The organism is Flavobacterium aquidurense (assembly GCF_001404985.1).
GTDB classification, from domain to species: Bacteria; Bacteroidota; Bacteroidia; order Flavobacteriales; family Flavobacteriaceae; genus Flavobacterium; species Flavobacterium aquidurense_B.
Window position 1 is genome coordinate 403,700 of the sequence record NZ_JRLF01000015.1, and the last position, 230,686, is coordinate 634,385.

The window sequence follows — 230,686 nt, forward strand, 5'->3', positions numbered from 1 at the left end:
ATATTTTCACGATCCGGATAATCCGGAATTTCTACCAGTTCTCTAAAAGTAAGTTCCGTAACTAAATGTTCACTTACATAATAACTGTCTCTTAATCCAAGCCAGTTAAAATTTTCAAGAAAAGCAATTGGCTGAGGCGTTCCTACACCTTTATTTAATAAAATTGTAGCATACTCAAAAGAACGCCTTGCTTTTGATTTTCGAAAATATTTGTAAGCAATTTTATTTATGAGATTTGGAATTTTAAAAGACTTGATATTAATTGTTTTGTCCTTTAAATCAAATAATTTTATAATATTACGTTGTCCGTTACCAAAAAGAATTCCTTTGTTGCTAAATGCATTAATAGTATCAAGTATTGATGTAGTCTCTGTAGTAAAAATGGGATTTACTTTAAAATTCATGGGAATATCTTTATAAACAACAAAAATACACATACAATTTAAGACTTCAAATTAATATTGTATTTTCGTCAAAAATTAAATCAAATGGCATATCAAAAAAGTGTTTTTTTAGAAACTCATAATATCAATAACAGAGCTGGCGGTTTGGGAACTTTTAATTATGAACTAATTAAAGGTTTATCTGAATTGGAATTTGATGATCTTAAATTAACATTAAATGCCTCTGATATAAAACTTCTTGAGAGTGAATTTGGTAAAAAATTCAACTATAATAAATACAGTAGTCTTTCGAGAATGAAATTTTTTAGAATTCGTAAGAAATACGATTTATGGCATTCTGTAAATCAAAATATAAAGGTTGAACCTTATACTTGCAAAAAATATTTATTGACGATTCATGATGTAAATTTTACTGAGGAAGTATCTGCAGATATAAACCATAAAAGAAATAAACTTTTTTTAGAGAAACTGAATAAAGCAACGGCAATCACTTATATATCAGAATTTTCAAAAAAACAAACTCATCAATATTTTGATGTACCAAATGTTCCGGAATATGTTATCTATAACGGAAATCCGATTACAAGCTTAATTGACACGTCGTCATATGTTGCTGATGTTCCGGTTGACAAACCGTTTTTTTATACTATAGGTGATTTTATTGAGAGAAAAAATTATGAGTCTATTATCAATATGATGAAAGTGATAAAAGACTACAATTTGATTATCTCTGGTAATAATAACAAAAAATATGGTGAAGAGATAAAAAAGCTAATAAACGATAATGGATTATCAAATCAGGTTTTTTTAACGGGAAAAGTGACAAATGAAGGCAAACAGTTTTTCATGAAAAACTGCACTGCATTTCTTTTTCCTTCTATTAGAGAAGGATTTGGTTTACCGCCAATTGAAGCAATGAGTTTTGGAAAACCAACTTTTTTGTCTGATAAAACTTCATTACCTGAAATTGGAGGAAATGCCGCAAAATATTGGTCTAATTTTGATCCTGAATATATGAAAACGGTATTATTTGAAGGATTAAACCATTTTGAGAATAATAAACAGGAATGTGAAACAATCTTTAAGGAAAGAGCTGCAAGTTTTAATTGGAAAACTGCCGCGGCTGAATATTTAGAAGTCTATAGAAATATTTTAAAATAACACTTCATATTCTAATAAAATTACGCCAATCTATAAACATCCGGATCATTAAATTTATAATTTAATGCTTTTCAAATCATTACAACACAATACAAATTATGCATATAACCCTGGTAAGTCTCGATAATTTAGGCATGAATGCCTATATTGCCGCAACTCTTGAAAAACAAGGACATGTTGTACATCATATTAATTTTAGAGATTATAAGTACAAATACCCTTCTGTATTTCACAAAGCCTATAATTTTATTTTAAAAGCTTTTTTTAAAACAAATTTAAAGCACCAGCATCACGGGAAAGAAATAATAAAGGAATTACAAAAAAACACTCAAATTCAGGATGTAATCCTTACCATCAAAGGTGATTTTATTGATCCTAAAAGCATATTAGAATTTAGAAAATATGCTAAAAAAACAATCGGTTTTTTTAATGATAATATCTATCGCTGCCCTAACATAAAACGAGTTATTCCTTCTTTTGATGAAGTGTATTCATTTGAGAAAGAAGATTGTGAAAAATTTGATCTTAAATTTGCTCCCAATTGGATCTACACCAATAATAATGAAATCACAGACAAAAGCAATTTTGAGTATTATGTTTTTACTATTGGTTCAATCGATAATAGATTGCCAATCCTGGAACGAATAGCGGAAGAATTAAAATCGAAACAAATCAATTTTAAGTTTATTACGTATTCAAAAAAACATAAACCTAGGGATGGTGCCATAACTTACATCAATAAGTTTATACCATTATCAGAAGTAGATCAATATATAAGCCGCTCAAAAGTTTTGTTAGACATTAACAGAGCCGGGCAGATTGGCTTGACTTTTAGGGTTTTTGAAAGTTTAGGCTTAGAAAAAAAGCTTATTACAACAAACTCAGATATTAAAAATTATGACTTTTACAATCCTAATAATATTTTAATAATCGACGAAAAAAATCCTGTTATTCCTGCAGATTTTTTCCAAAACGACTACGAAAAAATACCGGATTCTATTTTTAACAAATACACTTTAGAAGGCTGGGTCGACAATGTTATATTCAAAAAATAACCTTTAGAAAAAGCCATAAAAAATCAAAATCTTCAAAAAAATCAATAAATAATCTGATTTTTTTGAAGATTTTTTTCATAATAACATCAACTTAATAAAATCAATACCCTGATTACGAGGTGTTTACAATTTTATGATTTTCTTAATGAAATTTTCACGATAAGAAATATAAATTTTACAATATTATTCTTTCAATTGTAATACATCATTCAGTATGTTTGCAAAAAAATAAATACCACCTGCTTACTTTACAAACACTGTACTTTGGTGCTATTCAATATTGTATTCAATGAATTTCACCATTAGTGTATTTTTACTTCCTATATTAGTTGTTCTAATTGTATCTGTTTTGCTTGTAAACAAAATTGTAAAAACAGATTTAACTGAGATTCGTTATCCGGAAATTGACGGATTAAGAGGTTATTTAGCATTTTTTGTTTTTCTGCATCATAGTTATATCTGGCAGGTATTTTTAAAAACTGAAAACTGGGAGGATCCAAAGTCTAATTTATTCAATCAATTTGGCGAAACAACGGTTGTATTCTTTTTTATCATAACAGCTTTTTTATTTATTTCTAAATTAATCCATAATAAAACAGGAGAAATTGATTGGTCAGATTATCTTAAATCCAGATTTTTCAGGCTTTTCCCAATGTACATATTCTCTGTAATTATTATTTTTATTTTAGTTGCCTGTTTAACTCAATTTACAATACGCGTACCTTTTATTGAAAACTTAAAAAGTGTATTCTCCTGGATATTCTTTAACGTAAGCAAGAACAACTCAAACTTAAACGGATTAGAAGATACTTTTATTCTAAATTCCGGAATAACCTGGACATTACCTTATGAATGGACTTTTTATTTTTTATTACCACTTATAGCATTATGGTTTAAGATAAAAGTAAACTTAAAAGCAGTATTAGGTTTTACGGCTGCAGCGGCAGTAATCATGATTATAAACAAATCCTCTTTAAGACATTTCATGCCATTTGTGGGCGGTATTGTTGTTGCATTCTTAATTAATACCAAAAAATTTGAGACTTTGAAGCAAAAAAAGTATACTGTTTTAGCCATCGTTTTATTGGCTCTTTCTGTATATTTCTTTAATGGCGGAAGAAAACCAATTCAGATTATTATATCGTCGATTGTATTCTTGATTATTGCATCAGGAAACAACTTTTTTGGTATTTTATCAAGCGCATTTTCACGCAAATTTGGACAAATAACCTATAGTTTATATTTGCTACACGGTATTTTACTATTCATTATATTCTATTTTGTCATTGGTTTTGAACGAGCAAAAATGTTAACCAATGTTGAGTTTTGGCTGATAATTACAGCATCAATTTTTCCTCTTATACTAATTTGCCAACTTACTTTCAAGTATATCGAATTGCCATTAATGGCACTTTCGAAGAAAGATAAAGTCAATAAAATTATAGCAATTAATTATTCTGCTAAGTCAGGAAAATAATTCATCATCTTTTATTTATACCTTTGCATCTTAATTTAGCATGCAAAAACAAGTATATAATTTACAGAATGAACGAAGAAATAATAAAAGCATACGAGGTAATCAAAGAGGGCGGAATCATTCTTTATCCTACTGATACTGTTTGGGGAATTGGCTGTGACGCTACAAATCCTGAAGCTGTAGCCAAAATATACAAACTTAAGCAGCGCGCAGAAACGCAAAGTATGATTGTATTGATGAATGGGGAGAAAATGATGTATAATGTGTTTAAAAACATCCCTGAAGTAGCCTGGCAAATTTTAGATTTATCCGAAAAACCAACAACTTTAATCCTCGATGAACCCAGAAATGTGGCGCCAAATATTATTGCTGCAGACAATTCATTGGGAATTCGCGTGGTAAAGGAGCCATTTTGTTTTAAATTATTAGAGCGAATGAAAAAACCTTTAGTTTCTACATCTGCAAATATTTCGGGACAGCCTACTCCTATTGCTTTTAAAGATATTAATCCTGAAATCGTTAAAGGAGTTGATTACGTGGTTAATCTGTATCACGATAAAGTAGCTGGAAAACCATCAACTATTATAAAATTGACAAAAGATTCACAGGTAAAAGTGATTCGAAAGTAGTTTAGATTGCAGATTTTAGATTATAGATTATTTAAAATCTGCAAAAAAAACTTAATAAATTAGTCCCGAAGCTTCGGGATATCAATCTAGAAACTTTAAATAGCTTTCAAACTTTCGATCAGCCAATCAATATCTTCTTTTGTATTGTAATGACTGAATGAGATTCGAAGATTTGGCAGTTTTAAATCTGTTTCAGAGAGCATTTCTTTTAAAACGTGAGAAGGTTTGATACTTCCGGATTGACAAGCACTTCCTCTTGAAACAGCAATTCCTTTCATATCCAGACTAAACAAAAGCATCGAAGTTTTATCTGCAGAAAAAGGTAAAATGATGTTGATAATATTATAAAAATCATCTTTTTTTCCATTGATCCTAAAGCCTGGAAAATGGTTTTCTAACTGCTCAATCAGATACATTTTTAACTCAGATATATAAGTTCTTTCATGATCTAAATTCTCATAAGAAAGCGATAAAGCCTTTGCCATTCCCGCAATTTGATGTACTGCTTCTGTCCCTGCACGAAGTCCTTTTTCTTGCTCTCCTCCAAAAATAAGAGGCTGTAAACCTGAATTTTTTCGAATAAAAACAAACCCAACTCCTTTTGGGCCATGAAATTTATGAGCACTTGCCACTATAAAATCAACCGGAATTTTTTGCAAATCAATCTCTGTTTTACCCACAGATTGTACCGTATCTGAATGAAATAAAACATTGTATTGCTTGCAAATCACACCAACCCTATCCAGATCCAGGATAGTTCCTGTTTCATTGTTTACATGCATTAAACTTACAATAGTCTTTTTTTCCTGAGCCAATAAATTCGACAGATGCGTTAAATCAATACTTCCGTCCGGATTTATATTGACATAATCTACCTGAATATTATACTCCGCTTCTAATACTAATACAGTATGTAAAACGGCATGATGTTCAATTTTAGAGGTAATTATACGTTCTATTTTAAGGTCTTCGACTGCGGAACGCAGAATCCAATTATCCGCTTCAGTTCCACCTGAAGTAAAAATAATTTCTTGTGCAGAACAATTTAAATGTTTGGCAATACTTTTTCTGGAAAGCTCTAAAATAGTCTTTCCGTTTCTTCCAAAACTGTGAGTAGAAGAGGGATTACCAAAATCTTCTGCCATAACTTTAGTCATTTCCTGAATTACTTCAGGACGCATAGCAGTTGTAGAGGCGTTATCGAGGTATACTTTTTTCATTGTTGCAAAGTTATGAAATATCAATTGTCTAATCTTAAATATCATTTGCGAATTTTTTCACTATTTTTGACGTCAAATAAAATTACGATGAAAAAATATGCAAGCCTTCTATTGTTCGCGCTACTACTAAACGGGTGCGATGACGGTGATTTAAAGGTAGACACAATTGATTTTGATGATACGAGCATTGTGTCTCAAAGCTGTGATCCGCTAACCAATAATCTAATATACAGACTAAAATCTCAGGAATCTTTGCTGATTCAATTACCCAACGATAAAATCATCAATGATCCTACACCCACGAATACACCATTGATCTATGACATTGACAATACAACTTATCGTGTTGTATACAGGGCTTATGATGGTACTGTTGCTACAGCAAATATTTGTGGTGCAATACCGCCAACATCTCCAAAAGTAACAGAAGAATGGCAGGCAACTGCAGGACAGATTGTGATAATAACTTCACAACAATTTACTACTGCAGATGACGGTAGCACTAAAATCACTGGATATGCACATAATATCTCTTTTAAAAACATCACTTTTTTAAAACCTTCAGGACCACAAGTTGAGGAAGAATTTAGTTTTGGTATTTTTAATACAACAGTTACTCCGGTAGTCGTAAGTTTTAGCGATGAAAATGCAGATTACTGTCCGGATACAAAGAAAATTTACAACGATAATACGGTATCTTCTTTAGTTCTTGAAAACTTAGCCGATGGTTTAATTGTAAATGAAGCTACTCCTACAGGTAAACCAAGAACTAGTTTAATCAATGCAAATGGTGCAAATAAACTTTATTACAGAACTTATAGCGGTGCTTTGCCGGCAGATACAAAAAGTTATTTTTGTATAGAAAAAACACCAACAACACCTGCAATATTAGATACCTGGTTTGGTCAGGACGGACAAATAAATGTAAGTGGCATAATTGAAGTTACGACGACAAACGACCTTAAAGTTTTCAGACATAAAGTGGTGCTTAGAAATGCAACCCTTCAAAAAGGAAACAGTACTTTTAAACTTGCAACTACATTTTCATTAGGAACGGTAACTACAATAGCACCATAATATTTTAAAGTTTACAATTTATTTCCACTTGTAAGGAGAGGAATTTATTCTTACAAAAAACGTCCGTTTTTCGAGCTGATTTTAATGTGAAATCAGAAAGAAAAACGGACGTTTTTTTATGCTTTAAAACAGACAAATCAAGCCTTAAAAAATATTTTATTTATTGTTTTGCCTAAAATAAACTTCGGTGGCACCTAACCCATATTTTTGATAATTGGCATCCTGAAAATCTATTCCGTCATAACGGCCTAATAAAAAATCAAGTTCAGCTTTTAGAATTCCTTCACCAACACCATGAATAAAAACAATTTTTGGAATCCTGTTTCTGATCGCGAATTCAATGTGTCTTTTTGCTGTTTCAGTCTGCAAAGTCAGGATATCATAATTTGACATTCCGCGTTTATTAGGAACCAGTTTTTCAATGTGCAAGTCAAATTCCGGAGCTGCTATTTCGCGTTTATCCTTCTTTTCCTTGACAAAACTTCTGGGTTTTGGCTCCGTTTTCTCTTTTGTAACTTCATCTAAATCAATTCTTTTAATAGAATTCATTAAATTACTGGAATCCTGTATTTTAATCAATTCATTGACAAAAAATGTCATCGTAAATCCATCTTCAGTTTCGATCAAAACTTCCTTATCTTTCACAGAAACTACTGTTCCGTTTATGGCTTCGTCCAGGACTGAAACCTTATCTCCTTTAGTCAACATCTTGTTCTTCTTTTTCTTGATTTTTACTTGGTGTTTTTGCACTCAGCTGCATCATTCCATACATGAAAACTGCAATTGCAATTACCATGATATAGATATTTTTTTCTGCTGAAACCTGCTCATATAACGCAACCGAAATCGCAAGAATCATTATTAAAATTTTAAAAGCTTTCATATTTAAATAGATCAGGATTCAAAAGTATGAAACTTTAAAATAGTAGTTCTACTCTCTTGAAATCATAACACGTTTTTTTTTATTCCTTTAAATAAAAATGAATTTCTAAAATTCAGAAAAACACAGCAATTTACCTGTCTCAAAAAAACTTAAAAAGATGAAATTCAAAAGTCTGCATTTATACTTTTTCATTCTTACTTTTTATACCATTTTTTTATAATGCTAAAATTTTAAATTCTGAATTAAAATTTATATACTTTCAATACTAAAATTATTTACGATTACAGTACAAATAAAAAAACCTATTCAAAATCCTGTTCCCTAAAAATATCCTTATTGATATTGGGAACAAAATTTAAAACAGGTTTGCAATCTTTTTTTTGTAGGAATTATTTTTTAATCTGATTTAGAATATCATTCATCATTTCGATTTGAACTTTCTGGATTTCGATTAATTCTTGTTGCTGATGCATAATCAAATGATCAATTTTATCATGGATCATTCTAATTTCCAATTCGGATTTCAGGTTAATCATATAATCTTTTTTAGCACGGTTTCGATCTTTTTCTTCCTGACGGTTTTGGCTCATCATAATGACCGGAGCCTGCAATGCGGCAATACAGGACAAAATCAAATTCAGCAAAATAAACGGATAGGGATCAAAACCTTTATTGACCAGAATATAAACATTGGCACCAATCCAGACGATGATAAAAAGTAAAAAGGAAATAATAAAAGTCCAGCTTCCGCCAAAGTCCGCAACTTTATCGGCTATTTTTTGACCAAAGCTTCTTTTCTCTTCTTCATCTTCAACAATACTTACTATCGACTTATCTTCTTTAAGTGAAGTTATCACACTTTTTTCAAGATCTGAAAGTGTTCCTATTTCTGTAGACAAATAGTTCGAAATGTATTTTTGACGGTATTCGTTTAGCTCTTTTACCGCAATACAATCACTATCATTAAAAGTGGGATAATCTTTAATGATAAGCCCTAAAATAGGATCATGAATAGATTTTCCCCAAATTTTCTCACTTTCAGGAAAAGAAAGATTAGAGATCGTACTTTTAAAAGTCGAATTATTTTTCATTTTATAATTTTTACCGGCTAATTTACGCATTTAACTTCTTAAGAATCTTATAAAATATATTGTCTTATATTTCTTTTATTTATCACAAATACAATTCTCACAACAAAATTTCTTTAGAGAAATCATATCCTTATTTACAAAAAACGCATTACTTTTAACGTTTTAAATTATCCACTCAATTTTACAATTGTGACAAAAGAAATTATCATACAAAATATAAAAGCTTTAAAAAGCCATTCAAATATAAACTACGGGATAAAAACCAAAACAGAAGATTTTACCGAGAAGCTTTTCTATACTCTTTTTGATTCGAATGCAGATTTAGACCACAGTATAAATGAGCTTGAAATATGCTTTAAAGAAATTGCCGTTTTAGCCTGTAAAAAACCAGAGAATTTATGCGAATCGATCTGGGACAGATTTCTGGAAAAATTACCCGGTGTCCTGGAAAAATTAAATAAGGATGCAGCGTATATTTTAGAAAATGATCCTGCATCAAATAGTATCGATGAAGTTTATTTGGGTTATCCCGGTTTTTATGCCATTGCAATTTACAGACTGAGTCACGAATTATATCATCTTGATTTATTATTGTTTTCTAGATTGATGAGTGAATATGCACATAGAATTACCGGAACAGATATTCATGCCGGTGCTGATATCGCTTCTCCGTTTTTTATTGATCATGCAACCGGAATTGTTATTGGAGAAACGACCGTAATAAAAAAACATGTAAAAATTTATCAGGGAGTTACTCTGGGCGCTTTAAGTGTAAGTAAGGAAATGAAAAACGCCAAAAGACATCCTACTGTAGAAGCTAATGTTTGTATTTATGCGAATGCCACAATTTTAGGCGGTGAAACTATTATTGGAAAAAACAGTATTGTGGGAGGAAATGCCTGGATCACGAAATCAATCCCTGAAAATTCTATTGTAACCAACACAACTACAACTGAAGTTAAAATAAAAGAACTAAAATGAATACACAGAAATTGCTTAACCTAATTGGGAATACTCCTTTGATGGAAACTGTCAATCTGGTTAAAAATAAAAATGTAAAACTTTTACTGAAATTAGAAGGAAATAATCCCGGCGGAAGTGTAAAAGACAGAGCTGCTTATAATATGATTGCTGCTGCTCTTGAAAGAGGCGATATTAAAAAAGGCGATAAACTAATTGAAGCCACAAGCGGCAACACGGGAATCGCACTGGCGATGATCGCACAACTATTTCAAATTGAGATCGAATTGATCCTACCGGAAGATTCTACAAAAGAAAGAACTCAAACAATGCGTGCTTATGGCGCTACAGTGATTTTAACACCTGCTAGCGAAGGAATTATTGGTTCAAGGGACTACGCCGACAAAAAAGTAGCAAAAGGCGGTTATATAATGCTAAATCAATTTGCAAACGATGATAACTGGAAAGCACACTATAAAACCACAGGTCCTGAAATCTGGAATGATACTGATGGCACTGTAACTCATTTTGTTTCGGCAATGGGAACAACAGGAACTATCATAGGAACTTCGACTTATTTAAAAGAAAAAAATCCGGCAATTCAAATTATTGGTGCACAACCAAGCGACGGATCCCAAATTCCCGGAATCCGCAAATGGCCTCAGGAATACTTGCCTAAAATATTTGATGCCTCAAAAGTTGACTCTGTTATAGATGTGAGCGAAGAAGAAGCACGTCTAATGACCAAACGCTTAGCACTTGAAGAAGGTGTTTTTGCAGGAATGAGCAGCGGAGGTTCTGTTGCTGTTGCCCTGAAAATTGCCGAAAAATTAGAATCAGGCGTAATTGTTGCCGTTATCTGCGATCGCGGCGATCGTTATTTGTCCTCTGATTTATTTGATTAAAGAAAGGTTCAAAGGCGCAAAGATTCATAGGGACAAAGTTTTTATAAACTAATTAATCTTTGCGCTTTTCAACCTTTGAATCTTAGATTCTTCAAAAATCTTCGGATATAAAATAGACGCACTCCTGTGCTGCTCTACAAAAAACCTTTGAACCTTTCCCACTTTGAACCTCAAAAGAAAAAAAATGATCTACAGAAAACTAGGAAAAACAAACTTCAATATATCCGAGATTTCACTTGGCACATGGCAAGTTGGAGGAAAATGGGGATCTGCTTTTGATAATAAAACAGCAGATGAACTTTTGAATACTGCAATTGACAATGGGGTAAATTTTATTGATACTGCAGATGTTTATGAAAATGGATTAAGCGAAACAGCTGTTGGAAGAGTCGTTCGTTCAAGATCTGAACGTATTTATGTAGCTACAAAATGTGGCCGTCATATTAATCCTCATGTTAGTGAAGGATATCAGCCCAAAGTACTTCAGAAATTTGTTGAAGACAGTTTAAAAAGAATGAGATTAGAAACTCTGGATTTAATTCAGCTCCACTGTCCTCCTACTGAAGTTTTTTACCGACCTGAGATTTTTGAACTTTTTGATCGCTTAAAAGATCAGGGTAAAATTTTGAATCTTGGCGTTAGCGTAGAAAAAGTCGAAGAAGCATTGAAAGCTATTGAATATTCGAATGTAACAACAGTTCAGATTATTTTTAACCTATTTCGTCAACGTCCTTCTCAATTATTTTTCTCTGAAGCCAGAAAGAAAGATATTGGGATTATTGCGAGGGTTCCTTTAGCAAGCGGACTTTTGACAGGTAAGTTTGATGCTAAAACTACTTTTAATGTTCAGGATCATCGAAATTTTAATCGAAATGGAGATGCTTTTGATAAAGGAGAAACTTTTTCAGGAATAAATTATGAATTAGGGCTAAAAGCTGTTGAAAAACTAAAAGCATTATTTCCTGAAACCACAAATCTTGCGCCTATCGCTTTACAGTGGATTCTTAGCTTTAAAGATATTAGCTGTATTATTCCGGGAGCTTCGACTGCCAATCACGTAACGTCTAATTTATCAGTTTATGATTTACCGGAATTAACTCCTGAGAAAATTGCCGCAATGAACAACATTTACGAAGAATATATAAAACCTTCTGTACATCAGCTCTGGTAGTTTTTAAAAAGAGTGATTGTATAAGATAACGGTTATTTGGCTTTTAGCACGCAACCATTTCTAAATCAAATCATCTAATAATAAAACTAACTATAAATCACTACCATGAAAAAATTAAGTTTTATATTATTTGCCATTTGCGTAACATTTGCATCATGTTCCAACGATGATAGTAACATTCAGGAAAAAGATGCTCAGGAATTAGAAAAAATGCATCAGGAGATTATCACACTTTCTTTAGTGAATTCAGAACCTTGTACTGATTCAAAAAACTGGGATTTTACCGCTCTTGGCACTAAATCATGTGGAGGTGTTGCCACTTTTATTGTCTATTCTAAAAAAATAGACAAAAATGCATTTATTGCTAAAGTAAAAGCATATACAGATGCAAAAACTGCATTTGATAAAAAATACAACATATCATCGACCTGTGAAATTATATTGCCGCCAAGTAGTATTGAATGTATGGATGGCAAACCCAAACTAATCTACGGAAGATAGTTTACCAAATATTTTAAATAAAAAACCTCGTTTTAATTCATATAAACTAAAACGAGGTTTTTTATTTTTTATTCCGTATTACATTTCAAACTCAATTCTAAACTCAGCACCTTTATTTTTGCCTTCGCTGGTTGCACTAAGTTTTCCTTTGTTTTTTTCGATGATCTTTTTACATAAATACAAACCAATTCCTGTCGAAGATTCGTTTGCAGTTCCCAATCGGCTCATTTTCGTGAATTTCTTGAACAATTCATCAATCTGATGTTTATCAAAACCAATTCCTTTATCAGCAACCGTAATGATTAGTTTAGAGTTTTCATTATAAATACGAACCTTTACTTCACTGTCAAAATAAGAAAATTTAATCGCGTTACTAATTAAATTCACCAATACCTGAATCAGCAAACCTTCATCAAGTCTCAGTTTAGCTTCTACAAGTTCTAAGCTCAAATTCAGTTTTATATTTTTATCTATCAAACGCTGTTCTACCTGTTCATTAATAAAAGGCAAAATTCCCGGAAATAAAATCGTCCTGATTTCCTGATTGCCTTTTACAACACGATCTTGTTCCTGCAATAATTTAATAAAATTCTCTATGTATCGAAATTGTAAATTTGTCGATTCACAAATTAGCTCTGCCAATTGACGAATTGAATCAGAAGGGTTTTCGCTAATAATTAAATTTGCCAAACCCTGAGGATTTCCTGCAAAGTTTTTTAAATCATGCGAAAGCATATAAATCAAATCCTGTTTCTCGTTTATAAAACTCTCGGCTTCATAAATAGATTCCTGAATATTACACATCAACAATCCGGCTTCATCAGTATATTCTGTTGGCAAAATCGACAATTTTCTATTATTCCTGTAATCATCCAATGATTTTGAAGCAATCGAAATTGGTTTAATAAGCTGATTTAAAACCACAAGTGTTATCAAAGTAGCTAATAAAGTCATCATTAGGGAAAAAACCAGAATTGAAGTAGGCGAAACACTATGATTATAATAAAGGACAAAAAACAAAATCCCGATAAGGGGAATATGTATTCCTATAAAAGCAACAAATAAAAATTTGAACGCATAACTTTTTTTCAAAAAGCTAATTTGTGAAAGATTATGATACAACTTCATAAAAATATAACAATCTATAAATTAAAAATAGCAGATTTGGGCTAATTGCTAAAAACAAAGTTAACTTTTAAAGTCAATTAAAATAATAAATTAGACAATTTGATAAAATATTTGAAAAATTAAATTTGAAAAAGTTTACAAACCCTTATTTTTGCGCTATGGGAAGAAAAAATACAGACAAAGTTGTCTTTCATCAAATTCAGGTTCTGGATGCCGGAGCAAAAGGAGTATCAGTAGCAAAAGCTCCTGACGGAAAAGTAATCTTTATCCCGAACGTAGTTCCGGGTGATGTAGTTGACGTGCAGACTTTCAAAAAAAGAAAAGCCTATTATGAAGGTAAAGCCGTAAAATTTCATGAATTATCAGAACATCGCATTGAACCTATTTGCGATCATTTTGGAATTTGTGGAGGATGTAAATGGCAAAATATGAAATACAGCCAACAGTTGTATTACAAACAAAACGAGGTAAAAAATCATTTGCAGCGCATAGGAAAAGTTGAACTTCCTGAGTTCGAAACTATTTTGGGTTCTGAAAAACAGTTTTTTTACAGAAATAAAATGGAATTTTCGTTTTCTAACGCTCGTTGGTTAACCGAAAAAGAAATAGAAAGTACCGAAGATTTAGGAAACAGAAATGCATTAGGTTTTCATATTCCAAAAATGTGGGATAAAATCCTTGATATTCAAAAATGTTATTTACAGGAAGATCCTTCTAATGCCATTAGAAACGAAATCAGGGATTTTGCGAATGAGCATAATTTAGCTTTCTTTAACCCAAGAGAACAATCTGGTTTATTGAGAACTTTTATGATCCGTACCGCTTCGACTGGTGAAATCATGGTTTTGATTCAGTTCTATGAAAATGATAAAAAAAATCGTGAACTTCTTTTAGATCACCTTTACGAAAAATTCCCTCAGATTACATCCTTGCAATATGTTGTAAATTCAAAACAAAACGATACAATTTACGATCAGGATATCAAACTATATAAAGGAAGAGATTATATTCTTGAAGAAATGGAAGGTTTGAAGTTTAGTATTAATGCTAAATCTTTTTACCAGACAAACTCTGATCAGGCTTATGAATTATATAAAATAACACGTGATTTCGCCGGACTTTCAGGCAACGAAACCGTTTATGATTTATATACAGGAACAGGAACTATTGCTCAGTTCGTCTCTAAAAAAGCAAAAAAAGTAATTGGTGTAGAAAGTGTTCCTGAAGCAATTTTAGACGCCAAAGCTAATGCTGAACGCAATAATATAACGAATTGTGAGTTTTTTGTAGGTGACATGAAAGTCGTATTTAACGAAGCTTTTATTGCACAACACGGAAAACCTGACGTTATCATTACAGATCCGCCAAGAGACGGTATGCATAAAGATGTTATTGATCAAATCCTTAAAATTGCGCCTAAAAAAGTAGTTTACGTAAGTTGTAATTCAGCAACACAAGCACGAGATTTGGCTTTAATGGATGAAAAATATAAAGTTACACGTGTTCGTCCGGTTGATATGTTTCCGCAAACGCATCATGTCGAAAATGTTGTACTTTTAGAACTTCGATAACAAAATTTAAATGAAAAAAATAATCTCTCTTTTATTAGTCTTTACTTTTGGTTTATCCAGCTGTGAGAAAGATGACATTTGCGATGCGAATACACCCACTACTCCCAGATTAGTGATTTCTTTTTTTGATATTACAGCTCCAACAGTGGCAAAAAATCTAACTAATTTAAAGGTAATTGGCGAAGGACAAACTAATGGAATTATTTTTAACGAAAGCGGTACAGATATTACTAAATATTTAACCAGCGGCAATACCGTTTCTATTCCGTTAAAAACGGATGCAGACACCGTTACTTATACTTTTATTTTAGACTCCGGAAATGCCAATCCAGCTGCAGTAAACACAGATGTGATTAAATTTAATTATACACGTCAAAATGTATATGTGTCCAGAGCTTGTGGTTTTAAAACAATTTTTACATTAAACCCGGCAGTTACTGAACCACCATCAGCACCATTTGAGCAAACAGATCCAAATAATGATGGACTTTGGATGCAAAGAGTTATTGTTCTACAACCTAACGTTGAATCTGAAAATGAAACACATATTAAAGTATTATTTTAGTTTTTGCTTATTGTTTTCAATGTTTTTAGGGCAAGCCCAGGAAACAGCAACGAAAACGGTAACAAAAGAAGTTGTTAAGGAAAAACCAAAAGCCGTAAATGCTAAACCGGCAATTCAGGAAGTACAAAAAGACAGCATCAAAACAGATCGCTATGGTCTTCGCGTTGGGGTTGATTTATATAAACTAACACGTGGTTTATATGATAAAGATTATAAAGGAATTGAGGTTGTAGGTGATTTTCGTTTAACGAAAAAATACTATATCGCAGCTGAACTTGGTTTTGAAGACAAAACTACAGATGACGACAGATTAAACTCAACAGCAACCGGAACTTATATCAAAGGTGGTTTTGATTACAATACCTACCAAAACTGGCTTGACATGGAGAATTTAATCACCATAGGTTTACGAGGTGGTTTTAGTACCTTTAGTCAACAATTAAACAGTTATAAAATCTACAATGCAAATCCGTATTGGGGAGAACAGCCACCAATTGCAGCTGGTCAAAAATATAACGGACTTACAGCGGGATGGCTTGAATTTGCAGCAGGATTAAAAGCAAAAGTCTTTAATAATGTCTTCGTAGGATTTGGTGTTCAGTTAAAACTTTTGGTAGCAAATTCTAAACCTTCAGGTTTTGACAATTTATACATTCCTGGTTTTAACAGAACGTATGACGGAAGTTTTGGAGTAGGTTTCAATTATACTGTTTCTTATTTTATCCCTCTTTACAAGAAAAAAACAATTATTCCTGCTATTATAACAAAGGACGCTCCTAAAAAGTAATTTTTGCTAAATGAAAAAATTTATCTTTCTGTTAATATTTAGTCAAATTACTTTTGCGCAAAAAACAATCGTCAAGACGATTTTACATTTCTCAGGAAAAATAGACAAATATCCTATAGAGATGACCATTGAATTTATTCAGGGAAAAGATTCTGTTTCAGGAAGCTATTATTATGTAAAAAGCGGTAAAGACAGGTCTATTTTTACAAATGGTATTTTAAAAAATGGGGAGATAAAACTGGAGGAAACTGCATATACATCAACCAAAACAGGAAATGTCACTAAAAAAACAGGATCTTTTTTATTACAATTAAATAATCAATACGGGTTAACAGGTATCTGGGAAAATGATAAAAAAGACAAAAAACTGGATGTAAACCTTATCTGTCTGGAAGATTTATCATCATTTAATCCCAAAAACTACAGTTATAAACTCAACCAGTACAAAGGAAAAGCCGAAAACATGAATGGCGAATTAGCAGATAATTTCCTAATTAGCAAACTTGACATTTCCAATTCGAAAAAAGAAATAGTACAAACGCTTTCCCGTTTTAATAAAGTGATTTATGAAAAAGACGGACAAGTAGAATTAGAAGACCTAAATTTTGATGGTCTTTTAGACATCAAAATCCCAATCTATTTCCCGGACCGAATAAAATATGATGGCGGTTTTCTTTATTATATTTATGATAAAACGAAAAAGCAGTTTATTAGAAACATAAAACTGGAAGAATTAGAATATTTATTCTTTGATCAAAAAAACAAGGAGTTCGTTAAATATCAAGCTGATGGAAGCGGAAATGAAACTGATGAACATTATAAATGGTTGAATAACAATTTCTATTTAATTAAAAAAGTTGAAAGTTTCGAAGACAATGAAAAAACTACTTATACTGAATATGAGATAAAAAACAATAAATCAGTAAAAGTCAAAGAATATCAAAAATAAACCACTCTGCACTGAAAGTGCAGAGGTTTGTTTTACGAGGGACTGAAAGTCCCTCTTTTTATTTCATTCGAGAATGAAATTTGAATTATCATCCCCTTCTTTCCTTCTGTGGTGTTCTAGGTAATCATTTACCATTTCATCAGTAATATTTCCTGTACTCCAAACCCCATAACCACTTGCCCAAAAATGCTGACCCCAATAGCGAGCTTGAAGTTCTGGAAATTCCATTTGTAATTTTCTTGATGTTCTTCCTTTCAAGCTTTTAAAATAGTACTGACATTCTGCTTTGGTGCATATTCTATGTGCATATGTACATGATCTGAACTCACAACACCTTTTAAAATCTCAATTCCTTCCGCTTCACATATTTGTATCAATAGTTCTCGGCAACGCTTTTGAACATCTCCTTTCAAAACTTTAAATCTATACTTGGTAACCCAAACAACATGACATGTTAATCTGCTTACTGTATGCGACCCTTTTCTTATATCTGAAGTCATAATCTAAAGATAAAGATTTTTTCGCATTACTAAAGTACTGCAATAAATTGCAGGGTTTTAAACCCGAAACTGAGACCAATAAAAAAAGCCATGAATTTATTCCTTTAAATTCATGGCTTTTAATTTATATCCTAATTTTATGAGAGCTGAAATTCAATAGCTGCATTTGAATGTATTAAGGCAGTATCAAAAACAGGAACGGCTAAATCTTCTGGTTTTATTACCAGCGGAATTTCGGTACAGCCTAAAATAATTCCTTCTGCTCCTTCTTTTATCAATCGATTTGCAATTTCTAAATAACGTTTCTTCGTTTCATCCGTTACAAGACCTTTGCCTAATTCTTCAAAAATTGTTGTGTGAATAAAATCTTTATCACTTTCGCTTTGCGGGATTATAGCTTCAATTCCCTGATTGATTAGTTTGTCTTTAAAAAAATCAAGTTCCATTGTGAATTTAGTGCCTAATAAACCTACCTTTTTTAAGCCTTGTTTCTTAATTTCAGCTGCTGTTGCAGTAGCAATATGAATGATTGGCAAATCTATTTCCTGTTCAAGTCTGTCAGCAATAAAATGCATTGTATTGGCACATAAAACTATCGCTGTTGCACCGCCTTGTTTAAGAAACTGGCAGCCTTTTAAAAGCATGCTGAAAGTAGCATCCCAATCGTTGGCTTCATTATTCTTTTTTATATCAGCATAATTAAAAGAGTAAATCAAACATTCTGAAAAGTTAAGACCTCCCATTTTTTCATTTACTCCCTGATTTATAAGTTTGTAATAATCAGCTGTAGAAACCCAGCTAATTCCGCCTATAAGTCCAATTATCTTCATAAAAAATTAAATTAATTATCCTATTTCCCTAATTCCTTTTATAAAAATCCATTTCATAAACAGCTTTTCACCGTCTTTGGTTTTCACTGCCTGAAATTTAGGCGAAATCAAAGTTGCTACGATAAAAGCCGTCATAGGAATCCAAAATCCCGTTAGTCCTGTATACATAGCCACCAAATATCTCCCTAAAATAAATAGAATAGCGAAACATCCTAATTGGTATAAAAAAGCTCTTACTTGTAATTTTGACATTTTTCTTAAAGTTGCTAAGGTTCTGAGAATCTAAGTTCCTAAGTTTTTATTTAGAAGCTTATTTTTACTGAACCCTTATTATTATTATTTATTATCAATATTGAATGCAAAGTTAAAAAACTTAGCAACTCACTATCTTAGTAACTTAGAACCTTATTCATTAACCTGAAATTTCGTTCTCTTACTTCCTTCGTACATTTCGTATTTTACCAAACGTGCTTCAAGACTTGCGTTAAAGAGTTTAATTTTTCTTGAAGGTTTTAATCCCACAAATTTCAATGCTTCAAGATTGGCAGTAATAAACCAGGCATTTGTTCCCGGATAGCTTTTCTTTAAAGTATCTCCTATATTTTTATAGAACTCTTCCATATGAATGTCTAAACGCTCATCATAAGGCGGATTGAAAACAATATGCAATTTTCCTTCCACTGCTTTTTCAGTATCAAAAAAGTTTTCTTCCTGAATGGTAATATAATCTTCTAAATTGGCATTTCTAATATTATCCTTCGCTTTGTTTACAGCACTTGGCGCTTTATCAAAACCTTTAATTGTATAATGAAACTCTTTTGTTTTTTTCATTAAACTGTTTATAATCTGTTCAAACAAATCATTATCCCAGTCTTTCCATTTTTCAAAAGCAAATTCTTTACGGTTAATATTCGCCGGAATATTACAGGCAATCATCGCAGCTTCGGCTAAAAATGTTCCTGAACCACACATTGGGTCCAGAAAATGACTTTGCCCTTCCCAGCCTGACAATAATAAAATCCCTGCTGCCAAAACTTCGTTGATAGGCGCAATATTTGTAGCGGTTCTATATCCACGCTGATGCAGGGAATTTCCGGATGTATCCAATGCAACCGAAACCTGATCTTTATCAATATGTATGTTAATCCTTAAATCAGGAAAAGCTTTATCAATACTTGGGCGCTGACCGGTTCTTTCTCTAAACTGATCTACAATGGCATCTTTACATTTTTGAGAAACAAACTCAGAGTGATTAAAATAAGTAGAATGTACCGTAGCATCAATCACAAAAGTTTGATTGGCATTCAATAATTTAGACCAGTTTACACCAGAAATCCCTTTGTACAATGCCTGTTCATTATTAGCCCTGAAAGAGTAAATAGGTTTTAAAACCTTAAGCGCGGTACGCAACGATAAATTCGCCTTATACATAAAACCCTTATCGCCCTTAAAGCTCACCATGCGCACTCCTTTTTCGACATCCTGCGCACCAAGATCTCTTAATTCTTTCTCTAATATTTCTTCAAAACCAAAAAAACATTTGGCTATCATTCTAAAATTTTCTTCCATCTTTATTTTTGTATTAAAAAACAACTCCAATCGCAGACGCTCTACCAATTATTTAGGTATCCTCGCGAAATAGTTATTTTTCGGCAAAAATACACTAAATTTGCGGGACTTTGAATTAATTGAAATAGAATAAATGTCTGAAGCACCAAACTCATCAACACCAAATCAGGAGCGTAACACCGAAAATTGGTTTACTTCATGGTTTGATACTCCTTATTATCACATACTATATAAAGATAGAAACTACCGCGAAGCACAAATTTTCATGGATAATCTTACACATTATCTCAACCTGCCTGAAAAAGCAAAAGTTCTTGATCTGGCATGCGGAAAAGGACGTCATTCTATTTATTTAAATCAATTAGGCTTTAATGTATTAGGGGCAGATTTATCTGAAAACAGCATTGCTGAAGCCAGCAAAAACAGCAACGAAACCCTGCATTTTAAAGTGCACGATATGCGTGAGCCTTTTGAAGAAAAGTTTGATGCTATTTTTAATTTGTTTACCAGTTTTGGATATTTTGAAAGTGACGATGATAACCTGACAACTCTAAAAGCCATAAAAGAAAGTTTAACCGAATATGGTTTTGCAGTAATTGATTTTATGAATGTCGCAAATGTTATCGAAACTCTGGTTCCTGAAGAAGTAAAAACCGTTGACGGGATTGATTTTAAAATCAAAAGATACCTTCAGGACGGACATATCTTTAAAGAAATAGATTTTGAAGATCAGGGACATCAATATCATTTTACCGAAAAAGTAAAAGCTTTAACCCTTAAGGATTTTGAAGAATTAATGGCAGAAGCCGGAATTTTTCTGTTAGACATTTTTGGAGATTATAAACTTAAAAAGTTTCATAAAACCGAAAGCAAACGATTAATCATGATTTTTAAGTAACTGTTTAATTGTTGAACTGTTAATTTGTTTAATCGAAACAAACTAACAAAACCGATTAAACAATTAAACAAATTAACGATTGAACTAAAAAATGAACTATTTATTACCCTTATTTTCTGTACTTTTAGGTTATGTTGTGGCTTTGTTTTTAAAACCAAAAAGCAAAACCAATCTAAAATTATTACTGGCCTTTAGCGGTTCATTTTTATTGTCGTTAACTGTAATGCATTTATTGCCCGAAGTTTACGAAACACACAATCACAATATTGGTGTTTTTATCATGGTGGGGATTTTGTTCCAGATTATATTAGAGTTTTTCTCAAAAGGTGCAGAACACGGTCATGTTCACGGACATGCCCAAATGAGCCAGATTCCGTGGCTGCTTTTTATCAGTTTATGCATTCACGCCTTTTTAGAAGGTTTTCCGGTAAGTCATCATCATGGTCTGGCACTTGGAATCGCCATTCATCACTTGCCGATTGCTGTAATTCTGACCACTTTTTTCATTAATGCAAATCTTAATAAAAAAGCCATTTTTGCCTTCATGCTTACCTTTGCCGTTATGACGCCACTTGGCACGATCGCATCTGAATATCTTGCTTTTTTAAATGACTATTATACTGAGATCACCGCCATCGTAATCGGGATTTTATTTCATATATCATCGACAATTATTTTCGAAAGCAGTGAAGGACACAAATTCAATATTGCAAAAGTTTCTATGATTGTCCTTGGGATTTTATTGGCATTTATGCTATAATTGGGGCGTGACCCTATCCCGATAAGCGGGCAAAGTTTGTTTACGATTATTCGCCCTCTTATCGGGATATGGTCGGGCTATCCGTACTACTTTGGTAGTTTACTTCTATCCCTCACGCACCAGTACTTTCAGTAAAAATCATTTTCAGGAGATTCAAAAAACTTTGTAACTTTGAGACTTTGCAACTTACAACCCAAAAAACAACATGACATTTACTAAAACCACAGAACAAGCCTCAAAATACGAACATTTAGAAAAAATGTCCGTTCATGAGCTGCTTACCAATATCAATAAGGAAGACAAAACTGTTCCCAATGCAGTCGAAAAAGCAATACCACAAATTGAAGCTCTTGTAGCACAAGTTGTATCTAAATTAAAACTAGGCGGCAGAATTTTTTATATAGGAGCCGGAACATCAGGACGTTTAGGCGTTGTTGATGCCTCAGAATGTCCTCCTACTTTTGGCGTTCCTTTTGATTTAGTAAACGGAATCATTGCTGGTGGTGACACTGCAATTCGTCGTGCCGTAGAGAATGCCGAAGACAATCCAACACAAGCCTGGATCGATTTGCAAAACAATACTATTGGTGCAAACGATGTGGTAATTGGTATTGCCGCTTCCGGAACAACACCATATGTTATTGGAGGTCTGGAAACCTGCAATCAAAATGATATCCTTACAGGTTGTATTACCTGCAATGCCGGAAGTCCATTAGCACTTACAGCTCAATTTCCTGTAGAAGTTGTTGTAGGTCCTGAATTTGTTACCGGAAGTTCCAGAATGAAAGCCGGAACAGCTCAAAAATTAGTGCTTAACATGATTTCGACTGCTGCTATGATCCAACTTGGTAAAGTAAAAGGCAACAAAATGGTCGATATGCAATTAAGCAATATAAAATTAGTAGATCGTGGTGTAAAAATGATTATGGAAGAAATTCCGGTTTCATACGATGAAGCATCTGAACTATTAAAAAAATACGGCAGCGTAAGAAATGCTGTTGATAATTATAAAGAGTAAAAGGTTTTTCTGTGAAAGGTTAAATGTTATTTAACCGCAAAGAGCGCTAATTTTTATCCAAGGTCTACTTTGTCATTTCGAAGAATGAGAAATCACACAAGAAACTCCGCAATGTATATTTTCAATCTTGGTCGATTTACTAGTGCGATTTCTCATTCTTCGAAATGACAAGATTGCGATAAACCTGAAACTAAAAAAAACTGAAACCTGAAACCTTTCAAACCTGAAACAAAAAAATTATGGCAACAAATAAAGAACTACTAGGAAAAGGAATTAAATATTTATCAGGTTCGTTGCCTCTATTATTTATTGGACCTACTTTGATTTATAATGCTTTTATGAATCAGCATACCAACTGGCATTATTTAGTTCTGGGAATTGGAATTGTGGCTTGCTTAAGCGCCATGTTTTTAATTTTTTACGGATTGAGAATTATCATGAAAGGTATTTTTAATGACTAATATTTTAAAGCAATTAAACAAACCTTACAGGTTTCAAAACTTATATAACTTGAAATCTTTATCCAATATAATATGGAAAGTCTAATTCACATCCAAAAAACCTTCGAGAAAGTCGTTTATATCGACAAAAAAATAAACAATCGTGAGTTTGAAGATTGTGTTTTTAAAAACTGTGATTTCTCTAACAGCAATTTTGCCTACAATACTTTTTTAGACTGCGAATTTATAGACTGTAATCTATCAATGACGAGTTTAGCAGGAACAAGTTTAAAGAATGTTTCTTTTAAAAACTGTAAACTTCTGGGAATCGCTTTTAATGAATGTGACGATTTCTTATTTCAGGTTTATTTCGAAGAAACTACACTTGATTATGCCGTTTTTTCGAATAAAAAAATGCCCAAAACCAAGTTCATCAACTGTTCCGTAAGAGAAGTTACTTTTATTGGGTGCAATTTAACAAGCTCATTATTTGATAATTGCAATCTTGAAGGAGCTATTTTTAATGACACACAATTGGCAGCCGTAAATTTTAAAACGGCTTACAATTACAAAATAGACCCGGAATTTAACCCCATGAAAAAAGCACAATTTTCGAATGACGGAATTATAGGGCTTTTAGATAAATACGATATTAAAATTGTTTAAAAAAATATGTCACGAATTGCACTAATTTACACTAATTTGTAAGTCTGCAAAAAAATAATTCGCGCTAATTCGTGCAATTCGTGGCAAAAAAAACAAATATGAATGCAACTGAATCTTACTTAGAAAGCGTTAAAAAACAGTTTTTATATTATAAAACGTTAGGCGAAAAAGCAATGGATCAATTACAACCTGATCAGCTTTTTGTTGCTGTAAACGAAGACACAAATAGTATTGCAACTATAATCAAACATATTTCAGGTAATATGCTTTCGCGATGGACAGATTTCCTGACTTCAGACGGTGAAAAAGAATGGCGCAATCGCGATGCCGAATTTGAAAACGATTTACAATCAAAAGAAGAAGTTATAAAACACTGGAACATGGGCTGGGATTGTTTTCTAAACGCCTTAAACAGCTTAAACCCGGAACAACTCTCAGACATTATATACATTCGTAATGAAGGTCATACCGTTATTGAAGCCATAAATCGCCAATTGGCACATTATCCTTATCATATTGGGCAGATTGTTTTTTATGCGAAACAATTAAAGAACGGCAGTTGGGACAGTTTATCGATTCCCAGAAATAAATCCGAAAATTATAATGCTGAAAAGTTTGCCAAAGAAAAAGAAATCAAGAACTTTACCGAGGAAGAATTGAAAAGATTAAAATAATAATAATATCAGGCTCAGCAAGCTATAAAACCATTTTATTGTATTTATTTTTTGACGTATAAATATGAAAAAAAACAACAACGAAACACATCATTTTTTGCCAAGTGGAGAATGGGAAGGATTTTATTGTTATTCTAATTCATCTCATCAACATAAAATGTCTATTGAACTGAATTTTGCAAACTCTATTGTTTCCGGCTCAGGAAGTGACGATGTAAACTCGTTTCGATGGAATGGCACTTATAATCTGGAGCACTTTAAAATTAAAATGGTCAAAAAATATCCCACACATATTATTAATTATAATGGTGATATTGACGAAAATGGCATTTGGGGCGTTTGGGATAATCCGGAAGATTTGAGTGGATTTGATGAATTTGGGCCTGCCCTTTTACAAAATATAAAAGCGATGACTCACGGAGGTTTTCACATCTGGCCAAAAGCATCCAATAACGAATCAAAAGAAGAAGTTCAAGAAGAGGTAAAAGAATCTAAAAAATTAAAAGAATTTTATATCCAAAAAATTTAAACTTTTTAGTCCGTACCAATAACTATCGGGATAAATAAAAGATTGGAATAAAAAACAGGAAAGAGCCCTAAAAAACAAAACAGTTAAAATGAAAAAAATTATATTCTTATTACCTTTATTAGCCTTAGTATCCTGTTATGATGCAGAACACAATTGTAAAGATTTTAAAAACGGAAAATTCAAATTTGAGTTTGATGTAAATGGCGTAAAAAAAACAACTGTTTTTGAACGTAAAGACGGCATCGAAATCGAAACTTTTGAAGGAAAAACAGATACCTCAACAGTTCGCTGGGTAAGTGATTGCGAATATGTTCTACAAAAAAAACATCCAAAAAACATGGCTGAAGAAAAAGCAATCAGCATGAAGATTTTAACGACTTCTAAAGATTCTTACACGTTTGAATTTGGAATGGTAGGTTCTGATCAAAAACAACGCGGTAAGGTCTTTAAAATAGAATAAGAAAACCTGAAATAACAAAGTTCCTTTTGGGGACTTTTTTTTTACCTCCAAGTTAGAAAAAAACCTTTGCCTCTATGCACCTTTGCTTCTTTGTCCTTAAAAAAACTTAGCAGTGTTTCTTTTACATTTCTATTTTAAATCTTACATTAGGACCTAAATCTAACGCATGAAAAATACCATTTCGCATAGAGTTGCCGATTTTTTAAAGGGCTTCCCTCCTTTTAGCTTTTTACATCAAAAGGATTTAGAAAAACTATCTGAACAAATTTCTATTGTTTATAAAGATAAAGATGCTGTAATCTTTGCGGAAAATGAGCAAACGCATGACTCCTTTTATGTGGTTCATAAAGGTGCAGTTGCGCTTAAAAAAAGTTCAAAGAGCACGGTTTTAGACATGTGCGATGAAGGGGATATTTTTGGATTGCGTCCGCTTTTAGCTCAGGAAAATTATATAATGGAAGCTGTAGCCCACGAAGAATCCATTTTGTATGCGATTCCAATTGCGGTTTTTAAACCTTATGCGCTTGAGAATAGAACAGTTGGTAATTTTTTGATCGAAAGTTACGCCTCTAATACCAGAAATCCGTATTCAGACATTCATAAGGATAAATTGTATGGTGATGATTTGCTTCATGAAAATCATCATGCCGCAAAAGATTCCTTTGATTTGCAGCCCATCAAATATTCGAAGAAAATCGTGACTTGCAGTCCATCTACCACAGCAAGGGATATTGCAAAAATCATGACAAAGAAAAAAGTCGGAGCGATATTAATTGTCGACGAAATGCTGCCTATAGGTATTATTACTGACAAAGATTTGCGCAATAAAATTGTTACAGGAGATTATTCGATCCTCACTACTGCAGAAACCATAATGACCAAACCTGTTGTTACTTATCCTAAAAAAATGACGGTTACAGAGGCACAAATGGCAATGATGAAAAGCAACATTAGTTATTTATGTTTAACAAAAGACGGAACAACGAACACTAAAGCAGTCGGGATTTTATCGAAGCATGATGTGATGGTTGCTTTAGGAAATAATCCTGCTGTTTTAATAAAGGCACTTAAAAGAGCTAAAAAAGCAAAAGAAATCAAACCTATCCGTGCGCGAATCATGCAATTGCTTCAGGGATATTTAGACCAAAATATTCCGATGACTTTGATTTCTAAAATCATAACAGAGTTAAACGAAGCCTGCACAACACGCGTCATCGAAATTTCATTAGAAAAAATGAGCAGTCCGCCACCTGTAAAATTTGCATGGCTGGCTTTAGGAAGTCAGGGACGAAGTGAGCAAATGCTTCACACAGATCAGGATAATGCTATTGTTTACGAAAATGTTTCTGATGTTTTTAAAGATGAAACGAGAGTTTACTTTTTAAAATTTGCAGCTCTTGTCAATAAAGGCCTTTTTGAAATTGGTTATGATTATTGTCCTGCCGAAATGATGGCTTCGAACCCAAAATGGTGTATGAGCCTGGACGAATGGAAAAATCAGGTAAAACACTGGATTACCAATCCGGGGAAAAATGAAGTTTTATTGTCGTTTATATTCTTTGATTATAGCCTGACTTATGGTGATGCAGCCATTGTTGACGAGTTATCAGAATCTATTTTTGAGAATGTAAAAGCAAATCCGGTTTTTTATGTTCATTTGGTAAGTGGTGCTTTGCAAAGCCCGTCACCAACGGGGTTTTTCAGGCAGTTTCTGGTAGAACAGGACGGAGCCAATAAAGATCATTTTGATATTAAAAGAAGGGCTTTAATGCCTTTGACAGATGCTGCCAGAGTTTTGATTTTATCACACTCTGTTAAATCAATCAGTAATACGGCAGAACGATTTGAAAAACTTGCCGAATTAGAACCCAATAACAGAGAATTGTATTTGTCGTGCTCCTACTCGTTTAAAGCGTTATTAAAATTCAGGACCAAACAAGGACTTTTACATCATGATTCCGGGCAGTTTATCGCGTTGGAATCCTTGTCTAAAATGGAAAAAATAAAACTTAAAAGAACTTTTAAAACCATTAAGGAACTTCAGGAATTAATTTCGGTTCGTTTTAATATTTCAAATCTGGTTTAGTCATGAGTTTATTTAATTTCTGGAAAAAAGAAGAAAATCTCTTTGATGAAACCATTTCGATTGAAGAAACCCGATTTGTCGTTTTAGATACCGAAACAACAGGCTTTGATTACGAGAACGACCGAATATTATGTATTGGCGCTCTTGTGCTGCAAAACGGAATAATCGCCATTCAGGATAGTTTTGAAGTTTATATAGAACAGGATCATTATGACAAGGCGACTGCTCAGATTCATGGTATCCTAAAAGCATTTGTAATTCAGCGCCCTACAGAGTTAGAAGCTTTACAGCAGTTTTTAGCTTTTTTAGGAGATTCGATTATTATCGCACATCATACTATTTTTGATGTCACGATGATCAATAAAGCCCTGGAACGAAATGGATTACCAGAATTAACAAACAAACGCCTGGATACCGCTATTTTATACAAAAAGACCTTAATAAAATCGCATTTGTTTGAGCGAAAAGATCATTACACGCTAGACGATCTTGCAGATAAATTCGATATCTCTAAAAAAGACCGTCACACTGCTTTAGGCGATGCTTATATAACAGCAATTGCTTTTTTGAAAATTGTAAAAAAGCTAAAAGAAAAAAAACATATTAATTTGAATTCCTTGTTTAAGTAAAAAGGATGTTTAATTAAATTTTATCAAGTGCCAAGAACAATGTATCTGCTGATTCTTTAATACCATCTCTAAAGCTTGCTGATATTTTTTTTCCAGATCTTTCAAACCATGTATAGAAAGTTTCTTTTATTTGACTTCTATTCAATTTTGCCACCCTTCTATTTGCCATTTCAGGATATTTTTTACTTAAATACACAAAAACGTCAATGTGAACTAATAAAGGCTGAGTAACGACTTCAGCAGTTCGTAGCCATTCCTCTGCCTCTTGAATTTGTTGTATTGCTAAGTTAAAATAGCGAGCTGGTTCTAAATCAGCCATTTGATTACCTTCTGGTGCTGTACTGAAAATTTTCATTTGCAATTTGATTTTTCATTTATAATTAACAAATTTCTATCCCAAACATAACGATTTATTTCTTTAAAACCATTAAAAAAATAGTATAAATATTACAATTTTAATTTAAATATTTTGAAACTCCATTAAAATAAAAAAGCAGAGAATAATTCCCTGCTTTTAGCTTTTCATTTATAATCTCAAAACTAATACTGTCCGAAAATAATTATCAAGCAGTCTATTTATTATTTTTTAATATCTAAATTATATTAATCTAATTCTGCCCTTGAAAACAAATCAAGTATCAATGTTTTGTTTTCGCAAGCTTCTTTAAACGATATAATAAATTTTTTCAATGCAACTGCATCAGAAGAATAGGCACAGAACATACTCCCTTCAGGATCAAATTTAACGACATTGATATATTCAGGTTTTTGTTCTTCTAAAAAGACTTGTGCCAAAGAAGCCCAGTCATATCCGTTTCCTTCAAAACCTTCCTCTTCTCTTGTTTCGAAAACTTCTGCTTTGTAATCTCCTACATTTAAACATACCGACACGCTATTTTCGTGTGTAACCCAAAAAAATGGGGTAATTGATTCTTTAAAATTATTACTATCCATATTGCTTTTACACTTTAAATTATCTTTTATACTTTCAACTTTATTATTTTCAAATTATGTACTTGTTTTATTAACGCAATCATTTGAAAAATTATACCTTAAAAATTATTTCATTTGCAATTTTTCAATTAATTCTCTGTACATATTTTTCGAATAATCACTTTTGGCTTCGTTAATGGATTGTTCAAAAAAAGTGATTGTTTCTTCTACATATTTAATAGGTAACTGATTTAAAAAATAATCAATTCTTTCTTTAAATGAGATTTCAGAATCTTTTAAAGGTTTTATATTTTTAATAGACATAATATATTCCCATTTTCTTTCATACTTTTCAAATTGAGGCAAGTACGGCAAAAAAAAAGACACATAAAGTTCAACTCCTTTTGTTTGAGCTTTTTCTAAAAAATAATTAAAAATTTCTTCAGAGGATTCAAGTTTATATCTTTTAATCATATTTCCTAATGCAGAAACAATATAAACATTCATTTTTGTATTTTCTGAATATTTATTTCCAATATTAACCAAATCGGAAGCCAGCTCTTTATTAGATAAGATTTCTTCAAACCAAAATGATCCTTCATCTCTCGGCTTTTTCTCGAATTCTTTAACTATTTGAAAAACTTCTTGCTCATTATAAGACTTCCAAGTATTTATTTGAGTTTTCAACTCTAAGATAATATCTAATTGTTTTTTTATTTTAGGACTTATTGTTCTCTCCATATCAATGCCATTTTATTCTATACTTTTTCAAAAAAAGCATTCTTTCCAATTTGTTTAAATGGATTAGGCAACTTTAAAAAAGTTGTCTAATCCGTTTATAAGTTATGCCTCTATGTTATGCCTCTATGGCATCATCTACCAATTAAATAAATTATTACAAAAATTTCTTTCAATTGCAATTATTTTATCACTTAAAATTCGATTAAGATTATTTTTTAAATCGTTAATTTCAATATTATCTATATCCATACTATTTATTATTTACACATTTTTAAAGGTCCATAATTGTCTTTTACCCTTTTATCGACTGAATTAAAATCTTACAAAATTAATAGAATTATCTTACATTAATATAAGATTACAAAATACTTTTAAAAAAATTATTTGTTAAACAAAAACCCGCTAAAAGCGGGTTTTGTTATTTCTTGTTTACTTATAACAGCCTAAAAGATTGAGTCAACTAAATTATCTAAAATAAGTATTTAATATATATTCTTTTTTTTCAGCATTCCCTCCTGCAGACAAAATATCTATTGCAACACTATATTCTTCAGGGATTTCTCTATTGAAAACCAAATCTTTATAAGGATCTATATTTTTATCTAACTTATAGCATAAATAAAGCCTTTCATTTAATGAAGGATAAACAGCCAAATTAGTTAAATCATGTGCATTAATTATATCATTCGCATTTAATGGGATATCCTCCAATACTACAGAATCAATGACACCGCTTGGATGAGGTCTTGTTGTATTACCAGGTGTTGGCGACCACCATAGATTTTTTTTAACTAAACTACCTCCAGCTTCTTTTCCTAAAATTATAAATTCTTTTTCTTTCTCTGTATTTTCCCATACTCTAACAGTTCTAGTTCCTTTATTTTGATCAATCCACGTATCTGGATCTTCTCTAACTGTATCTGGTATTGCTCCTTTTATTTCTGTTATATTACTTGATTTCAAGAATTGTCCTGTTACGGCACTAACAGTTAATGTATCAAATATACCTGTATCGACTTTTCCCCAATTTTCATCTTCTCTAAACACTTTATAAAATCGTAAAAAAGGATCTTTTAACATTTGAGCTAATATAAATATTCCTTTTCTTGTTTCTACACTAACAATTTTACCTTCTTTCCAAGGTGTTGCTCTTTTTGACATATTAAATTTAAATTAATGGCACTTTCTTTTTGTTTGCAAATGCTCATCGGCAACATCTAAATATTTTTGTCAAATTTGCATTATTAATTGTACAGTATTTTAAGTATTAGACTCCCCTTCTAAACTTCTTCTTGATAATTTATGTTTTCTAATGTCAAAATTACCTCCACATCTTTTTGGAATTCAATTAAACATTTCGACCTCTCCTAGCACCAGTTATTTCTATTATTTCTTCAATTGTATGGGAATAATGTTTTTTGTTAGGATAAAAGTTTATTTGTTTTAACTTTTTTGCTTCTAGTAAAGGTCTCATATTTCCATCTTTACAATCCCAAAAATTTATTATTTCTAAGTTTGGCATTGCAGTAATAAATTCAATAGATTTTATATTATCAATGAATAATTCTTTAATATGCTTGTTCTCTTTTAAAAATGAAAAATCCAATAAATTTTTACATTTTTCAATTATTAATTTTTCCACTTTTGAATCATTAATCTCTAAAACAGAAGTTATTTTTGAATTGTACCCAATCGAAATTTCAAATAAACTACTTAGTTTTTCAATTCCTTTTAAGTTCTCAAGTTTATTTGCTTTATAAAGATGCAACTTTTGGACATATTTAAGATTACATAGAAAGTCCAGATTCTCTGTAGGATAACCAGAAGAGATTACTAATGATTGTAATTTTTCATGTTTATTTAAGTTGAGTATTTTAGGCGAAAACACTCCTCCAAATTGAATTAAATTTTCAAATTTTAAAATATCAAGTTTAAAATTAAGTTTCTCAGGAACGAACAGTATTTCCAAAAAAATTAAATTATAAATACTTTCTAAATTTTCTATTTGAGTGTCATTTAAGTTTGATATAGTTAGAATTTTTATTTGATTTGAAACCTTTTCAATTAAACTAAAATCTATTTTTTGTTCAATTTTACCAACAGTTCCTTTTAATTGAATTTGTGATATTTTATTCTGGAAAACGAAATCTATTCCTTCAGAAAAATTATTTGAATAGATTACAACATATTTGCCATTATCATTCTCTCTTATTTTTAAATCCATATTATTATTTACATTTTATTCCACTTACTTTTTTGTATTCTAGTTCAAAATCATCTGCATTTTGAATCACTTGATTATAAAGTGTAGGATTATTTATTTTAGCATCATCTAACATTTTTTTCCCAGGAGAATTTATCTGATTGGCAAAATTTGTATCAGATACAGCGTTATGTCTATCCATAAGTTCTGATTCAACCATTAACCCCATATCATTACTTGCGTAATCCACATGTAGGCCTTGAGTTACATTTGAAGAACCTCCAACTCTTTGCCCCATGGATGTATACATACGATCAGAAGGACCTTTCCCTACGTAAGAAGTTGTACCATCAGTAAAGAAATATGTACCAGTTAGCCCAAAAATGTCAATCCAGAAATTAGAGTCAAATACATATCCATACAAATTAATACCTCCTTTTAATCGTATTGGATCTTGACTCAAATAAACTCCATTCTCAGCACTATAATATCTAAAACGATTATAATACAATGATGTTTCTATATCCTCATATTGACCTAATTGTCTAAAAGGTATAAAATCTCTATCGCCTTTTAGATTTCTTAAACCTCCATATATATCGTAATCAGTTTCCCAAACAACATCTCCAACTTCATTATAAGCTTGAATAGGGCGACCAATATAATCATTTACGATACTAAATTTATGCTCACCAATTATTTTAGCACTTGGTACAAAAGAGCCTCCTTCATAAACCCATGTTATTAAATTGTCTATTGGTTCTGGTTTATCATAAATCAAATGATCACCATCAACAACAAGTTTAGGTCTTTCTTTTAGATCGTATTTCCATTCGTGAATAAGAACGTTACCATCCCAAAAGTACCTAAAAATTTCTTTGTTTGCAATTTTTGCGGTACGTCTTCCCAGAGCATCATACTCAAAACGTATTTTTTTTCCATCAGGGTTTGTTACACTTTTTAGCATTCCGTTAGCCAGCCATGAATATGCTGTATCACCTTGCTGCCATTGTTCGTGTTCGTATTGTAAACTTTTTTCTTCGGTTTTATTGCCTATCAATTTATCAAAAAAATTGGTTGGTTTTTCAAAAACTAAAGGTTTAGTAATATCACGCGGGCTTTTGTGCACCAAATTCCCCAAGTCGTCGTATTTGTAATAGTACTTTTCGTCCTTAAGCAGTTTACCGCCTTTGCCGTATTTGCGATCACTACGGTCTGCGGTTTTGTATAAATTACCTACTGCATCAGGGGTTTTATACAAATCTTCTTTTCCGTCATAACTGGCTTTGGCAAGGTTACCAAAATCATCATAATCAAAATAGGTCAAACTTTGGGTCATTTGGTTTACCGCACTTCGCAACTGCTGGTTAGTATCCCAGTTATAATAGCGGGATCCCGTGCGTTTGCCATTGGCAAATACTTCCTGCTCTTTTTGTTTCCCGTTGTTGTTATAACTCGTTTTTATATGCAGTCCGCCTGTGGCAAAACGCTCTATTTCACGCCCTAGCTCATCTCGTTTTAATGTAGTTTCCCAAGCTTTGTGCTGTTCTTTCAGTTCTTTACTCTGGGCTTCAATACGTTCCAGTTGTCCTTTCTGGTTGAAATGTGTATTGATATCAGCTCCAAGACTTGTACTTATGTTGGTCCGATGCCCTAAGGTATTATAGGTCGATATAAGTGTTATACCATTTTCGTTGGCATCCAGCTGCTGTTTTTGGGTTTCTTTTATAATGCGTCCTACAGCATCACGTTCCAGATAAATGCTTACGTTTTGGTTGGTGGCTTCTACCAGCTGTCCGTTTTTGTTATAGGTATAAATCTCCCAGGTACCGTCGTGATAATCTGCTCTGGTAATGCGCCCTAAGGCATCCTGCTCATAATCTGTATATTTTCCGCCTCCATGGTCTATTCGGGTAACTTCGCCGGCAAGGTTGCGGTTGTATTTTTTTACGATACCGTCAAAAGCCGTTTCACGAATGATATATCCGGCTTTGTTTCTGGTAAAATAATAGGCTTCGTGGTCTTCGTTTTTAATCCCTACAAGCTGTTCCATCTTATCATAATCAAAACGAACTTTTACGCCGTTTTGTTCCCGCGTAGAAAGGCTTCCTAATGGAGTATACGTAAACTTAATATTGTTTTTATTGTCTTTTAAAGCGATTACTTCCTCATAATTATCATAGTCAAATTCTATGATATTGCTGTCTTTCTCGATGATTTTCTGTACCCTGTCAAGCGCATCATAGCTAAAATAATCTGCCATTTGCATTGGGGTATAAATTGCCTTCACGCGTCCTCGATAATCGTAATCCCAGGATTTTAGTTTTTGGTCGTTCTCCCGCCATTCGATCAGGTTGTATTGCTGATCATAGACGAGTTCGAGTTCGTTCTTGTTTTTGGCAACGCTCGCCAATAATCCGTTTGCATAATAAGTAAAATGCGTACTGGTTTTATCAGGTGCTATAATGGTTTTAAGCTGGTGTGGCTTTTGGTCTTTGTATAAATAGATGGTTTTATGTCCCTCCGGATCTATGGCAATCGATGGGCGGTTTTCGTCATCGTAAAGCATCATTTCCTCGGTACCGTCAGGATAAGTGGTGCTTATTTTATTGCCCTTATCGTCATAATTAAAACCCAGAATGCGTCCTTCCTGATCGATCTCACGATACAGTTCCATAAACTCCGTGTAGTCATAAAATACACTGTTGCCCATAGGATCTTTTACCTGTGTTACGAGCTGGCTTGGTTCATAATAATAGGTGGTTATGGCTCCGTTGGCATCTGTTACCAGATTATACCCTTCATAAGTGTGGTATTCGATCCAGCCTTCCTGCCAGCCTCCATCGCCCCAGGTGTGTACACAACGGTTCTCTGAGTCGTATTCCCAATAAAAAGCCTGACCGTTTCGATCTGTTTTTTTTACCATCAGGTGGTTTTGGTATTCGATCACGGTTGGTTTGCCCAAAGCATCTATAATGGCAGTCATGTCCTGATTTTCGTCATACTGATACATGATCAAAAGTTCGTTCTGCTCAGGACCTACCAATTCTAAATTGTGTATGAAGCCATCTTTGGTATTTACCATGATGGTTCTTCCCGCGGCATCGATGATACTGTTTAGGGTATAACCTGTAAATTTAAAAACTATGGCTATTCGGTCATGATTCGATATTTTGGTCAGCTGGTATTTTTTACCGTTAAAAAGGGTAAAATCATAAAAAAGTTTGCCTTTATGATCGTATGCCTGATATCCGTCTGCGGTTCGTTTCAGGGTTGTTTTTTCCTGACGGAGGTAAAATTCTTCCTCTGGCATCAGCGCAGGAAAAGCTACAATTCTTCCATCATCCATACGAAGTCCTAGGGCATCATCTTCCGGATATAGCTCTACAGCCCTATCATATACGCAATGTACGCCATGACCCAGCCAACCCACATATTGTGAGTCTGAGTACCAGCGGCGCTCCCAGTTAAGTGTGATGGGGCTTGCGATATCAAAATCGCTGCCTTCATAAATCACGGCTCCATTAATAAGGTTTACCGGTTCAAAACCTGCCTTACACAACAATTTACTAAGCCAGTTGGGACCAACGGATCCTTTTAGTAATTTATTGAATGCTTTTTTTCCATATTTCATCAGGGTACTAAATCCTATACTGGCGAGTAATCCGGTTAGCATACCTCCCCAATCAGGCGGATATGGACCTCCAACCATAACGGGTTTTCCGGTAGGAATAGGCAAGGAAAATGATGTTGGGGCAAAAAGGGTTGGGGCAAACGGTAACATTTTCTTGCCTATTTTGGTTTTACCAATGGACATGGATAACGGAATCCCAATATCATTACAAGTCATCAGCATATGTCCTTTGGGACTCATTCTGGTACTGTCTGAGAAAACGGTCTGGGATGCAAAAAAGTTCATGCTTTCATGACCAATAATCGGGGTCATAAGCCAGGGCGGTGTGAAAAGCGGAATGTGTACCAGTGGAATTATAATTCCGCCGGTGTCTGAGTTTCCACGTTTAAAACCATTTACATGTACGCTGGTACCTAAAAACGGAATATAATCGGCTGGATCAATAACAATACCTATATAAGGATGAAACGGATTAAATGGCGGTAAGGTCGTAAAATGGATATCTATACCCACGACCATAGTCAAATGATTATCGGTCAATAACATAATTAATAGGTGTTGTTTAATTGATATTCCTTCTCTATTTGTTTTGCAATTTGTTTTGGGTTGTCTTTCCAGTTTTCTCCAAAAATGGTTACCATCCTATTGTCAATAGCTTCTTTTTCTGCATACGTTATTTTAGGGTCATTCTCTAAATAGCTGTTGGCTATAAACGTAAAATTGATTATTTTCAGGCTTTCATCTGTTAAAGCATATCCATACTCAAAAGCATCGTTTAGAATTTCAGTATATTGGTCATTACGTTTTTTTGCTGCCAGTAATAACGCATAATTATAACCATTTATAACTTGCATTTCCTGCCCTATTTCTTTAGCAATTGCTACTTGCTTTAAAAAATACTGTATTGCTAAATCCGAATTTCCGGTAATGCTGTAATGAGAACCTTTATAGGATAATAATTGTATTAAGATCCCGGCAATATCTTCTTTCTCTTTATAGAAAGATGTCGTTATTTTTATTCCCTTATCCAATAGTTCCTGAATAAGTTCTTTTTCATCTTTAAACTGAAATAAAAAACTGGCATAAATAAGAAACGATGAGGCCCAAAAACTGATTTCTCCAGTACTCTTGCTAATATCAATAAGTTCGTTACCCAGTTTTTTTACTTTCTCTTTTTTTTTGTCTTTTGCAGCTTCACCAATTTCAAACAGGCATTTTCTATAGCGCACCTGTGGATCATTTGGGTTACCTTGTGTGGCTATTTCTTTGTATGCCTTGTTTATCTCCTGATTGGGGATTTCTATTATGATTCCTTTTTGTTTTACAGAATCAATTAGTTTATTATATAGTTTTCTTTCCTTATAATCCAGAAACAAAAACCCTATATTTTCGGGCAGTAAGATTGCAAGCTCTTTTATACTTTCTAGTAATAAATCAGGATCACTGGCTTTTTTTATTAAAAAACTAACGATTAAAAGGTTGTCGGTTTTTGCCTCAAACTCTTTAAAACTTACTAGCATTTTAATATAAAAATCTTTAAGGTTTTGGATGTTTAGCTTCTTTATTTCAGGTAATATTTGTTTAAAAAAGTCAAAGTCTTCCCATTTCCAACCGGGATTTTTTTTGAGGTCTTCTTCAAAAGTCAATATCCATTGTTCTATAATGGTGATGTAAAAATCTTTTTTATCATAAAAATCAATCATAAAGGCAACAAATGAATCCTCTGATTTGCCATATGCAGAAGATTCCAAGCGAATAAAGCCATCCAGTAAAGGAAAATCTTCTGTAGAACAAACCATACTGAATATTTGTGCTTTTGGTTTCTCTCTTCTGGTTTTATTCCAAATCTTTTGAATGTTTTCGACCCTTACAGCAATAGGATTATGAGCATTATTCATTTTTGATTTTAATTTAAATTTACAACTCCACCTTTGACATTAGTCATTGTTTTACCATCTATATCAACGACCGTTCCTTCTGCCAAAATGGTATTTTTCCCTTTTATATTAATACTAGGCGCTTCATCTGTAATTTGTGTGTCACTTTTAACCGTCACCTCATCTGTGCCTGAAACGAGTACTTTTTTACTATCAACACTTACTTCATTTACTCCGCTGATGCTTACTTTTTCATCAGCAATTAGATTTATTTCTTTTGATTGTATGTCGACCTTATTTGGTGCATAAATGGTCATTGTTCCGTCTCCGTTAAGCATTATCATATTACCACTGGGATCAGTAGCTGTAAAGGTGTTTTTTTCTTCGTCGAGAACAAGTGAAGTTCCTCCTCTGGTGGCAAAGCTTCTTTTATTATTGTCTTTTCCGCCGCCGCCGCCGCTTTTACCGTGAAAAACACTACCTAAAATAAAAGGCCTGTTAGGATCGCCATAGCGAAAGTGCACCATTACATGATCTCCAACATCCGGAATAAAGACCATTCCTCTATTGGTTCCTACTTTATCACTACTACCGGCATCAGGGGTCATAACACGCAGCCAGGCAGTTTTCATTTGAGTTCCTTGCTGCCAAAGCATCTGTACTCTGATTCGTCCTTTATTTTGAGGATCTGTATTACTTTCTACTAAAGCTTGCTGTGTTTGCGCAATTGGATACGCTACATCCGGTTCCGGCAAGCTCAATACTTTTGAAGGTATAGCTCTGAAATTATTTTCATACTCTCCTAAATGTGTAGCATAATGACTAATTTCTGTAATTATAAAAGAACCTACTTCTTGTGTCATCAAACTTTTATTTTCTAAAACACTCGATTGTATGGTTACAATACTTCCTATTCTTAATTTGGAATTTTTTGTTGTTGCTGAAACAAAATTAGTATCGGCAGCTGCACTTTCCTGTTTCTTTTTTAAGAAAGATTCTAAAACCAGATCATCACCTGTACTCACTATACCGTGTGTATACGCAGGCGTTGCAAATACCTCTTTTGAACTCGCAAATGCTTCATTACCTAATTTTGGCAAACCTCCTACTGTGTCTTTCGATTTTGCAGTATAGCGTTTATCAGCACTTTCGTTGTAGGTGAAAGCGCTAAATTTATTAGGCACTGCCTGAACTGATATTTTTAGCTTAGAAATATCACTATTATAGGTTAACGATATAGGACTATCAAAACTTTTAGGCTTACCAAATATTAACTTTTCGCCATCATAATAGAGCCATTCGTTAAATTGTTTTGCCAATCTCTGAATAAACTGAAAATCTGTTTCAAGGTATTGATTCTGATAATCCATCTTACTGGTATACTCAGGGTTTATCTCGTTTTGCAATTGCTCTCCTGCCCCATTTTTTACCACCTCTTTTACAATATCTTTTAAAGTCAGTTCTTCCCAGGAATGTAATTTTTCACCGGACTCTAATAATATGGTCTTAGAATATCCTGACACTATAATTTGATTGCCTGAATGTCCCATTTCCTGATCGAAATCAATATTGGTAACCACACCCAGAAAATTATTCTTTTCTTCCAGCACTATATGTACGACTTTGCCCAGCCATGCCTGTGCATTTTCCAGTGTATATGCCAATGGACTTTCGACTGCAGCATGTGGAACAAGAATTTCAAATCGGTGATGGTCATTTATTACTTGTACTAACTCAATACTGGTAAAGTGACTTATTTTTTTAGAATCTATTCCAAAAATTATTGTTGGTGGTGTCATAGTTTATTTTTTTTGTATTAGTAGCTGTTCCTAAGGAATATTATTATTGCGTGTATTTAAAAACTTAGCAAGTACTTCATTGCTTTCAAGCATCTCAGGTGTTAAATCCAATTCTTTGGTGCCTTGGTGTTTTATTAGACTTTTACCTATTTTATAATAATGAACAGTTGTTTTTCCTTCATAATTCAAACTATTTGTGCTTATTATTATATTGGTTTTTTCATTAAAATAAAAAGCATTTATAGCGGTTGTAATTATATCAGATGTGTCATTAAATTGATAGTTAATTTCCTTTTTAATTTTTAAATCAATTGCAAATAAATTTATTCGGTTATTGATTTCGTTTAAGGGCAATAAAAGGATCTGATTGTCTGTGATATAACAATCTGCAGATTTATCATTTACAATAAGACCATTTACAGGAAATGCACGATCTAACCGATTTAGATATCCTATTTTAAGGATATTTTTTTTCCCCTGATCTACATAAATAGTATCATTAAAATACTTAATGGTATATAAAACCCCTTGTTTGTCTTTAACTTCAAGACTGTCAATTTCTAATTTATTTTGCTCATTTTTGACTATCTGTTTTGAAACATCTTTTTCTTTGGTCTTTGCATTACATCCAAGAAAAACAAAAACAATTAAAATTATTTTGAGTTTAAAAAAGTTAGTTAATTTCATTTGAAATAGAATTGAATTTTTCGTTTTGACTAATAAGTAACCTTTTTTCATCCTCTAGTTTAATTTTTCCCGGATCTGTAAATAAAATGGAATTGTTTGTTAACAGTCCGTTTATTTCCTTTAACCTCTCTTTATTAACTTCAATTTGATATTCTAAACTTTTTTTGAAACGTTTTTTAAAATCACCTATCTGTTTTAATAAATGTTCTCCATAATGATTCTTTCCCGCACTATCCTTATCAGCATTATAGGTATATTTACCAGCATGCCTTTCTTTATCTGTTGGATAATATTTTCCTGTGTTAAAAGCTTTGTCAATATCGTCTGATGTTATAGTATCCTGAGTTATTATGGTTGAAAAATAGCTCCAGTTTTTATTTATTTTATTAAAATAATCCGTTAAGGCGGCCTGATATCCTCCCAATCCTGAATAGTCTTTAACAGAACCATGTGAAGTACTTCTTTTAGAAGGTTTTCCCATTACTCCAAATAAATTATAATCATCATTTTTTATTGCAGATACTCCATATCCACTTTCTAAACTTGCCTGTGCTAATACAAGCAATGCTCCCTTTGCAGATGCTCCTTTTGCTTTTGCAAAATCATAAATATCAATGGCAATTGTTGTCAAAAATTGATGGTGAACAGGTTTTTCTTTTTTAACTGACGAGATTATATTTTTAGATTTAGCATCTTCTGCAACACGATAACTTTGCACGCTTCTTCGTTGCATCATTGCGTCCAGCTTATCTGTATTTTCCCATTGACCTGTTTGCCGATTATATTGAGGGCCTTTAACTCCCAACAAACTGGCATTTTTATGTTTTCCTGAAGATGAAGATTTAGCCATGGTATTTATTAATTTGGTATAAGTCAATACCCTTAAAATAAGATCTCTTTTTAAGGTCTGTGCTGAAAATTACTTTTAGTGGTATCATCGAAGACTATTGCTTTTATTTGATTGTAGATATATCTAAAAATTCCTTAATTGAAATTATTTTTTAATATAAATCCTGCATAAAAAGTATGTTTAGGACATACTTAATATTCTATATGAAGAAGAAAAACTGACCAAACCATTGTAGTAATAAATCCTGAAGCTTAAATAAGCAAAACTGCTTCAATCAATGGTGCAAAGCATAATCTCTTTTACTTTTAAAAGAAATAAATACAAGTTCAATATTATTCAATAATTAATATCACAAACAACATTAAAATATAATATATAGAAAACAAGAAGCGGTAAAATACCGCTTCTTGCTTAAATGGGAAAAATTAGATTTTAGCCCAATTGTTATCTAATGTTGCATTACCTAATGTAATTTTTTCTGCTGAGAAAGTGATCTCAGTAGTCATTGGAGTTTCTGCCATAGCGTCAAGTTGCTCGCTGAAGAAAACAATAAAAGCATTTTCAAAAGAAAGTTCTTTCATTACTTGTTCAGAATCAGCTTTGAAAAATTTTACTTTTCCACTTACCGGTTTGTGTTGACTGTTTACTGCCTGCTCAATAACAGTAGTATTGTCTGTAGATTTTAATCTTAGGTTTAATCTACCTCCTTTAATTTCAGATGAAACTGCTCCTTTACCGTCAGTATGTCTTAACATATCGACTTTTGAGAATAATACTTGGTACTCGTTTCCTTCGAATTCTAAAATTGCTTTAAATGCCATAATAAAAATAATTAAGTTGTTAAAAAATGTTTTTTAGAACCCTCTTTTATTTTGTATGACTAGTATTAACAAAAAAAAGAGGTATTCTACATGATTTTAGAATACCTCTTTTTTGTACTAATGTACTTTTTTTTAATTGCTTCTTGTAGGAAGATGAGGGTGATTCGCAATCAATTTGTTTGTACGAATATACAAATATAAACGAAACAAACAAGCTTATTCGTAATCTTTTTCATCAAAAAAAGGAAAATATATTTTCTTAAAACAATTGAAATATGTAAGAATGCTGAATTTACTGGGCTTGCCCAGAATTTATATGATTGTATAAATTTCAAATTTTAACTAAAAAGCAGCTATCTTTTGTATTTCTTATTTCTTCAATATTTTTTTAACGTATTTATCTAATTCTTTAGATTCATAAAAATAAAAGCACTTAGCAACTATGATATTACTATTCTCTTCTTCTGAATAATATAAATGCTTCATCGAATAGAATTTTTCTGTTTCTTTTTTTATAAAATCTCTAATCGCTTTTTGTTCATTCTCGGTTATTTTACCTAAAATAGAAAACTCAGTACTTGACTTATCCTTTATTTTATACTTATAGAGATAAGTTGAATCTACTCTATTATAATTTATATATAAACAATAATCAAATGCATATTTTTCATGTAACCGATTTTACTCCTATCTTGGGCATTTGATAAATTAGAAATTAAAATAAAAATTAGCACTAATCTAAATTCATTTTGTATGTACTTTTTTATTTTAGTTCCCATAATTTTAACTTCAATTCTTATTTCGATAATCGCTTTTTGAATATGGGTGAAATATATTTTTCAATTTCTTTCCATTCAAAGTGAACAGTGAATTCTTCATATCCACTATTCCTGTAGTTTTTAGTATCAAAAATTGAAAAATCAATACCTGAAATGTTTTTATTCTTGTCAGTAATTATTTTAAAATTTAATAGATTATTTGGTTTTATTGCCAATTCTATTTCTTGGTCTTTTAATTTTTTTTCAATTTTTTTTAAAAGTGATTGTTGAGCTACAAATAAATTTATTCCAACTCGTTGACCATTGTTTAAGTCAAAACAATAATAGTGAATCGCTTCCCACGGTGATTCATAGGACTGTATTGCAATCGAAATATTAATGATATTATTTTGATCATAGTAAATTTCATAATGTTCAAATCCTGAATTTGCCTCTCTTAAAGTATTTTTCAAAATACGATTAGAGATTGTATCCTTTTTCATTTTGATCCTTTGTTCCGGTTTACCTACAAAAGGTTTTTCAAATATTTCATAAGTACTTTGAGTAATTGAATATATTTTATTATTTGCTTTTTCAATATTTGAATTAATTTTTAATTCTTCAATTACCAAGAAGCCAGAATCTACAAATACAGAATCTCTTAAAATCTTAAGGTTTTGACTATTTACTGAAATTGAAAAAAATATAAGTATTAATGTTATAAATTTGCTTGTCATTTCTTTTTAGCTTTTACTTCTCCTTTGTTTGCAGGATTCTTTTTCCTCTTCTTCAAGGATTTTTTGCAGCTCTTCATCACCACTATTTTTTTGCTTTTTATAATCTATTTTTTCTTTGTTCCCTTCTTGATTTTATATTCTTTTCCATCAATACCTGTTGGATTTTTAGGTTTGTAAACTTCCTTTTTTTTATCAACATACGTAGTTGTTCTTTTTTCTAATATCCAATTATCATATTCTTTTTTGTATTTATAAATTTCTGAAACATCAAATCCCATCATACCTACTTTTGTTTGACTTGTTTCTATACATCCTTTCCCACAATTAAAAAAACTAATACCTTCAAATCCGACACCTAGATTAAAACTATATTTTTTACCATTACCAACTATAATTTTACATTCGTAAATTGGTCCATCAATTGAATCGCTCACGAATTTATATTCTAATGTATCTTCAATGTTATCATTGTCAAAATAACCTGATTCTTTTTCTTGAGCAACACCCAAAGAATAATTTAAAATAACTAAAACTAAAATTATTATTTTCTTAATCGTCATGACTTTGTATACTTTGTTTGTTATCTTTTCCCCATTTCGTATTTTTCATATCACTTGTATCGTATTTATATTCTCCGATTTGTTTCCCATTTAAATTTATACAGCTTGCTTTTACATTCAAGATCTTTAATATCTTTTTTAAATTACTCTTTCTATGATCAAATCCGTTATCACCACCGTTGAAACCCAAAATTATATATACACCATTTTTTATTTTTTTCTCATTTATTTTGTCAGCTACAGTATTTACTAAAGTTCATTTAATTAATAGAACCATCAGCACAAGTTTTGTTTTTAAGGCTTTTTATTTTGTAATTCTTAAACTTCATCATGCTTTCGACTTCATTATCTTCAAAGTAATCCATATTTTCTTTAATAATAGGCACTGGTTTTATCTCAATTAGAACTCCTAATTCGGACCATATATAAGAACCTACGCGTCCATAGTAATGGGGATAGATATATAAGAATTCTTTATTATTAAAACTTAAAAACACTAGAGATTCATAATATTGAACATTTTTAAAACAGTAAAGTAATTTATTGTTTAGAAATGTTTTATCATCAACAAAATACAAGTTAAGGCTTAATTTATTTTTAAAAAAAATCTTAACACTTGGACCATATCCAGTTAAAGTGTCTCGATCAATAACTTTTTCTCTATACTGCAAAGTTTTTTCATTGCTAACCGAATATTTAATTTTTGCATTATTTTTCTGTGCAGTAGAAATGAAATGTACTAGTAATAAAAGGATTAAAAAAAGCTATTTTTTTTTCATACGATATTTCGAAAACAGTAAATCGATTAATAAGTAAAGTAAGAATTTTTCTTTGCCTATTTTGGCTCTTAATCCCATTTGAATTTTTGATTGCTATTTTTCATTATTATGCATTCATCTAAAGAGTATTTATTTGGACAATGAAAACATTCTTTACTTTCTTTATATTTAAATAAATCTTTTATGTCTAAAGTATCATTAATAATCTTTTTGCTAATATTTTGCGAACAAATAAAATTTGATGGGTAATTTGAATAATCGTTTTCCCCTATTTTTATTGAAACAGACGAATTGCTATAACTAAACTGCTTACAAATAATAAGTTGCCCCTGTATTTTTTTTATGTATATTTTATTAGACGTTGAGTTCATTGTATTATTGAACGTAATTATAATATTTTTCCCTTTTTGGATATGCTCAACAGTGTACAATTTTTCAAACTGACTTTTGCCCTCTATTCCAATTATTCGTGCTTCTGATTTAACGACAATCACTTTATTGAAAATTTTAATCTTATCTAATACATAACATCCATCACATTCTTTTAACGTTGTATGCGTGTATAACGAACCTATCATTTCCGTTTTATTATACACCGGTAGCTTATTTACGTTTTCTTGTGCATCAATTAGTTGATTAACTAACAAAACAATAATAAAAATTATTTGTTTATACATTCTGCATCATATTAAAAAATTCTTTAGCCCATTTTGTATGTGATTTACTATTGAATCAATTTATAAACACATTCTTTTTTTATTCAAGGTCTTTTTTTTCTATTTTCAATAATTTAATAGATTCATCTAAGTTTCTAGGCTTCTTAGCAACATCTACAAGTTTCAGCTTCGATTGATACTTTAAAAAATGTGATGTTTTTACCGTTGAATTTTGAGTCCAATTGCCCGATATAGAATCAAATAAAGTTTTTTTATTTTTATAAAGTTCTGCATTAGAACTACTTCGTTCATTTTTTTCGTCTTCAATAGAATATATAGTATAAGTTTTACTTTCTTTTACAAATACTTTATTAAATCTGTTATTACTTAAAATACTTTGTAATTGTCCATTTTTCTTATATTCATAAGCTATTTTATACTCAAAAAATTGATTATCGGTTTGATAATTTCTGTTTTTGATTTTTACAGAGATAATTTTAAATGAGTTATTTTCTTTCTGGTTCCTCCAATTTTTATTCAATGGTTCAAGTGATTGCGAATAATCTCCATATCCGTCTTTTAAAAAGAATGCCAAATCCAAAACTGAATTTTCTATCAATATTTTTTGTTTTAAAAAATCATAATACTGATTATTAACACTATACACATCATTTTCAACTTTAACTATATTATTTTTATCGAAAATAACTTTTATATTTTGTTCAGATTCTGAACATGCGAAAACAACTGAATTATTATTTTTATTTTTAACCCAATAAGAAAATAGCTGTGGCTTTTCTGTTAGGTCTGAATTTAATTGATAAACAGTTATAGTGTCTTTGTTTTTAGGGAAAACACCAATAAAATTCCTAATGTCTTTTTCCTCATTACCACTGTTGTCTCTGTCAATATAAATTTCTTTTACAAAAGCTAATGTATAATCTGAATCAATTTTTTCTGGCTTTGAAATACAAAAAGATAAGGTAAGACAACTTATAATTATTAAAATAAGCATTTTTTTCATAATCATTTTTTTGAAGCATTTTCACTTGTTAATCTCGTTTTCGTTTTTTTCCAAAAAATACTTTTTCCAGCACTTATAGTACCTGAAATTCCATAGGTTTCGTTGACACCGGTTTCATAATAAAAGCTTCCTGATTTCCAATGGTCCTGATCTTTAAAATCACTTGCTGGTATTTCATATTTAATTTTTGATGGAACATCTACTTCTTCAAATACTGGTTTACCATCTTTTCCAAGTATTGGTTTTTTATCAGGTCCTAATACTTTTTTCTTTTCCTTTTTTGTAATATGTTCGTGTGTGCCTTGATCATTCTTTTTATTATGATTTCCTTTATCTCCATACCTTGTAGACGAACCATTTGAGGCTATAAAAGCATCATATACATCTTTTGGAATTTCAATAAATTTGTACTCATCAAATTTATTTTGTCCAAGTTTATTATATGGATTTGTCTCTGAATTACCCCACGCTAGAAAATCTGTACCGTCCCAGAATTCAGCTCCATTAGTTAAATCATCTTCTCCATTTAGCACATAGAAAAGTGACTGTCTGGTTAATTTAGATTTTTCATCATTTTTTGTTTCTTTAAGTTCTTTTTTATCGCCAACTGATGAATAAGCAGTTGCTAATAATTGTTTCCATTTTATTTTTACTTTTTTAGAACGATTAAAACTAGTATAAGCAATACACTTTAATTCTTTCAAATCATTCTCACCAGCTTCCATTTTTACTACATAGGCTATATAACAAAAATTTGAGTGCGTTATATTTTCATCATTTTCTTTTAGTAATTTTATTTCATTATAGGTTGTAATTTCTTTTCCATCCTTATCTTTTTGTGTAGATTTCCCTGTACAGGTATATACATCAGTACTATTTCCTGAATTTTTGGTTTCGTTAACTTTTCCTTCAAACGTACCGTTTGTATTGTAGAAATATCCATTTACATTTATAATTTCTACACTAGGCACAGGCGCGCCTGTAGTATCAATCTTTTCAACCTCATTGCGTTGTGCAGAGTCTGTGATTTTAACATCAACACCTCCATATTCGCATTTTATGGTACTTTTAAGAAGCAGCGGAAATTTGTCCTGAAAGTATACTGTCCCTACATCTTTCCAGTCGGCAAGTTTCATTACTGAAGCACATGGGCTGGCACTATTGGGGCTTTTTTTACAATTGCCTTTAAAGATTAAGCTCTTCATGTCTTTCTCGACAACTGTAGCTACTTTTTTATCTTGTATGGTAGGTGTATCAAAATTTACTTTTAAGTCGCCTGCCGGAACAGTACATAAGTCGCATTTGAGTTTGGCTCCGTTAATTACAAATTTCAAGCCATCCTCAGCATCCTCTTTTTCCTCGCGCTCTTTTCTTTTTAAAGTATTATCTGGTTTTGCCATTAAAGTGTTGTTTTATTAATGTTATACAAAATGGTCGATTCTTCTTTCTCTACTTCTAATGTTGCCAATTCTATTTGGTTTTCTCGATATTGAATACTGCCCTGATATTTTACAAAATCACTATTTTCATTATTCTCAAGAGGAATCCCTTCTATTAAATAACTATCAAATTTTTCATTTTTTGGATAAAAACGTTCTAATATTAAATTGTTCCCACAATCTATTATTTTTTTTTGACGCTCAACAGCATAAGAGTTTCTGTATAAACTTGAAAAATATAGACCAAACATTTTATAATCAGAAAAAAAGGAGATTAACTTTTTTTCATCTTTTAATGAATTACTAATATCCTGCATATATGATTCTGCAACAAAACCTACATTATCTATAGCCAGTTTTTTACGAATAATTTCCCATCGTTTCCCTAATTCTTCAAAATTTAATATTTTGATAATTTTGCCATAGTCATTTATTTCTACTTCAATTTCATCAAAAGCTGCTCCTATTTTTTTTAGAAAAAAAATATTTTCTATAGACAAATTACTTGTGATTTCTATTTCAGAAAGAAATAATTGAAACAGCATATCATTTCCGCTGTTTTTGTATCTCGTAATGGCAATTTTTCTTATATAGCTTATTTTTTTAATCTTTTTAGGATTAGAAAAATCTTTTGTTACAGTTTCAAATATAAAATCATTTATTTTATCAAGTTCTGGAAGTACAACATGGTAATCTAAATAATTCATACTTAATGTATTTGTCTTTTTCTATTTGTATTGGGCTGCATACCAAACCAGTCTCTTGTTGAAGACCAATGCAAGTACTCATTTCTTAATTTTCGCAGCATTGTCTGAGAATTGTAGCCTATTACCTTTACTTCGGGTAAATCTATGGTTCTTATCTCAGGTTCTTTTACTGCAGTTTCTTGCGGTATTTTAAGAGTACCAAAATCTAATTGAGGTTTATATTGTTCAACTCTTAAATTATCGGTTACTTTTTTCAGACCTTCCATTTCGTATGTGTGATCTTTTAGTCTTTGTTCGAAACTCTCTATTTCAGCTTCTAATTTTTGTTTTTCAATCCTTTCAAGTCTTTTTTCTTCAATTTCTTCATCACAAATAAAATCCCATTCTTTAACCTCATTGGTTTCATCCAGAGCATAAGGTGTTAAATAGCTTTCTACATGTTTTAAGAAATCATCTAATGGAAATTTCAAGCCTGATTCTTCTACAAAATACTCTTTCATTTCAGTACTTTTTGCATAGGTTTCCATAAAATGAAGTGGGACATAACTGTATTCTTTTTTTACTCCTTCATATTGATCGTCAGTACCTTCTATTTTTTTACCACGGGTTCCTGTGAGTTTACTATAAGGAGGAAGACTCCACTGAATATTTATTTCGATTTGCTCTTCACGATACCAATATTGTCTTATCAAGTCACCTCTAAGGGCATCTAATCCCATTCTGTCATAAGAAATGCTGGCAGGAAGAACAGAAACATAGTTTCTGTCTTTCATCTGGGTTCCTATTTCATCGATAACTTCTTTCTCCGTCATATAAGCTCCTCCAATATCACAATGCACTCCCGGAAAGTTTTTTTCGATGTATTTACCGGGAATTTGATTGATTCTGGTGAGTGCGAAATTTTGACGATGTTCATCTTTTGCCGTAAAATGAACTACTTTTTGACAGTATAAATTATTAAGATGAAGCTCGCCTATATCATCATTAAAATGTGTTGACCAGGCTTCTTTTATTAGTTTTCCTCCTTCATCTTTTAGATTTCCGTAATCATCATAATGATCCTGAACATCATTTTGCTCAAAATAAGATGAAACCGTATCGTAAATACCTACAAATCTTACAATGATTTCTATATTTTTTAAATCCTTAAATTCAAGATCGGTTTTCTGGAGCAAACTATACCCCAAATGCCCCATTTTTGGCAATTGATCATTTACTAAATAGGTGTTGTCAATCTCATAATTATCGACATCGACAAATGCTTTACGAAATTTTCTCACAGCTATTGGCCCTCCTTTTTTAGAGGCAGATTGCTTATATTCTATACCGTTGGGAATCTCTTTTTGCACTGCATTTGCATAACCAGAATCCAGATTTACCTCATAAACCAGATTTCTTGCTGTAGCAGCACCACGACTAAAACCAAAAACATCGATTGTAATTTTAGTTACTTTTATTTCTTTTTTAGGATTCGTTTTTATTGCTTCGGATATCTTATCTGCTATTTGCTCACAAGCATTACGTACTCTTGCGCGTATACCTGTTTGCCCAGAACCAAAGGCAAAACCATCCTGACTGTCGCGCATTAGGTTATCAGTACCCATACCCGGCACATAAATTGCATATTTTTTTTGCTCACAACATTGCCACATGCGAGCTACATTGGTATAATCATTACTATAGCTGTTATCTGTACCCATGCGGTCCAGACCAAACTCGTTTAATGGAACTCTGTATGAGGCTACAAGATATTTGTCTCTTTCAGGAATAGCCCTAAACTCAGCTTGCTCAGCTGGTGTTTTATTTTTTTTCGACAGAAGATCTTCTATTCGTCCTTTATTCTTTATTTTTTTATATTCTTTAGAGTCTTCTGTTTCCAGTTCTCCATTCCCTTTAGAATAGTCGACCTTACCATTTTTATCTATACCGCGGCTGTGCTTATTACGCATATCGGTATTCTCCTTATTATTAAGGGTACCATCTATAAATATTCCAAAAGTAAGAGGAAGTTCATCCTGTTTTTCTTCATCTTTACCTGCTCCCGTGTTGTATACAAATGTTTTTCCCATAAACTATTCTTTTTTGTATTTTTCTGTTAATGAACGCGACTCATAAACTTCTGTATTACTTTTCTTTAGAGGTATGGCCTTAATTCCATTTTTTACCGTTGCTGCTAAATAGGTACTGCCTGGGTTTATTTTAACCTCTAAATCAATATTTGCTTCGGGGTTCTTTTTATGCAGTTCCTGGAATGCTGCAAAAATTTCTTTCTCATCAAAACGAATATAACCTCCATAGCCCTGTCCATCTTTACCCCACCAGGCAAAACTCAATACTCGGGGAATTGCTCTTTCCTGAGATTCATTTTTTAGAAATTCCTGGTCCAGTAAGGTTTCTCGCTCTCCATTAAACATATCAAATGAAAGATTATCTGATATTTTGCCTTCTCTCACAAATTCAAAAACAGGTTTCCAGTTATACTTTACACGGTAACTGTCCCAAAGTCCGTAAGGGATAGGTTTATTTTTATTGGCTTGCTGATCTTCCAGAGAGATAATTTTAGGGTTTTTAAGGGTACGTTCTCTATCGACAGGATCAAACAATAAACGCTCATGACTGTCCAGCGAAGCTATTTCTTTAGGATCTATCACTACTTTCTGTCCTTGATAACGTCCTATTTCAACATCTTTATCACCACCTTTTAACCAAACTACAACTACTCCGCCAGGAGCAAAACCTATAGTAATATGGTTGTAAGTTGTCATTACTTTACCTCTTTTTCTAACACTACTCTGAAAGCCTTCATTAAATAGCTTTACCATTTTTGGGTAATCAAGCTCAGTGTTTATATGATACATAACATCTTCTACATACGAATACCAGGTACAATTAAGCCTTTGAGGAATGGGTTTTTCACCCTGACTCATACCTGAGGAGTTATCTCCCCAATTTCCAATACCTGTTGTAGTGCCAAAACCATATATACTGGTTGTACTATTTGGTTCTTCATTAACTCCGTTTGATACCAGTGGTCCTTCAAGCCAGCCTCTATATACTTGTATTGGGTATCCTGACGGGCAACTCAAACCTTCTTGCCATTTAAAATTTGTTTCCATACTAGTAAGAGTATCTTGTACGCTAAGTATATTGGCGTGTTTTTTTGTTTCTTTTTTTTCCTGACAAGAGCCTGTTAGAATGCTTGTTGTAAGGACGAGTATTAAATAAAGAGCTATTCTTCTCATGTTTTTTTACTTTTACGCATAGCTTGCGCTGCCTATAAATATACTAAAGGTAGTTGACAATCATTTTTTTTACCTTGCTTATATTGCATTCAATTTAGATGTGCTTTTTTCTGATGGTTTTGTGTCAATTGGTAAGCAATATTTTATCCTTTATTTACTTTAGCATCAATAGCTCCCAATACTTTTGAAATTCCAGAACTTTTTATCAAAATATCTCCCCCTATTGCTTTGTGGGTTGTCGTAGAAGTGGTTTTAGTTAAATCACCATTGATCTTTACGGTTTTATCTCCTGATACTTTTTGCTCATACATATGAGTAATAAGTTTATGTAACTCTGTTATGTCAACCGTATTGTCTTTTCCAACTTTTAAGTTGTTATTGCCATCAACAGTTGTTTTTTTGTTACCACCTACACCTACAGACATATTTTTACCAACCGTAATATCCAGATTATCGCCTACATTTATTGTCATATTCTTAGGTGCATTTACGGTAATATTTCCTTCACCGTCTAAGTAAATACTATTATCAGATGGATCTTTAATCAGGATGCTTTTCTGTTTATCATCAAAAGTGATAGTAGAACCGCAACGTGTAAAAAAGCTTTTAATATGATTATCCAGTTTACCCCCTTCTCCTGTTTTTCCGTTAAAGATACTTCCTATCACATAGGGTCTGTTTGGATCATTGTAACGAAAACTAACCATCACATGATCTCCTACTTCGGGTATTGTAACCCAGCCGCGGTTTTTATTTACAATATCACTTGTTCCTGCATTAGGGGTCAATACATACAACCATGGTGTACGGGATTGTTGTTTTTTCTGCCATAGTAATTCTACACGAATCCTTCCATTTCCACTAGGGTCATCATTTGCGACCACAACAGCTCTTTGTTCTTGTGCAGCCGGCATATTTACTTCAGGTTCTGGTAATTTTTTTATTTTGGCAGGAAGTGCTTTAAAACTATTTTCATACTCCCCTATTTCAGTAGCTTCATGTGTAATTTCAGTAATAATATAAGTGCCTATTTCATTAGAGTCATAATGCGTTTTAGAACTATCTAATCCTTTTTTAAAAACATCTGATTTATCTAATATTTGCTGAGATTCTATATTAATAATGGAGCCTATTCGAAGTTTTGGATTACCACTTGTTGCTAAGATGTAATTACCATCAGAGGCTGCACTTTCTTGTTTCTTTTTTAAAATAGTTTCAAAATATACATCATCTCCAGTACTAAACTGACCATATTCATAGGAAGATGTTTTATATAATTTTCTTGAAGCCTCAAAGGCATCTTTACCTAATTTAGGCAATCCTTCTACAACGCTGTCATCTGTCTGCGCCTGATATAATTGATCGCTATTTTCATTATAGGTAAAACCACTGTATTGGTTTGGTTTTGCTTCTACTGATATACTTAAATTAAATAAATCTTTGTTATAAATTAATTTAATAGGACTGCTTTCCTGTTTTGGTTTTCCTATAAATAATTTTTCTCCATCATAAAATAACCATTCATTATATTGTTTTGCCAATCGCTGAATATATCTGAAATCCGATTCGAGATATTGAGTCTGATATTCTATTTTTGAAGTAAATTCAGGATCAATTTCATATTGCAATTGTTCACCGGCAGCAGTTTGTATTACATCATGCACCATATCTTTCAAATTAAAATCTTCCCATGAGTTCAATTTTTGACCTGCTTCTAATAAAATAGTTTTAGAATATCCGGAAATAACAATTTGACTGCCTATATGTCCTAATTCCTGTTGGTATCGTACGTTTGTGATAATTCCTAAGAAATTATTATTAGCATCTAGTCTAATATGAACCACTTTTCCAAGAGTTTCTTGTGCACTTTCCATCGTGTAAGCTCTGGGCTTTTCTATAACAGAGTGTGGAATACTGATTTTAAACTCGTGATGAGTATTGATGGTTTGTTTTAAATCGATTTTAGTAAAGTGAGACATTTCTTTGCCGTCTATACCAAAGATTATTTTAGGAATGACCATAATATATATACTTTTAAGTTTAATTCTTTTTTAAATTTTTAACTTAAATAGAGTATAGTCTAAAGTTCTTCTTCCTAAAGTTCTTTACGCCGAATTCGATTTTAAGCTAAAAAAATATCATGTTCTGAAATATAGAAACGATACTATTCAATGTTTTTTTGAAGAAATTGTATAAAAAAACAAGAAGCGGTAAAGTTCCGCTTCTTGTTTACTAAAGGGAAAAAATTAAATTTTAGCCCAATTATTGTCTAATGTTGCATTACCTAATGTAATTTTTTCTGCTGAAAAAGTGATCTCAGTAGTCATTGGAGTTTCAGCCAAAGCATCTAATTGCTCGCTAAAGAATACAATAAAAGCATTTTCAAAAGAAAGTTCTTTCATTACTTGCTCAGAATCAGCTTTGAAAAATTTTACTTTTCCACTTACTGGTTTGTGCTGACTATTTACTGCCTGCTCAATAACAGTAGTATTGTCAGTAGATTTTAGTCTTAAATTTAATCTTCCTCCTTTAATTTCAGAAGAAACAGCTCCTTTACCGTCAGTATGTCTTAACATTTCTACTTTTGAAAATAATACTTGGTACTCGTTTCCTTCGAATTCTAAAATTGATTTAAATGCCATAATAAAATAATTAAGTTGTTAAAAATTGTTTTTTTAGAATCCTCTTTATATTGTCTGACTAGTATAAACAAAAAAAGAGGTATTCTATATGATTTTAGAATACCTCTTTTTTGTACTAATGTACTTTTTTGATTTGCTTCTTGTAGGAAGGTGAGGAGGATTCGCAATCAATTATGTACGAATATACAAATATATTTCAAACAAAAAACATTAATTAATAATATTTTTCATAAAAAACAATAAAATAAACCCTAAAAGCACAACTGTAATATGTAAGATGATACTATTTACCTGAGGTTGCAATGAATTTACCTGGCTTTTAATATCCAAAGTTGCATTAGTATGAATTTCATTTATTTTATTTACTTGTTTCTGTAAAGAATCAATTGTTTTATTTAAATATAAAATGTTTTGATGCTGGTTAGAAAACAAGCGCTTTACTTCCTTATCAGATAAGGCTGCTTTTTTCTTAATAACACCAGTTCGGGGTTCTTTAAGTGTTACCTCACTTACATCTTCAATCTTATTGTTATTGATTTCGAAGCTGTTATTTAACTTGTTTACCAAAAAAAAGATAAAAACAATATAGGATAGTAAAAATGTTGGTAAAATATACTGAACGATTATCTCTATTGGTTTTGGCCTCGCTGCACTATGAATGTTGTTTATAGTACTATAATTAGTAAAAAAAATAGGTTCTTGTTTTTTTTCTTTATTCAATCTTTCGTTTTTAAATTTTTCTTCGAGATCTATCAGTTCAAAGCGGTCTAAGGAATAAACACCCAAGCTTTCTGTTAATTTTTTATGATGCACCATCCAATTAAGAACTTCTTCTATTTGATATTCGGTAATGCCCGGATCTTTAAGTCTCCATAAGATTTCTTTTTTTGTGAGTTCACAAGGTTTTCCTTTGCTTTCAAAATAAAATATCTCTAAAATTATTTCATGTAAAGGTTTTGCCATTTCTATTGTATTCATAATCTCCATAATCGTTATTTTATAATAGAAGTTTTTTTGATATATAATAATATTTAGTCTGAGACTCATCGTCAAAAACCTCAAAAGTATTATTGCGCTGCATTTTTTCTAAAACTTCAACCTTAGTATTTAAAGCTGTAAAAATTGCTCTGAATTCATCAGGCTTTTTCTTAAACTTTCTAATATCCTTAATTCTTATTTGATGCAGCTCAGCACTATTTACAAATACTCTTGTTTTGAAATAAAGTAAATCGGCTAAAGAACTTCTGTTTTTTATATACTCTGTTTGTCTAATTTTACTGGCAAACATTTTACATCTGTCCCTAAAACTCAAAATCTCGACTTTGTCAATATTTGCATTGGTATATTCCTTACTTATTAATTCTCTGTAGTTTTCGATAAGCTGCCTGATCTCCTCCTCCGTAAGTAAAATATTTACTTTATTTTCTAAAGTACTGCTCAGCGTATCTTTTGCATTTATGACAAAAGTTTCACTTTTATAATTTTTAGGTATATCGGTGCCTGTACTATCTTTTCGTGGATTATTTTGGATAAGGCTATTAATCGTTCCGCTTGGCTGACTTCTTAAAAAGCTGAATTCATTTTTGTATTGCGTCAATGATTTTAATAAAGCATTATTCGTTTTTATAGTTTTACTAATAACGCTGTCAATAGCTTTATTGATAGTTTCAGGAGTCAGCTCACCATTTAATTTAGGAAAAATAATACCTCCGTTAAAATTACTTTTTAAGGGAGCATTGTAGATATAATCATTATCAACATCTCCATTGTAAGTAAACTCATCATTCTTTGCAACTAGCTTTGGATCTACATAATAGTTCTGAATATTTCTTTTATTTGCATTGCTGGCCTCGCTTAAATACATTTTACTTTGAAGAATAAAATCCTGATTATCGGAGTTATTTTCATTTTTAAAAATTATGTATAGTATTTTAGCATTGTTTTTTGCCAAAATATTAAAACTATCCGGCAACACATTATTAATAGATCCTTCTAAACCTGTGAGGATAAAAAAGTTGTTTTCGAAATTTGTTTCCGGATTCAAAAATTGGCTGATACCAGTATTGTTATTAGGCAAAATATTTTCTTTCAAAATTTCATCGGGCGTTTTGATGCTCTTCTCAATTAAATCGAACCATTTCGAAAAAGATTGCGATTTTATCAAATAATAACTTTTAGACTTTCCCTTTGCTATAAACGAATAGGTAAAATTATAATTCGCATACAATTCACTATTGGTCGTTAGTTTAAGATTTTGTAATGCCGAGAGTGTTTTTTTTAAATATTGTTTACTTGAGTTGTTGTTCTCAAAAACGTAATAAAAATTAATATTCTTGCTTTCTAAAGCGATTTGTTCAATAGTTTTAATCGATATATCATCCCCTTTTAGATTGGTAATCTTGTTTTTATCGTGATTCCAAACATTAATTGGAAGCGAAATACTACTTGCATTCTCGAACTTAATGGGTTCACTTGACTGGTTTTCATTTACAAAAAAAGTATTCTTGTACAGTTCATTAGCCAGAAAATTAATTTTTCCTGAAGAAAACTGTAGCGTATCTGTAGGGTTAAGTTTTACAACCACATTATCTTCAATAGGATTCAAATATTGCAATGGAACCCATCCGTATTTAAGATTGGTGGTGTCTTTTGGCATAACATCGTCAAAATTGGATACAAAGGCAGAATTGGTTGTTTTGTTTATTTTATATACATATACAAAATCATTAAGCTTAATATTTTTTTTAGATACTGACTCTAAGTTGGGATCGTTCTTTAGTAGAAGTGCGCTCTTTTTGACATTTTTACCGCTAGAGAATAGATTGTCTAAAGTATTCGAAGCCACAAAATACTTTACATATTTTAAGTTGACCTGGTTTTGCATTGCCCTGCTGTACTCAATAACATTATCTTTTTTAATCCAGCCCAGATATTGTACTTCTTTTGCATTAGAAAAGTGATTTTTTTTACTGCGTAAAACAGCAAATGTTCCTTTAGGTTTTCCTATCAGTTTTTTATCAGCAACCACTACTTCATAATAATTTTTATCTTCATTGATCACATACATTGGAGATAAAATTTTAGCTTTATTTTTTACTCTGGCACCGTAAGGTTCTTCATAAATATTATTATCATTTCTATCTGAAAAAACCAATTTTAACTCTGATTTTTCACTTTCTTTTTGTTTTTCGTTATCATAAGTATTCACTGTTTTTTCTGTTTTTTGGATAACGCTTGTACTATTTTTAACTTGCGAAAAAACAGCACTTGTAATCAATAAGCACATCAAAGAGGTATATCGAAGTAAAATGCTAATTTTCATCTATTTACTTTGTTTTTTAGTTTTTTGGGTAATATTCATTTGCTTAAAGCACTTTATGGTATCTAATTTTACTTCTTGAATTATAGTAGAATTTCCATCTAAATAATGAAGCCCCTGACAATAACTTAAAAAATCATTGTATTTTTCTTCGTTTACCACTACTACCACATCAGATAAATCATTGCAGATATATTTATTTTTTAAGTAATTAACCTGTTCCTTATACATTCTGGTGTCCTTGGCTCCCAAATTGGCAATAATCTGCAATCGCTTTTTTATATCTGTCAACACAATGCCCGCAGAATCTACAACTTCCGGCTCTTTAAATGGTTCATACAATTGAAGGATTTCTATTTCTTTTGTAATTGGATATCTGGTTTTGTCTGTTTCCAGTTTTACGGTATAAATTCCAGGCTGGGTAAAAATATAGATAGCCTGTTTCTCATAAGAATCAATCGTTCCGGTTTCACCAAATTCCCAATACCAGTTGTTTGAACTGGGAGAATATCCTGTAAAAACTACTTCTTCGCCTACATAACCAAACTCTGGGCAAAATATTTTCGGAATAGAATCTTTTGCCGTTAATGCTCTTCCGTTAACAATATTGATTTGTTTTGAAAAATCGAATTTATTATCAATTTTTAAGGTTACTAAATATTTACCAACTCTGTCGTAAGTATACTCTACGCTTCCTTTGCTAACAATTGAGTCACCATTACCAAAATACCAAACTGCTTTTTTATCTGATATTAAAGTGCTGTCGTTTATTTTAAAAGATAATTTCTCATTTAATTCATATTGATGATTGTCGTTATCATCTAATATCGAAAAATCAAGACTGCTCAATCTTTTATTATAAGGAAATAATAATGCCACTATCACTAAAATTACCGCAATGCAGAATAAAAGGATAACTACTGTTTTATTTTTAATGTTCATTTTTAAAATTTGCTTTACATTCGTTAAGACTTGTTTGTACAAGAGTATCGTTTTTCTTGACGGTACTTTCTTCAAGGTTTATCTCTAAAAAAACATTTAATAAGTTCCCGCCAATTAAGCAAAAGTTATACGACGAATGAAACTCGTTATCCTTATACAATTGTTTATACTCTGATATCCTTCTTTTTACTTCATCTATACGCTGCACCTGGTTGATATCATACTTTATAGTATCAATTGTCTTAAAAATTTGCCTTGATTTATTAGCATAATCTACTTTAATCTTCTGCATTTTTTCATACTCATTAATTCTGTTGAGCATATCTGCATTATTAAAATTGGGTGTTTTTAATAAAAACTTAGTAACACCAATAAATATAACACAAGCACTTATGATAAATAATAAATTGAATTTTACTTTTTTCCAATATGTTTCATCAAATTCTATTGCCTTCTTCATAATATGGGATTATTTTTTTTTATTTTCCTGATCGTGTTTATCAATACACTTTTTAAGCTGCGTTTTATTGATATCATAATTTGTTTCTGCTTCTTTCAAAACATCAATTTTAGTCTGGATACGCTGAAGTTCAACTAAAAACTCATCGTACAAACCAAATGAATTTGTCAAATTTGTTTTTGATTTTTGAATCTCATTACTAATTGCAAATCTTTTCTCGTTGATCAGGGACTGAAGGTTTTTTCGCTCGTTTAAGGTTCTGTCTTTAAATCTTAAATCATTGATTTCAATTAAGATTTCATCTAAGAGCAGGTTCATTTCACCTTGTTTTACTGCAATATCATTGTAGTATTTATGTTTTTGCTCCAACTCGGCAACACCTTTATTTGCAGTTATCAGCGTGATATACAGACATCCAAAAATAAAAGCGAATGTTATAAAAAACATGATAAAAAACTTACGCTTTTTAGCCGATATTTTATCGTGATTAAGTGGTTTCATAATTGTATTTTTAATCTAGTATTGACCACGTATTACTTTTTGGGGCAGACACTTTGGTTTCTTCGCTAATGACAATGTTTTCTTTTCTGATTCCGATGTATTCTAATTCACTTAATTTTTGCCATAAGCGTTTTAAAATCCCTAGAAACTGATTTAGTTTTTCAAGCGTTTGTGCAATATCATTATGGTCGTAAACAGCACTTTTTACTTCAAACAATACACTAAGTAATTCTGAAGGTTTTACATCAATCCACTCGTAATAATATTGTAAAAGCATTTCTTTCTCTTTGTCATCCATCAATGTCAACGTAGAAATGAGATGATTGGCTAATACAATTATTTTATCGAACATATACACCGGAGATTCTTCAGGAGCAATGTTTTTAAGGTAAAAACAGTGTTCTGCATAATAATCAATTATTTTAGTACATAAACTAAATGTGTTAGATACTAACTTATTATTACTGGAACTATGTGCGTTTTTTTTATGAATTTTTATTGAAAAATCATTTAACTGATATAATTCGGTATTTACTTTTGATATGAATTGATTTAAAATTTCATTGTTTTTTGTTTTTACAACAGGAGCTATATATTTACTATCCTCAATGAATGTCCCGTTTTGGAAGGCTATTTTTTTGACAATTAAAAAGTAACCTGATAAAAAATTATCATTTACCTCTCCTTTTTTAATAATATGCAACTTTATCTCAGGAAGCACATGAGGATGATGTAACGGAATTATCTCAGGATCAGGAATACCTACAGGAACTAAATCATAAGGATTTATAGATACAATAACATAATAATACTCAAAAGAATTTCTGTCTAAATCATTCGCATTGATACTTGCTTCGGGATGTTTTGTGCCATAAATATCCTGATTATAAGAAATTACATAGCCATTTTTAGCAATTACCTCACATTTTTTTAAATAGGCAACTAATTGTCCGCCTTCGATTTTTATTTCGATATCTATAGATTTATTACCGGCCGGCTCTATAGATCCATAATTAAAATTGTTTAACTGAACTTTATTGTAATCGCTCACAATTGTTATAAAGTTGAAATAATTATTGATAAAATGGTCCTTAGTCAGTTTTACACCATCTGTCCAGTTAATTGGTAAATGTATGTTTGATTTCATAATTGGATGTTGTTATATTCTAGTATTAGTTAGTTTTTTATTCTGATCATAAGGATTTAAAGAAAAAGATTAATCTTAATTTATTCCTCAGTTTCATCTTGCGGTTTTAAAGTGACTCTTTTTGCAAAAATGGTTTGTTTGTTTTTCAGTTTACTCTCAGAGATTGTTTGATGAGGGCTCAAGTTTCTGATAAACAAAGGAAAACTAAAATATTTTGCAGTATAAAAAGTCCATCCTTTATCTTCATGCTCTGCACTTGATTCAATAGCATCATTGGGAAACCTGTAATTTTGATCTTCAATAAACTTATCAAACCAATTACCCAAATTGACATCCTGCGCAATTTTTACATCAAATTTTGAAAAAAATTCAGAATCGTTTTTTTTCTTAATATGTATTGATACCTGCATTAAACGAAACTTATCGATATTGTCCCAATATTCAATGTCTTTACGTTCTTTTCCCACCCTCCAATATTCATAAAATGACTCGGGAATCTGTAAATATTTTTTCTTTGATTCCTGAAAAAAGATTGGTGCAAATAACCATAGAATATTAAGCATGCTGATATGTGCATAACTGGATATCGCGATATAATTAAAGGCCAGATAGTAAATCCAGGAAGAGAGAATTGCTACAATTAAAAAAAGAAATACTTTCGCCGGAGCACTATTTTTTATTTCTATCTTTTGAAATAAGGCACCATCCATAAAATAGACCAGTATAACACCGAGTATTAAGTAGTATAAGACTGAGAATAATAAGCCAAACCAAATAAACTCATTGTTAAAAAAAGCAAATAAACATGGTAAAGCTGCTATTAGCGAAAAACATAAAATAAATATTATGGCCGCTTTTGTTTTGATTTTTATACTTGATAACTGACTCATGATAAGCGTTATTATAAGTATTAAAAACGGTGCTAACAGGTATTTTAAAAAAAATGGTAGTATTGTATTCATAGCTGAATGTTATCTCTTTTATTATTGGTTTAAATTATAAAATGGTATTTATGCCTAAATAGTTTTCGTTTAGTTTTATCCCCAATTGATAGTTGTTAAAAAATACGATATCAACTTTTCGATTACTAATTAAAAAATACTCTAATACTTTTCGCGTAAGCTCCATTTTGTGTTCTAAAATGGGATAATCAATATTTCCTTCAAAATATAAAGTGACTTCTACATCATCTATCTCACTTTCTACAGCTCCGCTAAGCCCTAAATCAAAGCCCAAAATTCCCTTACTCAATTGTAAAAAAGGAGATGTGGTAAATACATGTTTTTTATATTTTAGTTTTACTTCATTTCCCAGTAACATTTCTAAAACTTTTTCGAGTTCCGGAAGATTTTCTTTTAACTTTTCGGCTTCACATAAATAAATAAAGAGATTCTTCTTTTGCGTTTTGGTCAAATCAAATTCAATACCCACTAATTCATCTACTATATTTAAAAACAAATCAATCTTATCCTGAAACAAGTGTAAGCTCCTAATAGCATAATTAGCATTTGCAGTAAAAATCTCATTATCAAAAGGCATAAAGAAATCTAGAGCATTATTCTCTGTTTCTTTATTTTCTTTTACAGCCTCTACAATCTCTTTGTTAGACATTGTAGAATTACTAACGGACAAGGGATGAAAAAGTAATTCAGGTAGATTATGATAAATACTGTTTTTAGCTAAATGCAAAACAAGTGCTTCCTTGGTAAATCTTGAATCTTCCTGATACAACATCGACGAGATATCAATGGCATCTCTGGAATTGTTTCTTTTAGAAAGACCTTTATGCCTGACAAAAACCTCAGTATCATCTTTTAGAATGTTCTGTAATTCATAAAAAAGAATTTCGCCTCTTAAATTAAAATTAAGCTGTTGCTTTAAAACTGAAATATCTTGCTCCATAACTTACTTTTTTTCCCAAATAAACTCATCTTCTTTTATATCTAAAACAATAGCTTCATTCTCAAGAATGGCTTCTGATATAATTAATTTTGAAATTGTTTTTTTAAGATATGTCCTTACGATTCCCGCAATTGGCCTGGCCCCATATTTTTTAGAAAATCCTTTATTTGTCAGATATTCTAAAGCACCATCTGACAGATCAAATGAAATATTTTTGATGCTTATTAATTGCTCTTGCAAGCGATTTAAGTGTAATTTAAAAATAGCTTTGGCAATTTCTATGTTTATAGGGGCAAATGGTACAACCTCAGTCAATCGGCCTAGAAATTCAGGTCTGAAATGCTGGCTCATAATCTCAATTAATTGATTAGAAGTAGGCAAATGACCGTTTTCTATTTGTTCCTGAATCCATTGACTTCCTATGTTTGAAGTAAAAATGATAATAGCATTAGAAAAATCGCCTTCACGCCCTAATTTATCATGAATTTTACCTTCATCCATAATTTGCAAAAACACATCATAAACAGAACTGTGGGCCTTTTCGATTTCGTCAAAAAGTACAACTGAATATGGTTTTTGCCTAATTTTATTAACAAGCATTCCTCCTTCTTCATATCCTACATATCCGGGAGGAGCACCATATAATAGAGCTGCCGAATGTTCTTCTTTAAATTCTGACATGTCAAATCGAATCATCGCATTTTCATCATCAAACAACAATTCAGCCAGCGTTTTTGTTAATTCTGTCTTTCCTGTTCCTGTTGGTCCTAAGAAAAAGAATGATCCAATGGGTTGTTTAGGATTGCTTAATCCACTTCTGGATTCGATAATAGCTTCTGATAATGTTTTGATAGCATGTGCCTGTCCTTTTACCCTTTCCTGTAATTTGTCTTCGATCGTTAAAAGTTTCTCTTTTTCGCCAGCGCTTATTTTACCCAACGGTATTCCCGTTGCATTAGAAACAACTGCCAGAATCTCAGATTTTGTTACAATCGTAATTTTTTCTTTTGCTATATTTTCAATATTCGACGCTAATTTCTCAATATCTTCAAAAGTTACCGGTTCATTTTTTTGCCTTTTCGAATTTTCAGTAACATCAATTTTACTGGTTACAACACAGCTTATCCGATTGTAGATTTCCTTTTCAAGCAAACTCATTTTTGATTCATCAGTTGGATCAGATTCTTTTATCTGCTCTTTTATTTTTACAATTTCAACTAATGAATTTGCATTAGAAACAATTACAGATGAAGCCGTTCTGTCTAATAAATCGATTGCTCCGTATGGCAGTTTTTTTTCTTTATAAAATCGCTTAGACAAATGAATTGCTTCTTGTAATACCTCTTCATTAATGGCTATTTTATAATGTTTTTCTAATTTATTTTTATAAATATTCAAACATTCAATCAATAAAGAATAATCTAACTCCTCGATGAAAATATTTTCAAATTTTCCATTTATTGTGGTTCCTTCTATCGATTTTCTATAAGAATCAGCATCAATCGAAGCAATAATATTAATACTGCCCTGAGTCAATTGAGTGTTAATGATGTTGATTACAGCATTTGATTTTGAGTTTGATGAGTTTAGTAATACCTGTATGTCATCAATAAAAAGAATACTTTTTCCGTTTTTGGATAATTTTTCAAAAATTTCAATCAGTTTTTTTGAAATCTCATTTTCATTACTGCAATTCGCAACGAGTTTAGATACATTTAAAGACAAAACAAGTGTTTCTTCAAAGAAATTAGGATCTGTTTCGTGTAAGTTATAAATGAGGTTTTTTATAATACTTGTTTTTCCAATACCGGATTCTCCAATCAATAAAATACCATGGTTTTCATATCTCTCAATATTTTCAAGTATTAATCGAACTTCTCTGTTTCTGCCAATGATACTGCTTCCTTCTTCAATTATATTTTTTTTGTATAAAGTGTCGCAATAACTAATATCAATTGTTTCCTGCTCATCGGCATTGTCTGCCAGACTAAAGCTCTTTTGGTTATTTCTAAGCCCAAAGTGTTTCAAAAGTTCTTTATCGCTTAAATTTAATCCATCAATTTGTTTGTCGCTATAAACTAATCCAGGTTTAATAATGGCTATAAAAACACAAAATGCATCGATGGCATCCGCTCCTAACCTAATTTTATTAAAATTTGATTCCGTAAAAACATGTTCAACTTCACTATCGCTTGTCACGCTATTATCGTTGTTTTGTGAAGAAGTATATACTTCTTTTCTCACATCAAACCATTCTTTTATATATTCTATATCTTTAGACAGCGATCTTAATACTTCTACTAATCCAGTTGGTTCAAATAATAATGCATATGCTAAATGTGCCACTCCATATGTACTGTGGCCATCCTGAATTGCTAATGACTTAGCAGATTTAATTGCAGATAATAAGCTTGGACTATAATCTAATTCGTTCATAAGTTTAGTTGATTGTAATTTGAAATGGAATATTCATAACAGATTGTTTTTCTAGGGTTTCTTTTAAAAACATCTCTATTTTTTTCTTATTATCTACCTGCAAAGCATATTTTTCCTGTAAAACGACTTCTACGTTAATGGTTCTGAATACTCCCTGTTTTCTATTGCTGCTTATTCCTACTCCATCAGTAATTAAGACTTCTTTAGTAATGTTTCTTAAATGATAATGTACCGCTGATTTTATATCCTGTTTTGTAACTAAGCGCTCTTTTGACAAAAAACCATAACGAAGATTGATTAGTTTTTCGACTTTATTGTTTCTGTAAATTCCCCCAATAGAGCTTGTTTGAAAAACGGTAGAATCCTGTGCCAATTCAGATAGGGAAGTTTGCTTTAAAATAGTCCCTTTTTTCAAATTATTAGCCACCTGTCCGTTCGAAGTCCAATAAGAGTAATATAGAATTTTAGATTTCTCAGTTTCATGAATTAAAGCATACACTTCTTCTTCATTAACCTGACTGTAACTGCTATTGATTTTACTTTCGATCGAATTAAGTTCTTCGTTGATCCTGGTCATTGTAGCATCTATATAATCTGCATTTATATTAGAAAAAGAACTAATATCCTCGCGTAATGCCCTTGCTAATTTTTTAAGAAAAAATTTTGCATTTCGTGAATCATAGTTTTCTAATCCGCCATAAAAAACAGTAAATGTATTTGAGGTAAGCGAATTAGCTTGCTTTATACCATTTGTAAATTCAATATTTTTTTCGTTGAAAATTTTCATTACATCAAGAAAATGGGTGTTTTTCTCTGCTTTCATCGGGAAAAGACGCCCTTCAATCTGAGCATTATGTACTCTGTTGTTTAGCTTTCTATTGACAATTGGAAATGTGTTTATTTTTATTTGGATTTTATCAAATTCATCTTTGGTGAAAATTTCAGGAAATACAAATTCTAACCAAATCAATGGAGTATCTTTTTTACTGGATTTAAGCTCTTCTTTGTCTATTTCAAATTTGTCTAATATCGATTCGTATACCAGATTTTCTAAGTCGAGTTTTAATTTGTAAATAGAATTTTTATAGAATGATTTTATATTCTCGGAATAGTGTTTATTGTCCTGTACTTCATCAAAAGTTTCATTTTCAATTTCAATACTATTTCCTAAAGAATCTTTTACTGTTATAAATTGCAAAAATGCATCTAATGACGAATTCTCTGTTATAAATGTAAATTTCAACGAATTAAGTTTCTCCAGATTTTCTTTTGTAACATCTAATCCAACCCAAATACGATGATCTAAAACCTTATGCTGTACAGGTAAATGCTTCACGTTTTTTAAAGAATCTATCAAAAAGGAGTCATACATTTGAAAACTAATCTCCCCTTCTACGATACTTTCATTGGTAAAGGGCGTAAAGTAAATATCATAATCAACATTAGTCGCCATTCCTGATTTTACCACGAATTCAGTATCATTATTTAGCATTACAATACCTTTAGTCGCAATTGTACTTGCCAGAGTATGGGCAGGCATTGGCAAATTCCATTGACTTGGCACAATTTCCTGAGCAATTCTTTCAATAATTTTATTATCAGATTCTACCCCTTCCTGGTACAAATAATAAAGTTCATGAACAAAAACATCTAATAACATCATCACCAACGGATCTGCCATATCGATATCTTCAATTCCCCAAATTTCAAGGCATTTTTTTTGTATCCTATTCTTAATTTCGATAAACTTGGCGTCTTTCATATTTTATTTTATTGCGAAATTGGGCTTATATTCAACTTTGTGTGAAAATTAAAAGGAATTAAACTTTCAATAATGGAACCTTTTACGACTATATTCGCTTTTCTTCTAATACTTGATCCTAATTCTTTATCATTAATTTCATCTAAAGAGATAGAAACTTCGCTTAGAATTAATCTTTTTTCGAATGCATTAATTGAATCATATAATGATTTTCTGACCAAATCTTCCCAATCTCTTTTTTTGATATGTTGATTAAATTCTAAATCCCAAATAATCGTCCCATAGCTTGGTGTCTCTGGAATCTCCCCAAAAGAAGTTGTAATTATCATCATAATATTATACGCAATCGACTCGTCAATCTTACAAAAATTCTCCTGCGATCCTCTTAGCAAAGACTTAAAATTAACGGGGTATTTCAGATATTTCATCTTCAAGAAAATATTAAGTTGTTTTTTAACAAAAATAGGGTGTTATTGATTTTTTAACATACTGCAACAAAAATCCAAATAAAATACTTACAAATCAATATTATTTAGAACTTTTTTTTTATTAGTTTTACAAAATTAACTAAAAATCTTATAAAATTATGAGCATGTTCAATTATGGTATTGGTGGCAATGAAGTGAAGGTTGATGCCAATGAGTCAATTTTAGAAATTCCTTCAAACAGAACATTACTAATTCAAAAACTTACAAATGAGCAGCCGGTGGGACCCGAAGCTGTGTATGATTTGCAGACAGTAGAAGCGGTGTTCGAAAAGTACAAACCAAGTGTAGATTTTGAATTTACTACTGAAGAAGGTTCAGATTTGAATGAATCTATGGTATTTCAAAACTTAGGAGATTTTGGAGCAAAATCAATTAAAGAAAAGAGTCCTTTTTTGAATAAATTAAACACCGAAAAAGAACAAGCTTATAAAATTGTGCGTCAACTTTCCAGTAATAGAGGATTAATTAAAGCCATTCAGGACCCCGCTGTTAAAGAGGCTATAATCGAATTACTTGAAAACGCTAAGAATGAAATTAACAACAATAAACAATAAATATGGCAACTCAAACCAAAGAACAAAAAAGTCATGGTTCTTCAACCGAACAATTGCTACAGGAACAAGGTAGTAGCAAAATAAATTTATTAAATGAATATGGCGGTTTTGCCTTTTTAGAAAATGTAATCGACGGATTGTCAAACTTAAACCCTACAAGAAAAGCGAGAAAAAATATTTTTCTTAATGATGCACAATGGGAAAATGAGAGAACAACTCTAACCAATAGACTTGAGTTATGGCTGGATTTACTAAAAGGTAATGATTCTGTTGAATCAATGATTGAAGTGGCCAATACAAAAGCTACATCTGCAGATTCAACATTAAACAGAAATTTGAAATATGCTTTGAATGTTTCAAGAGAGTTAGAAACATCATACCGAAGCGTCGCTTTATTCTACAAAAATGCAGAAAGCGATAAAATTAAAAACGTAACTATCGTAAATGCAGATATATCTCAATTAAAAGATTTAGATAATACTTTGTTTATTGATTATGTTTCAAATGAATTAAAACAAAATTTTGACCGATTAGATTTGAGAAAAAACTACTCTATCCTTTCAGTACCTGGTTATTTAGGCTCTAATGCCGTTTTAGACAAATGGTCTAAAATAGCACACGAAAATAAAACAGTATTACTAACTGATTTTCAAGATCTTGAAACTCCGGATGATGTTATAGATATTTTCTTTAATGCAAATCATACAGGCGGTGATGTATTTAAATCGAATACAATCATGACTTGTAACTATTTACTAGGAAGAAGTAAGTATGATGAAGTTGGAGAAGAAGACAATTTATATGTACCGCCATCAACTTCTTTAGCCGGTAAAATATACAAAACATTAATGTCTCAGGTTGTTGCAGGTAAAAAATTTGGAGGCCTAAATGAAGTAGAAAGCGTTCGTTTTGATTTGAAAAAGAGCGAAATCTCAGAACTTGAAAAAATGGGTCTTGTTCCAATGGTAAATGAGTATAGTAAAATTATGGCTTTCTCTGCTAAAACTTTATTTAACGGAGATAACTTAGGTTTACAAACTTATTCAGTAGTAAGAGTATTTGACCACATTACAAAAGTACTTTTCGACTTTTTAAACAGAAGAGCTTTTGAAAACTGGACAACGAGAACAGAAGCTGATTTAAGAAGCCAAATCATTAAGTTTTTAGATGGAATCAAAGGTCCAACTAATCTTATTGAAAAATTCACTGTGATGAAAATTGAACAGGATAAAACTCAAAAAGACAGAATTTTATTAGATATCCATATCACGCCATATTTTCCAGCTAAAAGTTTCGTAATTCAATTAGATGGACATAAAGGAGATGGTCCTGAAGAAGCTGTTTGGCATAGTGATTATAAACAAGTATAGTTTAAAATTCCAGATCCTGGATTTTCTATTGCTAAAAATCGAACGTTTTGGACAAACTTTAATTATGGAAGATTAAATTATACAATTCCTTTTTTAAACATTTGAAAAAGAAATAATTAATTACAAAAAAAAACGCTAAGGTTATCTTAGCGTTTTTTTTCATTTTATATTTAATCCAGGACTAAACCTATCTGGCCGTCGTCATCTAATTCCGTTTCGACTGAATCATCTTCCTCTAATTCCGGTTTTTCAGGAACTTCTTCAACAGGTTCTTCATAAGGTAACGGATCCAGCAAATTAACTTGTTTCAGCTTATCTGTTGTAAGTTGGTTTCCTAATGCCTTAAAACCTTTTACAGCAATAAAATCTTCAACATCTATATGTAGGTCTTCTTTTTGAACTCCTTTAACTTTTGCAAAAATTAATTGCGCCACCGGACGATAATCGGTTGATACGATTTCTAATTGCGAATTTGGATGATCCGTAATAAAACTTTCTTCCTTGTCCGTTTCTACTAAAAAACGTTTTAGATAATAGCGTTCTTTTTCTCCATCATAATAAATGGCTGAAATTGGTTTTTTAGGATTAAATTTCTCCAAAACAATCATGTCTTCATCAAAATGAGTCGATAATTCAGGAATTATAACCTTCAGTTTACCACTTTGGCTAATTACAAGGATTTTATCACTTGGTTTAAATTCGCCTAACAATTCGCCTCTGGCATCTACATTTAAACGTTTTACGGTATCATCAAACCAAACTTTTCTTGGTAATAAAGTCGAAATTCCTTTCTCTTTTAACTCAATTTTCTTGATTGGATATTTAGTAACTAAATTCCCTTTTGATGCTCTTCCTTTAATGGCTAATTTGGCAAAATCAATATCGAATTTCAACTTTTTGATTGTACCAACCTGACGTAATAAAATAGTAATTACCTCAGCTTCACCATTTGGATTATGCGAAAAATAAACTACCTGCGAACCTGCCGTCTCATTCGTTAAATCATATGGTTTATCGCGTGTAACACCCGAAACATTGAAACGTTTTATATATGATGGGCCTGATTTTCCATCACGATACATCATATTATAAATTGTACGTTTATCGCTTTTATCAAAAATAGCCACGTGAATAATATCCTTACCCACAAATGTTTTGGCATCTACTTTTGTTACCAGCATTTTTCCGTCACGTAAAAACACAATTACATCATCGATATCAGAACAATCCGTAAGATATTCATCTTTTTTAAGACTTGTTCCTACGAACCCTTCTTCGCGGTTTACGTATAATTTTGTGTTACGTAAAACTACTTTTGTAGCCTCAACATTATCAAAAACACGAAGTTCTGTCTGGCGTTCGCGTCCTTTTCCGTATTTCTCTTTTAATCTGGTAAAGTAAGCAATTGCAAAATCGGTTAGATTTTCTAAATTATGCTCTACTTCTTTCATTTCATCTTCTAACTTCGCGATGAAATCATCGGCTTTATCAGAGTCAAAACGAGTAATACGTATCATTGGGATCTGAGTCAATCGCTGTAAATCATCGTCATTGATTTCTCTGACAAATGATTTTTTGAAAGGCTCAAATCTATCGTACAAATATTTGTAAAGTGATTCCCTATCTGAATATAATTTGAAATCAATGTACATTTCTTCACGAATGAAGATTTTCTCCAAAGTAGAAAAATGCCATTTATTCTTTAATTCTTCTAACTGGATTTCTAATTCCTGACGTAGTAAATCAACCGTTCTGTGAGTCGAAATTTTCAACATTTCAGAAACACCAATAAACAATGGTTTATTATCCTCGATCACACAGCCTAAAGGCGCTACAGAAGTTTCACAAGCTGTAAAAGCAAACAAAGCATCAATCGTTTTGTCTGGAGAAACGCCCGGGAAAAGATGAATTAAAATCTCTACATCTGCCGCCGTATTGTCTTCAATTTTCTTGATTTTGATTTTACCTTTATCATTGGCTTTCAAAATACTGTCAATCAAAGTTGTGGTATTGGTCGAAAACGGAATTTGCGTAATCACCAAAGTATTCTTGTCAAGTTGTGCAATTTTAGCACGTACACGAACACGTCCGCCACGAAGTCCGTCATTATAATTAGACACATCGGCAATACCTTGTGTCATGAAATCAGGATATAAGGTAAAGGCTTTTCCTTTTAGAATCTTGATCGAAGCATCAATTAACTCATTGAAGTTGTGAGGCAAAACTTTAGTCGAAAGACCAACCGCAATTCCCTCTGCTCCTTGTGCCAAAAGCAACGGAAACTTTACCGGAAGATTGTTTGGTTCTGCACGACGTCCATCGTAAGAAACTCCCCAATCGGTAATTTTTGGAGAATATAAAACCTCCAAAGCAAATTTAGATAAACGTGCTTCAATATAACGAGAAGCCGCAGCTCCATCGCCTGTTAATATATTTCCCCAGTTTCCCTGGCAGTCAATCAATAAATCTTTTTGCCCAATTTGTACCATAGCATCACCAATACTCGCATCTCCGTGTGGGTGATACTGCATCGTGTGACCTACAACATTGGCAACTTTATTATAACGACCATCGTCCAACTCTTTCAAAGAGTGCATAATACGACGCTGAACAGGTTTAAAACCATCTTCAATCGCCGGAACTGCACGTTCCAGAATTACATACGAAGCATAATCCAGAAACCAGTCTTTGTACATGCCCGTTACTTTAGTAATAACGTCCTCTCCTTCTTCTTCCTGATTTTCGTAAAAATGCTGTCCTTCAAAATTCTTAGCATTTACGCTTATAATTTCCTCAGAATCATCACCGTCCAGATTGTCATCAAGTTGGTTTTCTTCAGAATTATTCTCGTCTTCGTTTGGAATGATGTTATCGTCTTCTTCGTCTTTCATTATTTATATTCGAAAATTATAAATTGTTTATTTTGTTGTAACAACTTTTAAGTTTAATAAAACCCAAGTTCTTTATGCTTTTAATTCGAATTGTATGTATCGAGAATTGTATTTTTCAAAATAAAAGGTTTTAACTCTTCATAACTAAAAAAAATATTCATTGCTCCTGTTTCTAAACCAATCAACTCATTCGGCGTATAAGAAAAAATAATTCCTGTAGGCAAAATATAGAAATTATCGGTCATTACTATTTTATCCTCTAATATTTCATTCGCAAAATATGCTTTAATTTCATTTTCATATAAAGCGATAAAATTTTTATCTTTTGTATTTATTATGCTTGGTATAGCAATCTTAGTACCCGTTTTTACATCATAATTATCATATACAGTATGAACAAAACCATGAGCTCCTCCCATATAATTATATGAGAAATTAGAAACAACGAAAACATTGGAGTCTATAAAAACAGGTGATACAACGATCAAATTCTCAGAGCTATAATTCCCATCATCATTTTTTGATTTTGCAACCTTAAAACTATGCTTCCATTTTTTATAATTCTTAATGCTTTCAGAATCTGTATTTAAATATTTTAATTTTGTTTCGAGCATCTCAAAACCTGTATCATTTGAAAGAATTTCAGCAAAAAAATTATAATCTCTCGATGGTGTAAATTCTTTCGGTGCTTCTTCTTTTTTAAAAGCCTCTCTGGAATCAAATAGCGTATAGTCTATTTCATCAAAGCATTTGTACGCCGGAAATATTTTACTTGGATAAATTTTATAACTCTTTTTACCCAATGAAATTTCTATATACATTTGTTCTGTAGACAGCTTATACAATTTAAGCTTACAAGCTGTTTTATTATCATCAATACTATCAATGTTTGCCGTATAATAATCTTGTTTATTATCCTTAGTAAAATAACAGCTGAAAATATCTTCTGCGCCATCTATGTAAACGGTTGCTGTTTTTGAGTATCCTCCGTATTCAATTTCCAATTGGTTCGAAAGATGCAACTGTATCTTTTTATTATCATTTATCTTTCCTTCAAAAGAATATATAAAGGGACTTTCTAACTTTAAAGTATCCTGATCTATTACAACAGTGTTTTCATCTATCTTGTAAATTAAACTATCATTGTTTTTTTCAATTTTAATTTCACTTAAAGGTTTAGGTACAATAACTGATTTTTTCTCGTCATTTTTTGACTGACAGGAAATAATTACCACAATTAATAAACACAGAATATTTTTTCTCATAAATTTAAACTTCCTCTTCAACTGCATCTAATTCAACCTTCAGATTCTTGATAATAAACTCTTGTCTGTCCGGAGTATTTTTTCCCATATAGAAAGACAATAGTTGCTCAATCGAAGTGTTTTTATCCATCATAATTGGGTCAAGACGAATCGTTTCTCCAATAAAATTTTTGAACTCATCAGGAGAAATCTCTCCCAAACCTTTAAATCGGGTGATTTCCGGTTTTGGTTTCAGTTTTTCGATGGCATCTCTTCTTTCTTCGTCTGAATAGCAATAGATGGTTTCTTTTTTATTTCGAACTCTGAAAAGCGGTGTTTGCAAGATATACAAATGTCCTTCTTTGATTAATTCAGGGAAAAACTGCAAGAAAAATGTAATCAACAACAAACGAATGTGCATACCATCGACATCGGCATCGGTTGCGATTACGATATTGTTGTAACGCAATTTTTCCAGTCCGTCTTCGATATCTAAAGCGGCCTGCAATAAATTGAATTCTTCGTTTTCGTACACGATTTTCTTGGTCATTCCGTACGAGTTCAAAGGCTTACCACGCAAACTAAATACTGCCTGAGTATTTACGTCACGTGACTTGGTGATCGATCCGGAAGCCGAATCTCCCTCGGTAATAAAAAGCGTGCTTTCTAAATTTCTAGGATTTTTTGTATCAGGAAGATGCGCGCGGCAATCTCTTAATTTTTTATTATGAAGATTAGCTTTTTTGGCACGATCTGTCGCTAATTTTCTAATTCCTGATAATTCTTTACGCTCACGTTCAGCCTGCAATATTTTACGCAATAAAGCTTCTGCTGTTGGAGGATTTTTATGTAAATAATTGTCTAATTTGGTTTTAATAAAGTCGTTTACAAAAGTACGAACTGATACCGGCGGTGTTCCGTCATCAGAACCCATATCCATAGAACCTAATTTGGTTTTGGTCTGAGACTCAAAAACCGGTTCCATAACCTTAATACTAATCGCACTCACAATCGATTTACGAACATCAGATGCTTCGAAATTTTTATTGTAAAACTCACGAATGGTTTTTACAATTGCTTCTCTGTAAGCCGCTAAGTGCGTTCCTCCTTGTGTTGTATTCTGACCGTTGACAAACGAGTGATATTCTTCGCTGTATTGCGTTTTACTATGCGTTAAAGCGATCTCAATATCATGCTCTTTTAAGTGAATAATTGGATATTCAAGATCTTCCTCGCTGATTGTTTCTTCTAATAAATCACGAAGACCATTTTCTGAAAGGTATTTTTCGCCATTGAAAATAATAGTCAAACCATTGTTTAGATAACAATAGTTCTTTACCATTTTTATTACATATTCTAAACGGAATTTGTAGTTTTTGAAGATCGATTCATCCGGCGTAAAAGTTACTTTTGTCCCTTTTCGTTTTGTTGTATCAATTACATCTTCTTCAAGAATCAGATTTCCTGCTGAAAATTCGGCAGCTTTTTGTTTATCATCACGAACAGATTCTACACGAAAAGCACTCGAAAGTGCATTTACTGCTTTTGTTCCGACACCATTTAAACCTACCGATTTCTGGAAAGCCTTAGAATCGTACTTTCCTCCGGTATTCATTTTCGAAACTACATCGACTACTTTTCCTAACGGGATTCCTCGTCCGTAATCACGAACCGAAACCGTCTTATCCTTGATAGTCACCTCAATAGTTTTTCCCGACCCCATCACGAACTCATCGATACAGTTGTCTAAAACCTCTTTTAAAAGAATATAAATACCATCATCCGGCGAAGAACCATCTCCTAATTTCCCGATATACATTCCGGGACGCATACGAATATGTTCTTTCCAATCGAGTGATCGAATATTATCTTCGGTATATTGATTTTGCTCTAGCATAAAGTGAATTGGATTTTTGGCTAATGTACCATTTATAGCTAAAAAATAAAAGCGTATTTCCTTTTTGTTATGATTAATAACAGCTTTGAATTCTATTTAAATTGATTTTAAAATAATAGGACCGCTAAAAATATTAAAAATCAGCTTTTAAACAAAAAAAACACTATTTAATTCCCAGTACTTCTTTCGCCAAAGCAATCATTTGGGGCGTTCCCGTATTTTTATTTTTTTCGTCAGAAAGTTTTACAACACCTTGCCAATGTGTGTTATCAAGTTTAACTTCGGTTAATTTTATAACCATATTCATAGGTGGCAAGCCTACATCATTGGTAAAATTAGTACCAATACCAAATGACATTTTTATTTTGTCTTTGCAAAAATCAGTGATTGTTTTTACTTTATCATAATTTAAGGAATCCGAGAAAACAATAACTTTCGATTTTGGATCAATTCCCATTTTGGTATAATGCAAAATTACTTTTTGGGCAAACTCAACTGGATCACCGCTATCATGACGGACGCCATCAAAAAGCTTGGAGTATTTTTTATCAAATTGTTCAAAGAAAACGTTAGTCGTATAGGTATCAGTCAAAGCAATTCCCAAGTCACCGCCATACACCTGTGTCCAGTTTTCAAGACTGATTAAATTGGCCATTTTAAACCCAAATTGCGCGGCATGAAACATAAACCATTCGTGTGCATGCGTTCCTAAAGGTCTTTTATTATTAACCATTGCAAAATGCACATTACTGGTCCCAATAAAACTATTTGATCCAAAACTTTGCAATGTTTCATTTACCAAAAAATGAACATCATAAGAATGACGCCTTCTTGTACCAAATTCTAAAATCGAAACTCCTAATTTATTATAGTTATCAATCTTATCCCTGGTGACATTTTTTATTGCTTCATCGTTTAAACGAATCAAATGACTGGCCTTATAAAAAAGTTCTGAAATCAATGCCATCAAAGGAACTTCCCATAAAATGGTACGATACCAAAATCCTTCGATTACGACTTTTATTTCTGATCCTTCCTGCGTTATCTGCACTTCTGAAGGATCATAATTATAACCTTGCAAAAAATCTAAATAAGTAGGGTCAAGATAAGGACAATGGTGCGATAAATATTTTTTTTCATCTTTGGTCAATCGCAAATCGGCCATGGCATCTACTGATCGTCGAAGTAAATCAGCGAATCCGGGAGGAAAAATATGTTTTCCCCTATTTATAAAACCGTAACGTACTTTTGCCTTCGGAAAAAGTCTTATTACAGCATGTTGCATCGTAAATTTATAGAAATCATTATCTAAAATTGATTTCAGGAAAGTTGTCTCCATACTCATAGTTCCATTTTAATAGCTCAATCGACTATTATCATTAATCTCATCTCTTTATGGCTAAGATACGGCAATTCGATAAAAGAAGGAAATTCTTTAAACAAACATCCAAATTTGTTTATTTCGAAATTTTAAAGGAAACAATACTAAAGTTATCCAGATAAATAGTGAGATAATCTCCTATATTCTTATCATAAGGAATTTGAAATTCTAAACTGCCTCGTTTCTCTTTTGAATTCTGAATTTTGACAGCTTGATTATTTTTATTTAGATAAAAAACGAGATCAGATTTTGATACGTTTTTTATTTCAATAGTAATTTTATCGCCATATTTCGCTTCAATTATTCCGGATTCAGGAGATTTGATTTTATAATCGCCTTCTATAGTCTTATTGTAAATTAAAGGCCCGTTTAGAAATTCTTCTTTGTTTAATTTATTTCCTAAATAAGAACCGGAATCAGGAAAGTGTTTGGCAAAAAAATAATCCGGATCTGTATCAAAATAAATTGATGCAAAATCATTAACCATTCTTCCTTTACTGCTGTCATAATAGCCCTGACCCCACGTAACATCAATAAGTCTCCATTTTTTGTCAATCATAACAATATTCCAGGCATGATCTGAAGAAGTATTTTTTCGTCCAATATCTGCTAATCTCGTTTTTGAAGTCCCTCTGATTATTTCAGATTTTAAACCTGTTAATTCTGCCAAATGCTGATACAAAGCCGTAAAACCTTCACAAACTCCTTTTTGAGAATTAAAGGTTTTCTGAATCAATTTATCATTGATTTGTTTAATTTTTCTTTGTTTTTCTGCCTCTGTAGAATAGCTAAAACCTTGTACTCCTGGCGGATTTAAAAAAACTTTATAATCGTATTTTATATTAAAAGCAATCCAGCTGTAAATAGCGCGTGCCTTATCATGTTCTGAATTAAAATCTTTTTGAATCCTTTCTGCCAAATCTTCTGTAGTATTAAAATGTTTTGGATATTTTAATACTATTTTATCAACATCACTATACTTTTGGGAGTAAGAGGAATGCAGAAAAACAAAATTCAGGAAGAAAAATACAAGGGTAATCTTTTTTATTATCATGGATTAAAAAGTAGACTTTATGATATCTTTTAATTCTTTATCTAACTCTGCATTTGAGATTTTATTTTCATCCAAATCAAAATTAGCACTAAATGTTGGTAATGAAAAAGTAGCTTTTATTTGCGCGCCGTATCGTGGTAAAGCATTATTAGCAATTTCTAAAACTGATGCTCCACCTCTTGGCCCGGGCGAAGTTGCTAATAATAACATTGGTTTTTGTTGAAAAACTTCTTTGGTTATTCTGGAACTCCAATCAAAAATATTCTTGAAGGCAACCGAATAATTTCCATTATTTTCAGCCAGAGAAACTACAAGAATATCAGCACTCTTTATCTTTTCAAGAAATGCTTTTGCCATTTCGTGCTGCCCTGTTTTCTTTTCGAGATCAACACTAAATAAAGGCATTTCAAAATCGTTCAGATCTAAAATTTCAACTTCGGCATTTTCAAATAAACCCGCTGCATATGTTGCTAAATGTTTATTGATAGATTGTGTACTATTACTTCCTCCAAAGGCTATAATTTTCATAATTGTTCTTTTTTTGCTGGTTCTTTTTGTTTGGGATTGTCGATTTCATAAATCTCCTTCTGAATTTCGACTGAGTATTCATTTGGATAAATTTTTCCTCCGTATGATTTCGCATATACTTTGGTAAATTCTGCTCCAAAATACAGAATAATTGCTGAATAATATACCCAAACTAAAATAATTATTACAGAACCCGCAGCTCCATAAACTGAAGCAACTGTAGAACTGCCTAAATAAAAACCTATTGCAAATTTACCAATCATAAATAATACGGCCGTTACCGTTGAGCCTATAAAAGCATCTTTCCATCTTATCTTTCCGTCTGGTAATGTTCTAAAAATGATAGCAAAAAGAAGTGTAATACTGGCCAGTACAATTACAATATTCACGATATAAAATAAATAAACGGTACTTTCAGGAAAATATATTTTTAAACGCGCACTGACTAAATCTAATGTGGTACTTATAAAAAGACTGACCAGCATTAAAAAACCAACTGAAGCGATCATTGAAAATGACATCAAGCGATTTTGGATAAACTTCTTAACTCCTTTATCCGGTTTTGCTCTTAATCCCCATATAAAATTGATAGAACTTTGTATTTCAGCAAAAACTCCTGATGCTCCAATTAATAACATTGCGATTCCAAATACTGTAGCAAAAACATTATCTCCGGATAATTGCACATTTTTTATAGCTTCCTGAATTTGAACTGCTGCTCCATTACCAACCAATCCATTAATTTGCCCGTAAAGCTGACCTGTTACAGCATCTTCACCAAAGAAAAATCCACAGATCGTGATGATAATAATTAATAAAGGAGGAAGTGCAAATATGGTATAATAAGATAATGCTGCACTAAGTTTGATAGCATTGTCGTCATTGAATTCTAAAAAGGTATTCTTGAGCAGAAACCATGACTTGGAGAATATATTTTTTATTTTCACGATACTTCTGGTTTTTAGATATACTCTCAAATTTAACAAATAAATAAAAAATTAGAATTCTCGCATTTTCCAAGAATTTTACATTTTTACCATGTTGGTAAAAATTCATTTTTGATTTTATAAATGTAGTCCCAAAGGGACATATTGTGGGATTTATTTTTTTCTACCAATATTTAATCTCTACGGGATATTTTTTAAAATTGCGTATAGCAAAAAATTCCGTTAGGAATTAAATATTGGTAAAATAAAATATTGTCAAATATTATCCCTCATTTTTGTCCCGTAGAGAACTACGCAATTGCTACATAAAAAATATTTTATTCATAATGACAAAAAATTCCTTTGTCATAAACCGTCCATAAACTTGCTTTTTGATTGGCGGCTTTTAATGAGCAATTTGCCCATGTATTGCATGTATAGAACAAACTGTAACTTCCTTTAGCTTCATAAAAAGCATCTTTCCTTCCGTAGCTATAGCCTTCAATCCATTGTGGATGGCTTGCATCCAGAAAACTTTCTGAAATAAAGGCTACTAGCTTTTGATAGTTTTCTTTTGAAATTAAGATGCGTTTACAATCATCGCCTTCTTTAAGTTGTTTAAAAAATGTGGTGTGCATAGCAGATGAACTTACTCCAAAAGCTGCTTTTAAAGCGGTACTTGCTTTTAAGTCTGACCATTCCGGAGTATGCAGGTAAAAACCTTTATCGCCCCAGCCAAAAGCAATATATTGCATGGTACTGTCTTTTGATTTCGTCTGATTGAACTGAATCTCTTTTCGCCAGTCTTTGATTTCGTTTACAACAGGAACGACAATATCAGTATGAACGCCGTTTGATAGAATATAAATAGGAATTCCGTCTTTCTCTTCTACTTGTGCAACATCAGAATTGACGGTGATTTTAGAAATAAGATATACGGCAATAAGGTATAAAACAAGAAAAGTAATGATGCCGAGAATGGTCCAGCCCAGAAATTTGATTGTAGTTTTTAGCATTTTTATAGGTTTGTTTTTGGTTGTTAAATTGGTACTTTTTTGTACTAACCAATTTTTGAGCCAAAAAAATAATGCTACGCGGATTAAATGGATTCACTAACGTGAAAGTGTGGATTTACAGGGATTTTTTTATACTATTTTATTTCCCGCAGATTCTGCAGATTGAGCAGATTTATTTTTTTGTCATTGCGAGGAACGAAGCAATCACATTTGCTACATCAAACTCCACGTCTTAATTTAGCGATGTTGCTTCGTTCCTCGAAATAACAAATTTTATACAGCTTTTTTAAGCATAAAAAAACTGCTGAATTTCTCCAGCAGTTTTAGTCTATTTTCTTTGTTCTTTATTCTATTCTCTAAAAAAGATTAAACGTTAAAACGGAAGTGCATTACATCACCATCTTTTACGATATATTCTTTTCCTTCGACTTTGAATTTCCCTGCTTCTTTTGCTTTTGCTTCTGAACCGTATTGAACGTAATCTTCGTATGAAATCACTTCTGCACGAATAAATCCTTTTTCGAAATCAGTATGGATAACTCCGGCTGCTTGTGGCGCTGTAGAACCAATATTGATAGTCCAGGCACGAACTTCTTTTACACCAGCGGTAAAATACGTTTGTTGTTTTAATAATTTGTAAGCTGCACGAATTAAAACTGATGCTCCAGGCTCTGTTAATCCCATATCTTCAAGGAAAACCTGACGCTCTTCGTAACTTTCTAATTCTGTAATATCAGCCTCTGCTCCTACTGAAAGGATAATAACTTCAGCATCTTCATCTTTTACTAATTCACGAACCTGATCTACATATTTGTTTCCGTTTACTGCAGAATTTTCATCAACATTACAAACATATAAAACCGGTTTTGCAGTAATTAATTGAAACGATTCCATTAAAACCTCTTCATCATTACCTTGAGGAATAATAGTACGGGCTGATTTCGCCTGCAATAATGCTTCTCTGATTCTGTCTAAAAGTGCTTTTTCAGTTTGCGCTTCTTTATTTCCGGTTTTAGCTGCACGATTTACTTTCTCTAAACGTTTTTCAACAGTTTCCAGGTCTTTTAATTGCAGCTCAATATCGATAGTTTCTTTATCACGAATTGGGTTTACGTTTCCGTCTACGTGTACAATATTATCATTATCAAAACAACGTAAAACGTGAATAATAGCATTACATTCTCTAATGTTTCCTAAAAATTGGTTTCCAAGACCTTCCCCTTTACTTGCTCCTTTTACCAAACCTGCAATATCAACGATATCAACAGTTGCCATTTGAACGCGCTCTGGTTTTACTAATTCTTCTAATTTATTGATTCTTGGATCCGGAACGTTTACAACACCAATATTAGGTTCGATTGTACAAAACGGAAAGTTTGCACTTTGCGCTTTTGCATTAGACAAACAATTAAATAGAGTCGATTTTCCAACATTTGGTAATCCTACAATTCCTGCTTTCATATTTAGATAATATTTGTTTTTTTATTGATTTTAGCCTCGTCAACCGTTGCTGTTATTGACTATATATCAAATACATACCAACTGACTTAATTCTTTTTTAGCCGTTTTTTCTTTCTTTTAAAATTTTGTCAAAATGTTACTTTTTGCCCCTAAAATTTTGCAAATATAAGATTTAATACCTCGTAACTAAACAAAAAATGACGATATATGTTTTTTTACTACTTTTCTTAAAAAAATTTAAACTTTTTATTAATATTTTGTTAAATAAACTTACTTTTATCGCAATATTTAACAAACCATATAGAAATTTTTAACCAAAACAAGTTTTAACATGAGAAGAATTGCAATTTTATTTTTTTTATTTAACACCCTCTTTATTTTCGCGCAAAAGCAAATTTCGGGTGTTGTAAAGGACAATACGGGAAATCCACTACCTGGAGTAAACATCGTTGAGAAAGGTACAAACAACGGAGTGTCGACGGATATCGACGGATCTTACAAAATAACAGTAAAAGAAGGTGCTTCATTAATTTTTACCTATATGGGTTACACTACCGCAACGAGACTGGCAAATGCATCGCAAATTGATGTATCATTATCTGAAGAAGGCGGACAAAATCTTGACGAAGTGGTCGTTACCGGATCCAGAACTGCTGCCAGAAGTAACACTACCAGTGCATTGCCAATTGATGTATTGTCCTCAAAAGATTTAACCTCTACAGGTCAAGCTACATTTGATAAGGCATTGCAGTACAAAATTCCATCGTTTAATACCGTACAAACGCCTGTAAATGATGCGACATCATTACTGGATCCCTACGAGATTAGAAATATGGGACCAAGCAGAACTTTGATCCTTATTAATGGTAAACGTAAAAACTTAAGTTCGTTACTTTATGTACAAACTTCTCCGGGCCGTGGAGAAACCGGAGCAGACATCTCTGCAATTCCAACAGACGCGATCGAGAGAGTTGAGATTCTTCGTGACGGAGCTTCTGCTCAATACGGTTCTGATGCTATTGCGGGAGTAATGAACATCATTTTAAAGAAAAATGCTACTGATGGATCTTTGACTGTAAGAAGCGGAATTACTTCTGAAGGTGATGGCGAAATGTTGGGCGCAAGCTTAAACAATGGTACAACAGTGGGCGAAAAAGGCTTTTTAAATTATACCATAGATTTCTCTAAGGTAAAATTAGCCAACAGACCCGGTAAAGTTGATGCCCAAGGTGATGCAAATGACTTTTTAGACGGATCACCAGCCGCTGTAGCAACTGTTCAGTCTTATCTGGATAAATATCCTGATGCAAGAAACGTAAATGGTTCTCCGGAAACAGCTGCCGCAAAATTCCTGATTAATGGTGGAAACGATATTAGCGACAATACTAAATTGTATTATAATGCGGCATATGTGTACAAAAAAGTAAAATCATTTGCCAACTTCAGAACTCCGTACTGGAGACCTTTATCTGATGATCCATATTTAAATGATTTCTTTGGAAATGGTGATGATGCCAATCCTTCTTATGCTGGATATGGTCCTACTTTTGAAGGAGATTTAACGGATTATAACGCGACTTTAGGTTTTAAAAACGTTAAAAACGGCTGGAATACTGATGCAAGTTTAACTGTTGGTGGCAACAAACAGGTTTATACGGTAAACAACTCTGTAAACAGATCTGATATTCTTGATGATAATGGAAATAATGTTTATAGAGAAAACAGCCCTATTTCGTTTAAACCGGGTGGAACTTCTTTTAATCATGTAGTAGGAAATATTGATGTTTCTAAAATTGTATCTGACCAGATTAGTATTGGTTTTGGTAGTGAATTCAGATCTGAGTATTTTACTGTTATTGAAGGAGACAAAGCTTCATGGGACGGAACAGGAGCTGACTCTTTTGCCGGAAACAGACCTGAAAATTCAGGAAAATGGAACAGATACAACGTTGGGGTTTACTTAGATGTAGCTTTTGATATTACTAAAGACTTTTTAATAAACGGTACCGTTCGTCATGAAGAATATAGTGATTTTGGTGGAGCAACTGTCTGGAAAGCAAGTACAAGATATAAATTTCTTGATGATAAAATCACTCTGAGAGGATCTGTATCAACTGGTTTCAGAGCGCCAACTTTGCACCAAATTTACACTCAAAAATCTCAGTATTCATTTGTAGCGGGAGAAGGAATTCAGATTAGCGGAATCATAAATAATGTTTCTCCTCAGGCACGTCAGTTAGGTATTCCTCCTTTAGATCCTGAAAAATCGACTAACGTAACTGTTGGAATTGGTGCAAAACCATTTCAAAACTTCAATTTTACGATCGATTACTACAATATTAAGGTAGAAGACAGAATCGTTTTAGGAGACAGACAAGATACTGAATTTGGAAATGTTGCCTGGTTTTCTAACTCTTTCGATTCAAGAACTTCCGGTTTAGATGTCGTGGCTAATTACAATAACGTTGGAATTGGTGAAGGTAAATTAGGCTTTAATCTGTCAGGAAATATTACTATAAAAAATGAAAGAATTTCTCCTGTAACGAACAACTCATTTGGGGACATCCTGAACTCATTGACTTTTACTTCAAGACCTGATACAAAATGGATTTTTGGAATCAATTATGAAATTGGAAAATTCGGATTTTCTTTGAATAATACTTATTTCGGAAAAACTACTTTTAATCAGGATGGTTTAGCAACAAACGATCCTAATGCACCTGTTAATTCTCCGGAATTTTTAGCTGCTAATCTTAAAACCGAATTCATTCCTAAAATTGTTACTGATTTAGGCGTAAACTTTAGTGCTACAGAAAAACTGACTATTGCATTAAACGTAAACAACTTATTTAATATTTTGCCTGAATGGAAATTCGTAGCAGAAAATGAAGCCGGAGCAGCTTTACTTGCTGATCCTGCACAAACAAAACAACAATCTAATTTACTTACATTTAACCAGCGTTATTCCAGAATGACTTATGATGGATTCCATTTTAGTCAATTAGGAACTATGTTTAATTTATCTGTAAATTATAAATTCTAAGTTCAACTTTGTTTAAATATTTAAAGGGTTGTCTTAATGACAGCCCTTTTTTATAATTTTATATTTTAAAAAGAAGGTTATGGCAAATTTATATGAAGGAAAAATGGCTGCGATTTACGATGCCATGTATCAGACATTTGTTAATTATGACGAAGAATATCTTTTTTATAATACTTTACTTCAGGAGAATAAATGCTCCAGTATTCTTGAAATAGGAAGCGGCACCGGAAATCTCACAAAACGTTTTCTGGCAGACAATCAAAATTATCAGGGCCTTGATTATAGCGAAAGCATGATTGCAATTGCCAAAGAAAAAAACAAAAATGCAACTTTTATTTCGGGCGATATGCGTGATTTTAAACTTGCAAATCCCGTCGATTCTATTTTAATTACCGGAAGATCTACAAGTTATCTGATCACCAACGATGATATCAACAGAACTTTTGAATCTATCTATAAAAACCTGAAGGAGAATGGCGTAGTTATTTTTGATTTTATTGATGCTAACAGGTTCATTCCTTTTACAAAAGAAAATCCTGTAATCATTCATGAAGCTCAATTTGAAAATACCAATTACATTCGAGAAAGTCATTGGGATACTAATAATTTACTCGAAAATTTTATGCTGGAATGGACAGCTCAATATTATATTATTAAAAACGGAGAGAAAGAAATCCTTGAAAACGATTTTTCTACCGTTCGTGTTTTTACGCTCAATGAAATTCAGCTTTTCTTATATCTCAATAATTTTGAGATACTTAAAACCATCGATCGAGAAACTTATGCGTATGATACGTATGTTGTTGTGGCCAGAAAAAAAATTATAGTTTAAATTCTAAGCCATCTATAAGTTTCTTTTCTTCGTCAGTGGCTGTAAATCCGGAAATATCCCAATATTTAGTCATCACTTTATTCTTTTTATTAAAAAGTGTTTTCTCCTTAAAAACATCATTTTCACTGTAAGTGAAATTTTGTTTGTTAAAATGGGTTGTAATAAAATGATTTCGCACCTGAATATTCTTGACCTGATCTTTTAAAATCAAATCATAAGCAATTTCTTCATTAGAACTTAGCAAATAATAATCCTCACCATCAATTCTATAATCAACCTTAACTTGCGATCTGGTGATATTTTTTGAACCTGTTTTTGTTTGTTCTTCAATTTGGGCGAGATTTCCGGGCTTTATAGTAATACTAAATTCTACAATCAACTTTTTTATCGGATCGTAAATAATCTCAAAAGTATCAAATGCCTTTTTAGATTTATCCAATGGAGTTACAGACATTATATAATAGTTCTTATTATTTGGATGTCCTGTTGTTGTAAACTCATATTCTTTTTTGATTTTTGAATCTAAAAGCGGATCAAAATATTTTAAATTGGAGTAATTCTCCATTATGTTATTCAAATTATATCCCATTAAATCAGCACTAACATCATTTTCCAGCAACCCGTAAGATCTATTTTGCTCTACTAATAAGGTGGTAGTCGATTTTTTTTGATTTTCTTCAAATTGAAAATTTACCAATCCGTCATTATAATAAGAATATTTGTTATCAAGCATAAAAAACTCCCTTACATAAACTTTTAATCGGTATGAATTGGCGAGTTTTTGCCTTGAATTAGAAACGATTTTTTGAAGGTTTTTTTCTGGTTTTTCTTTTGAGACAACAATTTCATCTAATTTATTGTTGTTGTTTTTGAGATAAACCACAAATAGATCCGGCTTTAAAGAATCCCAACGAAGTGAGACTTTTTCATAATTAGTTTCAGAAACCTGAACAGCAGATGCACCAGTCAATTCAAAAGTTACTTTTCCGTCCTTATTACTTATTAGTATTTGTTTTGTTTTCATGATTAACACCGTTGCATTTTCTATAGGCAATTGTGTTTCTATGTCTTTTACGACTATAGAATATTCAGTATTTTGAGCACTAATAGTAATAGTAAATAATACGACAAATAAAAATATTAGTTTCTTCATAGGCCTTATTAAATTTTCAACTAAAGTATTAATTTTTTATTAATAAATTAACATATCAAAAATAAAACATTAAAAACCAGCAAAATAGCCTAATTACATTGAAGAATTTTAAACAAAAAAAAATCCTGAGCGCTAACTCAGGATTTATATTTTTTATGGTAGAAATTTATTCATCACCGTGTAAAAACGCTTGTCTGTTCAACAGGGTTTCTTCATCTTCTACATGATTATCATCTGGCACGCAACAATCAACCGGACATACAGCAGCACATTGAGGTTCATCATGAAAACCTTTACACTCTGTACATTTTCCAGGAACAATATAATATACTTCATCAGAAATTGGAGTTTGAGCATCATCAGCATCAACCTCAGTTCCGTCCGGTAAAATTACTTTTCCTTTAAGACTAGTTCCGTCTTTATATCTCCAATCATCAGCTCCTTCATAAATTGCTGTATTTGGGCACTCTGGTTCACAAGCCCCACAGTTTATGCATTCGTCAGTTATAATTATTGCCATTTTTTTTCAGTCTTAAAATTAAAAGTCTTCAGGTTACAAGTCAAAAAACATATAAAAAAGACATTTGCAGCTTTTGACTTTAATGACTTTTGACTTTCGACTTATTTATCCTTATTTTTGTGCAAAATTACAATCAAAACAATTCATAAGCAAACATTATGACATTAGAAACAAAAAAAAGTGTTTTTGTTGAATTAGGCAAATTTCTAAATCAGTTTTCTGAAACAAATAACATACAAAATGAGTCAGTTCTGGGCAATGATTTGTTTTTTGATGATTTTATAAATCTGATACACCTTTCTCAATCACACAACGGTTGGTACACACCTGAACAAGTATATTTTGCAATAAAATCCTGGGCAGATGCCTTAACAGAAGAAAACATAGACAAATGGCTCTCTGCATATTCCTTCGATTCCGCTCAGGATGACAAAAATGCAAAAAATGTTGCCTTAATTCTTGCCGGGAATATTCCGTTAGTAGGTTTTCACGATTTTTTATCGGTATTAATTACAGGAAATAGCGCCTTAATTAAAACATCATCAAACGATCAACATTTATTACCGTTTTTAGCTAAATATCTAATTTTCGTTGATGAAAGCTTAAAAAATAAGATCACTTTCGTTGAGGGTAAACTCGAAAACTTTGATACCGTAATTGCCACCGGAAGTAATAATACTGCCCGTTATTTTGAATATTACTTTAAAGACAAACCCTCAATAATACGTAAAAACAGGAATTCGGTTGCTATTTTGAACGGAAAAGAAACAAAAGAAGATCTGGAAAATTTAGGGGAAGATATTTTTAGATATTTTGGATTAGGATGCCGAAATGTTTCAAAGCTTTTTGTCCCGAAAGACTATTCTTTTGTAGCATTTTTTGAAGCAATTTTTAAATATCAGGACGTTATTCATTACGAGAAATATGCTAATAATTACGATTATAACAAAGCGGTATTTTTAATGAGTAATTTTAAATTATTAGACAACGGATTTTTGACTTTAAAAGAAGATCCAAGCTACGCCTCGCCTATTTCAAGTGTTTTTTATGAATTCTATGAAAATATCGAAGATTTGCAGACCCGCCTTGAAGCTGAGGCTGAACAAATTCAGTGCATTGTAAGCAATGATTTAGTCAAAAACAGTATTGCATTTGGTCAGACCCAAAATCCTCAATTGTGGGATTATGCAGATAACGTAGATACTATAACGTTTTTGTTAACAACAAAGTAAAAATATGTTTAATTATTTCGAATAATTTATCGCTTTTTCAGCTCCTATTGCCGAAATTTGCGTCTTTAAATTTTTCGACTATTAACAACAACCATGAAAAAACACAACTACAGCGCAGGACCAAGTATCTTACCTCAAGAAGTTTTTGAAAAAGCATCAAAAGCTATATTAAATTTTAATGATTCAGGACTTTCTATTCTGGAAATTTCGCACCGAAGCAAAGATTTCGTTGCAGTTATGGATGAAGCTCGTTCCCTTGCTTTAGAGTTACTAGGACTTACAGGAAAAGGATACCAGGCTTTATTTTTACAAGGTGGTGCAAGTACAGCATTCTTAATGGCTCCTTACAACCTGATGAAAGAAAACGGAAAAGCTGCTTATTTAGATTCAGGAACCTGGGCAACTGCCGCTATTAAAGAAGCAAAATATTTTGGAGAAACTGTTGTTGTAGCTTCTTCAAAAGAAGAAAATTACAACCATATTCCAAAAGGTTATACAATACCTAGTGATGCTGATTATTTTCACTGTACTAGTAACAATACTATTTTTGGAACTCAAATGAAAGATTTTCCAGTAACCAACGTTCCTGTTGTTTGCGATATGAGTTCTGATATTTTTTCACGTGATTTAGATTTCTCTAAATTTGACTTAATCTACGCCGGAGCTCAAAAAAATATGGGTCCTGCAGGAACTACTTTGGTAGTTGTTAAAGAAGAAATCTTAGAAAAAAGCGGAAGAACTATCCCAAGCATGTTAGACTATGCTAAACATATTAAAGCAGAAAGTATGTATAATACTCCTCCTGTTTTTGCAGTTTATGTTTCGTTATTGACTTTACAATGGATTAAAGCTAAAGGCGGAGTTGCTGCTGTGGAAAAATTAAACGACGCAAAAGCTGATTTACTTTATGCTGAAATCGACAGAAACCCATTATTCAAAGGTGCTGCAGCGGTAGAAGATCGTTCTAAAATGAATGTTACTTTCTTATTAAACAACGCTGACCATACAGAAACTTTTGATGCTTTATGGAAAGCTGCAGGAATTTCAGGATTGCCAGGTCACCGTTCAGTTGGTGGTTACAGAGCTTCTATTTACAATGCAATGCCTATCGAAAGTGTTCAGGTATTGGTTGATGTAATGAAAGCTTTGGAGTCTAAAGTTTAGTTTATACAGTTTACAGTCTCAGTTTACAGTTTTCAGCAAACTGAGACTGAGACTGTAAACTGAGATTGAGTACTAAATTCCTAGCCCCGATAGAAGTGGAAATCCTTTTTTATTTTTTCTTTAAAAATAAAAAAGATTGTAACGTCCCGAGGCTTCGGGAGCAGGAAACAGCTCCAAAAGAAAAAATAATAGTTGGTTTATCAATTAAACGATTAACCAAATAAACAAAATAAAAACACAATGAAAGTATTAGCAAATGATGGAATTTCAAAAAGTGGAATTCTGGCTTTAGAAAAAGGTGGATTTGAAGTTATAACTACAAAAGTAGCTCAGGAACAAGTAGCTAATTTTGTAAATGAAAATAATGTAGACGTAGTTTTAGTGCGTAGTGCAACTAAAGTACGTAAAGATATTATTGATGCTTGCCCGGGACTTAAAATTATTGGTCGTGGTGGTGTTGGTATGGATAATATCGATGTTGATTATGCAAAAAGCAAAGGAATCCATGTAATCAATACACCGGCTTCATCATCAGAATCTGTTGCTGAATTGGTTTTTGGACACTTGTTTTCTGGTGTTCGTTTCTTGCATGATTCAAACAGAAATATGCCTCTTGAAGGAGATTCAAACTTTGATGGTTTGAAAAAAGCATATGCAAATGGAACTGAATTAAGAGGTAAAACTTTAGGTATTGTTGGTATTGGCCGTATTGGACAAGCAACTGCAAAAATGGCTCTTGGTTTAGGTATGAAAGTTATCGCTGCAGATAGTTTTATTCCGCAAGTAGATGTAAAAGTGGAGTTTTTTGACGGACAATCTATCACAGCTACAATCGTTTCTCAATCATTAGAGTCTTTATTTAAAGAAGCTGATTTCATTACCTTACACGTTCCTGCTCAGGATGGTTACATCATTGGAGAAAAAGAATTGGCGATCATGAAAGATGGTGTTGGAATCGTAAACTGCGCCCGTGGTGGTGTTATTGACGAAGTGGCGCTAGTAAAAGCTTTGGACTCAGGTAAAGTTGCTTTTGCAGGTTTAGACGTTTTTGAAAGCGAACCAAAACCGGAAATGGCGATCTTAATGCACACTAAAATTTCTCTTACTCCACACATTGGAGCTGCAACAGGAGAAGCACAAGACAGAATTGGAACAGAATTAGCGTCACAAATTATTACTTTGTTGAGCTAAGCAATTAAAAAATAGAGTAACTTTAAAGGGATTTATTACAAATTTGTAATAAATCCCTTTCTTTTTTATTAAATTTGTCGTCTAATCTAAATCTAAAAATCATGTTTGAACAATTAACACAATTAGTGCAGCAATACGGAGGCAACGCTGTTGTAAACAATAGTGCTGTGCCAAATGAGCATAATGAAGCCGTAATAACGGAGACAAGTACTTCGATATTTGCAGGATTACAAAAAATCGCTTCAGAAGGCGGAGGCGAGCAATTGGCCAGTTTATTTAGTGGTAAATCGGCTATTGATAGTTCCAACCCTGTTGTACAGCAAATAACACAACAGCTGTCAGGAAAACTTGGTGAAAAATTTGGATTAAGCAGTGATGCCTCTTCAGGTGTTGCAGCAAGTATGATTCCGCAAATATTAAGCTCTTTAGTCAATAAAGCAAAAGACCCTAATGACAGCAGTTTTCAGATTTCTGATATTATCAGTTCTCTAACAGGTAATAGCGGACAAGCTTCCGGCATTATGGAAACGATTAATAAATACGGAATGCAATTTGGTTTAGACCAAAACAATGACGGAAAAGTAGATGTCGCAGATGTTCTTGTAGTAACCAAAACCAAAGGCGGAATTGCCGGATTTATTGGTAAATTATTTGGGAGTAAATAGCTTCTTAAAAGTTGCTAAGATTCTGAGTTGCTAAGCAACTAAGATAACAAAAGCTGTTTACTCAAAGTAAGCGGCTTTTTCTTTTAGAAAATATCATAAATACTTAGCAACTCAGAACCTTAGCATCTTAGAGCCTTTTTTACAAAACTGTTAAATAACAAAATTTTCAATTTAATAATTTGTAATTTTAGGTTCGAAAGTAAAAGTCATGAAAAAAATCATTTCCATATTAGTCCTTTTGTTTACGATTATTGCATGTTCTACAGCTTCTAAAAATACTGTTGCCACGAATTCTGTATCTAAATCTAATACGGCAGTAAATGACACGGTTCGTATTGCTAATGACTCGCTCGAATATGAAGTTATAATTATAGACAACGGCTTTAGTAACTGGCTGGCATCAATGGCGCTTCCGCGAAATTATTATTCTCTTTCTTATCTTGAAAATAAAAATTACTTATACGTAACAGAATGGAATAATCGTGTTTTACAACCGCAGCGCTACAATCCTAATTTATACGAAATGACAATCGACTACAGGCCAAATATTCATTATGGCTACGAAGTAAATTACCTGATTTATAATTATATGGTTTATTTTCAAAATACATACAAACAAAAGCTCGGCGGGTATGTTCCTATAAGATAATGTTCTTATATTTGTAATCATTGCAAATAAAAATGAACAGATTAAAAAAACGTTGGGGAATTACCTCAAACCTACAAGCCATCATTATATTTATTGTTTTTGCCATCACTGGATCGGCATCTGCATGGTTGTCTAAACCCTTTTGTGTGTTTCTGGGCATCACCAAAGAAGATTTTGGCGGATGGTTTACTTTAATCCGTTTATTGATTATTTTTCCTATTTACCAGGTTTTACTGGTTGCTATAGGAACTATTTTTGGGCAATTCCGCTTCTTCTGGAATTTCGAAAAGAAAATGCTTAAAAATATGGGACTTGGTTTTTTATTTAAAGATTAATTCCTTCTAAAATTCCTTTTTTTCCTTTAATCCTTTTTGATCTCTGATCTAATTGGGCATTTATTTTTAATATAAAATTTAGAATAGGTAGTGCTAAAGGAATATTCTTCTCTTGTCTCAAAATAGTTTCTTACAAACAAAATGCTCAAAAATACAAGACATAAATTACAGTAATAAAAAAAATATACATAATTTTTTATAGAAAAACCATTTTCACAGGATGGTGCAGGATAGTTTTATTTTGAGTATTATCAATCTTTACAGTGCTAATAACCACAAAGTTAAATTTATATTGAAACAAGCGTTTGCCTATTACAGCGTTATTTTCAAATCATAAAACACAAACTTTAAGCACAGTATTTTACAGATTGACTTAACTAACTAACCAAAAAAAATTAAAATGTCGAACAGTTCTATGAAATTACCTTTTGTAATGGCATTAGTATGTCTTACAATGTCAGTCACAACAATTTTTGCGCAAAACCCCGTAGTGAAAATTGATTTTGATCAATCCGGAAGACCCAAAGCCGAAGTAAATGAACCCGATTACACTGCCTGGGTGATTGGCTCAGGCAACACGAGCACTTATACTGAAAACGGAGTAACATTTACGGTAACCAGAGCAGGTGATAAAGGAGATGCACTGGGAACTAACTGGTACAAGGCCGGAATACAAGCTCCGTATTATGCCAGATTAGTTTGCGACGGACTCACCGTAAAAGGTGCAACGGCAAATTTAGGCGCACAAATCGAACTTAAAATATCCGGATTAGCCACAGGCGAACACACTTTACTGACTTTCTTTAATGCAGTTGACAGTCCAACGGGCAATAATTTTAGCTCTATAGATATTTCTATAAATGGCAATTTAGTGGTAGACAACTTAATTCCAAGCGTTAGAGCTACAAAAACCGCAGATGCTAAATCAACCTATTTAAAATTTCAGGCTACTGCTAATACTGATGTTGTATTATTATTTGCCGCTGAAACTTCAGGGACTGAGAATATAAAAAACTTTATATTAAATGGTTTTGAATTGAACACTCCAAACATTTTTTATCAATCTGTAAATCCTTCTCCCAAACACAATGACGAACATGTCGAATTGGGTTCAAACGGCAAGCTATTGCAATGGACTTCGGCTACAAATGCAGTGTCGCACAACATTTATTTTGGAACTAATCCTGCAGCAGTAGAAACAGCCACAACAGCATCTCCGGAATTTAAAGGAAATCAAATTAAAACAAATACACAATATCAGGCAAACGGACTATATACCGGCGAAACCTACTACTGGCGTGTTGACGAAGTTTTAGCCGGTAATGCTGTAGAAAAAGGAAACATATGGCGTTTTCGTCCTGCTCAGCTTGCTTTTCCTGATGCCGAAGGTTATGGCCGCTTTGCCCGTGGCGGGAGAGGCGGAAAAGTGGTTGCCGTAACCAATTTAAACGACAGCGGCCTCGGAAGTTTACGTGATGCCGTAACAAACGATATTGGTCCAAGAACTATTGTTTTTAATACTTCAGGAATTATCCAGCTTACCTCTCGTTTGGTATTAAGTCAGCCTTATGTAACTGTTGCCGGACAAACAGCTCCCGGAAAAGGAATTTGTATTCGTTCTGCTCCTTTTGGTATAACCGGTAATGATGCCGTTGTTCAAAATATAAGAGTTCGTGTTGGCGGAGGTCCTACCTATGACGGAATGGGTTTAACCGGTGCTGATAACAGCATTATCGATCATTGCTCTATTAGCTGGACTATTGATGAATCGTTTAGTTCTCGTTCGGGAAAAAATATCACACTGCAAAAAACCTTAATCTCCGAAGCTCTAAATGCGGCAGGACATCAAAATTATCCGGTTGGAACTGAGCATGGTTATGCCGCAACTATTGGCGGTGATATTGGCAGTTTTCATCATAATTTATTAGCGCATTGTTACGGGCGTAACTGGAGTCTTGGCGGAGGATTAGACGGAAGCGGCGCTTATGCAGGAAAAATGGATATTACCAATAATGTGGTTTACAACTGGGGATCAAGAACAACAGATGGCGGAACAAAAGAAGTGAATTTTGTAAATAATTATTACAAACCCGGAGCCGGTTCTAAAATATTCACTGCTTTTAATCAACAAAATGAAGGCGCAGGAACCGGAACACAGCAATGTTTTTTTAGCGGAAATGTTATGCCGGAATATTTTGACGAAAGCAATCAGGCAACCGGAAGAAAAGCTTCCGGAGTAACGGTTTCATTTGAAAATTTTGTAAACACACCATTTTTCCCTTCATATGTAAATACTCAGTCTGCTAAAAATGCCTATAAAATTGTACTGTCAGATGTAGGATGTACGCAGCCGGAATTTGACGAACACGATCAAAGAATTATTACTGAAACATTAAACGGAACTTACTCATTTAGAGGAAGCGTTACCAATAAACCGGGCTTTCCGGATAACGAATCTGATGTTGGTGGTTTCGAAACGTATCCTGTACTAAACAGAGATGCAAATTGGGATACGGATCAGGACGGATTACCAAATTGGTGGGAAACTATTATTGGGACAAACGTTAACTCTGCAAATGGCGATTTTTCAGATGCTAATGCCGATGCTGATTTAGATGGCTATACCAATCTTGACCATTATTTGCAATGGATGTCGCAACCACATTATGAATCTCAGGGCGGAAACAAAATAAACATCAATATTCAAAAACTTTCAAGAGGTTTTACCAGCGGAGTTAGTTACTCGATCTCGAATGTTGTAAACGGAAATACTGTTCTTTCCTCAAATAGTGTAGAATTTACGCCAACTGCATCAGGATTATGTTCTTTTAACTTTACCGTTACAGATGCTGAAGGCGGAACCATGACCCGAAAAGTAAATATTCTAAGTGGTTCTGCAACGTTGGGCATAAAAGAAATGAACAAAGAAAACACAGACAGTTTTAAAGTTTGGCCCGTTCCAAATAATGGCTCTTTTTCAGTTTTATTAGAAAATGATATAGAAAAAGCCGATCTCAAAATCTATGACATTTTAGGCAAAGAAGTACTTAAAAGGACTATTAACGCAAAAACTCAGGAAAATATTCACTTGCAGTCTAAAGGTGTTTTTATCCTAAAAGTTTCAGATCCGGGAAACAAAAAAGAATTATATGTCAAAAAAATAATCGTACAATAACAATCAAAAAAAATGGCAACTTTTAAGGTTGCCATTTTTTATTTATAAAATTGTTATGATTTTTAGTTTTCTCCTTTTTGAAAATAATACGTATAAATCCACGTAATTGTAAATGAAGGAATTACATCTGTAAATGGTAATGCCTCTTCTATAAAAGTTAAAACACTCGCAACTCTCCCTACTCTGCCTTTATACATTCTGGTCATGATAAAAGCCGCAACCGGAGCCCAAATTACATCCGAGAATTCTCCCAGAAGCGGAATGGTAAAGGAGATCATCCCCACTCCATCTAAAAGAACCCCTAACAGAAGTTTTCTCATTCTGTCATCACTTGTTACATTTATTTCCTGCATTTCTGTTTATTTAGTTGTTATTCGAATTTATAAAGAATTCATCAAATGGAACTTACTTGTAATCACAATTTTATTTCTTAATTCCCATATAACAAACCTTTTACTTATTTCTTTTTTTTGTCACTGCAAATAACACACCAAAATTTCCATCAGTCTGGATCCAGTTCTCTGACGGAACATAGGCACGTGATACAAACCCGTCCAGATACAAAGCATTTTTGCAGCCTAAGCTTTTAAAATAATCTGCAAAATCATAAAAATTAATCTCTTTTTTAGACCATACAAAGATTACTTTTCCATCAGGGAGAATCCCTACTCCATTTCTAATATTTAAATTAGCAGATCCTTTTTTAAACTCCGCATGAATTTTACCGTCAATAAATAATGATAAATGTAAAATAAATTTTCTTGATCTCTTTAAGTCGTTTTCTTCTTAAAATTCTGTTACAACTCATTTTTATATCGGCAGAATCTTTGTTTCTTTGTAGAAACAGTTTCAAAATGATCCACGCAAAAAATATACATAAGTTTTACGATAAATTAGAAGTCCTGAAAGGAGTTGACCTGCATATTAAAAAAGGAGAAATTGTTTCGATAGTAGGTGCATCCGGTGCCGGAAAAACAACTCTTTTACAAATTTTGGGAACTCTTGACAAACCTGAAATTAACTCTAATTCCTCCCTGACTATAAACGGAGAAAATGTATTGAAATTACAAGATGTAGAAACCGATAATTCAAAACAGGAAAAAACGTTTAAATGGGTTACCCGCAGCGGTGCTGTTTATGTACTTTGTCTCCTTAATTTTCTGTTTTTCTTTAAACATACAATTCTCGACGATGTAACCAGATATGTTATTGCGGGCATTTTAGTGCTGCCGCTTTTGTTCGTAGCACTTTATATGAACCGTTATTTTAAAAAGAAAAGCAAACAAGACAAGACATTATCTAATTTCAGGAATTTGAATCTGGGTTTTATATTCCAGTTTCATCAATTGCTACCGGAATTTACCGCTCTGGAAAACGTTTGTATCCCTGCTTTTATGGCCAATAAACCAAAAGCCGAAACGGAAAAAGAAGCTAAAAAAATCTTAGACTATTTAGGCCTTTCACACAGAATACATCATAAACCCAACGAACTTTCAGGCGGAGAACAACAAAGAGTTGCCGTAGCAAGGGCATTAATCAATAAACCGGATGTTATTTTTGCCGATGAACCTTCAGGAAATCTGGACACTCATTCTGCCGAAAACCTGCACCAGTTATTCTTTCAGCTGCGTGACGAATTTGGTCAAACGTTTGTTATCGTAACCCACAATGAAGAACTGGCAAATATGGCCGACAGAAAATTGGTAATGGTCGATGGTTTAATTAGTAATTAAAAGCAATTTACTGTAATTGGCTAAATATCAATTTGTGTTGCTTAATTTATAATACAAAGCTCCAAAAACAAGTGATAATGCGAATAGAAGCATTAAAATAATTGTAATGTTTCTCTTTTCTTCTTCATTGTTGTTATTTATTTCTTCTTGTAACTCTTCTGTACTTTTTTCCGGAATAGAATTAAAAATGGATGAATTTGAACTTTCTGATTTCGAAAAATTATTTTCACCCGTATCTTTAAACTCTATTTTGCCGCCCACATCACATAAGATAAAAGAATCTTTACCCAATTTTGCATTATTATTTATTTTACTTTTAAGTGTTTTTTGCCAAACTGTTGGTTTACATTTACAAGAATTTCTTAAAATACCACAACGACCAAATGGCAGTATATTTACAGGAAAGTCCTTGTCTTTTTCTGTCGCAATCAGCATACCTTTTATTTTAGAATATTGCTGGCTGGTTACTTTTAATAAAGTACTTTCGCTTCCTTTCTCACAAACCAAGGCAGAATCAGTAATAGTTTTTAAAGACATAATTTAAGGATTAATAAGTTCAGGATAATATTTTTTGATCGCTTTTATATAATCATCAGGTAATTTTTTTAGAATCTTAACTTTTATAGTTGAGTCATAACTATACCTTTCATCTTTGGGTTCAAAGTCTTTAAAAGGATATTTGTTAGCTTGGTAATAGACTGGATTTTCTGAATCATAATATATTTTTTCGATGGTATCAATATCGGTTCCTCTCCATTTCAGCTTTTTTAATTCAACAATTGGAGATCTAAAATTGACCGCTTGAATAAATTCTTTTTCGTTAATAGGGAAATAATTATATGTTTCAATTTCTTTATCAACTAACCCTCTTTTGTTGAATAAATAAACATGATATTGTACAGGTCCTGTAGTTTGATATAATAAAACTAAGTCTTTTAAACCATCTTTATTTATATCAAAAACAGTGTCTTTTATTAATAAAGGATTGTCTTCATACTCTAAAACTTTCTCATGATTTTGATCAATATAATAAGTTGTATTTTTTGGATTATTCTCCGAATATTTCCACTCAATTAAATACAATATTTTATTTCCAAAAAAATATTCTTTTCTCTTTAATATTGTATCTGCAGTTGTAATTATTTTTGTTGAGTCAATTAAAGCCACATACTGTTCTTTTTTTGATTTGTCTTTGCAACAAATAAAAATGCTAAATACAAACAATGAACAGATGATAAGGATGTTTTTCATTTTAAATTACTGGTAAAGATTTTTAATTAAAACATTTTCTTTCTGTTGATTTTTTAGAGTTAGGTTTAAAAACAATACTATCAATTTTCATTAATGGTACAACTGCTCCACTTTGAATTTCTTTTAAAATACAATCATTAGCAATAAATTTCCAATTAATTACAGTTGCTTTCGAACTACTTATAATAGTTTTTTTACCAATATCTACAAGTTTATTTTCTCTATGTCTGGATATAATTGAATCTAAAACAACCAAGCTATCTTTTTTAAAGCCATATATATAATCGTAAGAATCAAACATAAAGCCTGGTCCAAAATTATTTCCGTTGTAAACTCCGGTATGAACTATTATATATTGCTCATATATATTCCAATCAAATCCATATTTTTCACTAAATTCATGAGGAAAAATTCCAAATATTTTTTTCACAATACCTTTTTTCTCTCCAAAAACAGAAATAATAGCATCTTCGGGCATAGGAGTAGCTATTATTAAATACTTATTTTTTTTAATGTATATAAATTTTGATTTATCAAAAATTTTCTTCAAAGATTCTATGCGAGATTTATCATTAGTGTCTTGATTAGAGAACCAATCTTTATAATAAGCATAATAATATGATGAATCTTTTAGGGTTGGTATTATTGAATTTAGTGAAATTAAATTTTTCGGTACAACGTGTTTTTTATTACAGCTTAAATGAGTTAATACTAATGATAACAGGATTATTTTAACGAACGTGATTTTTAATGACATTTTTTATAATGAATTTTGAAGAATCTTGATTATGTTGATATATAATTGTATCCATGTGGGAGTTTTTTCCTAACTCTAATTTTTTTGATATAATCAAAATTTCATCATATGAATGGTTTTTATGTATTTGAGTAATCTCGTGAACACGTGATTCATCAAGTCCAATTTTTTAATATAATCCTTTTCTAGAATAAATTCGTAATCCATCATCATCTTCATGCGTTCCATTCATTGGACTAATAACTAATAAATCTGTTAATTCATTATTTATGATTGCTCTAATCATAAATGACGAGTCTATTCTTTTATTAAATAAAGACACATAATCTAAAAGAGGTTTTTCGGGAGTGTTTAAATTTGTAATATAGAAATATCCGAAGTTTGTAGAATCATTTTTAACCATATAATCATTAAGGTAATTAATATAGAACATAGAATCTTTTGAGGTTGAAACGCCTTCTCTGCATAAATCATACACTAAATTTTTTCTGAACATAACTCTATTCTCTTTTGGTTTTACACAAGAATATATCATAAAAGATATTATTGGTAGTAAAATTATTTTTCTCATTTTTTTAAATTAATAATCTATTCAGGCAAAGTAGATTTTGAATTTATCTTGCCATTTGTCTTCACTATTTCTTAAATAAGAATATTTTTCATTCTGCACCATGCTTTTCTGAATGCCCAACATTGTCAATACTTATTTTTCCCCCAATACTGCATAAGCAAGTTGATTTTTCTGTTAAAATCTTAAACTCATTTATGGTATCTTTACTGGCAGTGTTTTGCCAGTTTATAGGTTGTGGGTTACAGGTCTGGTAATACTTAAGTTTACAACTTCCAAATGGTCTAATATTCTCATTAGCTTTTTTGTCTTCTTCTGTGGCAATAAGTTTATCATCTGCTTTACTAAAGTCTTGGCTAGTTACTTGCAAAAAAGATGGAGTTGTGCCTTTGTCACACTTTAATTGTGCAGACTCTGTTATTTTTTGGGGCATGTTTAAATTATTTATAAATTACAGTATAGTATAAATGACTTAAAATCATAAATTTGATATACTTTATTTCCGCTTATTGCCACTTTTCCATTATATTCTATCAAATCATAATCAATCGGTAAAACCGAGCCATCTTTAAACAAAATATTGTATTTATTTTTATTTTTAACAATAGACAATGCTTTTTCAGAAATAAGTTCTGCAATATTTTCTACGGATTCATATTTACTATCTACAACTTTTTTAAAATCATAAAAATAAGTCCAATGTGTTTTTTTCTTTAAACTGATAATTTTTGGATTATCATCTCTTGAACAAATAAAATCATCATACTTAAAAGGAATCAAGATTTTATTTGTATTGTCTATTATGCCTATTTTATTATTTAGTTTTACAACTATAAATTTTTTCTTTATTACTAAAACACTATCATAAAGTGGCTGTGCAATTATTTTGTTCTGTAGATTTTTAATTCCATATTTCCCGTTCAAACCTTGAAAAGTGATAATTTCAGGCCCTAAGGGTTCAGCACAATGTATGTAGTCGGAAACGAATTTATTTATGCTAAAGTCATAACATATTTCTTTATTATACTCATTTTTAAAAATTAGGATTTTTTGATATGAAGCTATTTGGAAATATTTATAAATTGGCTCAACTATATAATCCCCTTTTAAATTTATAAGTCCATATTTTTCTTTTTGTTTTACTAAAGCTACATTATTAATAAAAGGATAAGCCACATCAAACGCCTTGTCTATTTTTATTGCTTTTGTATTATTGTCGATATAATAAAATTTCTCTTTTAAAAGTATTGGTACGATGACGTTATTATTCCCTGAAAAATATTGTAAAAAAGACATTTCAAATGGAAACTTATTAATAGTTTGTCCTAACATATTTAGTTTAAAAAAAATAACTACGAAAATTAATACTAGTTTCTGTTTCATAATTTAATTATTTATATAAAGAGCATCTGTCCTGCTCAAAACCTTGCCCGTTGTCCCATCTAGTTTTATAGTTTGTATTGTACCGGCGTCTTTTAGACATTTAATTGTCCAAGTAGATTCTCTGCTAGTAGCTGAATAATTGCGTGAAATGCGAGTATGAAATCCTGTGCTTTGTACTATTGGTCCTTTGTCTACTTTTATTTTTTCGCTTTCACAAAATTTTAAAATCTCTTCAAAAGTAAATTTATAGTCCTTGTCATAATCAATTTCTTTTATCAGTTTGCCTTGCTCGTCGAACTCATACCAAAGGCCTTTTTTAAAACCAATAGCATTTGCATTAAAACCTAATCCTTTGCTTTTTATAAAACCGGTCTTATAGTATAATTTTACTACTGTAAAGTAGGACTCTTTTAATGTTAGAAAAAAGCGACTCTCTTCAAGTTTAACTATCATTAATAACCCTTCATTCGCATCGAATTCTGTCAGGACTAATGAGGTTTTATCTTTTCTATTTTCATATCTATAATTATCAAATGTTTCAAAATCTTTGGTTATTGTTGGGTACATAATTCTATCAGCTTGTGGTTGATTATTTTTTGTTTTTATTTTATCTTGTGCTTTACAACTTTGTAAGCAAAGTTGTAAAAGCAGAATCATAATTATTTTTGACTTCATAATTAATCACTTTAATTTTTATTACTTTTTTACACAATCACCTATATAATACTTTCATTCGCTTTTATCCATTGCCATTTCCATAAATTATAGCGTGTTTCAGGAATATAATGTGAATAGTCCAATAGGTTCTCGGTTTTAGCATACTGAAAGGTAAATAAAGCATTGCTATCTGCCTCCTTGTTGGTAAAGCTATGTGGTAAATTAAAGGAATGCAAAAATTCATGAGCAGCTGTTTGATCGTTTTTGGTTGGAAATAAGACAACGTACTTGCCCAAAGTGTAACCGTTTAATCCATTTACATTACCAGTGCTGTCAATATAGCCTCCGTTTTCGCCCAAATAAATTGCCTTATAATAATCGTCGTATTTGTGCTCATCTGCAGGGTTTATGGCTTTGAGTTGGTCTTTCAGTTTATTATAAATATAATCTTGCAATGTTATAAATCCTGTTGGAGCTCGACCATCATAGTATGCGCCGATTTCTCCTGATCTTACATATTGGGCTACAAAACCGGCATCAGCAGATATGTCAACTGTTTCTGTAATTACTTTGGTTTCTATCAAAGCCTGTCGCAAATATTTCTCAAACAAGGCTTGTTGCCCTACTGAATTACCTGGATTACCTGTAGTAATTACTGGAGCTATTACATCAACTAGCAGTATCTTTGCTTCTTTTTGTTTAGCGGTATGATTTGCCCACACATAAAGCCTGCCTGCCAGTTTTTTGGTTTCTACACCAGCTACATCCTTGGTTATAGCATTTATACTAATGGTTTGGTCTGTACTAAACTCCTGGAGACATTCTATCGTTACACTATCGCTTATAGCAAATTTACTTTTGCCTTTGCCTGTTACATTTATTTCTTTTGGGGTAATAATAAAAAAACTGTTGTCTTCAAAACGGAGCACATCAGGTTCTTCTTCAATATCTATGATCAGGCTTATTGTTGCTTTAGTATTACTAAAACCTGTGGGTGTATTGTTGCTTTTTTTACTTGGATATAGAGATAACCAGGAGCAAAAATAGTCTTCGTGTATTACACTACCACTTGCATCTTTTAGATCAACACCTATAGCATCTTTTTTTGTTTTCCAAGGAATTAAATGTGTGTTATATTCGTTTTTTAAACTTTGATATAACATGTCGTTATTAGTTGTATCAAAAAATCCTTTAAAATCATTAATACCTGTTTCTAATGTTGCAAAAGTAGGTTCTTTGTATTGTTTTCCAACAATATTTTTGTATTTAGCATCACCAAAAACTGCAGATGATCCCGTAATTAAATTAGTGTCCTGGTCACGCATCCAATCAAAACCGCAATCTTCACCTTGCCAGCCTTTTTTAGGTCTAAAATAAACGATACATTTTGCTTCAATTTCCGGTTTAACTGTTTCGTATGATACACCCTTATTGGTTTGTTTATTTCCAGTAGTTCCATGCACCTCTGCAGTACCCTTGCTATTTATGATGGCTTGCTCATCTGAATGTAAAAACAATTTTTTTTGTCCTGCAATATGCATTTCTGGACTTTCTAGTTTTATTTCATTGTTAGAGTTTATCAAAGCCTTATTTGCGTTGGTATGAAACAAGCCTGTAATAAATTGGTGTAGGTAAGGTGTGTTGATTTGCATTTTTTGGAAAATATTAAAAAATGCCTGTTTTGCCACATTAAAAGTCATTGTATTACCTACATTAGTTAATAAATTATTTTTGGCATTAACACAAATATCAGTAGCGTTTAAAGTTAGGTTATTAGGTGCTGTGACCTCAATATTTCCATTACCATCCATAAACCACTTGTTACCAGAAGGGTCTTTTACCAAAATGCTCGAATCACCTTCATCAAAAGTTAGTGTGCTTCCTGTGCGGGTATAAATACTCTTAATATTATTATTTATTTTTCCTCCTGCAGCTGTTTCTCCGTTAAACAAACTTCCCATTACAAAGGGTCTGTTTGGGTCATTATATCTAAAACCTATTATAACATCATCTCCTATTTCTGGAATAAAAACCATACCTCTATTAGTGTTTACACTTTCACTCGTTCCTGCGTCAGGTGTCATAACACGAAGCCACGGTGTTTTTTGCTGCTTAACTTGCTGCCAGAGCATACTTACACGTATTCTTCCTTTACCCTGTGGGTCTTTATTATCGACTACTTTTGCCTGTTGAATCCTGGCCTTTGGCAATGACACTACTGGTTCCGGTAATTTTTTTATAGAAGCGGGCAAGGCTTTAAAACTATTTTTGTATACACCGGAATCACAAACCAAATGCGTAATCTGGGTAATAATGTAGTGCCCAATTTGCTGGTTTTTATAATTCATTTTTGTTGCATCGCGTCCAGATAAATGTGCTTCATTAACGCTTATTTCCTCGCGTGCCTCAATACTTATAATACTGCCAATTTTTAGTTTGTTGTTACGGCTTGTCGCGGTAATATAATTAGCATCGGCCATGGCGCTTTCCTGTCGTTTTTTTAAATTTTGCTCTAAATACATGTCATATCCCGTTGCCAGGTTTCCGTACTCAAAAGAGGCAGTAGCATATAGGTTTTGTGAAGCCTCTAAAACCTGATTGCCCAATGTAGATAAACCTTCGACCTCATTACTGGTTTTGGCCTGATACAATTTATTGACATCGTCATTATAGGTATAAGCACTAAACTGAACCGGAACTGTTTTTATACTGATATCCAGTTTAAATAAATCCTGGCCATAGGTTAAATTTACAGGTTGTCCATGACCAGCAAGTTTGCCAAAAACCAGCTTTTCGCCATCATAATACAACCACTCGTTGTATTGTTTCGCCAGTCGTTTAATATATTGAAAATCAGTTTCTAAATATTGGGTCTGATAGCTTATTTTAGACGTATATTCAGGTAGGATTTGGTTTTGCAGTTGGTCCCCGGCTGCCGTTTTAATAATTTCCCGGATCATTTCCTGAAGAGTAGTATCCTCCCAGGAATACATTTTTTTGCTGGATTCTAATAATATGGTTTTAGAAAAACCGGAGATAATAATTTTATTGCCTACCTGGTCATGATTCTTTTGGGCTAGTCGAATTTTGGTTATAATTCCCAGAAAATTATTTTTATTTCCTAAAATGATGTGTACGGTTTTTCCAAGCCATTGCTGTGCATTCTCTATGGTATATGCCAGTCTTTTTTCTATGACTGTATGAGGTACTTTTATAGTAAATTCATGGTGATTGTTTATATTTTGCTTTAGTTTAATAGAATTAAAATGTAAAACTTCTTGTCCCTCAATTCCAAAAGTTATTTTTTCCTGCTGCATGTTTATGGCGTATAAAAGATTAAAGAATTGCTTATAGTAAATAGGATGAGAATAAATTCAAGTGATAAAAAAGACAGGAAGCGACATAGGCTGAGGCTTCCTGCCATAAAAAAATCAGACTTTAGCCCAATTGTTGTCTAATGTTGCATTACCTAATACAATTTTCTCTGCCGAGAAAGTAATTTCAGTAATCATTGGATTTTCTGCCAAAGCCTCTAATTGCTCGCTGAAGAATACAATGAAAGCATTTTCGAAAGTAATCTCTTTCATTACCTGCTCAGAATCGGGCTTAAAAAACTTTACTTTACCGCTTACAGGTTTGTGCTGGCTGTTTACCGCCTGCTCAATAACAGTCGTATTTTCTGTAGATTTAACTTTTATATTTAATCTGCCTCCTTTTATTTCAGACGAAACCGCGCCTTTACCATCAGTATGCCGCATCATTTCAACTTTTGAAAATAATACCTGATACTCGTTTCCTTCAAATTCTAAAATTGCTTTAAATGCCATAATAAAAATAATTTAAATGTTAAAAATGTGTTCTTTTTTAATATCTCCTTATCATGCCTGACTAGTATAAACTGAAAAGAGGAATGGTAACTGATTTAGAATATCTCTTTTTTACTTTATTATCTTTTATAAGAAAAAGACTGATAGTCAGAATCAATTATGTACGAAAATACAAATAATAAATCATAACAAACAAATTATTTTGTAAGATTTTTTCGAAAAAAAATAAACTGCAAAATATTTTGCACTTTACAAATGTCAAAAAAACACTTAATCACGCATACAACTATGTACAGCTATCATCAGAAAGTAAAATATCTTTTTTGTATATTTTATTTTATTATAAATTTGCCCTCTAATAATCCTTGGGTAAACTTAACTCACAAGAACTTTTATTACATCATGACCCAAAAAGAACTCAAAGAATTTCTCGACGAGAAAGTCATTCAATATAACAATCAGGATTTTATCGATAGTGATCCGGTTCAGATTCCGCATTTATTTTCTCAAAAAGAAGACATTGAGATCGCGGGTTTCCTGAGCGCCACAATTGCGTGGGGAAATCGTAAAATGATTATCAAAAATTCGCACCAAATGATGGAATTAATGGGCAACACGCCTTATGATTTTGTCATGTCACATTCTGATGATGATCTGGTTCGCCTTGAAAATTTTGTTCACCGTACTTTTAACGGAAAAGATTTTGGCGGCTTCATAAAAGGACTACAGCACATTTATAAAAATCACGGTGGCTTAGAATCTGTTTTTGCAAAACATCAGGAGAAAGACAGTTTACAAAAAAGCATTCACGAGTTTAAAAAAATATTTTTTGAAATCGATCATTTGCCGCGAACCCAAAAACACATTTCAGATCCTTTGAATAATTCGGCAGCAAAAAGAATCAACATGTATTTGCGCTGGATGGTTCGACAAGATACAAAAGGTGTCGATTTAGGCATTTGGAAAACCATTTCGCCTGCCTTGTTATCATGTCCGCTTGATGTACATTCCGGTAATGTTGCCCGCAAATTAGGAATTCTGACCAGAAAGCAAAACGACGGAAAAGCATTGACTGAATTAGACTTAAAACTTCGAAAAATGGATGCAGCAGATCCTGTAAAATATGATTTTGCACTGTTTGGACTAGGGGTTTTCGAGGGGTTTTAACACTGATAACTAACACATTACACTATTCAATTATTAGATCATTAGAAAAATCTAGTGCTCTAACCGTCAATTTAATGTACATTTGCACAAAATTTAATGTAAATGAGCACTTTCGAAAAATTCAATCTTCCAAAATCAGTACAAAAAGCAATCGATGAGTTAGGCTTTGTTACGCCTACTCCTATTCAGGAAAAATCCTTTGCTGTGATTATGTCTGGCCGCGATATGATGGGAATTGCGCAAACCGGTACCGGTAAAACATTTGCTTACTTATTACCCCTTTTAAAATTATATAAATTTACACCAACCAATACACCTAAAATTGTAATTCTGGTTCCAACACGTGAACTAGTCGTTCAGGTGGTAGAAGAAGTAGAGAAATTAACCAAATACATGTCGGTTAAAACGCTTGGTATTTTTGGTGGGGTAAATATCAATACACAAAAAAAAGCCGTTTACGAAGGTGTCGATATTTTAGTAGGAACACCAGGACGTACAATGGATTTAGCGCTTGATGCCGTAATTCGTTTTGATGAAACTCAAAAATTAGTAATCGATGAGTTTGACGAAATGCTGAACTTGGGTTTCCGCACACAATTAACGGCACTTTTGGCGATGATGAAAACCAAGCGTCAAAACATTCTTTTCTCTGCAACAATGACTGATGAGGTTGATGCTGTTTTGAATGACTTTTTTGATTTTCCGGAAGAAGTTACACTTGCTGCTTCAGGAACGCCGCTTGAAAATATTACTCAGATTACATATAATGTTCCTAACTTTAATACAAAAGTAAATCTGTTAAAACATTTATTAGAAACAAACGAAAGCATGGAACGTGTTTTGGTTTTTGTGAATAATAAAAAGATTTCGGATATGCTTCATACCAGAATCGAAGAGGATTTTGAAGGTCAGTTTGGAGTAATTCACTCGAATAAATCTCAAAATTACCGTTTGAGTACGATGGCAGAATTTCAGGAAGGAAATCTACGCGGATTAATTACGACTGATATTATGGCGAGAGGTTTGGATATCTCGAATATCTCTCACGTCATCAACTTCGAGCTTCCTGAATTTCCTGAGCTATACATGCACAGAATTGGCCGTACAGGTCGTGCAGATGCTACAGGAACCGCAATTAGCTTTATTACGCCTCGTGAAGAAGAGTTTAAAGTAGAAGTGGAAGTATTAATGAATCAGGAACTTGCAATTGCAGATTTTCCGGAAGAAGTCGAAATTTCATCAAAATTAATCGAACCTGAAAAAGACAAACAACCGATTAAGTTTTTAATGAAAAAACAAAAACTGACTGGTGACGGTGCTTTTCATGAAAAAGATAAAAAGAATAAAAAAGTCAACTTGGGCGGACCTTCTAAAACAAAAAAGAAAACCCACGGATCTGTCAATCGAAATATGCTGAAAACGAGAGACAAGAAAAGAAAAGACAAGAACAAGTAATCTCTAAAATTCGAATAAAAAAAATCCAAATTCCAAGTTGTTGAACTTAGAATTTGGATTTTTTTTGTCGCAGTTTTCAGTTTCAGTTTTCAGTGCTTTTAGGGAACTGAAAACAAAACTATATTTTCGTAAAAACCAATCCCACAGGTGAACACAATTCAATCTTTTTGCCTGTGTTTTTAAGTTTTCCGGTTGCTTTATCTCTTTTAAAAATAATGATATCATTTGTATATTGATGTCCTGCCAAAAGGTAATTTCCTGTTGGGTCAATGACAAAATCCCTTGGTCCTTTTCCTAAAGTACTCTCTTGTTCTACAAATTTAATACTTCCGTCTTTTAGAATTTGATACACTGTTATAGCATTTACATCACCACGGTCTGAAACATAAAGAAAGTTTCCGTCAGGTGAAATTTTTATTGCTGCAGAACTATTAGCGCCTTTAAAGTCCTTGGGGATTATATTGGTTTCTTTTAATAGTTTTAAATTTCCGGTTTTATTATATGTAAAAGTGGTTAATGTGCCGTCTAATTCCTGAACCAGGTACACAAATTTACCATCTTTACTAAACACCATATGTCTTGGACCACTTCCTGATTTTACATCAACAGTTTCTTTTAGCGTAAGAATTTCATGTGCAGAACCCGGATTGTATTTATAAATAAAAACTTTATCCTGACCCAAATCATTTGACAATACAAACTTTTTGTCCGGAGAAAAAACAACCTGATGCACATGCGCTTTTTCCTGACGTGCTACATTTGGTCCTTTACCTTCATGCTGAAGCAATTGTTGTCCTTCGGTTATACTTCCGTCAGCATTTTTCTTAAATACAGCAATACTTCCACCAGAATAATTTGCAAGAATTACATTTTTATCATCGTTTATTAAATGACACGGATCAGCTCCTAAAGAAGAGTTTGAATTTAATAACTTAAGTTTACCGGTCTTCGAATCGTAAGTAAATGCGCTTACAGCACTTTGTGTTCCGTTTTCGTTTACTGCATAAATAAATTTATTATTTGCTGAAACCGATAGATAACTTGGACTTACTGTATTCTCAGAAGAATTTTTTAATTTAAAATCACCCGAAACAGCATCAAATTCATAAACATATATTCCTTTACTATCACAAGTGTTGGTATACGTTCCTACTAATAAATTAAACTTATTTTGTGCTTGCAGAGTTTGTAAAGCTAAAGCTGAAAAAAGCAGTATATATAATCTCTTCATATTTTTTAATTTTTTTTTTGAATAGGCTAAAATACTCAATAATATCTTTCGCAAACTGATTATTTATTACAAAAGAATTCTCAAAAGTTACATTTTTCAAACTAACTCTCTCAAATATTTAAACCATATAAGTGATATAAGAGATTATAAGTAAGACTTAGTTTAGCAAAAAATAAATGAACTTATATAACTTATAGGGTTTAACTAATATAGATGTAAGGATTGGCAAAAAATTTGTATTTTTGACCAGCATCTACAAAACGTAGTGAAGTAAATCTAAGCCGGAATGCATTTTAAACACCCCGAAATTCTATACTTTCTGTTTTTATTGATTGTTCCAATTTTGGTTCACTTATTTCAATTACGACGTTTTAAAACCTCTTATTTTACGAATGTTCGATTCTTAAAAGAACTTTCGATCCAGACCCGCAAAAGTTCAAAAATTAAAAAAAGACTTTTACTAGCTACCCGTTTATTATTATTGACGTGTATTATCCTGGCATTTGCCCAGCCTTTTTTTGAAGCCAAAGACAGTAAAAATGCGGCTAATGAAATGTATATTATTCTGGATAATTCTTTTAGTATGCAAGCCAAAGGAAAAAAAGGCGAATTACTAAAACGTGCTGTTCAGGAATTATTAGAAAATACTCCGGAAACTGCGCAGTTTTCATTATTAACAAACACTGAAAATTACTGGAACACGGATATAAAATCATCCAAACGTGCTTTGCAAAATCTAAAATACAGCGCAACGCCTTTTGAACTTCAGTCGATTATGGCGAAGATAAAAGCGCATAAATCAGCGCATAAAAAAGATATCGTCATTATTACAGATGCTGTTGGTCTGGCTGAAAAAGATGTGAAAAATATGGATACTGAAGAGAAGCCTTATTTCATTATTCCTGAAGCCGAACAAAAAAACAACATCGCAATTGACAGTGTTTTTATCAATCAGACTTTAGAAAATTTCTACGAAATAAGCGTGAGTTTATCTGCTTATGGAGAAGATTTCAAACCAGTTTCAATGGCTTTATACAATCAAAACAAACTGATTGCCAAGACGATTATCAATTTTGATGCAAAGAAAAAGAAAATCAATTTTACGATTCCAAAAGAAGCTTTTCACGGATATGTAACCATTGACGATAATGGACTAACCTATGATAACAAGCTGTATTTTAGTATTTCTAAGACTAAAAAAACAAATATTGTTAGTATTGGTGAACCAGAAAAAAGTAATTTCTTATCGAGAATCTATACTTCAGGTGAATTCAATTATAACAATTATTCGATCAGCAGCCTGGATTATAATAGTTTAGACAAACAAAATACGATTATCCTGAATGAGTTAATTGAAGTTCCACAGGCTTTACAAACGACCTTAAAAGCATTTGTTTCTAAAGGCGGAAATTTAGTCGTAATTCCTTCAGAAAAAAGTTCAATCTCTAATTTAAACACTTTCTTAGGGAATTTTGGAAAAGTCCAGTTTAAAAATTTAGAAAGCAAAAGTAAATTAATTACTAAAATAAATTTCGATCATCCTTTGTTTTCAGGGGTTTTTGAGAATAAGATCACTAATTTTCAATATCCAAAAACAAATAGTTCATTCGATATTTCGAGCCCATATCCGGCAGTTTTATCTTATGAAGATCAAAGTGTATTTGTAACCGCAATTCAAAATCCGGTTTCAGGAATTACTGTTTTCTCGGCTCCAATAAACGCAACAAATTCAAACTTTCAACAATCACCTTTAATTGTTCCGTTATTTTACAAAATGGGACAAAACAATCAAAAAACTGGTGTTAATGCTTTGACAATTGGCAATAACCAGCCTTATTTTGTGGATGTTTTATTGACAAAAGACGCAATTCTGGAAGTAAAAGGAAATGAAGATTCATTTATACCAATTCAGCAGATCTTAAATAATAAAGTAAAACTAACCTTTAATGATTTTCCTGAAACAGCAGGAAATTATAGTGTTTTTGATAAAAAAGAATGGGTTGAAAATCTGAGTTTCAATTATAAAAGAAGTGAAAGCGATTTAAGTCAGGTGAATACAAATATTATTTCGGATTTTAAAACTGCCGATACGATTTCTACCATTTTTAATACGCTGCAAACTGAACGAACCGACAGTCAAATTTGGAAATGGTTTATTATCTTTGCACTGTTATTTTTAGCATTAGAAATGGCAATTATAAAATTTGTGAAGTAAAACGTAACGTTTTCTTTTAGCTCTTAGTATGTCCAAAAAGTATTAGAAACAAGATTTCAATTAAAATAAATTTCTCTACATATGAAAATAATCATCAGAAGCGCCAAAATTATCGATTCAAAAAGTCCGTTTCATAACCAGACCGTTGATCTTTTAATTGCAGATGGTATTATAGAAAAAATAGGAACTTCGATTCTTGATATCGAGGATACAACCGAAGTTAAATTTGATAATTTACATCTTTCACAAGGCTGGTTCGACAGCAGTGTTTCACTTGGTGAACCGGGTTATGAAGACAGGGAAACAATTGCAAACGGATTAAATGTTGCTGCAAAAAGTGGTTTTACATCAATTGCTTTACAACCCAATTCCTTTCCTGTTATCGACAATCAATCGCAGGTAAATTTTGTAAAGAATAAAGCGACTGGTTTTGCTACACAACTCTTTCCTATTGGTGCTTTAACCAAAGCGGGGGAAGGAAAAGATATGGCAGAATTATTTGATATGAAAAAATCCGGAGCTGTTGCTTTTGGGGATTATAATAAAAGTATCGACAACGCCAACCTATTAAAAATAGCGCTGCAATATGTACAGGATTTTGATGGATTGGTTATTACCTATTCGCAAGATCCAAATATTAAAGGAAACGGAGTTGCCAATGAAGGAATTGTTTCGACTAAATTAGGTTTGAAAGGAATCCCGAATCTGGCTGAAGAATTACAAATATCAAGAAATTTATTTTTGCTGGAATATACAGGTGGAAAACTTCATATTCCGACCATTTCTACCGCAAAATCAGTTGAATTAATAAGAGAAGCAAAAGCAAAAGGTCTACAAGTAACTGCCAGCGTTTCTGTGCATCACTTGGTTTTAACAGATGAAAAATTAGAAGGGTTTGATACCCGTTTTAAAGTTACGCCGCCACTAAGAACTGAAGCTGACAGACAAGCTTTATTAAACGGCGTTAAAGACGGAACAATAGACATGATTACTTCAGATCATAACCCAATTGATATTGAATTCAAGAAAATGGAATTTGATACTGCAAAAAACGGAACTATTGGTCTTGAAAGTGCTTTTGGAGCTTTATTAACGGTTTTACCTCTTGAAACTATAATTGAAAAATTAACTTTAGGAAAAGCTGTTTTTGGAATTGAAAGCAATTCAATTGCCGAGGGTTCTAAAGCGAACTTTACTTTCTTTACTCCTGAAGGAAAATCGACTTTTGCAAAAAGTAATATTCTCTCAAAATCTAAAAATTCTGCTTTTTTGGGAACCGAAATTAAAGGTTCTGTCTACGGAATTTTGAATCAAAATCAACTTGTTACATCTAAATAATTAAAATGAATAATTCAATCGAAGAGGGAAAATCAATCGCTATTACCAGTTATATCTTAATTATTGGTGTTTTGATCGCGATGTCTATGAACTCTGAAAATAAAAATAGTTTTGCCTCTTTTCATATTCGTCAGGCTTTGGGATTATCGCTTGCTTTTATTTCCTTTGGAGCAATCATCAGCAATTTTGACAGTTTTATGATCACTTTCCCCATGTGGATTTGTATTTCTATCTTATGGACTTACGGAATTTTTAGCGCCATTCAGGGACAGACAAGGCCAATTCCGTTAGTTGGGAATTTATTTCAAAAATGGTTTAAATCTATAGGATAAGAAAATTATAAAAATTCAAATTCCAAAAAAGTAAATCAGTTGAAATCCGCGTTTTCACTTTAGCGAATCTATTTTATCGGCGTATAAATTTTAGACACCGATGACGCGGATTTGCAAGCAAAAACGCGGATAAAAACAGATTTTATATAATCTCAATAAGCTTTGTCAAAGTTTAAAACTTTGACAAAGCTGAAAATTCACAATTCACAACTTACAATTCACAATTATAAAAATGAATCTATCTCTAGAATATAAAATACAAGAACCAAAAGTTATCTTAGATAAAAATCCCGTTTTACTTTTATTACACGGATATGGCAGCAATGAAGCCGATTTATTTTCGTTTGCTACAGAACTTCCTGATAATTATTACATTATTTCGGCTCGCGCGCCTTATGATTTGCAATATGGCGCATATGCGTGGTACGCGATAAATTTTGATGCAGATCAAAATAAATTCTCAGATAATGAGCAGGCAAAAACGTCACGTGATTTAATCGCTAAATTCGTTGATGAATTGATTGCCAATTATCCTATTGATGCCAATAATGTTACTTTAGTTGGTTTTAGCCAGGGTTCTATTTTAAGTTATTCCGTAGCACTTTCTTATCCTGAAAAAATTCAGAGAGTTGTAGCCATGAGCGGTTATTTCAACGACGAAATCATTAAAGAAGGTTACGAGAAAAACAACTTCAAAAACTTAAAAATATTTGCTTCTCACGGAACTGTAGATCAGGTAATCCCTATCGATTGGGCTAGAAAAACGCCGGCGATCCTGGAAAATTTAAATATTCCGGTTACTTATAAGGAATATCCTGTTGGACACGGTGTAGCTCCGCAAAATTTCTTTGATTTCAAGAATTGGCTTGCTGAGTAGTATTAGCTATAAAAAAGAAAGAAAAAACTTATAAATAATGTCAATTTTTTAGATCTAATATTGTAATTTAGTATAATATACCAAACTGGTTATTATAAATAAAAATACTTAAATACCCAAAAGTTTCCTTTTATAGAAACTTTTGGGTATTTTTGTAATATCAATAAATGATGAAAAAACTTTTCGACATAATATTCTTAGAAGAAGCTTTTAACTTTCTAAAGATATTAGATTCAAAACATTCAGAAAAAATAATTTATAATATTAGAAAATCACAAACTAAGAATGATTCTCAACTTTTTAAAAAACTAAATGACGAAGTATGGGAATTTAGAACTTTATACAAAGGAAATCAATACAGATTATTAGCATTTTGGGATAAAAGAAATTCACAAAATACTCTGGTCGTATCAACTCATGGTTTTATTAAAAAACAAAGTAAAGTTTCAGATAAAGAAATAGATAGGGCTACAAAAATTAGATTAAATTATTTTGAGGATAAAGATTAAATCAAAATTATAAATAAATGAAAAAATATACATTAGACGAAGTAACTGATGAAATTGTTGGTAAAATAGGAACTTCCAATAGAGATAGATTTGAATATGATCTACAAATGGACTTGATTGGAAGCGCAATTAAAGAGACACGAAAAGAACGTCATTTAACTCAAGAAGAGCTAGGAAAACTTGTAGGCGTCCAAAAAGCGCAAATTTCAAAACTTGAAAATAACGTGGGAAATATATCTCTAGAAACGCTTATTAAAATTTTTACAGCTTTAAAAGCAAGAGTTAAATTTCAAATCGAATTAACAGACCTAAACATCAGCTTAGACAAATAAACTTTAATAAGCAATTTTCATTCATTTTTAAACTATAACAATGAGTAAATTCCCAGCTATACTAACTGACGAAAAAATTAAGGATAGCAATAAAGACTTTAGAAATGCATTATTTTCTTTAGAGAAAAAATTTATTGATAAGGATAATTATGCTCATTTAACAAGGATTTATTCTGCCACGAAACAACTTGACATTAGAAACAAGATACTGAGACTTTTATATGATTTTGCTTTTCCTGAATTAAAAGATTTCTTTGATAGTGCATATAAGAAAGAACGCTATCTGGATATGAAAATCTATGCGTTGCGCGGACTTTCTCAGTTTATTAGTGAGAAGGAAATCGAAAAATTATTGATAAAATTTAATCTGACATTGCTAAAAAGACAAGAAACAACACCATATAATTATCAGGAATATGAACTTTTAAGAGGACAAAATTCTTTGCCTTATTTAGTTCAAAAATACCATTACAATTGTTTCAAAGGAACACTAAATCAGGTAAACGAGCAATATAACGCAATGCCTGACGCCTTTAAAGGACATTTTACAATAGATGAGAATGGTGAAGGAGTATCATTAAGAAGCCCCGAAGAAAGCTCAAAAATGATCAAGGATTTCTTTAATAAGCAATAAAAAAAGTCGCAGTTTTCAACTCCATAAGTGAGACTGAAAACTGCGACTGTATACTATAACCTTTTATTGTCCTGTATAATAATTTTACCGTTCTTTTTTAATACATAACCTTTCCAGGGAATCAATTGATAATCACCTTTGGTCCAGGAATCTCCTTCGGATTTTCTTTCTAACAGTATCGGCTCTTTTTGAGTATCAAGAAAAAGTTCGGCTTTATTTCCGTCAAAAATTACGTAAGCTACCGTAGAATATGTTTTTCCGTCCTCGGCATGGGATAACTTTGTCCCTATTTCAAAAAGACGTACACATTCTTTTTTAAGGCTTGACCAGGTATAACCTGCAGAACCTTTGCAACCGTGAGTATCTGAATCTCCACCTACTATTACAGCGGGTTTTGATTCTTGTTGTTTTGGGGTTTTATTTTCTTCTGAAACTTTTTTAGCGCAAGAAAACGAAACACCAATAATGAGCGAAAGTAAAAATATCTTTTTCATATATCCTATTAATTTAGATTGTAAAAAAACAGGATTATACTTCCTTATTTTTGATACAACCAGGTTTGAATTACTTCAAAAGTAATACTTTCATCATCAGCAACAAAGTATTTTAACAAGACTTCTCCCCATAATTCTCCATTACTATAATCTGCAATGATCCATCTGTGGTTTAAAATCTTAGCTTTATTGATTATAAATTTGTTTGGACCTATCTTATCTTGCCCCGTGTAAGGATTCCCATTTGGGTTAGCGTTTAGGTCTAGTAACTTTTCAGTTACAACCGGAATTAGTTTTTCGTATAAAATTACTTTTCCTCCGCTTGCACTGTTATCAAAATAATTTTGCGCATTCTCATTATGTTCTAAAGAGAAATAATCTGATTCGGCTAATTTAGATGTTACTGTATTAATACTGTCTCTTAGCTTCTTAGTTGTTTTATCATATCTTTCTTGCTCAAATTTTACTTCTCTGCTATAAAACATATAAGTAAAAACATTCATAAGTATCGCAAGGATAAAAAGATAAAGCATTAAGGATTTTTTCATTTTGTGGTATAATTAAATTGTAATTTCTAAGTTATCATAAGCCAGAAAAACATTTTCAGGCAGTTGTTTTTGTACTTCTTCATGAAAGCCCAAAACGTGGCTTATATGAGTTAAATAAGCGACTTCAGGTTTTACTAAATTTATAAAATCCAGTGCTTCCTGTAAATTAAAGTGTGTATCGTGCGGTTCAACACGCAAAGCATTCACTACTAAAACTTTAAGGTTTTTTAATTTTTCGATTTCGACTTCATCAATGGTCTTAACATCGGTTAGATAAGCAAAATCATCTATACGATAACCAAAAACCTGCAAATCGCCATGCATCACATTTACCGGAATTGCGGTTTTATCACCAACGGGAAAGGATTCGTTATTGACAACCTCAATGGTTTTTACGCTTGGAGCGCCCGGATATTTGTTTACGGTTTCGAAAACATAATCAAAACGGCGTTTTAAATTGTCAATAACACGTTGATGTGCATAAACGGGTATTTCGCCCTGCCTGAAATTAAACGGTCGTATGTCGTCTAAACCGGCAGTATGATCTGCATGTTCGTGTGTAAATAAAATGGCATCGAGATGTGTGCAGCCACAAGAAAGCATTTGCTGCCTGAAATCAGGACCGCAATCGATAACATAAGAATGCTCGCCCCATGTAATCCAGATGGATACGCGGAGCCTTTTGTCCTTAGCATCAGTGCTTTTACAAACAGGATGATCGACTCCGATTATCGGAATGCCTTGAGAAGTACCAGTACCTAAAAAATAGACCTTCAATTGAACTTAATTTTTTTACAAAAATAGGATTATTTCTCTTTCATTAGAAGCCTAATTTGCTAACTTTGTAACAAATCTATTTAAAATAAAATGGGTACAGAAATAAAACTCAAAGGTGACAAGGTCATCGAACAGATTCCTTCCATAAAAGACAAAGCGTTACGCATTAATTTAAACGAGAATATTTACGGAACATTTGCTGAAATTGGTGCTGGACAAGAAACAGTTAGGCATTTTTTCAGGTCCGGAGGTTCATCGGGAACAATTGCAAAAGCAATGTCTGCCTATGACAAAGATTTCAGTGACGCCGTTTATGGAATTGAAAGAGATGGCCGCTACGTAACCGAAGAGCGATTGAAAAAAATGCTTACTCTTGAAGGACAGATTATCGAAGAGCGCCTAAGCAGAGAAAAACATCCTACAAAACTTTTTTTTAGTTACGCCAATACTGTTGCTACAATAGATTTTGCCAAACAATTTAAAGGGCATGGCTGGGTTGGAATCCGATACCAAATTGAACCTGATGAAGCTTATAACGAAATTATTCTGCACATTCGTTTTAAGGAAACTGATGCCCGACTACAACAAGAAACACTTGGAATTTTAGGTGTAAACTTAATTTACGGTGCTTTTTACAAATACAACGATCCAAAACGATTACTTCGTTACTTATACGACCACTTAGATAAAGATCAGCTCGAAATTGATACCATCAACTTCTCAGGACCTCGTTTTGCGGATGTCGATAATCGATTGATGAGTTTGCAATTGGTTAAAAACGGAATGACTGATGCCGTAATGTTTAATCCTGAAGGGAAAAACGTTTTACCGGCAGCTATTTTATACAAAAAGAACCTTCTTGCTTTTAGAGGAAGTTTTCGCCCGGTTACGAATGTAAACCTTGATATGTACGAGAAATCCCTAAAGATGTTTCTCGAAGAAAATAAGGTTGAAAAAGATAACACATTAGTAGTTTTTGAAATCACACTTTCAAATTTGAGGTCTGATGGTGAAATCGATGAACGTGATTTTATGGACAGAGCAGAGTTACTTTGTTCATTAGGTCAAACTGTAATGATTTCTAATTTCCAGGAATATTATAAAGTAGTTGAATATTTTGCTAACTATACCAAAGCAAGAATGGGATTAGCAATGGGTGTAAACAACTTAGTAGACATTTTTGATGAGAAATATTACCGCCATTTAAGTGGTGGAATACTTGAAGCTTTCGGAAAATTATTCTACCGTGACATGAAGGTATTCTTATATCCTATGTTAGGTGATAATGGAGAGATTATCACTTCTGAAAACTTAAAAGTACATCCTAGAATGAAAGAACTATATAAATTCTTTAAATTCAACGGAAAAGTAGTTGATATTGTAGATTACAATCCTGATATATTAAATGTATTCTCACGTGAAGTTCTTAAAATGATTAGTCAGGGAAAAACCGGTTGGGAACCAATGCTTCCGTCAGGAGTTGCTGAAATTATAAAAGAGCATCACCTTTTTGGATATCATCCTCAGAAGGAACTCGAACAAAATGCATAAAAAAAATCCCCGGAAAGAACGTTTTTCTTTTTGGGGATTTTTTTTTAGTTTTCAGTCTCAGTTGCAGTTTTCAGTTACTCTTGCCGCAATCTTTTTATTTCGATGAAGAAGACTAAACAGACTAAGAAAATCACTTGCAAATTGGCGATTGCCTTTGTAGAGTTTCTAGTGTGATTTCTCATTCTTCGAAATAACAAAATACTACATATAGCTGAAACAAAATAAACCTGAAATCAATATCATTTCAAAATCTGTGCTGCGTGTTCTTTGGTTTTTACCTGCGAGATAACCTCATCAATAATTCCGTTTTCGTCTATTACAAAAGTTGTTCTATGGATTCCGTCGTATTCTTTTCCCATGAATTTCTTAGGTCCCCAAACACCAAATGCGTTGATTACAGATTTATCTTCATCGGCTAATAAAGGAAAAGGAAATTCATACTTGTCTTTAAATTTTGCCTGCGCTTTCTGACTGTCGGCGCTTACGCCCAATAATTCGTAATTATTAGCTTTAAAACGCTCAAAATTATCTCTTAAATCACATGCTTCGGCGGTACAACCTGGTGTGCTCGCTTTTGGGTAAAAGAAAACTACTAATTTTTTTCCGGCGTAATCTGCCAGTTTGTGCGTTTTTCCGTCCTGATCTGTTCCTGAAAAATTTGGTGCTTTATCTCCCGCTTTTAGTGTTGTCATATATTTAGATTTTTATAGATTATTGGACTTCTTAGATTATTGGATTTCTTAGATTATTGGACTTTTGGATTGTTGGATTGTTGGATTGTTGGATTTTTATATGTTTTAAATTATAACTTAAAAACAATCACCCCATATAATTAACCTTTTACAATTTACAATTCATCATTTACAATTCACAATTAAAATAGTGCTATTTTTACGGGATTAAAAATACGGAAATGAATAAAGAAGCTCGCGTACAATTTGTTATAAATACGTTAAAAGAACTCTACCCTACTATACCTGTACCATTAGATCACAAAGATCCTTATACCTTATTAATCGCAGTTTTACTTTCGGCACAATGTACAGATGTGCGTGTGAACCAGATTACGCCATTACTTTTTGCTAAGGCTGATAATCCGTATGATATGATTAAAATGTCTGTAGAAGAAATTAAAGAAATTATTAGGCCTTGTGGTTTATCGCCTATGAAATCGAAAGGTATTCATGGTTTGTCGCATATTTTGATTGACAAATATGACGGGAAAGTACCGCAAAGTTTTGAAGCTCTCGAATCTTTGCCGGCTGTTGGTCATAAAACCGCAAGCGTAGTAATGTCACAAGCTTTTGGTGTTCCTGCTTTTCCGGTTGATACGCATATTCACAGACTTATGTTAAGATGGAATCTTTCGAACGGAAAAAATGTAGTACAGACAGAAAAAGATGCTAAAAGGCTTTTTCCAAGAGAATTATGGAATGATTTGCACTTGCAGATCATTTGGTACGGGCGTGAATATTCTCCAGCAAGAGGCTGGGATTTAGAAAAGGATATTATTACCAGAACTATTGGTAAAAAATCATTGATAGAAGAAGCTACTAAAAAGAAAGTTTAGTAGCTTCTGAGTTTTTTTACATGCTGCTTTTTAGCGAATTATATTCGTTTGTCATATTGAGCGATCTGTATATTCCTAAAAGTGATTTCATTGCACTTTCATTTTTTGGTTCAATGGTTAGTGCTTTTTTAAGATATGGAATTGCGCTTTTTATAACTTCGTCTTTTTTAGCATCCAGAATATCATATTCCTGCATTTCTTTTGTACTGTTTCCTAATGCAGCCATTTGATCTACGATTTGCTTTTTCTCTTGTATTTTTACATAGACAAGATTGATATAGCAGTCCATACATTTTTCATTGGTCTGCAATCCCTCTTCATAATATTTCTCTGCATTACAAAAATCATTACGCTCTAAATAGGAATATCCTAGTGAAGTTAAAATTTCTTCTTTTTTCGAAGGCGGAAATATATTTCTTGGCTTTTCATAAAGACCTTCTCTAACACTTAGTTCTCTTGCACTCATCGAAGTAAAAGCTTCTTCTTCTTTCGTTTTTTTGTTTGTAGCATAAAAAATCATCCCTTTTCCGGAATAATTTATTTTTTTAAGCTCTTCGAAATATTTGATTGAAGCATTATAATCTTTAGCTGTCAAAGATGATGTGGCAGCGTTGTATAAGTTTAATGTATCCTTTTTATCAAACAGGTATACTTCGTAACTTTTATCTGCACTTTCTTTAAATTTTCCTTCTTTGTAATCTTTATAAGCTCCATCTACAAGTTTGGATTTCATTTCTTTTAGAGCTGAACTTGCCTTGAAAGCATATTTATAATTTCGGGATTCATTTTCGTACAAAAGAACATCCTGAAAGGCGCTTGAAGCTATAGTAAAGTTCGCTGCAGCATCTATATTTTTGGTTGCCAGTTCTTTGTGGACATTTCCTTTTGTAAAAAAATAATCGGTTTTTACCTCATCAGGAGCATTTATAATGAGATATTCTATTTTTTTTAAAATAGCTGCTGCTTCCTGAAGTTTGCCTTTAGAATAGTTGGCCTGGGCTTCTTTAAGTTCTTCCTTTTGAGCAAATGCGCTAACATTTACCAAAATCAAGAAGATTAAAATTTTAAGGTTTTTCATTTTGGTTACGTTTTGGTTGTTAAAATAAATCTTATGGTTATTTCTATGAGCTGGATTTATCGTGAAGATTCAAGGTAATTTTACTTAGACCATTTTTAACGAAATCGCTCTGGTATTTTTTATTCTTAAGAACATTACAACAAACAAAACACAGTTGGGTAATTTTTCTCCATAAATCATCTGGTTATTGGATTAAACATTATTTTTAATTACTTATTGAAAGGTTTTTAATACATAAATCTCCTTATTTAATGAAATTCATTGAACAAATAATTAGTTTTTAACCAAAATAGAACTAATTATTGAATAAATAAACAAAAAGAGATTAAAATATAAAATTTTAACAGGATGAGTATAAAAATTACTACTAAAAACTTGATTTTCGTTGATAAAAATAATTTAATAATTACAAATTTTAAAAAGGCTGGAAAAATATTTGAGATTATTGCATAAAAAAACTCACTAGTTGTATTTGCATACAAATAGTGAGCTTTTTAAACCAAAACGACCATTTGGTTTTCTTTCGAAATAAACATCCGACAAATAATAGTGGGCTGTTTAATTAGCTATAATTTCAAAACTTTTATCTTCAATTTTCACCACTGTTAATGCTTGTGAATAATTAAGTAAAAAAGAAACAACTTCTTTTTTAGGTTTTAAATCTTTAGAAGCTAATGCTTTTTTAGAGTAAATTTTCGCCATACTATCAAAATGTTTTATAATAGTATAACGGGCTAATCTTCAAAATAGTATTAGTTGGTTAAAATAATTTGATGTTTATCAATTATTTTTCTTAAATTCATTAAAGCATAGCGCATTCTGCCTAATGCGGTATTGATACTTACACCTGTAAGTTCAGAAATTTCTTTAAAACTCATATCCTGATACATACGCATTACTAAAACTTCTTTTTGATCATCAGGAAGTTCTTCGATTATTTTTTTTAAATCGACTTCTACCTGATCAAAAATCATTTTATTTTCTATGGTTAAGGAATCATCAGACATGACAGAAAAAATCGAAAACTCCTCGGTTTCTCTGTACATTGGCATTTTTTTGGTTTTGCGAAAGTGATCCACAATTAAGTTATGTGAAATACGCATTACCCAAGGCAAAAATTTACCTTCTTCGTTATATGAATTACTTTTAAGTGTTTTGATTACTTTAATAAAAGTATCTTGAAAAATATCGTTAGAAATATCTCTATCAGCAATCTTAGAATATATAAATCCATATATCTTAGACTCGTGTCTCTTTATTAATGTTGAAAGTGCACCTTCGTTGCCTTCAACATAATTTCTCACTAATAGAGCGTCTGGAATATGCAGATCAGCCATAATACTACTTTTTTTAGTTCTGTTTTAAAATTGGAGTAATTTTATTAAAAAAGTAGTTTTATTGTATAGGCGTATCTTTATGAGTTATGTTAATAATGTGACCAAATTTAACAAATAATTCTTTTAAAAAGCAAATAAAAAGAACAATAATTAACAATAAATTGTTAATTATTGCAGAAGAAACTTAATTTTAGTCTGCAATCGCATTAAAAAAGGGCGAAATAAGCATTGATTTTAACAAAAAAAATCAGATATAAACAACTCATTACTAAACAATTAATCGATCTATATCTGATTTAAATATATTTTTTTTACGGTATTATTTTTTATTGGTAAACACGTACATAATCGACATAAAACTTTTGAGGAAGTACTTTATCATCGACCTCAGGGCCTCCAAAATTTCCCCCTATGGCCAAATTTAGGATAATATAGAAAGGTTTATCAAAGGGCCAGGTGTCTTCATTTTTAACTTCGGGATTGAATGTATAAACCAACGTTTTGTCTACAAAAAAATCCATCTTTTCTTTCGTCCATTCAATTGCAAAAACATGATATCCTTCTTCAATATCAGGAAATGCGGTTCTTTTTGTATTAATTGTATTTCCGTGACTGTCTTGTGTGTGCAAAGTGGTATAAACCATATGTGGATCTCTCCCAATGTATTCCAGAATATCAATTTCGCCTGTTTTAGGCCATTTTACTTCATCAATATTGGCTCCTAACATCCAGAATGCAGGCCATAAACCATGTCCAACAGGCAATTTTGCCCTTGCTTCTATTCGTCCGTATTTAAATTCTTTTTTACCTTTAGTAGTGATTTTTGTAGAAGTATATTTATTTCCTTCTTTTCTGGCTTCAATAGTTAAATTACCGTCTTTAATTTCATGGTTTGTTTTAGTGTAAATCTGCCTTTCGTTATTTCCATAACCGCATAAATCTGGACAACCATCTCCAAGCTCAAAATTCCAGGCTTTTTCATTGATCTCTTTTTTATTGAAATCTTCTTCCCATACAAGTTTCCGTTTTATTTCCTGTGCATAACAAAAACCGGAAATCATTATAAGTACAATTATTTTTTTCATTGTCTCTTTTTAAAATTACAAAAAAACAAGAAGGCCAGCCTTGACTGACCTTCTCATTCATTTTTACTAATTAATTTATAATCTATTGATATACCCTTACGTAATCAATCTCCATCGAAGACTGGGTAAACGCAGGATCAATATTACCGCCAAGGTTACCTCCCATTGCCACATTTAAAATCAGGAAAAAGTCGCTGTTAAAAGGTAAAGAGCCCTCATTAGGAACTGAGTGAATTAACTGGTCATCTACAAAAGTTTGTACGGATGCCGGACTCCAAACTGTTTTATAAACATGAAATTCTGTTGAAACGTTTGGTATTGTCTTAGAACCTGAAACACCGTTTCCGCCTGAATGGCCTGGATAATGCAGTGTGCTCAAAATAACATTTTGATTGTTTCCTACATGTTCCATAATATCTATTTCGCCACATGCCGGCCAGGGTTTAGTAGCATAATTTTGTCCAAGCATCCAGATTGCCGGCCATGTTCCGGCACCGATAGGAAGTTTAGCTTTAATCTCGATTTTACCATAGGTAAAGCTAAATTTGCCATCTGTTTTTAATCGGGACGAAGAATAATCTGCTCCTCCGGAGGCTTCTTTTTTAGCTGTTATTTTTAGACTTCCGCCTTGTACGATTACATTTGTTGCTGAGTTGGTATAATTTTGTTTTTCATTATTACCCCAGCCGTTATCGCCTTTACCTAAATCATAATTCCATTTTGCAGCATCAGGAGCTCCATCTGTATTAAACTCATCTGACCAAACTAGTTTTTTATAATCTGCCGCAGGAGCCTGAGTAGGTTTTACAGTCGTAAATATGTGATACCATGCTAATGCAGGATTACCGCCCATAACGGCTCTAACAACCATTCTGTTTGCCGTAATAGAGAGTATTTCATATGAACTCTGACCTATATAATAGCCCATAAATCCATTATCAGAAAAATTCATTGTGGTACCTCTGCTTTGTGTCGCATGATCCGGATTGGCCATTACAACAGATTCTGAAGGGCTTAGTAATACCGTTTTTTTACTTCCTGTATTATAAGTTAAGCACGCATCATCCGGAGAACTTCCTCCCGCAACGCTTGCAAAAGCAGCATTAAAGAATGTTGCTCCACCATTATCTAATTCATATTTTAATTGTCCTGCTTCAAGTGAAAAAGTCAGCACATTATCATACAAACAGCTGCTTGCCGGTGATGCAGCTTTCTCAAAAGCACCAGCTGAATAGTAATTTGAAAAATAATTTTTAGTAGCATCGCCGTCATTCTGACCAACACCAAGATGTCCTGGTTCAGAAGCTGACCAATACCATTTTTTAGAGGATCCGCCTGTTAAGAGATTAACTGCTTCATCATCACTAAAATTACTTAATACCGTAACATCAACAGTAGTATTTGTAGCGACACCACCTCTTCCTGAAGCAATTACTGTTACGGTATAGGTATTTAAACCCGTTTTGGTAAAACGTTTTGTAAAAACCCCGCTTGGAGAATTTTCCGTAGTACCGTCGCTAAAGGCGTATTTATACGAAATTGCATTATCACCTGTTGCGGTAAGCTTTACCATTCCTGATCCGTCTCCGTTAGGTGCAGCTGTAGTTTTCCCGATGATTTCAGCGGTAACTTTTATGTTTGTCGGGGCTGATAAATCTCCAAAGGAATGATCATCATTTTGACAGCTTATTGCCAGTAAAAGTGCAAAAAGCAGTATGAAATATTTATTATATTTTTTCATTTTGTTCTTTTTTATAAAATGTAAATTCATTTTAATTTATGATAAGATTCAATTTCTATTTATGGAAATAAACGTTATCAATATATATAGTATGCGAGCCGCTTGGATTTCCTGAGTATATAAGTTGTGCGATATGTCCGCGCGTTGTTAATCCGGTAAACTCAGTCAAGGGTATATCAAGACTAACCCAGGTTCCTTTTGCGGGAGCGGTAAATTTAACTTCATGTTCTTTATCGTCTCCGCCTCCGTTATATACGCCATTTGGTCCAAAATCTACTAATTTTATTCTGAATTCAGTAAAATCAGCTGACCACACGTCTACGTGAAAATGTGTCATGGCAGATGCATCAATTGTTGCTGTTGGTTCTATACCCACGAAGTTTAAATCTGAGTATTTTTTTACTGCATTTCCTGCCACAGCAGTTTCTTCTAATGTTGCTGCAGACCAATCTGTACGCCATGTAGCTACAGGAACATTTGTATATGCATCGCTAAACATAGAAATAACATCTGTTGCTGCCTTAGTTGGTGTTGGTGCCGCAGTACTTAATGCTTCTCCGTTTTTATAAAAATAAATATTATCTATAAAAATGTTTTTGCCTGCCGGAGTTCCAACCAATTTCAATTGAAAAATATCTGCTACTGTAAATCCATCCTGACTTGTAAATGCAGAAATCGGAATATCAATACTGGTCCATTGGTTTGCTATCAAGTCTTTTGAAACGGCTCTTTCTCCATTTATTTTAGTACTACTGATCAGGAATATATCTAATTTTGGTAAATCTGCTGTCCAAACATCAAGGTGAATATAATCCATAGCGGTAACGTTTGCTGTTACACCATCTGCAAAGGCAATTCCTTCATAATTCAAGTTTGTATAATTTAGCATTTTGTCTCCATTTAAATCAAACTCTGAATATCCTGTTGATTGTCCCCAATTTGGGAAGAAAACTGTTCCTGCAAGATTGGTATATTTTGAACTGTAAACAGCAATAACATTACCTGCCGGTCTGTTAGGAGGCGTTGGCGCTGAAGCTGTTGGGTTAAGTACTAATTTTGCAGTAACCTGTTCTGTATATTCTGTTGTTTTAATAGCCGCGCTTTTAGAAACGACACGAACCGTGTAAACTCCTGCTTCTTTGTACGTATAAGAAACTGACTCGCCATCATTGACAGAAATAGGTTCCGGTTTTCCGGCTTCGCCAAAATAAACATCATAAAACAAAGCAAAATCTGCTGTTGCTTTAACGGTTATTTTTTTAGAAACCGTAATATCATTTGTGATTACAACTTTTAAATTTTCCGGTGCTCTAAACGAAACAACAACTTCTTTGGTTACTTCGGTTGTTTTTCCGGTAATTCCCATTGCGATAATTTTAGACTTGTAAACTCCTTCTTTATACGTATGTGTTACATTGGCACCTGACGAAAAATAATCAGATTCAGGGGTTCCGTCTCCATAATTGATTTTAAATTGTGTAACACCTTCTCCTGTAGGTATAAAAGTAACTTTACCTGAATTATCCTGAGTTACAGTGGTCAGAGCAGCTACATTTGCCGGTTCGCTCAAACCATCCAAATTAACGTTGCTTTCATCGCTTGAACAACCCACAAATAGGGTCAAAACGAAAAGATTTATAATAAAATGTATTTTTTTCATGATCGTATTTTTTTAATATCCAGGGTTTTGTTGCCAGTTTCCGTTTGCAAATTGAATCTCTTCAATTGGTAATGGAAATAATTCGTTTTTATTTGCCTTAAATCCCGGAATTTTTCCAGCTGCTTTTCCAGTTCTTACTAAGTCGAAGAAACGATGTCCTTCTCCAAAAAGTTCCACTCTTCTTTCCGCTAAAATGAAGTCAGTCAAAGCGGCTCCTGTAACTGATATGTCGTGGTTATTATCTCCAAAAGCGCGTCTTCTTACCTGATTCAGGTATGTTTTTGCTTTTGTATCATCTATAGCTCCGCGATTGTACGCTTCTGCTGCCATCAATAACACATCAGCATAACGTATCGCTCTGTAATTATTAGGATTTGTTAAGTTTAAATCTCCCTGAGCTTCAGCACTTCTTTTTCTTGGCAGATATTTTCTATTAAAGTAACCGGTATCTTCATTTCCTTTTCCGTAAGTTACACCGGCATTTGCTGCTGCCCACGCTGCGATATCAAGTATGGCAACATCTTTGCGCTTATCTCCAACTTCAAAAGCATCAGCGCTTTCCTTGGTTGGAATATTAAAACTAAATCCAGAAGAAAAAAGTGGTCCTGAATAATTTCTGATTCCGCTAAAACCGACTGCTACGTTACCTTCACTACATTGCAAACAAGTAAAACCAGCTCCTTCTACATCTGTATATTGTACTTCAAAAACAGATTCCGGTCCGTTTTCGCCATCCATTTCAAACATTGCATCATAATCTGATTGCAGTGTGTATTTTCCGGAATTTATTACCGCATCAAGCACAGATGCTGCTTGTACAAATTTACCTTCATATAAATAGGCTTTTCCTAATAAAGCCTGAGCAGCTCCTTTTGTAACTCTTCCTTTTTGAGATGCTGTTGGAGATAAATTAGCCGACGCATAAATCAAATCAGCTTCGATAGAAGCATAAACTTCTGCAACTGTTGAACGCGGTACTGTTTTTTCATCTCCAACTTTAAATCTTGCATCTCCTTTCATCGGGATTCCACCAAACCATTTCACTAACTCAAACTGGTAATATGCTCTTAGAAAACGTGTTTCTGCAAGTAGCTGGGTCTTTCCTTCAAAATCTGTTTTATCCTTAAATTCAAGAATATAATTGGCTCTTTGTACTCCTGCAAACATCCAGTTCCAGATATCTCTTAAATTACTGTTTACGGGTGTATGAATCATATCGTCTACTTGTTGCCAGCCAATTACGTCTGTAGGGCTTTCTCCTCCTGCTAATGTGTTATCTGAGGCAATTTCTCCTAATAAAGCATTTGCATAAGTAGACTGCAGCAAATCATAAGCGGCAACTAATGCTTCGTCATAATCTGATTTTGAATTAAAATAGTTCTCAGAATCTATCGAATATTCTGGTTTTGGGCTCACAAAATCATCTGAACAAGAAATTATTGTCGAGAAGAGTGCCAGCGTTATAATGGTTGTAAATAAATATTTTTTCATTTTAATAGCAATTAAAAATTAATGTTTAAACCTAATAAATAGGTTCTTGGCACAGGATAAAATCCGTAATCTATTCCGGCACCAATTGGCGATTGAGAAACCCCATCCTGATTTGTTGGTCCAAATGAAGCACCAGGATCAAAACCTTTATATTTAGTAAAAGTGTATAGATTATTTACTCCGGTATAAAGTCTTAGTTTTGTAATTCCGGCTTTTTGAGTCACTTTAGGATTAATGGTATATCCTAATTGTATGTTCTGAATTCTGAAGTACGAAGCATCTTCAACAAAATAATCAGATAAAACATTATTTGCTGTAGCTCCGGTAGTTACTCTTGGTACAGAGTTGCTTGTTCCTTCTCCTGTCCATCTGTCTAAAACATAATCAAGACGGTTGGCATCAGAAAGTACTCTTTCGTAATTGCGCACCATATCATTGCCTATGGATGCAAATGTATATACTGCAAAATCAAGGTTTTTATAATTTAATTGTAAATTAAATCCCATTGTAGCATCTGCAATCGGGTCACCAATATTGGTTCTGTCTTTTGTATCAATTACACCATCGCCGTTTATATCGACATAACGAATATCTCCCGGTGAAGCATTTGCACCTAAAGCTAATTGCGAAGGATGTGCATTAACTTCTGCCTGATTCTGGAAAATTCCGTCTGTTTTATATCCATAGAAATATCCAATTGGTTTTCCGGCTTCCATACGAGCTGCCGCTGGCTGTCCTACTCCAAAAGAACCTTGCTCTATAAATCCGGTTCCGTTATTGACTTCCAGTACTTCATTTTTAAGAAAGGTTACATTATACCCTACTGTCATTGAAAATGAATCTGATAATTTCTCTTTATAATCTATAGCAAATTCTAATCCTGAATTTCTAACGGTACCTGCATTCATGGTTGGAGCACTCGCACCCGGAGCACCAATTCCCACAATTCCTGAAACCGGAATATTTGGTATCAATAAATCTTTTCTGGTATCGATAAAATAATCGGCTACTACAGAAACCTTGTCATTAAAAAGTCTTAAATCTAAACCAACATCAAACTTTTTGGCTTCTTCCCATTTCAAATCCGGATTTGGTATTTGTCCTGTTGCAGCTCCGTTTACTAAAATGCCATCAAATACATAAGTTGCTTCACCATTTAAAATACTCAAAAATCCATTATTTGGGATCTGGTCATTTCCTAAAGTCCCGTAACTCGCTCTGAATTTTAAAAAGTTAACTGTTTTTGATGTTCCAAAGAAACCTTCATCAGACACTACCCATCCTGCTGTAAAAGACGGAAAATATCCTACTTTAAAGCCCGGACCAAATTTTGTAGAAGAATCACGCCTGATCATTGCTGAAAAAAGATATTTACCTTTATAATCGTATTGTGCTCTGCCAAAATAAGAGATTCTTCTTTGATCATATACATAACCTCCCGTATTTAAAGCGCTTGGCAATCCTTTTGTTAAAGAAATATCTGCAAATTCCCAAGAGTTATTAGGAACATCATAACCTGTTGCAACGGCTGAATTTCCCCATTGTTTGTAAATGGTGTTTCCTAATGTTGCCGTAATATTATGGTTTTCTGCAATTTTTGTATTATAAGTTGCGTAAATATCAAATGAGTAATCGTTATCGTTTACTGTTCTTTGTGTTACAGAACTTCTTTGTACATCAAACACTTTTCCTCCGTAACTTATCTGCGGGCCAAATACTTTACTTTCGCTGTTTGCTGTATTAAAACCTATTGAACTTGATAATGTAAATCCTTTAAAAATTTTATAATCCAAGCCAAAGTTTCCGTTTAGCTTTTTATAATTGTAGTCATTATAGGTATTATCAATTTGTGCCAGCGGATTTATAATTTCTGTTCCTAATCCTGTTGTGCTTGGCACGAGGGTAAAATTGCCATTTGCATCATGTGTATTAAAAGTTGCCGGTACATTTAAGGCATTAAACAATACAGATCCTAATCCGTTTTCGTTAATTGTTTTTCTGTCAAAATAAGTATAGATTACATTTGTTTTAAGTTTGAATTTTTCACTTAAATCAGCTCCTAATCCTATTCTGGCAGTATTTCTTAAATAACCGGATTTGTCACCTCCCACAATACCTTCCTGATCCAGGTGAGAACCACTGATAGAATAGGTAATTTTATCAGATCCTCCTGAAATTGTCAAGTCACTGTTTAATAAAGGTACGCCTGTTCCCAAAACTTCTTTTTGCCAGTCTGTTCCTTTTCCTAAACCGCTAACATTTGGGTAAGGAAGTGCTTTGCCTCCATTTGCATAACTTTCATTAAGTAATAAAGCATATTCAGTAGCGTTTAGAATTGGTAATTTTCTTGACGCTTCCTGAAATCCTGTATAACTATTAAAGGAAATTTTTGTTTTTGAATTTTTCTTTCCCATTTTGGTCGTGATCAGGATGATTCCGTTTGCTCCAATAGTTCCGTAAATTGCCGCTTGTGCATCTTTTAAAACTGTTACGGTTTCTATATCATTTGGATTTAAAACATTTAGATCACCAACATAACCATCAATAATAGTTGTTGGACCGTTTTGCCCGTTTGTAGCAATACCACGAATACGAACATCTATAGGCGCCCCCGGAGCTCCGGATTGGGTAGTAACATTTACACCTGAAATGGTTCCTTGTAAAGCCTGTTCTATTCTTGCCGGTTTAAGAATATCAAGCGTTTTGCTGTCAAGTACAGAAACTGCTCCTGTAACTTCTCTTTTCTTCTGGCTACCATAACCAATGACAACAACTTCATCCAGCGATCTTGTGTCATCACCCATTTTTACGGTGATTTTGGTTCCGGAAACTACAACTTCCTGCGTTTTTAAACCAATGAAACTAAAAACAAGTGTAGTTCCTTTTGGGATTGCTAATAGTTTAAAAGATCCGTCGAAATCTGTTGAGGTTGCTTGCGACGAATTTTTAACTTTTACATTAACACCAGGCAGTGAGATTCCTGATGTGGCATCAAGTACTGTTCCGGTTACATCAAAAGACTGCGAAAACGCATATGATGTAAACAGCATTAGTACGGTTAATAATAATTTGGATTTCATAATTAGTTAGTTTTTATTGAAAGATAAATTTATCTTATCCGTTTAGGAAAACGATAAATTTAACCTCAACAAAAAACATACATCATAAAAAAAACCTATGTAAATTTAATATATCTCAAAATACACCCTTATTTAACTATAAAATCAGAATGTTAATTTCTTTAACAAAAATCCTCTCAAATCACAACAAATCGTTAATGTTGAGGTAATGTATAGTTTTTAAAAGGCATTTTTTGTTGTACTATACAGCCAGAATATATTCGACTAAACCGATTTCGTGCTGTAAATCCATTTTTTTACGCAAACGATATCTTTTTATCTCTACGCTTCGAACCGATATATTAAATAAAGGAGCAATCTCTTTTGAGGAAAGATTCAATCGCAAATAAGCACAAAGACGCAGATCATTTGGAGTAAGTAAAGGATGAAGCTGTTTTATTCTTTTAAGAAAGTCTTTATCAGCATTATCAAAAGCTGCTTTAAAAACATTCCAGGAATCTTCTTCTGTAATATTTTTATTTATGGTGCTTATAACTGATTTGATATTTGTACTATCATTTTGACTTGTCTTTTTTAAATCTTCTTTTATAAAGGCCAACAATTCATTTTTGCTGTTTAAACTCATCGTAGAAACTGCCAGTTCGCGATTTTTATTATCAACATCCTGAGAAAGCTGCTCGTTGCGAAGTTTCATTAATTGCTGCTCGTTCTCCAGCTCCTTAATCTCAAGTAAAAGATTATTTTCTTCTATCAATTTCTCTTTTTGCTTATGGTAATAATTGAGATAGGCTTTATTTACAAAATAAACCAGAACCAATATTAAAAGAAAATAAATAAACCATGCCAGATTGGTTAAATACCACGGCTTTAATATTACAAAAGTATAGGTTGCCGTATTCTGTAAAATTGTATTGGCGTATTTTGCCCTTACTTTAAAGGTGTATTTTCCGGGCGAAAGGTTTTTAAAATTAACGGTTGCCTTTGTACTCCATTCGCTCCAATCGTTTTGGAAACCTTCTAATAAATACTGATATTCTGAGTTGATGTATTTATTGTATTCCGGAACGGTGTAGTTCAGGGTAATATTATTTTCATTCGAACGGAAGTTTCCTTCTTTTTGAATTGCAACATTTTTCAGGGTTTCATTTTGTTTGTTTATGGTAATATCTGAAATAAAAACAGTGTAATTTTTAAAACTTAAATCATCAATATTCAATGTATAATAACCATCTGTTGTCCCTATTAAATAAGTCGATTTTGAAATTTGAGTAATATTCTCGAAACCTAACATAGAATTTGTCAAAGAGGACGGAATTGGAATTACATTTTGTTTTAACTGATTGCTTAATTTACTTGCGGAGAAATAATGAATGTAATTTTTAGAAAATAACCAGATTTTATTCGAGTTATCAACGATTAGTTTACCGGATGTATATTCGTCTTTTTCGAAAATAGAACTCAATAAGGCATCTTTTTCAAAAAGTTTGGTATTTGGGTTCAGTTTAAAAATCCCTCCTTTATAAGCATAATAAATTTGGTTATTGAATTTGGTTAAACTTGCATTTTTCCCTTTTTGAGGAGATTTATAAGTGTAGAACCCTTGTGTCTTTGATAAAGATTTGTCTAATTTCAGCCTGAAAATTCCTTTATATTCATGGCTTATATAAACATCAAGATTATTTGTGATTTCAAAATAACGGGACGAATAATCAAAACCCTGAATTTTATTTTTGAAAACCCATTGATTATTCACTTTCTCTAAAACCGAAATTCCGTAATAATTTCCCTGAAGCAACTGATTTTCAGCACTAGGAACTGCTTCGAATTTCCAGGTTCCAGAGGCTGAAAATATATTTTTTGCCAGCTCATTATTGATAATAAAAGTTCCGGAGTCGTGACCGCAAAAAAGCGTATTATCATATACAAAAAGTGACCAAACCTGACCTTTTGTTCCGTTTATAAATTTAAACTCGGCATTACTTTGCATTTTTTTACAAAATAAACCCTGATTTGTTCCTACATATAAAAAACCATTAAAAGTTGCCGAGGCATAAACGGTTCCCAAAACACCTGTATCATCAGTAAAGCTATGCACGGGGGAATTGATATTAATACAATTGATTCCGTTATCAAGTCCTGCCCATAAATTCTGGTCTTTATCTTCAAAAAGTGACAAGGCCGTATTATTGCTTAGTCCTTTGCTTTGCGAAATATGATATTTAAGTTTTCCTTTATCCGATAAAATAAAAATTCCGTTAGAAACCGTTCCCAAAGCAAAACTTCCGTCCTGCAAAAGTTGACTGCTGTAAACAAAACTCGATTTTAATTCATAATCAACATCTGTAATAAAACGCGTCAGACTATTTCCTGATAATTTATATATCCCGTCTAATTGTGTCTGAATGAGCAAACCTTCTTCTGTACTAAAGACATTTGCGATCGTAAATTTTTTAAGAACAGGATTATCAGAAACTAATTTGGCTTTTCCGCTTTCGATTTCAAAAAGTCCGTCTTTTATAGTCTGAAAATAGATTGCATTTTTATGTGCAAAAGATTTAACAACACCATTTTTGGGTGCAATGATTTTAAATTTTCCTGTTTTGGTATCATAAATATAGATCCGGTTCAGGGATTGAAATAAAATCCATTGGTCATATTTAAGAATATTCCAAAATTGTTCATCGTCTAAAATTTTATTCTTAATCGTATCGCTCAGAGAGGTATATTTTAATTTGCCATTTGCCTGTCTGGTCCAAAAACCAAAATTCATATAGCAACCTGTATAAATTTTATTACCAATTACTTTTACAGATCGCATAATAGTTTCGTTGGGCGTAGGATATAATTGCCAGTTTGTACCATTATATTCTAACAGACCATCATTATTTGCAAAATATAAATAATTCTGATCGTCCTGAGAGATCATCCAACTCTGATTTCCGGCACCATAAACAACAGATGAATACTTGATAATAGGCGGGAACTCCTGTGAAAACAGGATAAAACTTATCAAAGAAAGCAGTAGAGAAAGTTTAGTTTTCAAATTGATATATTGTATTAATTTAATGTAAAAACAGTCCTAAAATAGTGTTTTTTTTGCCACAGATTTCACAGATAATTCTGCAAATCTTTTTTTGCCACAAATTTCACTAATTGGCACAAATTAAATTGACGAAATAATCGACAAAAAAATTAGAGGAAATTCGTGAAATTCGTGGCGAAAAGAAAATCATTTTGATTTGTGAAATCTGCGGCAAAAAAGAACTGGAGCAAATTTGAGTAATCTGTAACATAGAAATTAGTTAAAATTTGGAACAATTGCATTAACAAAATTCAGTTCAAAATTGATTACTTTTGTAAAAATTGACTTTTTTTATGAAAATTGATCTTTCTACACTAGACCCAAAACATAATATTATAATTAAAGGAGCGCAGGTACATAATTTAAAAAATGTAGATGTTGCTATTCCCAGAAACAAACTTGTTGTTATTACAGGTCTTTCAGGATCAGGTAAATCAAGTTTAGCTTTCGATACTTTGTATGCCGAAGGACAGCGTCGTTATGTAGAGAGTTTATCCTCTTATGCACGTCAGTTTTTAGGGCGTTTAGACAAACCAAAAGTTGAATATATTAAGGGTATTGCTCCGGCAATTGCTATTGAGCAAAAAGTAAATACTACAAATGCCCGTTCGACAGTAGGAACTTCGACTGAAATATACGATTATGTAAAACTTTTGTTCGCCAGAATTGGTCGTACCTATTCACCTATTTCAGGACAAGAAGTTAAAAAAAATACCGTTACGGATGTGGTTGCTGATGTAAAAAATCTGGAACTAGACAGTAAATGGCTGTTGCTTTCACCTATTCATCTTGAAGAAGGCAGAAAACTTGAGGACAAACTAAAGGTCCTTTTGCAGCAAGGTTTTGCACGTGTACTAGTCGATAATGAAATGGTTCGTTTAGATGAATTTAACCCAACAGAAATTCACAAATTAGACAACAAGGATATTTTACTGATTATTGACAGAATTGTTGTCAAGGATGAAGAAGAATTTTATAATCGTTTGGCTGATGCTGTGCAAACTGCCTTTTTTGAAGGAAAAGGAATTTGTTACCTGCAGGAACTAAACTCAGATAAAAGGTTTACATATTCGAATAATTTTGAGCTTGACGGTATTACATTTCTGGAGCCTAATGTTCATTTGTTTAGTTTTAATAATCCTTACGGAGCTTGTCCGGTTTGCGAAGGATACGGAAATATTATTGGTATCGATGCTGATTTAGTAGTTCCCAATACTTCTTTGTCTGTTTTCGAAAATGCTATTTATCCCTGGCGAGGCGACAGCATGAGCTGGTATAAGGATGAATTGATAAAACATGCCTATAAATTTGATTTCCCAATTCACAAACCATATTTCGAACTTACAGAAGATCAAAAAGATTTAATCTGGAAAGGAAATAACTATTTTCAAGGTCTGAACAGTTTCTTTAAAGAACTGGAAGAAAAAAATTATAAGATCCAGAATCGTGTAATGTTATCACGTTATCGCGGAAAAACTAAATGTCATGCGTGTCGCGGAAAACGTTTACGTGAGGAAGCTTCGTATGTAAAAATCAATGGTAAAACCGTTTCTGATTTAGTTGATTTGCCTATAAAACATTTGGTTACTTTTTTCAAAAATATTGATCTGAATGTTTACGAACAGCAGATTGCAAAACGTTTGATGGTTGAGATCAACAATCGTTTGTCGTTTTTGACAGAAGTTGGTTTGGATTATCTTACTCTAAATAGAAATTCAGCTACACTGTCAGGAGGAGAATCTCAGCGTATTAATCTTGCCACTTCATTGGGAAGCAGCTTAGTAGGATCAATGTACATTCTTGACGAACCAAGTATCGGTTTACACCCTAAAGATTCTGAACGACTGATAAAAGTATTGCTATCGCTTCGTGACTTAGGAAATACTGTAATCGTAGTCGAACATGATGAGGATATTATGAAGGCTGCCGATATGATTATTGATATTGGTCCGGAAGCAGGAACTTTTGGTGGTCATCTGGTGGCTCAGGGGACTTATGACGAAATCCTAAAATCTGATTCATTAACTGCTAAATACCTAAATGGAGATTTAGAAATTACGGTTCCTAAAAAGAGACGAAAATTCAAGAATCATATTGATATTATTGGTGCCAGAGAAAACAATCTGAAAAATATTAATGTTACTTTTCCTCTTGATGTTCTAACTGTTATTACAGGAGTTTCAGGAAGTGGAAAAAGTACGCTGATCAAAAAGATTTTGTTTCCTGCCATGCAGAAAAAGCTTGAAAATGCAGCCGAAAAAGCAGGTCAGTTTAGCGAAATAAAAGGATCTTTCTCTCAGATAAAACATATCGAATATGTTGATCAAAATCCTATAGGAAGAAGTTCAAGATCTAATCCTGTAACGTATATCAAGGCTTATGATGAAATTCGTGAATTGTATGCGAAAGAGAAATTATCAAAAATAAGAGGTTATCAGGCAAAACATTTTTCTTTTAACGTTGATGGCGGCCGATGCGAAACCTGCAAAGGAGAAGGATCTATAAATGTCGAAATGGTCTTTATGGCCGACGTATCGTTACCTTGCGAAACTTGTGGCGGAAAAAGATTTAAAAAAGAAGTATTGGAAATTACTTTTGATAATCAGAACATCAACGATATACTGACTATGACAATCGATGATGCTATCGCCTTTTTTGATAAAAACAAACAAGCTAAAATCACACAAAAACTGCAGCCGCTTCAGGATGTTGGTTTAGGATATGTGCAATTAGGACAATCTTCTTCTACTCTTTCCGGTGGAGAAGCACAACGTATTAAGTTAGCTTCATTTTTAGTCAAAGGTGCTACAAAAGACAAGGCTTTATTTGTATTTGATGAACCTACAACAGGTTTACACTTTCATGATATCAAAAAATTACTGGCTTCTTTTGATGCATTAATAGAAAAAGGACATTCGATAATTGTAATCGAACACAATCTTGATCTTATAAAATGTGCAGACTGGATTATTGATCTGGGCCCTGAAGGAGGAGAAAACGGAGGACACTTATTAGCTGTGGGAACTCCGGAAGAGGTTGCGAAAGAGAAAAAATCTGTTACAGGAATTTATTTAAAAGATAAATTGTAAAAAAGGTATTGAGATATTGAGTTCTTGTAAGTCAATAAATAAAAAGCCATAAATTAAATAAACTTTAATTTATGGCTTTTTTTCTCATTTAGATTAAAAACTTCTTATGCTACTAAGCATCTCTCTTCAAAAGGTAAACCATCCTCATCAATTGCAACTAGTACTTTTTTTTGTCTTGAGGCTTCGATTGTTAGATAAAGCCATGCAAATGACCACAGACCTAATGTTAAACAAAAAATGATAAAATTCAAACCATGATTGACCACTTTTCCGCCTTTGGACAGGACCGCAAAAAGGAATTCATCATTTCTTTCTTCTAATGTAAATCCGTTATGAACTTTGTTTGATATCATATTAGAAAATACTTGTAAGCTCTGCTCCTGACTCAGTCCATTCTTTTTCATAATCATTCATTAAAATTAATCAAAATACTACTACAATTATTTTACAAATTTATATTTCGTAAAAAGTATTACTATCTTAAGAACAGCAAAATGTCTGATTTTATTATCTTATCTAAGATATTTTTTATCTTAAAAACCAAAGTGTTGCCAAATTCTCAGTTAAAGTTAATTTTTATAAAATTAACTTCAAAATAATTCACTGTTAATTTTTAAGATTAATAGCACATTATCAAAAGATTACTCTTTTTTATTGATATTAAAAGAAGGGGCTTCATAATCTTTTTTTAGATAACTCTCAGGAATTGTAGTTGTATTTCCATCACGCAATGCGTTATAATGCGGAGACATTATTTCGATTCCGGCTGCATTAAACGAATCCTGAATATTTTGATGTAAAGAAGAATAAATCAATGGTTGCTTTGTGGGATACTTGGTATATACATTAATTTGATAAGAAACATAAAAATCGTCCAGACTCGTTTGCAAAACAAAAGGTGGCGGAGTTGGCTCTGTCATTTCTGTTTTTAGCGCTGCATCTATTAAGGCTTTATGAATATCTTTCCACGGTACATCATAACCAATAGTAACGGTCGTATGAATTAATAAACCATTATTAACCTGTTTTGTATTCGAAGAATAATTTGTTGAAGTGCTTGACAAAACAGTTGCATTGGGTATTGTTATATCTTCAAATTTTGGCGTTCTGATTCGCGTAACTAAAGCTGTTTTTTCGATAACTTCTCCACTTACGTCTCCTATTTTTATAAAATCACCAATCTTAAACGGACGCATGTATGTAATCACTAATCCGGCAACCATATTCGCAATTGCATTTGATGAACCTAATGAAAAAAGGATTCCAACGAATACAGAAACTCCTTTGAAAATTGGTGAATCTGAACCGGGCAAATAAGGAAATATAATTACTAACATAAATGCCAGTAATAAAAAACGAATAATATTGAATGTTGGCATTGCCCAATCGCTGTAAAAACCATCAATTTTTATATTTTCTTTTTTAATTTCATCAAAAAAGAACTTGATAATCTTTATCGTGTATTTAAAAATGAAGATGATAACGACAATTGTGACCAAACTGGGCAAAAAATCTACAAATCCCATGATGGCAAGTTTTGCCGGAGCAAGAATCCATCGTAATAATGTTGTTGTATATACCTCTGTAGCCGGAAAAATACTAAACAACAATGGCAACGAAAGATAAACTATCAAAATCAGGGTAACACCTTTTATAAAGCTGTACAATCGCATAAGCAAGGATTGCTGCTTTTGTGGCGAAAGAATATTGATATTGTTATAATTAAAACCTTTAAAATATTTATCGCTGTTTTTTAGAATGTGGAGACGAATCCTGTTAAAGATCTTACCGACAAAATATAAAATCAACCCAATAATTAAAATAAGCAATGCTGTATATCCAAGTCTTTTAGGAAGCATTGAATAGTTTTGATTTTGATAAATAATTGCTTTTTTAATCAGGTTTAAATTGCGTCTGGCGATAAAATCAGCTGTATTATTTTCTGCTTTTGCATCAACTTCCAGAATAGACATAATAACGAAATCATTCTTATACACAATATCCTGAGAAATGTCTGAAGGAACAACTGCAATAGAATCTTTTTCAAAAAAAGAATCTTCGTAGAGTTTTCTAATTTTTTCGGTAATGGCTTTTGCCCTGTTTTCTGCAGAGAAGGAACCAACTTTATTGTACACATAAAAAAGCGTATCCTTAAAAGGGCTTACAGGATATCTTTTTTGTTTTAATTCAGTAACAACTGTCTTTGACGTTTGCAGACTGTCTTTTTGGGCAAAAACAGATGACGAAAACAAAACAATGAAAAACGTTAAAAAACAAATTAATATCTTTTTCATATTCTGTTAGCTATAAGTGGTTTATCTTGCTAACAAATATAAAAACAAAATAGATTCGAATTTAAATTACTTTAGGTTTTCTCAATAAAATCGTACTAAATTTTGATCCCTGCTTTTCTTAAAAGCATATCGATTACTTTATTAATATCCGGAGAAATATTAAACTTGTAATTTAGGTATAGGTACACAATCGTAACCAAAATAGATTTTAAAGCAATACCAATTAATGGATAAACCGGGAATTCCCAAAAATAGAACACTAAAAACAGAACGGTCGTAACTCCCAAAGAATATAAATTTTGTATTGTAAACGGATACAAGTCAAGTTTTTTTACTACAAAAAGCAGTTTAGCCAAACTATAAAAAGTAATGGATAACAACGTAGCAAATGCAGACCCCATAATACCAAAGTGTGGTATGAAAATTATATTTAAAACAAATGTCAGGACAACTAATCCTAATCCTAAAAATAATACTGTGCGGTAATATTTAGTATTAAAAATGATCGCATTGTTATTTCCTAAAATCAAATCAAAATATTTTGACAGACCAATCATAAAAACAACCGGAATACCTCCTCTGTAATCTTTGGGAACTATTTCGTAAAGCTGATTAATGTTCACGAAAATACACAACATTACAAAACCACCTACAATTTGAAGATTTATTGATGTCTTTTTATATAAAATATTCAGTTCATCATGTTTATTTTCGTGCATTAATTTAGCTGTAATTGGATACACGATTTGATGCATTGCACGACTTGGAACTGAAATAACCAAAGCAATATAAGTTGCCACGGAATAATAGGCTATATTTTCAATTTCCATATACTGGTTAAGTATCAATTTATCTCCATCTAAAAGTAAATTGGCAACACTCCCTGAAAGAATAATAAAAAAAGTATATTCCATAACACTCTTTACATTCTCCGGTATGGTGATCTGAAAATTAGGTTTCTTGATGTAAAAGGCATAAAACATGGTAACTAAAAATGCTACAAAATAAATTCCTGCCGTAAAATAAACAAACTGAATAAGGCTCATCCAATGAAAATACAAACCTACCAAAGCTATAGTCGAAACGAGTCTTAGACCAACCTCTTTTATAAAATTTCCAAAAACAGAATGCATATGAACTCTTGCCCATGCATAGAAAATCTCAAAATATGCCATACAAATTCCCACAAACGGAATCAAAAACATAAATTCTTTTACAACAGGGTTTTTCTTCGTTACAAATGCTGTTATATCATCAAAGAAAAAGATTCCAATAATACCTAAAGGAATACACATTAGAATAGGAAATAATGCTGTAAAGGATAAAAACTGCTCCCTTTCTTCTTCAGTTTTATATTGAGAATAAAATTTGACCAGTGTATTTTGCATTCCTATGGCAAACAGGGGCATAATAACATTTGCAGCCGAAAGAATGTAATTTGTTAATGCATAATACGTTGCACCCAGGTAAATGGGATATAAATAAAGTGTATTAATGGCTCCAATAGCGAAACCAATATAGGTAATAATTGTATTTTTGAAAGACTGATTTAAAACAATACCCATGTTTGGATTTTAGATTTTAGATTATGATTTTTAGATTATTGCAATCTTATGATTCACTAATCAATTGTGCCAATTGCTTGGTTAGGCTTTTTCTTGAATATTGTTGTAAACCAACCCCATGAGATTGTAATTTCCCTTCCAAAAATTGATTATAAAAGTCCAAAATTACACTTTTTAACTTCCCTTTTTCAGAATAATCAAAAAATACTCCTGTATTTGTTTCTGCTACAATATCTGCAAAATCAGATCCAACAGGGCCAATAGCAATTATTGGGCGATTTGAGACCATATATTCAAACAATTTACCCGGAATAATACTTTTAGTATCTTCAGAATTTATCTCTATAAGAAGTAAAACCTGAGATTTTTTTTGATGTGCAATTGCTTCATGATGCGAAACATATCCTAGAAGATTTAAATAATCTTTTAAATCAAATGCTGTAATAGAATCTAAAACTTCCTGACTTACTGCACCTATGAGCTTAATTTCCAGATGAGATTTAAAATCAGGTATTTCATGAAGCAACTCAACTAAAGACTCCCATAAAAATTTAGGATTTCTATCGGATAAAAATGAGCCAATATGTGCCAGAGTAAATTTAGTGTCCAGGGTTTGTTTCTCTACATTTTCGATATCATAACCATTTGTAATTACCGAAATGGGTTTATTGGTAATCGCCTGAAATTCTACTTTAGTCGTTTTACTCGTTACAATAATAGTATCTGCAGTATTTAATACTTTATGTTCTAAACTTTTATGCTTTTTTGCAGCATAACCGGATAAACGTAATGCTTTATGATATCCTATTGTGGTCCAGGGATCGCGGAAATCAGCAAACCATTTTACGCCTAGCTTCTCTTTTAGCTCCAAACCTATTAAATGCAAACTATGTGGCGGCCCTGAAGTGACAATTGTATCAATATTGTTTTCCTTAATATATTTTTCAAGATAAGACACAGATGGTTTTACCCAAAAAACACGGGCATCAGGAATAAAAAGATTTCCGCGAACCCATAAAAAGGTTTTATCTAAAAAAGTCTGTTTTTTCTTGTGAGGAAAAATTCCTGAACTTATTTTTTTAGTTTTATTTTTTGAAAAAATGGATGCCAATTGATATGGCTCCCAAATTTTATTTTTGAGAATAATAACCTTATCAGAAATTTGACTCACCAATCCTTCATCAATTATAGGATAAGTTGGATTTTCCGGAACATAAATAATAGGCTGAACACCAAATTCAGGTAAATACTTTACAAATTTCAACCAACGTTGTACACCAGGTCCTCCAGCCGGCGGAAAATAATAAGTAATGATTAAGAGTTTTTTTTGTTCCAAGGAAAAATCGTTAATGGTTTAAAAGTTTATTTTAGAACTTATTATTCAAATTATCTTTTTATGAAAGAAATTCTATTTACAGTACGTAATGTATAAGAAACTTCAATAAGAATCATTAAACATTCTAATCTTTCAAGATAAACTAATGATTTTAATTTCATTTTATCGATCCTGTTTTGTTCAACAATCTCTGGATTTGTAATATTTATACTCATTTTGAACTAAATTATTTCAAACTAAATTTCCTATATAATCTAAATAAAATATATACAAAAAAAATAACATTTAGAATGTTCCAAAAATTAAAAAAAATCCAGACAATTTTAAATTTGGTTTCCATACTTGACAAACTAAAATATTCGCCTTGGCTTTCCTCATAAAAATCATCATATCCCATCATATATACTCCGCAGAAAATAAATACCGCAAAGTCTAATAAGATAAAAAGAACAACTTTAGTAATTTTCGAAAACATTCTTAAAACTGAGACTGATTACCGAGACTGTTCACCAGACTTCTTTCTTTCAAAATAAATTCCTCCAATCAAAAGGAATAACATACCTATTGAACTGGCCAAAGTTATAGTGCTTCCGGTTTTTACCACCTGAGGTTCAAATTTAAACTCAATAGTATGTGTTCCTCCCGGAACTTCCATTGCTCTTAAAACATAATCAACGGGGAAATGATTCGTTAATTTACCATCAACATAAGCATTCCAGCCATTTTTATAATAAATCTCAGAAAACACGGCTAAACCATCTTTTTTATTATCAGTTTTATACTTGATATAATTAGGTTTATATTGTACTACTTTAATAGTTCCGGTTGTGTCCCATTGTTTCTTTAAACGGGCGCTTTTAAATTTCCCTTCATGTTCACGAACATTGAAAACGGCCACTTTTTTAGTATCAATATGATCTAAAGCTTTCATGACATCGTCTGGTTTATTAACCAATGTTACGGTACTTACAAACCAGGCATTTCCGTTTGTATTTGGGTTTACCGTTGGGAATTCTTTGCCTTCTTTATCCGTTTGGATGATGTATTTTACATTTAACATATCTAGAACTTCCATATTATTTTTTGCAATCTGGTAGTCAAATAACTGTTGTATTCTTCTTGGTTTTGCAGCATGATATCCACCAAGAGAATGATGGAAGTAAGAAGCACGTGCGCTTGACATATTTCCGCTTACTTCAAAAACCCTGTAATGAGTTGTATCTTTTAATATCTGTGCATCAGATGGTGTCTCCTGGAACGGAGATGCAATTTGTACCGGACTCACGAAATCCTTAGCAGAAACATATTTTTTATCAACAAAAAACAAATCGAAAATCATTAAAATCCCAACAATGATTAAAGTTGTATTTTGAGCCAGTTTGTTTTTAATAAATAACCATAGAATTCCAAAAGTCAACACTATAAAAAAGCCTGAACGCAATAAATCTGCAGAATATAAAGTCATTCTGTCTTCTTTTAATGCATCAACAAAAGCAGGTCCGTAGCTGTCTAAGAAATAATTATCACTGCTTCCTGTAAAATGAAACATGCTTTTAGCAAATACTAAAATTATGATTATCCCTATACCAAAAACACCTGTTTGTATAAGTGCTTTCTGTTGTAATTTTGGTTCATCCTTTGCTTTAAAAAAAGATTGTAATCCCATAATAGCCAAAACAGGAAAACACAATTCAAGAATAACCTGAATAGATGAAACTGCTCTGAACTTATCATACATAGGTACATAATCAATAAAGAAATCTGTCAATAATGAAAAGTTTTTTCCCCATGAAAGCACTAATGCAACCAATGCACCTGAAAGAAATACATATTTTATTTTTCTATCATCTATAAACAATGCTAAAACTCCTAAAAAGAAAACTACAACTCCAATATATGCAGGAGCGGCAACAATAGGCTGATCTCCCCAATAAGTTGGCATTCCGGATACAAAATCCTGTGCTTGCTCTGAGGGTACTCCCTGTTCCAGCATAAACGCGTACATACGGCTATCAGTTCCAACATTTTCATGATTTGAACCTCCAAAAAGCCTTGGAGCAATTAAGTTAAAACTTTCCGGAATTCCATAACTGTATTCTGTAATATATTCACGGCTTAAAGCATTTTCATTTACCTTTTTAGATCCGTCAGGATTAAAAGTCAGTTCACTATTGCTACGTGTACTAAATTTAGCATACTCACTGGTTGCCATTAAATTAGTAGCATTGGCTCCAATAGCAAAAATTCCGGCTACAGCCAAAACACCTATAGCGGTTAACAAAGGTTTGTATTCTTTATCTTTAATGAAATTAAAAGCAAAATAACCCGAAAGTATCAATAAGAAAATCAATAGATAATAGGTCATTTGAAAGTGGTTTGCATTAATTTCTAACGCAACCGCAAACATGGTGAGCAAACCTCCCCAAATATATTTTTTTTGAAACACCAGTATAAAACCGGCAATAACGAGTGGCATATAAGCAATTGCATGTGCTTTTGCGTTATGACCAACACCCAGAATAATAATTAAATAGGTAGAAAAACCAAAGGCAATTGCACCAATAAAAGCTTTTAAGGGATCTGTTTTTAAAACTAATAATAATCCGTAGAAACCTAAGAAATATAAAAACAGATAATCCGCCGGACGAGGTAAAAAACGTAATGCATCGTCTATTTTACCTACATAATCGTTAGGATAATTTGCCCCTAATTGATAGGTTGGCATACCACCAAACGCTGAATTTGTCCAATATGGCTCAGAATGCTCTGTAGCTCTAAAATCATTCTGTTCTTTTGCCATTCCGGTATATTGAGCAATATCCGACTGGAAAATTTGTTTTCCTTGTAATACAGGATAAAAATAAATTAAAGAAACGAGAATAAAGCCCAATATAACAAGGGCATGCGGATAGAACTTATTTACTATTTTCAATTTAGGCTGGTTTGGGTTAAATGATGAATCCTGTAACTCTAGGTCACAAACTTAATCTATTTCTTCGTAATCAACATAATCGCCTACCTTTTTGGTTTCGCGGGGATTTTTTGCATTAGCGGTATTTATAATGATTTCATCATTATTTGTACGCGTTTTTTGCCATGTATTATCCTGAGTATATTGTTGTTGTCTCTGAAAATTCTCCCCAGCTTTCTCAACGGCTTTTTTTACTAATACCGGCAAAAAGATTTTGGCTAAAAATTTAAAAATATAATAAAACGCAATAATCCACATTATCGTTTTAAACAAATTTGTAAAAGATGCTTCTTGCATGATCATATAATTTTTTTCCAAAATTAATAAATCAATTGTTTAAAATTAAAATATCAATCTTAAATAAATAATAAAATATAGTACATTTGAAATGCGTTATTACTTTTTAATCAAAAAAAACATTTATGTTAAAAAATAAAAACTTTTTTATTACAGCTCTTTGTTTAGTTCCTCAATTTTTTTTCGCACAGTATACTGATGTCATCAACTCCAATCGTCCAGGCGAAACAATGTCAGCATATGCAGTTGGAAAATCAGTTATTCAGGCAGAGCTTGGTGTTTATGGTATAAAAGAAAAACACGATTTATTAGATTATGACGGAAGTGGTTTTGGTACTGATTTAACACTACGTTATGGTGCATTTTTGGAGAAACTGGAGTTTGTCCTTGATTTGCAATATCAAATGGAAAATTTCGATACACCCTATACAAGTTACAAAAAGAACAACTTTAGACAAACCGTTCTTGGAGCTAAATATTTAATCTACGATCCCTATAAAAACTACAAAAAAGAAGCTAATATTTACAGCTATAAAGCCAACCATAGTTTTAACTGGCATGAATTAATCCCTGCTGTATCCGTTTTTGCCGGAGCAAATTTTGTTGGTGCCGATAATCCATATGCATTCTCTCCTGAATCCAGCATTTCTCCTAAAGTAATGTTGATTACACAGAATCTCTTTGGTGGTGGAAAATGGGTTTTTGTAACAAATATCATTGCCGATTATATCACAACAGACTATCCTAGTTATGGTTATGTTTTAACTTTAACGCACGGATTTAATGATAAGTGGTCTGGATTTGTTGAAAATCAAGGCTACAAAAGCGATTTTTACAGTGATGCCATTGTTCGTGGCGGAGCGGCTTATTTAATCAATCCTAATCTTCAGGTTGATGCCTCTTTAAGTACCAACTTTAAAAATACACCTTCTATATTTTATGGTGGAGTTGGAGTTTCATGGCGTTATGACGGAAGTTATAAAGAGAAACAAATGGAATTTAAGGGCAAAGAAAAAGCAAAAAAGAATAAAGATAATAAGATGGAACAAAGAGAAATCGATTATCAGGAAAAAGAACGTAAACGTAAATCTAAATACGAATAATAATTAATAACAACCTCTCTAAATAAAGAGATATATTTATAAAGAAGCTTGATGATTACAATTAAAGAAGCCAAAACAAAAAAGGAATTAACCGAATATATCAAATTCCCATTTTCACTCTATAAAGACAATCCGTATTGGGTTCCTCCTATTATAGCAGATGAACTTGAATCGTTTGATAAAACAAAAAATCCCGCCTTTGATAATGCTGAAGCCTATTTTTATGTGGCTTATAAAGACAATAAAATTGTAGGCAGAATTACGGCAATTATTAATTGGTCTGAAGTAAATAACCAGCATAAAAGAAAAGTTCGTTTTGGGTGGTTTGATGTCATTGACGATATCGAAGTAACAAAAGCACTTTTAGAGAAAGTATATGAGCTGGGCAGACAAAACAATCTTGAACATGTTGAAGGTCCAATGGGATTTTCTAATTTAGATAAAGTTGGTGTACTTACAGAAGGTTATGACCAAATGGGAACTATGATTACATGGTATAACAATCCTTATTATGTTACTCATTTTGAACAGTTAGGTTTTCAGGTAGAGAAGGAATATATCGAAAGTGTTTTTCCTTTCTCGAATGTTAAACCTGAATTTTTCCTTAAAGCACAGGAACTAATCAAAAAGAGATATGGCTTAAAATCGCTTACATTCACTAAAACAAAAGACATCATGCCACATGTGGACAAAATGTTTGATTTGTTTAATGAATCCTATGCCAAATTAGCTTCATTTGTAGCAATTTCAGATGTTCAGAAAGAATATTTTAAAAAGAAATACATCAGTTTTATAAATCCTGAATACATCAAGTTTGTGGTTGATAAAGATGATAAATTAATTGCTTTTAGTATCGTAATGCCAAGTTTTTCTGAGGCATTGCAAAAAGCAAAAGGCAAACTTTTTCCTTTTGGATTTCTTCATTTATTAAGAGCCAGAAAAAAGAGCAAAGATGTTGTTTTTTACCTCATCGGAGTGCATCCGGATTATCAAAACAAAGGAGTTACGGCTATTATTTTTGACGAGTATTTTAAAACTTTCTCAGAAAAAGGAATTCAGACTTGTATTAGAACTCCTGAATTGGCAGAAAATACGGCTATCCATTTATTGTGGAAAAACTTTGACCCAAAAATCCATTGCCAAAGAAAAACATATCTTAAATATCTTTAATCTAAATGATCAATAAAACTAAAAAATCCATTCTCCCCAAAGAATGGATTTTTTAATAAATGATAGTAAAACATAAAACGTATTCTTATTCTGCTTTACAATCAACTTTTGTTAATGTATTTTTTTGATCAAATTTCAGCAGTTTTTTATCTTTAAAAGAAACTTTACCATTTGCTTCTACAACATCTCCATATCCTTCATAAAGAATTCCTTCTCTTTCAATAAAAGCAACTTCTCTAATAGATGAAACTCCTTCAGACATAAAGGTGTAATCAGCAATTAAAGTATCACCTTTCATATTTCCTATCAAAGTTCCTTCATTTCTATCCTTCCCCGCTATATTATAGCTTAATTTTCCATTTACTTCCTGGTGCGAGTTTACATTGTAACTCAGTTCAATTTTATCAGTACCAGTAGATGCATAACATTGATCTCCTGATGGCTCAACGATTTGAGCTTCTTTTGGCGCTTTTGGTGTAATTTCTACTGGTTCTGCAACTTGATCTTTTTTACAAGAAGCAAAAACACTTAAAGTAATAATTGTAAAGGCTAGTATTTTCTTCATGTTCTTTTGTTTTTATAATTAGTTGATATAAAATTACTTTAAATAAAAAAAATCCATTCGCATAACGAATGGATTTTTTTACATAATTCCCATATTGAGAATCTATTTTTTTTTAGAAATTAAGCGTCTAAATCTACTTTAGTTCTGCTTGCAATTTCTTTATAAGTACCATTTTCCAATTTTTCACGAATGGCTTCAAATGCCACTAACGTTTCATCAATATCAGCTAAGGTATGTGATGTTGTTGGTATCATTCTTAACAAAATAATTCCTTTTGGAATTACCGGATAAATTACAATAGACAAGAAAATACCGTAATTTTCTCTTAAATCATTTACCATTACCATTGCTTCAGGAACACTTCCTTCTAAATAAACTGGTGTTACACAAGTATTTGTATCACCAATATTAAAGTTTCTTGAACGCAATCCGTTTTGTAATGCATTTACGTTTTCCCAAAGTTTATCTTTCAATTCAGGGTGATTACGCAATAACTCTAAACGCTTCAATGAACCAATTGTCTGAATCATTGGTAATGCTTTTGCAAACATTTGAGAACGTAAATTATATTTCAGGTAATCTATAATGTCTTTATCAGCAGCAACAAAAGCCCCAATATTGGCCATTGATTTTGCAAAAGTAGAAAAATAAACATCGATACCGTCCTGAACTCCCTGCTCTTCACCTGCTCCGGCACCTGTTTTACCAAGTGTACCAAAACCATGTGCATCATCTACTAACAAACGGAAATTATATTTTTCTTTTAAAGCTACAATTTCTTTTAATTTACCTTGTTGTCCTCGCATTCCAAAAACACCTTCAGTAATAAAAAGAATTCCACCACCAGTTTCCGTTGCCATTTTCGTAGCACGCTGAAGGTTTTTTTCCATACTTTCAAGATCATTATGCTTGTAAGTAAAACGTTTACCCATATGCAAACGAACACCATCGATAATACAAGCGTGAGAATCTACATCGTAAACAATAATGTCATTTTTAGTAACTAAAGCATCAATAGTAGATACCATTCCCTGATATCCAAAATTTAATAAATATGCTGCCGGTTTCATTACAAACTCAGCTAATTCGTTTTCTAATTGTTCGTGGTATTTTGTATGACCTGACATCATTCGCGCTCCCATTGGGTAAGCAGCTCCAAATTGAGTTGCAGCATCAATATCGGCCTGACGAACCTCAGGATGATTTGCAAGTCCTAAATAGTCATTCAAACTCCAGTTTAAAATATTTTTTCCACCAAATTGCATTCTTGGACCAAGTTCTCCTTCTAATTTTGGGAATACAAAATATCCCTCAGCTTGTGAAGCCCATTTTCCTAATGGTCCTTTATTGTTCTGAATTCTTTCGAATAAATCTTTTACCATAAATATATCTTGAAGTAATAATTTTATTTTATACAGGGTGCAAAAATAATGATTATTATTCTAAAATAGAGTCAGCCATTTATTTTTATTGAAAAATATTCTGAATCCCAGTATTCTGGCATTTTTATTTCATAAAGTCACCGTATTTAACACGAAGAACTATCAAATACACAGAGTAAAATTGAATAAAATTAATCACAAAAAGGGGAAAAGATGACTTTTATCATAATAAAAGATAAAACTGTCTTTTAAATTTACTTCAGATTCAAAAACTAAAATAAAAACCATTTATTATGAAAAAGAAGCATATTATCAAAATCAAAGCCTCTCTATTTGTTCTTTTTTTACTCTTATCAGTGTCTTGTAAAAAAGAAATAACCAATTATTCCGAGCTTAAAACTGAGGGCGAAATGCAAGCTGAACTCACATCTCCTCCACTGGTACCTAAACCAGTAGGAAACAGAACGGCAATGAAGCTAAAAGTAAACATGGAAATTAAGGAGCAGGAAGGAACAATGACAGATGGTGTACGCTATACATACTGGACATTTGGAGGCTCTGTTCCCGGAAGTTTTATCAGAACAAGAGTTGGAGATGAAGTCGAATTTCACTTAAAAAATCATCCTGAGAATAAACTTCCTCACAATATCGATCTCCATGCTGTTACAGGTCCAGGTGGCGGTGCAACATCTTCATTAGTAGCGCCTGGCCACGAAAAAGTATTTAGCTTTAAGGTAATTAATCCCGGCTTATATGTTTACCATTGTGCAACTGCACCTGTTGGAATGCATATTGCAAACGGAATGTACGGTTTAATTCTGGTTGAACCGGAAGGCGGATTACCTTCTGTTGACAAAGAATATTATGTAATGCAGGGCGACTTTTATACACAAGGCGAATATGGCGCAAAGGGTCTTCAGCCTTTTGATATGAATAAGGCAGTTAAAGAAACTCCTGATTATGTCGTTTTTAACGGAAAAGTAGGTTCTCTTACAAACGGAAATGAACTTACTGCAAAAGTGGGAGAAACGGTTCGTTTATTTGTTGGAAACGGTGGTCCAAACCTGGTGTCCTCATTTCATGTAATTGGAGAAATATTTGATAATGTTCACGTCGAAGGAGGTGCGCTTATCAATAAAAATGTTCAAACTACCTTAATTCCTGCCGGAGGTGCTGCAATTGTAGATTTTAAAGTAGAAACACCTGGCAATTTCATTTTGGTTGATCACTCGATTTTTAGAGCATTCAATAAAGGTGCTTTGGGAATCCTGAAAGTCGAAGGTGCTGAAAACAAAAATATTTATTCCGGAACAATTCAGGAAGGAATTTATTTACCCGAAGGAGGAACAATCCAAAATATGCCTGTTACCGAATCTTCAAAAACAATTATGCCAAAAAGAACTGTAGCAGAAAAAATAAAAATTGGTAAAGAAATTTTCGAAACAACTTGTTTTGCCTGTCATCAATCTCAAGGACAAGGAATTCCGAATAGCTTTCCGCCTCTTGCAAAATCAGATTATCTAAATGCAGATTCAAAAAGGGCAATTAAAACAATATTGCATGGCTTAACAGGTGAAATTACAGTAAATGGTCAAAAATTCAATAACATAATGCCGAGTCAAAATTTATCTGATGATGAAATTGCCAATGTTATGACTTATATATATAACAGTTGGGGAAATAACAAAACAGTAGTAACACCAGAAATGGTAAAATCGCTGCGATAATATCAATTATTATGTATAAAGTTATTTTAATAGCTATACTCTTCTTCATTCAGAAAGGATTTATCAACGCACAACAAAATAAAATGGTTCAAATACAAGAGGGATCTTTTGTCCCTCTTTATGGATCTACTGACAAAAAACCAGTAGTCGTAAAAACGTTTTTTATAGATATCTATCCCATAACAAATGATGATTTTTTAATCTTCTTAAAAAAGAATCCAGGTTTTAGCAAATCTAAAATAAAAGGGATTTTTGCAGACAAAAGCTATCTTTCTTATTGGGAAAGCGATTTTGATTTTGGAAATATAAATCCGAAAACACCAGTTACCAGCATTTCGTGGTTTGCAGCTAAAAAATATTGCGAATGTCAGGGAAAACGATTGCCAACCATTGACGAATGGGAATACGTTGCGATGGCAGATGAAAAGAAAATTGATGCCAGAAGTAAAACAGAATTCAATAAATACATTTTATCATGGTATGAAAAATCCAAAACCTATGAAAATTCGATTGGGAAAACTTTCAAAAATCACTGGGGAGTTTATGATATGCACGGTTTAGTCTGGGAATGGACAGCTGATTATAACAGCATTTTTTTATCCGGAGAATCCAGAAAGGATAAAAGTGAAGATAAAAACCTGTTTTGTGGCGGAGCATCTGTAAACGCTACAGACTTAATGAATTATGCCGCTTTTATGCGTTATGCTTTTAGAAGCAGTCTTAAAGCGCAATATTCTACAAGAAATCTGGGATTTAGATGTGCAAGCACCACAAGAAAATAATTTTTAAATTATCTAAAATGAAAAAAATAATACTGGCAATTTTTATAATCGCTTTGAATCTTCAAAGTTGTAAAGAACCAAAAACTACTGCCACTACATCAAAAGAAAAACCAATTACCGATTTATCAATTTACAATCTTCCTTCAAAATGGACCAATCAGGAAGGCAAAAATATTGAACTAAAGAGCTTAAAAGGAAAAGTTCTTGTTATGGTAATGATTTATACTTCATGTAAAGCAGCGTGTCCCAGATTAGTAGCAGATATGAGGGCAATTGAGGAAAAACTGGATAATGAAACTAAAAAAAATGTAAAGCTTATTTTGGTCAGTATTGATCCTGTAACGGATACACCGCAGAAATTGAAATCATTTGCAATAGCGAATAAGCTCAATCACGATCCATGGATTCTATTGCGTTCTACAGAAGAAAACACCAGAGAATTTGCAGCAATTTTGGCTGTTAATTACAAACAAATATCTCCTATGGAATTCTCTCATTCTAATATTATAAGTGTCTTTAATCCTGATGGAGAATTAATATACCAGCAGGAAGGTCTGGCAGTAAATAATGAAAAAACAGTTGAAACAATAAATCAGGAAGCTAAAAAATTTTAAACAGGATAATTAGTTCAGAAACAAGAGAAGATTTTAATAAATTGACTCTTGTTTTTTATTTAAAATTGAAATTATAATCAATATTATACTCACAACAATCAAAATTCCGGCAATAAATACTCCTTCAAAATATCCGAAAAGCTTTCCTTTGCCTGAATAAAAAAATATACCCTGAAGAAAAAGTAAAAGTTCATTCATAATATATCCCAGAGCAAAAGTTTTAATTCCGTAACCCAGAATTTTAGATTTATTATCCAGAATTTTATTTTCGATTAATACTCCAAATAAAATTCCTGTAATGATGCCAAGCGCAGTTAAGTGAATAAACCCAATTACTAGATTTCTGATTTGATGAGAAACTTCAGCAAGATCAGGCATTACGTTTAATAATTGAATAACTATTTTAAAGACTAAGGAAAACAAAACTAAACCATAAATTCCTTTTATTCTTATATTTAAGTCAGTTTTAGAATACAACACATAAGGTTTCAATATTTTATAGAAATACATAAAAGCAGTAATTTGTAAAAAAACGCCAAAAATATTAATCCATTTTAGCATTTCGTTTTTAACATACCAACTTATTGGAAGCGCAACCGTTAAAAATGTTGATAGTATTAATAAAACAAAGAATTTATTAAAACTCTCTTTGTCCGGATTTACTTTAGCTTGTTTTAAGAACAGAGCAAAAACAGCAAATAAGAACCATCCGTTAAACTGAAAATGCAAAAAGAATTGAATTGCAATTTGATAAAATGCATTTTGTTTTCCCAGCATATTTATTGCCGGTCCTAAACACCAGACTCCTAAAGTTGAAAAAACGAGAAATAAAATTGCAGCTGATAAAAGTTTTTTTTCAGGTGTTTTCTCCCTGAAACTATCTTTCCATACCAATTTGCAAAAAACATAACTCAATAAAATATGTACTGTTGAAAATACAATCGAAAAAAAAGCATATCCCTGAACAGGAAATGAAATCATCATTCCAACAACAGTGAATTCAGTTATCCAGAATAATTGATTATAAATAGGTTTACAGCTTTTATCCTTTGGGATAAATAAATGAACGATTAAAGCATAAATTGTCATGTAAACCCATCCTAACATTGCCACATGTGAATGTGCATGAAGCAAAAAACTATACTTTATATTGCTAAAATGAAATAGTGTTACAAATCGCATTAACAACCCCATAATTGCAGCTATTAAAAAATTAAAAAAACAGCATAATATCCAACTTGTAATTGTGTTTATTTTAAATATATCTCTCATTTGTTTTAAGTAAAAATGCACTAACCACAATCAATTTTTATCATGATTTAGTTAGTGCATCTATTCTAAGTTATTATTGTTTTTAAGCAAATTCTTCTTCCAGAACAACCGCTTTATTAAACAGAATATTATTTTCAAGATGAATGTGTTTATGCAAATCTTCTTCAAATTCTTTTAGCATGGCAAATGTTACCTTATAAGTAGTACATCCATCACTTGGCGGTGTATAGTTATTGGTTATGCTGGCAATTTCCCTAAAACGTTCTCCTTCATTATCGTGTTCCTGCATCATCATAGCAATTGGGTTAGATACATTACCAAAAGAAGGCTGAGTCAGGACTCCATTTTCTTCTTTAGTTTTTACCATTCTTTTGATGAAAGGAAACAAAATTAATTCCTCTTTTTTCATGTGTTGCGCCAATTCTCCTGCACCTTCAGTAAAAAGCTCATTTATTCTAAACAATTCAGGATGAGCTTCTCCATGTACTTTGCAAAGCTTGTCTAAAAACTGTTTCAGGATTACTGATTTATCTTCAACATAACGATGATGTGTTTTTTCGATATAATCGACCAGTAAATCTAATGGCCATGAATTAAAATCTGTTCCGTTATTGTTTTCAGATTCTAAAACATCGATTAGGTTTTGCACCAAAACATCTGAATCAATATTTTGTTTTTCGCATACTTCGGTAAGACTTCTGTTTCCTTTGCAGCAAAAATCAATTTGATATTTTGTAAATACTGCAGCAGTTCTAAAATCTTTTGCTACAAACGAGCCAATTGTTTTATCTTTTAAATTTTCCATTTTATTAAATTTATCATTACTATATTATCTATTTTAAATAAAAGATAATTTTATCTTTTATTGATTTATTAAAAAACCCTAACCTTCAAACAGTATTAGGGTTGATTTATTTATTCAACAATTAAGACACCTTTCATCATGGCTACGTGCCCGGGAAAAGTACATAAAAAATTATATGTCCCTTTTTTATCAATTGTAAATTCAATGGTATCCTCTTCTCCGCCTCCCAGTAATTTAGTATGTGCTATAATCGAAGCTTTTTCAGAAGCCGGAATATAATCTGTTTCTTTGGCAGTAATAGCTTTTGCAGCAAAAGCAGCTTCATCAGTGCCTTCTTGCAAAATAACCAGATTATGCCCCATTGCTTCCTTTGGTATCTTACCAACATGTTTTAGGGTTAAGGTAATAGGTTGTCCGGCAGTAGCTCTTAATTCTGCTTTATTAAACTGCATCTGATCATTTCCTTCAATAACCAAATCATTACTAACGGCTTCTGCTTGTGATTCAGAATCTTCTGTCTGATTAATTTCTGATGACTCAGTTGCTGTCTCTTTTTTTCCACATGAAGTTATTGCTAACATTCCTAATAGTACAATAGCCGAAATTTTAACTTTTTTGTTCATTTCTACGTATTTAAATTATAATATTTATTCGCTTTTATTCAATATTTTCAAATGAAAATCTCCTGATTTTACGCTTAAAGCCAGTTCTTCGAGCGAGGTATTGGTTAACATCGCCACGAGTAATTCCCGTATTTTTTTAAATTCATTGTGCACAGGACAAGGATGCACTTCAGAGCATTCTTTTAATCCTATTCCGCAGCCTTTATAAATAGTATCTCCATCGATGGCATCAACGATATTAATTAATTTTATAGACTTTAAGGATTCTGTAGAAATTTCGAATCCACCTCCTACTCCTTTTGCCGAACCTATAATATTGCTTTTAGTTAAAATCTGCATTATTTTGGCCGTAAAGGGTTCTGGAGAATCAATTTCTTTTGCTACATCTTTTATTCCTACCCTAATTCCTTTAGACGAATTAGCGGCAATAAATATGGAGGCCCGAATACCATATTCGCAAGCTTTTGAAAACATAATAATGGATTAAATTCTTTACAAATGTATACAAACACATATTAAAAGACAAATTTATCCTTAATTAATTTTTATGGATAAATTCCTTATTTATAACGAGAATAATTTAAATCTTAAAAAACATGAAATTATATATCAAGTGAATTTAAAACCAATTTTAGTTTTACCTTTGGTAGAATATAATTTTGTAAAACCTAAAAAATGCCTTTAAGCAACTCTAAAGATCTAAAACTTGCTGTTCTTATTGATGCCGATAATGTACCTTACAGTAATGTAAAAGGTATGATGGAAGAGATAACAAAATTTGGAACGCCAACCACTAAACGTATTTATGCTGATTGGACAAAACCAAATTCTAATGGATGGAAAGCCGTTTTATTAGAACATGCCATAACTCCAATTCAGCAATATAGCTACACAGTGGGTAAAAACTCATCAGATTCTGCCTTGATTATTGATGCTATGGATTTACTCTATTCAGGAAAACTTGACGGATTTTGTATCGTATCAAGCGATAGTGACTTTACTCGTCTGGCTATCCGACTAAGGGAATCCGGCATGAAAGTAATTGGTATTGGAGAAAAGAAAACACCCAATTCTTTTATCGTTGCTTGCGACAGATTCATTTATATTGAGGTTTTAGATGGAGCAATCCAAAAGAAAAAGCCAAAAACAACTGCAGCAACCGATGCTAAAAAACCTGTTGAAAAACCTGCTGAAAAAGCATTGCATAAAATAGACAAACAAACCATTGATTTGATAGAAGCCACAATTGAAGACATTGAAGACGATGACGGATGGGCATTTTTAGGAGACGTAGGAAACCTGATTGTGAAGAAAAAACCTGAATTTGACCCAAGAAATTATGGCTTTTCCAAGCTTACACCAATGTTAAAATCCCTAACTGATATTCTTGAAATTGACGAAAGAGAATCAGATAAAAAAGGTATAAAACATGTGTATGTTCGCCTTCGATTCAATTAACTATCAAAGTATTACATTTTAATTTTTTACGAACATGAGAAAAAAATTCTTCATATACGGATTCTTATTGCTTCTAATCGTTGTTACAATTTACTTTTATACTAAGCGTGGTTTTTTACTCGTTATTATTATTCCCATATTATTAGTTGTCGGGTTCTATAATATCCTTCAAAAAAAGCATGCCATTTTAAGAAACTTTCCTGTTTTGGGTTATTTCAGATATTTATTTGAAATGATTGCGCCTGAAATTCAACAATATTTTATCGAAAGATCTACGGACGGAAGACCTTTTTCAAGAAATCAACGCTCATTAGTTTACCAAAGGGCAAAAAACATAGATTCAAGCACCCCTTTCGGAACACAGCAAAACCTAAATCATGATAGTTACGAAGGAATAAAACATTCTATTTTTCCCGCAACAGTAAACGAAGAATTACCTCGTGTATTGGTAGGAGGAAAAGATTGCAAACAGCCTTATTTAGCTTCTTTATTCAATGTCTCAGCAATGAGTTTTGGTTCGTTAAGCGAAAATGCCGTCCGCGCTATAAATATTGGTGCTAAAAAAGGAAACTTCTATCAAAATACGGGAGAAGGCGGATTAACCGAATTTCATCTTGCAGGTGGCGGTGACATTACCTGGCAAATTGGTACAGGCTATTTTGGATGCCGTGATGCTGAAGGAAATTTCAGCCCTGAAAAATTCTCAGAAAAAGCGAATCTTCCAAATGTCAAAATGATCGAAATTAAACTTTCACAAGGAGCAAAACCAGGTCATGGAGGTGTACTTCCGGCTGCTAAAAATACGGAACAAATTGCAAAAATAAGAGGTGTTGAACCACATACAATGATTCTTTCTCCCCCGGGACACCGTGCTTTTTCAGACATTAAAGGACTTATTCATTTTATTGCGCAACTGCGTCAGTTATCAAATGGAAAACCTATTGGGTTTAAATTATGTATTGGTAATACTGCTGAATTTGAAGCCATTTGTCATGAAATGATCTCTGAAGATATTTATCCGGATTTTATAACTATCGATGGTGCCGAAGGGGGAACCGGAGCAGCACCTTTAGAATTTGCTGATGGTGTTGGAATGCCTTTTGAACCTGCTTTGATTTTTGTAAACAAAACTTTAATAGGTTTGAATATTCGTGATAAAATACGCATTATTGGCAGCGGTAAAATTATATCCGGTTACTCGATTTTACATGCTATCGCACTGGGTGCAGATATGTGTAACAGCGCTCGTGGTTTTATGTTTTCATTAGGTTGTATTCAGGCATTACGCTGTCATAACAACGAATGTCCAACCGGAGTTGCAACTCAAAACAAAATGCTCATGAAAGGTTTGGTTGTTACTGACAAATCAGATCGTGTTTATCATTTTCATAAAAATACTTTACACTCTGCAAATGAACTTTTAGCTGCAGCAGGTAAAAAAAGCTTTGCTGATGTAGACAGTAATATCTTTATGCGTGGGGACGAATTTGGTAATTTATCCGACTCCTATTTTCCTGATATTTTAACAAATGTAACTAAACGATAAAAAAAAGCCTCTTTGTATAATTTCAAAGAGGCTTTTTTATTTTTCAAAATTTTATTTTTTAATCAGAGTTTTGCAGTTACTTTTTCTTTGGCTCCACTTGCATTTTCTAAAACTGCCAATTCTTCTTTATCGACTATTTGCTGTGCAAGAATAGCATTATTATAGGCTAAAAAATATACATCAAACTTTACTCCTTCTTCAATTAACTCTTTTGAAATTTGATCGTTCTTGATCATTTCTTTCAATAAATCAGGAAATGAATCTTTGTAGGTTTGTTTATTTGTATCATTCTCTTCAAGATTAGTTTCAATCCTGATTTCAATTTTATTATCATTTAAAAATGCTTTAGCGGTTGTGCTCGTAATACCGGTACCTTTAATTGAGGAGGAATTATTATAAGAACTTACATGTTCCTGAATTTTTTGCTTGGTATTTTTACAGCTTACCAATAGCAGCACAACAACGACAGTAAATGCGATTTGGGTAATTTTTCTCATAAAATTTTAGGTTTTAGGTTATTTTTTAACTCAAACATAATGAACTTTTCAAACAAAAACAACTTCAAGCCACAAAAATAAAAAACTGTAATTATTTGGTTACAAATTGATTATAAGAAAATGAATATCAAAAATGCAAACAAAATGAGGTTCCAATTTATCAAATTCATTATCTGTAAAAATTAAAAAGCCACTTTAAAAACGATTAAAGCGGCTTGTAACAAGATTTAATTTCAGATATTATTTTAATATCTCAGCTATAGATTCTTTATTTATTATTTCTTTTACAAATACAGTATTATCATCAGCTAAAAAATAAGCATCAAACTGAACACCTTCTTCAACAAGTTCCTTAGGAATCTGATTTTTACTGATCATCTTTTTCAATAGTGCATGAAATGATGAATTTGCTTTTGTTTTATTAGATTCATTTTGTTCTAAATTGGTTTCAAATCGCAGTTCTATTTTGTTATCATTTATATAACCTCTTGCAGTGGTAAGTGTAACATCATTTGCTTTAAAACTCGCTGCTGTGCTATTATAAGACGTAACATATTCCTGAAGTTTTTGTTTTGTGTTTTTACAGCTTACCATAAATACCAGTAAAACCACAGTAAATGAGATTTGAATAATTTTTCTGATCATAATTTTAATTATTTAATTTTTAATTTTTGAAACCTTAAAAGTGCTTCAAGATAATAATAATCTGCATAATTTATTGAACAATCTATTTCACTTCCTGCGGGTTTATGACCTGTTGAATGAAGCAAAAAAGCCGAATTTACATCGCGACTTTGATAATGCTCTGATAGTGAAACAATCATTTTTTTAGATTTTGTGAGATATTCTTTTTTCAGTGCTGCATCCTTTGTATACGAACTTAACTCTATAAGTGCCGATGATACAATAGCAGCGGCCGAAGCATCTCTTGGTTCATTCGGGATTCCGGGTGCATTAAAATCCCAGTACGGTATCAAATCTTCTGTTGTTAATTTATCCAGGTAAACACGCGTGAGTTTATGAGCAAAATCTAAAAACTTAGGGTCTTTTGTTTCCCTGTAAACCATTGTAAATCCATAAATAGCCCACGCCTGACCTCTTGCCCACATACTATCATCACTAAATCCCTGAGCTGTTCTCCCTTTTATTTTTTTACCTGTTTCATAATCATAAATAATAACATGATAAGAACTGTAATCTGGTCTGAAATGATTGTTCATTGTAGTTTCGGCATGCTTTACAGCAATATCATATAACTTTTTATTTCCTCCATTTTTAGAAGCCCAAAAAAGCAGTTCTAAATTCATCATATTATCAATAATCGTATTATGTCCACCAAATTTATTATGTGGCCAGGATTGTATAGTTCCTACTTTAGGATTAAAAAGTGTCGCTAAAGTATCTGCTGATTTTAAAATAATATCTTTATAAGCTTCATTTTTAGTCAAACGATATCCATTCCCGAAACTATTAAAAATCTGAAAACCTAAATCATGATCATTTGCTTTACTTACTGATAAAGGTGTTAAAAACCGACTGAATTTATCTGCTTGTTTTTCCCATTTTTGATCGCCTGTAGCTTCATACAAATACCATAATTCTCCCGGCCAGAAACCACTTGTCCAATCTTTATAATTGACAAATTTCCAGTCTTTACTTCCATTAGGAACCGTTCGTGGAGAAGTTCCGTCATTAGGAATTACTTTTAAGGTTTTTGATGCTTGTTGTACACAATATTCGAGTTGTTTTTTTACATTGAAAGAAGTATTTTTTTGACAATAGCTACTATTTCCAAATACAAAAAGGGTTAAAATAAAGGCAGTAAATCTTGTACTCATGTGGTTATTATTTAGACAGAAAGATTATTATGATTTTACGAATTCATAAATTTATAAAATAAAGCAGACGTAATTCTATCTTTGTATTTTTGTCTACCTAAAAAAGTACTAATTATCCCAACCAGAATCAAAATTTGAAAAAATACAGACCTTATTATTTCGTTTTACTTCTATTTATTATTTTACTTGGAATTATGTCCAGAAAAAATGATCTCATTCCATTATGTACAGGAGATTTTCTTTATGCTTTTATGATGTATATTGTTATTCGAATCATACTTATTGATAAAAAATCCATTCAAATAGCTATTATCTCTTTATTAATTTGCTACACAATCGAATTTTCTCAGCTCTATCATGCAAACTGGATAAACGAACTTAGAAATACACTTTTGGGAAGATATACTTTGGGACAAGGCTTTTTATGGACGGATATTTTCGCTTACACCTGTGGAAGTTTCAGTGCTTTTTATATCGAAAGAATTATTTTAAAAAGAGCATCTAATCAAGTGTCTGAGTAATCTTATCAATATTTAAACTATTAGCCATTGCTGTAAATATTTGATAATACACAGATCTGTTATCATACAAATCATCGTGTGTACCTTTCTCTACACATCTTCCCTGTTCTAAAACTATAATATTCGCAGCATCGATAATTTGAGAAATACTATGAGAAATAATAATTACGGTCCTGTCTTTTTTAATAGCGTCCAGTGATTTTTTTATTTGTTCTGTCGCTATCGCATCTAAACTTGCAGTAGGTTCGTCTAAAAATATAATAGGCGGATTTTTTAAAAATAATCTGGCAATCGCAATTCGTTGTTGTTGACCGCCTGAAAGTAAATGCGCATCAGAATCATAACCTTTTGGCAATTGCATAACCTGATCATGAATATAAGCTTGTTTGGCTGCATCTATGATTTCAGATTTTGAAGCATCTGGTTTTCCGTATAAAATGTTTTCAGCAATTGTACCTTTAAAAATATGATTCTTCTGCAATACTAATCCAATATTCTTTCGAAGAAAATCAGTATTATAATCATTCAAATCCACACCGTCCAGATATATTTTTCCCGATGTTGGCAAATAAAACTTATCCAATAAATTGATAATAGTACTTTTTCCGGCTCCGCTTAACCCAACCAGAGCAGTGGTTTCGTTTGGTTTAATGCTAAAATTGATATCAAAAAGTGCTTTGGTTCCATTTGGATAAGCAAAATCAACATTTTTAACTTCTATAAGTCCAATAATTTTCTCAGGAACATAATCGCCGCTTGTTTCTTTTTCATTTTCTGATTCTAAAATATCAAAAAAACCTTCAGAGTAAATCAAGGCATCATTTACTTCATCATAAATTCGGTGTAATTGTCTGATTGGCGCAGATACATTATTAAACAACATAATATGAAACATGATTGCACCTATTGTCATCGTATTATTTAAAACAAAATAAGCGGTAAGAATAATGATAATCACGACACCTATTTGTTCTACAAAACCTTTTACACTTTCAAAAATAAAACTGGTTTTTCTGGTTTCCAATTGATTTTCAGTCATTTCAAACTGAATATCCTTATGACGATCTGCCTCCATTGGCTCACGAACAAACGACTTAATTACGGTTATAGATTCGATCAAACTTATGATTCCGTTATTTTTGGTTTCACGATAATTACGCATTCTTCTTCTAAAACCACTCAATTTAGTAGCTTGCAACTGACTTATATAAAAGTAGATTGGAATAATGCACAAACTTACCAAACCCACATAGACATTCGCATAAAACATAATCGCCAAAGCAACAAAGGCATTGGCAAAAAGAGGCAAAATATCAATAAAGAAATTCTGAACCAATCTTGTCAAGCTGCTAATCCCGAGATCAATTCTGGTTTGAAGTTTTCCGCTTTCATTTTCATTAGAAGTATAAAACTCCATTCGATAACTTAGGATTTTTTCAACAATGGCCTGAGATATATCGCGGGTAATAAAAATACGCAGTTTTTCGCCATAAAACTTCTGGCCAAATTGTACGACGGAATATATCAATTCTTTAGAAAGCAATACAATGCTAATAATTCCCAATAAATGAAAGCCTTTCGACAAAGGTTCATGCGCTACCATAAGATCACTAATAGAATCTACGGTATACTTTAATATTAATGCATTTACCTGAGCTGCAAACGATCCTAAAAAAGTAAGCAGTAAAGTAGCAATAACCATTTTTTTATATGGCCTGACAAAGGGAGTTATTTTTTTATATAGTACTGATATCTGCATTTATTTTTATTTCATGTCGTATATCAAATATAAGAATTCTAAATTTGTGTTTTGGAATTACCCGGAACAATCAACTTTAAAATACTTATATCATGCAATTGGTTTTCGCTTCAAACAATCTTAATAAAATCAAGGAAATTCAAAATATTCTTAAAGGATCAATTCAATTATTAAGTTTAGAAGAAATTGGCTGTCACGAAGAAATACCAGAAACTGCTGATACGATTGAAGGAAATGCTATTTTGAAAGCCAACTACGTAACTGAAAAATACGGTTATGATTGTTTTGCGGATGATACAGGATTAGAAGTTACAGCTTTAAACGGAGAACCAGGCGTTTATTCAGCCAGATATGCAGGAGAACAACGCAATGCTGATGATAATATGAACAAACTTCTCGATTGTTTATCTGATAAGCAAGATCGAAGCGCACAGTTCAAGACCGTTATTGCATTAAATATAAAAGGGGAACAGCACTTATTCACCGGAATTGCAAAAGGAAACATTATTAATGAAAAAATTGGAAATCATGGCTTTGGTTACGACCCAATTTTTCAACCTGAAAATTATACTGAGACTTTTGCTGAACTGGCCTCAGACATCAAAAATAAAATCAGTCATCGTGCAAAAGCAACTCACCAACTAATTGATTTTCTGAATACAGCAAAATAATTGTTTAGAATACAACATTTTAGATCTTTAAATTTATATTTCACGACGTATTTTTGCCTAATTTTCCTGATGTACAGACAAAAATCATGCTACTATAAACATAACTTTTTGATAATCAAATCATAACAAATACATAATTCTTAAAATAGCATTAGTTTATCTGAATAATTAACAGTAATTTTGCACCCTATTTTAAAAATACATATGAATAAATTTGAACAATTAGGATTGAATGAATCGTTACTGAAGGCGATTTTAGATCTAGGATTTGAAAATCCGTCAGAGGTACAGGAAAAGGCGATTCCCCTATTATTGGAAAAAGACACAGATATGGTTGCGTTGGCTCAGACAGGGACAGGGAAAACGGCAGCTTTCGGTTTTCCGCTAATTCAAAAAATTGATGCTGACAACAAAAATACACAAGCATTAGTTTTATCGCCAACACGAGAACTTTGTTTACAGATTACCAACGAACTTAAAAACTACTCAAAATACGAGAAAGGTATTAATGTGGTAGCAGTTTACGGCGGGGCTAGTATTACAGAGCAAGCTAGAGACATTAAAAGAGGAGCACAAATTATTGTGGCAACTCCTGGGAGAATGCAAGACATGATCAACAGAGGATTGGTTAACATTAAAAATATAGATTACTGTATTCTTGATGAAGCTGACGAAATGTTGAACATGGGGTTTTATGAGGATATCGTGTCTATATTATCAGATACTCCAGATCAAAAAAGTACATGGTTGTTCTCTGCAACTATGCCACAAGAGGTTGCCAGAATTGCAAAACAATTTATGAGCGAACCGGTTGAAATTACTGTTGGAGCTAAGAACTCAGGTTCTGCAACAGTTTCTCACGAATTTTACTTAGTAAATGCACGTGATCGTTACGAAGCTTTGAAACGTTTAGCCGATGCAAATCCAGATATCTTTTCTGTGGTTTTCTGTCGTACTAAAAGAGATACACAAGCTGTAGCTGAAAAATTAATCGAAGATGGATACAGCGCTGCTGCATTGCACGGAGATTTATCTCAGGCGCAACGTGATGGTGTAATGAAATCTTTCCGTGGTAGACAAATTCAGATGCTTGTTGCTACTGACGTTGCTGCACGTGGTATTGATGTTGATAATATTACTCACGTAGTAAATTACCAACTTCCTGACGAAATTGAAACTTACAATCACCGTTCAGGACGTACTGGTAGAGCTGGAAAATTAGGAACTTCTATTGTAATTGTTACAAAAAGCGAGTTGCGTAAAATTTCATCTATCGAAAGAATCATCAAACAAAAATTTGAAGAGAAATCTATTCCTTCCGGAATCGAAATTTGCGAAATTCAATTATTGCACTTAGCAAATAAAATTAAAGATACTGAAGTTGATCACGAAATTGACAACTATTTACCAGCTATTAACAATGTTCTTGAAGGTTTATCTAAAGAGGAATTGATTAAAAAAATGGTTTCAGTAGAATTTAACCGTTTCATCGCTTACTATAAAAAGAACAGAGATATTTCTACTCAATCTGGAGAAAGACGCGAAAGAAGTGATTCTGAGCCAAGAGAATTCAATAATAACGGAGCAGTTCGTTACTTTGTAAACATTGGTTCAAGAGATAATTTCGATTGGATGTCTCTTAAGGATTATTTGAAAGAAACATTAGACTTAGGTCGTGATGACGTTTTCAAAGTAGATGTAAAAGAAGGTTTCTCTTTCTTTAACACTGACCCTGAGCACACTGATAAAGTAATGGAAGTATTAAACAACGTACAATTAGAAGGACGTCGTATTAATGTTGAAATTTCTAAAAATGATGGTGGCGGAAGACGTGACCATAACGGACGCAGTGGCGGCGGTGGACGTAGTTCTGCACCAAGACGCGAAGGAAGCTTTGCCCCAAGACGTGAAGGTTCTGGCGGCGGTGGTTTCAGAAGCGACAGAAACTCTGCTCCAAGAGAAGGTGGTTTCAGAAGCGACAGAAATTCATCTGCTCCAAAAAGAGAAGGTGGTTTTAGAAGTTCAGCTCCAAGAAGCGAAGGAAGTTCAGACAGAGCTCCAAGACGTTCTGAAAGCTTTGGTGATTCGCCAAGACCAAGAAGACCAAGAAGAGATTAATTCTCTTTGTTAATTTTCTGATAATTATATTCGAAGACTGCGAAATATTTAATCCCTATTTAGTACTTTTAGTGCTTTAAATCAGGATATGAAATATTTCGCAGTTTTCTTTTTTACATTACTATCAGCCGTTGGTTTTGCACAAGACGTTGAGTCTACTGCACCACAAAGAGTTTCAGGTTATATCATTAATGATAATAGCAAACAACCTTTGCCTAACGTAAATATCATTAACACAAACAAAGTACGTGGTGCCAAGTCTGATGCTAAAGGATATTTTGAGATCGATGTACAACTTAACGATACTATTCACTTTTCGATTTTAGGTTTTCAGTCTTTAAGAGTCAGAGTGACAAATGACTGGATAAAAAATAAAGTAACCAGAATTCAGCTTACTGAAAAAGCAATCGCTCTTGAAGAAGTAATTATCGCCCCATTTAACTTAACAGGATATCTGGAAGTCGATTCAAAATTAATCCCCACAAAAGAAAATTACCGTTACAGCATTTCTGGCCTTACTCAAGGTTATGAAGCGGGTGAATATTCGCCAAATGCATTTGGAAAAGTATTAGGATCCATTTTTAATCCTGCAGATGTTCTCTATGGTTTCTTTGGGAAAAATGCAAAAGAACTCAAGAAGCTAAAAGAAATGAGAAAAGATGATACTGTTCGAAATCTTCTTGAATCTAAATATGATCGCGAAACTGTTGCTGTACTTTTAGGCATCAGTAAAGATGAAATTCCTGAAATTTTGCAGCGCTGCAACTATTCCGACTCCTTTATACAATCAGCAAATGATTTACAAATCATGGATGCTATCAACGGTTGTTACGAACAATATAAAGTATTGAAACGAAATTAATTTACTTTAAATAAAAAATTTAAAATCCTCATTTACAAATAGTAATTGAGGATTTTTTTATTTTAAAACTTATATTTGATCATTAACAAAACAAAAGATACCATGCCAGAAATACCTTTTCAAACAATCGACTGGAATCAAATTGCAAAAACCGAACATTCCGGAGAAACCGGAACAGCTTATTGGCAAACCCTGCAGTTAGGAGGTTTGCGTATTCGAAAAGTTACTTATTCTAAAAATTATATTGCTGATCATTGGTGTCAAAAAGGTCATATTGTTCATTGTCTTGAAGGAGATTTTGTCAGCGAATTAGAAAACGGACAAAAATTTGAACTTTCAAAAGGAATGACATATGTCGTTACCGATGATGCTAGTTCTCACAAATCATTAACCACCAATGGTGTTGAGTTACTAATAATCGATGGTGATTTTTTAAAGTAATAAAAGCAATATTTGAAGCAAATTAAAATATTATATCTACATTTACTTACAATCAAATAAAAAATTAATTAAATCAACATATCATGGCAAAAAGTCAAGACGCTAAAAAAACAGCAAAAAAAGAACCGTTAAAAACGGCCAAAGAAAAGAAGGAAGAGAAGAGAGAAAAGAAAAACACTCCTAAAAGAGATTAATTTTTAGTTTACAGTCTCAGTTTTCAGTTCTTTGAAACTGAATACTGAGACTGCGACTAACTTTTTTTAGTATTCAGTCACAGTTTCAGTTTTCAATACTCATTGAAACTGAAAACTGTGACTGTAAAAACTGAGACTTATTACTTAACTGGAATATTTGAAAGAATTTCTAAAACAAATTTCCAATATTTCTGAGCTGAAGAAATACTTGCTCTTTCATCCGGAGAATGTGCACCGTGAATCGTTGGTCCAAAAGAAATCATATCCATATCAGGATAATTTGTTCCTAAAATTCCACATTCTAAACCAGCATGACAAGCTACTACTTTTGGTTTCTCATTATTTTGTTTCTCGTAGATTCCAACTAACGTATCTAATATTTCAGAATTTACATTTGGAGTCCATCCTGGATAAGAACCTGACAGTTCTACTTCACAGCCTACTAATTCAAAAGCAGAACGTAATGCATTTGCCAAATCAAATTTTGAAGTTTCAACAGATGAACGTGTTAAACATCCAATAGATATTTCACCATCTTTTACAATAACACGGGCAATATTATTAGAAGTTTCAACTAAATCATCCATATCAGCGCTCATTCTGTACACTCCGTTGTGAGCAGCATAAATAGCACGAATAATTCCTTCCTGAACTCCTAAATCCATTACTTTTTCAGGAGTATCGCATTTTACGATTTCAATCGATAAGTTAGGTTCAGTAGTTTTATATTCGGTTTTAATATCATTGATAATTTCCTGCATATCAAAAATATACGCTTCATCAAACATTTCAGAAATAATTACTTTGGCAACACTTTCTCTTGGAATTGCATTTCTTAAACTTCCTCCGTTGATTTCAGCCACTTGCAAACCAAAGTTTTCAAAAGCATCAAACAACAAACGGTTCATGATTTTATTAGCATTTCCTAACCCTTTATTGATATCCATTCCTGAGTGACCTCCATTAAGACCTTTTACAGTAATAATATGCCCAACAGAACCTTCCGGAACTTCTTCTTCATTATAAGTTCTTGTAGCCGTTACATCGATTCCGCCAGCGCAACCTATATCAATTTCATCATCTTCTTCTGTATCTAAATTCAAAAGAATCTGACCTTGAAGAATTCCTCCTTTTAAGTTTAAAGCTCCTGTCATTCCCGTTTCTTCGTCAATAGTAAATAAAGCTTCAATTGCAGGATGCGGGATATCTTTACTTTGTAAAATAGCCATAATTGTTGCTACTCCCAATCCATTATCAGCTCCAAGTGTTGTGCCACGTGCACGAACCCAGTCACCATCTACATACATATCGATTCCCTGGGTATCAAAATCAAAAACAGTATCTGCGTTTTTTTGATGTACCATATCAAGGTGTCCCTGCATTACAATTGCTTTACGGTTTTCCATTCCCGGAGTTGCCGGTTTTCTGATAATTACATTTCGAATTTCGTCTTCAAAAGTTTCTAAACCTAAGTTGTTTCCAAAGTCTTTCATAAACTCGATCACACGTTCTTCTTTCTTTGACGGACGAGGAACAGCATTTAAATCAGCGAATTTATTCCATAGCGCTTTAGGTTCCAGATTTCTTATTTCCTGACTCATTATATTTTGTTTGAAGTTTAACAATTAAGAGTCCCAAAGTTACAAAGTTTAATTTTTTTTTCGCCACGAATTTCACGAATTAGCACTAATCTTATTGAAATTAAAATACAATTTCACAATTACTATCCTGTTTTGTAAAATTACAAACTAATAATTTAGTGAAAGTTTCATAGAATTCTTAACTAACTTTTTTTATCAATCAATATTGTATTTATATTTACCTATCAAAAATTTATACTTTGAAATCAAAATACACTCTACCTATATTTCTTCTTTTGCAAATCATCCTCTTAAAAATTCTACGCTTCTTTCCGGAATTTACAGAAAGATTTTATAGCAACGGATTCTACTTAAAAATCTCTTACTTTTCGAGAATTCTTTTAGGCAAGATTCCATTTTCTATTGGAGACTGTATTTATTCTATTTTGATTTTACTCTTAATTAGATGGTTTTGGAAAATCCGTAAGACATGGAAAACTCAATGGAAAGACAATCTATTAAAAGCTCTAAACGTTCTTTCAGTATTTTATTTCTTTTTTCATTTACTCTGGGCATTAAACTATTACAGAGAACCTCTTTTTGAAAAAATGAAAATACAAAGAGAATATACTGACACAGAATTATTGGCTTTTACAAAAAAACTAATTGCAAAAACAAATGAAATTCAGTTTCAAATTACACAAAACGACAGTGCAAAAACAGTTTTTCCTTATTCTCAGGATCAGGCATTTCAGATGAATTTATCGGGCTATAAAAATCTTTCGAAAGATCATCCTTATTTTAAATATGAAATGATAAGTGTCAAAAAATCTCTTTTCAGCTTACCTCTTACCTATATGGGTTTTGGCGGTTATTTAAATCCTTTTACGAATGAAGCACAAGTAAATGATTTATTGCCTATGTATAATTTCCCTATTACAAGTTGTCATGAAATGGCACATCAAATGGGTTATGCCAGCGAAAGTGAATGTAATTTTATTGGCGTTCTGGCTGCTGTAAAAAACAACAATTTATATTATCAATATTCCGGTTATAGTTTTGCTTTGCGTTACTGCTTAGGAATTTGGCAAGCTAAAGATGAAAGAGTATTCAAACAATTAAAGAAAACTGTTCATGTAGGAATTTTAAAAAACTATCAGGAAAGCCAGGATTTCTGGAAACAATATGATACTTTTATTGATAAAGGCTTTCATGTTTTTTATGATAATTTCTTAAAAACAAACAATCAAAAAGATGGCATGGAAGGGTATAGTAAATTTGTAGATTTGATGGTGAATTATTATAAAAATAAAAAATTATAAAAGGCTTGTAACAAAACAGATTTCATTACTACTAATACATTATGAGCGAAAATCTAGAACAGTCATTTGTTACGCAATTGCAGGCAAATCAGAATATAATCCATAAGATATGTAGATTATATACTGCTGGTGAAGATGCTCATAAAGACTTGTTTCAGGAAATTACCATCCAGTTATGGAAAGCTTATCCTAAATTTAGAGGCGATAGTAAATTTTCGACCTGGACGTATCGTGTCGCTTTAAATACCGCCATTACCTTATATCGAAAAACCAAAAGAACCGTATCTACAGTAGAATATGAAAGTCACCAGCATTTTGTAAAAGATGTTGATTACAATTATGAAGAAGAAGAACAGATTAAATTGATGTACAAAGCAGTTTATCAGCTTAATGACATCGAAAAAGCATTAGTTTTTATGTATTTAGAAGACAAAGATTATCAAGAAATAGCAGAGACATTAGGAATCAGCGAAGTGAATGCACGTGTGAAAATGAATAGAATTAAAGGGAAACTTAAAAAAATACTAAATCCTTAAAAATTATTATGAAAGAACTGGATTTATTAAAAAAAGACTGGAAAAAGAACTCTGACTCTTTTGAACAAATTTCTGAAAAAGAAATCTATAAAATGATTCATAAAAAATCATCTTCAATTGTGAAGTGGATTTTAATTATCAGCATTTTAGAAGTCTTATTTTGGACTATATCAAATTATTTTTCGAATATCGACGATTTTTTAAATAACATTCATCATCCTGAAATCATACTTTATATGGAGATTTTGATGTATTTTAACTATGCCGTAATATTAGTTTTTATTTATTTTTTCTATAAAAATTATAAAACTATATCGACTATTGTTTCTACTAAATTATTAATGAGCAGTATTTTGAGAACACGTAAAACAGTTCAGTATTATGTGTGGTATAATTTAGGAATGATTGTAGTTTCATCAATTCTTAGCTTTTTCATAGGATATGTTTATAATCCTGATATGGCAATTGTTAGAGAAAAACTAGCCTTGAATGGAAAAGCAATGTTGTTTTCAATTGGTGCTCTCGTATTACTTACACTATTGTTTTTTGGATTATTCTGGTGTATTTACAGATTGCTTTACGGAACCTTATTAAGAAGATTATACGCTAATTACAAAGAATTAAAGAAAATCGATTTCTAGAAAGACACAACGTTTCTTTTGAAGTTACTATCCCGAAGCGTTGGGACTGAGGATAAGTTCTAAGTTTTTTTTTAAAACTTGCAATCTGAAAAACAAATATTAATAATTATCGTTTTCTGATCCCTTATAACTCCATCTTCTCATTTCGTTAAGTTCTTCCTCTACTTTAATTACTTCAGCTGGGATAACTTTTAAAAATGACGGATGTTGCTCTATAGCATATTCTACTTTTTCAACGATTTCTTCGATAGTATCATTTTCATAATCAATATCAAGAGGTTCTTTGATGATAAAAGATTGTAGAATTCCTTTTTTCTTCATTCGTAACCCTTTTTTATCAAACGAACGGCGGAAACCGTCTATTACTATTGGAATTACAATTGGTTTATGTTGTTTAATAATATGTGCAGTTCCTTTACGAACCGGTTTGAACGATTTTGTTGTTCCTTGCGGAAACGTAATTACCCAACCATCTTCAAGTGCTATCCTGATATTTTCAGTATCATTTGGGTTAACATCACGTTTTTCAGTTACATCGACACCTTTTGCGCGCCAGGTTCTTTCGACTGTAATCGCACCAACATATGCCAAGATTCTTGGCAGTAAACCTGCTTGCATGGTTTCTTTTGCTGCAACATAATAGATATTCATTTTGGGCTGCCACAAATATCCAATATTCTTAATAGTATCCTGACGTCCGCTTAAACTTGCGTTAAACACATGAAACATTGCTACGACATCGGCAAAATAAGTCTGATGATTAGAAATAAACAATACATTAGTGTCCGGCAACGTTTTAATAATTTCAGATCCTTCAATCTGTAAATCATTAAATCCCCTGTATCTTCGGTGCGTCATGGCACCCAAAATTCGTATTAACCATTTTTTAATGAATAATATATGTCCGAAAGGATTTCGTTTAAACAATCCCATAGTTGTGTATTGTGTTTTTTTGTTAGAACGCAAACATACAAAAATTATTCTTTTGGCAATAGTATAAAGCAATTTCGTAAATAAATCATTATTCTAATGAATATCAAATTGTTAAATTTCTGTTTTTACGAATTTCCTTCAAAGGTTATTTTCAGAACATCTCTCAATTCACTTAAAATCATAGCAGTTGCTCCCCAAACAATATGATTTTGAATACTAAATGCAGGAACTAAAATATTATTACCATAAGATGTTGACAATGTGGATTCGACAATAATTTCATCATCTAAAAATACAGACAACGGAAGCTCTATTATATTTGCCACCTCTCTACTATCAGGATAAAATAAAAGCTCCTCTTTTGAAATTCCTAAGTACGGATGCACTAAAAAATTACTTGGCGGAATGTACATTGGAGTAAAATGCTTGATCACTTCTATTTTTTCCGGTAAAACTCCCACTTCTTCATGTGTTTCCCTCAAAGCCGTCTCTTCATAATCTGCATCTGTACTCTCATATTTTCCTCCGGGAAAAGCGATTTGAGAGGAGTGAACACCATTATAAGCATTCCGTACAATTAAAACCAAATGTGTTTTTCCATCTTTAGGATAAAACAACATCATTACGGCTGCGATTCTGGGATTTTCTATTTTTAAATCCAGATTCTTCAAAGCTTCAATTCTTTCTTTGGGAGCCATTTTTATATGCGACGCAACCGCTGGCAGTTCAACTGGAATTAAATTAGGAACATATTGCAAAAAATCTTGAAAATCCATATTCAAAGTTTATTTTTGTACTTTCAAATAAATACAAATAAAATATAAATATAGTCCAGAAAACGCGGTTCTACAAGTTTTCTAAAATCAAAGCCATAAAAATGTATAGCAGAGAAGAATCACAAAAATTAAAAAGAGAGTTTTGGGTGGCTTTTGCCGAAAAATATCCTCGCAAATGGGTACTTTATGATACAAAGATCAAAGACTTCTCATTCAAGTTTTATGTAGATAATAAAAAAGCACAGGTTTTAATTGATATCGAACAAAGAAGCGATGAAAAACGAATCGCATATTTCGAAAAATTAGAAGCTTTAAAAAATATTCTGGAAGAGGAATTCATTAAAGATCTGGTTTTTGAAAAAAACTATACTCTCGAAAGTGGGAAAACCATCAGCCGAATCTGGACTGAGAAACAAGGTGTAGGTTTTAGCAACCGCAATAATTGGGATGCTATTTTCGATTTCTTTTTCGAAAAAATGAATGCTTTAGAAATGTTCTATCTTGAATACGATGATTTTATCAAGGATATTGAGTAGAAAATCATGAAGTTCCTAAGTCGCTAAGCTACTAAGTTCTTATTATAGAAAAAAGCTCGCAGGTTTTAAAAACCTGCGAGCTTTTTTTGGGTTTACACACTAAAAATATTATATAAAATAATATGATCGTCGTAATTGATATAAAGTTGTTTTCTGTAATCTTGTTTCTTGCGTGTAATAATAGATAATTTACAATCCCTGCCATCATTATCCTTACACATAAAAGAATATACAATATCAGTATCATTTTCTTCGCGTTCGATATAATCCAGAATCCTAAAAAGCTGTATTTCCTGCGAGTAAACTACAATTCTGTGTTTGTTAGTATCTAAAATCACAGAAAGATTAACCAAATCGAGATTTGACCATTCACCCCACTTTCCCCTTTCATTTTTTTCTAAAACACTAAAACCAGATGTTTTAAACTGATAAGACTGACTATAAGTTTGTTGTAAACCAATTGTTAAAAAAAATAGTAATATATAGGTGCGTATAGAATTCATATCGTTTTGATGCCAATAATTAAAACTCAAATTTAGCTTTTTCTTGACAAGCAACTTCAAAATCGGCAATCATTTCTTCAATAATTTGCTGTGCAGGTAATATTTCATGAATTAGTCCTGCGATTTGTCCTATTTCGAGCTCACCTTCTTCCAGATCACCTTCAAACATTCCTTTTTTAGACCTTGCTCTTCCTAAAAGCTGGTTTAAATCTTCTTTTGATGGACATTTTTGATATAATTCCTGTACATCATTATAAAATTTATTTTTGACCAAACGTACCGGAGCTAATTCTTTTAATGTCAACTGGGTATCTCCTTCCTTAACTTTAACTATTGTTTCTTTAAAATTATTATGTGCAGAAGATTCTACAGATGCTGCAAAACGACTTCCAACCTGCACTCCATCTGCTCCTAAAACCATCACAGCAAGCATTCCGCGGCCGGTTGCAATTCCACCAGCAGCAATAATCGGAATCTGAATTTTCTCTTTTACCATAGGAATTAAAGTCAATGTTGTTGTTTCATCACGGCCGTTATGTCCACCCGCTTCAAAACCTTCGGCTACGATTGCATCCACTCCAGCTTCTTGTGCTTTTAAAGCAAAAACACTACTGCTCACAACATGAACAACTATAATTCCTTTTTCCTTTAAAAAAGAGGTCCATGTTTTAGGATTTCCTGCCGAAGTAAAAACAATTTTTACGCCTTCTTCGACAACAATATTGATGATTTCTTCAATATTGGGATATAACATCGGAATATTGACTCCAAATGGTTTATCAGTTGCTTTTTTACATTTTTGAATATGCTCTCTAAGTATTTCGGGATACATAGATCCCGCACCAATTAAACCTAATCCTCCGGCATTACTTACAGCAGAAGCTAATTTATAACCACTGTTCCAGATCATTCCGCCTTGAATAATTGGATATTTTATATTGAAAAGCTGTGTAATTTTATTCATTCAAAAATGCTATTATTGTTTGATTATCTTTCCTGTTTTATGCAGATCATCCGCATCAAAAGTATAAAAATAGAGTCCACTTTTTAAAGCTTCTACAGAAAGAGTCGGATTTTGGTTTGAAATTTGTTTTTCGAGAATTTTTTGTCCTAAAACAGAATAAATTGAGATTAAACCCGTACTGTTTTTAAACGAAAATGACACTGTTGTTTGTGCCGGATTGGGAAATATAGAAAATGGAGTACTTACAGATTCAAAATTTTCAACATTCAAAGTTGCTCCAAAATTTGGAATTCCGTAACCATAAGTGTTATTTGGAGTAGTATATCGATCAGAAGACTGAAGGATCATTTCCCTTATTTCCTTATTTGTTTTCGACGGGAAAGCCTGCCATAAACAAGCAATCATTCCGGCCATTATCGGGCATGAAAAAGAAGTCCCGTTCGTCGTTACTATATTCCCTGAAGTGTCTGATACAACAGCGGCAGTTCCTTGTGCCATAACATCGGGTTTTATTCTTCCGTCATAACTTGGCCCTATGGAACTAAAAGAAGATTTATTTTTTGAAGCTGCGACTGCTCCAACTGTAATTACAGAAACTGCATCTGCAGGTCCGCCAATATGAGGTTCCGCAGTACTCCCCTCATTTCCGGCCGAAGCCACAACAATAATTCCTTTACTAAAAGCAATTTGAGCACCTCGGGAAATAAAATTTGTCGTACCATTCATGTCGCTATAAGTATGACTGTAAGCAGCATTATCAAAACCAAAATAACCTAATGAAGTTGTAATAATATCTGCTCCCAAATTATCGGCTCTTTCAGCAGCTTCTACCCAATATGATTCTTCCACAGGATTTTCAGTAGGCGCATATTCTGTAATAAACAAATAATATGAGGCATCTGGAGCCGTACCTACCAAAGCATTTTCTTTATAACCGCCCATTGTAGAAAGAACCATTGTACCATGACTGTCGCCTGTGTAGAAATTTTCATTTCTATTCACAAAATCATATCCTCCTAAAATTTGATTATTATCGATAAGTTTTTTGAAAGGTAACGCTGTATTAACACCTGGAAACCCTGCATCCAGAACCGCAATTACTTTATTGCTACCCGTGTAATTTTGCTGATGTAAAACCTGACCGTTAAGCATTTGGATCTGACTTGCAGAAGATCCGTAGGCATAATCTATTGTCGTTTCCAGTTTATCTTTTACCTGAGATATCTTTTCCGGAGAAACCATTTTAGTAGTTATGTTCAATGCTTTATTTGCAAAAACTATTTTATCAACAAACGCCATTGATGTCAGTGACAAAATATTAGCCTGAGTACCTCTGATATGAAGTGCATTCATCCACTTAGATTGTGCCATAACACTAATTCCGTTACTTGATTTAACCAGATTTATATAGGTTTCTTCTACAGGAACATCGGTTAAATCTAAGGCAATATTTTGATTGCCCCTTCTTTCTAAAGCACGTTGTGAAAGCATCATCGATGGAGTATCGAAAAAGATTTGGGCATTTGGCTTATCTTTAAAATAAACCCATGCATCTTCTTGTGAAAAGATCACAGAAGTAAAAACCAATAAAAGAAATGTAAAATAGTACTTCATAGTTTACTTTTTTTTAAAGGTAAAACCTTTGTAAAAAAGTATAAAGCTAAGAAATTACTCCCGAACCAACTAATTCATTATCAAAATACCAAGCTGCAAACTGACCTTCTGTTATTGCAGATTGCGCTTCGTCAAACTGAACATACATTCCATCTTCAAATTGGTGTAAAACAGCTTTTTGCAAGGGCTGACGGTAACGAATTCTAGCCATTACTTCCATAGTTTCTCCAGCTTTCAAAGCTAAATCAGTACGAATCCAATGTACTTCTGATTTTTCTATAAACAATGCTTTTTTGAATAAACCGGGATGCAGACTTGACAATCCTGTGTAAATAGTATTGGTTTCAACGTCTGTAGCAATAATAAATAACGGATCTGTTGTTCCGCCTACATTTAAGCCTTTTCGTTGTCCTACCGTGAAGTAATGAGCTCCCTGGTGTTTACCAACTACTTTTCCCATTGTTGGTAGGTAATCACGTTTTTTAGATTCTGACTTCAACTCTTCTTCCAGGCTTAAACCAGCAGGTTTTTCGACAGTGTATATTGAATCGTTTTTATCGATCTGAACAATTTTACCTTCTTTAGGCTGCAATTTTTGTTGCAGGAATTCAGGCAAACGAACTTTACCAATAAAGCATAATCCTTGAGAATCTTTCTTCTCAGCGGTTACCAAATCCATTTCAGCTGCAATTTCACGTACTTCCGGCTTAGTTAAGGCTCCAATAGGAAATAGTGATTTGGCCAATTGATCTTGCGATAACTGACATAAAAAATAGGATTGATCTTTGTTATTATCCGCACCGGCAATCAATTGATAAACAGGTTTTCCATCAACTTCGATTTCATTTTTTTGACAATAATGTCCCGTTGCTACATAATCAGCTCCAAGACTTAACGCAATTTTCATGAAAACATCAAATTTGATTTCGCGATTGCAAAGTACGTCAGGATTTGGAGTTCTCCCTTTCTCGTACTCGTTGAACATATAGTCAACGATTTTTTCTTTGTATTCTTCGCTTAAATCTACAGTTTGAAACGGTATTCCAAGTTTTTCAGCTACTAACAGAGCATCATTACTATCCTCTAACCATGGACATTCGTTAGAAATAGTAACCGAATCATCATGCCAGTTTTTCATAAAAAGGCCAATAACTTCGTATCCTTGCTGTTGCAATAAATAAGCCGCAACACTCGAATCTACTCCACCGGAAAGTCCAACAACTACACGTTTCATCCTAAATCTTTTATATTTTTACAAGGATGCAAAGATAAGTCCAATTTTTGATAATTGTAGTAGTTTTAATTAGTTTATATAATACCGTGGTAGATAAAACTTATCGCAAATAAATAATTTTAATTTAAAACGGATAATTAATTCATTTTAGGTTTTGAATCCACTTGGTAACTGCTTTTTGGGTCACTCATATTCACTTCTTTGGTCAATTTTCCTTTTAGATAAAACTGCCACATATTTGCTTTTTTACCGTTTACAAATTTCCCTTTTGAAGCTACTACTCCGTCAGCATCATAAAAAACAGCATCGCCGTTGTACTCATTATTTTTATAAGTAGTCTGCTCTAAAAGAATTCCGTTTTGCCCATATTTTTTATAAACTCCATCTTTTAATCCGTTTATGTAATTCATTTCTTCGGCAATTTTAGAGTTTGGATAATAAACTGTTCTCAGACCTTCCAGTTTTCCATTTTTATAATTTTCAAGTGTCATAATCACTTTCGAAGCTTTATGATAATATTTCCATTCCCCTTCACGAGCTTTACCAATTTCTTTGCCTTCGCTTACTTTATTTTTATTCTGATCATAAAAAATAGTATATGAACTTCCGTCATTTGCAGTAAAATCCCTGGTTGCTATAACATCACCTTTTTTTGTATCATCGAAAAATTTAAACACACCGGTTTCTTTCCCATGATTAAAGGTCCCTTCGTAACGAGGACGTTTAGAGACATCATAAGTTCCTTTCCAGACTCCGTCTTTTTTTCCGTTATTATCAGTTTTATTAAAATCCTGAGCAGATACTATGATAGCATTTAAAAAAAGCAATCCTATTATTATTTTTTTATAAATCATTGTAATTCAATTTTAAGCTTTAACGAAAATGGCTTTAATAAATTATATTTTAGATATAAAAAAATCCCGATGAATCGAGATTTTTTTATAAATAAGTTCTTTATTTTTTATTCTGTTTTTTTACAGCTTCTTGTTGTTCCATAACTTCCTGAAGACGTTGTTGAAACTTACTTTGTTTTTTAGGCTCTTTTAATTTATTCTCTTGAATCTGAGCGTGAATTTTATCTGTATCCACAATATAATTTTTGATAACAAACATAATTCCAATAGTAATTAAGTTCGAAATAAAGTTATACAAACTCAATCCTGCACCATAACTATTAAAGAAAATCAACATCATCAATGGCGAAACATAAATCATGATTTTCATCATTTTTGCCATATCCGGCATACCTTCTTGTTGAGGCGCAGCCATTTGTTGATCACCAGAAGTCATTTTCATATAGAAGAAAATCGCAATTGCTGCCAAAATTGGAAACAAACTGATATGATCTCCATATAACGGAATGTGGAATGGTAATTTTACAACAGCATCAAATGATGATAAATCGTCTGCCCAAAGGAAGCTTTTTTGTCTTAGCTCAAAAGCTGAAGGAAAGAACTGGAATGATGCATACATAAACGGAAGCTGAATCAATGCCGGAATACATCCTGCCATTGGGTTTACTCCTGCCTTATTGTACAACTTCATTGTTTCTTGCTGTTTCTTCATTGGGTCTTTTTTGAATTTTTCTCCCAACTCTGTAATCTCAGGACGTAAAACTTTCATTTTAGCCTGCGACAAGAAAGACTTATATGTAATTGGCGACATAGCCAATTTGATAATAATGGTAAAAATGATAATCGCAATTCCGTAAGCAATATAAGAGCTTAAGAATCCGAATAATGGAATAAAGATCCATTTGTTGATCCATCCGAAAATTCCCCAACCTAACGGAATAATTTTTTCGAAGTTTTTATCGTATGATTTTAAAATTTTATAATCAGATGGTCCAAAATACCAGCTCATTTTATAATCAACTTCTCCATTTGTGAAAGCTAAAGGAACAGTTGCTTTAAATTGTTTGATATAAGTAGTATCTATTTTTTCGTCTTTTACTAAATCATCAGATTGTAACTTCGATTTTTCGAATGGTTTATCTGTAGACAAAATCGCAGTGAAAAAGTGTTGTTTAAAAGCGATATAACTCACTTTTTCCGGAGTATCTTCTTTTCCTACACCAAGACTTACTGAGCTGTATTTCTCATCTCCATATTCATATTCTAATTGAGCATAACGTTTTTCAATAGAAACACTTTTCTCATTTCTGTATGATTTTAAATCCCAAACTAAATCTAATGGTTTAGATGAATTCAAGATTTTATTCAAACCTTGAGAACGAATATCAAAACCAACTAAATAATCATTTGCTTTTAATACGTATTTATATTCCAAAAATTCATTAGCTCCTGCTTTCAAACGCATTGTCAGGATTTGATCTCCACCGTTTTTAGCCAACGTTGGCTCAAAATACAAATCTTTAGAGTTTAAAGTTCTGTTGTCAGTCGTTTGTAATTGAATATTTAAATCTGAATTATTATCTTTAATCAATTCTACTAATTGCCCGGAATTTTTCTCAAACTTTTTGAATTCTTTCAACGTAGCTTCTACTATATAACCACCTTTGTTGGCGATTTTTAGTATCATTTTTTCGTTTTCAAGAGTTGTAAAACCTTCTTTAGCAGAAGGAAGTGTAGCTGAATAAGCAAAACCTCCCAATGTTTTTTGTAATTGCGCTAATTGAACTGTATCGCCCGGAGTTGTTGCAGCAACTGGCAAAACAGCTGTTTTAGTTTTATCAGTTTTAGCTTGTGCTTCTTGTTTGGCAACTAATTCTTTCTTGGCTTTTTCAGCAGCAATCTCCTTGTCAGAAGGTTGATTTTGGTACATAATCCAAATCAAAATTCCAAATATCAATACAAAACCAATGATTGAATTAAGATCAAATTTTTTTTCTTCCATTATAATTTAAAAAAAGTTATTCGTTAAAGATATTAGTTATGAGTTTGACTCAAACGTTACATCTTTTTAGAATATTAATTATTATTTTTTATGCGCATTCACTGCAGCAGCCACAAAATTCACAAAAATTGGATGTGGGTTTGCTACTGTACTTTTATATTCAGGATGATATTGTACACCAATAAAAAACGGATGGTTTTCAAGCTCTACAATTTCTACCAAACCTGTATCAGGATTTACTCCTGAAGCTTTCAAACCTGCTTTTTGCAGTTCATCAGCATATTTATTATTATACTCATAACGGTGACGGTGACGTTCTGAAATAGTCGTTTGTCCGTATATTTTATGCGCTAAAGTATTTGGTTTAATATCACATTTCCAAGCTCCAAGACGCATTGTTCCACCTTTGTCAGTAATTGTTTTTTGTTCTTCCATTAAATTCACCACCGGATGAGGAGTTTTCTCGTTCATCTCTGTAGAATTGGCATCAGCATAACCTAAAATATTTCTGGAATACTCGATAACAGACATTTGCATTCCTAAACAAATTCCGAAAAACGGAATATTGTTCTCACGTGCAAAACGAACTGCTTCAATTTTTCCTTCAATACCTCTTTCTCCAAAACCAGGCGCTACTAATACTCCGTCAAGAGGTCCTAATTTCTCTTCAACATTATCACTATTAATGTGTTCTGAATGTATAGAAATTACGTTTACTTTGGTTTCGTTTGAAGCTCCTGCATGAATAAACGCCTCTAAAATAGATTTGTAACAATCCTGCATTTCTACATATTTCCCAATCAAACCAATATTTACGGTATGTTTTGGATTTTTTAATCTGCGTAAAAAGGTATTCCAGTTTTTTAAATCCGGAGCTGCTTTTTTAGGTAAATCTAATTTCTTTAAAGCTACCACATCTAATCCTTCTTCAAGCATTAAATTTGGAACTTCATATATTGTTGAAGCATCAATTGACTGAATTACGGCTTCTCTTTTTACATTACAAAACAACGCTAATTTATTACGCAATTCATCAGAAAGTTCGTGCTCTGTTCTACAAACCAAGATATCAGCTTTGATACCGCTTTCCATCAATGTTTTTACAGAGTGTTGTGTAGGTTTTGTCTTTAACTCACCAGCAGCTGCCAAATAAGGAACTAAAGTTAAATGAATAACAATTCCGTTGTTTTCTCCTAATTCCCAAACCAACTGACGAACAGACTCTATATAAGGTAGTGACTCAATATCACCAACTGTTCCGCCAATTTCAGTAATTACAATATCATAATCGCCGGATTTACCCAACAATTGCATTCTGTCTTTGATTTCGTTTGTAATATGAGGAACAACCTGAACTGTTTTTCCTAAAAACTCCCCTCTTCTTTCTTTTTCAATAACAGAAAGATAAACTCTTCCTGTTGTAACGTTATTTGCCTGAGAAGTAGGAACATTTAAAAACCGTTCGTAATGACCTAAATCTAAATCTGTTTCAGCACCATCATCTGTTACATAACATTCTCCGTGCTCATATGGATTCAACGTACCCGGATCCACATTTATATACGGATCGAATTTTTGAATAGTTGTACGATATCCTCTTCCTTGTAACAATTTTGCTAAAGATGCGGCGATAATTCCTTTTCCTAATGAAGAAGTCACACCGCCTGTAACAAAAATATATTTTGTTTGATTCATTCTGTTGTTGTTTGTATTGTAGTTGTGTAAAAAACTTGGCAAAAGTACAAATTTAATTAGACAATTTATCAAATAGAGAATGAGATAATTTGCAAATTTTTAAATAGAACAATTACATCTTTCCGTAATCGATACTTTTAACTTTAATTGGATATTCTTTTTAAACAATGCCTTTATTTTTTCAAATAAATACAAGATTATAAAATGAAAAAATAAAGAAGAGTGTACTCAGAATTATATCTAAAGTTAATACTTTCTTTAAATTAGAGGCTTTGAGCAATTTATTTATAGAGAAACGAGCTATTAATTGCACCAGAAAGAATAAAAATATTTTTATACTATAGGAATTAAAAGCAATTGCTTCTTTAAAATTAAGTCTTAATATTTGAGAAAAAGCCCGTGTCAGACCGCGACTTTTACAATAAGCCAAAGGCATTCCTTCGCAAGAAGAAGGAAAACCGAAATTTAGGAATGGCATTATAAAGCAATAAAAAAAGATAAACATGATTATTACAATAAAAATCATGTTTATCTTTTTATAAGAATCAATTTCGTAGGAGGATTTTATTTCCACAAAAGAGATTTATTTCGTTTCTTCAACCTTTACAGTAATAGTATCATTTGCTACTTCTACAGCGTTTAAAGAATCTTGTACTTTAGCTGACTCTGCAGTTGCTGAATCTATAGCATTTGTTATTTCGTCTTTATGAGATAATACTGCTGAACCTATTGATCCTACTACAACCAATACCCATATAATAACAAAAGCGGTTGCTACGATCCCTAAGATCAAACCTGCTTTTGGCATTGTGGTAGGAGCATTTTCTCTTTTTGCCTGTGACAAACCAATTGCTCCAAAAATTATTGCCAGAACCCCAAAAAATACTGCGATCAAACCAAAACAAGGTATAAATGCTGCAATTGCAGCAACGATTCCTAATACTAAAGCCGCAATACCCATTCCCTGACCTGCGTTTGAGGGTTGTAAATTGTTTTCCATATAGTTATTTATGTTAATTTTTACAAAAATAGAAAAACACTTATGTGAACAGGTGAGAATCTGTCAAAGTTATTAACAAATAAATTAAAAGGGGAATTCTTGTTATTTAAGAAAGTTGGGAGTACTACACATTCAATACAAACAGACAGGATGTAAAACCTGCCATAATACTTGCTATTGAAATAAATTTTGACATAAAAAAAATATTATAATTTTAAAACATCGACTTGTACACTTTTAAAAATTCAGTCTTGAATTCAGTGGTGTCAATTTGTTTTTAAAAATTATAATATTTTTTATTTAGTAAATATTATAATTTCAAAATATTGACTTGTACACATTAAAAAATTCAGTCTTGAATTCTGTGGTATCAATTAGTTTTTAAAAATTGTAATATTTTTATATATCAAACTTAAATAAAAAAAACGATATAGCAAAAGATTTTTCTTACTATTTTATTTTAAAGGCTTGGGATATTGCTTCTTAATGTTTCGAATCAATTCCTCCAGACCATTAAGTTTTAATTCGTAGACAAGTGCGAGTTGTTGCCCTAATTCCCCATTTGGGAATCCTTTATTATGATACCAAACTACATAATATTCAGGAAGATCAATTAAAAATCGTCCTTCGTATTTACCGAAAGGCATTTTGGTGTGGGCTAATTTTATGAGAAGTTTTTTGTCTGGTTCCATGTTGTAAAGAAAAAAGAAGCAAGAAGAAAGAATATAGACTCATTCTTTCTTCTTGCTTCTATTGTATGCAAAGCTATTGTTATTTTTATTCTTTTGCCACAGATTTTAGAATAGTTTACAGTCGTAGTCACAGTTTTCAGTTTATAACTGACTGTTTACTGTCAATGAAAACTGTGACTTAGTAATGCCATCTCACGAAAGCTTCCATCGCTGCGTAAGTTGCCAAACCTAATTCCTGGTACAATGCTGCTGTTTCGGCATTTCTGTCTTCGGCTCTTTGCCAAAATTCCCTGGCATCAGTTCCCTGAAAAACAACACCATCTTTTTGCGATTGGTGCTTGAAGATTCCGTGACGTTTTGCCAAGACCTGATCAGGACTCATTGGTACAGCCATTTCAACTTCATCAATTCCCCATTCCTGCCATGCTCCACGGTACAACCACAACCAGCAATCATCCATAAATGATTTTGGTTTTAAGGCTTTTACCGCTTCAAAAATAGCATCCAGACATACCTTGTGTGTTCCGTGTGGATCTGCTAAATCTCCTGCTGCATATATTTGATGTGGTTTAATTTTTTCGATTAAATCCATTGTCAATTGAATATCTTCCTGCCCAATTGGTTTTTTCTCGATTGTTCCGGTTTCATAGAAAGGCAATTCCATAAAATGAATCTGATCGTCAGTTAAACCAACAAAATGACTTGTTGCTCTCGCTTCTCCTTTTCTGATTAAACCTTTAATGTAACGAACTTCAGGAATATCAATTTCACTGTTCTTTTTATTTTCTAAAAAGGTTTGCGCTTTTTGGTAAATATTATCTGCTTCGGCGCTTTTGATTCCAAATTTCTCATTATAATCAATTACGAACCTTGCAAAACGCAACGCCTCATCATCAGCAACAGCAATATTTCCAGAAGTTTGATAAGCAACATGCACTTCATGTCCTTGCTCTTGCAAACGCATAAAAGTTCCTCCCATACTAATGATATCATCATCAGGATGCGGACTAAAAATCAATACACGTTTTCTGGCTGGTTCTGCTCTTTCCGGACGGTTTGAATCGTCTGCATTTGGTTTTCCGCCTGGCCAGCCTGTAATTGTATTTTGTAATTTATTGAAAATCTTGATATTTATATCATATGCCGGACCAGAATCTGCCAATAAATCACTCATTCCGTGTTCGATATAATCAGCGTCAGTAAGCATTAAAATTGGTTTTTTAAGCTGAAGTGCCAATCCCAAAACTGCTTTACGAGTCAATTTATCTGTCCAGATTACTTTTTCAACCAACCAGGGTTTGTTGATTCTGGTTAGTTTTGAAGAAGCTTCTTTGTCTAAAATAAAAACGGCATTATTATGCTCCTGCAAAAATGAAGCTGGTACTCTATTGGTAACTTCATCTTCTACAGATCTTTTTACCACATTTGCTTTTCCTTCTCCCCAAGCCAATAAAATCACTCTTTTAGCTTCCATGATTTTTTTTACTCCAAGTGTAATTGCAGTTCTTGGCGTATTGCTTAACCCGAAGAAATCTTTACTTGCCGCTACTCTTGTAATATGATCTAAAGCCACTAAACGTGTTTTAGAGTTTTGCAGCGAACCGGATTCATTAAAACCAATATGTCCGTTACCACCAATTCCAAGAATCTGAAGATCGATTCCGCCTAAAGCTTCAATTTTAGCTTCGTATTCGTGGCAATAATCTGCGATTTGTTCTTTTGTTAAAAGTCCGTCCGGAACATGAGCATTTTCAGGTAAAATATCAACGTGATCAAACAACAATTCTTTCATAAAACGAACATAACTGTTGATTGAGTTTGGCTCCATCGGATAATATTCATCCAAATTAAAACTGATTACGTTTTTAAAACTCAAACCTTCTTCTTTATGCAAACGCACTAATTCAGCATATAATCCTTTTGGAGAAGAACCCGTTGCAAGACCTAAAATACAAGGTTTATTTTCTTTTTGTTTTGTCTGAATTAAAGCTGCAATTTCCTGAGCTACTGCTTTTGATGCATCAACAGAATTTTCAAAAACAACAGTATTGATGTTTTCAAATCGTTTTTCAAAACCTGTCGCTTTGTCTATTTTACTTTTTAACATGATATAGTTTTTTTTACTTTTCTAAATATAATTTTCAACTAAAAAATTTCATTTTCTTTTATAGAAACACAGGAAAGAATATTGCTAAATAAATAGCAACCAACATTATATAAAAATAAAATCTTTATAAATGTAATCCAACAAAATTTAAATTATTGATTTGAAGCAGAATTTGGAATAATTCTTTTTATCTCTAAAAAGAACTAAATAATATTGAAAACAGAATCTCATTTCAGCCTCAATAAATTGCGTTATTTTTGCAATAATTTGCATTTTTTTTGCAAAACAAAGATACTACATTATATTATTATTGACCAAAATTAGATATCAATATTTTGTTAATTTTAAAACATTAAAAATAAAACAAAAAAAAAGCCGTCAAAAATTGACGGCTTTTAAATTTTTATACTCAGTATTTACTTCCAGTTAAAAGTAATTTTCTTTTCAATTTCACTGCTTAAACTCAAAAATACAGGACAAGTCATTGCAGAACGCTCCAATATAGTTTTACTTTTTTCGTCTGCATCGCTTTTCATTTCAAAAGCAATTTCAATTGCTCCAATTCTTCGTGGTTCAGCGTTCATTATCTTAGTTACTTCGGCAGTTGAGCCAATGAAATCTACATTTAAATCGCGCGCTTTGATCCCCATAATAGTCATCATGCAACTTGCCAGAGCATTAGCGACAGTATCTGTGGGAGAAAATGCTTCTCCTTTTCCGTTATTATCAAGTGGTGCGTCAGAAATAATCTCACTTCCTGATTGCACGTGAATAGATTTTGTTCTTAGATCTCCTAAATAGGTTACTTTTGATGTCATTAATTTGCTACTTTTAAAGTTAAGTCTGAATCGTAATATAAGATATAAACACCTTTATTGGCGTGTCCTCCATCTTCTTTTCTGTAAAACTGAAATTTATTATCAACTTGTTCTGTTGTTATTAAATCTGTAGTTTCCTGATATGTTTTTCCTTGCACTAAACGCATCATGGTATCAAAGGTTACATCGAATCCACGTGTTGCATACGTATTTGGATTTATTTTATTTTTTAATCTATATTCCTTGTCAAATATCAAAACTCCCTGTTCATCACTTTCACGGGTTACTGACGGATACATTAATTTTAATTTTACCAGATTATCAAAACTAATTTCGTCAGTATCTAGAGTACTGTTTGGCTCTAAAATAACCAATTGAACCTGACATGATTTTTGTGCATCCAATAAAGCTTTTATAGTGTTTTTTACCATTGCTGTATTTCCAGTTTCCATCACCACATAATTCATTCTGTTTGGCAACAACAAACTTTTTAAATTAGCCACATCCAAACCTCCTGTTTCTGTCAAAGAGGCAAAAACGACTCCTTTTTGATTTTGTTTAATATAACTAATTACTGACTCTTTCTTTTTATCAACAACAGCAACAATATTTCCGTTTTTAGAACGCATATAATCAAAAACTGAATTTCTCACGACATCATTTGAAGGAATCGTTTGGTATAAATTATCAATAGGGTTTGCTGAATCTTTAGATAATGGCGAAATTACAGGAACATTATACAAACGTAATGAGTTAGCGGTAGCTTCAGCATTATTTTGATAAAATGGCCCAATGACAGCATTTGCATCTTGTAATTTATTCTGAGAAATTAAAGTCGAAACATTCGAATTTATTTTAGTTTCCTGTGAATCATAAATAGCCACATCAATTGGCAATTTTAATGTTTTGGCAGAATCGATTGCCATCATTGCTCCTGAATAAAAATCAAGGGTCATGTTCAGGAATTTATCATTTTTGATACGATTAGCAGCGCTCATAGTATCATTTTGCATTTTATTTAAATTGAAAGGCAATAAAAGAACTAATTTTTTACGCTCATTTTGTCCTCTTTTTTTAGTCAGTTCAACTACTTCTGGATTAGCAGAAACGGTTTCAGATTTTACTTTGTCAACAATTTTAATTCCGGCAGTATTCTCCGTTGAAGTATCAATAGATTTCTCCATTGCTTTTTCTACTGGTTGTTGTTGAGCAATAATTGGGGCCGGTGCCAAATATCCTGTAGGAACTTTTAGAACCATTCCTTCTTTTACTCCTTCAGACAAAGGCGGGTTCAATTCTGTCAATTCTTCCTGAGTTAAATGAAAAGTTCTTGATAAACTATAAAAAGTCTCTTTTGGTTTTACCTGATAATCCATATAAGACGTCGCCTTTTTTGAAGTTTCAGTCTTTTTAGTTTCAGCAGGTTTTGAAACATTTGCAACAGCCGCAGATGAAGTTTCTGTTTTAGGTGCTTTTCCTTTTATGGTAACACGATATCCTATTGGTAAACTCGAAACAATTTCAGGATTACGTTTTTCAAGTTCCTCAATTGTAATTCCGTATTGTTTTGCAATAGAAAACTTCGTTTCTTTTGCCACAACATCATGATACACATATTTTTCCTGTGCTTTTTCTTTCGCAGGTTTATCTGTATTTACTACGGATTTTTTTGCTAATCCTTTAGCAGGAATCACCAATTTTTGGCCAATTTGAACTCCGGTTTTTTCAAGAACAGGATTTGCAGCTTTTAAATCTTCATCAGAGATACCATATTTTTTTTCGATACTGTAAAAAGTCTCTTTAGGCTGTACTTCATGAATCACTTCTTTTGTATTACCTTTTGATTTTGCTGCAGCTGTTTCAGATTTTGCTGCTGATTTTGTACCATTGGTCGGAATCAATAAAACTGTATTTGGTTTTACACCACTTCTGGCATCCGGATTTAAAGCATAAATATCATAAGGCGTTACCTTAAATTTTACAGCTATCTGATTAACAGTTTCTCCATTTGCAACAGTATACTTAATTACTTTTTCTTGTGAAAAAGCAGAAAACGTTACAAAAAAAACAAGAAACAATAATGTTGAATAATATTTCATAATAAGGCTTAAAACAATTTAATTTTTAATTCAAAAACAAGTTATTAATTTCTATTTAAAGCAAGATTCTTGCCACTTGTTAATTTAGCGCAAATTATTCTCTAAGATCGATTTCAACCTTAGCAATAATAATCTCTTTATATAACTCATCTTCTTCTTTTTTCTTGCATTGATAGAGTACTTCTTCCATATTTTGGTACTTATCCGAGTAAACATAATACGAAAGACTATTAATATTAAAAAAGAAGCTAGCGTTAAAATCGCCAGAATCAATAAGTTTCATTATGAGCTTATCTCTTAATGTTGCGTCTGTAAATATACCTAAAACTAAGTAATAGCCGTTTGAAACTTCTTTAAGATTATCATAAACTTCAACCTTTACTGTTTTATCTGTCCTAAGCGGATTTTCTTTTAACTCACGTTTCATTTCTTCCAGCGAAATTGTTTTTGATGTTTCTGCCGGGTTACTTTTACTTTGATTTTTAATGGCTTCGTCCTGATATTTCTTCAATTTTATCAAAGCCAGTTTATCATCAAATTTTCGCGCCTCCATACTATAATATGTGGCTTTGCTGATATGGCGTTTTACCTCTATTTTTTTCTGGTTATCAAGTGAATCAATTTTAGCAATTAAAAGTTGATTTTGTGCATCTCCCTGTTCCTGCTCTATTTTATATCTTTTTATTTCTTCTAAAGAAAGGCGTTGCTGCAATGAAGTAACATTATTATTCTTTTCGTTTTCGCGGATTTTCTTTTTGTATTCCTGATTTTCTTCAACCGCAATTTTCTCTACTTTATTCATTAAACCAGCGTATGCTTTTCGATTTTCGGCCAATTCTTTCTTTAACTGAGAAGATAATTCGCTGGTTTTTCCAATACTTTCATAGGATTGTTTTTCCAGTCGTTTCGATTCGTCAATATTCAGGATATCCATTCTTTTTAAATCGACTAAATCATTATTCATAGTGTTAACCAATGAATCTAATTTTGCCATTAAAATATCCTGTACATTTTTATTCGCTTCCAGAACCAGACGTAATTTTTCGACTGAATTTTCTTTAGAACCGTTCATATTATTCAGATTGACTTTTAAATCATTAATCTTTATAATTTTCTGATTCATTTCTTTCTGAACCACCAATCTGTCTTTGAGGTCTTCTAATTCAACTGTTTTAGCTTTTCCTTTTTCAACCACAACTTGTTTTTCGGCAAGAGCCAGCATTAATTCTTCGCTTTCGTTGGTTGGTTTTACTTCCTTAGTATTTATAGCCAATTTATTGCCAACAATTAATCCGTTTACAATTTCAGGATTTTGAGATTCCAGTTGATCGATAGAAATGCCATATTTTTTGGCAATAGCAAATTTAGTTTCCTTAGGTTCCACCACATGAAAAACCGTTTCCTGATTAATTACACGAATTCGTCCGTCTAACGTTTTTCTTTTGTTTGGAATTAAAATTGTCTGACCTATTTGCAGTCCGCTCTGAAGCTGTTCTTTATTTAAATTTTCAAGATCCTGAACTGATACATTATATTGTCTGGCAATACTAAAAAGTGATTCTCTGGCAACAACCTGATGTGTTACTTTTGAAGAAGCTGTATTTTCTGTTTTAGGAAGATTTGCAGCATCCTGCGGAATACTTAATTCCTGACCAATCTGAAGTCCGTTTGCTAAAATTGGATTTGCATTCTGAATGGCTTCAACAGAAACATTATATTGTTTTGACAGGCCAAAAAGGGTTTCTTTTGCACCAACAATATGTTTAATTTGTTGGTTTGAATTTTGTTTTTCTGTAGAGTGAACCGGAATTTTAATAATTTGATTGTCTTTTATTCCGTTCTGCGATTCAGGGTTGAGTTTGTAAATTTCTTCAACAGAAACCTTATATTTTTGGGCAATATAATAAGCAGTTTCTCCTTTTTGAATTTTGTGTTCAATAATTGAATCTTGCGCAGTTATTTTGTTAAAAGACAAAATAATGACAAGAGAAATCGTTAAAAATTCTCTCATAAATAGTAGGTTTAAAAAATTAAGGCATTACAAATGTAACGCCTTAATTTGAAAAATAATACTATTCCCACTCAATTGTTGCAGGTGGTTTTGAACTGATATCGTAAACTACACGATTCACGCCTTTTACCTTGTTTATAATGTCGTTAGACACTTTCATCAGGAATTCATAAGGTAAATGAACCCAGTCAGCAGTCATACCATCTGTTGATTCTACAGCTCTAAGCGCTACTACTTTTTCATAAGTACGTTCATCGCCCATCACACCAACACTGTTTACCGGAAGCAAAATTGCTCCAGCCTGCCAAACTTTATCATATAATCCCCATGATTTTAATCCTTCGATAAAAACAGCGTCAACATCTTGTAAAATCTGAACTTTTTCAGGAGTAATATCTCCTAAAATCCTGATTGATAATCCTGGTCCCGGGAAAGGGTGTCTTCCTAATAATTCAGGATCTATTCCTAAAGTAGCTCCAACTCTTCGAACTTCGTCTTTAAACAACATTCTAAGCGGTTCTACAATTTTTAATTTCATATAATCCGGCAATCCACCTACATTATGGTGAGATTTAATTGTTGCCGATGGTCCTTTTACCGAAACTGATTCGATTACGTCTGGATAAATAGTTCCTTGTGCTAACCATTTAACGTCTTCGATCAAATGTGATTCATCATCAAAAACTTCGATAAATACACGACCAATAGTTTTACGTTTTGTTTCAGGATCACTGATTCCGGCTAATTCGCCTAAGAAACGATCTCCGGCATCTACTCCTTTTACGTTTAATCCCATTCCTTTGTATTGATCTAATACATTTTGGAATTCGTTTTTACGAAGCAAACCGTTATTTACGAAAATACAATATAAGTTTTTACCAATTGCCTGGTGTAATAAAACTGCCGCAACGGTAGAATCTACTCCGCCTGACAATCCTAAAACAACCTTATCATTTCCTAATTTCTCTTTTAATTCTCCCACCATTTCTTCTACGAAAGCATTTGGTGTAAAGTTTTGAGGCACTTCGGCAATGTTAACTAAAAAGTTTTCCAGCATTTTTGATCCATCTGTAGAATGAAAAACTTCCGGGTGATATTGAATGGCATAAGTAGTTTCACCTTCAATTTTATAAGCAGCAAATTCTACATCATGTGTGCTTGCTAATTTTACTGCATTTGTTGGTAAAGCCTTGATACTATCACTATGGCTCATCCAAACCTGGCTGTTTTCTGAAACTCCGTTAAAGAAAGTTTCACCTTCTTTAATATAAGATAAATTAGCCCTGCCATATTCTCTGGTGTTCGAAGCAGCAACTTCACCTCCACTAAAGTGGGCTAAATATTGTGCTCCGTAACAAACTGCCAACATAGGAAGTTTGCCTCGAATTTGGGATAAATCAGGATGTGGAGCATCTTCTGCACGAACAGAAAATGGGCTTCCTCCTAAAATTACGGCTTTATAAGGTGATAAATCACTAGGAAAGTGATTGTAAGGAAAAATTTCGCAGAATATATTTAATTCGCGAACTCTACGCGCAATAAGCTGTGTATATTGCGATCCGAAATCTAAAATAAGTACGTTGTGTTGCATGCGCAAAAATACTTTTTATATTCGAATTTGAAAAATCGGAACAATGAAAAAATAATATTTTTTTTCATTGTTCCGATTTTTAGGCTCAATCCCGAAGTTTCGGGACAGAGCAACAATCCCGAAGCTTCGGGCCAAAGGTTTAGAATCGATGATTTTATTAAGTCTTTTCTCTGTTCCTTTGTCCCTTTGCTACTTTGAACCTAAAAAAGAAAAATCCAACTTTGAAGAAAAAACGTAACTAGAAAAAAAATCCTATTTATGAAATCAAAACTAGTTGCCTTTTGTCTTTTTTTAGCTGTATTTTTAAATTCATGTGATACTGTTGATGACTTATTGTCTTTTACTATTTCTAATGAAACTTCGATTAAAATAAAAAGCACTTCACCTATCAATTTACCTTCAGAAATTATCAAGCCTGATGTAACAACAAATTCTTCAGCTGAATTTGAAAACAACAAAACCAAAGCAAGTCTGGTTAAGGATGTAAAAATTAGATCACTTAAATTATCAATTGCCGATCCTGCTGATAAAACATTTACGTTTTTGAAATCGATTCATTTATACATTTCAACATCAAACTCTGACGAAATAGAATTGGCATATCTGGATAACATCAATTCTACATCTAATACAATTGATTTAATTTGTACCGATGCCAGATTAGACCAGTACATAAAAGCTGATAAATATAAAATCAGGACTAAGGTTACTTTAAAAGAAACCCTAACAAAAGATGTAACGGTAAAAGCAGATATGAAGTTTAGAGTAACTGCAGATCCATTTTAGTCTAAGTAACTAAGGTGCTAAGTGGCTAAGATTCTAAGTTAAAAAAGGATGAAAACTTGCAAGTGCAAAAATTTTGTCCTTTTTACTTTTTTCTTCGTTACTAAAAAACTCGGTTACTTAGTACCTTAGAAACTTTAAATCTTTGTAAAACAAACCTCATGAAACTAATCCAAAAGATATTACTACATTTAATAATCGTCTTTATTGTTATAATTTTCCCTGTTATTGTATATGAATTCATGTCAAACAATGGATATAATGATTTTGCATTTATTGGTGGAGTATCTTATTTTATTTATGCTTTTTATTTTGCGCTTAAAATTAAAAAGCATCGTGCAAAAGTTATCATTTTAGGAATACTGTCTTTATTACTGGCACTTTGTATTGGATTATTACTGAGCGAAATCAATATATTCTTCCCTATTATATTATTAATAATCAATTTAATACTTCAAGCTTTTTTAGTAATCAAAAACCCAAAATATAGAGATCAGATTATAGGAAACTCTTATCTTATTAATTTTGTCATTACATTAATACTGTCTGTTATAATTACTTTTTTTTGGTTTCTGGCTATGGCAGCAAGCGGTATGCCTTCTAATCATTACTAAGTTACTTTTATAAGGAAAAAATAAAACAGCTTTGTAAACCTTTCCTGCTTTTTCTCTCCAAAAAAATCAAGCTTTATTAGTCTGTACTTCTAAAAACCAAATCTTTTCATTAAATTTATAAAACCATACCAAATTGTTTTTTACATCATAACCAGATGTATCTTAAAATCTAATAATTAAGAAAGTAAACCATAACCAATGTTGATACTGTCTAAATATTAATTTTAAAAAGATAATCCATGAGTAAAATAGTTGCGGAACAATTAGTTGACATGTTGGTAGAAGCCGGAGTAAAACGTGTATATGCGGTAACCGGTGATAGTTTAAATCATTTTAATGATGCAATAAGAAGAAACGGAAAAATAAAATGGATTCATGTGCGACATGAGGAAGTTGGTGCTTATGCGGCAGCTGCCGAAGCAGAATTAGATGGTTTTGCTGTTTGCGCCGGAAGTTGCGGCCCAGGACATGTACATTTAATCAACGGCTTGTATGATGCGCATCGCTCCCATGTGCCTTTACTTGCCATTGCATCTACAATAAATACGAGCGAAATGGGAATGGATTATTTTCAGGAAACCAATACCATTAAACTGTTTGATGATTGCAGTTGCTACAATCAGATGATTATGACGGCTGAACAAGCTCCAAGAATTATACAAACCGCAATTCAACACGCATTAGGTAAAAAAGGTGTTGCGGTTATTGGTTTACCAGGAGATGTTTCTGAGCTAAAAGCGGTTGAAAGCAATATATCTACTCAATATTTTCATTGTAATCCTGTTATCAGACCTTCTGATACTGAATTGCAACATCTTGCAAAAGCGATTAATGAAAGTACCAAAATAACTTTATTTTGCGGGATTGGAGCTGAAAAAGCACACGATCAGGTGGTACAATTATCGCAACATATTAAAGCTCCCGTAGGATATTCTTTTCGAGGAAAAATGAGTATACAGCCCAATAATCCTAACGAAATAGGAATGACAGGGTTACTGGGGCAGCCTTCTGCTTATCACAGTATGCACGAATCTCACCTGGTATTATTATTAGGAACTGATTTTCCTTATGATAAATTCATGCCTTCTGATAATAAAATCATCCAAATCGATACTAGTACAGAACGTTTAGGCCGAAGAGCCAATCTCTATATGGGTTTATGCGGCGATGTGGCAGATACTATCGAAGCTTTATTACCATTGCTGGAAACCAAAACAGATGATAGTTTTTTACAAGCGCAACTTAAATTATATGCCAGTGTAAAAGAAAGTATGAATACTTATATCAACGATAATGGCGGAGAAGATACCATACAACCGGAATATGTAGCGCATATCATTGATAAATTAGCCAGTAATGATGCCATATTTACTGTAGATACGGGAATGACCTGTGTTTGGGGAGCACGTTTTATTAAAGGAACAGGAGAAAGAAAAATGCTGGGTTCATTTAATCACGGATCTATGGCAAATGCAATGCCAATGGCTATTGGAGCAGCGCTCGCACATCCTGAAAGACAGGTTATTGCTATGTGTGGCGATGGCGGATTATCAATGCTCTTAGGAGATCTGGCAACAATTCATCAATACAATATCCCAATTAAAATTATTGTTTTTAATAATCGCGCTTTGGGTATGGTAAAACTCGAAATGGAAGTTGGAGGATTACCGGACAATGAAACCGATATGGTGAATCCTGATTTTGGTCTAATTGCCCAGGCAATGGGATTTCAGGGTGTAAATGTTCACAAACCCGAAGAAGTACAGGGAGCGATCGAAAATGCATTCCGTCATAATGGACCCGTTTTATTAAATATTTTTACAAACCCAAATGCATTGGCTATGCCGCCAAAGGTAGAATGGGAACAAGTCGTGGGTATGGCAAAATCTATGACCAGATTAATGCTTGGCGGTAAAATGGAAGAAGTTCTGGATACAATTAAATCCAATTATAAACATTTGAAAGAAGGTATTTAAGGTTCAAAGTAGCAAAGGAACAAAGGTCCATAGGTTACAAAGTATAGCAACTTTGTTCCTTTGGACCTTTGTTGCTTTGAGTCTTAATTTACTCTTTTGTAACTATTATCGAAGCTTTAAATCCTGCTGCCAGATTATCCCAATAATCATTGGTTACTAATTGGCCTTTATCGTCATAAACCTGAATTTCGGCAGTATTTCCTCCAAGAGTTCCAATGTTTAATGCTTCAAAATCAAGCTTATTAAAACCATCAGAAAGATCAATTTTTACATCTTTAAAATTACCTTCTAAAAGTAGTTGGTCTCTTATTACTTTATCATTAGAAGAAACTTTTACCAAATCGCCATCTATAGCTCCAAAATCACGGAATTTTACAATAAAATATTTAGATTTTGTTCTAAAATCACCTAACGAAATATTTCGTTTTACCAACGTTCCGCGTCCTTCTTTTAAACCTGCATCTCTTAAGGCTTTATCTAAATCCTTTTCCATTTTAGGAACATAACGATCACCGGGATTAGCAAAATCGGTTTCGGTAGACATCGTGAATTTACTTTTTTCTGCTCCTACCTGCAATTGCGATTTTGGTGTAATACTGGTATTATCAAAAACATTAGGTGTTTTAATACTTGGCATATCCATATTGTCAGCCTGAGGATCTTTTACTTCCGGAAGAGGAGTTTTCTTTGGCTTTGCCCCAAATTTTGGCGCTGCAATAGGTCTGAATTTTGTACCAAATTCAGTTTGAGCTGAAACTGTGACAGCGGTAAAAAATAATATGAAAAATAAAATATGCTTCATTGAAAAAGTATTTATCGAATCGGCTTTTATAATTTTTATAAAATCAGTGTAGCTTCACAAAAATAATATAATTTAGTTAGGCGCTACAACTTTAAGACTATTATAACAATATATTAGGCTAATTTTTGGAAAGCAAAAAACTTGCCAAAAACATAAATACAAAAAATCCGATCAGCTTTTATACCAATCGGATTTTGAACACATTTATTCAATTATATAATAGAACGACTATTTATCTTGTACGATTACGGCAGTCAAAGTATTAAGGTCTAATGTTTTTCCTGCAGTATAATTAAGATGTACATCATCTGTATACGTTACTCCCGCCTCAACATATTCTACATATGTAGCTCTCTGAAAAACTTCGCCATCAGTAGTTTTAGCCGTAAACTTCACCGTGAAATTTCCTTGCTCATATTTGGAATATGATATTTTAGAAGTATTTTTTACAGCAAAATTAATTTCAAGCCAATCACCAGCAAACTTTTTTGATGTAATTGTTAAAGCAAAATCATCTACATTAAATGCAGTGCTATTTGGTGATGTATTATCATCATCTCTGTTTGAGCTGCAGTTTACCAATAAGATTGACATACTCAGTAAAAGAACAAAACTAATTGTTGATTTAAAAAAAGATAATTTTTTCATAAGTTAAAATATTAAGGTTAGGTGCTACATTATTTGTAGGCTTATTTTTGCAATATTATAAGATATAATCGCTAAAAACTATCAAAACATAAGATTTAACTTATATAATGGATTTAATTCTTTATATTTCTTAAAATAGCAATATTAAGGCGAAAATGCTCTTTTTACTTTGACATTTAATAAGTTATGATTAACTTCAATATTTTTAATTTATCTTATTAAAAATACAGCCAAATGGACTATATCGACTATTATAAAGTATTAGAAATCACGAAATCAGCAACTGAAGCCGAAATTAAAAAAGCATATCGAAAATTAGCCCGAAAATATCATCCGGATCTGAATCCGAATGACAAAGAAGCAGAGAAAAAATTCAAAGAAATAAATGAAGCAAATGAAGTTTTAAGCAATGCTGAAAATCGTAAAAAATACGACAAATACGGAAAAGACTGGAAACATGCTGATGAATTTGAAAAAGCAGGTTATGATCCTAATCAAAAACAATATTCCGGACAGCAAGGCGGAAGTCAAAATTATTCAGATTTTGGAGGTGATTTCTCAGGAAGTGATTTTTCTGACTTCTTCAATTCTATGTACGGTTCTGCAGGAAGAAACTCCAGAAGTCAGGCAAAATACAGAGGACAGGATCTTAATGCTGAACTACAACTAGACTTAGAATCGGCATATACGACTCACAAACAAAACCTGACTGTGAATGGCAAAAATATCCGAATTACAATTCCCGCAGGAGTGGAGAACGGACAAATTATAAAAATCCCTAATCATGGTGCAGCCGGAGCAAACGGAGGTCCGAATGGCGATTTGTATATTACCTTTTTAATCGATAATAATTCAGATTTTAAGCGCGAGGGAAATAATTTATATGCTAATGTTGATCTTGATTTATACACTGCAATTTTAGGAGGAGAAACTCATGTAAATACTTTTGACGGAAAGGTAAAAATTAAAGTGGCTCCTGAAACGCAGCCCGGAACTAAAGTAAAATTGAAAGGAAAAGGTTTTCCAGTATATAAAAAAGATAATCAATTTGGTGATTTATACATTACTTATACTTTAAAAATACCAACAAAACTTTCTTCAAAAGAAAAAGAATTATTTCAGGAATTAGCTAAATTAAGAAATCATGAATAGTAAAAACTTAATTCAAATAAAACAATTTTGCATCTATCACGAAATTGAAAATACTTTTATAACGGAACTTCACAATTATGGTTTGGTTAAAATAATTTTTCTTGAAGAAGATGAATATTTGGAGCCTGAACAATTACCAACTGTAGAAAAAATGATACGCCTGCATTATGATCTTAAAATCAATTTAGAAGGCATTGATGTTATTGCAAATCTATTGGACAAAATCGAAGTATTACAACAAAACCTTACTGCTGCTCAAAATAAACTTCGCCTTTATGAACAGCATCAAATTGAATAAACAAGCTCAAATGTTTTTACTTAAAATATCACAAAAAAGGATCAATTAACGAAATGATTTCGAAGGAATAATACTCTTTTTAATCTGTATATTTTATAAATTGCAGCAAAATTAACCAACCTGAATTTGATTTTTAAAAGAATAAAACGAATTCAATAAAATACTAAAAATGAAAAGAGAAAACATCTTAACAGGATCACTTTGGGAGGACAAAATGGGATATTGCCGCGCGGTAAGAATTGGCAATATCATTGAAGTTTCAGGAACTGTGGCTATTGTTGATGGAGAAAAAGTAAAAGCTGATGATGCATATGCTCAAACCTACAACATCCTGGAACGTGTTGAAAAAGTGTTAGAAGATTTAAATGTTGGAATGAAAGACGTAATCAGAACCCGTATTTTTACAACCAACATTGCTACTTTTGAAGATGTCGCAAAAGCTCACGCTTCATTTTTTAAAGATGTAAAACCTACAACAGGTTTTTATGAAATAAGTAAACTCGTTGCACCTGAATATTTAGTTGAAATTGAATTTACAGCTGTTGTGCAATAATATTAGCCACGAATATTTTTTTAGCTGCGAATTACACTAATTTTCGCGAATTATTTTTTTGCCACAGATTAGAAAGATTTAAAAGATTATTTTTGATCCCGAATTTTAAAATTAAAAAATTCGGGACAATTCGTGCAATTCGAGGCAGAAAAATCAAACTTATTAATGAGCTTTCAAAATCCAAAACAGATACTTTTTACAATTTTCAAATGGATTCTCATTTGTGTTTTGACAGGTATTTTGTCCGGATCTGCATCTGCATTTTTCTTAGTTGCTCTGGAATGGGTTACACAATATAGAATTCACCACGACCGTATCATCTGGCTTTTACCATTCGGCGGATTATTAGTGGGACTTAGTTACTATTATTGGGGAGAATCTGTCGTAAAGGGCAATAATTTATTGCTCGAAGAATATGAAAGTCCTAAAAAAGTGATTCCGTTTAAGATGGCTCCTTTGGTGCTTTTAGGAACCTTAATTACACATTTATTTGGAGGTTCTGCAGGTCGTGAAGGAACTGCTGTACAAATGGGAGGCGCAATTGCAGATCAATTCACAAAACTTTTTAACCTCGATAATTCCGAAAGAAAGATTCTAATTATTTTGGGAATCAGCGCTGGTTTTGCTTCCGTTTTTGGAACTCCTCTAGCAGGCGCAATTTTTGCCCTTGAGGTTCTGTATTTCAGTAAAATTAATTTAAAAAGCACTGTTTTATCTTTTTTAGTGGCTTACATTGCCTATTTTACAGTAGAATTCTGGCAGGTAAAACATACGCATTACAGTATTCCTGTTCTTCCTGATCTTACTTTTATAAATTTAATCTACGTTATCATCATCGGAGTTTTATCCGGTTTTGCAGCTTTACTTTTTTCAAGAAGTACTCATTTTTGGGGCTCTCTTTTTTCTAAAATTAAATATCCACCGCTGCGTCCTTTTATTGGCGGAATTATTTTGGCAATTGCCATTGCAGGCTTTGGCCTAACAAAATTCTCAGGATTAGGTGTTCCGGTGATTGTAGATTCATTTTCGAATGCAAACCCCTGGTACGACTTTTTACTTAAAATTTTATTTACAGGATTTACTTTAGGAGCAGGTTTTAAAGGCGGAGAAGTTACTCCGTTATTTTTTGTAGGTGCCACTTTAGGAAGTGCCTTATCTTTAGTAATTCCTTTGCCAATAGCTTTTTTGGCAGGTTTAGGATTTGTTGCTGTATTTTCCGGAGCTACCCATACTCCTATCGCCTGCACGGTTATGGGAATTGAACTTTTTGGAATTCAGCCTGGAATCTTTATCGCTATTGCCTGTATTATTGCTTACTTTTCATCCGGTTCTGTAGGAATTTACAAATCACAAATCGTTAAGGGAGCGAAATATAAGTTATATCAGAAGTGGTTTTAATTTAGTTTTCAGTCGCAGTTTCAGTTTCAGTCTCAGTCTCAGCCTTAATCTCTGTCGTAGTTTTTATCTCCAAATTCTGGAAATGAATATCAAACAAAATAAAGTCTGCTAATAAAATCCGTTAAAATCCGCGTTTTCGCTTTAGCGAATCTGTTTTATTTGTGTATAATGGTCTCATTTTTACAATCAACTCTGTTTCAGAAAACATAAAACTGAGACTGAAAACTGCGACTGCGACTGACAACTAATAAAAGTGTGTTAATCTGTAAAATGATTTCAACATTACATTAAAAAAATGTAAATTCGCACACTATGAAAATACAAGATATTCAAGCGATACAATTATTACTCGCAACCCCAAAGAAAATCGTTATAATTCCGCATAGAGGTCCTGATGGTGACGCTATGGGTTCAACCTTAGGTTTATATCATTTTTTATTAAAAAACAATCACCAGCCAACTGTGATTGCCCCAAACGATTTTCCTGATTTTTTAGCTTGGCTGCCAGGTTCTGAAACTGTAAGAATCTTTGAAAAAGACACTGAAAACTGTACCAAAATATTAGAAGAAGCTGAGTTGATATTCACACTGGATTTTAATGCTTTTCATCGTACCGGAGAAATGGAACATACTTTGGTAAAACTAAAAGCTCCGTTTATCATGATCGATCATCATCAAAAACCGGATGATTACGCTGCTTACACCTACTCTGACACCTCATTTGGATCAACTTGCGAAATGGTTTATAACTTCATTTCCTTTCTGGGAAAAAAAGAAGATATCGATAAGACTATTGCAACTTGTATCTATACGGGAATTTTGACTGATTCAGGTTCGTTTCGTTTTCCGGGCACTACAGGAAACACGCACCGTATTATTGCAGACTTAATTGATTTAGGAGTCGAAAACACCCAAATACCTGTTTTATTATTTGATAACAGTTCTTACAGCCGTCTGCAATTATTGGGTCGCGCTTTACAGAACATGAAAGTCCTTACCGAACATAAAACATCTTATACTTCTCTTACTCAGGACGAATTAGATTCGTTTGATTATGTAAAAGGCGATACTGAAGGAATTGTTAATTACGGATTGAGTATAAAAGGTATTGTTTTTACTGCTATTTTTATCGAAAATAAAGATGAGAAAATCATTAAGATCTCTTTCCGTTCACAAGGAGGATTCGATGTAAACCAGTTTGCACGAGATCACTTTAATGGTGGCGGACATAGCAACGCAGCTGGCGGAAGATCAGAAGTTTCTATGGAGGAAACCTTAAAGAAATTTGAAGATTTAGTAAATAAATTAAAAATATAATCCCACATGAACTACTTAAAACTAAGCATTTATACCCTACTTTTTGCTGTTTTATTTGTGAGCTGTAAACAGCACGAAGAAGCCAGAAGACCCATTTCTCAGGCTTCCGGTACTTTTATGAAAAAATCAGTTGACAGAAATAAAAAACTGGTAGCCAACGAAGAGGATGTTATAAAAAAAATAATCAAAAGCAATCCCAAAATAAAATACTACGCCACCAGAAAAGGATATTGGCTGTATTATGACGAACAAAACTCAGCTGATCCTGGAACACCTAAAAAAGGAGATATCGCTTATTTTAATTTGGAAGTAAAAGATATAAAAGGTAAAATCATTTACTCTGAAGCTGATCTTGGTCCGCAAACTTATTATGTAGACAAACAAGATATCATGATGGGATTACGTGATGGTATTAAAATGATGCATAAAAATGAAACTGTGACTTTCTTATTCCCTTCTCATATGGCATACGGATATCATGGAGACAACAAAAAAATAGGAACAAACCAGTCTTTAATTTGTACGGTGACCCTTCGTAATTTTGTACCGGATCCGGCAGCTAAAACTACACCTGTAGTGGGACAAACACAAAAACCTGTAACTCCAAAAGCTGTAACTCCAATTAAAAAAGATACAATAAACCCCTAACACATTTTAAAAATGAAAAAGAGTATTTTACTATTATTAGTAGCCGTTAGCTCATTATATTCTTGCAAGGACGAACACAGTAATTTGCCTGATGGTTTATATGCTGATATTGAAACCAATAAAGGACATATTATTGTTGAATTAGATTATAAAAAAGCTCCTGTTACTGTTGCCAATTTTGTCACTTTGGCGGAAGGTAAAAATGAATTTGTAACAAAAGATTACCTAAAAAAGAAACCTTTTTTTGATGGTTTAAAATTCCATAGAGTTATAGAAGATTTTATGATCCAGACCGGAGATCCTGAAGGAACAGGTTCCGGAGATACAGGATATAAGTTTAAAGATGAAATCACAGATTTAAAGTTTGACAAAGCGGGAGTTTTAGCAATGGCTAATAACGGTCCGGGAACAAACAGCAGTCAATTTTTTATTACGCATGTTGAAACACCCTGGTTAGACGGAAAACATACTATCTTTGGTCATGTAGTAGACAAAGGACAGGAAGTTGTAAATCAGGTAAAACAAGGTGATAGTATTGTTTCTGTTACAATTATTAGAAATGGTGAAGCTGCTAAAAAGTTTGATGCCGTAAAAGTATTTACAGATTACTTTTCAGATATTGCAAAAGAAAAAGGTAAATATGCAGGAGTTCAAAAAGAAAAAGTAGACTATTTTGCTTCTGTAAAACCTAAAACTACTAAAACAAATTCAGGTTTAGAATATTTAATTACAGAAAAAGGAACTGGTAAAAAACCAACAGCAGGAACTCAATTATACATTCATTATTCAGGATTCCTGGAAGACGGAACTTTATTTGACTCAAGTGTAGAAGAAGTTAATAAAGCTTTTGGAAAATTTGATGTTTCAAGAGCTGAACAACATGGATATCAGCCAATTCCGTTTCAGGCAGGACGTAAAGACGGTATGATTCCCGGATTTATTGAAGGAATCGAACAACTATCATTTGGAGACAAAGCGATTCTCTTTATTCCGTCACACTTAGCATACGGAGCAACAGGCGCCGGAGGAGTAATTCCGCCAAATGCAAATATTATTTTCGAAATTCAATTATTAGAAAAGCCACAATAACCCATATATTTAAAGATTAACGTAGACTTAAATTCGGAACATCATGAAGTTTAAATTTCTATTTTTATTTTGCCTGGCGGTAGTAAACATCCAGGCTCAAACCAAAAAGCCAGTGGCAAAACCAAAGGCTCCTGTTACAAAAGCAATTGCAAAAACAGATCCTAATGATGGTATTTTTGCCACTATATCGACTACTAAAGGAGACATCGTTGTATCGTTAGAATATGTAAAAACACCGGTAACAGTGGCTAACTTTATTTCTTTGGCAGAAGGAAATAACCCTAATGTAAAAGTAGAAAGACTGAAAGGAAAACCTTTTTATGACGGATTAAAATTTCACAGAGTAATCAATGATTTTATGATTCAGGGAGGAGACCCGGACGGAAATGGTTCAGGAGGTCCCGGATATGCCTTTAAAGATGAATTTGTTGAAGAACTGAAGTTTGAGAAAGGCGGCGTTCTTGCCATGGCAAATTCTGGTCCTGCTACAAACGGAAGCCAATTTTTTATCACACATAAGGAAACACCGTGGTTAAACGGAAAACATACTATTTTTGGTCATGTAGTTTCAGGAATGGACAATGTAAATAAAATTGTTCAGGATGATATTATGACAAAAATTACGATTACCCGTAAAGGTGATGCTGCAAAAAAGTTTAATGCTGTAAAAGTTTTAGCTGATGATGTAAAAAAACAAGAAGCTAAAAAAGCTGAATCTCAAAAAGTGGTAAAAGATAAAGCGGCATACTTTGCTGCTAATAAAGCAAAAGCAACTACAACTGCATCAGGTTTAAAATACGTTATTACAAAAAAAGGAACCGGCGTTAAAGGAGCTGAAGGTTCTGCAATCTATTTTCATTATGCAGGATATTTTGAAGACGGAAATTTATTTGACAGCAGTATGGCCAGCGTTGCAAAAGCTTATGGAAAATATGATGCAAATCGTGATGCCCAAAAAGGTTATCAGGCTTTTCCTTTTACTGTAGGTAAAAAAGACGGTATGATTCCGGGGTTTATTGAAGCATTGGATTTGATGACTGACGGTGAAAAAGCAATATTCTTTCTTCCTTCAAATTTAGCATACGGAGAAAAAGGTGCAGGAGGAGTGATTCCGCCAAATTCAACTTTGATTTTCGAAATTGAAACCTATCAAAATCAACCTGTAAAATAAGATTTTACTTTTTAAGATAATTTAAAAACCCATCAAAATATATTTTTTGATGGGTTTCTTTTTTTCTACAATACTATCAAATTCATAATTTTAAGACTTAAATTGATCTTTAAAATAAACTCATAACAGTATTTACATCTGATTTTTATCAAATCCTAAACTAAATAGCGTACCTTTGCCGGCTTTATTTTTTAAACTAAACAAGTTAAGATGTCACAAAACAATGTATTAAAGGGAGTTTTTTTAGTAGCAATAGGTGCTACAACTTACGGAATGTTAGCCACTTTTGTAAAAATGGCCTATTCAGAAGGATATACAACCGCTGAAGTAACCACATCTCAATTTATATTAGGAATTATTGGTATTTTATTGATAAACGCTTTTCAAAAAGCAAAACATAAAGAGAATGTTGTAAAAGCTACCAAAAAAAATATTTTTAGCTTAATGCTTGCCGGAACTTCATTGGGTATGACCAGTTTATTCTATTATCTGGCAGTAAAATATATTCCGGTTTCTATTGGTATCGTTTTATTAATGCAAACGGTTTGGATGGGTGTTTTACTTGAAATGATTTTAGAAAAAAAACTTCCTTCAAAACAAAAAGTAATTGCTGTATTTATAGTTCTTATCGGTACTGTTTTAGCAACAAATATTATTCATAATGATGTAACTCTTGATTGGCGTGGTCTTGCGTGGGGTATTCTGGCTGCAGCATCTTTTACTACAACAATGTTTACTGCAAATAGTGTGGCAACAGAAATTTCATCTGCACAACGTAGTTTATACATGCTCTTGGGCGGATCTATAATCGTATTTTCATTTGCAATTGCGACTCAGGTTACTCCTTTTAACTTTGAAATTTTCATGAAATGGGGAATTATTCTGGCGCTGTTTGGAACTATTATTCCACCAATGTTAATGACGGCAGGTTTCCCATTAACCGGAATTGGATTGGGAAGTATCGTATCTGCCCTTGAACTTCCTGTTTCTGTAATGATGGCTTATATATTATTAGATGAAAAAGTAATCTTGTCACAATGGATAGGAATCGTATTAATCATTCTTGCCATAATTATCATGAATGTAAATTTTAAGCGAAAAAATTAACTTATTTTGCGAACCATTAAAAAAATGTCATTTGTAATGCAATAATTGTTAATTTTTTTATAAATTCGTGACAAACAATTACATATCATCATGAATTTACCTTGGCATTTATATTTAATGGCTGTTCTCTATATTATTGCCGGATTAAATCATTTTAGAAATCCCGGAATGTACATCAGAATTATTCCGCCTTTTTTTTCAAACCCCAAATTAATAAATTTTTTAAGTGGAGGAGCCGAAATTGTTTTAGGTATCCTCCTAATGGTTAATTGCACAACAAATTTTGCTGCGTGGGGAATTATAGCATTACTAATTGCTGTATTTCCGGCAAATCTTTTCATGTATCAAAATAAAAAAGCAAGTTTTGGCTTACCAAACTGGATTTTATTTGTACGTTTGCCCTTACAATTTGTTTTGATTTTCTGGGCATACCAATATACCCTTTAACAATCAACTATTAATTAAATTATTTTATTATGAAAAAATTATTTGCAGAGTTCTTTGGAACTTATTGGCTAGTTTTTGGAGGTTGTGGAAGCGCACTTTTTGCCGCTGGATTTCCTACTTTAGGAATTGGATTTGCTGGTGTCGCACTTGCATTTGGTTTAACAGTATTAACGATGGCATATGCTGTAGGACATATTTCCGGAGGACATTTTAATCCTGCGGTTTCTCTTGGTTTATGGGCAGGCGGCAGATTTCCTGCAAAAGATCTTTTACCTTATATTATTTCACAATGTATTGGGGCAATTGCCGCTGCAGGAACATTATTTATCATCTGGACCGGTAAGGCAGGAAATGCAATTAATAATTTGCAGGCCGGAGCTTTTGCTTCAAATGGCTATGGTGCCTTCTCTCCTGACGGATATTCTTTGCAATCTGCATTTATAGCAGAATTTTTACTGACATTCTTTTTTCTGATCATAATTCTTGGAGCTACAGATAAATGTGCAAACACTAATTTCTGTGGTATAGCAATTGGTTTAGCCCTGACTTTAATTCACTTAATAAGTATTCCAATTACAAATACTTCAGTAAACCCTGCAAGATCACTATCACAAGCTATTTTTACAGGAGGAGAACCATTATCACAAGTTTGGTTATTTTGGGCAGCACCAATTTTAGGAGCTATTCTTGCCGGATTTATATATAAAACATTATTACAAAAGAACGATGAGCCCGAGCATACAGCTCAATAATCGTTAATTTTTACATTATAACTTACTTTTAAAGAGAAAATCAGATATATTTATATTCGGTTTTCTCTTTTTTTATATGCCAATACTTTAAGTTTTTTAGAAAACAGATGAAACATGTATCAATCTAATTTTACTTTTATGAATGATATTATAGCATATTTTAGTACGATTCCGTCCTCACACAGAAGTTTAATACTCATTGGGGGAATTACAATTTTTTGGATAATAGAAAACACATTTCCCTTGTTCAGGATGCAATATCGAAAATGGCAACATGCCGGAATCAATTTCTTTTTGACTTTTACCACTATTATTGTCAATTTTGTTTTAGCTTTTATCTTAATTAAAACTGCAAACTGGACAACTCAAAATAATTTTGGATTGCTGCAATGGCTTCCTAAAATACCAATTTGGCTGTATACTCTCATTGGTTTACTTTTATTAGACCTGATTGGTGCTTATCTTGCCCATTATATTCAGCATAAAATAAAATTTTTATGGCGGTTTCATATCGTTCACCATACAGATACATGGATAGATACAACAACTGCTAACAGGCATCATCCCGGCGAAAGCATCATTAGGTTTATATTTACAACTCTCGGTGTTCTAATTGTTGGAACTCCAATGTGGATGGTTTTTTTATATCAGAGTCTGTCTGTTATTTTTTCACAATTTAATCATGCAAATATTTCTCTACCCCATAAACTGGATGCTATGTTGAGTTATTTTATTATTTCTCCTAATATGCATAAAGTTCATCACCATTATATTCTACCTTATACAGATAGTAATTATGGTAACATTTTTTCTATTTGGGATCGGATATTTGGCACTTTTACAACCCTTCCAACAGAAGAATTAATTTATGGAGTAGACACGCATATGAGCCTGGAAGAAAACAACAAATTGAAAAATTTATTGAAAATTCCGTTTCAAAAATCGAGATCTGCAAAAAACAGTTAAAATCATTAAAAAAAATATCACAGATCGAACCAACTAATTATTTTTTTTATTAATATTGATACTTAAATTGAAAATCAATCTATTAATCATTAACCCCTATTTTGAATTAATTTTCACGTGATGAAAAAGAGTAACCGCAAAGAATTGAATTGGGAACAAACCGAAAAACTTGTTTCGTTAGCCTTAGAAGAAAAAAATCCATTTGAGATCATAAAAAAGGAATTTGGATTGGCAGAAAAAGAAGTTCTGGAAATCATGAAAAAGAAGATGCCACTTGAAAAATTTGAAATGTGGAAAAAGAAGGCAATTGCAAATAAACCAAAACCGAAACCCGTTAAAATAGATGATTTTGATGAAGATCTGGATGGTAAATATTATATAAAAAACAAGCTAGACTAAAACAGAACTCCTGAAATTCAGGAGTTTTTTTATATTTTTAATCTAATTGTAACTTTTTTGCTTTTTATAAGTCAAATACAAATAACTAAACACTAAGAAATGAAAAAAATACTTTACACCTTAGCTCTTGCAGTCACTCTTTGGAGCTGTAAAACGGGAAGCTCATCTGGTGCAGCAAAAAGCAATGTCGTAGACGTAAACATAAATCTAATTGACGTAAAAGACGATAAAGTTTTAGTCACTGTTACGCCACCACAAATCAAAACTGACGAAATCATTTATAGCATTCCAAAAACAGTTCCGGGAACTTATTCTACTGATAATTATGGTAAATATTCTGATGGATTTAAAGCTTTTGATGCTAAAGGCAATGAATTGACAGTAAAAAGAATTGATGATAATTCCTGGTCAATTTCTAATGCAAAAACATTAAAAAAAGTCACTTATCTGGTAGGTGACACTTTTGATACTGAAAAAGGAACCGGATTTGGTAATGACGATGTTTTTTCGCCGGCAGGAACCAATATCAATGCAGGAATTAACTTCATGGTTAACACACATGGTTTTGTAGGTTATTTTCAGGATAAACTAAATGTACCTTACAAAGTTACCATCACGCATCCTGAAACACTTTGGGGCGCAACTTCTATGACTGATGAAGATGCCAGCAAAACAAGCGACGTTTTTACAACACCTCGTTATGCTGTTTTAGTCGAAAATCCTATCATGTATTCTAAACCGGATTACACCACTTTTAACGTAAACGGAATGGATATTCTGATCGCTGTTTACTCTCCTACCGGAAAATTTACTGCTGAAAGTATTACTCCGGAAATGAAAACCATGATGACAGCGCAAAAAAACTTTTTAGGTAAAGTAAATGCTACTAAAAAATATACAGTTTTATTGTACTTATCAAGTATGGCTAAAGATGACGCGCATGGTTTTGGAGCTTTAGAACATCCTACGGCAACTACTGTTGTTTTACCGGAATCTATGCCAAAAGAAAAATTAGTAGAATCTATGAAAGATGTCGTTTCTCATGAATTTTTTCATATTGTAACTCCTCTTACCATTCACTCAAAAGAAATTCAGTATTTTGATTATAATGCTCCAAAAATGTCAGAGCATTTATGGATGTATGAAGGTGTAACAGAATATTTTGCTAACTTGTTTCAAATCAATCAGGGATTAATTGGCGAAACTGAATTCTATACTCGTATTGCAGATAAAATAGAACAGGCAAAAGATTTAAACGATACAATGTCGTTTACTTTAATGAGTAAAAATGTGCTGGAACAACCTTACAAAGACCAATACTTAAATGTATATCAAAAAGGTGCATTAATTGGTATGTGCATTGATATTATCATTAGAGAAAAGAGCAATGGAGAAAGAGGAATCCTGGATCTAATGCATAAATTAGCTAATGAATACGGTGTTGAAAAACCATTTAATGATGACGAGCTTTTTGCTAAAATCACACAGTTGACTTATCCTGAAGTTGGTGATTTTTTAACCAAATATGTAGCTGGGACAACTCCAATTCCTTATGATTTTTATTTGGCAAAAGTGGGCGTGACAAAAGCATCTGAGAAAACTCCTGGAGCAATTTTCATTAAAGGACAAACTCCATATATTGGTGTTGATAAAGCAACCAAAATAATTAGCGTTCGCCCTGATGTAGATCCAAATGTGTTTTTTACTAATTTAAATCTTAAAGCGGGAGATCAGATCATTTCTGTAAATAATAAAACTTATAATTTAGATAACATCTATGATTTGATCACAGAAAGTGAAAACTGGAAAGAAAATGATCCAATTACTCTTAAAATCAAACGTGCCGGAGCAGAACAAACCATAAAAGGAACTGTAAAAATACCATCCGAAGAAAAAGAAACGTTTAAAGCTACAGACGCTTCAAAAGAGAAACTTAAAAATGCATGGTTGAAAGGATAATTTTCTTTGATCAATCATCATAAAAAAACCGACAAGTGATTGTCGGTTTTTTGTTTTAGTTATAGCTTTTCTAAAAATTATAATATTAAAAATTAGGAGCTATTTCCTGCTGTCCACTGTATCTTTTGTGGTGAACCCCACCACAAAGGATGCCGTTCCCATCAGGGCTAGGGATTTAGGTGTTTTAAGAACTGTAGTGTAGTACCGACTCTTGCCTTATGAAAAAAAAACCGACAATCACTTGTCGGTTTTTTGTGTTTGAGTTCTGTTTGTCATTTCGAGGAACGAGACCCGAGCGATAGCGAACAGGCGAAGCAAATCACACTCGTAATTCGACAAAGATTAGCACTCTACTTTGCGGAGTTTCTAGTGTGATTTCTCCCTCTGGTCGAAATGACAAGATTGTGCTTATTTCTTAGCCGGAAATTTCCAGTCAAATTCGTCTTTATCATTGATGATCGCTCCTACTTCGAATTTTACAACTTCGTCAAATTCAGTTTGAAGAATAAACCAATTGTCTTCGTTGAAATAGTTTTCGAAAGTATCAAAAGTTTCCTGAGTATATTTTGTGATTCCTTTTGTTCCTAAATCTTTCTTTACATCAGCAATTTTTCTTCCGATAAGCTTGAACCCGAAAACTTCCAAATCATTGCTTGAAGCCACTACATAACCTAATTTCAAGTCTTCTTCCTGATAAAATGTCAATCTGATTTTTTGTGCGTTGTATACAAAAATCACATTGTCATCTTCGTCTTTATAATTTTTATCTGGTTTTCCTAAAGCAGCGGTTACATCGTTTTGCTTCATTCCGAAAAGCAATTTATCAATTCCTGATTTTAGATTTATTTTCATATTTAATTGTCTTTATTTGAAATGCAAATTTCGTGAAGTTTTTTGTTATTTGCCACGAATTCACGAATTATCACGAATTTAATTATGGTTAATTATAGAACTAATCAAAATTCATATAGTCAGGCTGAGCGAAGTCGAAATCCTCTTCTCTTAAAAGCCTTCGACTCTGCTCAGGGCGGAATCAGTGAACTAACAAGTTTTAAAAATCTGTTAGGTTTACATTTCAATTAAATACTAAAATCCTAAAAAACTTAGCAACTTAGTATCTTAGTCCCGAAGCTTTGGGACAGCATCTTACCTTTTAATAATTCTTCTTATTTGGTTTTGCATTCATATAAAAAATAATTTTTCCGCCATTAATAACATCTGTATGTTTCAGGAAAGGCTTATCTAATTGTTTTCCGTTTAAAAGTACTTTACTCACAAACACATTTTTATCAGATTGATTCACGGTTTCTACTTCAAAATTTTTCCCGTTTTCTAAATTAAAAATTGCTTTTTTAACCAATGGACTTCCTAAAGCGTATTCATCAGAACCGGGTGCTACGGGATAAAATCCTAAACTGCTAAAAATATACCAAGCGCTCATTTGTCCAAAATCATCATTTCCTCCTAAACCGTCAGCACCATTTCGGTACATTTTCTTCAGGATCATTCTGATTTTATCTTGTGCTTTCCAAGGCGAATTTGTCCAGTTGTACAAATAAACAACGTGGTGTGAAGGCTCGTTTCCGTGAACATAATTCCCAATAATTCCGTCTCTGGTGATATCTTCTGTATTTTCAAAATACTTGTCCGGTAAATGCATGCTGAACAATGAATCTAATCTCACATTAAACTTATCGTTTCCTCCCATCATTTTAATCATTTCAGCAGGATCTTGCGGAACATATAAACTATAATTCCAAGAATTTCCTTCAATAAAACCTTGTCCATGCGTATCTAACGGATCAAATTCTTTTTTGAAAGTTCCATCATTTAATTTCGGTCGCATAAAACCTGTTTTTGCATCATATACATTTTTATAATTTTTAGATCTTTCAATAAATTCATTATAAATATCTGTTTTACCTAATTTTTTTGCTGCCTGAGCAATTGCCCAGTCATCATAGGCATATTCCAATGTTTTAGATACAGATGATCCGTTTTTATCTTCAGGAACATAACCTTTTGTCATATAATATTCCAATCCGTCATAATAAGGCACTTTTGCTGTATTTACACAAGCCTGAAGTGCTTTCTCAGGATCAAAATTACCATTGCCTTTTACAATTGCATCTGCAATTACTGAAACGGAATGATACCCAATCATACACCAGTTTTCATTGGCATAATGCGACCAGATTGGCAACATTTTATGCACGCTTTGATCCGAATGTGCCAGCATCGAACTAATCATATCCGAATTTCGCGCTGGCTGAACCAAATTGAATAAGGGATGTAAAGCTCTATAAGTATCCCATAAGGAATAACTGGTATAATTTTTAAAGTTTTCGGCTTTATGAACATTCATATCCAGACCTTTGTAGTTTCCGTCTAGGTCCATATATTCTGTTGGTCCTAAAAAGGCATGATACATTGAAGTATAAAAGTTTACCAGATCTTCTTTTTGAATGGTTTCAACCTGAATTTTATTCAATTCATTATTCCATACTTCCTGGCTTTGTTTTTTTACTTTTTCAAAATCCCAACCCGGAACTTCTTTTTTCATGTTTTCAAGTGCACCAGCAGAACTCACAGGCGATAATGCCATTTTTATTTTGATCTTCTCGCCTTCTTCTGTATTAAAATCAAAAAATAGTTTCAGGTTTTGACCCGCCATTTCCGGGAAATTCTTTGTTTGGTCAAATCTTCCCCAAAATCCTCTGTAAACACTTTTTTCCAGTGCTGCTTGTCCGTAACTTTTAATAGGTTTACTAAACGACATCGCAAAATAAACTGTTCTGGTTCTTGCCCAGCCATTTGTCTGGCGATATCCCGTAATTAAAGTATCGTTCTCAACACGAACAAATGTCCATACATTTTTTTTATCGTAGTTATAAATTCCCGAAGTCAAATCCAGAATAATATGCGATTCATCAGATTTTGGAAAAGTATATTGATGCATTCCAACACGGGTTGTTGCAGTAAGTTCAGCTTTAATTTTATGATCCTCAAGAAATACGCTATAATAAGCCGGCTCTGCTTTCTCTGTCGAATGAGAAAATGCAGATCTGTAACCTGATAAAGGTTTGGATGCGACTCCCGGATTCAATTGTAATTTTCCGGTTGTAGGCATAATTAAAAAATCGCCTAAATCAGAATGTCCTGTTCCGCTAAAATGGGTATGGCTAAAACCTACAATCGTTTTATCTTCGTACTGATATCCTGCACAATATTTATAAACTTCGCCATTATATTTTCCGTTTAAGCCGTAAGCAATCGTATCAGTTTCAGGACTTAGCTGCACACTCCCAAACGGAACTGTTGCACCAGGATAGGTATGTCCCATTTTCGCGGTACCAATCATTGGATCGACGTACTGAATTAAATTACGTTTTTCGATTGCTTTTTTCTGTGCATTAACTGCATAACCAAGCACTAAAAATGATAATCCAAAAAGAAGACTTTTGCCATTTATTCTATTCATCAGGTATTTTTTTAAAAGCATTATTTTTTTTCTAAAACAGCATTACGCATTTACTAAAACGATTTACCAATTGTTTTAGGTTAGAAAAATACAACAAAAAATGATTTTTAAAAAATATAAATTCTATTCAACTAAAAAGCTTTTAAATATCTTTGATTCTATAAAAATGCAACCTTTACTCATGAAGAATTTTATTTTATTGTTATTGATTTCTTTCTCAACATTTAGTTTTTCACAAAAAACAGAAAGCTATAAATTGACAAAACAAGAAATAACCGAAAGAGAACTGGATCAAGTTTCAGATTTTCCTATCTATAAAGCTTTCGAATGTTCAGACAAAGGCGGTGTATATGAATTGCTTTTATGCGAAAATCAAAAAAAGATTTCTAAAAAAGATACCTTAAACACTAAAATTCAAGCTATTTGCACTATGAATGATCATGGTGGATTTCTTGAAAAATGGCGAATAAATGATTTGCTCGAAGACACAGAACCTAAAGAAACTAATATTTGGTTCTGGACAAAATATTGCAGTATCAAAGATCTTGACGGAGATGGACATATAGATCCTGTAATTGTTTATGGAACCAGAAATGAAAATGATGAAATAAGGCGTATAAAAATTATTACGGTTTATAAAAATAAAAAATATGCAATTCGTGCAGTAGAATGTGATCTTGATGATTGCAGAAGTTTTAAAAAAGATAAAGAATGGAATACTTTACCTCAAAAAGTAAAAACTTACTTAGATAATCTAGTAATAAAATTAAGAAAAGAACAAGATCTTCTTTTGAAAAACGGATAGGATTGTTAAATTTCAATTTTTTAAATTTCAAATTCAATTTAAATATTGGGTAAATCCTTGCTGGACTGGACTAAAGTCCAGCCCTACAATATGAGTAAAGCCTATGTCTCTTTTTTTCGTTGATCGTCTTGACTAAAGTCTAGCCCTACAATATGGGTAGAGCCTACAGCTCTTTTTTAAAGCTTTTGCTTTAGGTTTTCTTTTACTTCGTTGAACCATTCGTTTTTAAGAATACTCAAAACAATCGAATCACGACGTACTTCGCTATTTGCTGTTGGCATATGACTTCTTAAAACGCCTTCGACTTTACAGCCAATACTTTTCATGGCAGCAATGCTTCGCTCGTTATTGTTATCAGCACGAAATTCTATACGCTCCATTTCCAGAGTCTCAAAAGCAAACTGCAGCAATAGAAATTTACAATGCTTATTAAGTCCTGTTCCTCTAAAAACAGATCCGTACCAGGTATATCCTAATTGTAATGTTTTATAATCAAGTTGAATATCATAAAAACGGGTTGAACCTGCGTATTTTTGAGTTTTTTTATCGAAAACTATAAACGGAAGTTCCCTTTTGTCTTCACGCGCTTTTATAGCAGACTGAATGTATTTGATTAAATTTTCTTTTCCGTTGGCACCAACTAATGAATATTTCCAGGTTTCTGGTTCGTTGATCGATATTTCTAATAAATTATCGACATCTGATTCTTGCAAAGAACGCAGTAGAACCAAATCGTCTTCTAAAATAATATTGTCTGAGAAATTGAATGTATTCATGGGTTTTATTTCTTTTGCCAATCCCAACTCCTAATTCGGATAAAGTGATTTCAATAGTTTTTATTTTGGGATTCAATGTGTAGTCCCTACGGGACAAATCATGTATTTATAAATATGTTTTTCTACCAATATTTGATCTCTACGAGATATCACTTTGCTAGATTTATTCTGAAAATATAAAGAATTAATCTCTACGAGATATTTACCTTTAAACATTTATTCCGTTAGGAACTAAATATTGGTAAAAAAAAGAACAACAGACAAAATTGTCCCGTAGGGACTATACTTTTGAGAATCTCTGTGAAATCTCTATACGCTTTGTATTATACCTATTTCACAGATTCGCGAAATAATCACAAAGACTGACAAATTTTATTACTCACTCATTTCGTCATAACGCTCCGGAACTTGCGGATCGTATAAAGGAAGTTTGAATTCCTCCATCAATTCAACCAACTTATTCATGGTTTTACCTTCGGTTCCATAACAGTCAATTTTGATGCTTTGTGGTGTTGAAATTACCTGAAAGGCACCTTTTCCGGAGTTATTTTGCCAGCTGTTTTCATCGACTTTTTCCCATTGAGAAAATACAGAAGCAATTCTGTTGATGATAACCTGAACCGGAAGTATTTCAAGACCTTCGACTGTTTCTTTTTCTACAAGAGCTTCGTAAACTTCGTGGTGGTTTAGGTAAACTTCTTCTAAATATTTCCAAAAAAGTAATTCGTACATAGCCTGATGTTTTTTAGCCCCGATAGTAGTGAAAATCCTTTTATTTTTTTCTTTAAAAAATAAAAGATTGTAACGGATAGCGGGATTAGCTCCTAAAAAAGCTAGTTATTAATAAAAAAAAAGTTCTGTTGTAAACTCCAGTATATAAAACCTTTGCAACTCAGAACCTTTGTAACTTTGTAACTCAAAAAGTATTAATATTCGAATGTTCCGTATTCGCTGGTGATGGTTAATTTCTTAGCATCTGCCGCTTCTACTCTACCTACGATTTGTGCATCGACATTGAATGATTTTGAAATTGCAATAATATCTTGTGCAATGTTTTCAGGAACATAGATTTCCATACGGTGACCACAATTAAAAACCTGATACATCTCTTTCCAATCGGTTTTTGATTGCTCCTGAATTAACTTGAACAATGGCGGAACCGGAAATAAATTGTCTTTTATAATGTGTAAATTCTGAACGAAATGTAAAATTTTAGTTTGTGCTCCTCCACTGCAATGCACCATTCCGTGAATCTCGTTTGGTGTGTAGGTGTCTAAAATTTTCTTGATGATTGGTGCGTAAGTTCTGGTTGGAGAAAGTACTAACTGACCTGCGTTTATTGGGCTGTTCTCGACTTTATCAGTTAAGTTTACCTGACCTGAATAAATTAGTTCTTCAGGAACAAGTGCATCGTAACTTTCAGGGTATTTTTTAGCTAAATATTTTCCAAAAACGTCGTGACGGGCAGATGTTAATCCGTTACTTCCCATTCCGCCATTATAACTTTTTTCGTAAGTTGCCTGTCCAAAAGAGGTTAGACCAACAATTACGTCTCCAGCTTTTATATTGGCATTATCTACAACATCGCTGCGTTTCATACGAGCAGTTACGGTAGAATCTACAATAATAGTACGAACAACATCACCAACATCAGCCGTTTCTCCTCCAGTTGAATGAATGGTTACACCAAAAGATTTTAATTCGTTGATTAATTCTTCGGTTCCATTGATGATTGCCGAAATTACCTCAGCGGGAATTAAATTTTTATTTCTTCCTATTGTAGAGGAAAGCAAAATATTATCTGTTGCGCCAACGCATAACAAATCGTCGATATTCATGATTAAAGCATCCTGAGCAATTCCTTTCCAAACTGAAATATCTCCTATTTCTTTCCAGTACATATACGCCAACGACGATTTTGTACCTGCGCCGTCTGCGTGCATTATTAAGCAATAGTCTTCGTCCTGTGTTAAATAATCAGGAACGATTTTACAAAATGCTTGAGGAAATAAACCTTTGTCGATATTTTTTATGGCGTTGTGTACGTCTTCTTTTGATGCCGAAACACCTCTTTGTGCGTACCTTTTGCTTGAATCTGAACTCATGAAACTTAGTTTGTGTTGATGTGGTGCAAAGATAATCTCTTTTTTTAATTCTTGGGGTTATACGATTTAAAATTAGAATATTTGATTCATAAAAAAATTCGGCAGGTTTTATGGCGCTGCCGAATTTTTAGGGTAATTGGTTTTAAAAAATTTGGTTCCTGAAATCATTCCCAATCCGGCATAACAGTTCCCGAAAACAATACGATTCTTGAATTGACAACGCCTGTAGTTGCTTTTACAGTATTTTTGATCGAAATACCATCATTTGAAGTATTGATAAAAATCAGTTCTGATTCGTTTGGAGAATACCGAACGTCCAGATCATTTGTTCCTGAAATTTTATCTGTCACGATTTGTGATGTAATTCCGGTTGCAAAATTATACTCAAAAATCCTGGAATCTAACTGGCGATAGTTGGAACTTTCATATCCTGAAACATCTCTGGTATACACTATTTTTTGTCCGGTTATTGAAAAATTTAACCCGCCAACTGCTCCATTTATACCGGAAAGAATGGTAGCTGTTACTGCTCCGGAAGTATCAATAACATAAATCTCAACATTATAACCATTTGCATCATTTACTTTCAAGGCCATTTTAGATCCATCAGCACTCCAGTCACATTCAGATATAAATTTGCCGTTTGGTGTTTGAAAAATTTTCGTTAAACCACTTCCGTCACTATTGATTTTGTACAATTTATCAAAATTAGGATAAATAAGTTCACTTCCTGAAGCATTCCAGGAATACCCGATATAATCTGAATTAAAACCAGCAACAGGTACAGAACTTGTCACTTTTTTGATACCCGTTCCGTCAAAATTCATGGTATAAAGATCATTTTGAGAACCATTTGTTCCTATAAAAGCAATTTTCTTAGCTTGATTATTTCTTCTTGGACGCCAGTAATTTTTATCTGAACTGGTTAATTGATATTGTTTTCCGGCATCATCAGCTGTAAAAATTACATTATTATCATTTATATTTTTCACAAATAAATATCGTGTTGCAGGAAAAGCAAGTGTAGTAAATGTGCTTACTGTGCTTAAAACTGGTGTATTAACACCATCTGTTACTTCAATTTGCCAATAATACTTTGTACCATATATTAAGTCTGTCAGTGTTAGTTTGTTTTCTTTTATGGGCTCATAAACTTTCACGTCGCTATTATTACTATTTCTAAGCGTGATTTTAAAAATAAGTTCATCTTTATCAGGATCTGTATCTGTCCAGGTTAAGTCGAGAGATACTGCCTGAGCTGTACTATTATCTACGGGACTTACTAATACCGGAACTGTTGGCGGTTTATTATTGGCTGTCGCTTTTTTGAGTTCAAAAACAACTTCAGAGGTGTTATTTCCGGTTAGGGTAACGGCTTCAAATTTTGCGACGAAACCATCTTTTTGAGCCTGAAAAGAGTATTCGCCCGCTTTTACGTTCGAAACGATAAATTTACCTTCGGCATCTGTAAAAACTGTACTTGTAGTTGGGCTGGAAAGTATTTTAACGTTTTCCATAGGTTCAAAAGTATCTGCATTGACGACTCTTCCGGTAACGGTACCAAATTCATATTCTCCTATTTTTTCTTCGCTGCATGAAACCAAAAACAATAAAAAAAGTACACTTGATATTTTGTATAAATACTTCATTATTAATTTGTTTTTAAATTTAAACTTTATCGTTATATCTTCAGAATTGCGTTTTTTACGATTTTACTATTTTTTCTTTTTTGCGAAATAATAAGTAAGTCCCAATCCAAATTTGTAATAGTAATCATCTCTCGTTCCTGCTTTTATATAATCGACATTATCGCTGAAATTAATATTTTGCTCTGCAAATAATTTTATTCCAATTTTGTCTGCAACTAAATATTCAAGCCCTAAACCGTATTGAATTTTACTATATGTATTTTCGAATTTTTTGTTTGTAGCATATCCTCCGCCTACATATATATAAGGTGTCAACTTATCTTTGGGGAGTAAAAGCCATTCGAGATTAAGATCATAAGTAATATACCCTACATCGAGTAAATTTTTATTCGCAAGGTTTACCACATTTGTAGAGGCACTGATATTAAAACCGGGTGTTATAAAAAATTTCAAAGCACCACGACCAAAAGGTCTTAAAAGCGGATCTTGATAATCGCCGTCCATTAAAGTTGCTCCTCCTGAGATTTCGATGGCAAACGTACTTCTTCTGTTTTCTAATTCTCTTCCGTAAAGTGCTGATATATCTGCAGTTTTTGTTTCTTCGTCATACGCTTTCAACACATGATCAACTTCCGCTTTTGGAGCATCTGCTTCCCAGATATTATCTTTTATACCCTCCAGAACTAACGATTCAACGGCTTTTTCTATCGCTTCGGTTACTGCCATATGCACAGGTTCATTTGTAGTATATCCTGTTTCAACTTCTAATAATCTTTTAAAGTTTACATATCTAAATAAACTTTGATCAATTGCCTGAGATAAAATAGTTTTAGAGATATAAACTGATTTCAGAATTTTTCCGTTTGATGTCGAAATCATTCTCAGATAAATCGTAACACGGTCCTGACGGTATTTTACAGAAGCTCCTGCCCCAAAATATCGTGCGCCAAAACCTCCTGTTATTATATTAGAATCATATGAAACTATCCCGCCTTCTAATAAAACTCCGGCGTATAATAAAGGCGTTAACTGAGGTTCGTTTGGATTGGCATTTTTTACATATTCCTGACGTGTGGCTCTAATGAGATTTCGTTCCTGAAGTAAATTTCCAATATTTTCACGCTCAATTGGCACAAACCATTTAGAATCTTCCAGGGCTTTTATCAAGATAGAAGTTGCTCCCTGAGTTACGGCTGTACTAAAACTGCTTCCGTTTTCCTGAGGTTTATACTGCCCTGTCTGGTCTCTGAATTTATAGACTCCAACCACAACGGGTTCTTTCGGTTTTGGCAAATCTTTTAATAAAGAAGTAGCAGGAGTACCTTCTCCTAAAACTGCTTTTTGAACTCCGGTTGGCTGATTGTAATAAGCACCACAACCCGAAAAAAGAAATCCGAATAAAATAAGTAAGTAGTGATGTAATCTCATATCATTGATTTGGGATGATTACTTGAGTTTGTTCTCCGGTATTGGTATCTAAAATATTTAGTGTGAGCCCGTCTGAAGATGGATAAACATCTACAGAATAACTCCCAAAGGTGTAAGAACCTTGCTTAATACCATCTGTACCAAATTGTTGCTTGTAGAGTGAGCTTGAAATCTGACTTAACAACTGCGCATTTAAATTGGCTTTAAATCGTTCAAGATCAGTTTGTTGTTTTGTTTCGGTCGTTTTATCCTTCTGCTTATTCTGAGCTTCGGCACTGCTCAAAAGCCATTGATAATTAAAGGTATCTCCTCCAAAAGCCGGATTTACAGGTTTATAAACTAAAGCCTGAGCATGTATAAACGGAGACACAAGTAGAAATACTACCAGGATTATAATACATTTCATGTCGCTAATAATAAAATTAATACTGAGTGAAATATTTTCGCTGCTTTTCTTTTTCTTTAAAATAAGTAAAGGTGGCATTTACAGATTCCTCTGCAACTGCATCCAGAAACTCGTCGTCCGGTCTGGCTAAAAACTCGTAGATAACCTCGTTGTCTATAGTTATTGTTATCGCAGTATTTCTTGCAAAACTATATTCTTCACCTATTGTGACTATTTTTTCAGCATTTATTCCAATATCATTGTATTTGTAATAATACCGATCATAAAAATCCTTACCAATTTTGGTTTTGGTATCATCTGTAATAATTCCTCTTAACATAAAACCGTCAACAGGAAGCACTATTACATTGTCTTTTTTTTTTCTTCGCCCAACACCACACGGTCTTTTGCTATTATTTGTTTGTCTTCATCATAAAACAATAATAAAACGATTACCTCATCATCTTCTGAAAGATTAATTTGAGAAGTCGATAACTTTTGCAGTTCATTTGGCTGAAGGGTAAAAACACCAATCTGATCATTATTAGACTCATTATTAGTTTTACTATTATTTTTTATAACAGACATTCTGTAGCCTGCACTTCTAATGACATCTGTAAGATTCTCTGCAGTACCCGTAATTTTTACGTTGCCTTCAATCTTTTCAATTTCAAGTTTGGGCTTGATTTTGTCCTGTGGCACCTGACCATAAATTGTGGTGGTAAAAATTAGGAATATCAAAGTAATATGTCGGTTTTTAAAATGCATGTTTCAAATTTAGTTGTTGATAAGAATTATCGAAGCCCCATTGCCTGTTTGTGTAATTCTCATGTTCTTTGACAAGGAATTGGTTCCAATATTCTGAATTTTTTGATTGTCTCCTTTTTGAATCATTTCCATATTTATATTATAATTGGTATATAATGTAAAATCAGAAATCTTATTATTATCTCCCTGCTGAACAATATTCTGGGTAATTGATTTTGCTTTTTTATCTAAAAACAATTGATTGCGATCTCCATTTTGATCTACGGCAATTTTAGTTTCATTTGATTTTAAAAATGCTGTTACTTTATTTAAATCTCCTATTTGCTGTATCTGAACACCGGAAGGAATTTTAAAATTCAATTCATTCTGACCTCTTTTATCTATCAGTGAAACAATACTTAAGGCCACTTGTTTTGAATTAAACAAAGAGGAACTGTAGTTTTTAAAATCTGAATTATTCTCTTTTTCCTGTGCATAAAACACTGATGAAAAAAGAAAAATAAACACAATATTTAAAATAAAATTCTTCATCCTGATCTCTTTATAATTAAAAAATGAGATAGTCACGTTCTATGACTATCTCATTTATATTTTAAGTATTAATTGCTTTGTGCTACAGTAGATAAGTTCAATGTACCTTGTTGAATTACTACACTTGCATTCCCTGCAAAACTAGATGGAAATGTAGAATTTTGTGTTGCATAAGATTTGTTTCCATTTCCTTCCTGCAATACGTTTTCAAGATTTTTAATGCCTGTTTGTGTAACATTAGCAATATTATTATCCCCATATTGATAGTGGTTTGATACATTTTTATTTGCAGAAGAAGCTAATATTGATGCATTCTGAACTTGGCTGGAACTGTTATTATAACCTCCCTGACTAGTGTAAGCTTCATTATAATTACCTGTTTGGGTTTGAGTAGCTTCATTGCTTCCGTGAGGTTTTGCCGAAATTGAAGTTGTCAAAGGCAGCATTCCGGTAAAAACCGAAGCGCTTGCTACAGGATTTCCTGAAGTTCCCTGATCAACAGTTGCTTTATTATGGTTTCCGGTTTGTGTTTGAGTCGCTACATCCTCACCTATTAAATTACCAGAAAAGCCTAATCCGTAAGCGATATTGGTTTCGTCTTGCCAGATAGTAGCTTCATTTTCATTTCCTACCTGAGTTTGGTACGCTTTGTTTCTCCAGTTGTTTTGAGAGATATAAGCTTTATTCAATTTACCATCCTGAGATACCATAGCTAAATTGTCATGCGAAATATTCCCTACTATTGGTAATGTAATTTGTCCAGGGTTTACTCCTTGGTAAACGTCTGCTTCATTTTTGAAATTTTTCTGAATCACACTTGATTTCTGACTTGTCCCAATTTGGTTAACATATGCATCCTGACTTGATCCGGTTTGATTTACATAACTGCTATTAGGGCTGTAAGTTCCCGGTAAAACCTGCGCAAAGGCTGCGACTCCCACAAACAGCATCGCTGAGATGCTTAAAATTACTTTTTTCATAATAGATATATTTAATTGGTTATTAATACAACTTATTATGTAGGCAAGGAGGATTTGGGGAAATCGCGCTATCAAAATCGTCATTCGAAAATAAAATCAGAACGATTATTTTCTTTCTTCATGATCAAAATTAGAAAACTTATCGAAAATCAAATCAACTATAAACAGCTATTTTTCAATAGCTTAATGACTTTTCGATGAAATGTAAAACTATCTCGATGAACTGCTGAAATCTTTAAAAATATAAGTAGGAAATTACTTTGTTATTGTAATTTACTCATATTTAGTGTGCTGTATCTGCTAAAAATGAGGTTGATTCTGTATTATTTTAGCATAAAAGCAAAAAAAGCCCACCTAAATTGGCGGGCTTTGCTATAATTTTTATTTTAATATTACTTCGTAAATAGTAATTCTCTGTATTTAGTCAATGTCCAACTTTCGTCATCTACCAATAGTTCCAGTTTATCGCAATGATTTCTAATATCCTCAAAATATGGTTTTACTTTGTTACAGTAATCCTCTGCCATTTTTTGGGCATCTGTCAAATGATTGGCTGTTCTTCTTTCATTTGTCATTGCTAATACTTTAGAATTGATTCCTTCTATATGACCGGAAATCTCTTTTATAAGAACAATTTGTTCTTTGGCAATAGTTTCAAATTCCTTCCCAAAGATCTCTTTTAATCCTTTTACGTTTTCAATCAAAGTATTTTGATAGCGAATTGCTGTAGGAATAACGTGGTTTCTCGCGATATCTCCTAAAACTCTTCCTTCGATCTGGATTTTCTTAGTGTATTCTTCTAATTCTATTTCGTAACGCGCTTCTGCTTCAACATGATTTAGAATCCCTAATTCAGAGAACAAGTCTAATGCCTGTTTAGAAACTTTGGCTTTGATTGCTTCGGGCGTAGTTTTAAAATTACTTAAACCTCTTTTTGCTGCTTCTTTCTCCCAAGCTTCACTATATCCGTCGCCTTCAAAAAGTATTTTTTTAGATTGTTTAATATACTCTCTTAAAACATTAAAAATAGCATCATCTTTTTTCATGTCTTTTGACTCGATCAAAGTATCAACTTCTGTTTTAAAATCTTTTAATTGTTTGGCCACAATAGCGTTCAAAGTAGTCATTGCGTTCGAGCAGTTGGCATTTGAACCTACAGCCCTGAACTCAAATTTATTTCCTGTAAAGGCAAAAGGCGAAGTTCTGTTTCTGTCTGTATTATCTAAAAGAACATCCGGAATTTTACCTACTACGTTTAATTTTAAATCTGTTTTTTCTTCAGGAGATAATTTTCCTGTGGTAACGCTTTCTAACTCTGACAAAACTTTAGTCAATTGCGCTCCAATAAATACAGAGATAATTGCAGGCGGCGCTTCATTTGCTCCTAACCTGTGATCGTTACTTGCGGTTGCAATCGAAGCTCTTAATAAAGTTTCGTTATCGTTTACTGCTTTTATGGTATTGATAAAGAAAGTCAGGAACTGTAAGTTACTCATAGGAGTTTTACTAGGACTTAATAAATTAACTCCCGTATCTGTTGCTAACGACCAGTTATTGTGTTTTCCTGAACCGTTTACACCTTTGAATGGTTTTTCGTGAAATAAAACTTTAAAATCATGACGCTCAGCCACTCTTTGCATCACATCCATCAATAAGGAGTTATGATCTACGGCAAGATTTGTTTCTTCAAAAATTGGAGCCAACTCAAATTGATTTGGCGCAACCTCATTATGACGTGTTTTTACTGGTATTCCCAATAACATACATTCTTGCTCTAAATCTCTCATATACGTTAAGGCACGCGTTGGGATAGAACCAAAATAATGATCGTCTAATTGTTGCCCTTTTGCAGAGGTGTGTCCTAATAATGTTCTTCCGGTCATCATTAAGTCCGGACGTGAGTTTGCAAGTGCTTTGTCGATTAAAAAATATTCCTGTTCCCAGCCTAAAGTTGCCGTTACTTTTTTTACGTTTTTATCAAAATATTTACATACTTCTGTCGCTGCTTCATCCATTGCGGACAATGCTCTTAACAACGGAATTTTATTATCTAAGGCTTCTCCCGTATAGGCAATAAAAACGGTTGGAATACATAAGGTTGTTCCATATATAAATGCCGGAGAAGTTGGGTCCCACGCTGTATATCCTCTGGCTTCGAATGTATTTCTGATTCCGCCATTTGGAAAACTTGATGCATCCGGTTCTTGCTGTACTAATTGTGCCCCGCCAAATTTTTCTACAGGATCGCTTCCGTCATATGATGTTTCAAAAAAAGCATCGTGTTTTTCTGCGGTTGTTCCTGTAAGAGGCTGAAACCAGTGAGTATAATGCGTAACGCCTTTTGATAATGCCCATTCTTTCATTCCCATGGCAATATAATCTGCCAGTTTTCTGTCTATTTTAGTTCCGTGCTGAATCGCATCTCTAACTCCCTTTAAAGCATCAGAAGTCAAAAACTGCTTCATTGCTTTTTCATTAAACACATTTGCACCAAAAAGGTTAGACTTTCTGTCTATTTCTTCAAAATGTACCGGCTTTCTTGTAGAAGCTTCTTTTAAAGCTTGGAAACGTAATGTTGACATGTATATTAAGTTTAAAATTTGTAATAATTTTTACTAAAAAAAGAAGAACAAATATAAACAATAAAATAGCCTGTTTTAAAGATAAATTCCAGATTTTTATTCGATGATTTTTCAATGATCGAAGCTTTTTTCAAAGAATAATGAATTTGATTCAAAGAAATATAACAAAATAACACAGTATTATTCATTAAATAAACATTTTTTGATAATTCCTTAACCTTAAAATTCAAAAAACAGTAGTAATTTTTACGAATTTATTTTTTAATGGTGTTAAAAATTGCTTTTTTAAAAATATACCCCTCTGAAAATTGCGCTTATCCAAAAAATAATACTCAGCTAAACAAAACAGCCCCCTAATTTTTACGGCTAAAAAAATAAATCTATATTTGACCCAACGAAAAAAACAAAAAAAATTAATTTATATTATTATGGCTAAAATTAAGTTAGAGTACATTTGGTTAGATGGATATGAACCAACTCAAAATCTTAGAAGTAAAACTAAAGTTGAAGAGCATGAAAATTTCAAAGGAACATTAGAAGAACTTGGAAACTGGTCATTTGATGGTTCGTCAACAAAACAAGCCGAAGGTGGATCTTCAGACTGTCTATTAGTGCCAGTTGCAATTTACCCGGATCCAACTCGTATAAACGGATATTTAGTAATGTCTGAAGTTATGTACGCAGACGGAACTCCACACCCATCTAACGGTAGAGCTACAATTGATGATGATAATGATGATTTTTGGTTTGGTTTCGAACAAGAGTATTTCATCATGGATACTAAAACTTTATTGCCATTAGGTTTCCCTGTTGGAGGATATCCTGCTCCACAAGGTATGTACTACTGCTCTGTAGGTGGAAAAAACACACACGGAAGAAAATTAGTAGAAGAACATGCTGACTTATGTATTGCTGCCGGAATTAACTTTGAAGGAATCAACCAAGAGGTTGCTTGCGGACAATGGGAATTTCAATTATTCGCTAAAGGTGCTAAAAAAGCCGGAGACGAAATTTGGGTAGCGCGTTACTTATTAGATCGTTTGACTGAAAAATATGGTTACTATATAGAATATCACCCAAAACCACTAGGAGACACAGATTGGAATGGTTCAGGTATGCATGCTAACTTCTCTAACGAAGTATTAAGAACATGTGGAGACCAGGCTACTTACGAAAAAATCTGTGAAGCTTTCCGTCCTGTTACTGCTGAGCATATCGCGGTTTACGGAGCTTACAACGACCAACGTTTAACTGGTAAACATGAAACTGCATCTATCCACGATTTCTCTTATGGAGTTTCTGACAGAGGATGTTCAATCAGAATTCCTTTAATGACGGTTCAAAAAGGTTGGAAAGGTTGGTTAGAAGACAGAAGACCAGCTTCAAACGGTGATCCATACAAAATTGCTGCAAGAATTATCAAAACTGTTAACTCAGCGTTGTAATTTAAAGCTCAGAATATATTCTAAAAAGTGCCGTCATTTGATGGCACTTTTTTTATTACCAGTAAACCCGACAGGTTTTAAAAACCTGTCGGGTTTATCTTTGCATTCTTTGTAGAGCTACTTACGGAGATCCCTCATTCCTCGGGATGACAAAAGTGATAGTATAAAGAAAAAAAAACCGTACAAATCCGCGTTTTCGCAAAGCGAATCCATACCATCCGCGTGCCATTTACCGCAATCTTCTCATCACATACAAAACCAACATTACTAACTTAGAAAATCTTTAAGTTTATTCAGAATTTGAACACAACTTTTCGATAATAAATTTTTAAGTTAAACTTCAAAAACTATCTTTGTAAATCATTTAAAAAAAGTATCATGATAGTCTGGATTTTGTTTTTATTAGCCGTTGTTTTTATTCTTGCTTTAGACTTAGGAGTTTTTAATAAAAACCCACATATTATTAGTACGAAAGAAGCAAGTAAATGGACACTTATTTGGGTTACTTTATCATTCCTGTTTTCAGGAGTAATTTACTGGCTTTACACTACTGATTATATTGCAAATCCTGACAATCTGAAACCAGCCGTGGCTTCTATGAAGTTTATTACGGGGTATTTGATTGAGTTGTCTTTGAGTGTAGATAATATATTTGTGATTGCTATTATTTTTGCATCATTCAAAATACCACAAAAATACCAACACCGCGTTTTATTCTGGGGAATCCTGGGTGCTGTAATCTTTCGTGGATTAATGATTTTCTTTGGCGTAATGCTGATCAATAAATTTACATGGACAACTTATTTGTTTGGTGGTTTCCTAATTTTCACGGCGCTAAAAATGTTATTCTCAGGAGATGATGATGACTTTCAGCCTAAAGATTCTTTTGTATATAAAACACTTGGAAAAATTATTCCGATTACTTCTGAAATGGAAGGCGAGAAATTTTTCATTACTACAAAAACCGCAAAAAAAGCTGCTACT

209 protein-coding genes and 3 pseudogenes (2 of these 212 cut by a window edge) are annotated in these 230,686 nt (G+C 32.6%); 84 read left to right on the forward strand and 128 right to left on the reverse strand.

The window, feature by feature from the left end; translation table 11 throughout:
* Positions 1–404: the 5' portion of a lipopolysaccharide kinase InaA family protein gene (locus tag RC62_RS20225; protein WP_055098595.1), read on the reverse strand. The gene continues 361 nt to the left of window position 1, outside the view; the window shows 404 of its 765 coding nt (coding positions 1–404); it begins with the start codon at positions 402–404; its stop codon lies off the left edge, out of view.
* A gap of 84 nt (positions 405–488) precedes the next feature.
* Here RC62_RS20225 and RC62_RS20230 point away from each other — a divergent pair, with 84 nt between their 5' ends.
* From RC62_RS20230 to RC62_RS20245, 4 genes are all read left to right on the forward strand, one after another.
* A complete protein-coding gene (locus tag RC62_RS20230; RefSeq protein ID WP_055098138.1) occupies positions 489–1,565 on the forward strand; it encodes a glycosyltransferase family 4 protein in 1,077 nt (358 codons plus the stop codon).
* A gap of 98 nt (positions 1,566–1,663) precedes the next feature.
* Positions 1,664–2,620: a hypothetical protein gene (locus RC62_RS20235; protein ID WP_055098139.1), complete on the forward strand. Its 957-nt coding sequence runs from the start codon at positions 1,664–1,666 to the stop codon at positions 2,618–2,620.
* A gap of 289 nt (positions 2,621–2,909) precedes the next feature.
* Positions 2,910–4,097 carry an acyltransferase family protein gene (locus RC62_RS20240; protein WP_055098140.1) on the forward strand — a complete coding sequence of 396 codons (1,188 nt, stop codon included), beginning with the start codon at positions 2,910–2,912 and terminating at the stop codon, positions 4,095–4,097.
* 68 nt (positions 4,098–4,165) lie between these two features.
* Entirely contained in the window at positions 4,166–4,726 is a 561-nt protein-coding gene (locus RC62_RS20245) for an L-threonylcarbamoyladenylate synthase (protein ID WP_055098141.1), read from the forward strand.
* 95 nt (positions 4,727–4,821) lie between these two features.
* Here RC62_RS20245 and RC62_RS20250 read toward each other — a convergent pair whose 3' ends face one another.
* The gene (locus RC62_RS20250) at positions 4,822–5,946 is read right to left on the reverse strand and encodes a cysteine desulfurase family protein (RefSeq protein WP_055098142.1); all 1,125 of its coding nucleotides are present in this window, start codon (positions 5,944–5,946) and stop codon (positions 4,822–4,824) included.
* Between the two features lie 87 nt (positions 5,947–6,033).
* Between RC62_RS20250 and RC62_RS20255 the strand changes: the two genes are divergently transcribed.
* Entirely contained in the window at positions 6,034–7,023 is a 990-nt protein-coding gene (locus RC62_RS20255) for a hypothetical protein (protein WP_055098143.1), read from the forward strand.
* Between the two features lie 156 nt (positions 7,024–7,179).
* On the opposite strand, the gene RC62_RS20260 is transcribed toward RC62_RS20255, so the two are convergent.
* The 3 genes from RC62_RS20260 to RC62_RS20270 all read right to left on the reverse strand — a co-directional run bounded on the left by RC62_RS20260 (position 7,180) and on the right by RC62_RS20270 (position 8,997).
* The gene (locus RC62_RS20260) at positions 7,180–7,731 is read right to left on the reverse strand and encodes a Smr/MutS family protein (RefSeq protein WP_055098144.1); all 552 of its coding nucleotides are present in this window, start codon (positions 7,729–7,731) and stop codon (positions 7,180–7,182) included.
* Positions 7,721–7,906: a hypothetical protein gene (locus RC62_RS20265; protein ID WP_055098145.1), complete on the reverse strand. Its 186-nt coding sequence runs from the start codon at positions 7,904–7,906 to the stop codon at positions 7,721–7,723. The genes RC62_RS20260 and RC62_RS20265 overlap by 11 nt, the downstream gene beginning before the upstream one ends.
* Before the next feature lie 389 nt (positions 7,907–8,295).
* Positions 8,296–8,997, reverse strand: coding sequence for a DUF1003 domain-containing protein (locus tag RC62_RS20270; RefSeq protein WP_055098596.1), 702 nt, complete (start codon positions 8,995–8,997; stop codon positions 8,296–8,298).
* Positions 8,998–9,186: 189 nt separating this feature from the next.
* Between RC62_RS20270 and RC62_RS20275 the strand changes: the two genes are divergently transcribed.
* The 4 genes from RC62_RS20275 (at position 9,187) to RC62_RS20290 (ending at position 12,534) form a co-directional block, all read left to right on the forward strand.
* Positions 9,187–9,978 (forward strand): serine O-acetyltransferase, encoded by a 792-nt coding sequence (locus tag RC62_RS20275; RefSeq protein ID WP_055098146.1) that lies wholly within the window; start codon positions 9,187–9,189, stop codon positions 9,976–9,978.
* A complete protein-coding gene (cysM, locus tag RC62_RS20280; RefSeq protein ID WP_055098147.1) occupies positions 9,975–10,862 on the forward strand; it encodes a cysteine synthase CysM in 888 nt (295 codons plus the stop codon). Before RC62_RS20275 ends, cysM begins: the two co-directional genes overlap by 4 nt.
* 184 nt (positions 10,863–11,046) lie before the next feature.
* Positions 11,047–12,033, forward strand: a complete 987-nt coding sequence (locus RC62_RS20285; protein ID WP_055098148.1) for an aldo/keto reductase — start codon at positions 11,047–11,049, stop codon at positions 12,031–12,033.
* 105 nt (positions 12,034–12,138) lie between these two features.
* Positions 12,139–12,534, forward strand: coding sequence for a hypothetical protein (locus tag RC62_RS20290; protein WP_055098149.1), 396 nt, complete (start codon positions 12,139–12,141; stop codon positions 12,532–12,534).
* A 78-nt stretch (positions 12,535–12,612) separates the two neighbouring features.
* Here RC62_RS20290 and RC62_RS20295 read toward each other — a convergent pair whose 3' ends face one another.
* A complete protein-coding gene (locus RC62_RS20295) occupies positions 12,613–13,626 on the reverse strand; it encodes a sensor histidine kinase (protein WP_245176854.1) in 1,014 nt (337 codons plus the stop codon).
* 194 nt (positions 13,627–13,820) lie between these two features.
* Here RC62_RS20295 and rlmD point away from each other — a divergent pair, with 194 nt between their 5' ends.
* The 4 genes from rlmD to RC62_RS20315 are packed head-to-tail and all read left to right on the forward strand — an operon-like array spanning position 13,821 to position 17,534.
* On the forward strand, positions 13,821–15,233 hold the full coding sequence (rlmD, locus tag RC62_RS20300; protein WP_055098151.1) for a 23S rRNA (uracil(1939)-C(5))-methyltransferase RlmD: 1,413 nt from the start codon (positions 13,821–13,823) through the stop codon (positions 15,231–15,233).
* Positions 15,234–15,243: 10 nt separating this feature from the next.
* Positions 15,244–15,798, forward strand: coding sequence for a DUF6452 family protein (locus tag RC62_RS20305; RefSeq protein WP_055098152.1), 555 nt, complete (start codon positions 15,244–15,246; stop codon positions 15,796–15,798).
* Positions 15,770–16,585, forward strand: coding sequence for a DUF6048 family protein (locus tag RC62_RS20310; protein ID WP_055098153.1), 816 nt, complete (start codon positions 15,770–15,772; stop codon positions 16,583–16,585). The genes RC62_RS20305 and RC62_RS20310 overlap by 29 nt, the downstream gene beginning before the upstream one ends.
* 10 nt (positions 16,586–16,595) lie before the next feature.
* The gene (locus tag RC62_RS20315) at positions 16,596–17,534 is read left to right on the forward strand and encodes an XAC2610-related protein (protein ID WP_055098154.1); all 939 of its coding nucleotides are present in this window, start codon (positions 16,596–16,598) and stop codon (positions 17,532–17,534) included.
* 63 nt (positions 17,535–17,597) lie between these two features.
* Here the strand turns inward: RC62_RS20315 and tnpA are convergent.
* The 4 genes and pseudogenes from tnpA to RC62_RS20335 form a co-directional block, all read right to left on the reverse strand.
* Positions 17,598–18,034, reverse strand: a pseudogene (gene tnpA, locus RC62_RS20320) (IS200/IS605 family transposase).
* A 137-nt stretch (positions 18,035–18,171) separates the two neighbouring features.
* Entirely contained in the window at positions 18,172–18,864 is a 693-nt protein-coding gene (locus RC62_RS20325; protein WP_055098155.1) for an aspartate/glutamate racemase family protein, read from the reverse strand.
* Positions 18,865–18,879: 15 nt separating this feature from the next.
* On the reverse strand, positions 18,880–19,116 hold the full coding sequence (locus RC62_RS20330) for a hypothetical protein (RefSeq protein ID WP_055098156.1): 237 nt from the start codon (positions 19,114–19,116) through the stop codon (positions 18,880–18,882).
* A 153-nt stretch (positions 19,117–19,269) separates the two neighbouring features.
* Positions 19,270–20,433: a class I SAM-dependent RNA methyltransferase gene (locus RC62_RS20335; RefSeq protein ID WP_055098157.1), complete on the reverse strand. Its 1,164-nt coding sequence runs from the start codon at positions 20,431–20,433 to the stop codon at positions 19,270–19,272.
* A 133-nt stretch (positions 20,434–20,566) separates the two neighbouring features.
* On the opposite strand from RC62_RS20335, the gene RC62_RS20340 reads away from it, so the two are divergent.
* From RC62_RS20340 to RC62_RS20385, 10 genes are all read left to right on the forward strand, one after another.
* Complete coding sequence (locus RC62_RS20340) at positions 20,567–21,331, forward strand: class I SAM-dependent methyltransferase (protein ID WP_055098158.1); 765 nt, start codon at positions 20,567–20,569, stop codon at positions 21,329–21,331.
* Between the two features lie 91 nt (positions 21,332–21,422).
* The gene (locus tag RC62_RS20345; protein WP_055098159.1) at positions 21,423–22,091 is read left to right on the forward strand and encodes a ZIP family metal transporter; all 669 of its coding nucleotides are present in this window, start codon (positions 21,423–21,425) and stop codon (positions 22,089–22,091) included.
* 205 nt (positions 22,092–22,296) lie between these two features.
* A complete protein-coding gene (gene murQ / locus RC62_RS20350) occupies positions 22,297–23,109 on the forward strand; it encodes an N-acetylmuramic acid 6-phosphate etherase (protein ID WP_055098160.1) in 813 nt (270 codons plus the stop codon).
* Positions 23,110–23,348: 239 nt separating this feature from the next.
* Positions 23,349–23,570, forward strand: coding sequence for a DUF6095 family protein (locus RC62_RS20355; RefSeq protein WP_055098162.1), 222 nt, complete (start codon positions 23,349–23,351; stop codon positions 23,568–23,570).
* 72 nt (positions 23,571–23,642) lie between these two features.
* Positions 23,643–24,215: a pentapeptide repeat-containing protein gene (locus RC62_RS20360; RefSeq protein ID WP_055098163.1), complete on the forward strand. Its 573-nt coding sequence runs from the start codon at positions 23,643–23,645 to the stop codon at positions 24,213–24,215.
* Between the two features lie 98 nt (positions 24,216–24,313).
* Positions 24,314–24,889, forward strand: a complete 576-nt coding sequence (locus RC62_RS20365; RefSeq protein ID WP_055098597.1) for a DUF1572 family protein — start codon at positions 24,314–24,316, stop codon at positions 24,887–24,889.
* 64 nt (positions 24,890–24,953) lie between these two features.
* Positions 24,954–25,418: a hypothetical protein gene (locus RC62_RS20370; RefSeq protein ID WP_055098165.1), complete on the forward strand. Its 465-nt coding sequence runs from the start codon at positions 24,954–24,956 to the stop codon at positions 25,416–25,418.
* Positions 25,419–25,506: 88 nt separating this feature from the next.
* Positions 25,507–25,878, forward strand: coding sequence for a hypothetical protein (locus RC62_RS20375; protein WP_055098166.1), 372 nt, complete (start codon positions 25,507–25,509; stop codon positions 25,876–25,878).
* A gap of 166 nt (positions 25,879–26,044) precedes the next feature.
* On the forward strand, positions 26,045–27,964 hold the full coding sequence (locus RC62_RS20380; RefSeq protein WP_055098168.1) for a DUF294 nucleotidyltransferase-like domain-containing protein: 1,920 nt from the start codon (positions 26,045–26,047) through the stop codon (positions 27,962–27,964).
* 2 nt (positions 27,965–27,966) lie between these two features.
* On the forward strand, positions 27,967–28,593 hold the full coding sequence (locus tag RC62_RS20385; RefSeq protein ID WP_055098169.1) for a PolC-type DNA polymerase III: 627 nt from the start codon (positions 27,967–27,969) through the stop codon (positions 28,591–28,593).
* 13 nt (positions 28,594–28,606) lie between these two features.
* Here the strand turns inward: RC62_RS20385 and RC62_RS20390 are convergent, their stop codons facing one another.
* The 33 genes from RC62_RS20390 to RC62_RS20560 all read right to left on the reverse strand — a co-directional run bounded on the left by RC62_RS20390 (position 28,607) and on the right by RC62_RS20560 (position 67,579).
* Positions 28,607–28,948, reverse strand: a complete 342-nt coding sequence (locus RC62_RS20390) for a hypothetical protein (RefSeq protein WP_055098171.1) — start codon at positions 28,946–28,948, stop codon at positions 28,607–28,609.
* A 248-nt stretch (positions 28,949–29,196) separates the two neighbouring features.
* Complete coding sequence (locus tag RC62_RS20395; protein WP_055098172.1) at positions 29,197–29,547, reverse strand: immunity 51 family protein; 351 nt, start codon at positions 29,545–29,547, stop codon at positions 29,197–29,199.
* Between the two features lie 105 nt (positions 29,548–29,652).
* A complete protein-coding gene (locus RC62_RS20400) occupies positions 29,653–30,267 on the reverse strand; it encodes a hypothetical protein (RefSeq protein ID WP_055098174.1) in 615 nt (204 codons plus the stop codon).
* 465 nt (positions 30,268–30,732) lie between these two features.
* Positions 30,733–31,428, reverse strand: a complete 696-nt coding sequence (locus RC62_RS20405; protein WP_055098175.1) for a hypothetical protein — start codon at positions 31,426–31,428, stop codon at positions 30,733–30,735.
* Between the two features lie 187 nt (positions 31,429–31,615).
* A complete protein-coding gene (locus RC62_RS20410) occupies positions 31,616–32,491 on the reverse strand; it encodes a hypothetical protein (protein WP_055098177.1) in 876 nt (291 codons plus the stop codon).
* 4 nt (positions 32,492–32,495) lie between these two features.
* Positions 32,496–36,650, reverse strand: a complete 4,155-nt coding sequence (locus tag RC62_RS20415; RefSeq protein WP_245176855.1) for a DUF6531 domain-containing protein — start codon at positions 36,648–36,650, stop codon at positions 32,496–32,498.
* A gap of 2 nt (positions 36,651–36,652) precedes the next feature.
* The gene (locus RC62_RS20420; protein WP_055098179.1) at positions 36,653–38,002 is read right to left on the reverse strand and encodes a hypothetical protein; all 1,350 of its coding nucleotides are present in this window, start codon (positions 38,000–38,002) and stop codon (positions 36,653–36,655) included.
* Between the two features lie 8 nt (positions 38,003–38,010).
* Positions 38,011–39,780 (reverse strand): type VI secretion system Vgr family protein, encoded by a 1,770-nt coding sequence (locus tag RC62_RS20425; protein ID WP_055098181.1) that lies wholly within the window; start codon positions 39,778–39,780, stop codon positions 38,011–38,013.
* 30 nt (positions 39,781–39,810) lie between these two features.
* Positions 39,811–40,467: a hypothetical protein gene (locus tag RC62_RS20430; protein WP_157472593.1), complete on the reverse strand. Its 657-nt coding sequence runs from the start codon at positions 40,465–40,467 to the stop codon at positions 39,811–39,813.
* The gene (locus RC62_RS20435) at positions 40,454–41,317 is read right to left on the reverse strand and encodes a glucosaminidase domain-containing protein (RefSeq protein WP_055098184.1); all 864 of its coding nucleotides are present in this window, start codon (positions 41,315–41,317) and stop codon (positions 40,454–40,456) included. Before RC62_RS20435 ends, RC62_RS20430 begins: the two co-directional genes overlap by 14 nt.
* A 425-nt stretch (positions 41,318–41,742) precedes the next feature.
* Positions 41,743–42,138, reverse strand: a complete 396-nt coding sequence (tssD, locus tag RC62_RS20440) for a type VI secretion system tube protein TssD (RefSeq protein WP_082421335.1) — start codon at positions 42,136–42,138, stop codon at positions 41,743–41,745.
* Positions 42,139–42,934: 796 nt separating this feature from the next.
* Positions 42,935–43,633 (reverse strand): hypothetical protein, encoded by a 699-nt coding sequence (locus RC62_RS20445; RefSeq protein WP_055098186.1) that lies wholly within the window; start codon positions 43,631–43,633, stop codon positions 42,935–42,937.
* A 104-nt stretch (positions 43,634–43,737) separates the two neighbouring features.
* A complete protein-coding gene (locus RC62_RS20450) occupies positions 43,738–44,193 on the reverse strand; it encodes a hypothetical protein (protein ID WP_055098187.1) in 456 nt (151 codons plus the stop codon).
* 260 nt (positions 44,194–44,453) lie between these two features.
* Positions 44,454–44,864, reverse strand: coding sequence for a hypothetical protein (locus tag RC62_RS20460; protein WP_055098189.1), 411 nt, complete (start codon positions 44,862–44,864; stop codon positions 44,454–44,456).
* A gap of 176 nt (positions 44,865–45,040) precedes the next feature.
* Positions 45,041–45,649: a hypothetical protein gene (locus tag RC62_RS20465; RefSeq protein ID WP_055098190.1), complete on the reverse strand. Its 609-nt coding sequence runs from the start codon at positions 45,647–45,649 to the stop codon at positions 45,041–45,043.
* A gap of 79 nt (positions 45,650–45,728) precedes the next feature.
* Positions 45,729–46,652 (reverse strand): hypothetical protein, encoded by a 924-nt coding sequence (locus RC62_RS20470; RefSeq protein ID WP_157472595.1) that lies wholly within the window; start codon positions 46,650–46,652, stop codon positions 45,729–45,731.
* Between the two features lie 2 nt (positions 46,653–46,654).
* Entirely contained in the window at positions 46,655–48,052 is a 1,398-nt protein-coding gene (locus RC62_RS20475) for a DUF4280 domain-containing protein (RefSeq protein WP_055098192.1), read from the reverse strand.
* Positions 48,052–48,798 carry a hypothetical protein gene (locus tag RC62_RS20480; RefSeq protein WP_055098193.1) on the reverse strand — a complete coding sequence of 249 codons (747 nt, stop codon included), beginning with the start codon at positions 48,796–48,798 and terminating at the stop codon, positions 48,052–48,054. Before RC62_RS20480 ends, RC62_RS20475 begins: the two co-directional genes overlap by 1 nt.
* 2 nt (positions 48,799–48,800) lie before the next feature.
* Complete coding sequence (locus tag RC62_RS20485; protein ID WP_055098194.1) at positions 48,801–50,867, reverse strand: T6SS phospholipase effector Tle1-like catalytic domain-containing protein; 2,067 nt, start codon at positions 50,865–50,867, stop codon at positions 48,801–48,803.
* A 3-nt stretch (positions 50,868–50,870) separates the two neighbouring features.
* Positions 50,871–52,040 (reverse strand): DUF2931 family protein, encoded by a 1,170-nt coding sequence (locus RC62_RS20490; RefSeq protein ID WP_055098195.1) that lies wholly within the window; start codon positions 52,038–52,040, stop codon positions 50,871–50,873.
* 143 nt (positions 52,041–52,183) lie between these two features.
* Entirely contained in the window at positions 52,184–54,061 is a 1,878-nt protein-coding gene (locus tag RC62_RS20495; RefSeq protein ID WP_055098196.1) for a type VI secretion system Vgr family protein, read from the reverse strand.
* A gap of 225 nt (positions 54,062–54,286) precedes the next feature.
* A complete protein-coding gene (gene tssD, locus RC62_RS20500; protein ID WP_082421336.1) occupies positions 54,287–54,682 on the reverse strand; it encodes a type VI secretion system tube protein TssD in 396 nt (131 codons plus the stop codon).
* Positions 54,683–54,892: 210 nt separating this feature from the next.
* Positions 54,893–55,660: a DUF5457 domain-containing protein gene (locus RC62_RS20510; RefSeq protein WP_157472597.1), complete on the reverse strand. Its 768-nt coding sequence runs from the start codon at positions 55,658–55,660 to the stop codon at positions 54,893–54,895.
* A gap of 19 nt (positions 55,661–55,679) precedes the next feature.
* The gene (tssR, locus tag RC62_RS20515) at positions 55,680–58,004 is read right to left on the reverse strand and encodes a type VI secretion system protein TssR domain-containing protein (protein WP_157472599.1); all 2,325 of its coding nucleotides are present in this window, start codon (positions 58,002–58,004) and stop codon (positions 55,680–55,682) included.
* Positions 58,005–58,943 carry a PKD domain-containing protein gene (locus tag RC62_RS20520; protein WP_055098201.1) on the reverse strand — a complete coding sequence of 313 codons (939 nt, stop codon included), beginning with the start codon at positions 58,941–58,943 and terminating at the stop codon, positions 58,005–58,007.
* The gene (gene tssO / locus RC62_RS20525) at positions 58,933–59,403 is read right to left on the reverse strand and encodes a type VI secretion system TssO (protein ID WP_055098202.1); all 471 of its coding nucleotides are present in this window, start codon (positions 59,401–59,403) and stop codon (positions 58,933–58,935) included. Before tssO ends, RC62_RS20520 begins: the two co-directional genes overlap by 11 nt.
* Positions 59,404–59,412: 9 nt before the next feature.
* The gene (locus tag RC62_RS20530) at positions 59,413–59,904 is read right to left on the reverse strand and encodes a hypothetical protein (protein WP_055098203.1); all 492 of its coding nucleotides are present in this window, start codon (positions 59,902–59,904) and stop codon (positions 59,413–59,415) included.
* A 10-nt stretch (positions 59,905–59,914) separates the two neighbouring features.
* Complete coding sequence (locus RC62_RS20535) at positions 59,915–61,051, reverse strand: hypothetical protein (protein ID WP_055098204.1); 1,137 nt, start codon at positions 61,049–61,051, stop codon at positions 59,915–59,917.
* A gap of 80 nt (positions 61,052–61,131) precedes the next feature.
* Positions 61,132–62,013 (reverse strand): TssN family type VI secretion system protein, encoded by an 882-nt coding sequence (locus RC62_RS20540; RefSeq protein WP_167343872.1) that lies wholly within the window; start codon positions 62,011–62,013, stop codon positions 61,132–61,134.
* 34 nt (positions 62,014–62,047) lie between these two features.
* Complete coding sequence (locus RC62_RS20545) at positions 62,048–62,953, reverse strand: hypothetical protein (protein ID WP_055098206.1); 906 nt, start codon at positions 62,951–62,953, stop codon at positions 62,048–62,050.
* Between the two features lie 3 nt (positions 62,954–62,956).
* Positions 62,957–65,389, reverse strand: coding sequence for an AAA family ATPase (locus tag RC62_RS20550; RefSeq protein WP_055098207.1), 2,433 nt, complete (start codon positions 65,387–65,389; stop codon positions 62,957–62,959).
* Between the two features lie 4 nt (positions 65,390–65,393).
* Complete coding sequence (locus RC62_RS20555) at positions 65,394–67,151, reverse strand: hypothetical protein (protein WP_055098208.1); 1,758 nt, start codon at positions 67,149–67,151, stop codon at positions 65,394–65,396.
* An 8-nt stretch (positions 67,152–67,159) separates the two neighbouring features.
* Complete coding sequence (locus RC62_RS20560; RefSeq protein WP_055098209.1) at positions 67,160–67,579, reverse strand: GPW/gp25 family protein; 420 nt, start codon at positions 67,577–67,579, stop codon at positions 67,160–67,162.
* 158 nt (positions 67,580–67,737) lie between these two features.
* On the opposite strand from RC62_RS20560, the gene RC62_RS20565 reads away from it, so the two are divergent.
* Both RC62_RS20565 and RC62_RS20570 read left to right on the forward strand, forming a co-directional pair.
* On the forward strand, positions 67,738–68,193 hold the full coding sequence (locus RC62_RS20565) for a hypothetical protein (protein ID WP_055098210.1): 456 nt from the start codon (positions 67,738–67,740) through the stop codon (positions 68,191–68,193).
* A 2-nt stretch (positions 68,194–68,195) separates the two neighbouring features.
* Complete coding sequence (locus RC62_RS20570; protein ID WP_055098211.1) at positions 68,196–69,563, forward strand: DUF5458 family protein; 1,368 nt, start codon at positions 68,196–68,198, stop codon at positions 69,561–69,563.
* A 170-nt stretch (positions 69,564–69,733) separates the two neighbouring features.
* Here the strand turns inward: RC62_RS20570 and RC62_RS20575 are convergent, their stop codons facing one another.
* From RC62_RS20575 to ychF, 9 genes are all read right to left on the reverse strand, one after another.
* On the reverse strand, positions 69,734–72,454 hold the full coding sequence (locus RC62_RS20575; protein WP_055098212.1) for a DNA gyrase/topoisomerase IV subunit A: 2,721 nt from the start codon (positions 72,452–72,454) through the stop codon (positions 69,734–69,736).
* An 80-nt stretch (positions 72,455–72,534) separates the two neighbouring features.
* Positions 72,535–73,719 (reverse strand): hypothetical protein, encoded by a 1,185-nt coding sequence (locus RC62_RS20580; protein WP_055098213.1) that lies wholly within the window; start codon positions 73,717–73,719, stop codon positions 72,535–72,537.
* 4 nt (positions 73,720–73,723) lie between these two features.
* Complete coding sequence (locus tag RC62_RS20585) at positions 73,724–75,595, reverse strand: DNA topoisomerase IV subunit B (RefSeq protein WP_055098214.1); 1,872 nt, start codon at positions 75,593–75,595, stop codon at positions 73,724–73,726.
* 163 nt (positions 75,596–75,758) lie between these two features.
* A complete protein-coding gene (gene pncB / locus RC62_RS20590; RefSeq protein ID WP_055098215.1) occupies positions 75,759–76,934 on the reverse strand; it encodes a nicotinate phosphoribosyltransferase in 1,176 nt (391 codons plus the stop codon).
* A 118-nt stretch (positions 76,935–77,052) separates the two neighbouring features.
* The gene (locus tag RC62_RS20595; protein WP_055098217.1) at positions 77,053–78,030 is read right to left on the reverse strand and encodes a transglutaminase domain-containing protein; all 978 of its coding nucleotides are present in this window, start codon (positions 78,028–78,030) and stop codon (positions 77,053–77,055) included.
* Between the two features lie 3 nt (positions 78,031–78,033).
* Positions 78,034–78,558 carry an NADPH-dependent FMN reductase gene (locus RC62_RS20600; protein ID WP_055098218.1) on the reverse strand — a complete coding sequence of 175 codons (525 nt, stop codon included), beginning with the start codon at positions 78,556–78,558 and terminating at the stop codon, positions 78,034–78,036.
* On the reverse strand, positions 78,555–79,505 hold the full coding sequence (locus RC62_RS20605; RefSeq protein WP_055098219.1) for a YihY/virulence factor BrkB family protein: 951 nt from the start codon (positions 79,503–79,505) through the stop codon (positions 78,555–78,557). Before RC62_RS20605 ends, RC62_RS20600 begins: the two co-directional genes overlap by 4 nt.
* A gap of 317 nt (positions 79,506–79,822) precedes the next feature.
* The gene (locus tag RC62_RS20610; protein ID WP_055098220.1) at positions 79,823–80,500 is read right to left on the reverse strand and encodes a TIGR02117 family protein; all 678 of its coding nucleotides are present in this window, start codon (positions 80,498–80,500) and stop codon (positions 79,823–79,825) included.
* 366 nt (positions 80,501–80,866) lie between these two features.
* A complete protein-coding gene (gene ychF, locus RC62_RS20615) occupies positions 80,867–81,961 on the reverse strand; it encodes a redox-regulated ATPase YchF (protein ID WP_055098221.1) in 1,095 nt (364 codons plus the stop codon).
* A 331-nt stretch (positions 81,962–82,292) separates the two neighbouring features.
* On the opposite strand from ychF, the gene RC62_RS20620 reads away from it, so the two are divergent.
* The gene (locus tag RC62_RS20620) at positions 82,293–85,004 is read left to right on the forward strand and encodes a TonB-dependent receptor (protein ID WP_055098222.1); all 2,712 of its coding nucleotides are present in this window, start codon (positions 82,293–82,295) and stop codon (positions 85,002–85,004) included.
* A gap of 79 nt (positions 85,005–85,083) precedes the next feature.
* Positions 85,084–85,836, forward strand: coding sequence for a class I SAM-dependent DNA methyltransferase (locus tag RC62_RS20625; RefSeq protein WP_055098223.1), 753 nt, complete (start codon positions 85,084–85,086; stop codon positions 85,834–85,836).
* On the opposite strand, the gene RC62_RS20630 is transcribed toward RC62_RS20625, so the two are convergent.
* Both RC62_RS20630 and RC62_RS20635 read right to left on the reverse strand, forming a co-directional pair.
* Entirely contained in the window at positions 85,826–86,989 is a 1,164-nt protein-coding gene (locus RC62_RS20630) for a hypothetical protein (RefSeq protein ID WP_055098224.1), read from the reverse strand. The genes RC62_RS20625 and RC62_RS20630 overlap by 11 nt on opposite strands.
* Positions 86,990–87,155: 166 nt before the next feature.
* Entirely contained in the window at positions 87,156–87,509 is a 354-nt protein-coding gene (locus RC62_RS20635; RefSeq protein WP_029269133.1) for a 4Fe-4S dicluster domain-containing protein, read from the reverse strand.
* Between the two features lie 158 nt (positions 87,510–87,667).
* Here RC62_RS20635 and RC62_RS20640 point away from each other — a divergent pair, with 158 nt between their 5' ends.
* The 7 genes from RC62_RS20640 to RC62_RS20670 all read left to right on the forward strand — a co-directional run bounded on the left by RC62_RS20640 (position 87,668) and on the right by RC62_RS20670 (position 95,920).
* Positions 87,668–88,741, forward strand: a complete 1,074-nt coding sequence (locus RC62_RS20640) for an acyl-CoA reductase (RefSeq protein ID WP_055098225.1) — start codon at positions 87,668–87,670, stop codon at positions 88,739–88,741.
* Between the two features lie 93 nt (positions 88,742–88,834).
* Positions 88,835–89,905 (forward strand): 3-phosphoserine/phosphohydroxythreonine transaminase, encoded by a 1,071-nt coding sequence (gene serC, locus RC62_RS20645; RefSeq protein ID WP_055098226.1) that lies wholly within the window; start codon positions 88,835–88,837, stop codon positions 89,903–89,905.
* 240 nt (positions 89,906–90,145) lie between these two features.
* Positions 90,146–91,096, forward strand: coding sequence for a D-2-hydroxyacid dehydrogenase (locus RC62_RS20650; protein ID WP_055098227.1), 951 nt, complete (start codon positions 90,146–90,148; stop codon positions 91,094–91,096).
* 101 nt (positions 91,097–91,197) lie between these two features.
* Positions 91,198–91,761 carry a hypothetical protein gene (locus RC62_RS20655; protein WP_055098228.1) on the forward strand — a complete coding sequence of 188 codons (564 nt, stop codon included), beginning with the start codon at positions 91,198–91,200 and terminating at the stop codon, positions 91,759–91,761.
* A 208-nt stretch (positions 91,762–91,969) separates the two neighbouring features.
* Complete coding sequence (locus RC62_RS20660; RefSeq protein ID WP_055098229.1) at positions 91,970–92,410, forward strand: DUF6146 family protein; 441 nt, start codon at positions 91,970–91,972, stop codon at positions 92,408–92,410.
* Between the two features lie 32 nt (positions 92,411–92,442).
* Positions 92,443–92,745 carry a DUF6787 family protein gene (locus RC62_RS20665; RefSeq protein ID WP_055098230.1) on the forward strand — a complete coding sequence of 101 codons (303 nt, stop codon included), beginning with the start codon at positions 92,443–92,445 and terminating at the stop codon, positions 92,743–92,745.
* Positions 92,746–93,145: 400 nt separating this feature from the next.
* Positions 93,146–95,920, forward strand: coding sequence for a T9SS type A sorting domain-containing protein (locus tag RC62_RS20670; RefSeq protein WP_245176857.1), 2,775 nt, complete (start codon positions 93,146–93,148; stop codon positions 95,918–95,920).
* Between the two features lie 62 nt (positions 95,921–95,982).
* On the opposite strand, the gene RC62_RS20675 is transcribed toward RC62_RS20670, so the two are convergent.
* Entirely contained in the window at positions 95,983–96,273 is a 291-nt protein-coding gene (locus RC62_RS20675; protein WP_055098231.1) for a hypothetical protein, read from the reverse strand.
* 100 nt (positions 96,274–96,373) lie between these two features.
* Positions 96,374–96,673: a phosphodiester glycosidase family protein gene (locus RC62_RS22795; protein ID WP_316932864.1), complete on the reverse strand. Its 300-nt coding sequence runs from the start codon at positions 96,671–96,673 to the stop codon at positions 96,374–96,376.
* A gap of 101 nt (positions 96,674–96,774) precedes the next feature.
* On the opposite strand from RC62_RS22795, the pseudogene RC62_RS23210 reads away from it, so the two are divergent.
* Both RC62_RS23210 and RC62_RS23215 read left to right on the forward strand, forming a co-directional pair.
* A pseudogene (locus RC62_RS23210) lies at positions 96,775–96,987 on the forward strand (ATP-binding cassette domain-containing protein); the annotation flags it as partial.
* A gap of 216 nt (positions 96,988–97,203) precedes the next feature.
* Positions 97,204–97,653 (forward strand): annotated as a pseudogene (locus RC62_RS23215) (ABC transporter ATP-binding protein); the annotation flags it as partial.
* A gap of 27 nt (positions 97,654–97,680) precedes the next feature.
* On the opposite strand, the gene RC62_RS20685 reads toward RC62_RS23215, so the two are convergent.
* The 9 genes from RC62_RS20685 to tssD (RC62_RS20725) all read right to left on the reverse strand — a co-directional run bounded on the left by RC62_RS20685 (position 97,681) and on the right by tssD (RC62_RS20725) (position 106,096).
* Positions 97,681–98,190 (reverse strand): PAAR-like protein, encoded by a 510-nt coding sequence (locus tag RC62_RS20685; RefSeq protein WP_055098233.1) that lies wholly within the window; start codon positions 98,188–98,190, stop codon positions 97,681–97,683.
* 3 nt (positions 98,191–98,193) lie between these two features.
* Positions 98,194–98,904 (reverse strand): hypothetical protein, encoded by a 711-nt coding sequence (locus RC62_RS20690; protein ID WP_055098234.1) that lies wholly within the window; start codon positions 98,902–98,904, stop codon positions 98,194–98,196.
* A gap of 22 nt (positions 98,905–98,926) precedes the next feature.
* Positions 98,927–99,661 (reverse strand): hypothetical protein, encoded by a 735-nt coding sequence (locus tag RC62_RS20695; RefSeq protein WP_055098235.1) that lies wholly within the window; start codon positions 99,659–99,661, stop codon positions 98,927–98,929.
* Between the two features lie 169 nt (positions 99,662–99,830).
* Positions 99,831–100,157 carry a hypothetical protein gene (locus RC62_RS20700; RefSeq protein ID WP_055098236.1) on the reverse strand — a complete coding sequence of 109 codons (327 nt, stop codon included), beginning with the start codon at positions 100,155–100,157 and terminating at the stop codon, positions 99,831–99,833.
* A 163-nt stretch (positions 100,158–100,320) separates the two neighbouring features.
* Positions 100,321–100,662 carry a DUF4280 domain-containing protein gene (locus RC62_RS20705; RefSeq protein ID WP_055098237.1) on the reverse strand — a complete coding sequence of 114 codons (342 nt, stop codon included), beginning with the start codon at positions 100,660–100,662 and terminating at the stop codon, positions 100,321–100,323.
* 11 nt (positions 100,663–100,673) lie between these two features.
* Entirely contained in the window at positions 100,674–101,612 is a 939-nt protein-coding gene (locus RC62_RS20710; protein WP_055098238.1) for a WG repeat-containing protein, read from the reverse strand.
* Between the two features lie 3 nt (positions 101,613–101,615).
* Positions 101,616–102,287 carry a hypothetical protein gene (locus RC62_RS20715; protein ID WP_055098239.1) on the reverse strand — a complete coding sequence of 224 codons (672 nt, stop codon included), beginning with the start codon at positions 102,285–102,287 and terminating at the stop codon, positions 101,616–101,618.
* Positions 102,288–102,328: 41 nt separating this feature from the next.
* Positions 102,329–105,586, reverse strand: a complete 3,258-nt coding sequence (locus RC62_RS22800) for a type VI secretion system Vgr family protein (RefSeq protein ID WP_082421337.1) — start codon at positions 105,584–105,586, stop codon at positions 102,329–102,331.
* Positions 105,587–105,700: 114 nt separating this feature from the next.
* On the reverse strand, positions 105,701–106,096 hold the full coding sequence (gene tssD, locus RC62_RS20725) for a type VI secretion system tube protein TssD (protein ID WP_055098240.1): 396 nt from the start codon (positions 106,094–106,096) through the stop codon (positions 105,701–105,703).
* Positions 106,097–106,498: 402 nt separating this feature from the next.
* Here tssD (RC62_RS20725) and RC62_RS20730 point away from each other — a divergent pair, with 402 nt between their 5' ends.
* Positions 106,499–107,263 (forward strand): TIGR02757 family protein, encoded by a 765-nt coding sequence (locus tag RC62_RS20730; RefSeq protein ID WP_055098241.1) that lies wholly within the window; start codon positions 106,499–106,501, stop codon positions 107,261–107,263.
* A gap of 102 nt (positions 107,264–107,365) precedes the next feature.
* Positions 107,366–108,718: a DEAD/DEAH box helicase gene (locus RC62_RS20735; RefSeq protein WP_055098242.1), complete on the forward strand. Its 1,353-nt coding sequence runs from the start codon at positions 107,366–107,368 to the stop codon at positions 108,716–108,718.
* A gap of 118 nt (positions 108,719–108,836) precedes the next feature.
* On the opposite strand, the gene RC62_RS20740 is transcribed toward RC62_RS20735, so the two are convergent.
* Complete coding sequence (locus RC62_RS20740; protein ID WP_055098599.1) at positions 108,837–109,949, reverse strand: lactonase family protein; 1,113 nt, start codon at positions 109,947–109,949, stop codon at positions 108,837–108,839.
* A gap of 286 nt (positions 109,950–110,235) precedes the next feature.
* Between RC62_RS20740 and RC62_RS20745 the strand changes: the two genes are divergently transcribed.
* The 7 genes from RC62_RS20745 (at position 110,236) to RC62_RS23050 (ending at position 116,186) form a co-directional block, all read left to right on the forward strand.
* A complete protein-coding gene (locus tag RC62_RS20745) occupies positions 110,236–112,164 on the forward strand; it encodes a vWA domain-containing protein (protein WP_055098243.1) in 1,929 nt (642 codons plus the stop codon).
* A gap of 81 nt (positions 112,165–112,245) precedes the next feature.
* Positions 112,246–113,502, forward strand: coding sequence for a dihydroorotase (locus RC62_RS20750; RefSeq protein ID WP_055098244.1), 1,257 nt, complete (start codon positions 112,246–112,248; stop codon positions 113,500–113,502).
* Positions 113,503–113,507: 5 nt separating this feature from the next.
* On the forward strand, positions 113,508–113,834 hold the full coding sequence (locus RC62_RS20755) for a hypothetical protein (RefSeq protein ID WP_055098245.1): 327 nt from the start codon (positions 113,508–113,510) through the stop codon (positions 113,832–113,834).
* A 232-nt stretch (positions 113,835–114,066) separates the two neighbouring features.
* Positions 114,067–114,711, forward strand: a complete 645-nt coding sequence (locus RC62_RS20760) for an alpha/beta hydrolase (RefSeq protein ID WP_055098246.1) — start codon at positions 114,067–114,069, stop codon at positions 114,709–114,711.
* Positions 114,712–114,878: 167 nt separating this feature from the next.
* On the forward strand, positions 114,879–115,220 hold the full coding sequence (locus RC62_RS20765; protein ID WP_410501013.1) for a type II toxin-antitoxin system RelE/ParE family toxin: 342 nt from the start codon (positions 114,879–114,881) through the stop codon (positions 115,218–115,220).
* 17 nt (positions 115,221–115,237) lie between these two features.
* Positions 115,238–115,552, forward strand: coding sequence for a helix-turn-helix domain-containing protein (locus RC62_RS20770; protein ID WP_055098247.1), 315 nt, complete (start codon positions 115,238–115,240; stop codon positions 115,550–115,552).
* A 40-nt stretch (positions 115,553–115,592) separates the two neighbouring features.
* Positions 115,593–116,186 carry a hypothetical protein gene (locus RC62_RS23050; RefSeq protein ID WP_209435111.1) on the forward strand — a complete coding sequence of 198 codons (594 nt, stop codon included), beginning with the start codon at positions 115,593–115,595 and terminating at the stop codon, positions 116,184–116,186.
* A gap of 53 nt (positions 116,187–116,239) precedes the next feature.
* On the opposite strand, the gene RC62_RS20780 is transcribed toward RC62_RS23050, so the two are convergent.
* Genes RC62_RS20780 through RC62_RS20790 form a run of 3 tightly spaced genes read right to left on the reverse strand, consistent with a single transcriptional unit; the run spans position 116,240 to position 118,005 of the window.
* On the reverse strand, positions 116,240–116,680 hold the full coding sequence (locus RC62_RS20780; protein ID WP_055098248.1) for a hypothetical protein: 441 nt from the start codon (positions 116,678–116,680) through the stop codon (positions 116,240–116,242).
* A 44-nt stretch (positions 116,681–116,724) separates the two neighbouring features.
* Positions 116,725–117,228 (reverse strand): hypothetical protein, encoded by a 504-nt coding sequence (locus RC62_RS20785; protein WP_055098250.1) that lies wholly within the window; start codon positions 117,226–117,228, stop codon positions 116,725–116,727.
* 12 nt (positions 117,229–117,240) lie between these two features.
* Positions 117,241–118,005 carry an MBL fold metallo-hydrolase gene (locus RC62_RS20790; protein WP_055098252.1) on the reverse strand — a complete coding sequence of 255 codons (765 nt, stop codon included), beginning with the start codon at positions 118,003–118,005 and terminating at the stop codon, positions 117,241–117,243.
* A 90-nt stretch (positions 118,006–118,095) separates the two neighbouring features.
* Between RC62_RS20790 and RC62_RS20795 the strand changes: the two genes are divergently transcribed.
* A complete protein-coding gene (locus RC62_RS20795; protein WP_055098253.1) occupies positions 118,096–119,556 on the forward strand; it encodes a TonB-dependent receptor in 1,461 nt (486 codons plus the stop codon).
* A gap of 239 nt (positions 119,557–119,795) precedes the next feature.
* Here the strand turns inward: RC62_RS20795 and bcp are convergent, their stop codons facing one another.
* A complete protein-coding gene (gene bcp, locus RC62_RS20800) occupies positions 119,796–120,248 on the reverse strand; it encodes a thioredoxin-dependent thiol peroxidase (RefSeq protein WP_055098254.1) in 453 nt (150 codons plus the stop codon).
* 221 nt (positions 120,249–120,469) lie between these two features.
* On the opposite strand from bcp, the gene RC62_RS20805 reads away from it, so the two are divergent.
* Positions 120,470–121,126 carry an endonuclease III domain-containing protein gene (locus tag RC62_RS20805; RefSeq protein ID WP_055098256.1) on the forward strand — a complete coding sequence of 219 codons (657 nt, stop codon included), beginning with the start codon at positions 120,470–120,472 and terminating at the stop codon, positions 121,124–121,126.
* 16 nt (positions 121,127–121,142) lie between these two features.
* On the opposite strand, the gene RC62_RS20810 is transcribed toward RC62_RS20805, so the two are convergent.
* The 9 genes from RC62_RS20810 to RC62_RS20845 form a co-directional block, all read right to left on the reverse strand.
* Entirely contained in the window at positions 121,143–122,204 is a 1,062-nt protein-coding gene (locus tag RC62_RS20810; protein ID WP_055098258.1) for a hypothetical protein, read from the reverse strand.
* Between the two features lie 558 nt (positions 122,205–122,762).
* Positions 122,763–122,906, reverse strand: a complete 144-nt coding sequence (locus RC62_RS23020; protein ID WP_165689754.1) for a hypothetical protein — start codon at positions 122,904–122,906, stop codon at positions 122,763–122,765.
* A gap of 50 nt (positions 122,907–122,956) precedes the next feature.
* Positions 122,957–123,541: an RNA polymerase sigma factor gene (locus RC62_RS20815; protein WP_055098260.1), complete on the reverse strand. Its 585-nt coding sequence runs from the start codon at positions 123,539–123,541 to the stop codon at positions 122,957–122,959.
* A 326-nt stretch (positions 123,542–123,867) separates the two neighbouring features.
* The gene (locus tag RC62_RS20820) at positions 123,868–124,626 is read right to left on the reverse strand and encodes a family 16 glycosylhydrolase (RefSeq protein ID WP_055098261.1); all 759 of its coding nucleotides are present in this window, start codon (positions 124,624–124,626) and stop codon (positions 123,868–123,870) included.
* An 82-nt stretch (positions 124,627–124,708) separates the two neighbouring features.
* A complete protein-coding gene (locus tag RC62_RS20825; RefSeq protein ID WP_055098262.1) occupies positions 124,709–126,367 on the reverse strand; it encodes a family 16 glycosylhydrolase in 1,659 nt (552 codons plus the stop codon).
* Between the two features lie 55 nt (positions 126,368–126,422).
* Positions 126,423–128,027, reverse strand: a complete 1,605-nt coding sequence (locus RC62_RS20830; protein ID WP_209435112.1) for a hypothetical protein — start codon at positions 128,025–128,027, stop codon at positions 126,423–126,425.
* 12 nt (positions 128,028–128,039) lie between these two features.
* Positions 128,040–129,518 (reverse strand): RagB/SusD family nutrient uptake outer membrane protein, encoded by a 1,479-nt coding sequence (locus tag RC62_RS20835; RefSeq protein WP_055098263.1) that lies wholly within the window; start codon positions 129,516–129,518, stop codon positions 128,040–128,042.
* An 11-nt stretch (positions 129,519–129,529) separates the two neighbouring features.
* Positions 129,530–132,598, reverse strand: a complete 3,069-nt coding sequence (locus RC62_RS20840) for a SusC/RagA family TonB-linked outer membrane protein (RefSeq protein ID WP_055098264.1) — start codon at positions 132,596–132,598, stop codon at positions 129,530–129,532.
* Between the two features lie 241 nt (positions 132,599–132,839).
* Positions 132,840–135,641 carry a triple tyrosine motif-containing protein gene (locus RC62_RS20845; protein ID WP_055098265.1) on the reverse strand — a complete coding sequence of 934 codons (2,802 nt, stop codon included), beginning with the start codon at positions 135,639–135,641 and terminating at the stop codon, positions 132,840–132,842.
* A gap of 332 nt (positions 135,642–135,973) precedes the next feature.
* Between RC62_RS20845 and uvrA the strand changes: the two genes are divergently transcribed.
* A complete protein-coding gene (gene uvrA, locus RC62_RS20850; protein ID WP_055098266.1) occupies positions 135,974–138,769 on the forward strand; it encodes an excinuclease ABC subunit UvrA in 2,796 nt (931 codons plus the stop codon).
* A gap of 104 nt (positions 138,770–138,873) precedes the next feature.
* Here uvrA and RC62_RS20855 read toward each other — a convergent pair whose 3' ends face one another.
* From RC62_RS20855 to RC62_RS20885, 7 genes are all read right to left on the reverse strand, one after another.
* Positions 138,874–139,173, reverse strand: a complete 300-nt coding sequence (locus RC62_RS20855; protein WP_055098602.1) for a hypothetical protein — start codon at positions 139,171–139,173, stop codon at positions 138,874–138,876.
* Between the two features lie 237 nt (positions 139,174–139,410).
* Positions 139,411–141,063 carry a mechanosensitive ion channel family protein gene (locus RC62_RS20860; protein ID WP_055098267.1) on the reverse strand — a complete coding sequence of 551 codons (1,653 nt, stop codon included), beginning with the start codon at positions 141,061–141,063 and terminating at the stop codon, positions 139,411–139,413.
* Positions 141,064–141,158: 95 nt separating this feature from the next.
* The gene (locus tag RC62_RS20865) at positions 141,159–142,628 is read right to left on the reverse strand and encodes a polysaccharide biosynthesis C-terminal domain-containing protein (protein WP_055098268.1); all 1,470 of its coding nucleotides are present in this window, start codon (positions 142,626–142,628) and stop codon (positions 141,159–141,161) included.
* Between the two features lie 46 nt (positions 142,629–142,674).
* Positions 142,675–143,964 carry a glycosyltransferase family 4 protein gene (locus RC62_RS20870; protein ID WP_055098269.1) on the reverse strand — a complete coding sequence of 430 codons (1,290 nt, stop codon included), beginning with the start codon at positions 143,962–143,964 and terminating at the stop codon, positions 142,675–142,677.
* Between the two features lie 50 nt (positions 143,965–144,014).
* A complete protein-coding gene (locus tag RC62_RS23025; RefSeq protein WP_167343873.1) occupies positions 144,015–144,179 on the reverse strand; it encodes a hypothetical protein in 165 nt (54 codons plus the stop codon).
* 278 nt (positions 144,180–144,457) lie between these two features.
* A complete protein-coding gene (locus tag RC62_RS20880) occupies positions 144,458–146,896 on the reverse strand; it encodes a YfhO family protein (RefSeq protein WP_055098271.1) in 2,439 nt (812 codons plus the stop codon).
* Between the two features lie 51 nt (positions 146,897–146,947).
* Positions 146,948–147,232: a DUF4834 family protein gene (locus RC62_RS20885; protein ID WP_055098272.1), complete on the reverse strand. Its 285-nt coding sequence runs from the start codon at positions 147,230–147,232 to the stop codon at positions 146,948–146,950.
* A gap of 125 nt (positions 147,233–147,357) precedes the next feature.
* On the opposite strand from RC62_RS20885, the gene RC62_RS20890 reads away from it, so the two are divergent.
* Together RC62_RS20890 and RC62_RS20895 are read left to right on the forward strand one after the other, a co-directional pair.
* The gene (locus RC62_RS20890) at positions 147,358–148,335 is read left to right on the forward strand and encodes a transporter (protein WP_055098273.1); all 978 of its coding nucleotides are present in this window, start codon (positions 147,358–147,360) and stop codon (positions 148,333–148,335) included.
* Positions 148,336–148,386: 51 nt separating this feature from the next.
* Entirely contained in the window at positions 148,387–149,505 is a 1,119-nt protein-coding gene (locus RC62_RS20895) for a hypothetical protein (protein ID WP_055098274.1), read from the forward strand.
* A gap of 85 nt (positions 149,506–149,590) precedes the next feature.
* Here the strand turns inward: RC62_RS20895 and RC62_RS20900 are convergent, their stop codons facing one another.
* Together RC62_RS20900 and RC62_RS20905 are read right to left on the reverse strand one after the other, a co-directional pair.
* Positions 149,591–150,070, reverse strand: a complete 480-nt coding sequence (locus RC62_RS20900; protein ID WP_055098275.1) for a hypothetical protein — start codon at positions 150,068–150,070, stop codon at positions 149,591–149,593.
* 119 nt (positions 150,071–150,189) lie between these two features.
* On the reverse strand, positions 150,190–151,452 hold the full coding sequence (locus RC62_RS20905) for an aminotransferase class I/II-fold pyridoxal phosphate-dependent enzyme (RefSeq protein ID WP_029269056.1): 1,263 nt from the start codon (positions 151,450–151,452) through the stop codon (positions 150,190–150,192).
* A gap of 293 nt (positions 151,453–151,745) precedes the next feature.
* On the opposite strand from RC62_RS20905, the gene nirK reads away from it, so the two are divergent.
* The 3 genes from nirK to RC62_RS20920 are packed head-to-tail and all read left to right on the forward strand — an operon-like array spanning position 151,746 to position 154,575.
* Positions 151,746–153,179: a copper-containing nitrite reductase gene (gene nirK / locus RC62_RS20910; RefSeq protein ID WP_055098276.1), complete on the forward strand. Its 1,434-nt coding sequence runs from the start codon at positions 151,746–151,748 to the stop codon at positions 153,177–153,179.
* Between the two features lie 11 nt (positions 153,180–153,190).
* Complete coding sequence (locus RC62_RS20915; protein WP_055098277.1) at positions 153,191–153,961, forward strand: formylglycine-generating enzyme family protein; 771 nt, start codon at positions 153,191–153,193, stop codon at positions 153,959–153,961.
* Positions 153,962–153,978: 17 nt separating this feature from the next.
* Positions 153,979–154,575 carry an SCO family protein gene (locus RC62_RS20920; protein ID WP_055098278.1) on the forward strand — a complete coding sequence of 199 codons (597 nt, stop codon included), beginning with the start codon at positions 153,979–153,981 and terminating at the stop codon, positions 154,573–154,575.
* Positions 154,576–154,608: 33 nt separating this feature from the next.
* Here the strand turns inward: RC62_RS20920 and RC62_RS20925 are convergent, their stop codons facing one another.
* From RC62_RS20925 to RC62_RS20940, 4 genes are all read right to left on the reverse strand, one after another.
* A complete protein-coding gene (locus RC62_RS20925; RefSeq protein ID WP_055098279.1) occupies positions 154,609–155,847 on the reverse strand; it encodes a hypothetical protein in 1,239 nt (412 codons plus the stop codon).
* A gap of 82 nt (positions 155,848–155,929) precedes the next feature.
* A complete protein-coding gene (gene ric, locus RC62_RS20930; RefSeq protein WP_055098280.1) occupies positions 155,930–156,652 on the reverse strand; it encodes an iron-sulfur cluster repair di-iron protein in 723 nt (240 codons plus the stop codon).
* A gap of 110 nt (positions 156,653–156,762) precedes the next feature.
* Entirely contained in the window at positions 156,763–157,275 is a 513-nt protein-coding gene (gene azu, locus RC62_RS20935) for an azurin (protein WP_055098281.1), read from the reverse strand.
* Positions 157,276–157,299: 24 nt separating this feature from the next.
* A complete protein-coding gene (locus tag RC62_RS20940; protein WP_055098282.1) occupies positions 157,300–157,749 on the reverse strand; it encodes an RrF2 family transcriptional regulator in 450 nt (149 codons plus the stop codon).
* A 201-nt stretch (positions 157,750–157,950) separates the two neighbouring features.
* Here RC62_RS20940 and RC62_RS20945 point away from each other — a divergent pair, with 201 nt between their 5' ends.
* Positions 157,951–158,733, forward strand: a complete 783-nt coding sequence (locus tag RC62_RS20945) for an NYN domain-containing protein (RefSeq protein WP_055098283.1) — start codon at positions 157,951–157,953, stop codon at positions 158,731–158,733.
* A gap of 34 nt (positions 158,734–158,767) precedes the next feature.
* Positions 158,768–160,279, forward strand: a complete 1,512-nt coding sequence (locus RC62_RS20950; RefSeq protein ID WP_055098284.1) for an FMN-binding glutamate synthase family protein — start codon at positions 158,768–158,770, stop codon at positions 160,277–160,279.
* Positions 160,280–160,341: 62 nt separating this feature from the next.
* Here the strand turns inward: RC62_RS20950 and RC62_RS20955 are convergent, their stop codons facing one another.
* The 3 genes from RC62_RS20955 to RC62_RS20965 all read right to left on the reverse strand — a co-directional run bounded on the left by RC62_RS20955 (position 160,342) and on the right by RC62_RS20965 (position 162,614).
* Entirely contained in the window at positions 160,342–160,776 is a 435-nt protein-coding gene (locus RC62_RS20955) for a hypothetical protein (RefSeq protein ID WP_055098285.1), read from the reverse strand.
* 240 nt (positions 160,777–161,016) lie between these two features.
* Entirely contained in the window at positions 161,017–161,421 is a 405-nt protein-coding gene (locus tag RC62_RS20960; RefSeq protein ID WP_055098286.1) for a hypothetical protein, read from the reverse strand.
* Between the two features lie 8 nt (positions 161,422–161,429).
* Entirely contained in the window at positions 161,430–162,614 is a 1,185-nt protein-coding gene (locus RC62_RS20965; protein WP_055098287.1) for a glycoside hydrolase family 88 protein, read from the reverse strand.
* 134 nt (positions 162,615–162,748) lie between these two features.
* On the opposite strand from RC62_RS20965, the gene RC62_RS20970 reads away from it, so the two are divergent.
* Positions 162,749–163,135 (forward strand): DUF2809 domain-containing protein, encoded by a 387-nt coding sequence (locus RC62_RS20970; protein WP_055098288.1) that lies wholly within the window; start codon positions 162,749–162,751, stop codon positions 163,133–163,135.
* Here the strand turns inward: RC62_RS20970 and RC62_RS20975 are convergent.
* Entirely contained in the window at positions 163,116–164,894 is a 1,779-nt protein-coding gene (locus tag RC62_RS20975; RefSeq protein ID WP_055098289.1) for an ABC transporter ATP-binding protein, read from the reverse strand. The two genes, RC62_RS20970 and RC62_RS20975, sit on opposite strands and share 20 nt — an antisense overlap.
* Positions 164,895–164,986: 92 nt before the next feature.
* On the opposite strand from RC62_RS20975, the gene RC62_RS20980 reads away from it, so the two are divergent.
* The 4 genes from RC62_RS20980 to RC62_RS20995 all read left to right on the forward strand — a co-directional run bounded on the left by RC62_RS20980 (position 164,987) and on the right by RC62_RS20995 (position 168,986).
* Positions 164,987–165,565, forward strand: coding sequence for a non-canonical purine NTP diphosphatase (locus RC62_RS20980; RefSeq protein WP_055098290.1), 579 nt, complete (start codon positions 164,987–164,989; stop codon positions 165,563–165,565).
* A 204-nt stretch (positions 165,566–165,769) separates the two neighbouring features.
* Positions 165,770–167,683, forward strand: a complete 1,914-nt coding sequence (locus RC62_RS20985) for a DEAD/DEAH box helicase (protein WP_055098291.1) — start codon at positions 165,770–165,772, stop codon at positions 167,681–167,683.
* Between the two features lie 88 nt (positions 167,684–167,771).
* Entirely contained in the window at positions 167,772–168,545 is a 774-nt protein-coding gene (locus RC62_RS20990; protein WP_055098292.1) for a carboxypeptidase-like regulatory domain-containing protein, read from the forward strand.
* A gap of 102 nt (positions 168,546–168,647) precedes the next feature.
* On the forward strand, positions 168,648–168,986 hold the full coding sequence (locus tag RC62_RS20995) for a DHCW motif cupin fold protein (RefSeq protein WP_055098293.1): 339 nt from the start codon (positions 168,648–168,650) through the stop codon (positions 168,984–168,986).
* Positions 168,987–169,320: 334 nt separating this feature from the next.
* On the opposite strand, the gene RC62_RS21000 is transcribed toward RC62_RS20995, so the two are convergent.
* Complete coding sequence (locus RC62_RS21000; protein ID WP_055098294.1) at positions 169,321–170,781, reverse strand: aminoacyl-histidine dipeptidase; 1,461 nt, start codon at positions 170,779–170,781, stop codon at positions 169,321–169,323.
* Positions 170,782–171,020: 239 nt separating this feature from the next.
* Here RC62_RS21000 and RC62_RS21005 point away from each other — a divergent pair, with 239 nt between their 5' ends.
* Genes RC62_RS21005 through RC62_RS21015 form a run of 3 tightly spaced genes read left to right on the forward strand, consistent with a single transcriptional unit; the run spans position 171,021 to position 173,259 of the window.
* Complete coding sequence (locus RC62_RS21005) at positions 171,021–172,082, forward strand: DUF3810 domain-containing protein (protein WP_055098295.1); 1,062 nt, start codon at positions 171,021–171,023, stop codon at positions 172,080–172,082.
* Between the two features lie 41 nt (positions 172,083–172,123).
* Positions 172,124–172,618, forward strand: a complete 495-nt coding sequence (locus tag RC62_RS21010) for an RNA polymerase sigma factor (RefSeq protein WP_055098296.1) — start codon at positions 172,124–172,126, stop codon at positions 172,616–172,618.
* A gap of 8 nt (positions 172,619–172,626) precedes the next feature.
* A complete protein-coding gene (locus RC62_RS21015) occupies positions 172,627–173,259 on the forward strand; it encodes a hypothetical protein (RefSeq protein ID WP_055098297.1) in 633 nt (210 codons plus the stop codon).
* A gap of 99 nt (positions 173,260–173,358) precedes the next feature.
* Here RC62_RS21015 and RC62_RS21020 read toward each other — a convergent pair whose 3' ends face one another.
* Both RC62_RS21020 and RC62_RS21025 read right to left on the reverse strand, forming a co-directional pair.
* Complete coding sequence (locus RC62_RS21020) at positions 173,359–174,192, reverse strand: lysophospholipid acyltransferase family protein (protein ID WP_055098298.1); 834 nt, start codon at positions 174,190–174,192, stop codon at positions 173,359–173,361.
* A 125-nt stretch (positions 174,193–174,317) separates the two neighbouring features.
* Complete coding sequence (locus tag RC62_RS21025) at positions 174,318–174,968, reverse strand: NUDIX hydrolase (RefSeq protein ID WP_055098300.1); 651 nt, start codon at positions 174,966–174,968, stop codon at positions 174,318–174,320.
* A gap of 101 nt (positions 174,969–175,069) precedes the next feature.
* Between RC62_RS21025 and RC62_RS21030 the strand changes: the two genes are divergently transcribed.
* Positions 175,070–175,504, forward strand: a complete 435-nt coding sequence (locus RC62_RS21030) for a DUF4268 domain-containing protein (protein WP_055098301.1) — start codon at positions 175,070–175,072, stop codon at positions 175,502–175,504.
* A 92-nt stretch (positions 175,505–175,596) separates the two neighbouring features.
* Here the strand turns inward: RC62_RS21030 and RC62_RS21035 are convergent, their stop codons facing one another.
* The 14 genes from RC62_RS21035 to guaA form a co-directional block, all read right to left on the reverse strand.
* Positions 175,597–176,007: a hypothetical protein gene (locus tag RC62_RS21035; protein ID WP_055098603.1), complete on the reverse strand. Its 411-nt coding sequence runs from the start codon at positions 176,005–176,007 to the stop codon at positions 175,597–175,599.
* Positions 176,008–176,026: 19 nt separating this feature from the next.
* Positions 176,027–176,971, reverse strand: a complete 945-nt coding sequence (locus RC62_RS21040) for an NAD(P)H-dependent flavin oxidoreductase (protein ID WP_055098302.1) — start codon at positions 176,969–176,971, stop codon at positions 176,027–176,029.
* Positions 176,972–176,983: 12 nt separating this feature from the next.
* Positions 176,984–178,585 carry a S8 family serine peptidase gene (locus RC62_RS21045; RefSeq protein WP_055098303.1) on the reverse strand — a complete coding sequence of 534 codons (1,602 nt, stop codon included), beginning with the start codon at positions 178,583–178,585 and terminating at the stop codon, positions 176,984–176,986.
* Between the two features lie 46 nt (positions 178,586–178,631).
* Positions 178,632–179,819 (reverse strand): tRNA 2-thiouridine(34) synthase MnmA, encoded by a 1,188-nt coding sequence (mnmA, locus tag RC62_RS21050; RefSeq protein WP_055098304.1) that lies wholly within the window; start codon positions 179,817–179,819, stop codon positions 178,632–178,634.
* Positions 179,820–179,956: 137 nt separating this feature from the next.
* Positions 179,957–180,673, reverse strand: coding sequence for a toxin-antitoxin system YwqK family antitoxin (locus RC62_RS21055; protein WP_055098305.1), 717 nt, complete (start codon positions 180,671–180,673; stop codon positions 179,957–179,959).
* Positions 180,674–180,773: 100 nt separating this feature from the next.
* Positions 180,774–182,675, reverse strand: a complete 1,902-nt coding sequence (yidC, locus tag RC62_RS21060; protein ID WP_055098306.1) for a membrane protein insertase YidC — start codon at positions 182,673–182,675, stop codon at positions 180,774–180,776.
* Positions 182,676–182,756: 81 nt separating this feature from the next.
* Complete coding sequence (locus RC62_RS21065) at positions 182,757–184,370, reverse strand: CTP synthase (protein ID WP_055098307.1); 1,614 nt, start codon at positions 184,368–184,370, stop codon at positions 182,757–182,759.
* 583 nt (positions 184,371–184,953) lie between these two features.
* Positions 184,954–185,370 (reverse strand): DUF4190 domain-containing protein, encoded by a 417-nt coding sequence (locus RC62_RS21075; RefSeq protein ID WP_055098309.1) that lies wholly within the window; start codon positions 185,368–185,370, stop codon positions 184,954–184,956.
* A 455-nt stretch (positions 185,371–185,825) separates the two neighbouring features.
* Positions 185,826–186,062: a DUF3820 family protein gene (locus tag RC62_RS21080; RefSeq protein WP_039117105.1), complete on the reverse strand. Its 237-nt coding sequence runs from the start codon at positions 186,060–186,062 to the stop codon at positions 185,826–185,828.
* A 178-nt stretch (positions 186,063–186,240) separates the two neighbouring features.
* Complete coding sequence (gene nagB, locus RC62_RS21085; protein ID WP_055098310.1) at positions 186,241–188,169, reverse strand: glucosamine-6-phosphate deaminase; 1,929 nt, start codon at positions 188,167–188,169, stop codon at positions 186,241–186,243.
* A gap of 416 nt (positions 188,170–188,585) precedes the next feature.
* Positions 188,586–188,987: an OsmC family protein gene (locus RC62_RS21090; RefSeq protein WP_055098311.1), complete on the reverse strand. Its 402-nt coding sequence runs from the start codon at positions 188,985–188,987 to the stop codon at positions 188,586–188,588.
* Positions 188,987–191,086: a LysM peptidoglycan-binding domain-containing protein gene (locus RC62_RS21095; RefSeq protein ID WP_055098312.1), complete on the reverse strand. Its 2,100-nt coding sequence runs from the start codon at positions 191,084–191,086 to the stop codon at positions 188,987–188,989. Before RC62_RS21095 ends, RC62_RS21090 begins: the two co-directional genes overlap by 1 nt.
* A 94-nt stretch (positions 191,087–191,180) precedes the next feature.
* Positions 191,181–193,097 (reverse strand): LysM peptidoglycan-binding domain-containing protein, encoded by a 1,917-nt coding sequence (locus tag RC62_RS21100; RefSeq protein ID WP_055098313.1) that lies wholly within the window; start codon positions 193,095–193,097, stop codon positions 191,181–191,183.
* Between the two features lie 61 nt (positions 193,098–193,158).
* Complete coding sequence (guaA, locus tag RC62_RS21105) at positions 193,159–194,688, reverse strand: glutamine-hydrolyzing GMP synthase (protein ID WP_055098314.1); 1,530 nt, start codon at positions 194,686–194,688, stop codon at positions 193,159–193,161.
* A 258-nt stretch (positions 194,689–194,946) separates the two neighbouring features.
* Between guaA and RC62_RS21110 the strand changes: the two genes are divergently transcribed.
* The 3 genes from RC62_RS21110 to RC62_RS21120 all read left to right on the forward strand — a co-directional run bounded on the left by RC62_RS21110 (position 194,947) and on the right by RC62_RS21120 (position 198,061).
* Positions 194,947–195,474, forward strand: coding sequence for a hypothetical protein (locus RC62_RS21110; RefSeq protein ID WP_055098315.1), 528 nt, complete (start codon positions 194,947–194,949; stop codon positions 195,472–195,474).
* 158 nt (positions 195,475–195,632) lie between these two features.
* Positions 195,633–196,085 (forward strand): hypothetical protein, encoded by a 453-nt coding sequence (locus tag RC62_RS21115; protein WP_157472603.1) that lies wholly within the window; start codon positions 195,633–195,635, stop codon positions 196,083–196,085.
* A 239-nt stretch (positions 196,086–196,324) separates the two neighbouring features.
* Positions 196,325–198,061, forward strand: coding sequence for a thiamine pyrophosphate-dependent enzyme (locus RC62_RS21120; RefSeq protein ID WP_055098319.1), 1,737 nt, complete (start codon positions 196,325–196,327; stop codon positions 198,059–198,061).
* Between the two features lie 88 nt (positions 198,062–198,149).
* Here the strand turns inward: RC62_RS21120 and RC62_RS21125 are convergent, their stop codons facing one another.
* Positions 198,150–198,863, reverse strand: a complete 714-nt coding sequence (locus RC62_RS21125) for a hypothetical protein (protein ID WP_055098320.1) — start codon at positions 198,861–198,863, stop codon at positions 198,150–198,152.
* Between the two features lie 228 nt (positions 198,864–199,091).
* On the reverse strand, positions 199,092–199,511 hold the full coding sequence (locus tag RC62_RS21130; protein ID WP_055098322.1) for a hypothetical protein: 420 nt from the start codon (positions 199,509–199,511) through the stop codon (positions 199,092–199,094).
* A gap of 234 nt (positions 199,512–199,745) precedes the next feature.
* On the opposite strand from RC62_RS21130, the gene RC62_RS21135 reads away from it, so the two are divergent.
* The 14 genes from RC62_RS21135 (at position 199,746) to RC62_RS21200 (ending at position 212,767) form a co-directional block, all read left to right on the forward strand.
* Complete coding sequence (locus tag RC62_RS21135) at positions 199,746–200,663, forward strand: DnaJ C-terminal domain-containing protein (protein WP_055098324.1); 918 nt, start codon at positions 199,746–199,748, stop codon at positions 200,661–200,663.
* Entirely contained in the window at positions 200,656–200,961 is a 306-nt protein-coding gene (locus tag RC62_RS21140; protein ID WP_055098326.1) for a chaperone modulator CbpM, read from the forward strand. The genes RC62_RS21135 and RC62_RS21140 overlap by 8 nt, the downstream gene beginning before the upstream one ends.
* A 169-nt stretch (positions 200,962–201,130) precedes the next feature.
* Positions 201,131–201,514, forward strand: a complete 384-nt coding sequence (locus RC62_RS21145; RefSeq protein WP_055098327.1) for a RidA family protein — start codon at positions 201,131–201,133, stop codon at positions 201,512–201,514.
* 165 nt (positions 201,515–201,679) lie between these two features.
* The gene (locus RC62_RS21150) at positions 201,680–202,912 is read left to right on the forward strand and encodes a chloride channel protein (RefSeq protein WP_055098604.1); all 1,233 of its coding nucleotides are present in this window, start codon (positions 201,680–201,682) and stop codon (positions 202,910–202,912) included.
* Positions 202,913–203,224: 312 nt separating this feature from the next.
* A complete protein-coding gene (locus RC62_RS21155; RefSeq protein WP_055098329.1) occupies positions 203,225–204,229 on the forward strand; it encodes a DHH family phosphoesterase in 1,005 nt (334 codons plus the stop codon).
* A 6-nt stretch (positions 204,230–204,235) separates the two neighbouring features.
* A complete protein-coding gene (gene gldI / locus RC62_RS21160) occupies positions 204,236–204,877 on the forward strand; it encodes a gliding motility-associated peptidyl-prolyl isomerase GldI (RefSeq protein ID WP_055098330.1) in 642 nt (213 codons plus the stop codon).
* A gap of 12 nt (positions 204,878–204,889) precedes the next feature.
* Complete coding sequence (locus RC62_RS21165; RefSeq protein ID WP_055098331.1) at positions 204,890–205,966, forward strand: peptidylprolyl isomerase; 1,077 nt, start codon at positions 204,890–204,892, stop codon at positions 205,964–205,966.
* A gap of 43 nt (positions 205,967–206,009) precedes the next feature.
* Entirely contained in the window at positions 206,010–207,137 is a 1,128-nt protein-coding gene (locus RC62_RS21170) for a peptidylprolyl isomerase (protein ID WP_055098333.1), read from the forward strand.
* A 210-nt stretch (positions 207,138–207,347) separates the two neighbouring features.
* The gene (locus RC62_RS21175; protein WP_055098335.1) at positions 207,348–208,244 is read left to right on the forward strand and encodes an EamA family transporter; all 897 of its coding nucleotides are present in this window, start codon (positions 207,348–207,350) and stop codon (positions 208,242–208,244) included.
* A gap of 90 nt (positions 208,245–208,334) precedes the next feature.
* Positions 208,335–208,691 carry a DoxX family membrane protein gene (locus RC62_RS21180; RefSeq protein WP_055098336.1) on the forward strand — a complete coding sequence of 119 codons (357 nt, stop codon included), beginning with the start codon at positions 208,335–208,337 and terminating at the stop codon, positions 208,689–208,691.
* 29 nt (positions 208,692–208,720) lie between these two features.
* On the forward strand, positions 208,721–209,443 hold the full coding sequence (gene aqpZ / locus RC62_RS21185; RefSeq protein WP_055098337.1) for an aquaporin Z: 723 nt from the start codon (positions 208,721–208,723) through the stop codon (positions 209,441–209,443).
* 138 nt (positions 209,444–209,581) lie between these two features.
* Complete coding sequence (locus RC62_RS21190; RefSeq protein WP_055098605.1) at positions 209,582–210,409, forward strand: sterol desaturase family protein; 828 nt, start codon at positions 209,582–209,584, stop codon at positions 210,407–210,409.
* Between the two features lie 120 nt (positions 210,410–210,529).
* On the forward strand, positions 210,530–210,808 hold the full coding sequence (locus RC62_RS21195; protein ID WP_055098339.1) for a DUF2805 domain-containing protein: 279 nt from the start codon (positions 210,530–210,532) through the stop codon (positions 210,806–210,808).
* Positions 210,809–210,907: 99 nt separating this feature from the next.
* Positions 210,908–212,767 carry a peptidase M61 gene (locus RC62_RS21200; RefSeq protein WP_055098340.1) on the forward strand — a complete coding sequence of 620 codons (1,860 nt, stop codon included), beginning with the start codon at positions 210,908–210,910 and terminating at the stop codon, positions 212,765–212,767.
* A gap of 408 nt (positions 212,768–213,175) precedes the next feature.
* Here the strand turns inward: RC62_RS21200 and RC62_RS21205 are convergent, their stop codons facing one another.
* Together RC62_RS21205 and RC62_RS21210 are read right to left on the reverse strand one after the other, a co-directional pair.
* Positions 213,176–213,619 carry a hypothetical protein gene (locus RC62_RS21205; RefSeq protein ID WP_055098341.1) on the reverse strand — a complete coding sequence of 148 codons (444 nt, stop codon included), beginning with the start codon at positions 213,617–213,619 and terminating at the stop codon, positions 213,176–213,178.
* Positions 213,620–213,920: 301 nt separating this feature from the next.
* Positions 213,921–216,248 carry a GH92 family glycosyl hydrolase gene (locus tag RC62_RS21210; protein WP_055098606.1) on the reverse strand — a complete coding sequence of 776 codons (2,328 nt, stop codon included), beginning with the start codon at positions 216,246–216,248 and terminating at the stop codon, positions 213,921–213,923.
* A 181-nt stretch (positions 216,249–216,429) separates the two neighbouring features.
* Here RC62_RS21210 and RC62_RS21215 point away from each other — a divergent pair, with 181 nt between their 5' ends.
* On the forward strand, positions 216,430–217,053 hold the full coding sequence (locus RC62_RS21215; protein WP_055098607.1) for a M949_RS01915 family surface polysaccharide biosynthesis protein: 624 nt from the start codon (positions 216,430–216,432) through the stop codon (positions 217,051–217,053).
* A gap of 176 nt (positions 217,054–217,229) precedes the next feature.
* On the opposite strand, the gene RC62_RS21220 is transcribed toward RC62_RS21215, so the two are convergent.
* The 11 genes from RC62_RS21220 to RC62_RS21270 form a co-directional block, all read right to left on the reverse strand.
* Positions 217,230–217,829, reverse strand: coding sequence for a GNAT family N-acetyltransferase (locus RC62_RS21220; RefSeq protein WP_055098608.1), 600 nt, complete (start codon positions 217,827–217,829; stop codon positions 217,230–217,232).
* A 375-nt stretch (positions 217,830–218,204) separates the two neighbouring features.
* Positions 218,205–218,561, reverse strand: a complete 357-nt coding sequence (locus RC62_RS21225; protein ID WP_055098342.1) for a hypothetical protein — start codon at positions 218,559–218,561, stop codon at positions 218,205–218,207.
* A gap of 194 nt (positions 218,562–218,755) precedes the next feature.
* A complete protein-coding gene (locus tag RC62_RS21230) occupies positions 218,756–219,934 on the reverse strand; it encodes an AIR synthase related protein (protein WP_055098343.1) in 1,179 nt (392 codons plus the stop codon).
* 164 nt (positions 219,935–220,098) lie between these two features.
* Entirely contained in the window at positions 220,099–221,583 is a 1,485-nt protein-coding gene (locus RC62_RS21235; protein ID WP_055098344.1) for a carboxypeptidase regulatory-like domain-containing protein, read from the reverse strand.
* A gap of 66 nt (positions 221,584–221,649) precedes the next feature.
* A complete protein-coding gene (locus RC62_RS21240; protein ID WP_055098345.1) occupies positions 221,650–223,011 on the reverse strand; it encodes a CsgG/HfaB family protein in 1,362 nt (453 codons plus the stop codon).
* 1 nt (position 223,012) lies between these two features.
* Positions 223,013–223,417: a curli production assembly/transport component CsgF gene (locus tag RC62_RS21245; RefSeq protein ID WP_055098346.1), complete on the reverse strand. Its 405-nt coding sequence runs from the start codon at positions 223,415–223,417 to the stop codon at positions 223,013–223,015.
* Between the two features lie 16 nt (positions 223,418–223,433).
* Positions 223,434–223,736: a CsgE family curli-type amyloid fiber assembly protein gene (locus RC62_RS21250; protein WP_055098609.1), complete on the reverse strand. Its 303-nt coding sequence runs from the start codon at positions 223,734–223,736 to the stop codon at positions 223,434–223,436.
* Between the two features lie 23 nt (positions 223,737–223,759).
* A complete protein-coding gene (locus RC62_RS21255; RefSeq protein WP_055098347.1) occupies positions 223,760–224,164 on the reverse strand; it encodes a hypothetical protein in 405 nt (134 codons plus the stop codon).
* A gap of 9 nt (positions 224,165–224,173) precedes the next feature.
* Positions 224,174–224,695, reverse strand: a complete 522-nt coding sequence (locus tag RC62_RS21260; protein WP_055098348.1) for a hypothetical protein — start codon at positions 224,693–224,695, stop codon at positions 224,174–224,176.
* Between the two features lie 68 nt (positions 224,696–224,763).
* The gene (locus RC62_RS21265) at positions 224,764–225,675 is read right to left on the reverse strand and encodes a hypothetical protein (RefSeq protein ID WP_055098349.1); all 912 of its coding nucleotides are present in this window, start codon (positions 225,673–225,675) and stop codon (positions 224,764–224,766) included.
* 392 nt (positions 225,676–226,067) lie between these two features.
* Positions 226,068–228,257: a glutamine synthetase III gene (locus tag RC62_RS21270; protein WP_055098350.1), complete on the reverse strand. Its 2,190-nt coding sequence runs from the start codon at positions 228,255–228,257 to the stop codon at positions 226,068–226,070.
* 428 nt (positions 228,258–228,685) lie between these two features.
* Here RC62_RS21270 and RC62_RS21275 point away from each other — a divergent pair, with 428 nt between their 5' ends.
* Both RC62_RS21275 and RC62_RS21280 read left to right on the forward strand, forming a co-directional pair.
* The gene (locus RC62_RS21275; protein WP_055098610.1) at positions 228,686–229,702 is read left to right on the forward strand and encodes a glutamine synthetase beta-grasp domain-containing protein; all 1,017 of its coding nucleotides are present in this window, start codon (positions 228,686–228,688) and stop codon (positions 229,700–229,702) included.
* Positions 229,703–230,080: 378 nt separating this feature from the next.
* Positions 230,081–230,686, forward strand: partial view of a TerC/Alx family metal homeostasis membrane protein gene (locus RC62_RS21280; RefSeq protein WP_055098351.1) — the 5' portion only. It continues 363 nt past the right edge of the window; only the first 606 of its 969 coding nucleotides appear in the window; its start codon is at positions 230,081–230,083; the stop codon falls past the right edge of the window.

Bases quoted from the DNA above. Each gene is read 5' to 3' on its own strand.
- RC62_RS20230 (WP_055098138.1), top strand. From the start codon at position 489: ATGGCATATCAAAAAAGTGTTTTTTTAGAAACTCATAATATCAATAAC.
- RC62_RS20235 (WP_055098139.1), top strand. From the start codon at position 1,664: ATGCATATAACCCTGGTAAGTCTCGATAATTTAGGCATGAATGCCTAT.
- RC62_RS20240 (WP_055098140.1), top strand. From the start codon at position 2,910: ATGAATTTCACCATTAGTGTATTTTTACTTCCTATATTAGTTGTTCTA.
- RC62_RS20245 (WP_055098141.1), top strand. From the start codon at position 4,166: ATGAACGAAGAAATAATAAAAGCATACGAGGTAATCAAAGAGGGCGGA.
- RC62_RS20250 (WP_055098142.1), bottom strand. From the start codon at position 5,946: ATGAAAAAAGTATACCTCGATAACGCCTCTACAACTGCTATGCGTCCT.
- RC62_RS20255 (WP_055098143.1), top strand. From the start codon at position 6,034: ATGAAAAAATATGCAAGCCTTCTATTGTTCGCGCTACTACTAAACGGG.
- RC62_RS20260 (WP_055098144.1), bottom strand. From the start codon at position 7,731: ATGTTGACTAAAGGAGATAAGGTTTCAGTCCTGGACGAAGCCATAAAC.
- RC62_RS20265 (WP_055098145.1), bottom strand. From the start codon at position 7,906: ATGAAAGCTTTTAAAATTTTAATAATGATTCTTGCGATTTCGGTTGCG.
- RC62_RS20270 (WP_055098596.1), bottom strand. From the start codon at position 8,997: ATGAAAAATAATTCGACTTTTAAAAGTACGATCTCTAATCTTTCTTTT.
- cysM (WP_055098147.1), top strand. From the start codon at position 9,975: ATGAATACACAGAAATTGCTTAACCTAATTGGGAATACTCCTTTGATG.
- RC62_RS20285 (WP_055098148.1), top strand. From the start codon at position 11,047: ATGATCTACAGAAAACTAGGAAAAACAAACTTCAATATATCCGAGATT.
- RC62_RS20290 (WP_055098149.1), top strand. From the start codon at position 12,139: ATGAAAAAATTAAGTTTTATATTATTTGCCATTTGCGTAACATTTGCA.
- rlmD (WP_055098151.1), top strand. From the start codon at position 13,821: ATGGGAAGAAAAAATACAGACAAAGTTGTCTTTCATCAAATTCAGGTT.
- RC62_RS20305 (WP_055098152.1), top strand. From the start codon at position 15,244: ATGAAAAAAATAATCTCTCTTTTATTAGTCTTTACTTTTGGTTTATCC.
- RC62_RS20310 (WP_055098153.1), top strand. From the start codon at position 15,770: ATGAAACACATATTAAAGTATTATTTTAGTTTTTGCTTATTGTTTTCA.
- RC62_RS20315 (WP_055098154.1), top strand. From the start codon at position 16,596: ATGAAAAAATTTATCTTTCTGTTAATATTTAGTCAAATTACTTTTGCG.
- RC62_RS20325 (WP_055098155.1), bottom strand. From the start codon at position 18,864: ATGAAGATAATTGGACTTATAGGCGGAATTAGCTGGGTTTCTACAGCT.
- RC62_RS20330 (WP_055098156.1), bottom strand. From the start codon at position 19,116: ATGTCAAAATTACAAGTAAGAGCTTTTTTATACCAATTAGGATGTTTC.
- RC62_RS20335 (WP_055098157.1), bottom strand. From the start codon at position 20,433: ATGGAAGAAAATTTTAGAATGATAGCCAAATGTTTTTTTGGTTTTGAA.
- RC62_RS20340 (WP_055098158.1), top strand. From the start codon at position 20,567: ATGTCTGAAGCACCAAACTCATCAACACCAAATCAGGAGCGTAACACC.
- RC62_RS20345 (WP_055098159.1), top strand. From the start codon at position 21,423: ATGAACTATTTATTACCCTTATTTTCTGTACTTTTAGGTTATGTTGTG.
- murQ (WP_055098160.1), top strand. From the start codon at position 22,297: ATGACATTTACTAAAACCACAGAACAAGCCTCAAAATACGAACATTTA.
- RC62_RS20355 (WP_055098162.1), top strand. From the start codon at position 23,349: ATGGCAACAAATAAAGAACTACTAGGAAAAGGAATTAAATATTTATCA.
- RC62_RS20360 (WP_055098163.1), top strand. From the start codon at position 23,643: ATGGAAAGTCTAATTCACATCCAAAAAACCTTCGAGAAAGTCGTTTAT.
- RC62_RS20365 (WP_055098597.1), top strand. From the start codon at position 24,314: ATGAATGCAACTGAATCTTACTTAGAAAGCGTTAAAAAACAGTTTTTA.
- RC62_RS20370 (WP_055098165.1), top strand. From the start codon at position 24,954: ATGAAAAAAAACAACAACGAAACACATCATTTTTTGCCAAGTGGAGAA.
- RC62_RS20375 (WP_055098166.1), top strand. From the start codon at position 25,507: ATGAAAAAAATTATATTCTTATTACCTTTATTAGCCTTAGTATCCTGT.
- RC62_RS20380 (WP_055098168.1), top strand. From the start codon at position 26,045: ATGAAAAATACCATTTCGCATAGAGTTGCCGATTTTTTAAAGGGCTTC.
- RC62_RS20385 (WP_055098169.1), top strand. From the start codon at position 27,967: ATGAGTTTATTTAATTTCTGGAAAAAAGAAGAAAATCTCTTTGATGAA.
- RC62_RS20390 (WP_055098171.1), bottom strand. From the start codon at position 28,948: ATGAAAATTTTCAGTACAGCACCAGAAGGTAATCAAATGGCTGATTTA.
- RC62_RS20395 (WP_055098172.1), bottom strand. From the start codon at position 29,547: ATGGATAGTAATAATTTTAAAGAATCAATTACCCCATTTTTTTGGGTT.
- RC62_RS20400 (WP_055098174.1), bottom strand. From the start codon at position 30,267: ATGGAGAGAACAATAAGTCCTAAAATAAAAAAACAATTAGATATTATC.
- RC62_RS20405 (WP_055098175.1), bottom strand. From the start codon at position 31,428: ATGTCAAAAAGAGCAACACCTTGGAAAGAAGGTAAAATTGTTAGTGTA.
- RC62_RS20410 (WP_055098177.1), bottom strand. From the start codon at position 32,491: ATGGATTTAAAAATAAGAGAGAATGATAATGGCAAATATGTTGTAATC.
- RC62_RS20415 (WP_245176855.1), bottom strand. From the start codon at position 36,650: ATGTTATTGACCGATAATCATTTGACTATGGTCGTGGGTATAGATATC.
- RC62_RS20420 (WP_055098179.1), bottom strand. From the start codon at position 38,002: ATGAATAATGCTCATAATCCTATTGCTGTAAGGGTCGAAAACATTCAA.
- RC62_RS20425 (WP_055098181.1), bottom strand. From the start codon at position 39,780: ATGACACCACCAACAATAATTTTTGGAATAGATTCTAAAAAAATAAGT.
- RC62_RS20430 (WP_157472593.1), bottom strand. From the start codon at position 40,467: ATGAAATTAACTAACTTTTTTAAACTCAAAATAATTTTAATTGTTTTT.
- RC62_RS20435 (WP_055098184.1), bottom strand. From the start codon at position 41,317: ATGGCTAAATCTTCATCTTCAGGAAAACATAAAAATGCCAGTTTGTTG.
- tssD (WP_082421335.1), bottom strand. From the start codon at position 42,138: ATGGCATTTAAAGCAATTTTAGAATTCGAAGGAAACGAGTACCAAGTA.
- RC62_RS20445 (WP_055098186.1), bottom strand. From the start codon at position 43,633: ATGACAAGCAAATTTATAACATTAATACTTATATTTTTTTCAATTTCA.
- RC62_RS20450 (WP_055098187.1), bottom strand. From the start codon at position 44,193: ATGACGATTAAGAAAATAATAATTTTAGTTTTAGTTATTTTAAATTAT.
- RC62_RS20465 (WP_055098190.1), bottom strand. From the start codon at position 45,649: ATGTATAAACAAATAATTTTTATTATTGTTTTGTTAGTTAATCAACTA.
- RC62_RS20470 (WP_157472595.1), bottom strand. From the start codon at position 46,652: ATGAAAAAAATGCTTATTTTAATAATTATAAGTTGTCTTACCTTATCT.
- RC62_RS20475 (WP_055098192.1), bottom strand. From the start codon at position 48,052: ATGGCAAAACCAGATAATACTTTAAAAAGAAAAGAGCGCGAGGAAAAA.
- RC62_RS20480 (WP_055098193.1), bottom strand. From the start codon at position 48,798: ATGAATTATTTAGATTACCATGTTGTACTTCCAGAACTTGATAAAATA.
- RC62_RS20485 (WP_055098194.1), bottom strand. From the start codon at position 50,867: ATGGGAAAAACATTTGTATACAACACGGGAGCAGGTAAAGATGAAGAA.
- RC62_RS20490 (WP_055098195.1), bottom strand. From the start codon at position 52,040: ATGAGAAGAATAGCTCTTTATTTAATACTCGTCCTTACAACAAGCATT.
- RC62_RS20495 (WP_055098196.1), bottom strand. From the start codon at position 54,061: ATGGTCATTCCTAAAATAATCTTTGGTATAGACGGCAAAGAAATGTCT.
- tssD (WP_082421336.1), bottom strand. From the start codon at position 54,682: ATGGCATTTAAATCAATTTTAGAATTCGAAGGAAACGAGTACCAAGTA.
- RC62_RS20510 (WP_157472597.1), bottom strand. From the start codon at position 55,660: ATGAATACAATAGAAATGGCAAAACCTTTACATGAAATAATTTTAGAG.
- tssR (WP_157472599.1), bottom strand. From the start codon at position 58,004: ATGAAAATTAGCATTTTACTTCGATATACCTCTTTGATGTGCTTATTG.
- RC62_RS20520 (WP_055098201.1), bottom strand. From the start codon at position 58,943: ATGAACATTAAAAATAAAACAGTAGTTATCCTTTTATTCTGCATTGCG.
- tssO (WP_055098202.1), bottom strand. From the start codon at position 59,403: ATGAAGAAGGCAATAGAATTTGATGAAACATATTGGAAAAAAGTAAAA.
- RC62_RS20530 (WP_055098203.1), bottom strand. From the start codon at position 59,904: ATGAAACCACTTAATCACGATAAAATATCGGCTAAAAAGCGTAAGTTT.
- RC62_RS20535 (WP_055098204.1), bottom strand. From the start codon at position 61,051: ATGAAATCAAACATACATTTACCAATTAACTGGACAGATGGTGTAAAA.
- RC62_RS20540 (WP_167343872.1), bottom strand. From the start codon at position 62,013: ATGAATACAATACTACCATTTTTTTTAAAATACCTGTTAGCACCGTTT.
- RC62_RS20545 (WP_055098206.1), bottom strand. From the start codon at position 62,953: ATGGAGCAAGATATTTCAGTTTTAAAGCAACAGCTTAATTTTAATTTA.
- RC62_RS20550 (WP_055098207.1), bottom strand. From the start codon at position 65,389: ATGAACGAATTAGATTATAGTCCAAGCTTATTATCTGCAATTAAATCT.
- RC62_RS20555 (WP_055098208.1), bottom strand. From the start codon at position 67,151: ATGAAAGACGCCAAGTTTATCGAAATTAAGAATAGGATACAAAAAAAA.
- RC62_RS20560 (WP_055098209.1), bottom strand. From the start codon at position 67,579: ATGAAATATCTGAAATACCCCGTTAATTTTAAGTCTTTGCTAAGAGGA.
- RC62_RS20565 (WP_055098210.1), top strand. From the start codon at position 67,738: ATGAGCATGTTCAATTATGGTATTGGTGGCAATGAAGTGAAGGTTGAT.
- RC62_RS20570 (WP_055098211.1), top strand. From the start codon at position 68,196: ATGGCAACTCAAACCAAAGAACAAAAAAGTCATGGTTCTTCAACCGAA.
- RC62_RS20575 (WP_055098212.1), bottom strand. From the start codon at position 72,454: ATGAAAGACGAAGAAGACGATAACATCATTCCAAACGAAGACGAGAAT.
- RC62_RS20580 (WP_055098213.1), bottom strand. From the start codon at position 73,719: ATGAGAAAAAATATTCTGTGTTTATTAATTGTGGTAATTATTTCCTGT.
- RC62_RS20585 (WP_055098214.1), bottom strand. From the start codon at position 75,595: ATGCTAGAGCAAAATCAATATACCGAAGATAATATTCGATCACTCGAT.
- pncB (WP_055098215.1), bottom strand. From the start codon at position 76,934: ATGGAGACAACTTTCCTGAAATCAATTTTAGATAATGATTTCTATAAA.
- RC62_RS20595 (WP_055098217.1), bottom strand. From the start codon at position 78,030: ATGATAATAAAAAAGATTACCCTTGTATTTTTCTTCCTGAATTTTGTT.
- RC62_RS20600 (WP_055098218.1), bottom strand. From the start codon at position 78,558: ATGAAAATTATAGCCTTTGGAGGAAGTAATAGTACACAATCTATCAAT.
- RC62_RS20610 (WP_055098220.1), bottom strand. From the start codon at position 80,500: ATGCTAAAAACTACAATCAAATTTCTGGGCTGGACCATTCTCGGCATC.
- ychF (WP_055098221.1), bottom strand. From the start codon at position 81,961: ATGAAAGCAGGAATTGTAGGATTACCAAATGTTGGAAAATCGACTCTA.
- RC62_RS20620 (WP_055098222.1), top strand. From the start codon at position 82,293: ATGAGAAGAATTGCAATTTTATTTTTTTTATTTAACACCCTCTTTATT.
- RC62_RS20625 (WP_055098223.1), top strand. From the start codon at position 85,084: ATGGCAAATTTATATGAAGGAAAAATGGCTGCGATTTACGATGCCATG.
- RC62_RS20630 (WP_055098224.1), bottom strand. From the start codon at position 86,989: ATGAAGAAACTAATATTTTTATTTGTCGTATTATTTACTATTACTATT.
- RC62_RS20635 (WP_029269133.1), bottom strand. From the start codon at position 87,509: ATGGCAATAATTATAACTGACGAATGCATAAACTGTGGGGCTTGTGAA.
- RC62_RS20640 (WP_055098225.1), top strand. From the start codon at position 87,668: ATGACATTAGAAACAAAAAAAAGTGTTTTTGTTGAATTAGGCAAATTT.
- serC (WP_055098226.1), top strand. From the start codon at position 88,835: ATGAAAAAACACAACTACAGCGCAGGACCAAGTATCTTACCTCAAGAA.
- RC62_RS20650 (WP_055098227.1), top strand. From the start codon at position 90,146: ATGAAAGTATTAGCAAATGATGGAATTTCAAAAAGTGGAATTCTGGCT.
- RC62_RS20655 (WP_055098228.1), top strand. From the start codon at position 91,198: ATGTTTGAACAATTAACACAATTAGTGCAGCAATACGGAGGCAACGCT.
- RC62_RS20660 (WP_055098229.1), top strand. From the start codon at position 91,970: ATGAAAAAAATCATTTCCATATTAGTCCTTTTGTTTACGATTATTGCA.
- RC62_RS20665 (WP_055098230.1), top strand. From the start codon at position 92,443: ATGAACAGATTAAAAAAACGTTGGGGAATTACCTCAAACCTACAAGCC.
- RC62_RS20670 (WP_245176857.1), top strand. From the start codon at position 93,146: ATGTCGAACAGTTCTATGAAATTACCTTTTGTAATGGCATTAGTATGT.
- RC62_RS20675 (WP_055098231.1), bottom strand. From the start codon at position 96,273: ATGCAGGAAATAAATGTAACAAGTGATGACAGAATGAGAAAACTTCTG.
- RC62_RS20685 (WP_055098233.1), bottom strand. From the start codon at position 98,190: ATGTCTTTAAAAACTATTACTGATTCTGCCTTGGTTTGTGAGAAAGGA.
- RC62_RS20690 (WP_055098234.1), bottom strand. From the start codon at position 98,904: ATGAAAAACATCCTTATCATCTGTTCATTGTTTGTATTTAGCATTTTT.
- RC62_RS20695 (WP_055098235.1), bottom strand. From the start codon at position 99,661: ATGTCATTAAAAATCACGTTCGTTAAAATAATCCTGTTATCATTAGTA.
- RC62_RS20700 (WP_055098236.1), bottom strand. From the start codon at position 100,157: ATGTTCAGAAAAAATTTAGTGTATGATTTATGCAGAGAAGGCGTTTCA.
- RC62_RS20705 (WP_055098237.1), bottom strand. From the start codon at position 100,662: ATGCCCCAAAAAATAACAGAGTCTGCACAATTAAAGTGTGACAAAGGC.
- RC62_RS20710 (WP_055098238.1), bottom strand. From the start codon at position 101,612: ATGAAACAGAAACTAGTATTAATTTTCGTAGTTATTTTTTTTAAACTA.
- RC62_RS20715 (WP_055098239.1), bottom strand. From the start codon at position 102,287: ATGAAGTCAAAAATAATTATGATTCTGCTTTTACAACTTTGCTTACAA.
- RC62_RS22800 (WP_082421337.1), bottom strand. From the start codon at position 105,586: ATGCAGCAGGAAAAAATAACTTTTGGAATTGAGGGACAAGAAGTTTTA.
- tssD (WP_055098240.1), bottom strand. From the start codon at position 106,096: ATGGCATTTAAAGCAATTTTAGAATTTGAAGGAAACGAGTATCAGGTA.
- RC62_RS20730 (WP_055098241.1), top strand. From the start codon at position 106,499: ATGACCCAAAAAGAACTCAAAGAATTTCTCGACGAGAAAGTCATTCAA.
- RC62_RS20735 (WP_055098242.1), top strand. From the start codon at position 107,366: ATGAGCACTTTCGAAAAATTCAATCTTCCAAAATCAGTACAAAAAGCA.
- RC62_RS20740 (WP_055098599.1), bottom strand. From the start codon at position 109,949: ATGAAGAGATTATATATACTGCTTTTTTCAGCTTTAGCTTTACAAACT.
- RC62_RS20745 (WP_055098243.1), top strand. From the start codon at position 110,236: ATGCATTTTAAACACCCCGAAATTCTATACTTTCTGTTTTTATTGATT.
- RC62_RS20750 (WP_055098244.1), top strand. From the start codon at position 112,246: ATGAAAATAATCATCAGAAGCGCCAAAATTATCGATTCAAAAAGTCCG.
- RC62_RS20755 (WP_055098245.1), top strand. From the start codon at position 113,508: ATGAATAATTCAATCGAAGAGGGAAAATCAATCGCTATTACCAGTTAT.
- RC62_RS20760 (WP_055098246.1), top strand. From the start codon at position 114,067: ATGAATCTATCTCTAGAATATAAAATACAAGAACCAAAAGTTATCTTA.
- RC62_RS20765 (WP_410501013.1), top strand. From the start codon at position 114,879: ATGATGAAAAAACTTTTCGACATAATATTCTTAGAAGAAGCTTTTAAC.
- RC62_RS20770 (WP_055098247.1), top strand. From the start codon at position 115,238: ATGAAAAAATATACATTAGACGAAGTAACTGATGAAATTGTTGGTAAA.
- RC62_RS23050 (WP_209435111.1), top strand. From the start codon at position 115,593: ATGAGTAAATTCCCAGCTATACTAACTGACGAAAAAATTAAGGATAGC.
- RC62_RS20780 (WP_055098248.1), bottom strand. From the start codon at position 116,680: ATGAAAAAGATATTTTTACTTTCGCTCATTATTGGTGTTTCGTTTTCT.
- RC62_RS20785 (WP_055098250.1), bottom strand. From the start codon at position 117,228: ATGAAAAAATCCTTAATGCTTTATCTTTTTATCCTTGCGATACTTATG.
- RC62_RS20795 (WP_055098253.1), top strand. From the start codon at position 118,096: ATGGGTACAGAAATAAAACTCAAAGGTGACAAGGTCATCGAACAGATT.
- bcp (WP_055098254.1), bottom strand. From the start codon at position 120,248: ATGACAACACTAAAAGCGGGAGATAAAGCACCAAATTTTTCAGGAACA.
- RC62_RS20805 (WP_055098256.1), top strand. From the start codon at position 120,470: ATGAATAAAGAAGCTCGCGTACAATTTGTTATAAATACGTTAAAAGAA.
- RC62_RS20810 (WP_055098258.1), bottom strand. From the start codon at position 122,204: ATGAAAAACCTTAAAATTTTAATCTTCTTGATTTTGGTAAATGTTAGC.
- RC62_RS23020 (WP_165689754.1), bottom strand. From the start codon at position 122,906: ATGGCGAAAATTTACTCTAAAAAAGCATTAGCTTCTAAAGATTTAAAA.
- RC62_RS20815 (WP_055098260.1), bottom strand. From the start codon at position 123,541: ATGGCTGATCTGCATATTCCAGACGCTCTATTAGTGAGAAATTATGTT.
- RC62_RS20820 (WP_055098261.1), bottom strand. From the start codon at position 124,626: ATGAAAAAAATAATTGTACTTATAATGATTTCCGGTTTTTGTTATGCA.
- RC62_RS20825 (WP_055098262.1), bottom strand. From the start codon at position 126,367: ATGAAAAAATATAATAAATATTTCATACTGCTTTTTGCACTTTTACTG.
- RC62_RS20830 (WP_209435112.1), bottom strand. From the start codon at position 128,027: ATGAAAAAAATACATTTTATTATAAATCTTTTCGTTTTGACCCTATTT.
- RC62_RS20835 (WP_055098263.1), bottom strand. From the start codon at position 129,518: ATGAAAAAATATTTATTTACAACCATTATAACGCTGGCACTCTTCTCG.
- RC62_RS20840 (WP_055098264.1), bottom strand. From the start codon at position 132,598: ATGAAATCCAAATTATTATTAACCGTACTAATGCTGTTTACATCATAT.
- uvrA (WP_055098266.1), top strand. From the start codon at position 135,974: ATGAAAATTGATCTTTCTACACTAGACCCAAAACATAATATTATAATT.
- RC62_RS20855 (WP_055098602.1), bottom strand. From the start codon at position 139,173: ATGAAAAAGAATGGACTGAGTCAGGAGCAGAGCTTACAAGTATTTTCT.
- RC62_RS20860 (WP_055098267.1), bottom strand. From the start codon at position 141,063: ATGAAAAAGATATTAATTTGTTTTTTAACGTTTTTCATTGTTTTGTTT.
- RC62_RS20865 (WP_055098268.1), bottom strand. From the start codon at position 142,628: ATGGGTATTGTTTTAAATCAGTCTTTCAAAAATACAATTATTACCTAT.
- RC62_RS23025 (WP_167343873.1), bottom strand. From the start codon at position 144,179: ATGAGTATAAATATTACAAATCCAGAGATTGTTGAACAAAACAGGATC.
- RC62_RS20885 (WP_055098272.1), bottom strand. From the start codon at position 147,232: ATGCAAGAAGCATCTTTTACAAATTTGTTTAAAACGATAATGTGGATT.
- RC62_RS20890 (WP_055098273.1), top strand. From the start codon at position 147,358: ATGTTAAAAAATAAAAACTTTTTTATTACAGCTCTTTGTTTAGTTCCT.
- RC62_RS20895 (WP_055098274.1), top strand. From the start codon at position 148,387: ATGATTACAATTAAAGAAGCCAAAACAAAAAAGGAATTAACCGAATAT.
- RC62_RS20900 (WP_055098275.1), bottom strand. From the start codon at position 150,070: ATGAAGAAAATACTAGCCTTTACAATTATTACTTTAAGTGTTTTTGCT.
- RC62_RS20905 (WP_029269056.1), bottom strand. From the start codon at position 151,452: ATGGTAAAAGATTTATTCGAAAGAATTCAGAACAATAAAGGACCATTA.
- nirK (WP_055098276.1), top strand. From the start codon at position 151,746: ATGAAAAAGAAGCATATTATCAAAATCAAAGCCTCTCTATTTGTTCTT.
- RC62_RS20915 (WP_055098277.1), top strand. From the start codon at position 153,191: ATGTATAAAGTTATTTTAATAGCTATACTCTTCTTCATTCAGAAAGGA.
- RC62_RS20920 (WP_055098278.1), top strand. From the start codon at position 153,979: ATGAAAAAAATAATACTGGCAATTTTTATAATCGCTTTGAATCTTCAA.
- RC62_RS20925 (WP_055098279.1), bottom strand. From the start codon at position 155,847: ATGAGAGATATATTTAAAATAAACACAATTACAAGTTGGATATTATGC.
- ric (WP_055098280.1), bottom strand. From the start codon at position 156,652: ATGGAAAATTTAAAAGATAAAACAATTGGCTCGTTTGTAGCAAAAGAT.
- azu (WP_055098281.1), bottom strand. From the start codon at position 157,275: ATGAACAAAAAAGTTAAAATTTCGGCTATTGTACTATTAGGAATGTTA.
- RC62_RS20940 (WP_055098282.1), bottom strand. From the start codon at position 157,749: ATGTTTTCAAAAGCTTGCGAATATGGTATTCGGGCCTCCATATTTATT.
- RC62_RS20945 (WP_055098283.1), top strand. From the start codon at position 157,951: ATGCCTTTAAGCAACTCTAAAGATCTAAAACTTGCTGTTCTTATTGAT.
- RC62_RS20950 (WP_055098284.1), top strand. From the start codon at position 158,768: ATGAGAAAAAAATTCTTCATATACGGATTCTTATTGCTTCTAATCGTT.
- RC62_RS20955 (WP_055098285.1), bottom strand. From the start codon at position 160,776: ATGAGAAAAATTACCCAAATCGCATTTACTGTCGTTGTTGTGCTGCTA.
- RC62_RS20960 (WP_055098286.1), bottom strand. From the start codon at position 161,421: ATGATCAGAAAAATTATTCAAATCTCATTTACTGTGGTTTTACTGGTA.
- RC62_RS20965 (WP_055098287.1), bottom strand. From the start codon at position 162,614: ATGAGTACAAGATTTACTGCCTTTATTTTAACCCTTTTTGTATTTGGA.
- RC62_RS20975 (WP_055098289.1), bottom strand. From the start codon at position 164,894: ATGCAGATATCAGTACTATATAAAAAAATAACTCCCTTTGTCAGGCCA.
- RC62_RS20980 (WP_055098290.1), top strand. From the start codon at position 164,987: ATGCAATTGGTTTTCGCTTCAAACAATCTTAATAAAATCAAGGAAATT.
- RC62_RS20985 (WP_055098291.1), top strand. From the start codon at position 165,770: ATGAATAAATTTGAACAATTAGGATTGAATGAATCGTTACTGAAGGCG.
- RC62_RS20990 (WP_055098292.1), top strand. From the start codon at position 167,772: ATGAAATATTTCGCAGTTTTCTTTTTTACATTACTATCAGCCGTTGGT.
- RC62_RS20995 (WP_055098293.1), top strand. From the start codon at position 168,648: ATGCCAGAAATACCTTTTCAAACAATCGACTGGAATCAAATTGCAAAA.
- RC62_RS21000 (WP_055098294.1), bottom strand. From the start codon at position 170,781: ATGAGTCAGGAAATAAGAAATCTGGAACCTAAAGCGCTATGGAATAAA.
- RC62_RS21010 (WP_055098296.1), top strand. From the start codon at position 172,124: ATGAGCGAAAATCTAGAACAGTCATTTGTTACGCAATTGCAGGCAAAT.
- RC62_RS21015 (WP_055098297.1), top strand. From the start codon at position 172,627: ATGAAAGAACTGGATTTATTAAAAAAAGACTGGAAAAAGAACTCTGAC.
- RC62_RS21020 (WP_055098298.1), bottom strand. From the start codon at position 174,192: ATGGGATTGTTTAAACGAAATCCTTTCGGACATATATTATTCATTAAA.
- RC62_RS21025 (WP_055098300.1), bottom strand. From the start codon at position 174,968: ATGGATTTTCAAGATTTTTTGCAATATGTTCCTAATTTAATTCCAGTT.
- RC62_RS21030 (WP_055098301.1), top strand. From the start codon at position 175,070: ATGTATAGCAGAGAAGAATCACAAAAATTAAAAAGAGAGTTTTGGGTG.
- RC62_RS21035 (WP_055098603.1), bottom strand. From the start codon at position 176,007: ATGAATTCTATACGCACCTATATATTACTATTTTTTTTAACAATTGGT.
- RC62_RS21040 (WP_055098302.1), bottom strand. From the start codon at position 176,971: ATGAATAAAATTACACAGCTTTTCAATATAAAATATCCAATTATTCAA.
- RC62_RS21045 (WP_055098303.1), bottom strand. From the start codon at position 178,585: ATGAAGTACTATTTTACATTTCTTTTATTGGTTTTTACTTCTGTGATC.
- mnmA (WP_055098304.1), bottom strand. From the start codon at position 179,819: ATGAAACGTGTAGTTGTTGGACTTTCCGGTGGAGTAGATTCGAGTGTT.
- RC62_RS21055 (WP_055098305.1), bottom strand. From the start codon at position 180,673: ATGATTTATAAAAAAATAATAATAGGATTGCTTTTTTTAAATGCTATC.
- yidC (WP_055098306.1), bottom strand. From the start codon at position 182,675: ATGGAAGAAAAAAAATTTGATCTTAATTCAATCATTGGTTTTGTATTG.
- RC62_RS21065 (WP_055098307.1), bottom strand. From the start codon at position 184,370: ATGAATCAAACAAAATATATTTTTGTTACAGGCGGTGTGACTTCTTCA.
- RC62_RS21075 (WP_055098309.1), bottom strand. From the start codon at position 185,370: ATGGAAAACAATTTACAACCCTCAAACGCAGGTCAGGGAATGGGTATT.
- RC62_RS21080 (WP_039117105.1), bottom strand. From the start codon at position 186,062: ATGGAACCAGACAAAAAACTTCTCATAAAATTAGCCCACACCAAAATG.
- nagB (WP_055098310.1), bottom strand. From the start codon at position 188,169: ATGTTAAAAAGTAAAATAGACAAAGCGACAGGTTTTGAAAAACGATTT.
- RC62_RS21090 (WP_055098311.1), bottom strand. From the start codon at position 188,987: ATGACATCAAAAGTAACCTATTTAGGAGATCTAAGAACAAAATCTATT.
- RC62_RS21095 (WP_055098312.1), bottom strand. From the start codon at position 191,086: ATGAAATATTATTCAACATTATTGTTTCTTGTTTTTTTTGTAACGTTT.
- RC62_RS21100 (WP_055098313.1), bottom strand. From the start codon at position 193,097: ATGAGAGAATTTTTAACGATTTCTCTTGTCATTATTTTGTCTTTTAAC.
- guaA (WP_055098314.1), bottom strand. From the start codon at position 194,688: ATGCAACACAACGTACTTATTTTAGATTTCGGATCGCAATATACACAG.
- RC62_RS21110 (WP_055098315.1), top strand. From the start codon at position 194,947: ATGAAATCAAAACTAGTTGCCTTTTGTCTTTTTTTAGCTGTATTTTTA.
- RC62_RS21115 (WP_157472603.1), top strand. From the start codon at position 195,633: ATGAAACTAATCCAAAAGATATTACTACATTTAATAATCGTCTTTATT.
- RC62_RS21120 (WP_055098319.1), top strand. From the start codon at position 196,325: ATGAGTAAAATAGTTGCGGAACAATTAGTTGACATGTTGGTAGAAGCC.
- RC62_RS21125 (WP_055098320.1), bottom strand. From the start codon at position 198,863: ATGAAGCATATTTTATTTTTCATATTATTTTTTACCGCTGTCACAGTT.
- RC62_RS21130 (WP_055098322.1), bottom strand. From the start codon at position 199,511: ATGAAAAAATTATCTTTTTTTAAATCAACAATTAGTTTTGTTCTTTTA.
- RC62_RS21135 (WP_055098324.1), top strand. From the start codon at position 199,746: ATGGACTATATCGACTATTATAAAGTATTAGAAATCACGAAATCAGCA.
- RC62_RS21140 (WP_055098326.1), top strand. From the start codon at position 200,656: ATGAATAGTAAAAACTTAATTCAAATAAAACAATTTTGCATCTATCAC.
- RC62_RS21145 (WP_055098327.1), top strand. From the start codon at position 201,131: ATGAAAAGAGAAAACATCTTAACAGGATCACTTTGGGAGGACAAAATG.
- RC62_RS21150 (WP_055098604.1), top strand. From the start codon at position 201,680: ATGAGCTTTCAAAATCCAAAACAGATACTTTTTACAATTTTCAAATGG.
- RC62_RS21155 (WP_055098329.1), top strand. From the start codon at position 203,225: ATGAAAATACAAGATATTCAAGCGATACAATTATTACTCGCAACCCCA.
- gldI (WP_055098330.1), top strand. From the start codon at position 204,236: ATGAACTACTTAAAACTAAGCATTTATACCCTACTTTTTGCTGTTTTA.
- RC62_RS21165 (WP_055098331.1), top strand. From the start codon at position 204,890: ATGAAAAAGAGTATTTTACTATTATTAGTAGCCGTTAGCTCATTATAT.
- RC62_RS21170 (WP_055098333.1), top strand. From the start codon at position 206,010: ATGAAGTTTAAATTTCTATTTTTATTTTGCCTGGCGGTAGTAAACATC.
- RC62_RS21175 (WP_055098335.1), top strand. From the start codon at position 207,348: ATGTCACAAAACAATGTATTAAAGGGAGTTTTTTTAGTAGCAATAGGT.
- RC62_RS21180 (WP_055098336.1), top strand. From the start codon at position 208,335: ATGAATTTACCTTGGCATTTATATTTAATGGCTGTTCTCTATATTATT.
- aqpZ (WP_055098337.1), top strand. From the start codon at position 208,721: ATGAAAAAATTATTTGCAGAGTTCTTTGGAACTTATTGGCTAGTTTTT.
- RC62_RS21190 (WP_055098605.1), top strand. From the start codon at position 209,582: ATGAATGATATTATAGCATATTTTAGTACGATTCCGTCCTCACACAGA.
- RC62_RS21195 (WP_055098339.1), top strand. From the start codon at position 210,530: ATGAAAAAGAGTAACCGCAAAGAATTGAATTGGGAACAAACCGAAAAA.
- RC62_RS21200 (WP_055098340.1), top strand. From the start codon at position 210,908: ATGAAAAAAATACTTTACACCTTAGCTCTTGCAGTCACTCTTTGGAGC.
- RC62_RS21205 (WP_055098341.1), bottom strand. From the start codon at position 213,619: ATGAAAATAAATCTAAAATCAGGAATTGATAAATTGCTTTTCGGAATG.
- RC62_RS21210 (WP_055098606.1), bottom strand. From the start codon at position 216,248: ATGAATAGAATAAATGGCAAAAGTCTTCTTTTTGGATTATCATTTTTA.
- RC62_RS21215 (WP_055098607.1), top strand. From the start codon at position 216,430: ATGAAGAATTTTATTTTATTGTTATTGATTTCTTTCTCAACATTTAGT.
- RC62_RS21220 (WP_055098608.1), bottom strand. From the start codon at position 217,829: ATGAATACATTCAATTTCTCAGACAATATTATTTTAGAAGACGATTTG.
- RC62_RS21225 (WP_055098342.1), bottom strand. From the start codon at position 218,561: ATGTACGAATTACTTTTTTGGAAATATTTAGAAGAAGTTTACCTAAAC.
- RC62_RS21230 (WP_055098343.1), bottom strand. From the start codon at position 219,934: ATGAGTTCAGATTCAAGCAAAAGGTACGCACAAAGAGGTGTTTCGGCA.
- RC62_RS21235 (WP_055098344.1), bottom strand. From the start codon at position 221,583: ATGAAGTATTTATACAAAATATCAAGTGTACTTTTTTTATTGTTTTTG.
- RC62_RS21240 (WP_055098345.1), bottom strand. From the start codon at position 223,011: ATGAGATTACATCACTACTTACTTATTTTATTCGGATTTCTTTTTTCG.
- RC62_RS21245 (WP_055098346.1), bottom strand. From the start codon at position 223,417: ATGAAATGTATTATAATCCTGGTAGTATTTCTACTTGTGTCTCCGTTT.
- RC62_RS21250 (WP_055098609.1), bottom strand. From the start codon at position 223,736: ATGTTAAGAGGAATTATTACAGATGATACCAAAACCAAAATTGGTAAG.
- RC62_RS21255 (WP_055098347.1), bottom strand. From the start codon at position 224,164: ATGCATTTTAAAAACCGACATATTACTTTGATATTCCTAATTTTTACC.
- RC62_RS21260 (WP_055098348.1), bottom strand. From the start codon at position 224,695: ATGAAGAATTTTATTTTAAATATTGTGTTTATTTTTCTTTTTTCATCA.
- RC62_RS21265 (WP_055098349.1), bottom strand. From the start codon at position 225,675: ATGAAAAAAGTAATTTTAAGCATCTCAGCGATGCTGTTTGTGGGAGTC.
- RC62_RS21270 (WP_055098350.1), bottom strand. From the start codon at position 228,257: ATGTCAACATTACGTTTCCAAGCTTTAAAAGAAGCTTCTACAAGAAAG.
- RC62_RS21275 (WP_055098610.1), top strand. From the start codon at position 228,686: ATGGCTAAAATTAAGTTAGAGTACATTTGGTTAGATGGATATGAACCA.